Here is a 230,686-nt window from a genome sequence, read left to right as displayed (position 1 = left end):
TCTCACTAGGGAGGATATTTTCGAGTGGTTTGTCGATCTCTTTCCAACCAAAATTGTAGTGGCTGCCCACTTTGCCTTTCGCCAAATCCGTCGGGACGACTTTAATAGCAGCGACATCCAACACGCACGCTTGTTCACACTTACCGCATCCGGTACACACTTCGGAATTCACTGTAGGGATAAGTTTGGCATGATAGCCAGTTCGATCGTTGTGAACCATCTCTAACGTGATGGCTTCATCAATCAGCGGACAAACGCGATAACAAACGTCGCATCGTAACCCTTGCCAGTTAAGGCAAGTTTCATGGTCAATAAGAACCGCTGTACCCATTCGAGCATCATCAATATCGGTTAGTTTCGGATCCAACGCCCCACTCGGACAAGCGACAACACAAGGAATGTCTTCGCACATTTCGCAGGGAATATCGCGTGCAGTAAAGTAAGGTGAGCCAGTCGCGACGGGTGAAAGTAATGTCGCAAGTTTCAGGGTATCGTAAGGACATGCCTGAACACACAAGCCACATCGAATACAAGTTGATTCGAAATCGCCTTCCGGCAATGCACCAGGCGGACGAATAGGCACACCTTTGGTTTCTCGAGCTTGGCTTTGTAGCGATTGTAAGCCCAATACACACGCAGCTGCGCCAACACCAGCCGCAGTTCGAGCTGTATCACGCAAAAATCGGCGCCGACTTTGCGATATTTTAGACTGAGAGGATTTCATGCTATTCCTCAACAAAACTCCCTTATCAAGTTAAGCATAAATAGCCCTAAACGTGTCGTTTCCCTATACCTCATAGGAGGTAACTCCATCCTCTATTGATTCAAGTCAACTGACACACAGTGCCGTCGTCACAGTTTGACTAAATGCGTTTATTTACTGCGACATGAAATTCACCACTATACTCTGCAGTACGCGCTATTCTCAGTACAATAATTCAACAGCTTTGCAATCTACTCGTTCAATTCGATGACAAATCACTACTAAAAATTCAAAAAAAGACATCATAACAAGCTAATTTAAAAGGTATTTATCCATTAAACATAAAAAAACACTATCCAAATAAGAAAACTGTGGTTAGATTAAAAATTAAAACTAAAAAGCGAAGGAGAGAGGCATGGAAATTATCGTACGTCCAACGACCGTCGAAGACGCAGCGGCACTCGTAGAAATCTATTCACAACCAAAAGCACAACGTGAAACCCTGCAACTCCCAAAGCCTTCGCTCGCGATGTGGGTGGAAAGATTGTCAAACATACCTGATGGTGTTTATAGCTATATCGCTGAAATTGATGGTAAAGTCGTCGGAAATATTGGCTTTCACCACTCTCTACGTCCAAGAACGATGCACACGGCATCGTTTGGCATCGGAGTACATGATAGTTTCCATGGACTCGGTATTGGTAGCAAATTGATAGAAACAGTCACTGAACTAGCAGATAACTGGTTAAATGTGAGAAGAATTCAAATAGAGGTCAATGCCGATAACGACGCCGCCATTGGGCTTTATAAAAAGCATGGATTTCAAATTGAGGGTGAAGCGATTGACGGTTCCTTCCGTGATGGTGAATTCATCAATACCTATTACATGGCGCGCATCAGACCAGGCCAAAGATAAAACAAAGCCTCCTACTAATTGGAGGCTTTTCTTTTTAAACTTCGACTCACTTTCGTAAGTAAGCCAACGCTCTGCGAGTTAATGCTTCTGTGTAGGGATTGATCTTCCAGTGGTCGGGACTCCAACCTTTCACAAAGCGCTGAAAGTCTGCCCAAGCCACAGCAAACAAAGGACGCCATTCACGCTCGACTTCATTAGGGTCAAGATTCGGTTGATAGACCATTAGCGCGTGTTGCAACTGAGCAAAATACGTATCCAAAACCCAAACTTCCATCTCTGCACAACGTTCTGGCTTAACGGCGCTACTCATAAACAGTACCACATCTTTCATTGCACACCCACATCCAACGTATTGAAAGTCAACCGCAGCAACGCTTGATTCTTCTTCATCAAAACAGAAGTTCGCCAATTTGGCATCACCGTGTACTAGTGTTTTAAACTTAGCTTGCGAAAGCGTTTGATCAATCAATTGAGCCGCATTTTGTAGCTCAGTGTCTTGCAATGCTTCAAGCTCGTCGGGTCTGGTTGCTAAGTGCCAGTATGTTCCGGTATGCCACAACTTATCCGAACGAACATCGATGTATCGCGCATGAAAGTTCGCCAACCAAGTGAGGCAGGCTTGTAGATGCTCTAGCTGTGCATCTGTGATGACTTTTGGAAAGCCCACCTCGGCGAGATCTTCCATCACAATGAGCCATTCATTCTCCGATTGGAACGTTTTTAGACCTTGTGGTACTCGGCAGCGAGTATCCACCCCTCCGGAAAAATACTCATACCAATTCACTTCCACCTGATAAGAGTGCAACTTTCTTTGATGAGAACGGTCCGTATTCCAGCCTCTAGGATGCTCTGAAGGCTTAGGGAGTTTTACATGCTTAATGATCACCGAACGAGTAGAATAAGTAGCTCGGACTAACTCCCCATAACCTCCCCATAGCGATTGTATGACTTCTACAGAGCGGTAAATACCGAGATTGAGTTCCTGGCCAATAGTTTGGTAGCGTTGGTGGTTGTTACTCATCATGCGAGCAGATGTGACCACGTTTGGTTCTTCTCCATGTAGTGAATAACATATGGGCAAACTGGTTTGATTTGATAACCGAGTGACTCAATTTCTGGCAACACCGCTTCCATCATCACTTTTCCGTACCCCTTACCTCGCAGTGCTTCAGGAACAACCGTTGATGTAATGTGCATGACATTACCCTCAAGCTGGTAAATCACCTTGGCTTTATAGCCCTGCTCTAAATCAACCCAGAATGTACTATTCGTGGCTTCATGAGTTACTTTATGCATATCTTGCTCTCTAATTTTTGTTACAGATTGATTGAATCAAACTATATCACTGAATAAAATCGATACCATGCGAGAGTGCTGCTTCGCCTCACGCGATTACGTTCTTACATCAGGTACGACAATTATAATGAGAAATATGAGCCCAATTGCCAGAGACGGCAAGCTACCTCTGCAAAGCAAGAAGGCACCAGAACGTCAGGCAAGTACATTAAATAGCACCGATGCAATGGCAATGGTCGAACATGGCAGTGAAGTGAGCTTAAACGTCACCACCCCCGTTGGTACAAAGTTTATTACAACCAGCACATTTGTTGGCTGTCACTCAAATAATACTGCATTGATAGAGGTTCCGAACATCTCCGATGAAGACTTGAAGTTCTATTTTCAAGAAGGCTTTTGGATCAATGTAAAAGCCTACTCTCATCGAGGTGAAGGGGCCGTTATCCCATTTCGGGCCCAATTACAGCATCGACTAGGCGATCCGTACCCAATTTTGGTGCTAGACCTACCCAACACTATGCAGGTCTTTCAGCTTCGCAAAGAAGTGCGTTACGAAGTAAATTTGAGAGCGCGCGTTTGTTTAGAAGCCTATCGAACTGAATGCGAAATAAGAGATTTATCTCGTAGTGGCTGTCGTTTTGTAACATCACCAATGAGCCGGCCACTTCAGGTTGGTGACCACGTTTCATTGGATCTAACGATGCCCGGAGAGAGTCGTATGCTAGCGCCATTGCGAGGTCGTATTTGTAATTTACAAAAATCAACGCACTATGCTCGCTACGGAATGGAGTTTGATGAGGTTGGTAAAAACAACGCTAAAAACCTCCTCAGTCACCTCAAATTTGATGGTACTAAGCTCACACTAAAAAGATAGATTTGATAACCCCTATCGCTTATCAAGAAGCTTTGAAGTGCTAGAAAACAAGAAACCCCTTACTTTTCAGTAAGGGGTTTTTATTTACTAAGAATAAGGCAGTATCTTAGATAAGAGTCATGACTTAGAAGTCGTAACGTAGACCTAGCGCTAGCTCATCTTTTTCATCAGCGCCTTCGTTATCCATTAGATCGAAGTTGTATGATGCGTAGCCACGGAAGTTAGGCTTGAAGTAGTAAGTTACATCAACAGCTAGGTTTTCTACAGTATCTGCGTCTTCTAGTTCACCTTTGTTGAACGTAGAAGTGAATACAGTTTGACCCATAGTGTAAGCAGCGGCTAGTTCGTAGCCTTTGTAATCAAAAGTCTTACCTGCAACATCCATATCCGCGCCAGTGTAGTTACCAGCGAAGTAGAAGTCACCTACAGAGTATGCAGCTACCAGCATGAACTCATCGCTGTCGTTTTGATCTGCGTAACCAGCACCTAGTTCAAAACCAGTGTTAGCAAACGCGTAAACACCAGATAGAGAGAAGCCATCTTCCTCGTTGTCTGTAAAGCCTTGTGCATCTGTTGTGCGATCAGCAAAACGGTAGCTAGCGCGTACAGCTAGTTGCTCGAATTGGCCTTTGTAAGACAGCATGTTATCTGTACGGTCAGAAACAGGCAGTTTAAGTGCTGCTGTGTTACCGTGGTAAGCCATAATATCAGTAAAGTCAGTAAGAACCACTAGTGCGCCGTCGTTTTTACCGTAAGTTACTTCACCGTATTTGCCACCCAGCCCCGCATAAGCGTAACGAGTTTCAAGACTGTCTGTCTCACCAACTTTGTTACCTTTAGAATCAAATACATCATAAGTTTCAGTTACAAACTCACCTTCCCAAAAACCAACGCCGTATAGGTTTTCATTGATTTCCTGTTTGCCTAGGAAGTTAAGACGGATGCGAGTACGGTCTTCTGCCTTACCATCCATCATAGAAAGACGCGCTTCAGCGCGGCCGCCCATCTCAAGAGAAGTGCCATCTTGGTTGTATAGTTCTGAAGCGACAACTTGAGATCCTGATGCCATTAGCGCCACTGCTACAGCTAAAGTTTTTAATTTCATTTTTATTTTCCATATCATTGTTTTATATGTGTTTTCTCACCAGAAAAACAGGACTTTTCTGTACCAACGAGAAAACTGGCGGCATAGTAGCAGCTGTTATTTTTCACGCAACGTGTTGAATAAACAGCGCTTATAGAAGAAAACACCACTTAAAATGACGATATGAATACCTCTCAACCATCAAGTTATCGGTTGAGTTAAAAAAAATGTTCGCGTCAAAAAAAAATTGACGAAAAAAATGTAAAAACAATATCACAAAACGTGACATTGCCCGCAAAAAAATCTTGTTAACTAACTGTTTTAGATAGACTTATTGATAATAAATCCGATTATTACAAACAAAAAAATCCCTGAGCATTCACTCAGGGATTTAGAGATTTGATAAGTAGATGATGAATTAAAGCTTAAAGAAACTTAATTGCTCTTTCTGCTTCTCTGCAAGTAATGAAAGCTCAGTACTCGCACTTGCACTCTGGCTGATGCCCGCTACATTTTGGTTTACAAGCTCCGACATGTTAACCACGTTGCGATTGATATCTTGAGTAACTTGAGACTGCTCTTCGGCTGCGGTTGCTACTTGCGTGTTTGAATCGTTGATGTTGGCGACCGACTCGGTAATTCCAACCAACGCTTCATTCGCTTGTTGCGTCAGCTCGTTGTTGCGGCTAAGCATATCAAGGCTGACTTGCATACTGTCATTCGCCAGCCCAGACTGCGCTTGAAGCTCTTCAATGATCGTTTGGATCTCTTGTGTCGAGTCTTGAGTACGCGCTGCTAGCATGCGTACTTCATCAGCTACTACCGCAAAACCACGACCAGACTCACCAGCTCGCGCCGCTTCAATCGCAGCATTCAATGCTAGCAAGTTGGTCTGCTCAGATACGCCGCGAATCACTTCAATAACATCGTTGATCTGTACAGATTGCTCTTTTAGACGCAAAACAACTTGCGCTGCATCGTTCAATGCTTGAGACATTTGCGCACTTGCTTCCGCACTTTCTTGGAAGATAGCCAAACCTGATTGAGCAAGTCCATCAGCTTCACGCGCTGTTGCGTCAGCAGAGGTCGCGTTATCACTCACATTATTCGCAGTACTTGCAAGCTCGTTAACCGCAGATGCAACTTGCTCGATCTCCGCCAACTCTTGTTGAGCGTTCGCTTCCGCTTGCGTCATTACTGCAGCTAATTCGGTCGATGCAGATGCAACTTCCTCACTAATACGGGTTAACTGGTCCACAGTGTTGTATAACTGCTCTGCGGTTTGGTTTACATCTTTGCTCAGCTTAGAGATCTCATTGTCCCCATCGACATCTGCACGTACTGATAGATTACCCATTGCTAACTGACGCATCACTTCTTGCAGCTTTTGGATTGGTGTAACAATCATGCCAGATAGGAACCAAGCGCCTATCAATGAGAAAGCAAATACCGCTAAAACCGTCAACATAGCGTTATTTTGCACACGCTCATTTTGCTGATGGCTTCTGATAGTAGATTGTTCAGCTTGCTCGTTTACATGCTTTGATAGCGTGTTAATTTGTTGGACCATTTCTCGGCCAACATTGCGATACTCTTTGACAAATGCACGGTACTCGCTATCCGATTTCAAACCTTGATCGTATTGGTTGAAGAAAGCAACTGAGCGCTCTGAATATCGCACATAGGATTCAATTGCTTGGCGAACTTTAATGGCATCGTCACGGAATAGGTTTCGGGCTTCAATTGCGCTTAAATCGGCATCAACTTGCTTTAAGCCTTCTTTCAATTCGGTTAGAAAATTCTCACGACGAGAAGCATCGTAAATAGCGTAAACCGCGCTTATGCGCAGAGGGTAAATTTGGTCGTCAATACTCGCCAATGTGTCTTTGTGAAAAACCAAAGATTCTTGGTTGGAAGCAATAACATCTTGCTCTGCTTGAAGATTGTTTTTAGTAATCCAAAGAGCAATAAACAAAACAATCGCGGTAAATAATACCGGAACCAAAATTTGCGTTCGTACTGACAAATTTTTCAGTGATAACTGCATGACAGGGCCTCAGTTGTATGCGTGATGTCTATATCCAAACAAACTCGAGCAGTGCCTATAACAACGTTACTTTTCGGCAGTTTGAATATCTATGCTTCCTTGCGACGGGATAAATCCCAGACGAATAAACAAGTGGCGAATATTAGAGGTCGATCACACTTTTGTCTAGTACAAAAACTCTCCATTTTCAATCTGTTATTGACAATATCCCGACAGTGGCGTCGGGATATTGTCGTTATGATAAATTATGATCACTTATGATGAGATACATTCACATTTAGGACGGTTTCAGCCTATTTTCTCAACGAATTGAGCTTAGCTTGAGCAAGGCCAAAAATGGTATCGATTGGATAAGAGCCTTCATCGGTTGGCTCACCAGCAACTTTCCCCGTAAACAATTCGATAGCTTCAGTAACATGGTCAATCGCCCAAATATTAAACTCGCCTTTTTCGACTGCTTTCACGATGTCGGAACGAAGCATTAGATTGTGAACATTAGAGCGCGGAATAATGACCCCCTGCCCGTCATGACGACCTTTAATTACACACACATCATAAAAGCCTTCGATCTTTTCGTTTACGCCACCAATAGGCTGAGCTTGACCAAATTGATTCATCGACCCTGTTATCGCAATGTCTTGTCGGTTTGGTTGCTTTGAAAAAGCAGACACAACCGCACATAACTCAGCCATGCTGGCACTATCACCATCAACACCACCATAAGATTGCTCAAAGGTAATGGTGGTCGTTAATGGCACTCGTGCCGTTTTACCAAATACGGAAGATAAGTAGGCAGACAAAATCATCACGCCCTTAGAGTGAATACTGCCACCCAAATCCACGCTGCGCTCGATATCGATAACATCCCCATCACCGTAACACGTCGTCGCTGTGATGCGATTCGGTGCACCAAACATGTAGTCACTAGTGCTCAATACCGAAAGTGCGTTGACTTGGCCTACGGCTTCTCCTTCGGTGCGAATCAGCGTTGTGCCGTTAATAAAGGTTTCCATTACGTTATCGCGTAATCGGCTGACTCGCATTTCTTGGTTATTGAGCGCCTCTTCAACATGCCCAATACGAATCATGTTGGAGTTGGCTTGACGAGCTACGTAGTTCGACTCTCGAAGCAAGTTGGCGATATTAGCCGAATGTAGAGATAGCTTGGATTGGTCGCCAGACAAACGTGAGCTGTATTCGATGATTCGAGCAATGGCTTTGCGATCGCAATGCAACATATTGTTGTCATGCACCACGCTAGAGATAAAGCGCGCGTAATGCAGCTCAGACTCCGGCGTACGTTTCATTTCGTCTTCGAAATCTGCCGTCACACGGAACAACTCGCTGAACTCTGGATCGTAATGTTGGAGTAATTGGTAAGTTCGGTAATCACCAAATAAGATAATTTTGATATCAAGCGGAATCGGTTCAGGATCGAGTGATACCGCCCCCGTCAATGTGACTTCTTTTTCTAGAGACGTAAAACTCAATTGACGAGCACGCAATGCGCGCTTCAAACCATCCCAAACGTAAGGCTGTTCAAGTACTTTCTGAGCATCCATTAATAGAACGCCGCCATTCGCCTTATGCAAGCTCCCTGCGCGAATCAGCGAGAAGTCGGTAAACACCGTTCCCTTGAAAGTGGCAGTCTCAATCGACCCGAAGAGTGAATGATAGTTGGGATTTTCTTCAACAACGATAGGAAATTCGCTGCTTTTACGGCTTACCAAGACGTTCACTTTATAACGACGTGGCAATTTTTTATCCAAGGATGCCGTCGCAATTTCGCCTTGCTCGCCACTTTGGTCAAGGAAGATATCTGCGTTTTCAACAATATCTTTTTGCAGCTCAGTTAAGTAGGTTTTGATTTCGGAATATTGCGCGTAATCCACTTTGAGTTTTTTGATGAAGTGAGTAATCACATCAAGCGTCACTTCATCATTGAGCTTTTTGATTTTATCGCTGTATGTCTCTTCCCACTCCGTAAGCTCACGAACCATCGAGCGCAATCGCACTTCGAGTTCATCAATAGCATCGCTGAATTGCTCTTGTTCTTTTTTGCTTAGTACATCAAAAGACTCTTCCGTATGAAGCTCATCACCGTTCATGGCGACAAACTGATAATCCCCCTGTGTAGTCAGTGTTAGGCTGATGCCTTTTTCTTTTGCCTCTCGGCTAATACGATCCAGCTCGTTTTGTTGCTTAGCTGCCAATTGATTTTTTAATCGCTCAGCGCGGCTAAAGTACATTTCATTGTCGAATGCTAGGGGTAAAGCATTCAATAATTTGCCCATTAAAGCTTCAATATCAACACGTAGCTTATTTCCGATACCACAAGGCAGCTTTAATACCTTTGGTGTACGGGTATCCTCAAAGTTCGCAACGTAACACCAATCAAACAGGGCTGCTGCATCGTGCTGGTGACGATTCAGATAGCGCAAGATCATGGTGCGTTTACCTAGCCCATTCTGACCAATGGCGTAGATGTTATACCCTTTCTCTTTGATGGACATCGCAAACTCGACCGCTTTTTGCGCGCGCTCTTGGCCCACGATTTCATCAATTGGAGGTAACTCCTTGGTCGACTTACATGGCATATTCTCTAGATCTGCTACAGAATATAGCTGCTTAGCTTCCAATCTTAGTATTGCCATATCCACTTCCTTTTTTCTTATTTTCGTTATTTGAGTGTAGAGATTATTTGCTTAATTTTAAGTGATTTACCTTCCACCCTAGATTGATTGGACATTTTATGAACACATAAGTGATATTAACACGCACTTGCAATTGATAATCAATTTCATTTAATATCTAAACAAATCAAATGTTGTGGAGATGGATATGAATATTGAGCAATGCTGGATGCGCTACTTAAAAGCGGAGCAACTGATGGAACAAGGCCATTGGCCAGAAGCTCATCGTTTATATGACGACGTGCTCAACAATCTACCCAACCACATTCATCTAGCGCTAGAAAATGCACAAACTAAACCTTGCCAGTTTGTATGTCTCATTACGGGGCTTAGAGATGCCAGCGTGACGCAATCAGAGATTCTCAACAAACTCGGCTTACAGCATGATGCGTTCTCAATACTCAATCAAACTTACGCGCTATTTCAATTTTTGCAGCTAGAGAGCCATGAACTGATTGAGCGCGTAGGTCACCTACTTGGTCAACAGAGCGAAGACTTGTTAGCTCACATGGCGGCATTTTGCTCTGCCCAACGTAATGCTCAATGGATGATAGAACTCGAGCACGTAACGCGCGCGCATGAGCAGTTCTTACATTTGCAAGCAATGAGTTCGGCAAAATCTTCGCCTTCTCACCTGTATAATTAATCTAAAGCTCAAGCATTGAGGACAACTAGGTTTGTGCTGTCCATTACTTGAGTATCATTTGCTTTATCAACCACAAGGATCTGTGATGTCTTCTAAAACCATTCTTTCGGTGAACAACCTATCAGTCAGCTTTACGACAAACGATGGTATCGTCGATGCAGTAAAGAATGTTAGCTTCGATTTAAAAGCAGGCGAGACGCTGTCCATCGTTGGCGAATCTGGCTCTGGCAAGTCAGTATCAACCAATGCACTGATGAAACTACTGCCAGACAACGCTATTTTGCATGAAAGCTCATCCATCATGTTTGAGGGTAGCTCCATCTTGGATAAAACAGAGCGTGAAATGCAAAGTATTCGCGGTGATCGCATTGGCATGATTTTTCAAGAGCCGATGACCTCACTAAACCCGTACATGCGGGTGGGTATCCAAGTCGCTGAGGCCATCATGTGTCACCGCCCGGTCGACAAACGAACAGCAAAAGCAAAGGTGTTAGAGCTGTTTGAATTGGTTCATATGCCAAACCCAGAAAAAGCGTACAACAAGTACCCACACGAATTTTCTGGTGGTCAATTGCAACGTATCATGATTGCGATGGCACTGATTAACGAGCCCGATATTTTGATCGCCGACGAACCAACAACGGCGTTGGATGTCACGGTTCAAGCAGAAGTGTTGCACCTGATTAAAGAAATTCAGGCTCAGATGGGCATGGCAATCCTATTTATTACTCATGACTTAGGCGTCGTAAAACACTTTGCAGACCGTGTCATTGTGATGTGTAAAGGAGAAGTCGTCGAAGAAGGCGAAACACAAACACTCTTCAAGGACCCAAAGCACGAATACACACGTATGCTAATCAATTCGATTCCTAAAGGCAGTAAGGAGCCTATTAGCGAAAGTGCTACGCAGCTGTTAAAGGCTGACGATATACGAGTCAAATTCTTGGTAAAGTCGCATTTTATTGCGAGCAAGAATGAGTACTTCGAAGCGGTAAAAGGCATTTCTCTTGAGCTTAAACAAGGAGAGACCCTCGGGATCGTTGGGGAGTCCGGTTCAGGTAAGTCTACACTCGGCCGAGCTTTGATAGGTCTACTGCCCTCAACTGGCAAAATAGAATATAAAGGCCAAGATATGGCCTTGCTGACAAACAAAGAACGTTTTGAGCTGAAAAAAGACGTTCAGATGGTATTCCAAGACCCTTATGGTTCGCTTTCTCCTCGTATGACTATCGGCGAGATCATCACTGAAGGATTAACTGTCCACCAGCCAATGTTGAGTAAAAAAGACCGTATGCAGAAAGCACGCGACGTGCTTCGAGAGGTTCGCTTAGATCCCGCGTCCATCAACCGTTATCCACACGAGTTTTCGGGAGGCCAGCGTCAGCGTATTGCTATCGCGCGAGCACTGATCCTTGAACCTTCGTTTATTTTGCTTGATGAGCCAACCTCTGCATTAGACCGCTCGGTGCAACTGACAGTGATTGACCTTCTGAAAGATTTGCAGAAAAAACACAATATTGGCTACTTGTTTATTAGCCACGATCTATCAGTAGTTAAAGCACTCTCTGATCGTGTTCTAGTCATGCAAAAGGGCGAGGTCATGGAACAAGGTACGGCCGAAAAGATTTTCCAAAACCCTAAAAATGACTACACGAAAAAACTGATAGATGCCTCATTTGATCTTGAAAACAGTGAAAATCAGCACAATGCGGCTTAGGTTCATCACAGTTTCATATTCATAAACTAGGATTAAGAAAAGGTGATAAATTCATCTTGTCTTAAGAATGGCGTAGCTGCCTTTCGGTTTGGCCGCCGAGACTGGTTGGTTCAAGGGTCAGACTTAGTCAACCTGGCTCAAATACTGGCAAACAGTATGAATTGAGTTCCCCCAACCATGAAAAATGCCGCGACACTGTCGCGGCATTTTTTTATTCTCAGAAGTTTCTAACAACTAGGGCATTAAATCGACTCAATACCCATATTATGTAACGTAAATGCATACACGTCTGTGGTGAGGTCAATTTGCTTACTCAGCGGCATTCCTGCACCATGACCGGCATTAACATCAATGCGTATCAATACTGGATTAGCGCCTTGCTGTTTGTCTTGCAGCTCCGCAATAAATTTGTACGAATGTGCTGGCACAACTCGGTCGTCGTGATCAGCAGTTGTCACCAAGGTAGCAGGATATTGCACGCCTTCTTTTACATTGTGAACAGGAGAGTAACCAAGCAAGTATTGGAACATCGCTTCACTTTGCTCCGACGTGCCATAGTCATACTTCCAGCCTTCTCCAGAAGTAAACGTGTGATAACGCAGCATATCAAGCACGCCAACCGCAGGCAGCGCGACTTTGAATAGTTCAGGGCGTTGCGTCATACACGCTCCAACTAACAAACCACCATTAGAACCACCGCGAATCGCTAGGCGATCCGAGCTAGTGTAGTCGTTTTCAATCAGGTATTCCGCCGCCGCAATAAAGTCATCAAACACGTTTTGCTTTTGCTGCTGAGTGCCTGCGTTGTGCCAGGCTTTACCGTATTCACCGCCGCCTCGCATGTTGGCGACAGCATATATACCCCCCAACTCTAGCCAGTTGGCTACATTGCCAGAAAACATTGGAGTAAGGCTGATGTTAAAACCGCCGTAACCATACAACATGGTTGGTGCTCTACCATCAAGTGCAATGCCCTTCTTGTATGAGATGATCATCGGAACTTGCGTGCCGTCTTTTGAGGTGTAAAACACCTGTTTTGATTCATACTCATTACGATCGAACGGTGCCTTTGATTCCTGAAACAGTGTCGATTCACCAGATTCGACATCAAATGAGAAAATCGTCGGAGGCGTCACGTAGTTAGTGAATGTGTAATAAAGTGTGGTTTCTTCTTTTTTACCCGCCAGACCATAAGCCGTGCCTTCTCCCGGCAATTGTACATCTCGAATCCACTCACCTTGGTAGTTAAACTGCTGCACTTTAGAAAGCACATCTACCATATAAGTCGTAAACAGATAACCGCCACCTTTGCTGATTTCTAACGGCTGTTCTTGTTCAGCAATCACGTCAGCCCATTGTTCTGTCTGAGTGTTGTAGCTGACAACTTTGCCATTCGGCGCGTCTAGGTTGGTGTAAAGCAGCAAGGTTGCGTCTTGGCTATCAATTAAGTAGGTGTCTCCTTGCGTTGTCTCGCGCAGCGTCACAATTGCCTGTAACTCAGACTGTAAATCAATATAAAACAGACGATTACCCGATGTAGATTCTGCGCCAGAGATAATGAGGAAGCGATCATCTGTCGTCGTCGTACCAGACACATAACGATGAACTTGCGTATCCAACTCACCGAAAATCACTTTATCTTCAGATTGAGGTGTACCAAGTTCATGATAATAAAGCTTGTGATGCTCAGTTCGAGCAGACAACTCGCTGCCTTGCGGCTTATCGTAGCTTGAGTAATAGAAGCCTTTGCTGCCCAGCCAAGAAATCGACGTAAACTTCGCATCAACAATCTCAGGCTCTAGCTGTTCTTTGGTTTCCGTATCAATGACAAAGATCTTACGCCAATCACTGCCCCCTTCCGAGATGGAATACGCGACCAAACGGTAGTCTTTAGAGAAGCTGACTTCGCCAAGAGAGGTCGTGCCCTCTTCGGAGAAAGTATTTGGATCAAGGAAAACCTCGGCTTCTCCCTCGCCTTTACGTCGATACAATACGCTTTGGTTTTGCAAACCGTCGTTTTTGTAGAAGTAGGTGTAGTCACCACGAACAAATGGCTGGGAATATTTTTCGTAGTTTTGACTCTTCGCCACTAAGTCACGGATTTGTTGGCGGTACGGTATCTGACCAAGGAAATCGAAGGTGACCGAATTTTGACCCGAAACCCATTGAGCGGTTTCTTCACTGCGATCATCTTCTAACCAGCGATAAGGGTCGGTAATGTCGTGACCAAAATAAGTGTCCACGACAGAATCTTTACGTGTTTTTGGGTAATGCATAACGTCCGTGTTACTCCGTTGTTTTTATTAAGTTGTTTATCTTCAATCGTTTTATTGCGGTGATTACCTTAGAGCACCCTATTTTGATTTCAACGACATTGTTTTAAATCTATGAAGAACCTAGAAATAATGAGATATCGTTAAGTATCGGTCACGAATGTGCTCAATAAGCAGCTTCACTTTGTTCGGTGGTTGACGAGTAAACGGATACACCGCGTAGATACCCAACTTTTTACCTACTAATTCAGGAAAAATATCCACCAGTTGACCATTACGAATATCGTGATACACCAAACAGCGCGGGACGTAAGCAATACCATGGCCGCCCAGAGCGGCTTTACGTAATGCGGTCGCGTTATCAGTAGAAAAGCAGCCCGATACTTTGACGATGTAATTGCCATCTTCTCCTTTAAACTCCCAATCCGTTGCACCTGTGGTTTGGTAAGCGTATTGCAGACAATTGTGCGTGGTGAGATCAATCGGCTCGATCGGTTTCCCATTTTTCGCAATATAAGAAGGTGACGCGCATACCACCCATTGGGAATCGAGAATATGTCGTGCGATCAAACTAGAGTCGGCTAAGTAGCCAGTTCGAATGACTAAATCGTAACCATCAGCCACTAAATCGACAAAGCGATTATCCAATGACATGTCCACGGTCAGACCCGGATGAAGGTTACAAAATTCGGCAACAGCATCAGCAAGTATCAAATCTCCAGAGATACACGGCACGGACATTTTTATATGACCGCTCACATTCTCTCCAAAGCCTGCAACAGCATCCATAGCTTCCTGAGTGGCCTGCTTCACATTTTTAGCACTGTGGAGTAACACCTTACCTGCCTCGGTCAAGGTTAATTTGCGCGTTGTTCGATATAATAGCTGAGCCCCTATTTCTTCCTCCAACCTCGCCATTCTTTTGCTAACTACCGAATTTGTAAGGTTATTTGCCTCTGCAACCTTACTAAAGCTGCCAAGTTCGATTACTTGAGAAAATAGGATTAAGTCGTCTGCTCTCATACCATTATGTCACTTTTGGAATTAATTATTTTCATTATTTCCCTATATCAACAAAAAATAAAGGAGTAAATTCACGCCAAATTAACAAAACCATTACAACAAAAAGTCACCTCTACAGCGGATTGACACCGTTCGAGAAGTCAGCGTACGAAGGATGTACAAATGAGTGAAACCCTACTTGCCCTAGTGGCATTTTCGCCAATTGTTGTTGCCGCCATCTTATTGGTTGGTCTCAACTGGCCTGCTAAAAAAGCCATGCCTGTTGCGTTCGGTCTAACCGTCGCTATCGCACTTATGTTTTGGGATATGTCAGCCAATCGCGTACTGGCTTCCGTATTCCAAGGACTCGGCATTACTGTCTCTGTTCTATGGATCGTGTTTGGTGCCATCTTCTTGCTCAACACTTTAAAACACACTGGAGCGATCACCACAATCCGTAATGGATTTACCGATATTTCGGCTGACCGCCGTGTACAAGCCATCATCATTGCTTGGTGCTTTGGCTCGTTCATTGAAGGCGCATCTGGGTTCGGTACCCCGGCAGCAATCGCTGCACCACTGCTGGTTGCAATCGGCTTCCCTGCGCTAGCCGCTGTCCTAATGGGCATGATGATTCAGTCTACGCCTGTTTCATTCGGCGCGGTAGGCACGCCTATCATCGTAGGTGTAAACAAAGGTTTAGACACCCATAACATCAGTGAGTCGTTGGCCGCACAAGGTGCAACGTGGGAAATGTACCTGCAAGATATCACAGCGCACGTTGCTGTCATTCACGCAGTCGTAGGTACGATGATCCCGGTATTAATGGCGATGATGTTAACACGTTTCTTCGGCAAGAACAGAAGCTGGAGTGAAGGCCTGGATATTCTACCATTTGCGTTATTCGCTGGTGTCTCTTTCACCGTTCCATACGCGTTAACCGGCGTATTCTTGGGCGCAGAGTTCCCTTCACTTATCGGTGGTTTGGTTGGTCTGTCTATCGTTGTTACCGCAGCGAAAAAAGGCTTCTTAGTACCAAAGACTAAGTGGGATTTCGAAAGCGAAGACAAATGGCCTGCAGAGTGGTTAGGTTCGCTAAAAGTCGATCTAAACGACAATCCGGGCAAGCCAATGAGCATCGTAAAAGCTTGGGTTCCATATGTAATGCTGGCAGTTATTCTCGTCGCAAGCCGCGTAAGCCCAGAACTGAAAGGCTTTGTACAAAGCGTAAGTTTGTCGTTCAGCAACATTCTTGGTGAGACTGGCGTTAGCGCTGCGATTCAGCCGTTATACCTTCCTGGTGGCATTCTGGTGTTTGTCGCACTACTTGCTGCAATGTTACAAAGCGGCAGCGTAAAGCCATTGCGTGAAGCATTTGGCGAGTCAAGCAAAACACTGATTGGGGCGGGTTTTGTCTTGGTATTTACCATTCCGATGGTTCGTATCTTTATCAACTCAGGCATCAACGGTGCTGACCTAGCAAGTATGCCCGTCACAACCGCAAACTTCGCCTCTGACCTTGTTGGTTCTGCGTTCCCAGCGCTGAGTGCCACCGTTGGTGCACTGGGTGCGTTCATCGCTGGCTCAAACACGGTATCAAATATGATGTTCAGCCAGTTCCAATTCGAAGTGGCACAAACGTTGTCTATTTCGAGCGTGATTGTTGTATCACTCCAAGCCGTCGGTGCTGCCGCAGGTAACATGATTGCGATTCACAACGTTGTTGCCGCATCAGCCACGGTAGGTTTGCTTGGTCGAGAAGGCGCAACATTGCGTAAGACGATTATCCCTACGTTCTACTACATTGTAATGACAGGCATTATTGGATTGGTGCTGATTTATGGCTTCCAAATGACAGATGTCTTAATGAAGTAACGCGAAATGCAGGGTTTACAGCCCTGCCTAATTTGACACAGCTGTCTGCACTACTACCCCGACATGTTGATTTAGCTTGCTACATCAATTCCCCCGACAGCTGTGTCACCCTTTCCAGTTTGCATAACTGATTGAGTGATTTAATAAAATTTTTCAACCAATTATGTAAATGGGTTACCAACATCACCGATTCAAACGTAAGTGAACCATAGGTAACTATACTCATTTTGATGTCTTCACTGCTTTGCGATGAAGACTCAACGAAAGAGCAAATTGCTCCACAACTTTGCTTAGAATAACCGCTAGGACACCATTATGATTATCTCAGCTTCTACTGACTACCGCGCTGCCGCGAAAGCCAAGCTTCCCCCGTTTCTATTCCATTATATTGATGGCGGCTCATACGACGAACGCACGCTGAAGCGTAATACTGACGATTTAGGTGATGTCGCTCTTCGCCAACGCGTCCTACGCGATATGACAGATTTGAGCCTCGAAACCGAGATCTTCGGTGAGAAACTGGCAATGCCAATCGCGCTAGCTCCTGTTGGTCTAACTGGTATGTACGCGCGCCGAGGCGAGGTGCAAGCAGCAAAAGCAGCCGAGAAAAAAGGCATCCCATTTACTATGTCGACTGTTTCAGTTTGTCCGATTGAAGAAGTCGCACCTGCAATTGAACGTCCAATGTGGTTCCAGCTTTACGTGCTTAAAGACCGTGGCTTTATGAAAAACGTACTTGAGCGTGCAAAAGCAGCAGGCGTAACAACGCTGGTGTTTACCGTTGATATGCCAGTTCCTGGCGCACGTTACCGTGACATGCACTCAGGTATGAGTGGTCCTAACGCGGCCATGCGTCGTGTATTCCAGGCGATGCGCCACCCAAGCTGGGCGCTGGATGTGGGTCTACTTGGTAAACCGCACGACTTAGGTAACATCTCAACTTATCGTGGCGAACCAACAAAGCTAGAAGATTACATCGGCTGGTTAGGCGCAAACTTCGACCCTTCTATCTCCTGGAAAGATCTTGAGTGGATTCGTGATTTTTGGGATGGCCCAATGGTTATCAAAGGCATTCTAGATGAAGAAGACGCGAAAGATGCGGTACGTTTCGGCGCAGATGGCATTGTGGTATCTAACCATGGTGGCCGTCAGTTAGATGGCGTACTTTCAAGTGCTAAAGCACTACCAAGCATTGCGGATGCGGTAAAAGGTGATCTTAAGATCTTCGTAGACTCTGGTATTCGTACTGGTCTTGATGTCGTTCGTATGCTCGCACTTGGTGCAGACTGTACGCTTCTTGGCCGTTCATTTGTATACGCATTGGCAGCACAAGGCGGAGCAGGCGTTGAAAATCTACTGGATCTGTACGATAAAGAAATGCGTGTAGCAATGACGCTGACTGGCGCTAAGTCTATCGCGGATCTTTCACGCGATTCGCTAGTGAAAATCCCATAATCTTTGCAAGCGAGCAAAACAGAAACGAAAAAACGAGCCAACAGTGGCTCGTTTTTTATTGCTCTTCAACCCGATAATTTGACGAGCAAGCTAGCTAACTTGGTGAACGTACTCGATCACGACTTGGTTTCCGTCGATGAACACGTTACTGATATCGCCATCCACCGTCACACGATTTTGTAAATAAACGGTACCAGATGCAGATAGATCACGCTCCGTCAAAGACGGAATCACCTGACCAGGACGTACATGTAGCTGCTCGCATAGCTGTTTTACAAAACCTAGCGTCAGTGGAGAATTACCACGTAACAAGCCAGAAAACTCGTGTAGACTCAAACCAAGGCGCTTCGCCATTTCCATTTGAGTGATGTGCATTTTGGCTTTTTGTGACATCCAGATGTCGTAGAGCGCGTTTCGATCCAGCTCTGTAAATTCCATATCTGCCTCCGCTAATTCAAGAGCCAATACACTCTCACACTTACTTAAGATAAATGTTAGCGATAAGTCAGAGAAGTTATAATTGATCGTCCAAATATCAACCCTCAATCATTGGTAGCGTACCTCTGAACATGCATGAAGCGGTCGCTCAACAGAACATTGAGGTGACTCTCTTGTCATCGGAAGGAAAAGTCCATCTCGGACGGTTTAGACATAAGTAAATGATTTAAAGGAAATCACTGGGGTGAAGGAGTAATATCTGCTACCTTTCCTTCCATGGTTCACTAGAAATAAGTTACATATGCCACAGTGGTTTACCGAATTACAAAGCTACATTGAAACGTCTCATCAAAATTGGAGTGGGAGCGTCCTTTTCATTACGCTCGCTAGCTTTATAGCTTGGATAGCTTGGCGGCTGATCCGCTCTCGCCTCGCTGCGCTCGTAGAGAAAACACCCTTCCACTGGGATGACATGTTGCTTGATGCGCTAAAAGCGCCAGTCAGTACACTCATTTGGTGTTGGCCAGCAACCGTCTCTATCGGCATCATATTAGAGAGCGAGCTCAACGATAAAATAAACTGGTTAAGTACGCTGAAACTGATTTTAATCATCAGCATCTTCGTATGGACCGTTATGCGGCTCATTACCAATGTTGAAGAGCATGTTCTCGAACAAAAGAACCGAGATGAAACAACAGTACAAGCGATAGCTAAGGTCGCGCGCCTGTTCTTTATTACCGTCGGAATTCTAACCGTAATGCAGGCATTTGGTCTGTCACTATCGGGCCTACTTACCTTCGGTGGTGTTGGTGGTTTGATCGTCGGTTTAGCGGCGAAGGATTTGCTGTCTAACTTTTTTGGAGGTCTTATGATCTACTTCGATCGTCCATTTAAAGTTGGCGATTGGATCCGTTCTCCAGACCGACAAATAGAGGGGACGGTAGAACGCATTGGCTGGCGTATGACCATTATCCGAACTTTCGATAAGCGTCCACTGTATGTGCCAAACTCAGTGTTTAGCAGCATTGTCGTAGAAAACCCATCTCGCATGCTGAACCGACGCATCTACGAAAAAATTGGACTTCGTTACGACGATGCAGAAAAAATGCCGCAAATTATCACCGCGGTAAAAGAAATGCTGAAAAATCACAAAGACATTGATGCACGCCAAACACTTATCGTCAACTTCGATACATTCGGTCCATCATCGTTGCACTTCTTTATCTATACCTTTACTAAAACCGTGAATTGGGTGAGATACCATGAGGTTAAGCAGGACATACTGCTTAAGGTAATCAACATCATTAAAGAACACGATGCAGATATCGCGTTCCCTACTCAGACGCTTAAGCTTGATCCTATACAAATGGTAAAAGCGGAAGAGCAAGAAGATCACGGCTTCTAGTTCTCACCAATACCCAAATAATCAAGCCCGCTGTGTTTAAGCGGGCTTTTTATTTTTCTTCGCATGAAGTGGTTATTGTTGCGTTAACACCATACGTGCATTCAGCGGTTGGATTGGGCGATTGTTTTTCCCCATGACTTCCGAAAAAGATTTTATCTGCTCAGGAGAAATAGTTTGTGCTTCTTTCATCATCAACCAACGCACACCTTCAGAGCATGGTGGTGTCGTTAGTGAGCCGTTAAAGCGGTAGTAGTCTTTATCACTTGGGATAAGGGCATCCGCATCAAATGGAACCTTGATGGTAACATCTTGATCTTTAGTTGGAATGTTAGCTAGCATCTTAGCTAGATCTGGGTTCGCGCCACCCAGTTTAAAGAACACCGCGACAACAGCTAGATGACCTACTTTGTCGGCATGCACAAAGTGTACTTCTAGTGGGTATTCTTTACCGTCCACATGGTTTTCAGATGGCGTATGGAAGTGGAACTGTTTCAACGTAAACTCTTTACCATCAATGGTGAGTGTGTTTTTGCCTTCTAAACCAATCTGTAAAGTGTGACCGTTGTTCAGCAGTGAAATTGCCTTACCTTCGTAGTCGAAATTCAATTTTTCTAGCTTCGCTTCGGTCGCCGATTCAATGTTGATTGGGCTCTGGTTTTGACCTTTCGCGCACTCAGATGCAAACTCACCCCAATGAGCTGGCCCATGGTTTCCCTCGTAGCCCCAGCTTGCTGCATAAGCTGTTCCTGTAAATACCAGTGCCAAACCTAATGTTGTTAGTGACTTCTTCATCATTTTCCTTATTTCTGAAAGTTAAATTCCGTGAGAATAAAGCCATACTAATCTCACAAAATTAAGCAGTGACAGAGTGAAAACTATGATTACAAAAGATTTTTGGAATAGAAGCCTCTAATGATGTAATTGACATGATGCTCAAAATTGAACGTCAACGATTATTGAGTCGGTGTAAGTACCAGCAGGAGGGGTCGTTTGGCTGGTTAGTATCTGCGCGCGATAATTATAATTCTGTGGCGTGATACCATCCGGAATGGAGCCGCCAGTATCGACGTCACTGTGTTCACGACGTTCAGAACTGGTGCCTCCCCAGCGCTCCATCGTTGATGACTTATAGATTTCATACTCCAAATAGTGACCACTAAAAATCATTCGCCGCTGACCGCCGGACGCATTTAGGCCGTCATTCAAGCCAATGGAGAAGGAACTATTCTTGGTACAAGTTAACGATATAACCTGACTGACTGGCTCAAAACCGGCCACTAATGGGGACGAACCAAAATCAATATCTGGCGCCGTGATCATACAATCAGGGGTCACTTCCAACTCAACCGTAATCACGCTTTGAGCGCTGCCATTGGTGCGGCCAATGCATACCCCTAGAACCCCGATCCCCTTACAGTAATCCCAAATCCAGGATACGGTGATTTGGTCTTTATAAGTCCCAGCGGAAAGATTACTACCCACTCCCGTCCGAGCATAAAGCGGAAACTCAGCTTGAGTGCCAAACAACCCGAGTAAATCGAGTAACCCGATTTCAAAAAAATTGTAAGTTTGGCCGAATACATACTCTTGTGAAAGACCTGGATCGCCAAAAATCTGATAGCTGAGCTCCGAACTCGGATCATCCTCATTTAATAGCAAACCATTATTTATGCTGTTAAACGTTGCTGATACGTAGTCGCCACTTAACAAAGACACAAGTGTAGAAAAGTCACACGTAATCCCCGCATGAGGCTGAGCTGAGCTTTGCTGCTGAGAGCTTGAAACAGTAAACGAAGAAACATTGCCAAACAAGATTAAAGGTGTTGCCGCCGTGAGCTGACAAGCCATTGTCGAGAACGAGAAAAAGAGAAGTAGGCTAGCAAGCCAGCGGCGCAAAATCATAGTGCGCCCTCTTCTTCGGCTTTGATACAAACCTGCTCAGGCAATGTTTGTATTTTTTGACTCTCACGCTGATACAACCCCTCAATAAACACTTTACATGGCGGCTGTCCTTGAGGATAAAACTGAATGTAGCGGCCTGGGTCAACGCCTTCAAAGTAGGTAAAACCATCCCAACCAATTTGGCTTGTTAAGCCCGTTTCTGAGCGGCCATATGTACCAATCGGAAGGAACAAATGATTTTCGTCTACCACCGTCATGCTCAGTGCAATTTGTAGCTCTATTGGGAACTCTAACAGGTAGCCGTAGCCCGAATGTATCGAAGCAAACTGCTCTGTCGCAGAAAACGCAGCATTGGCTGGTAAATTAAGTGGATCGATTTCATATTTGGCGGTGTAATACGCCGTAGCCCAAGGAACAAGTAGGTAACCTTCATCGTCTGTCACTCCGACAATTTGATTCTCATATTTAACCGGAATACCTTCAAAACCACTGGTGCTCACTACCGCAAAGCTGTCATACACTTCATTCGCTGGGAATATTTCTCCATCCAACGTAGAGACTGAACCTGCCATTTCCGCAAAATAATCATAGTCGCCACTGGTGCCATTTAACCCCGCTCTGAACTGCGCCCATGACGCACGGTAGGTCAAATCGGCCTGTTTACGGTTTTCTGGGTGTTCGTTAATATCATGCGCTAAATTGACGCCCCATCCACCTCGTATTGGCGCAAGGCGGCTGTAACCCACTCGCCCTCGCACATCGCCATCGTCCTCTCTTTTCAGCGTTAGCCCCGAACTTCCCCCCAAAGAACTGAAAGGTAGAGAGAATTGCGCCAACGTAACACTCTGACCACCAATACTATGGTTGTAAGAAAGGGACATATTGATATTAAAAGGCAGAGCGTAGCTATAAGTAAGGTTTAGGGTACGTGAATCTGAGTCGGATTGTTGAATATCAAAGTACCCACCAGAAAGTGAGCCCCAATCTCCCAAACGGACTCCCATATTGATTTGTGATAGATGGCGCGACGCGAGTGAAGCGTCCTTGCCTTCATCGAGCATTTCATAATTTGGTAAATGAGATAAGGTATAAAAGTCGGCTTGTTCTACTTGAGTTCGAGCAGCGAAGCTAAACAGCCGAGACTGATAACTATAACCTAGCGCATATGAGGTAGATTGATCCTGAAAATTACTCACACGAAACGAGGCATCCACCGTACCCAAGTTGAAAGCATTGGTGACAAAGCCCAGCCCCGCAACGATCAGGTCATCTTTTGCTTCAGCTTGAGCTTCTAATGTTAACCAATCAGTCATGCCATGACGCAGAGCGGTAACCACGCCACCGTCTCCATAGTCGTTAGATGCATTACCGAAATTTTCTCTGATCGCACCAATACTCGCACTGTAAGATGTAAATCCGGTCTTGAGTAGATCGGAAGAGAGAAAAAATGGGCTGGTCATGACCGTTTGCTTACCCTGAGCATCCGTTGCAATTACCGTTGCTTCCCCAGCACCAGAGAGCATTGGAATATCGTTAATAATGAAAGGACCGGGACCAACATTCATTGAGTCAGTTTTAAAGCCATTGATAAACAAATCTAACGTAGTGGGCGCTGTGACTTCACCGTAAAATGCAGGTAACGGCGTCGTCACGACATCCGGACGCATAGAGAAATCATGCGACAACTGAATACCCGCCAGTCTTACTGGTTGGCTCCAAGATAAAGGGCGAACAATATAGTCCCCTACCTCCATACGAATTCGCTTCTCTTGATTGACGTACTCGTAACTCGTATCAAAACGAGTGTACTGGCTGCTTTGCTGGGACTGAACATCGCGATGAAAGTTAGATTTAAATATCCCGGTAGTAGAAAAAACGCCAAACTCAGAAAAGGCTCTGACTTCATGATTTATAGAAACCTCCTTTTGTCGGCTTTCGTTCTCGTACACACCAAATACGTTGTAGTTAAGCAGGCCACCACGCCCAAACTGAGCCGGGGAAAATCGCCCCATATCCTGCGCTGATAAATTCTGCATCGGTAACCAATTAGGCGGTACGTCAATTGCGAGTTGCAATGACGATTGCAAGTAACGCACGTTAACACCTGGGATAGACGTAACCTCAAGTCTCTCTTCGGTTCCAGGCAACGACTTGGCGGTAACCCCAACTGAAATGAGGTCCTCCCGGAGCAAAAAGAACTGATCGCCAACTCGCTCAACTTTCGCAACAAGCCCGGTTGCTCTTTGATTGATCACCAACTCCAGATTGAGGCTAATATTCTCAAACTTTTCTAATGAGAAATTTTCAGGACTCGGTAGCTCAGAGAAGTGGTTTGCTGAATTTGCACAAAGACCAATACTGCTCCACGTTACGCTAAGTAATACCAACCAAAAGAAAGCATTCATTGTATTAAATCTATTCATTATTGCTTCAATGGTATTTGGTAACGTTTACCTCCAATATTCGCGCTCAAACTCAAGGGTCTGACATTACTATGGGGAATAGACCAAACCTTATACTGTTCAGGAAGAATATAGCCAGCTAGTCCATCGGAAATAACGACAGGATCTTTATTTGGTAGATTCAACTGTAAATTCACTAAGCGAACATGGTGTTTTCCTGAATTTTTAATGTGAACAAAACGCTGATTATTTTTCTTAATAAACTGTGCCTGTAAATCATCCCATAATTCACTGTCACGGTTTGGTTTTTGAGTATCAGTCAGCCCTTTCCCGTAAATAAACAAAGGTATCGAGTAACGCATTCGGACTTTTACAGCGAGTTCATTTTCCGTCAATTCTGTTTGAGGGTTTTGAGTTGGCGGTAATTCATCTATGATCACTCGGTATGCATACTCCTTACCCGCAGAGGCCTCATCTTGGTTGATGATGCGGATTAACTGCTTTTCACCTGGTTCAATTTTGACAAACGGAGGGGTTGCAATTAACTGGCTTTGATTTGAATAACTATCTTCTCCTTCGTTTTGTTCCCACTTAAAAATTCTCACCTGTAAATAAGAATCAACACTGCCTTTATTTACCATCCAAAGTGATGTTGCATTACTCTCCTCTGATATTTTGGGGTAAATCGGCCAAATTAATAATGAGTTAGCATTGGCATTTGAGAAAAAAACAAAAAGGAAGGTTATTAATAATAGTTTTTTGAGTATGAATTCCATTTCACCCCTCCAAAGTTCACTTACCACTCTAATGTCAGCGTCAGCGTATCCATATAAATTCCAGCCATTTCATTCCCATTTATTGTCGCCTTTGCCCAGATAGGAAACTGAATATTATCTGGGTCTTGGTCGGTATCGACGGAATATTGCGTGTCAATATCAAGCACCTGCGTATAATTTAGATCCTGAAACAAAAAGTAATCTACCGTTGTCGCTTCTTCACTGTGCTTTAGCTTACGTACACCGTCCGATGCATTCATCCCGCCATTTACGGAAACATTCATCGTAATACCCGGAGTACAACTTAATGTGAGTGATGAACTGTAAGTGATGCTGCCTTGTACTTCCGTCGCGTAAACTGAAGAATGCTCACCAAAATCTAACGTGCCTATTTGCCCAGCTTGGGTTGCGCTTTCTTCTTGTACTGCGCCGTTAATCAAACAACCTGTATCTACGGTGGCAGACACCTGAAAAGTTTGTGTCGCATCAGCCAGCACAGTTAAAGAGCACAAACTCATCGCGACAAGTGAAAAGCCCCTAACAACCAGCGTCACGTTTTACCAGCTTAGCGTCACACTGATGGTATCGGAGTATGTGCCGGCAATGCTGCTCGTACCGTAAGCTTTCGCAAAAAGCTCAATAGTTTGCGATGTTGCACTAGTAAATTCAGACAGAGCTACCGTCCCGCCTTGTATAATTTGTGTGCTTCGGTCTGAGTCGGTAAACAACGTATAATCAATAAATTGCGCGCCATTTGACATCGCGTAGGTACCAACGGTCGCACTTGCATCATACAATCCGGTGCCCAATGTAAACGTCGGTGTCACACCGTTACTACAAAGCACTTCAATACCCGTAGCACTACCACCATTTACCACACCATCTTGTTCACTGAAGATTGCAGGCACGTCTCCAAAGGCGAGTGAGCCAAAGCCAACGCCAGAAGCTGCATCTACCGCATTGTTTCCATTAATCACACAACCTTGTACAAGGTTAATTGAAACATCAATCGTACCGCTCACTGACGCTCCACTCGCTTGCCAACTAAATGAGGTTAAGAGCAGAGGCATCATCAGATAAAATCTTTTCATATAAAGCTCCATTTTTACATTCCACTGTATATCGGTAACCTTTTTATTAGTTATAGCTCAATTATGACAAACCAAATGCATATAAAATGTAAAACAATAAAAAGAAGCAGGATAAGGATAAAGACGAACAGCAAATAAAAATATTAAACTTAAAAGTGACGATTTTTAAGCATGTAATGCTAAAAAATAACCACTAAAAACAAATGGTTATTATCTTGTTCCAAATACAGAATCGACAATGAGTTAGAAGGTAGGGTGAAGTTGAGTGGAAAAAATCTAAAAAAAGTAGCAGAACGACACGAGAAGTTTAGAAAAGATTGGCGACCATTTCTTCCCGAAACAAGAATCTTCATGAAACAAAAATGCGCCCCAAAAAGGAGCGCATTTCTTACTTGAATAAGTTATTCCCAATCAAGAATAACTTTGCCTGACATACCGCTGCGCATTACATCGAAGCCTTCTTGGAAGTCATCAATCTTGTAGTGGTGCGTGATGATTGGCGATAGATCCAGACCAGATTGGATCAGTGAAGCCATCTTGTACCAAGTTTCGAACATTTCGCGACCGTAGATACCTTTGATCACCAAGCCTTTGAAGATAACTTGGTTCCAGTCGATACCCATGTCTGACGGTGGAATACCTAGTAGTGCAATGCGACCACCGTGGTTCATTGTGGTTAGCATTGAGTTGAATGCTGCTGGGTTACCAGACATTTCTAGACCAACGTCGAAGCCTTCTGTCATGCCTAGCTCAGCCATTACGTCTTCTAGCTTCTCTTCAGCCACGTTTACTGCGCGTGTTACACCCATCTTACGAGCAAGTTCTAGACGGTATTCGTTCACGTCTGTGATCACTACGTGGCGAGCACCAACGTGTTTTGCTACTGCAGCTGCCATGATACCGATTGGGCCAGCACCTGTGATAAGCACGTCTTCGCCTACTAGGTCGAAAGAAAGTGCTGTGTGTACTGCGTTACCAAACGGGTCAAAGATAGACGCTAGATCGTCAGAGATGCCTTCAGGGATCTTGAACGCGTTGAACGCTGGGATCACTAGGTATTCAGCGAATGCACCTTCACGGTTAACGCCCACACCAATCGTGTTGCGACATAGGTGAGTACGGCCGCCACGACAGTTACGACAGTGACCACACGTGATGTGACCTTCGCCAGATACGCGGTCACCGATTTCAAAGCCACGAACTTCCTGACCAATCGCAACCACTTCACCCACGTATTCGTGACCAACAACCATAGGCACTGGAATTGTCTTTTGTGACCATTCGTCCCAGTTGTAGATGTGTACGTCTGTACCACAGATAGCGGTTTTCTTAATTTTGATCAGAATGTCGTTATGGCCAACTTCTGGTTTATCAACCTCAGTCATCCAGATGCCTTCTTCAGGCTTTAGCTTTGATAATGCTTTAATTTTCATAATGTAACCTTAATTAAAGGCCCTATTGTCTAAGGCCTAGAATCTTAAATAAGACCCATGTCCTTACCAACTTGGATGAACGCGTCGATTGCACGGTCTAGCTGCTCGCGAGAGTGCGCCGCAGACATTTGAGTACGGATACGTGCTTGACCTTTTGGTACTACAGGGAATGAGAAGCCGATTACGTAGATGCCTTTCTCCAGCGCACGCTCTGCGAATTCTGCTGCTACTTTTGCGTCACCAAGCATGATCGGAATGATTGCGTGGTCAGCACCACCCATTGTGAAACCAGCGTCTTCCATACGAGTACGGAAGTGTGCTGCGTTTTCCCATAGACGATCACGTAGGTCACCGCTCTCTTCTAGTAGATCTAGAACGCGGATAGAAGCGCTTACGATTGCTGGTGCAACAGAGTTAGAGAATAGGTATGGACGAGAACGCTGACGTAGCCAGTCAATCACTTCCGCTTTACCAGATGTGTAACCGCCTGAAGCGCCGCCCATTGCTTTGCCTAGCGTACCAGTGATGATGTCGATACGGTCAACTACGTTGTGGTGCTCGTGCGTACCTGCACCTGTTTTGCCCATGAAGCCAACAGCGTGAGAGTCATCAACCATAGTCAACGCGCCGTACTTCTCTGCTAGGTCACAGATAGCCGGAAGGTTTGCTACTACGCCGTCCATTGAGAACACACCGTCCGTTACGATAAGAATGTGGCGAGCACCTGCTTCTTTCGCAGCGATCAGTTGTTGCTCTAGCTCTTCCATGTTGTTGTTTGAGTAGCGGAAACGCATTGCTTTACATAGACGAACACCGTCGATGATTGACGCGTGGTTTAAAGCGTCAGAGATGATTGCGTCTTCTTTGCCTAGAATAGTTTCAAATAGGCCCGCGTTTGCGTCGAAACATGATGTGTAAAGAATCGTATCTTCTTTACCTAGGAACTTAGAAAGCTTCTGCTCAAGCTCTTTGTGGATGTCTTGCGTACCACAGATAAAACGTACTGAAGCCATACCAAAGCCGTGCTCGTCCATGCCTGCTTTACCCGCTTCGATAAGTGCCGGGTGGTTAGCAAGACCAAGGTAGTTGTTCGCACAGAAGTTTAGTACTTCTTCACCAGTAGAGATTTTAACAGCCGCTTGCTGTTGAGACGTAATGACACGCTCTGATTTGTAAAGGCCTTCCGCCTTTACTTCTTCGATTTGCTGCTGAATCTGTTGGTAGAATGCAGAAGACATTTGAAATTCCTTCCTAGTTATTTTGGCGAGTATTTACTCGTTTAGAATTAGGCTTAGCCTTTATGTGACGGGCGTCACGGGCTATCACTCATCAATTAATTGTAGTGTAATTCAAGGAAGGAGGAAGGATTATACCTTAAGGTGGAAAAGCATTAATGAATCCTAGGCACAAGTTCGATTAATGCTTTTCTATAAGGTTGTTATAAAAGGAATTATAGCCAGGTAGGCTTAGCCAAAAGTGTTTCAAAGTCCTTAGCAGGTAATGGTCGGCTATAGTGGAAACCTTGTCCGAACTCACAGTTTAGGTTTTTCAGGTAATCCACATGACGCTGTTCTTCGATGCCTTCTGCGACGATCTTAAGATCCAGCGCTTTCGCCATTGCTATGATTACGTTCACAAGCTCGCGGTCTGAGTCGTTCTCGAACATATTTTGCATAAAGCTACGATCAATCTTTAAGCGGTCGAACGGAAACTTCTGCAAGTAACTCAGCGCAGAATAACCAGTACCAAAATCATCAATAGTAAGTTTGGTGCCTAACGCTCGTAAGTTATTAAGCATGTCTAATAGCTCAGAATCGTGATTAAAGAGGAGACTTTCTGTCACTTCAATATCGAACTTATCTGACGGAAGACCAGACTCCTCAAGGCTGTGTTTAATAAACGTAAGTAAGCGCTCGCAGTACCTAAATTGAACACTAGAAAAGTTTACAGAAACAAACAACGGAGTCAGACTTTGCCATTGTGCCGCTTGTCGACACGCTTGTTGAATAGCAAACTCACCAATTTGATGAATTAAACCATTTTTCTCTGCAATAGAGATAAACTCTTCAGGGTTTACGAATCCGTACTTGTCATCATTCCAACGCATTAGCGCTTCTGCCCCTACGATTTTACCACTACTCAGCTCAATAATTGGCTGATAATACAGCTCTAACAACTGATTGGAGATCGCACTTCTCAGACGATTTTCCAGATCCAAATAGCGTTGCAAATCTTGGTTCATATTATGGTTATAAAAACAAAAGCCATCACGCCCATCTTGTTTCGCCCGATACATTGCCATATCTGCACATGCAAGAAGCTGCTCAGCGTTGTCTCCGTCATCCGGAAACACAGACATTCCGACGCTACTACTCAAGAAGAATTCATGGTTGTTCCAAACAAACGGATCGTTAAACGCCGAAAGTACACTTGAAGCAACTCGCTTTGCAGTATCATTATCAGGCAAATCAGGGATGACGAGTAAAAACTCATCCCCACCAATTCTCGCCAATAAGTCTGTTTTTCTCGCGACTTGATACAGTCGCTGAGCACTGAGTTTAAGGATTTCATCCCCAACAAAGTGTCCCATTGAATCGTTAATCTGCTTGAAGTGGTCTAAGTCGATGAACATCACCAAAACTTTAGACCCACTACGCGATGCCCTAATTAACTCCAAAGCCAATCGCTCGGAACCATAACTACGATTAGGCAAATTAGTTAATGTGTCATATTTAGCTTGGAAGGCGAGTTCTTTTTCAGACGCTTTTCGACGTTCAATTTCGTTCGTTAATTTTTTATTCTGTTGAGAAAGAATATCTTTACGCTTTTTTTCTTCCTCAAGCTTAATTTTCAATTCAATCCTATTATTGTTCGTGATGAATGCATAACATAAAGCAATGACGATCATAACGGCCAGAATACTCAAACCAATAATAAAGAGCCGTGATGTAAATATATCTCGTTCACTCAAAGGCTCGAACCACGCCATCAATTTAAAGTGATGTTTATCCACAGGCACTTCAAAGTAAATTTTTCCGTCTACAGCCTCAGAAACGAAATAGTTCTCATCCTTATTGTGAGAAGGTGTTTTATTTATGGTATCCCATACAACCATTTCCACGTCTTTTATTTTTAGCACCATTCGGCTATAACTATCTTCGTGTTCTTGGTTAGTAAGTTGGTCAATAACAATATTCTTATTAAGATCGGCAATTAAAAAAGCAACAGGCTTTCCGGAGAACTTAACTTGCTTAATGACTTGAATGCGAACGTCATCATTGTATCGCGTCGCACAAACCTCTTCGGGATGCCCGTGTTGAGTCATTAAGGTTTGTATGTCCATTTTGTGCTCGGCAAGGTTTTCAGATCCAGTGGTGACAATGGTGACTCCATCACTGCCTACCAGCGTGAGCTTCTTATAGATTTGGCTGCTATTAATTAGCTTACTGTCTATCTTCTCATCGAAGCGACGCTTTAAATTAATTAGACTGGCTCCTAATCCATACTCCATTGACATGCCAGAAGCTAAATTACCAAAGAATGTTTGTATTGTTTTATCTGTAGCTAGATTATCAACATCTTCACTCGCTATGGTAAATAAATTATCGAGTGTGCTTGCATAACTTTTTACTTTTAAATCTAGTTCTCTGTATTGAGATTCTTTTAACTTATTTTGACCTACGCTAGTCACAGTAATAAGCATAGCTAAGTAAATTGAAACTAATATTGCGCTTATTGTAATAAATCTTTTACTGGAAAATTTTTTAACGGCCTTATTCATCGGAGTTTCTTTTTATCTTCTATAAAGTAATCGTTATAAAAGTAGTAAATAGATGGATAGTATTTTTTTACTAGTTTTTCGTATGAACCGTCTTGTTTTATCGAGTCTAAATAACGATCAAATGCTTTGCGTAATTCAGGGGAATTTTTACGGAATGCAACAGCCATTTTTTGATTCTCAGATATAGGGCCAATGACTTTTATTTCACCCGGCCATTTTTCGAGGGCAATTAGCGTATCCGCAACATCTAATAATGTGCTTTCCGCGTCATTTTTCATTATCGCTGGAACCATCTCATTAAGGAGACGCGCCCCATCAGGTAATATAACTTTTGCACCTGTGTCATATAAGTCATAAAGGTTAGGATCCAAGCAAGAATGTTCTAAAGCTAACACTTCGCGACCATCGATCAGCTGCTTGACGTTTTTAACATCTTCATCGACCGACCCACTTGGTTTAATCGGGCTCAGACTAGAGTCGGATCTGGAAACCAACCATACACCTGAAGGAAAATAATCTTGTGAAAAATCGACAACCTCAGAACGCCAATCAAGAATAGTAACGCCATTTGCGATCAAATCGCCTTCAATTGGAACACTTTCTCCGACAACAGCCTGCTTGTTGTGATATTGCACATTTTGCCCTGTCAACTTACCAACCACGTCGCTCCACTGTGCTGGAACATACTGGTACTGAACACCTAACGACTTGGCAAAACCTTTTATTATCTCTACATCCAAGCCAGTCAAAGTTTCCACTTCACCTTGTTCAATATAGGAGACAAAGTTAGCGTACGGGACACCAATGTGACGCAGTACACCACGTTCACGGATTTGTTGTAAATCGTCTGACCAAGCGGCAGACGACGCAACAGAGGTAACCATGAGCGCCACCGTCGCTAAAGTTCTTTTGAATGTTATGACTGACATAATAATATCCTTACCTTTCACAAAGCGCCCAATAATGGGCGCTTGAGTGATAAACAACGATGTTAGAACGACGAGTAATACAAATTCGTCATCGCCACTACGAGCCCTTCCACATCTTGTTCGTCATGGAACAAATGCGTAGAGATACGCAGCGCGTAAGTATCAAAGTCATCATCCTTATGCAGCTTAAAGCTAGTCGTACGGATGATGTAACCATACTCTTCACGTAAACGATCTCGGAATTCCGTCAGTATCTCTTCATTAGTTACATCGGAGAACGGGTTAACCGTCGTTAAGCCACTGGTTAAGCCTTCCACGTTTGGTGAATACATTTTGGCTTGTGGTAAGTACTCTTGAAGCAAGGTTTTACATAAACTTCCAAGGCTTACAACTCGCTCTTCGATACGGTCTCGACCAATCTCATCCCACATTTTGCAACTATCAACTAGTGCTTGTTTCGCAGGATAGTTATCGTTACCAATGTATTGCATTTGCAGCTGTTTACCCAGGTAATCAGCATGAGAAAGTGAGGAGTTGATCAACCATAACGGGTTCTCTCGGTCGCTCCAATACTCATTCAAACGGTTACCGTTATCACGAACATACAGAATACCTGTCGCGCCCGGACCACACTGCCACTTATGACCAGATCCTGCATAGAAATCACAATCCATATCGTGGAAATCAAGGTCAAACATACCGACCGTATGAGCGCCATCAACAAGAGTAGGCACACCATACTCTTTTGCTAAAGCACAAATGGCTTTTGCTGGTAGCGCGGTTCCTGTTTTGTATGTGATATGAGAGAAAACAATTAGGCGAACGTTTTGATTCGTATCAAGCGCGTCTCGGAACGCTTGAATGTAATCTTGCTCAGAAACGTTTTCAGTACCAGTAAATACTGGTAGTTGAATTTCTACCACATCCACACCAAAACGATGTTTCGCTACGTTCATAGGTGATGTTGCAGCAATATGTTCATGGTGTGTCGTTAGAATCACATCACCTGGTTCAAAGTGTAAGCCATTAATGATCGAGCATAAGCCATCAGTAGTGTTGCGGCTGAGAATGATCTCTTCTGGGTTAGCACCAAAACCTGGTGCGACGTCTTTAACCATCTCAGAAACATACGGCCAAGAGCCAAATTTGCCTTTCATATCCCAAGGATATTTAGCCACTAGCTTGTTGTTATGCTCGTAATCTTCAAGAACATGTTTTGGCATTGAACCTGTTGTACCAATGTTCATGTAAGTGGTTCGTTTGTCCAAAACGAACTGTCTTCGCACTTTACGCCAGAAGCGCTTATCATGTTTTCTACCTAGCCCGCGGCTGCTCCAATCAATTTTCTGTTCTCGTGCTTGAGCTACGCCTGAGAAAGCGGAAGCACTCACACCAGCAACAACAGCTCCTGTTGCGCCTTTCAGAAAATTACGGCGGCTGCTATTAGTCTGAATAGATTCCTTGTCTTTCATCTTTTTCAATCCTTGTCGGAAATTAGCCATATTATTAATTTTAAGTGCGTAACTATCTGTTACTAAAACATTATTACCCATTACAATCAGAGTTTAATTTTTTCCTCTGCCATTAAGTGACTTTAGTTCCAATTTTTTATCTTATTTGATGATATAAGCAACAGTTTGACCACAAATCTATAAACAACAATGTTCACATTAATATATTCGTTAATTTGATTATTCTTTATTGCGGACAATTCCACCAAATTCTTTATAAAACAATTATGAGCTTTGTTATAAAGTCATTAAAAATTTAACTTTGCGTTAATTTAAAAATATTCAGGCTATTTTAAGATTGGCGTCTATTCTTTTTATATCTTAACGATCTCAACATGTTAAGACTAAATAAAAGAAAGCTGATTTCGGATCGAGATATCAGTTTAAGACCATAAAGTGATACACATCACTCTATGACATAAACTCACCGCTCAACAGACATAAGTAAAACAGGTTTTCACTAATATGTGCTTGAGCGTACACCCTAAAAGAAGGAGGTCCCATGTTAAAAGGATTGCTATGCATTTCAGTTGCATCCGCTCTTGTCGCCGCCCCTAACGTGCTAGCAAAAACGGTAGAAATGACTGCTCTCAACACCAATGAGAGTGCGGGTACCATTGAGATTTCACAAAGTGATTATGGCGTTGTTTTTACGCCTCAATTATCAGGTTTGTCAGCAGGTGTGCACGGTTTCCATATTCACACTAATCCATCTTGCGATAGCATAGAAAAGGATGACAAAACCGTATTAGGCGGCGCAGCAGGTGGCCATTATGATCCTAACAACACAGGGAAGCATGGCTATCCTTGGACCGATGACAATCATTTAGGCGACTTGCCTCCACTCTATGTGGACATGGACGGCAATGCCAATCAGCCCGTTGTCGCTCCTCGCCTAAAATTATCGGATTTAAAAGGTCGAGCGTTAATGATCCATGCAGGTGGTGACAATCACTCCGATCACCCAAATAAGCTAGGTGGTGGTGGCGCTCGCGTCGTATGTGGTGTTATTGAATAAACATTAACTTTATGTCTCACACTTCTCTTTAGATTGCGAGAAGTGTGAACTTCTGTTGATACTGAGAGGAGGTTGCATTGGTCTCAAGATAGCTGTGGTGAAGCATTAAGATCGATTGAACAATCTTCGTCCCGATCCCCAAAGAACCGCCCTCCGCTTCTTCCTCGATGTGATTGACGAAGGTAAAGTGGATACGTGACTTATCCTCACTCAAATGCGCTTGGCAATGCACTTCCGAGCCGATTGGGCTGTGACGCAATGCATTTTCAAGCAAGTTAAGCACCAACCGCTCTAAAAGACCTTTATCACCCACGGTTTGGATTTCGCTATCGATATCCACTTTCAACACCACTTCTTTACGAGAAAACTGGCTCTGCATCGTTTCGGCACATTCTGCCATCAACGCGCCAAGATCTACGGGGCGGTACTCGTAGTTTGGCATTGGAGCTTCTTTGCGCGCGGCGTCTAACAAAGAATGCAGTTGAGTTGAGAGCTTCTCACAATTTCGGAAAGCGACGTCGATCAAAGGATCGGATTCCGGATGTTGCAAACGCCACGTTTCCAAATAGCCCAGCACGCTCGATAACGGCGTTTTTAAATCATGACTAAGCTGCAACAAGCTTTGACGACGATGAGACGATTGATACTCCAACTGTAAAAACTGCTGCTGAATGTGCTTCGCCATCATCTGATAAGAGTGCGCAATCGGCACGAGTTCTGGCACTTGGTGAGTGAAATCAGGTTGCAGGCGGAAATCATGTTCAGCTTGCTGTTGAAGTTGTTTGGTCACACGCTCAATCGGGTTCAACAGACTACGTTTGACCAGCACATAAGCCCCAAAAGCAAAGCCTAAAATGGACACTAAGACCAGTCCTGCCAGCGCGATATAAGGAGTATCGACTTGAGCATTGGCAATGGCGTCATGTCGGGTACTGCCAATCACCACGTAGAGATAACCGACCGTAGAGCCTAATTCCTCTATCGCCGCGACAGAGAAGACTTTGTGCTCACCACGATTACGTGGGTCTTCACCCAAAATAGGAAAAGGTTGGTCATTTAAGAATTGCTTAATGGGATTGAGATCCACCTTACCCATGATCTCCGCCCCTTCTGGTGCAGCATGGGTGGTGATGTTGCCTTGGCTATCGAGAAAGTAGATTTCAAAGTCAGGACCGATCAGCATGAGCGTGTGAAAGATCGACTTGAGTGCTTTAGGGTTGTAATCCGTGCCGATCATTAGCGGATTATCGTCACGCATATGGCTAGCTAGCTCTTTATGCAGGCTTTGCTTAGTGCGTAACTCAATGGTTTCTTTTTGCCAATTGTAAGTCAGTGCAATCACCACCGCCGCGAGGCAGAACCACAAGCTAGTAAATACTACCAAGCGAGATTTGAAGCTCATCCTATCGCCTCCTTAAACAGCGGTGTTTTTGAAACACCCGTGATGATTAAAAAATGACGGTGAAAACAACTGCCGACTTACTGTCTTGGCTTGATGTTTTGACTTACTTTCTTGCATTAGTGTCTTGGCTGAAACTTATATCCAACACCCCACACGGTTTGAATGAAGTGATGATCAGAGTCAGACAACGACAGCTTGCTGCGTAAACGGTTAATGGTGCTACACACCGTATGGTGATAACCAGAATGACTGGTGTTCCAAACGTGATCGAGCAATTCATCTTTACTGTAGACTCTGCCCGGACGAGTCGCGAGAAACTGCAGCAAAGTAAACTCTGTCGCGGTAAGAGTGACGTCTTTGTCGTTTAGGGATACTTGGTGCAACTCCGGAATGATTCTCAGCGGACCAAAATCCATCGCATCATCGAGGACTTCGTTTGCTACTTTGACTTCTGCGGTTTGGCTGACTCTGCGTAGCACGTTTCGCACTCGTGCTTGGAATTCTAATACGCTAAATGGCTTGGTGATGTAGTCATCAACGCCCGCTTCTAAGCCGTCTACCTTGTCCATTTCACCGTCTCTGGCTGTCAGCATGAGCACTGGACTCCAATCTTGTTGCTGACGCAAATAATGGCAAATGTCTAGACCATCACCATCTGGTAAACCTCGGTCAAGGATCAATAAATCAAAGGGTTGTTGCTGGTATTGCGTTTTAGCATCGGCGACATTTGTGGCTCGCGATACTTGGTGTCCTTGAAACTTGAGATGCATCTGAACCAGTTCTGCCAAATCATCGTCATCTTCCACCAACAAGATGTTCGCGACTAAATTGATTGCCTGTTGTTCCATGGTCCTTTCCTTGCCTTCGAGTATCCTCACTTTGCACATGACCGGAACAAATTAGAAATTCTTTCAAAAAAGGTTCCGATGACGCCATGAGGGATAAAGCGCTCGGCTACAAGCGCTTTGGAAAGGAGACGTCATCGGAGCCTGTGTTACTCGACTCGAGTGATGGTGACTTTCGCACCTGGATTAAGGAAACGATGGTTCGCAGAAAGTGCTGAGTTTGCTAATCCGTCATCTTGGCTAACAACACCCGCATGAAAAGCAACAATGTCATTGCTGTCATTACGTGCGGCATTGAAACCCTCACCGCCACCTGCTGGGCCTGGAATGGTTGCGGCAAGTTCATCGTTCAGTTCCGTGCCAGAATCCCAAACGTTCATGCTCATTTCATAGCTTTCACCCACTGCGAGCGATTTGAGCGATAGCCCCGTTTCGCCAACAAAGGCATCATTGGTATTCACAAACATAGACGCAACAGACAAGTAACCGTAACGACTAGGGTCAACCGTGATGGTGACTTCGTCCGATGCACCCGGCAACACCAATCCATTACCCGAAATACCTTGGTAAACACTGTCATTGCTGTTCATCAACTCAATCAGCTCAGCGTTACTCCCGCCTTCGGCAAGATGCTCAAGTTCAACAGATGCGGCTTGTCCAATTTCAAACAGTTGGTAGTCACCATTGTGAGTGAGTACCGCGAGCGGAGACATAGGTTGATTCGCAGTCAAGTTCGCCACGTTGACGGTGTAGCGGTACGATTTCACTACATCGTTATCATCATCGCTTGGACAACCGGCGAGCAAGCCGACTGAAGCTGCAACTAGTAAGATTCTGTATTTCATACATCCCCCTTACTTCACAACGATTGTGATGGTTGCAACTGGGTTTAACCAACGATGGCTGCTGCTGTCTAGGTCACTGATGCCGCCGGCTGGATCGCTATCACCAAGGTTACCCGGATGCACGTGAACTTTGTCGTTAGTTACCGTTGCTTCAACGCCTGTGCCGCCAGTACCAAAGGTAATGAAAGGTGGGTTTGGCATGCTAGACGCAAGTTCATCGTTCGCTTCTGTACCGGCATCGTAACTTCTTAGCGTTGCTCGGTATGTACCCGCTTCCGTTGGAATCTTCCAACTATCCAGACCGACGAAACCATCATTGGTTGGCAACAACATCGCGCTCAGAGAAAGATAACCGTGGTCGCCACTGTCCAAGGTGAAGGTGGTTGCAACACCCGGATTCAAAATGCCACCAGCAGGATTCTCAACCACCGCACCACCAGCGTTACCAATCACACTAGCAAGACCAGAGATATCACCGCCTTCTGCCATTGCTTCTAGTTCTGGCGTTGCTGCTTGACCCGTTCTGAACATTTGAAGATCAGAACCATGTGCGGCAACAATAAGAGGCGTAAAGTAGATGCCTTTGGTTGCGTTTGTCACGGTGATTTCCAATTCCGCCGCATTCACTGATGCAGAGCCTAGTGCCATAGCGACTGAAGTCATGACGAGTCCGAGTTGGGTACGTTTTTTCATTGTGATTCCATCCTTTAATGAGGGTTGAACTACCCAAGCCCATGTGTACGGCTTTACTTCTTTGTTCGTGACTTGAGTAGGTTAAGCATTACGTTTCGAACGTTTTGCGTTCTTGCCTCTAAGAATGACGAGCAAATCTATCAGCAACTTCATCGAATTCTCATAAAATTCTCACAAGTTCTGTTCGAATTCTGTCAGCAGCACTTTTTTACTCTTAATCAGGTGTTTACACGTCGCGCTTTCCCCTCCTACAATGCGATATTCCCTGTTTAAATCACGATTCTCACCATGATTCATAACGTTCTGTCTGCCTACTATGGCGAAATCTACGGCATCGCTTTTTTCAACCACTACTTGAGCCATTACACCCAAAGTGAACAACAAACACTGTGGCAAACCTTGATTGAAGTGGAAGAGCTAACCGCAGAAAAGCTCAAACCTGTACTGCTAACAAATGGCATGGATATCGAAAGTCGACACCAAGAGATGCTGGATAAAGGCTTGGCAGATGCAACTAAGTGGATTGGTTTACCATGGCAAGAGTTGGTGGCGACTCTTCTGAAGTGGGTAGAACCTTATGAGGTCAAATATCGAGAGTGGCATGAAGAAGTGAACGCTTCACAACAGTATTCAATCGCTGAGCGAGAAGCTATCGAGTTAATTGCAGACCATGAAACGGCCATTTATCACTGTTGGCAGCAATACCATACTGGTGAATCTGGCTTGCCTGCACTCAATGCATTTTTGGCAAAATATCGTTAAAGCGAGACGGTGACACTTGAACCTCGTGAAACCGTACCAGACAATATCGTTATTCCGCTGCGCAGAACTGAACAATTATGGTTAATCCAAAACTCATTGCCCTACTTCCTGATCTTGCTTCGTTTATCTTGGTGGTAAACGAAGGCAGTTTTACCGCTGCAGCCAAACAACTCGGCGTGACGCCATCGGCTTTAAGTAAGTTGATCACACGGTTGGAACAAGCCCTCTCGGTGAAACTGTTTGAGCGCACGACTCGTAAGTTGATCATCACTCAAGCAGGACAAAAGGTTTATGACCAAAGCATTGCAATGGTGAATGCCGCGCAGCAAGCCGTTGAGCTATCTGCGGAAGATCATTCTGAGCCAACAGGCGCACTCACAGTAGCAGCCCCTGAAGCATTTCTTAATTCGGTTCTTCAACCGTTTGTGTTGCCATTCCTAGAACGTTATCCAAATATTCAGCTTAAGCTGCGTGCAGCAGATGGTGAGATTGATCTTTTCCGCCAAGGTATTGATGTCGCCTTTAAGCTCACCGACAAACCCGATGAGAATCTGGTCCTCAAAGAGATCAGCAAGACCAATCTTGTTTTGTGCGCCTCTCCAGATTACCTTACCAAACACGGTATGCCAGAGCATCCGACTGAGCTTGAGCAGCACGATTGTATTTATCTTGCGGAGAACGACAAAGACAACATCTGGTCTTTCTTTAAAGAAGAAGCTTTCCACTCGATTGCCGTGAGTGGACGTTACGCCGTTAACCATTCTCAAATGCGCTTGAATGGCGTTAAGTCAGGCTTAGGAATTGGGATCTTCCATGACTTCGTAATCAAAGACGCGTTAGAGCAAGGGGAAGTGGTGGAAGTATTGCCGGATTGGATGATCAAGAGTAACTACCACGGCGCTATCGCGATGCAGTATGCGCAAACCAAATACATGCCTGCTCGTCTGCGCGTGTTTATCGACTTCGTTAAGGAGCATTTAGTCTCCGAGGACACTAACCATGCTTGAGGATACGAGCCATGTTTGAAGAGGCTAACCATGTTTAATGCTATTCATCACGTCGCGATCATTTGCAGCGACTACCCAAGGTCAAAACGCTTTTACACTGAAGTGTTGGGGTTAAAAGTCATTGCCGAGAACTATCGTGAAGCCAGAGACTCCTACAAGCTTGACCTCGCTTTACCTGACGGCAGTCAAGTTGAACTGTTTAGCTTTCCGGGCGCACCAGAGAGACCGAGCTTTCCTGAAGCGCAAGGGCTACGGCATCTCGCTTTTTTGGTTGATGATGTTGAACAGGTGAAAGCCTACCTAGAATCAAATGACGTTGAAGTTGAGCCAATTCGTATTGATGAATTCACAGGCAAAGCCTTTACCTTCTTCCAAGACCCAGATGGCTTGCCATTGGAGATTTACCAGAAATAAAAAGAGCCAGCACGTCGCTGGCTCTTTTACCATTCCATTCTTTGTCTGTTACTAATTCAACGCTGTTTTCAGCTTCTCAACGCGGTTAAACAACAGCCAATCCAGTGCAAGAACCGTAACAATCGCGAAACCGCCCATCGGGAACGCGAGACACAATATCACTAACGTTACTAAGCCAAGCTTCCAAATACTGTCTTGCTGAAACTTAGGTGGCGCCCCTAATGCAGCACTGCGACTTGGTCTACGAATCCACCACATCACCACGCCTGTGATTGAGATTAAGATGAACGCCAAACAGAACACTACGTTGAGTACTTTGTTCAATATACTCACATCACCTTGATGCAATGACACACCTGCCGCCATGAACTTGGCAAATAGGCTGTAATCTTGCCACGTTACATCCACCAACAAGCGACCGGAATACTGGTCAAAGTGGCTGGTGCGATCTTGTCTTGGGTCAGAGATATCGCCACCCATAGAGTTAGCTGCAACGGTGTAAACGCCCGTCTCAGAGCGTGGCAAAAACAGCTTATAGCCAGTGAAGCCCATCATTTCAGCCTTGAGGATGATATCATCAATGGAGAGCGCATCATGACTGCCTGCGTATGCCATATCTTCCTTCATATTGGCATGATCATGAGCGGGCTTATCTTTCGACTCTGGCACAGCAGCAAGCTCTAAGTTCCATGGCATCTCTTCTGATGCACCATGGTTAAGATCTTTATGTGTCAGTGTGGATTCCGGTTTCTCACCCCATATGTAATAGGTTGGGAAGGTATTCCAAGCTTGTACCATTTTCGCACCCCAGATCCCTGCCCACGACAATCCTGAAATCAAAAAGAACAACAGCACAATCGACAGCACACCACCTAAATTCGCATGCAGGTCACGAATCAAAATTCGAGGGCCATTGTTAAAGCGGATTTTCAAAAAGCCGGCGCGGCTGGCGTTGTCTCTAGGTAACCAAAGGTACAAACCAGACACCAACAGCAAAATCCCCAAACTTGCGGCGATTTCAATTAAGCGGTCACCTAGGTCGCCGATGAGCAAGGTGCCGTGAATGCTGTTCATCAGTTCATAGATGCTATCACCACGATTAATGGTGCCTTGTACGTCTCCTGTGTAAGGATTTACTGCAACAATCAGAGAGCTGCCTTCTTGGTTTTGAATCGAGAATCGGTTGGCAATATCGGCCGTTTTAGCAGGTACAAATTGAGTGACATTAAAATCGGGATACGCCTGCTTTACGGTTTCTAATTGTGCAGAGACAGGAACCATTTGTTCTTGTGGTGAAACTTGTAATGTCGCTTCGTATCGAGCCAGTTCGATTTCATCATCAAACAACATCACCAACCCCGTGAGGGAAAGCATGAGCATAAATGGAATGACGAACAAACCTGCGTAAAAGTGCCATCGCCACGTCATAAAGTAGATGGATTTTGCGCGTGAGGCTTCCTTGAGTTGAGGCTTTGCCGAGTTTCTCAACATGTGTATTTTCCTTTTTTCATTGTTGAACACCCAAATTCAGTCAAACGCATCCTGCACATACACATTTGTATGCGGCGCTAATTGACTTAGATTTGGGAGTACCACTGCTCGAAGTGGCAGTGTTGCTGACTGTATACCCAAGTGACTTCAAGATGCTGGATTCAGAGCGTTGTCATTGATTCGAGTGCAAAGAAAACAACGCTGTGTAATAGACAACTCTTTCCAAGTTGTTTGAAGCAGCAATCGGAGCAATAACACGCTCCCGAAGGGCGAGTTGCCTTGGCTTGTATACTTTGTTGTCGATATCTTGATTTAGACCCACTAGACCTTTAAATCGCCGCCGCGTCTACAAACCAAGTCATTCTCGCTGAACCAAGCATCTCGAGGTTACTTGGGTATCGTGTAATTGTTTTTGTTATGAGAAAAGGGAAACTGGCGGCGCTCGAGGAACTGGTGTTTCAAATCGCACACTTAGAGCCAAATAAGCGTAGCTGTCAGAAGTCACCAAGCTCTGTCTTGAAAGTATCGGTGTCGTTGGAAGTGTATCGTGATGAAAAGTCGAGAAGTGGCTAAACGGACAAGGCTTGCCTTTGTGGCTGACCGAATTGTCGCCCTCTTCTATTTGGACCAACTCAAATCCGTTAAGCGTACATAGCGTCGCCCACACGCCCATGCTGTTACCATGAGCATTGATAACAGGCATCAGTGTCACTAGCACCCAACTGAGAGCACTAGCAAATAACATCGAGCGGTAAAAAGGAATTAATCTACGCATAACGGTGACTTAACAAATTTCACACAGCGTAACCAATTTTGAGTGATAACTCAAAAACAGGATCAATAAGTGCTTGCTACCTCACAGGTTTTCTTGAATGCATCGATTGACAGTCGCAAAAAAGCCCGCCGAAATGGCAGGCTGATAATGTGTTCATTCATTACTTAGAGATAACGCGTAATCCACTGCCACGAGCAAATGCTCCGCTCAGTAGATAATTAGCCAAACAACTTGCTCCAAATGCTTGGATTCCGCTTGTCGTGGTACTCTTCACGAAGACTATCGATTTCACGCAGTTGAGCTTTTGCTTCTTGTAGCTTGCCCGCATCAAGATCCGCTTCAATCTTATCTAGCGTTACCGTCAGCTTGTTAAAGCCTTCTAAGTAAGTATCAAACTTCTCTGGTGGGTAATTACCACGCTTAGATTGTTCAACAATCGCTTGCAAGCTATCAATCGCAGATTTCATGGTTTCGACATCAGATGCTTCTGCCGCCTGTTTGAATTCCATCTTCATCTGTTTCATGTTTTGTTTTAAATCAACCGCTTCTGCCATTGCGTATGTTGAGCCAAACGCAATCGCACACCCTAGGACTAAAGGACGTAACATTTTTCACTTCTCCATTTATAGTGCCGAATTCTGTGTCGGCTTTATTCACCCAAATAACCTACGCCATAAAAGGCGAAAAACTAGCTTAGTTGAGTATTTCCGGGTCGCAGTGTAAAGCAATCTGGCGTCGGGTGCATACCTTAAATGTAATCAAGTTTATGCGTTGAGAATGCTGTCATATTCTGCAATTGGTTTACGGCCTCTCAAAGCTAAGAAAGACAAAAACTGCTGAGCGGTGTGAGTAATCACTTTCTTGCTATCAATACCCACTTTGTCCATTAACTCTCCAACCAAATCCAGATTACCAACATCGTGACAGAAGTGCGCGTCACTGCCCGTGGTGAAGAAAACACCGAGATCTTTCCCGATTTGTGCAATCTCGTGGCAACGGTCTACGCTGCCTACTCGGCTGTTGCCTTTCAGCGTGGTGTTATTAATTTCAATCGCGACATTGTGCTCTTTCGCGCACGCTAAAACGGTCTGAAAATCAAAGTCGAAATTTGGATTACCAAGATGACCGAGCGCATCAATACGACCACTCTGAATGACATTAACAAGTGCTTCCGTGTGAGTTTGCTTGTTTGCAGGACGAAAAACGGGTTCATGAAAACTCGCGATCACCCAATCTAAGTTGCGGTCCACACTCAGTGGAATATCAATGTCGCCTTCGGTATTCATAATGTTAGATTCAACGCCACGAATAATCGCAACGCCTTCAAGAAAGCGAGGCAGAATTTTCTGGTTCGAGAAGAACCAGTAATGAGGCGCACCCGGCATTGATTCTGCGTGATCGGTCGTGCAGAACATATCCAGCCCGTTCTCTTTTGCCAACTTTGCATTTTCAATCAAGGTACTGTACGCGTGACCACTGGCGTACGTATGTGTATGGGTATCAACTTTAAATTCCATCATCCACTCTCTTAGGTGCGCTATCTTGCGTGCTATTGTATACCTTCAGGCAACGCATCGTCAGCCCAAGATAAGCAAGAACCCTAAGCTTGCTCTTCACAAATGGCTTTTATCAAGGGTAAGGCTTTTTCCCATCCGTGATTAAACATAGAAACAAAGTCGTTGTGAGTATGAATGGTAACATTGAGTAGTAAACGATTGTTGTTGGTATCGATCTGGTAGATCTCTCGCGATCCGATCCACCTAGATGCTAGGTCAGCATCGAGTTGTTGACGATTATCCGGATTAAAAATGGCAACATGATGAAATTCAAGTTTTTGAAGCGGTAGCACCGTATCTATGATCGCCCTTGTCCCGCCCATATCTGGATCAAAAAAAGTGATGCCACCTCCTTCTTCCCAAGCTCCTTCAAATTGAGACTGCGGTGAAAAGGCTTGCGCCCAACGTTTATACAACTCAACATCGGTTAGCACTTCCCACACTCGTTGCGGTGTCGCCGAAATTTCGAGGTAATAATTTAGCGTAAGCATGATTTCTCTCCTTGAACCTTTCTTGACGCTAGCCCATACTCAGGAAAAATCAAACCACACGACCAATTTATCTACCTGCCCCCTTCATTTTCCGACAGACTAAGAAGTTCTCGCTTGTAAACCGCCACTGCGATGCGCCGTAAAGCGAACCCAACATGTGTTCAGTATGATTGCGAGCACTATTAAACTCATCCCAACAATTTGACTTTGACTCATTCGGTCTTCAAAAAACAGGCTCTGCCAAACCGCAGTGAACAATAAGTTAGTAAAAATGAGTGGTGCAAGTTGAGAGCCACTGCTTGCCAGTTTATATGCTTTGGAGCGAAAAACTTGGGTGTTAATGATCATCAGAGACATCATACCGATCCACAGCATATTTGAAGAAATCTCAGGCGCCATAACACTCATATTAAGTAACACGTCGAAGTCGTTAAACAAAGTTAGCGGCAACAGAAATACGGCAGCAAAACCAAACGCCCAAAAGTTGATTTCTAGCGGCGACATATTTGTTTTACTCACTTTATATAACGTAAGCTGAGAACCAGAATTGAAGAGTCCACCAGCCAAGCCGAGCAATAAATCCGCTCGCCATGTAATCCCACTTCCACCGCCCGCCAACATAACCACACCAGTGAACGCCATTGCTAAAGCCGCCAATGTTGAAACACGAATGCGCCCCCTCATGAACAGCTTTTCGACCAAGGGAATAAATAATGGGCCAGTAGCAAACAACACAACCCCTTCAACGAGCGTTAACGTTTGTAATGACGCGATAAAGCAAAGTTGTGACAAACCGATACAAAGAGCACGCAATAAAATAGGCTTTAGCGTGCCCGCTTTAGGAAAGGTAAGGTTTTTCACACGAAGTAAGATAAGCAAGATAAGCGCAGGCACCAAAAAACGTAAGAAGCTAAATAGTGTGACGGAAAGTTCGCCTGACAACTGCTTTGCTAACAGTCCAGTAACAGATAAGCTTAACGTAGACATTAACATGAAAAGGATAGATTTATTTACAGCATTCATTCAATACTCCTTAATATATGGAGTATTTTAAAAGACATCACTTATAGTAAATAGCGACTAATATTAACCATTGATGTAAGAAAAACTTACAGTTTAACTTATCTATCACCAGCTACGGTTTTTAAATTATGCGGAAACTAGTCCCCTTAAAGTCCATCTACGCATTTGTTGCAGTAGCTGAGTCTGGCAGCATGACAGAAGCAGCACATATATTAAGTGTGAGCCACTCAGCCGTAAGTCAGGCGATTAAATCGCTGGAGAGTCAAGTCAACAAGCCTTTGTTTGATCGCATAGGCAGACAAGTTCAACTCAATGCGGACGGTAAAAAGTATTACCGAAAGGTGGCACCCGCTTTAGAGCAAATTGTCGATGCAACGGAAGCACTCATCCAAGATCAGAACTTGCAGCGTGTTACGCTCAATATGGTGAATTCATTGGCTCTTCACTGGTGGATTCCTCGAATGTCAGATTTACAAGGGTTTGCTCCTCAATTAGACGTTCGTTTATCAAACCTGTCTGGCAGATTCAATTTAGAACAAGAAGGTATCGACGCGGCCTTGGTGCATGGAAATCCCGAAGAATGGCAGGATTACTACTGCGAAAAGCTCAGTGAAGATGAACTGGTTTTGGTGTGCAGTCCTGAATTGATAGCGAAGACAAAGGACTCAAACATCACTCAACTCTTAAAGCAATATCCCATCATTGAAGTTACTAACGAGCGAAGAAAAAATGACTGGAACGTGTGGCAGGACGCGACGGGTATCCAGCGACCTAAAAATAAAAAACCAATCACTTTTAACATGTCGATACAAGCCGTCCAGGCCACAACTCGTCGTTTGGGGTTATTGGTCACTCATCGCTTGTTTGTGAAGGATGACATCAAATATGGTCAGCTAATCGAGCTGGGTGAACCCGTCATTAATCCTCATCAACAGCTTTACTTTGTATGCCCGCCACACAAGCTAAAGCTTGAATCGTTTCATCTGTTGCGATCTTGGCTACAACAATCATTCAACTATTAGAAACTTTTGTTAAGCACATTCACTGAAAAACTAGTATAAAGTTAGAAGAGCACTTTTCATCCAAGGATGGTTTATGAAGCAGTATCAAATATGGCTAAGCGCACTCTGTTTTGCAGTATCTTTGAGTACGACCGCTGAAGTAGAAAATGATAACCGCCTTTCAGAACAAGGGATCTCCACGGCAATTATTGGGGGTCAGCAGGCTACCCAAAACCAACTTCCTTTTTTTGCACGTCTTATTCTACATAAAACTGGCGCTAATCAGTTTGCCAATATTTGTGGGGGAACCATTGTAAACGACCGCTTCATTTTAACTGCGGCCCACTGCGTAGAACCAAGCGTTTTTACTGATGGCTGGACAATCAACGATCTACGAGTGCTAGTCAAAAACCCTACGATGAATGACGTGTTTGTTGAAGAATTCAAAGATGTTCGCTCTATCACGATTCATCCTGATTATGTGCCTAGCGATTTATGGATTAATGACATCGCTGTCCTTGAATTGACTAGACCTATCACCGATAACGTCCAATCCATCACTTTACCGCAAGACTTTGGAGACTACAGCAGCAAGTCAGTTTATCAGATATTCGGTTTAGGTCAGACCTCAACCAATGATGAAAGCTCCCCTAACTATTTACGCTGGGCAGAAGTAAAACCCCTTACCGACACCCAATGCGCTTCGTTGGTAACAGGGTTTAACGCTCAGGAAAGTTTATGTGCGAATGGATTTCCTGAACGAAGCTACACTGGCATCTGTCGTGGTGACTCAGGCGGTCCTCTCACCTATCAAGACAATAATGGCATGTATCAGCAAATTGGCATTGTGAGCTACGGTTCTTCAGTTTGCGAATCCGCTGCGATTCCAAGTGTGTTTACCGAGATTTTGAACTATGCAACATGGATTGAGACCCAAACCAGCTCAGGTGTAAAAACCAGTTATAACGCCCTCTTAGCAAGTTCGGAAGATTATCATAGCGAAGGGGACTCTGGCTTTGAGCCTGTCGATACCAACACATCTGGCTTTGGTAACAACGGCAGCAGTGGCGGCGGTGCTCTCGGATCAGGGTTGATCATGCTTGGAGGCTGGTTTGGTTGGCTAAGACACCGCAGAAATTATTCGCGCTCCTAGTAGCGTCAACAAGACATCATAATATCTTGCGCTTAACGCGAGAGTTAATGATGTCTTCAATCATCTTTTGCTCTTTTTTCGCTTTTTCATAGTTCTGCTTAGTACGCCAACGTTCAAGCACTTTTTCTAACCCTTGAACGCGTGCGTGCTTGTGTTCTAGCGTTTTCTGTACAGATGCACATTCCGCTTGCATAACGGCTTGCTCTTGCTCGTGGTGACGAAGCATTCTTTGTAGCATTTGGTCAACACGATTAAAGTTCATCAAAGCCGCGCTCGTCAGCGTCGGGCCGGTTCGGGTTGATTGTCCAGCGTGGCCTTTCAACGCCGACAACTGTTCCAATTGCATTGAAAGATGGGAGTGACGCTGACGCATGGCATCAAGTTGTTGACCCACACGGTCACGCTGTTTTTCTTCCATTTGCTGTAACTTGCCTACGGCTTTTAACTTGGATTTCATTTCAGCCTTGTCACTCCCATTTGATTAAGCACTTTGAAAAAGCTGCGCGAGCTCGGTCAAACTGGTTGGGTAATCTACAGACTCGTTGGCAGCTTGTTGTAGATATGCACGCAAATTTGGATACATAGCAACAGATTGATCTAACTCAGGATCTTGTCCTGGTTGATAACCCCCTAATGGCAGTAACTCTTTAACCTGAAGGTAGTTGGAGTACATTTGACGGAAGTTATTCGCAATCGTGCTGTGTGCGTCCTGCGTACAAGTATTCATACAACGGCTAATAGACGCGTTGATATCTATCGCGGGATAATGCCCTTGCTCAGCCAGTTGACGCGATAAAACGACATGCCCATCTAAGATGGCGCGCGCGGAATCCACGACAGGATCTTGTTGGTCGTCCCCTTCTGCCAATACGGTATAAATTGCCGTTAAGCTACCATGTTGATTTTCACTGTTACCCGCTCGCTCTAGGAGTTGAGGTAATACGCTGAAGACTGAGGGCGGATAACCACGAGAAGCTGGAGGCTCACCGAGCGAAAGAGCGATTTCGCGCTGTGCCATGGCGTATCGGGTTAGAGAGTCCATCAGAAGTAGAACGTCTTTGCCTTGGTCTCGGAAATACTCTGAAACGCGATGACAAAGTAGTGTCGCTCTTAACCTCATTAGCGGGGATTCATCAGCAGGAGCCGCGATAATGATCGCTTTCTTGCGCGCTTCTGGGGTTAAGTTTCTCTCGATGAACTCACGTACTTCTCTGCCTCGCTCACCAATAAGCCCGACCACAATTACATCGGCCTCCGTGTTTTTGGTGATCATCCCCATTAACACACTTTTACCGACGCCACTGCCAGCCATCAAACCAATACGTTGGCCTTTGCCTACCGTCAATAGTCCATTAATCGCTCGCACGCCTACGTTGAGTGGTGTATCAACTGGGCGTCGCTTCAGTGGGTTAATCGGTTTTGGTTCAAGTGAAACTCGATCTCCCCCCTTAAGCGGAGCCCCATCATCTAACGGCTCACCTAAACCATTCAGTACGCGTCCTAACCACTGAGAGCTTAGCTGCACGGTACTGTCACCATCAAGAGGGATGACTTTTGCACCTGCAAACAGACCGCCTAAACGGCGGATAGGCATGAGGTAAGCAATAGTGTGTTCAAAGCCCACAACTTGCGCTTCGATCATATCGCCTTCCGCGGTTTCTACGAGACAACGCTGCTCAAGCTTAAACCGACACCCTACGGCTTGTAACATTAAGCCGTTTACTTTTATCAATCGCCCTGTTACGCGAGCAACAGGGATTGAATCGAGCGAAGCCAAGGCTTCGCTCAAACGCTCACTTAATAGTTCATGGCTTAGGGTATTACTCATGCTCAGACTCTACCTGTGGAATACTGACTTCATCCAAAAGGTGTTGCTTTACATTGTCCATACAGGCTTCCAAACGAGAGTCGCAGCTCGCATCCGCTTCTGCGTCATCAGTCACTAACTGACAGCCACCAATAGGAAGCTCCGTATTAGGGACCAGTTTCCAAGATTGCGGCAAATCAGCATTGATGTGAGTAATGCGCTCTAAATCTTGCGGATTTAAATGCACAGTTACTGTTTCCGCTTTACCAGGCATGGCAGACAATGTCTCGTCCACCAAAGCTAGGATCTGCTGAGGCATTAAAGTGAGCTCAGCACGAATCACTTGCTGAGCAACCTTTTGTACCAGTTCACAAATCATATGGCGTTGTTGCTGTTCTTTTTCATCTTGCCAACGAGAAAGGGCGTGAAAAAGTTCATTGACAGGCTTCGCCGCCTCCAAAAAGCCTTGCTTTCCAGACTGCTCACCGGAAACAAAGCCTTTTTGGAAACCTTCTTTTTGACCTTCCAACAGACCTTGTTGCTTGCCCTGTTCGATACCTTGGCGTAAACCTTCCTCATGTCCTTGTTGCAAACCTTGTTGAAAACCTTCTTCAAGTTGCTGTTGGATATCTATTTGAGGTTCTTGCCAGCCTTGGTTATCTAGCCCGAATTCGTCTTCGATAGTCTTAGGTTGCGCTAAAGGCGGAAAACGGTGTAAACGATACCCGCTCGGAGGCAATCGCATAGTACTTGATTTTGTCTCTAGCATGACCTTACTCCACCGTTGGCTCTTCATAGAGAAGCAGCTGAACTTCACCAGATTCATCCAGCTCACGTACCATTTGCATGATGTCTTGACGTGCTTTTTGAACTCGACTTAACGCAACAGCGCCGCGTGCGTCCATGTCATCTTCTAGCGCTTTCACCATACGTTGCGGCATTGAACGCTTAATAGCTTGTTGTAAGGTAATATCGGAACCTTTTAGCGCAACTGCCCACAACTCTAGCGGGATTTGCTGCACCAACATGTCCATAGTTTCTTCGCGTTGTCGGCCAAGAACCATAAAGTCGAACATGTTTTCTTCGATTGCATTAACAACATCTTCATCATGCAACTTCAGCATTTCCATCAATGAACCACGGTCACCTTCAAAGCGGTTAATGATATCTGCTGCTTGCTTAACACCTGATAACGGCGTGCTTTGACTTGCGGATACTTTTTCGATGCAACGCTCAACGAGTTCATGCAAATCAACGGCAACTTGATGATCGATATCTTGCAATTGAGCAATACGGAACAATATTTCGTCATGGTAATCTTGTGGCAAGTGCTTCAATACCGCTGAAGAGCTGTCCGCTGGCAAATACGCTAGAAAAATTGCTTGCATTTGTGGGTGCTCATTCACAATGAAACGAGCGAGAGTTTCTGCTTCCACCCACTGTAAGCGCTGCATATTGTTGCGAATTTCATCGCCATATAAGGTATTTAATAACCCTTTTGCCAAATCGTTACCCAACGCTTTGCGCAATGTATTAGATAGGTATTCCTTAGAGGCTCCTCGAATACCGCTGTGCTCACGGAAATCTTCAAAGAAAGTTTGAATAACACCACGAGCAGAATCGCTCTTAATGCCATTTAACTTCGCCATTGCACGAGTCACACGCTGGGTTTCATCACGGCTAAAGTGTTGCAAAACCTTCGCTGCGGCATCCTCGCCCATGCCTAATAGCACGAGCGCGGTTTGTTCAACATAACTAAGCGTCTGCTTTGATAGAACTGTGTTCATTGATGTTTACCCATTGTTTCAGTATTTCGGCTACGCGCTCTGGCTCTTCATTAGCAATAAGCTGTAGGTGTTTCAATTGAATTTCTAATGGCGAACCTGCTGGTGGTAGCATGTCGCTGTTTACATCTAAACCTGAAGAGGCTGAGATGCCTTTTTCAGATAGGCGGCGATCAAGTACTTCTTCATGCTCGCGTTCTTCACGCGTTTGCAAGTTTTCGTAGTCAGGCTCTTCCTGAGGCTCAGCAAAATTTAGCTCAGGCACAGGTTTATCAACGCCAGTCAGGTGCATGATTAATGGACGCAGTACGAAGAAGATCATCGCCAAGCCTAACAAGCCACCAATAACGTAGCGTATTGGCTGCTGTACTGTAGGGTCTTGCCACCACGGCAGTGCAGGAGGAGCATCAATTTCGATTGGGGTGAAGTTGAAACTCATTAAACTTAAGCTGTCACCTCGTGTGGCAGAGATACCAACAGCATCCATGATCATGTTTGAGATTTGCTCTTTATCGGCTTCACTCCACGCAACACCATCTGGCGAAGCTTTGGAGTTCAACAGAACCGAGACACTAAGCTTTTCTATTTGGCCTTGTTGGTATTGAGTACGACGAACACTACTACCTACAGCATATTGACGATTCACTTCAGATCGCGCATTCGTGTTTTGGCTGTCGTTCGTTTCCACTTCACCAGATCCTGTCACTGGCGGTTGGTTACTTAGAGAACCTGGAACACCCAACGCAATTTGATCAACCGAGTTGTTATGAATGGTGTGCTCATTACGCACAACCGGCGCGTTATCCAAAATTTCTTGTGTTTCTTCAACTTGGCTAAAGTCCAGATCGGCAGCGACTTGTACGCGGAAGTTACTCGGCCCCACAATCGGCGTAAGCATGTCTGCTGCGCGTTGGATGATCTGTTTTTCAACACTCTTCTGGTATTCAAGATATTTCGCGTTTACTTTACCGGCTTCCGCAGAAGCGACATCCGCACTAAGAAGACGGCCGTACTGGTCAATGACAGAAACAAATTCTGGCTTCATTGCCGTGACACTGCCAACCACTAGGTTAATGATCGCTTCAACTTGTTCAGGCTTTAAGTCTTCACCAGGTTTGAGCTCAAGCATGACAGATGCTGATGGATTCTCACTGTTTTGGCGGACGAATAGAGTTTGACGAGGTATTGCTAAATGAACACGCGCGTTCGCTACTGAGTTCAAAGACATGATAGTACGTACTAACTCACCTTCTAAACCATGACGATAACGCGCCGTTTCCATAAATTGGCTCGTACCAAGAGAGCTATCTTCCTTGAGCGAATCCAAACCTGTCGGCAGCTTAGCTTTAACACCTTTTGATGCAAGCAACATGCGTACCTTCGCAACCTCACCTTCTGGTACAAGAACTTGTCCATTTTGCTCTTGCATGCGGTAGCTTACGCCTTCGCTTTCTAATACCGACACAATTTCGCCGATATCAAAACGCTCTTGCTGGCTATAGAGCGGACGAAAGCTCTGCGAGGAACTCCATAGTGCAACCACAATAATCGCTGCAACAATCGCAGCTAACACCGCAGATAGCACTAAGTTTCTCTGACTGCTAGACCAGATTTGCTTCAGCTTCGTTGTCACATCGTCCATGCCGTTGGCAGTAGAAAATGTCTGTGCTGTGCCGGTAGCCATAGCTGTGTTTCCGGCGACTTGGGGGGTTAGTTCTGACATGAATTACACCGGCATCTTCATAATATCTTCAAATGAGGTCACGACTTTGTTGCGCACTTGCATCAAAGCATTAAAGGACAAGCTGGCTTTTTGGCTCGCGACCATTGCACCAACTAGGTCATCACTTTTTCCTGTTTCTACGGCCGTCATTTTTTGACTAGCCACTGATTGATGTTGATTCACTGTATCCAACACATTTGTCATCGCTTGTGAGAACGATAAAGGTGCGTTTAGTGATTGTTGATCTAAAGGATTTGCACTCACGATAAACTCTGGCGGCTGCACTTGTGCCTGCATCGCCTGCATTTTTGACAACATAAGTTGCTCTGCCGAGACCGCATGAGTAGGTTGACTTGCCATCTATTTTTTCTCCTATTAGGCAGCCGAGCCTAGTGCCGACTGTAAATCAATACCATGTTCTCGCATTGCTGCGAGCTTGTAGCGTAGCGCTCGAGTAGAGACTCCAAGCGCGTTTGCGGTTTTCGTTCGGTTTCCACCAAACTGACGTAACTTTTCCAAAATAAACTGATATTCAGCTTGCTTCTTCGCTTCTACATGACCAAAACTTGAAGTTGGCTCTGCTGTAGGAACTGACGCGACAAGCTCAATAGGCAGCATCAGGTCATGGGCTGTAATGTAATCACCATGACGCATGACCAAAGCGCGTTGAATGACATTTTCCAACTCACGAATATTGCCCGGCCAGTGATACTGACTCAGCGCACTAATCGCATCTTGGGATAGGTGACAGCGGCTACTATCTTGATACTTTTCAATAAAGAATTGGCTAATCGGTAGAATGTCCTCTTTTCTTTCACGCAAAGGCGGCCAGTGCAGAGGCAGCACATCTAATCGATAATAAAGATCTTCACGGAACGTGCCTTTTTGAACTTCCTCACGTAAGTCTTTGTTGGTTGCCGCAATAACACGAATATCGAGCTGAACGGCTTTATGGCTACCAACACGTTCTACTTCACGCTCTTGAAGGACGCGTAACAATTTCGCTTGAACCGCAGGTGACATTTCACCAATCTCGTCAAGCAGAATCGTCCCGCCATTTGCTTCTTCAAACTTACCGCTTTGAGAATTTGTCGCTCCGGTGAACGCGCCTTTTACATGACCGAATAGCACAGCCTCTAACATTGACTCTGGAATGGCGGCACAGTTAACCGCCACAAATGGACCATTGATACGCGGAGAGTGCTCATGCACATATCGCGCCAGCACTTCTTTACCCGTTCCCGATTCACCTGTAATAAGCACACTCGCGTTAGTACATGCTGCACGATGCGCCAATTGTAGAACTTGTTTGCTTCTCCAAGACTCTGCAACAATGTTGGCCATTGGCTTACCTAACGCTTCAACACGTTTAAGCAGATTAACCAACTGATTAGATTCAAATGGGCGTAATAGATAATCAGTAGCGCCCGCTTTCATCGTCTCAGCAGCCAAGATGCCTTGTTCTTGGTCGACAATCGCAATAACAACACCCGAATTTCGCTGCTTTTGGTGACACGCGACAAACTCACGAACACACATATCCGGCAGCGTAGAGCTCACTAAAGTGATTTCTGCTCGCTCTTCAAGCAAAGCGCCTCGACCAGTACGAGTGTGTTTCGCGGTGTAACCTGCATTTTGCAACACATCCAATACTGGTTGAGCAAGAGCTTCATTTGGCTCAACCAACAAAATTTTCGTTTTCGTCATCATTGAACCTTAACTTTCGTTTGTTGATTTTGTGATTGTAGATCTGGGTGGTGTTTCGTAGCCGTATACTCGTTGTCCCTCACTAAACGCAGGGTGACACGTCGGTTTTTTGCTTGGCCATTAACCGAGTTATTGCTGGCAATTGGGTAACGTGAACCATGAGCTCGTGTTTCGATCATCGACTCGTCGACCCCAAGCTCAATCAAAGCATTGGTGACTTGCTCTGCTCGAGTACGTGACACAGAAAGGTTCGTTAAACTTGAACCAACGTTATCGGTGTGACCGTCGATGAGGATTTTGGTCACTCGATCATCCACAGATACATAGCTATACAGCGCTTCTAGTGTTGCTTTCTGTCCACGACTTAACGTCTTCTGACCAAACTCAAATGAGAGCGCCATATCCCTTGCCTCTGAAAAAGACAATTTAGGCAATCGCGCGCGACACGCATTAAATGATTTCAATGCGTTTTGAATTTGAAGAGTAGGAATCACAATCTCTGAAACAGAGGAAGCATTACTTCCTTTAAGTGACAGCGTCACCCAACTACCCGAAGCAATTGAATCCATGAATTCTTCAGCGCCTTTATTAAAGATGAAACGCTGAGACGGCTTAGTAAATTCAAGGGAACCAAATTCTTTTCTATAAAGCTCATCACCCCAAGGAGCATTTTGAGTTGTTAAAGCAATCGTTTTCCATTTATTGTTTTCATATTCCATATCGGAAATAAAATAGAATTTATTATTAGGTTCCGCTAGGAAATAAAACTTCCCATAGTCTTTATTTGATTGCAACAAGTTGCATTTGAATTTATTTCCCTCATATGTCCATTTAGAGAGGTCCATAGGGATTGTTAAGACTTCTTCTGAATATGACACTTTTGAAAAAATAAAACTGATAACAATAATTGTGTTACAAATTATCAAACGGACATGATTCATGTATATCTTACATTCCCATGACTTAAACCGTTTAATTAAATATGCCACCAAGCCGAGAGAACTGGCATAGCTAATCATTTTAATTACCTATTCTGAATATTAAAATTGGTTACAAAACGCTCAAGAGAGCACGCTTAGCCTCCAACGGAAGCTTTAAGCATAAAAAACAGTATTTTATAATTTATTTATTTGAAATTGTTGTTACGCCATAAAGGCAATTTAAAAAATCTATAACAACTAAAACGCTCAACATTGTTATTTTATTTATTAAGCGATTTATAAAGAAAACTAACTCTTTTTAAATTTCATTAAAAGATTATGACTATATGAACAAAGCAACATGTGAACTAAAGTCACAATCTTAGAGTTTGGAGCTAAAAGATCATTAAAATTTCTGTGTAGACTACACGCCATTAAGTTAAAACACTTTCGATTGTTAACGCACGGTAAAATATAAATGGAAAATAGAGTTAGCGAGCCTATTTCTGATAGTCAACTACTTGATGTAGAATTATTAGGCAAACCTATTCATATCATTCGTGAGAAGCTCGATAATTTAATTTCAGAATCTTGCTCAAACCTTACGACTGAATTACAAAATTGGCTCAGCACAGGAAAAGTGGAAGCTAGCTTAACCTCAGTAGACTTGCACCGCTTTACATCGGTTGAGATGGACAAAGAGCAAACGTCGACCTATCAACATCAGGAAGGCGGCATGGTATTCATCCATGGTAACCCTCACACGCTAATAAAGTTGGCTGATAGATTTTATGGTGCAAGTGCAGAGCGTTCAGCCGCTACTCTGACGGCCAGTGACTTACGTTTACAAGAGCGCATCAGTCGAATCATCATCGGTTGGCTTGCTCCTGGTGAAATGTGGGACACGGGTGAGTATGAGACCCCTAGAGGAATTGGCATTAACGTTCAATTAAACATTGCGTTTGACGATCATCAAGGCTCAATTCATCTCAAGCTAGATGGTCATCTTATTCAAACGCTGATCGAGCAGCTTGAACTGCAACCTGATACCGATTTGTTTCAACCTTTCTGTCGTTCTTTAGAGACGACCCCCGTTCGACTGAACGTTGTTCTAAGTAAAAAGAAGATGCCTTTAAGTGATGTGGTTGGCTTACAACCCAACGATATTTTACCTATTGAGCTTCTTAACACGGTTCCAGTAAGCATTGGCAACCAATCTCTATTTACAGGTCGTATTGCCGAGCAAGACGGCCAACTTGTTTTGATCTTTAACCCTGATAAGGAACCGCAGCGATGAGCGAAGCGCTAGAAACTAATGCATTCGACGCAGAAGAACTGAACTTTGATGATTTTCAATTAGAAGACTTTGAAGCCGAAGATACGCTCCAACAAGAACCAGCCACTGCGGAACGTGACCTTAGCTTTTTCAAAAGCATTCCTGTCACAGTCACGCTGGAAGTTGCGAGTAAGGAGATCCCACTTGGGGACTTAATGAAAGCGGGTGAAGGCACGGTTATCGAGTTGGAAAAGCTCAATGGCGAGCCTTTAGACGTGAAAGTAAACGGTTCTCTTATGGGCCACGCTGAAGTTGTCGTTGTCAATGATAAGTATGGACTTCGTCTGATCGATGTACATGACTCTGCATTGAGTGGCGTTGGTCAATAATCTTAGGTAGGCATCACAATGAAAAATCTGAGCGCTTGGCACCGTTGGTTACCTCTTTTGGTATTGGTGTCACTTTTGTTTGCTTTCCCAACAATGGCGGCTGACAACGGCTTAACTATCTTGTCCGTTTCTGATGGCGACACACAACAAGAATACAGCGTTAAACTGCAAATTCTGTTGTTGATGACGGCGCTCAGTTTTCTTCCAGCATTTATTTTGATGGCGACGAGCTTTACTCGAATTGTCGTTGTCCTTGCGATTTTGCGCCAAGCTCTTGGTCTTCAACAAAGCCCACCTAACAGAGTGTTGGTCGGGATCGCTCTCGCATTGACGTTACTGATTATGCGCCCTGTCTGGAGCGATATTTATGAAAATGCGTTTCAGCCATACGACAACGGCGAAATCACGCTAATACAGGCTTTTTCTGTTGCAGAGAAACCAGTGAGAGAGTTCATGTTGGCACAGACGCACCAAAGCTCTCTTGAACAAATGTTACGTATTGCCAATGAGCCTCTCGACCAAAACGTTGAGGATATTTCATTTGCCGTTGTCTTGCCTGCATTTGTCATTAGTGAACTGAAAACCGCCTTCCAAATTGGTTTTATGCTTTTCATCCCGTTTTTGGTCATCGACTTGGTTGTCGCCAGTGTCCTGATGGCAATGGGTATGATGATGCTATCACCTTTGATTGTCTCACTTCCCTTTAAGTTGGTGGTATTTGTACTCGTGGATGGTTGGGCAATGACAGTTGGCACCTTATCTGCCAGCTTCGGTTAACTAGGAGCAGTTATGACCCCAGAACTAACCGTAACGTTATTTTCCGATGCAGTATGGCTGATCATTTTGATGGTTGCCGTATTGGTTGTTCCAGGCTTAATTGTCGGTTTGTGTATCGCCGTATTTCAGGCTGCCACACAAATCAACGAGCAAACACTCAGCTTTTTGCCACGTTTGCTCGTTACCTTATTAATGGTGATTTTTGCAGGTCACTGGATGCTACGTAAGATCATGGAACTGTTTGATTTCTTGTTCCACAACATACCAGGGATGATTGGCTAATGGCCATCACATTTGCAGAGCTCTCGGCGATACTCGGTCAACTCTGGTGGCCGTTTTTTCGTGTGGGAGCCGTATTTATTTCAATGCCTTTCTTTGGTGATGCGATTATTCCTGTTTGGGTTCGTACTTTACTGGCCCTCTCGATCGTTGTCATTACTGGACCGTTAATGCCACCCATGCCACAAGTCGAGTTATTCTCTATGACTTCCCTGTTCCTTGCTTTTGAGCAAGCTATTTGGGGAGTAATGTTTGGGTTAATTTTGCACATGCTCTTTAACGTTTTCACCATGCTTGGCCAGGTGATTTCTCTGCAAATGGGCTTAGGTATGGCGATGATGAATGATCCTATTAACGGGCTTTCTGTCGCCATTTTGGGACGCATATTTCTGATTTTCTCAACCTTGTTGTTCCTCGCGCTAGAAGGACACTTACTCGTCATAGATATCGTGATTCAAAGCTTTGTTGTTTGGCCAGTCGGATCTGGTATCACATCGCTTTCTCTGCAAGGTGTTGTCAACATTTTCGGTTGGATGTTTGCCTCTTCACTCGCTTTGGCTTTGCCCGCTATTGTTTCCATGCTTCTAGCCAACATCAGTTTTGGTGTAATGAACCGAGCCGCACCATCACTTAATGTCTATGCGTTAGGTTTTCCTATGACGATGCTGCTGGGTCTATTCAGCGTATTAATCTCAGTTTCTGGTGTTCCTGGTCGCTACACGGCGCTCGTTCACGACACCATTAGACACTTGAGTAACTTTATGTTGGGGGGAGCATGAGCGATCAATCTTCTCAAGACAAAACTGAAAAAGCCTCACCGCAGAAGGTAAAGAAAGCCCGCCAGGAAGGACAAATTCCTCGCGCGAAAGAGTTTACTACTGCGGTGATATTTCTAGCGGTGGCGCTCTACTTTTACTCTCAGCTTAATAGTATTTGGGAAAGCATGTCGGGTATCTTTCGCTACAACATGATGCTGACGCGAGCCGACCTAGAAAATCCTAAACAACTTGTCGAGCAATTGGGACAAAGTTTAGCGGTCATCATAGACATGCTATTACCATTGTTTACCGTCATTATTATCGTGACCTGTGGTAGTAGCCTTGTGCTAGGCGGCTGGATGTTCCGTCCCGCGAACGTAATGCCAAAGCTCAGCAAAATTAATCCTTTGAGCGGGATAAAGCGCATTTTTTCGACCCGCTCAGTGGTTGAGCTCTTAAAGTCGACGTTCAAAGTAGCGGTCATCTTCGGCATCTTATATGGCTACTTAGACAACCACTTACAGCCATTACTTGGCATGCAAAATCTCCCGCTCAGCCAAGGTTTTTCTCTAGTAATGTCAATTCTGTTTGAAGGCTTACTCTTAATGGGCTTTGCATTGTTGTTATTTGGGGTTATCGACATTCCTTATCAGCGTTGGGAACACCTAAAAGAACTCCGCATGACGAAACAAGAATTGAAAGAGGAATTTAAAAATAATGAAGGTCGTCCGGAAGTAAAGCAACGTATTCGTCAAATACAGCAACAGTTTGCGCGCCGTAAGATCGATAAAATGGTGCCGACGGCTGACGTGATCATCACAAACCCAACGCACTACGCAGTCGCACTGAAATACGAGCCTTCGCTTTCTGACGCGCCCTTTGTCGTCGCAAAAGGCGTAGACGAAACTGCTATGCACATTCAACGGATCGCCCGAGAAAACAAAGTGGAAATCATTAACTCCCCGCCACTTACCCGTTCGATTTATCACACGACGGCGATTGAACAAGCAATCCCAAGCCAACTGTACATCGCAGTGGCACATATTCTTACTTACGTTTTGCAATTGAAAGCCTTTCGTAAAGGTGAGGGAAAAGAGCCAATTCCTTTACCTCATTTTTCGATTCCAAAACATTTGCAGCACTGATTAACCCGCGTTTATCCAAGGACACGAAAGTATGCTTAACCGGTTAAAACAACTTCAAACATCAACCAAAGGCTACGTTGGCATTCCAATCGTCTTGCTAATGATATTAGCAATGGTGATTCTTCCTTTGCCTCCTCTGCTACTGGATGCGCTGTTTACCTTTAATATCGTCTTAGCAATCCTAGTATTGCTGGTCAGCACAACCGCAAAGCGACCATTAGATTTCTCTGTTTTTCCAACTATTTTGCTGGTCGCAACATTATTACGTCTCACATTGAACGTGGCTTCTACGCGAATTGTACTCCTAGAAGGACATAATGGTGGTGACGCAGCGGGTAAGGTCATTCAAGCATTCGGTGAAGTCGTCATTGGCGGTAACTACGTCGTTGGTATGGTGGTTTTCGTCATCTTGATGATCATCAACTTCGTCGTAATCACCAAAGGTGGTGAACGTATTTCTGAGGTTTCAGCCCGCTTTACGTTGGATGCTTTACCAGGCAAACAAATGGCAATTGATGCCGACTTAAACGCTGGCCTTATCGATCAGGAAACGGCTCGCTTACGCCGTAAAGAAGTCGCCAACGAAGCCGATTTTCATGGTTCGATGGATGGTGCATCAAAGTTTGTGCGTGGCGATGCCATCGCAGGTTTGTTGATTCTGTTTATCAATATCATTGGTGGTATCAGTATTGGTGTCTTCGAGCATGGACTCGCTGCGTCTGACGCCTTTAAAACTTATGCCCTACTCACAATCGGTGATGGTCTAGTTGCTCAAATTCCTTCACTACTATTGGCAACGGCTGCCGCGATTATCGTTACGCGAATTAATGATAGCGATAATGGCATGTCGGAAACCATGCAAAAGCAATTACTGGCAACTCCTGCAACGCTATTTACTGTCGCAGGTATTATGGCGGTAATCGGTATGGTACCGGGTATGCCACACCTAGCCTTTTTTGCGTTTGCTGGCGCATTAGCGTTCGCAGGGTGGCGTCAAACCAAGAAGCCAGTGCAAGACTCCCAGATCGAAGAGGTCGAAGCACTTTCACAAGCAATGCAAGACGATGATACACCGCTGACATGGGATGATATTCCTCACGTCCAAACATTATCACTTGCGCTTGGTTACCGACTCGTCCATCTAGTCAACAAAGAACAAGGGGCACCCTTATCACAACGAATTCGCGGTGTGCGTCGAAACCTTTCTGAACAAGTTGGCTTTTTATTACCTGAAGTTCGTATTCGTGACAACCTGAGCCTTAAGCCAAACCAATACACAATTTCTCTAAATGGCGAAGTCATTGAGCAAGGCTTTATTGAACCAGAGCGTTTAATGGCGATAGCGGTTGGCGAAACTTACGGTGAGGTAGATGGCATTTTGGGTAGCGATCCTGCTTATCAGTTGCCAGCTGTGTGGATTGAGCATCAAGATAAAGCAAAAGCACTTAATATGGGTTACCAAGTTGTCGATGATGGCACTGTTATTGCCACTCATATTAGTAAAATCATGAAGACAAACCTTGCAGAATTGTTTACGCACGACGATGTGGAAGCAATAACCCAGCGTTTGACACAACAAGCCCCGAAACTAGCAGAAGCATTAGCAGCAGCACTTAATCCAGCGCAGCAGCTGAAAGTATATCGTCAGCTTTTATTAGACCAAGTGCCACTAAAAGATATTCGCACGATTGCCAACACAATGTTGGAATCCGCGGAAAATACAAAGGACCCGATCCTACTTGCATCTGATGTGCGCTGTGCACTAAAGCGTACGCTTGTTAACTTAATTGCAGGACAAAAGAACGAGTTAAATGTCTACGCACTGTCTGATGAGCTAGAACAAATGCTACTAACTTCACTGCAACAAGCACAATCTTCTGGTACGGTAACACTAGATAGCTTCCCAATTGAGCCAAACATTCTTGGTCAGTTCCAACAAAACTTGCCATTGATCAGACAACAGCTTAAGCAACAGGGGCTACCTCCGATCCTTCTCGTTATGCCACAGCTGCGCCCTCTTCTAGCGCGTTACGCTCGTACATTTACACAAGGGCTGGCAGTATTGTCTTACAACGAAATCCCAGAAAACAAACAAATCAATGTGGTAGGAAACCTTGGTTAATCTTATTTCAACACATGCGATGTACGAACATTTGGTTGGTCTCGCAGTACAACATATCGTCACGGATGACGATCAATTAGTCTTTGATGCTTTAAAACACAATGATGTCCAACACGCATGCCAAGCAATTAGGGAAGCTCAATCAGGAGAAGTAGAATTCCAACACCTGACGTTGAGATTTGGTATGCGTGGAGAACAAAGTGTCTATCAATTCAAACTCTCTGAACAAATGCAGTACTGCCTGGATTTGTTCAGTCTTTACCTTGCACTAAGACAAACACAATTTCAGTTAGAAGCCTTTCATCACGACTTGATTAGTAATGTTGTCGTGCCGATTCGCGTGGATGCATTACTTTGGGAGCCTGGGGTTTATTTTCTCGAACAGACGATTCAATTCCACTCTTCTGCTTTTCAACATGTGATTCCTTCTCTTCAAGCTGATGAAACGTTATGTGATAGTGATAAAGTCGCCACACTCACCAAAAAGTTAAAAGAGAATGCATATTCACTTTGGTTTGAAGTCGCGACATCGCAAGTGAACTTCGAGCGCGTCGCAGACTTTAGTCCCGATATGATCAAATTGTCAGTCACACTAGAGGATAAAGAAGAAAGACACGCTTTCCTACCTATTGCTAAGTTCTTAAGAAAGCATAAATATACTTGGGTTGCCGGACGTGTAGCGAGTCAAACGGAACTTAACCGCTATCGTTTATTGGGTGCCAGTTATTATTTTGGTTATTTCAGCGATATCCCAACCTCTCTCTCCTTTCAGTCTTTTGATGAGGAATAGTTGAAACTCAACCATTTATATTTAAAACAGCACGATTTATTCGTGCTGTTTTTTTATTTATAACGGATAACCACAAGATCATTGGGCAATAGTTTCTTTAACTTAACTAAAAAATTTAGGCTTATATGATGATTTTCCCGGTTTTCATGGAATACAAATCACTAAAAATCATCAATTTTTATCTTTTTTAGAAATTTTTTAATTTTCAAATTAATCATTAAAGCCGACCGACCGCCTCTAGTTAGTGACAAGGGAATATCCCGAGGCCTGAAAGATATAGTGACTAACTAAGGAGACTAAGATGGCTTTATCAATGCACACTAACTACGCTTCGCTTGTAACTCAAAACACAATGAACACAACAAGCGGACTTCTAAACACAGCAATGGAACGTCTAAGCACAGGCTACCGTGTGAACTCAGCTGCTGATGACGCTGCTGGTCTTCAAATTGCTAACCGTCTAGAAGCGCAAACACGCGGCATGTCAGTAGCAATGCGTAACGCACAAGACGGCATCTCTATGATGCAAACTGCTGAAGGTGCGATGGATGAAATGACAAACATCGTTTACCGTATGAACGACCTTGCTACACAATCGTTGAACGGTTCAAACAGTGCAACAGACCGTGCGTCTCTTAACAAAGAGTTCACACAGCTTACTGCAGAACTAAACAACATCGTAGACAACACTAAGTTCGGTGGTCAAAACCTTCTTAAAGGCGGCGGCTTCGGTGCAGGTGACGTAACATTCCAAATCGGTGCATCTTCTGCTGAAACATTGACTGTAAGCGCAAGCGCAGGTATCGGTGAAATCACTACTATTCTTGCTGATGCAGCAATTACAGATGGTATCGATGACGCGACTAAAGCAAAAGCAGCACTAGACAAAATCAGCGGCGCTGACGGTCTAGTAGAAAAAATTGGTAGCTCTCGTGCAGACTTCGGTGCGAACATCAACCGTCTTGAGCACACTATGGCTAACCTTGGTAACATGGTAGAAAACGTTACAGCATCTAAAGGTCGTATCATGGATACAGACTTTGCAGTAGAGTCTTCAAACATGACTAAGAACCAAATGTTGATGCAAGCAGGTACAACTGTTCTGTCTCAAACTAACCAGCTTCCAAGCATGGCAATGTCACTACTACGCTAATTACTTAGTTAATAGTGCGCTTAATTTAAATCGTCTTAATTATAAAGCCTTCCTATGGAAGGCTTTATTTTTATCTACGAATATAAATAGAGCTCGTATTATCTTTGTGAGATTCAGGCACTCTGAATCCGAATTTCAACATAATATTAAATAAAACCTTATTAAACAGTTCTAATTCTATCGTCTCTAATTTGCTTCCTATTTTACTATCTCTAAGTTCAGGAAAATTGAACTTAGCTTCCTTTAAGATACTAGCTATCTCATCAGAATTGATGCTCTGTTTACTTAATAGTTTTTTGTTAATGAACTCTTCATATGCACGAGCACATTTCATCAATCGCAACGCAAATTCATTCATAACTGACATTCTTTGAAACGTAAAAAATTTAATTTTTAGTGAGAACACTTGCACTTCGCACTATCAAAAATAATATCAGAACGCAATTAATGCACTCTGTAAGAATTATCTGAATCAAGCTGAAGTAAAGGCTGAATATAACGTCCAATTAAAACATCTCTCCTAATTAGAACCGTCAATACAATTAAATATTTTCTTTGTTTAGGTCGCCTTTTCTTATAAGGAAATTACTTTTTCCATGGAGGAAGGCGGAACAAACAAGGTGGAAACACCACTTCCTCCCAAGAAAACAAAATAGCTTTAAACCTTTGTTTTAATTGAATTTAATATACGGCACGTATCTTGCCACTGATAATTAAACTAAGGCGTAGCATTCAAAGTATTCAAGCCAATAAGAGATGAGAGGAGCACACCTCATGAGTTCTTTAGACCCAGTAAAAATGGCAACCCAATTCGCACAATTGGACACAAACCCATTCAAAAACCGTTACCAAGCGCAAGCTAATGTGTACCAGTCACAACTGTCAGCTTTTAATAAAGTTGAAAGCGCACTACGTGATTTTCGTACTGCAATGAAAGAGATGAATAACAGTACAAACAGCATCATCAAAAACAGTGCGACACTCTCTCAAGAAGGTAACTTTACTGCAAACGCGGATGCTAAAGCGCTAACGGGTAACTATCAGATTTTTGTAGAAAAAGTGGCAACGGCGCATCAAGTATCTACAGGTATGCCTGCAGACCTTGAGGCAACGACAGAAGTACCAACAACTGGATCTTTAGAATTCACCATCAACGGTGAAACAATGACTCTAGACTTGTCCTCCGTTGATGTTAATGGTGACGGCACTGCAACGATCAGCGATTTAGCCAGTGCGATTAACAATCACACGGATAACCCTGGCGTTAACGCCACTCTAGTTCGCTCGAATGGTCAAACACACTTTATGCTATCGAGCACTGAGACTGGTGTCGAAAATAAGATCAACGTATCTGCATCGGGTACTGGCCAAGCGTGGTTTGAAGACGCCTTCACCAACCTCAAGCAAATCAACGCTCCGCAAGATGCGGTTATGTGGCTAGGTGCAAAAGACTCAGGCCTGAAACTAACCAACGCAAGTAATACTTTTGAAGGTGTCATCGACGGTGTTGACATTACCGTATCTAAACCGCAAGCCGCGGGAGATTCGCCAATCGGTTTAAAAATTGGAGCTGATAGCGAAGGCACTAAAGAACAACTAGATAAGTTTGTGGAAACCTACAATGCCCTTGTTTCGACTATCGATCAGTACACCCAAATTGGCGGTGAAGATCAGAAACGCGGCGTGCTCGCTAGCGACTCGACATTGCGTTCTATTGAGAGTCAGTTAACGGGGTTAATCCGAGGTGAACACAATGGTATGCGCCTAAGCGAAATCGGCGTGAGCCTAGACCGCAACGGTAAAATGAAAGTTGATCAAGAAAAGTTCAAAGAAGCTCAACAAACAAACAGCGCAGGCTTAGAGGCGTTGTTTAATGGGGATGACGCTTTGCTAGATTCTCTTGACGCGATGGTAGAGCCTTTCTTGAAGTTCTCATCAGGTACCTTCAGCACGCGTAAAGACGCAATACAGTCAAGCTTAGACCGAATCAAAGATAAACAAACCAATTTAGAGCGTAAGTACGAAATGTCGTACAACCGCTATCTCAAACAATTCACTCAAATGAATTCAATTATGACCCAAATGAACCAAACCATGTCCATGTTTAATGCTCAAAAATAAGACATTTGGTTCCAAATTTAGGAGAAATATTCATGCTTATGGATTCTGGTTACGATTCGTACCAACAAGTCGATCTCGACGCTCAAGCGGCAGCAGCAAATCCACACCAATTGGTCATCATGTTAATCGATGGCCTACTCGATGAAGTTGAACGTATTCGCGGCCACCTAGCCGCAAATCGTTTGGCCGAGAAAGGGAATGGAATCAACAAATGCATGAACATCTTGATTGGACTAACAAGTGCTTTAGATGATGAAAACGGCGGTGAAATTGCGGAAAACCTACGCCAGCTGTATGACTTCTGCCAAGTCGAACTTTATTACGCTAGCGTGCAAAACGATGCAAATCGCTTGGTTAACGTTGAGCGTGTAATGGGTAACATTCGTGAAGGTTGGATGAATTTTGGACAACAAGCATAAAGTATCGCCAGAGCGATTCCGTCATTTATCTCAGCTCATCCAGTTCGCCGCAAAAACGGCCGATTGGCATGCGCTCAAGCGGTACGACTTGCAGTTGCGAGAGCTTTTGATCAGTCACAAGCCTTTTTTGAAAGATCCTAAGCTTGCACCTGAAATCCAGCGAGCGAAAACAGTGCACGCTAATGCCTTCGCAGTATTAGAGAAGTCGACCAACGAGTTGAAAAAAGAGATGAACATGGTCAATGACCATCAAGAACGCGCTATGGCCTATCAATTAGCAATGACCATGGAGCTAACTCAATGATCATACCTTCTTCAACTCAGCACTCGGGTAATTCGCCAGCTAACAATGAGGGTCACATCAAGCAAGCGAACTCGGTACACGGCTTTTCTCATGGTTTTAAATCAGTGAACAAGCAGAATGGTGAGCAAGACTTTAACTCTGCGTCAGCGGTACCGAGTTTTCACCTTACGGCCTCTACTTTGAACAGCGCAAACAAAGTACAAAGTCATGGTTTTGATACTGATGACCGCTCAGCTTCAGATCCGGATGCCAACTTGACCAGTACACCAGGGTTAACAGAATCGACTGATCTTGCAGCGCAAGCTCAAGCTTTAACCCAGGGTATGATTACCATGGCAGAGAAGCAGGCTGAGAAACTAGGAAAAGCGTCATCTTTAATGGCTGCGAGCGAAGTTAAGTCTGTTACTCAAGATTCGTCTAACGCCATGTTAAACACATCATCAAAACAAGATGTGAAGCAAAGTCTGCCGACTTCATCGAGTTCGCGTTTGCCTATCTCCGGTGCTGAGTTTCAAACTCTTTTGAATCAACCTGTTCAAGGGCAACCAACCGCCTCTCTACTTCAAGCACAAGCTCCTACAACACAACCTGCACATTCACCGGTTGCGACGAGTCATGTTCAAGCTCAAGGCTCTGAGTGGGCAGCGGTGCGTGTTGATACCACTGCCGGAAAGTGGGGGGAGCAAATGATGCAAGTTTTACATGATCGCGTGACGCTCCAAGCTCAACAAAATGTACAAGAAGCAAAAATCCGCCTAGACCCACCAGACTTAGGGAAATTGGATTTACTTGTACGTGTTGAAGGTGACCGATTGAGTGTCCACATCAACGCCAATGCCGCAGCAACACGAGAAGCTTTAATGCAAGTTTCGGAACGATTGCGTACTGAGTTACAAGAGCAAAACTTCGTTCATGTCGATGTCAATGTTGGCTCTGATCAAAACCAAGGTCGAAATGACCCACACGCAAACGAAGAAGACACCAATATTTTCGCCGCACGAGAATCTGGTGCATTCCAAACCACGACAACAACTAACTATTCAGAACACTGGCTAAGCACTCAAGCTTAGTGAATCTTCGAGGAAAAAGGTTATGACCAAACAACAAATGATCGCCCTGTTTATCGCCATGATCATCACCAGTGCCCTCGTTTCGGCCGTCACAATTATGGGCGGAATCTGGTACTTAAACAAACACGCTCAAGAGTCACCTGACTCTGGTTCACTGATCGAAGACTCTCCACTGTCTTTTTTGGTCACAGAACAACCGACAAGTAAAGGTCCTAGCTTCCATCCTTTGGACAAAGTCGTTTTGACCGTTAAAGGCAAGAAACAGACTCACTTTGTGATGCTAGAACTGGCAATTGAGACACGCCGCCCAGAGCGTATCAAAGAGATCGATGAATACATGCCTATGGTACAAAACTCTCTATTAAAACTGTTTAGCGACAAAACGTTTGATCAGTTACAGCAAGCGGGTGCCATCGATATTCTGCAAGACGAAGTGAAGCAAACGCTTCTACTCGCTTTTGCTAAAACAGACATCGTCCGAGAAATCGACGATGTTTTGTTGACTAAATATGTTGTGCAATAACGGAGCACAACCATGTTAGACATGAATGTACAAGACACTTACACCACAGAAGAGGAAGTGACAACACCGTCACGACCAATTGATGAAAACGCATTGCTACAACGTCATCAGGTCATGGTAAAACGCGTAGTTAACCAGCTGCGCGTTCATGCCACTTCTCACTGTAGTATTGAAGATATGCAGCAGATAGGCCTTATCGCTCTAGTCGAGGCTGGACGCCGATATGGCGATGTTGACGATCCTCACTTTCCTGCTTTCGCCGTTTGTCGAGTTCGGGGAGCTATTTTAGACGAATTACGCCGACTAGATTGGCGTTCACGTAAGACTCGTCAACAAGCCCACGAGCTCAACGACGTGACTCGAGATCTCACTCGAACGTTAGGTCGAATGCCAACGGATGCCGAAATCATCCAGGCTTTAGGGACGGATGAGCAAGATTATTACAACCGCCAAAATGCCGCTCTCGCAGGCGAGATGCAAAGCCTTGACCAACTGATGGAGAGCAGCGGTGATAGCTACATTGGCGGGCAATACGATGGCATGGAACATGAACATATTCGTCGTAGTTTAGACAGTGCTTTGGGTAAGTTACCTAAGCGCGATCAACTGCTCCTGACTCTGTTCTATCAACATGAACTCAACTTACACGAAATAGCTCTGGTATTGGATCTGACACCACCTCGTATATGTCAGCTTCACAAACAAGCGCTGAAACAACTCAACCAATTAATGTCCTCTTAGGAGTCACAAGATGCAAAAGTTTTTTGGAGTGCTCACTATCCTGGTGTGCGTCTTCGGTGGATATATGTGGGCCGGTGGTAGCTTAGGTGCTATCTGGCAGCCAGCCGAATTCCTTATCATTATTGGCGCCGCTGCTGGTTCTCTGATCATCGGTAATCCGCCTCATGTACTGAAAGAAATGCGTCGCCAAGTGCCAGCGACCATTAAAGGTCCAACAGAAGAGCATGAGTACTACATGGAATTAATGGCACTACTCAACAACTTGCTAGAGACAGCGAGAAACCGCGGATACAAGTTTCTGGATTCTCATATTGAGGCTCCGGAGCAAAGCTCTATGTTCCTCGCTTACCCGACGATCGCAGAAGATCATCGCCTAATTTCTTTCATTACTGACAATTTACGTTTAATGGCAATGGGACAGATGTCGCCTCATGAATTAGAGGGACTGCTAGAGCAAGAAATCGAAGCAATACAGAACGAAATGCTTTTACCTTCACGCTCACTACAGCGTACAGCAGAAGCACTACCTGGCTTCGGTATTCTTGCAGCAGTTGGTGGCATCATTATCACCATGCAAGCTATTGATGGCTCAATCGCTATGATTGGTTATCACGTTGCGGCAGCTCTCGTTGGTACATTCATTGGTATTTTCGGTTGTTACTGTGGCTTAGATCCACTAAGTAACGCCATGGCTCAGCGAGTAAAACGTAATATGACTGCTTTTGAGTGCGTTCGTGCAACCTTGGTTGCCTACGTAGCGAAAAAGCCGACATTGCTCGCCATTGACGCTGGTCGTAAACATATTCAGCTAGACATCAAACCAACATTCAACCAAATGGAGAAGTGGTTAGCTGAACAGGAGGGATAATGCAAAAACAAGAGCATGTAGTGTTCAAACGTGCCAAAGTATACAGCCATGATGAGTCGTCTCATGGCGGCGCGTGGAAAGTCGCGTTTGCTGACTTCATGATCGCCCTAATGGCGCTGTTTCTTGTACTTTGGGTTATGCAGGTGGTAGACAAAGAAGAGCGTAAAGCGATTGTTGCCCACTTGCATAGTTCAAGCGTATTCGACAAGAGTTACGGCAACCCATTTGATACGTCACAAAGTATTTCTCCTATCGACTTGGCACAGGACTCTTCTGTGCCAAGTAAACACAACTCCAACCATGTAGTAAGCTCTTACTTTAAAGGTGATGGGGATGGACCAGAAATTGATTCTTTGATTCCTGGTAACTTCGATACTCAAGAGCAACTTGCCGCACTAGCGAAAGTAATTGAGCAAATGACTGCCCAAATTAATGCGCAGGGAAATGTAAACGTCACGGTGACACCACAAGGTTTGCGTATCGTCCTTCAAGATGATTACAAACAGCATATGTTCAGCCGTGGTGGTGCAGAACTTACTCCTTTTTTTGAAGATTTACTGCTCGCACTAGCACCTGTATTTCATCGTGTTAACAACCCTCTGATCATCAGCGGACACACAGATGCAATTCCATTTAAAAAGCGTTTTGGTCGTCAATCTAACTGGGCGTTATCAGCCTCTCGAGCAGACGTAGCAAGAAATACGTTAGTTGAAGGCGGTATGCCGGACGATAGAGTAATGCAGGTAACGGGTATGTCAGATAGAGCGCTGCTTAATCCTGATGAGCCAGATTCTAGCGAAAACCGTCGTATTGAGCTGTTTGTTTTAACGACTCCTGCCGCTAAAGTGCTTGAGACCCTTTTTGGCAACCACCAAGAAAGTGAACTGCAAAAAGCGAAAGATAAGGCTGAATTTAACCAACCAGTCATTCGTCAAGAAGTCATCAATTACTCCGGCGATACCGCCACCAGCGAAGTAAAAATTCAAGAATTATAACCTTAAAAGGTCACCACTCTGATGGTGACCTCTCTAACCAAAGCCTCTGTTACTGTGACTTTTTAGTTGAGTTCTATATGCACATAACATCATCCGAAAAAAGAAAAAGCGACTTACTGAAGAAAGCCTTTTTATGGCTCATTGTCTTCGATTACCTTTTATTGGCGTTTTTCTTAACTCAGCTATCAAGTATGACACTAAACAGCGGAACCATGATCAGCTTGTTACTTGTTGTTTATAACGTCTTACTTGTTTCGCTATGCTTTCAACGAACCAACAAGCAGGACTCTTACATTATCTACCCTGTTTTGTCCGCAACGTTATTAGCATTTGTCTGCTTTCTTTACTTCTTTTTTTTAATTTAGCTCCCCGACTCGACCATTGATTTTATTTTTACTGCTTTTTCGAAGTGGTCGAGCTGATGAGTCTGAATCCACCACGTAGCCGCTTCCATCAACAGCTCTGGGTCGTCATTTTTATTAGCGAAAAACGCATAAAATGAGAGACCAACCAATTCACCTTTACTCGCGATCTTTTTGTCACAGACCTCTATAATTTTGTCTCTCAGCGAAGCTCTCATTTCTAATCCCTTAACCTAGTACATACTCACTAACCATACGGTTGAAAGAAATCAAATCAAACGAGCCTTTAATTTCAAAACGCACTCTTCCCACCTCACTCATGAAGAACTCGATTTCACAATCCAAATCAAAAGTACCAGAGGTCTCGATAGAAAATGCATTGATCTTACTGTAAGGCAAAGAAGTGTAATCCACTTTTGAGCCGGTAATCCCTTGCACATTTGCCGCTATCACTCGCTTGTTCGTAAACACCACTTGGTCACGAACTGTTTTAAAAGCAGCGAAAATAGTCTCACCATCAATCAAGAACTTAAGGAAGTCTTCTCTGGCATTAGAAACGTCAATGGGCTTAAGCTTAAATACAGAGGAATTGTCGAAATCAATCATAATTAGTCCTTTGAGTGGGCGTTAGAACGAATTATCAACGTATCAGATAGCACCACTTTTGCCTACTCGCAACGCACGTTTCTACTTGATTCGCCCAACAACGAAACATCCTTCACTTCCACCCCTGCATCCATTGCTCAGAGTCTTTTAGGTCTTGCCAGTTCATCTCTCGGTCGCGTTTACTCATGACTGCCTCGATGACACATCTCACAACGTTACCATCTTCATCTAGTTCCATTTCCGTCACGACAAAATGCTTCTCTTTGTTTTTAGGTGAAATTGCCGTCCATTTACTGTGCAATAGTTTCTTAGGGTGGATTCTGTTCATCGCATTGTACCAATTTAACTACCATGTTGATGTATACGACTGAATACCAAGAGAGAATCAGATTTTGTTTTTGCAAACCGACAAAAGATAAAACCGCAAAAGAGATCACTCCCTTTCGCGGCTCTAACTACAATCCGACTAGGTCTTCTGACCATTCAGTCGAGGGTTTAGGTACTGATTTTGTAGCAACTGTAACCCTTTACCGACCAGAACAATCACTACCGCGCCAATCAGGACAGGCGTGAAGAGAAAACTCCATCCCTGCCCAGACGCCATGATCAAAATTGGATTTGCACCCGCAGGTGGATGAGTGGTCTTCGTAATCAGCATCGCAGAAACACCTAGCCCCGTCGCAATCGCGAGCGTGACCGGCGTGACGTCAACATACTGGCTAAACGCAATACCGATAGATGCCGTAATGAAGTGACCAATGATAACGTTTTTTGGTTGAGCGAGAGGGCTGCTAGGCACCCCAAACACCAACACCGCCGTAGCACCAAATGGCGCCATGAGAAGTACTACCTCAGTAAGAGATACCTCGGCGTAGGACAATACGCCAATAGCCAACGTAGCGCCAAGCCCGGCAACCAACGATAAAATTAAATTATTCATAAACACCTCAAAAGTAGACCGAATTGTCTACAAAATAAAATAGACAAATCTGTCTACCTTTGTCAATATGTATTTATGGAACTTTTTGAGGACGTAGTTATGAACAAAAAGAAACAGTTATTGATCGACACAGCTTTGTCACTGTTTTATAAACAAGGCATCAACTCTATTGGCATCAATGAAGTCCTCAATGTTTCCGGCGTGGCTAAACGCACGCTATATAACCATTTTGAGAGCAAAGAAGCGCTTATCATCGCCGCATTAGAACAACGCCACCAAGTATTTATGGAATGGTTGGAGGAAAAGCTTTCTTCAGCACAAACGTGCGCGGAGGTGATCGATCAGTTATTTACAGCACTCAACGGCTGGTTTCATGGTTCTGAAGAAAAGTTGGGCGAGTTTCGCGGTTGCTTTTTCATCAATACGTCCGCGGAATTCAGTGACGACAGTGGCGAGATCGCAACGTATTGCCGCTACCATAAACAGCAAGTCAGAGAGCTAATTCAACGCTATCTCAAATCAGAAAACGCTTCATTACTCGATGCCATTTGCATCATGAAAGAGGGCGCGATCACTACCGCTTACATGACGAAAGAGTACGACAACGTCACGAAGAAATGCGTGACCATTTTGCACAAGCTTTAATGCGTTCAGGTATAGTCATTTGCGGATTAAGTATTCAAACCAAAGGCACCAATCGGTGCCTTTTGTTTTAGTTAGTCAGTGTACTTACAGCTCGTGCTCGGTACGAGCAATGATATCGTCTTGAGCATCTGGTGATAACGCGGTGAAGAAAGCTGAGTAGCCTGCAACTCGCACAACGAGATCACGATATTGCTCTGGGTTCTTCTTCGCGGCTAACAAGGTCTCGCGAGAGACGATGTTGTACTGCACGTGCCAACCTTTGTGGTGGTTGAAGAAGGTACGAATCAACATAGAAAGCTTGAGTTTATCCCCTTCAGACTCAACCGCTGCCGGGCTTAACTTCTGATTAAGCAGCACGCCACCAAGGATCTTATTTGCTTGGATCTTACCGACCGAATTGTACACAGCCGTTGGACCTAAACGGTCTGAGCCAGATGACGGGCTTGCACCTTCTGCCAATGGCGTTTTCGCTTTACGACCATCTGGCGTTGCCATGGTTGAAGCACCGAATGGGACGTTTGCCGAGATACTTGATGTACCTGCGTAGTAACCGCCGCCAATTGGACCACGCCCATGACGCGTATTAACGAACTGTTCTAGCTCATCAATGTACACTTGGTAAGCGTCTGCCAGTAGTTGATCTACTGCGTCATCATCGTTACCGTATTTTGGTGCAAAGTTGATAAGACGTTGGCGAAGCTGTTCGTTCTCCATGCCGTCGAAATCTTCTGCCAATGCTTTTGCTAGCTGTTGTTGTGAGATAAGGGGCTGAGTAATCTGCGCGTCATCGAAAACAAGGTGCTTGATGGCAGCTAGGCTATTACCCAAGTTCGCGATACCGACTTGCAAACCAGATACCCAATCGTATTTCGCGCCACCTTCTTTCACGGTTTTACCGCGAGCCAAACAGTCATCCACCAGCGTTGAACAGAAAATGTCTTGAGCTTGCTGTTCAAGTACGCTGTCGACTACAGTATCAATCTCAATCGATTTACGGGTGTAGTAGCGGATTTGCTCTGCCCAAGAAGCGGTCACTTGCTCAAAGTTCTCAAAGTTGCCTTTTGCTAATGACTTATCGTGTGGCAAGAAAGCTTTACCCGTTGTTGCATCCACACCTTCGTTCAATGAAGCTAGCAAGATACGGGCGAAGTTAATGAAGCTCATGCCCGTACAACGGTAACCCCATTTGCCCGGAACTGCGGTCTCGATACAACCGATAGATGCGTAGTTGTAAGCGTCTTCTTTCTCTACACCGAGCTTGATGAATTCAGGAATAACAATCTCATCGTTGTTGAAAGCAGGCATGCCGAAACCGCATTTAATCACTTCGATACAACCCATTAAGAATTCTTGGTTCAAACCTTCATGGTAACGCACACTCAAGTTAGGTTGCGTCGAACGTAACTGACCACAAGATTCCAGAATCGCCCAAGAAAGAGGATTCACCGCGTCTTCAGGCTCACCCTTTTCATTCAAATTCTGACCGCCGATACACACGTTTTGATACAACGGAGAACCTGCGGAGGCTTTTGAGTGCGCGCCAGAGCGAATCTTGTTTACTTCAAGCAGCTTCAACCAGCAGCTTTGTAATAGCTCTAGTGCAAAGTCTTTTTCAATCGCGCCGTTTTCGATATCGCGAACATAAAATTCGTTGAGGAACTGGTCCATACGACCGAAAGAAACCGAGTGACCGTTCGATTCGATTTGTAGCATCAACTGAACGAAATAGCTCAACTGCAGTGCTTGCCAGAAGTTTTCTGGTGCGTGGCTCGCGACATGACGACAGTTTGCCGCAATGCTTTCTAACTCAGCTTTGCGCAGCGGGCGCGTCTCTTCTAACGCCATTTTTGCCGCCAATTCAGCGTAGCTCACCATGTGGTCTTGAATGGCAAGCAACACGATTTCGACCGATTTGTAGAACTGCTCTTTCTTCAAGCCTTCAAAGGTCGAAACATCATTGTTAGCACGATGCTGACGAACATCCTCTAACAAACCGTTCATGCCTAGCTTCAAGATTTTCTCGTTATCCACCGCAAGGTGCGCATCACCCGAAGTCATGTTGCCTTCGGCTTTAATGATGGTGCTGGCTAAGATCTCTTGCTGCTCATCAGTAAACAAACCATAACAACGGTCTTGAACGGTTTTACCGCGCCAGTACGGTGTGATGCTGTGGATGCTTTGCTTATCTTCTTCAGTGACCGCAAAGCCTGCACCAGGACGGTCCGCTAGCTCATCAATTTCCGCTTCAATCCAACGTACAGTGTATTCTGGGAAAATAGGCGCAGCGCGCACTTTGCTCGCTTGGTTACCCACGATCAACTCATCATGTTTAATCCAAATCGTGCGAGTGCGTAAATGCTCTTGCAGTGCTATCGCACGTTGGACAATTACAGGTTTGTCTTCGTTCGCTTGATAAGCACGAGTGTATGCCTCTGCACGCTCGGTACAGACAGGTGGCGTTACGATATTTACCAGTGCCGATTTGTGCGCTTTGATACGCTCAGGAAGGTAATTCAGGTCCATAGTTAACCTCTTACAATCACGTTAAGTTGGGTGTTTTCGCTTGCGTATTGCATGGCGCTTTCTAGCAGTTCTGGTTTGTTTAATGGCTTGTCAGAACACTCGTAAGGCATATCGAGCAAACGGTATTTATTGATGCCGAGTGTGTGGTACGGCAGCAAGTGAAGTTCTTGGCAGCTTTCTAGTGAAGCCGCAAAATCGATGATGTCTTTCAATTCTTCGATGGTGTCATTGAACCCCGGCACCACGGGAACGCGAATCACAATGCGTTTCGCGATTGGTTCCAGTTTTCGGAAATTGTCTTTGATGCGTTTTAGTGAACCTTTCGCCCAGCTAAGAAACTTTTCTTCATCAGTGTGTTTTAAATCCGCCAACCAGCAATCAATATGCGGCGCGGCTTTTTCAACGTTCTTCCACGGCACATGCATGCACGATTCAATAGCGGTAGAGACTTGGTTGTCATGCAGACGCTGTGCGAGTTCTGCCACCAAATCCGCTTGCATTAGTGGCTCACCACCGGAGAAGGTCACGCCACCTTGGCTTTGGTCATAGAAAGGTTTGTCTTTCATTAAGGTGTCGAACAGCATGTCTGATTTTGCCTCTTCACCGCAGACAGTCAGTGCTTGCGTAGGACAGACGTTTCGAAGCGCGATCAGTTGGTCTTCTTTGATGGCTTTGCGATTGATGATGATCTGGTTGTCGATGCGTTGAATACCATCGCTCACCGTTTCACTACCCGCAGTAGATTGAGTTGTAGCTTGATAAGCAGAAACGCACAGCTTGCAATCTTCCATGCAACTTCGCTGATCAAATAAGAGTGAATGCTTTTCGCTGCGGCTTTCTGGGTTTTGACACCAAGGGCAAGACAAGCTGCATCCTTTAAGAAAAAGAATGGAACGAATGCCATCGCCATCATGGGTAGAGAATCGTTGGATATTGAAATACATCTCTGCTTGCCTCTTGGTCTGTGCTACCGCTGTGTACTTAATCCGTTTCTTGCTGGTTAAGTCTTATGAGCGGCTTTTCTTTGTTCGAACTGAAAGCTTCATTTGAGCGTTTACAAGTTTCACTAAACTTTCATTTAATGAAATTATTATAGTTTCAAATGAAATTTCAATTGATCAAAATCAAGATCTCGTTCGATTGTCAGATCTATAGTGATCCCATCATCAAAACGAAGATTTTGTTTAAGGTAGAAACCATGATCGAACTTTATTTAGATACTGCTGATGTGGCAGAAGTAAAACGCTTTAACCAATGCCTACCGCTAAAAGGCGTGACGACAAACCCAAGCATTTTGGCGAAGTCAAAACAGGGACTGAATGAAACCCTAGCAGGCATGCAAGAAGCACTTGGTGGGACACCTCGCTTTCACGCTCAAGTAGTGAGTTCAACCGTCGAAGGCATGGTGGCAGAAGCACGCCAATTGAATGAATTGCCTTACGACATGGTGGTAAAAGTGCCAGCAACAGAAACAGGCTTAGCTGCAATTAAGCTAATGAAAAAAGAGGGAATTCAGGTTCTTGCTACCGCTATCTATTCAGCTCAACAAGGTTTCCTTGCAGCACTGTGCGGTGCAGACTACCTAGCACCTTACGTAAACCGCATTGATACGATGAACGGCAACGGTGTTGAAGTGGTCGCGGATCTTCAATTGTTGCTCGATCAAAACCAACTACCAGCGAAGATTTTGGCAGCCAGTTTCAAGAATACTCAACAAGCGATGGAGGTGATGAAACTGGGCATCGAAGCCATTACATTGCCAACTGATGTGGCGGCACAAATGTTCGCACATCCAGCAGTAAAACCGGCGGTTGAACAGTTCGATAAAGACTGGAAAGAGACGTTCGGCGAGAAGCTTTCATTTGAAAGCTAATTAAAAATAGCAGCTAGATGTCTTAGTTAGGGTCTATTGAACTTTCATGGTTAAATTTTGTTCGAGATAAAAGCGTTTTAATCGCGGCGAGAGGTTTGCCGCCTAGTCATTCTAAGCAATTACCTCTCAACAAAGAGTAAAACGCTTTTAGCCGAACCCTTCGGGCAGCGTTTGTGGTTCATTTCTACTTCATTACCGGCTTATCAGTTACACCAACTACATTTCAAATGTCTCTGCCTTATATAAATTACCCACAAACAGCTGCAAAAATCAGCTTGAAAGCTCAATAGACCCTATTAATAAAGGGAATCTTAACTCACCCTGTGCGCCGGTGAGTTAAGATTCCCTTTTGTATTTCAGATAGAGAAGTAGCGCTACAGTAGTTCTCTATTGGTCAGTGACCAAAGGTACACGCGCTTTAGTAAACTGATTTTGATCCTTTTACGAATACCTCGTTTGGAATGGCGGAGTCGGTTTGGTAGCGCAATGGCTTTCATCTCGGTTTTCATTTCTTTTCCATCCACCAACACAGTAGACCCCCGATGCAGTATGCCAGCAGATCTTTCCAATCAAATGTGGCGCCCAAAATCACAGCCAGAGGCGATGAAGATTCGATACCAAGCCAAACCGCGACCTGTAACAATTGCCCTAACTCAACAGCAAACGCAATCAACACCACCAGTGAAACCAGCCAGTTAACGGGCATGGAGAACAAGCTTGCAAGAAAGTAGTAGAGCCAAACCACAACGAGAACATCACCAACTGTCGGACGAATAAAGCTGTCTCGAACATAGAGCGCGATAACGACCAATGCGATAAAACACACCAAGCTTTTGAGTCCATTTTTTGCAGAAAATTGCAGGCGGATAGCAGACGTTTCTTCCACCATATTGCTTGGCTGCCCAGTGAGAATTGCTCGTTTAAACATCTTCATGATTCGCCTTTGCGCTTTCTTCCGCTTTCTTATTTCGTGCGTACCAGTCGATGTTGCGTGTAATAACCATAGTGAAGCTCAAAATCGCGAAACACAGCAATGTCCCCATAACCAATGCGTAGCTTTCTGCTTGTAGCAAGCCAAACAGTAATCCGTAGAGAGTGAGCAAACACGCTCCGAATACCGCGCCGTGCTTGGTGTTGCTCAACATACCGCTCACGTACACACTTAAAAGTCCCGTCGAGGCGATTGCCGACACCACATACGCCCAGTTAAAGCCGAGGTGTTCACTCATCGAAATCAACAACAGATAGAAAAGCGCTAAAGCCAGACCAATAAAGCCGTATTGCACTGGGTGAACCGGACGCGCTTGGAACAACTCCAGTAAGAAGAAACTCGCAAATACTAATGTGATAACCAACAGTGAATAGTTCACAGCTCGGTGAGACTTCAAATAGTGATCAACGGGGTCAATTAAATCTACGCCCATTTGTCGCTGTTCAAGCTCGTGACAAGCGTGTTTCGATGACAAACAGCTTTGGAACAGCTGCGCGATATTGGTAGAGAAATTATTGCTCGCCCACTGTGCATTAAATCCATCTTCGGATACCTCTGACGACACTGGTAAGTAATCACCGATAAAGCTTGGATGAGCCCATGTTGAAGAGAGCTCAACCGTTGTTTGACTGCCGATTGGTGTGACTTGAAGCTGCCCCATCCCTTGCAGCAAGAAGTTAAGATCGAAAGCCAAAGGTTGTGCTGGGTTTAGGTCTGCAAGTGTCAGATCACTGTGGAAGCCTTGTGGTAACTGATTTAACCCCGTTCCCGGTGCGACTTCGATGTTAGCACTCTCCATGGTCATGTCATCCAAACGAATTAATCCGCGGCTATCTTCAATGCCAACCACTAGGCTCATGTTGTCAATATCAAGCCCCTGCAACGCCGCGAGATCGTCTGCATCGAAAGTGCCTTTCAGTGCCACTTGTGCTTTGTATAAACGCGCACGGTATATGCCTCGGTACTTTTCAAAACTGTCCAGATTCGCGCTCATATCAAAAGTGCTGGGTAGAAGGAATTTACGGCGCTCTTTAATCTGTACTTTGTCATCTCGGTAACTGGTTTCGGTGTAGTTAACCATGATGAATGGACCAATGATGCGCTGCTCGCCGCTGCTGCTGCGTGCGATGTCGTTTCTGACTTCATCTTGGCGATATGAGCGCTCTGAGATCAGCCCTGTGACCATTGAAAGCGGGATTTGCAATAAGACAAACAAAAACAGCACGAAGGCGAACTTCGTGCCGAGTTGGTTATTGAGGATCTTTTTCATGTTTCATTCTCCATTTGCTGATGGGAGTAATCTAAATCAGCAATTTGGAGAACGAATGGAGCTAATGTGGAGTTTCTATGGAGTTGGTAAAATCAGGGTCACTTTCACGCCAGAATCGACGTTTTCGACTTGCAACTGACCTTTGTGCAGCTTGATCACTTGCTCAACAAAATTAAGCCCGAGCCCAGTGCTCTTAACGCCATTTTCCCGAGCGAGGGAATAAAAGCGCTCGGTCAAACGAGGCATCGCATAGTCAGGAATGTGAGGACCTGAATTGAAAATCGACAAGCATACCTTCTCTTTCGTGACCTCAGCTTTCCATTCAATGCATCCCTCTGAATCAACAAAATCCAGCGCATTGTCCATCAGGTTAAAAACGGCTTGTTTCAGTAAGAAGGCATCACCAAGCACGGCTTGGTGGTCATCAATTTGGATGTTGGCAATCACCGACTTAGCACTCAAACGCGCATCCGCCGATTCAACCACTTCATTGACCATTTGTTTTAGCGAGATAGCTTCGACTTGTTCTAGTTCAGGGCGCTTTTCAAGACGAGCCAGTTCGAGCAACTTATCAATCAATGACTGCATGCGATCGCTTTCTCGCTCAATGTTGCTAGCAAAGCGCGTGACCTTTTCTTCAGGCAACGGCATTTGCAATATTTCACTCGCGCCTTTAATCGATGATAACGGACTTTTCAGCTCATGAGTCAGCGTCTGTACGTACTCTTCCACATACTGTTTGCCATCGAGCTGGTTGCGCATTTTCTCTAATGCGTCGCTTAGCGTGCCGTACTCATAAAAGATACGAAATGTCGGCTTAGAAACCTTTTCGCCTTCACCCATTTTGGTTGCGTAATCTTCTAGCTTGTTCAGTGCCGAGTGAATTCGCCAAGCAAACAATGCCCCTGCCAAAAGCACTAAACCACTCATCCACACCATCCAAAACAACACATTGCGTTTAGACAGATCGATGAAGGGTTGTACTGAGCGATTGGATTTTGCCACCGTCACGCTGCCAATGATTTCGCCTTTGTGGTAAATGGGCGCAGCAACGTGCATAACGGTTGAGAGCGGATCTTTCGGGTCTTCGATGGTACTGCGTGCGCCGTATTGACCGCGCAACGTGAGATAAACATCGTTCCATTGCGAGTAGTCTTTGCCTACGTCTTGCTGCCAAGAATCCGCAATCACAATCCCTTGTTTATCGGTGATGTAAATTCGATGGTTAATCGCTTTTTTGCCAATTTCCCAAATGCGCGCTTGAGGTTCTCGCTGCCCATAAGCCGCTAATAGTTTGGAGAAGCGACTCTCAGACAACTTGTCATTCGCGACGTCTTCTTCCGCCAATACCGCGAGTAAGTTCGCCATATCCACTAGCGTCTCTTCAGTGGTTTGGCGCACGGTTGGCTTAAGTTCTTGGACAACCGTTTTGCTCACCATGTAAGCCGTCATCCCGACTAAGATGAAGTAGAGAAAAAACAGTCTGAGTCCAAGCGGGATCTTCGGCCAGCGATTCATCATTCACCTTTAATGCAGTAAAAGTAACCAAAGCCACGTTTGGTACAGATGCGTTCAGACATCTCAAACGGCTTCAACTTATTGCGAATGGCTTTGATATGGGTATCGATATTACGCTCATATGCAGCCTCTGGCGCCATGTCTGCCGCGATCATAAGTTGCTCTCGACTCAATACATTGGAAGAGACAGAAATCAGTTTATCGAGGATCTTGAACTCCACCGCGGTCAGCCCAAGCATTTGCCCGCCAACACCGTAGTCGAAGTTCTGCGCAACTAAATCATGGTTCAAATGAGGTTGTTCTGGAACAGCTACAGGCTCTGGTTTGTCCTCCATCATTGGCGCTTTAGCTTTGATTCTAAGTTTAATGCGAGCCAACATTTCGCGCGGGCTAAATGGCTTAGTCACGTAATCATCCGCGCCAATTTCCAAACCGACTACGCGGTCAATTTCATCGCTTCTTGCGGTGAGAAAGATTATGGGAATATCAGAAAACTCACGGATGGTTTTGCATAATTCAAAGCCATTGCCATCCGGTAAGCCTACGTCTAAGACAAGTAACGCTGCGGAGTTGTGCTGCAAAAAAGCTAAGCCCTCTCCTGCTGTTGCAAACCACTCTGCGTGGTAGCCATCCATCTCTAATACATGAATCAGGTTCTCTGCGATAGCAGATTCATCCTCGATAATAAGGACGGTGGGTTGTTCGCTCAATGTCTTAGCCTCATTGACGGTGTTTATCTTTATGTTGGTATTATCACTTAATTTGGGGCCAAGGCTAGTGGATTGATGCAGCAAAGGCGCAGTTCGTGGATAATACTAATCAAACACACATCTATTCAGCATAATAAATTTATCACTTAGATTAATGAGTCACCACAATTGTGAATACAATGATTTCAACCATTGATATGAACAGTGTTCATTTTAAACTCAAGTTATCAATTCGATTTTATTTAAAGGACAGTCACTGATGAAAAGAGCGCTAATCCCCCTGGCTTTACTGACTTTGCTCTCAGGTTGCGCCAGCATGTCTCCGGATGAGTGCAAAACGGCAAACTGGTACAACGTAGGTTATCAAGATGGCCGAGATGGCAACGATCCAAACATTATCAATAGCTATACCGAAGACTGTGGTGAAGCGGGTGTGACACCCGACCGAGCGAAATGGAAAGAAGGCTTTGATAAAGGCACTATCCAATATTGCTCACCAGACAATGGGTACACTGTCGGTATCGAAGGCAAAGAATATTACGGTGTATGCAGCAGCAAAGAGTTTATTGAGAACTACCAGTTAGGTCATCAAGAATATCAACGCCAGCAACGCATCCAACAAATCGATACTGAAATCTCGGTCATCGATAATCAGCTTGATGGCAATCCAGACAAAGACAATGCCAAGAGACTGAAAGAGAAGAGAAAGCGATTGGCTGACGAGCGTTCAAGCCTCTTGTCGCCAACCATCAACTTGAATCTGAATTTCTAAATCGATTGGATTTAGCTTCTAAAAATTCATGGCCCTAGCTCAGTTCTAGGGTCATGAATTGACTGTTCGGATCGAGTTCGTAATCCCCGAACGGCTCGCAGTACACAAAGCCATGCTTTTCATACAACAGGCGCGCTGGTTTAAAAAACTCCATCGAGCCCGTTTCTAAACTCAAGCGCTGCAAACCTTTTTGCTTCGCTTGCTCAATCACATGAATCAATAATTGAGATGCCACACCTTGGTTTCTTGCCGTAGGCGTGGTGCGCATGGATTTCAGCTCCGCGTGTTGGTCATCCAACTCTTTAATCGCCGCACACCCAAGCAGTTGCTCACCTTTCCATCCGGTCCAAAATGTCACTTCTGGCGCTTTGAGCTTATCTAAATCTAACGCATGCACGCTTTCTGGTGGTGACGTGGCGTACATGTCCTGTAAATGTCCTTCCAACATCGCTATCACTTGCGGCCGTTCTAAATTGTCGATTTCAATCCTCATCTTTCCATCCTTGGTTTTTCCTAGCTAAAGCGGCTGTCTCATAATGTGCTGCGGTCCAACTGGGCCGCCGTGGTAAAGCTCATTGGTATCTTCAAACCCTGATTTTAAATAGCACTGATAAGCGGGTATGTTGCGGCAATTCACGGTGAGATAAAGCGCATCAAACTCGGGATAATGGCGTTTGGCGAAATCGGCAAACTGTTGAATGGCTCGCTTGGCGATGCCTTTGCCTTGATGACGGTGATCCACCAGCAAAGCACGCACGCCTAAACTGTTTTTCGGGCAAAAATCGTATTTCTCGCTGTAAGCTGCATCAAATAGAAAAAAGCCAACCACGTCATCGTCCGCCAGAATCAGGTGCGGAAGCTCTGTGGGTTCAAGACGTGTAAGCATTTCACCCACATCCGCGACCGTAAACTGCGATTGCTCTTCTAGCACGCTAAGTTCGCAAGTTTGTTCATGTCGCTCAGGCGAATACTTTTCAATGGTAATCATAATCTTCCTTGTTGTTTTTATGCTCAATTCATACAGGGTATGTCGTAAATAGAAATACCTGGTGTCGTATTTCCCACTCGCAGGCAAACGTTTAGCACTCTATTATCCTCCCCATTCGATAGAGAGGTTTCCATGTCCCGTTTTTTACTTTGCAGTTTTGCACTCGTCTTACTCTACCCTACTGCCATTGATTTGTATCTTGTTGGTTTGCCTCAAATTGCGTCAGATCTCAACGCCAGTGAATCTCAGTTGCATATTGCGTTTTCGATCTATTTAGCTGGCATGGCTACCACGATGTTGTTTGCAGGTAAGATCGCCGACTCTGTTGGCCGTAAACCCGTAGCGATGGTAGGTGCAGCCATTTTTATTGCAGCATCATTGCTTGGCGGAATGGCAGAACAATCCAATACGTTTTTAATCGCACGTTTTGCCCAAGGTATTGGGGCAGGCTCTTGCTATGTGGTTGCTTTTGCTATTTTGCGCGACACATTGGATGACAAACGCCGCGCTAAGGTGCTGTCGATGCTTAACGGCATTACCTGCATCATTCCTGTCATCGCCCCCGTTGTCGGCCATCTCATTATGCTCAAATTCCCTTGGCCAAGCCTATTCACCACAATGGCAGGCATGGGTGTGGTGGTTTGTTTGCTTTCGACCTTGGTGCTAAAAGAATCAAAGCCTAGTGCATTGCCACAACAAAGCACCACTTCAGCTTCTACCCAAGAAACGTTCGCGGAGCGCTTTTTCATCAGCCGACTCATCATTACGGCCATCGGCGTGACCACCATTCTTACCTACGTGAATGTCTCTCCAATGCTGGTGATGGGCGAACTTGGTTTTGATCGTGGCGGCTATTCTTCTGTCATGGCAGGCACTGCGCTCGTAAGTATGATCACTTCTTTCTCTGCGCCATTGGCTTTGTCCTACTTTAAGCAACGCACTCTGATGCTGACTTCGCAAACCTTGCTTGTCAGTGCGGCGATGGTGATTGGTTTTGCTCATCTAAACCAATGGGGAATCCCATTTTACTTATTCGGATTTGGGCTGATTTGCGCTGGCTTCTCGATTGGCTTTGGCGTGGCCATGAGTCAAGCGCTCAGCCCATTCTCTCAACAAGCTGGCGTGGCAAGCTCGTTACTGGGCATTGCTCAAGTTTGTAGTTCCGCGTTCTATATTTGGTTTATGGGTTTCATCGGCGTTACTGCACTGAATATGTTGGTGTTTATCTTAGTGCTAGGTAGCGTAATCAGCCTTGCTCTAATACTATTGATTCCAAAGCCTGTTCACGATACCCATTATGAAGAAATCCCTAGCGCGACTTGATTTAAACTTACTGTTCACTCTGCAATTATTGTTGCAAGAGCAAAGCGTCTCGAAAGCCTCGAAAAAGCTGAACGTTACGCCCTCTACCGTAAGTAAGTCGCTCAACAAACTTCGTCATTGGTTCGATGATCCTTTGTTTGTCAAAACACCTAAAGGTCTTGCACCAACGCCTTTGGCGCAAAGCATGGAGCAAGATCTTGCAGAATGGCTGCAAATTGGCAGCCAAATTGCAGAAAAACGCAGCGATATTACGCCTAAAGGAGTGCGTTTTGATATCACGATTGAGTCGCCATTAGTGCTCACAGTGCTGGACAGACTCATCGTCGCTATCCACCAGCGATACCCTGAAGCGAAAGTAAAAACCAGTAACTGGGATTACGATTCACTCGACGCTATCATTCGAGGCGAGGCGGATATCGGTTTTACCGGCCGAGAAAGTCACCCGAGATCGAAAGAGTCGTTGGATCTTCTGCCGTATTTCTTGGATTTTGAGACTCTATTTTATGACCTGCCGATGGTGTATTTACATAAAGATCATCCGGCATTACAGCAAGAGTGGAATCTCGAGACCTTTCTGAGCTACCAACACATCAATATTGTTTGGGAAAAAAGTGAAACTTGGGCGTTGGATGAAGTATTAACGGAACTAGGGCTACAGCGCTCTATCGGGCTGACGATGTCCAACTTTGAGCAATCCCTTTTTATGGCAGCGCAGCCGACGCATGACATGATCACCACCGCGCCGCACTATTGCAGAAGTTACATAGAAAAGCTGCATCTCGATTTGGTGTGCTTGCCAATTCCGTTAGACCAAGCTCAACAAGACAAGTTACTGATTCCATTTACCATGATTTGGCATAAACGCAATGCGTACAATCCCAAATTGCTATGGTTAAAAAACACCATTAAGTCATTGTACAAACAACCTTCCCAACCACAGTAAGACTCTGGCTAAGGTCAGGTTTTCTCTGGTTATTTTTAATGACTTTCTTGCTCTGATAGCTATAACTAATCACTTTATCAACTAATAAAAATGTTCTTTTGGATCTACACTAGCTGTTCATTTACACGCTAAGGATCAAGGATGTCGACCTTTTTACTCACTGCCATTGCAATGCTGGCGTTCGCTGCCAATTCATTATTGTGCCGACTTGCCTTGGCAGAAGGGTTAATTGATGCAGGAAGCTTCACGCTCGTTCGATTGATATCTGGCGCGATTACCTTAATCGCAATGCTTGTCGTGAGAGGTCAGTGGAAAACCGATCGGCCAACTTCTCGCTTTCGCTTTTTTGCTGGCGTGGCGTTATTTGGTTACGCTGCCCTTTTCTCTTTCGCGTACTTACAACTGGCGACAGGAACTGGTGCTTTGCTTTTGTTTGGTGCCGTGCAACTTACATTACTGGCGATCTATTGGTTGCAAGGTGAGCGCTTTCAGTTTCTCGAAATCATCGGTATCGGCCTTTCAATTGTTGGATTTGTTTGGTTGATGTTGCCATCTGCCACTCGCCCCGATATTAGCTCTGCACTTCTCATGTTGATTTCTGGCGTTTGTTGGGCTGCGTTTACTGCGCTCGGTAAACAAGCGCCTTCTCCAAGTAGTGGGATCACGTGGGGATTCATCGCTGCATCAATAATTGGCGTGCTCCTTTCGCCATTAATCTTGTCCTCAATCCACCTTTCTTTGAGCGGAGTGTTGCTCGCTATCGCATCTGGTGCCATTGCATCTGGCCTTGGGTATACACTTTGGTATCAAGTCATGCGTAAGCTCTCTTTACTTCAAGCCGCCGTCAGCCAACTTTCCGTGCCAGCCATTGCTTTGCTACTCGGCAGCATCGTACTCCACGAGCCTCTTTCACTGCACACTCTTTTAACCAGCGGCATCATTCTTGGTGGGATCGCTTCGGTTTTTTTATCTCGATCCAAAAAAACAAACGAACAATCAGCAAGCCGATAAAAAGTAATAACTTTCCCTCTCAAATACCCATTCATCATCTATGCTTTTTAAAGCAGTAAAGCTCATTGCAGATGGTATAAGTGGTCTGCTTTGGTACCAGGCGAAGAATATAAGGTGAGCATTGGCTCACACAATGCAACGATTTTGTTTCAAAAGTGAGAATCATCACAGATCGCGAATTTGCTCGTTTTAGGCGTTTCACCAATAACGCCAAGGGCTAGCACGAGATCAAGCCAAATACGCACTTTTTGTTTTGACAAAGGGTTTACAAAGCACACTTTTTCACCCGCTATATTCCGCCCCCCGAATTTATTCAGAACAAGATTCTGATTATTCATATAAGAAATTCATCAACTTATAACGATAAGCCTGAGCAAACTTTGACACTATGAACGACAAAATAAAATTCGCTATTAAAGTATCGCTTAGCCTGACTCTGGCTTATCTGATCCCGTTTGCCATGGGTTGGCCGCAAGCATCGACGGCCGCAACCACAGTGATGCTGATTGCATCCACAGGCAGTCGTCGTGAATCCCTCGCCAAAGGTACCTTACGCGTGTTCGGTACGTTGGTTGGCGCCGTCGTTGGCTTGTTACTGGTGGGATTGTTTGCTCAAGACCGCTTGCTGTACATGTTGAGCGTGTCGGTTGTGGTCTCATTCATTTTTTACTTCCGTAATGCCTATCAAAAAGATCCTACGCTACTCATGCTGACCGGCGTGATGACGTTGATGATGTCCAATGGCGGTGACGCAGAAGGTGCGTTTCTTTATGGCGTTGACCGCGCCTATATGACGGTGTTTGGGGTGGTGGTTTACACACTCGTGGGGACTTTCTTATTCCCGACCAAAACAGAACAAAACCTAAGACAGCTCATCGAACAACTCAACCAAGCACAACGCGCGTTGTTCACCGCTATCTTGCAAAATTTCGAGCAAAAATCGGCAGGGCAAATCTCTCCTCAAGAAGGCGGAGAAGAAAATCCAGAAGCTGAAGAGCCACAACCTAGCGTGGACACTCTCATCGAACAGATGTTTGCCGCCCAAAATGCGCTCGAACAGCGTTTTGCCACAGTCAGTGTGGAATGCAGCGACGTGTCGGCCTACATGAAAGAGTGGCGCTTGGCGGTTCATTTGAACAAGCAAGTAACGCAACAATTGACCATTGCGGCGCACAGCCACTTTAGCCACCAGCAAGACCGTGAAAGCATCAGCAACTTTGATCAAGCCGTGGCGGAAATTGACGCGCTATTTGATACCTGCCAACAAGTCTGGGAAAAAAAAGAACCCGCTTATCGTGCTCAGGAATTCAAAGTCAAATACAACCAAGCGTTGCTAGAAGACGCAGCTCACCTAGAGAAAGGCTCTGCGCTTACGCTTGGTCACCTGTTGGAACTGATGCATCAAAACTTGTCGCGTTTAGCGGAGAGCATTAGCTGTATTGACTCTGTGACGAACAATGTCTCCTTTGACGTGCCACTGCCGAAACCGAAAGGCAAGTTTCTATGGTGGGACGCAGAAAACTTTAAAACTGCGGTCAAAACCTTTGTTACCTATTGGGTTGCAGGACTGATTTGGATTTATTTCAATCCACCAGGCGGCTACTCGTTCGTGGTCTTCTCGACCATGTTTATGTCTTTGCTGTCGTTCGTGCCTGTGCACCCAATTTTGTTGCTTGTGCTGTTCACTTTCGGCTTCTTGTTCGCGGTACCTTCTTACGTCTTCATTCTTCCGCAATTGGATCTCGGGTTAGAACTTGGCCTGTTCATCTTTATCTACACCTTTATCGGCTTTTATCTGTTTAACGGGCCAATGACGATTTTCTATATGATTGGCTTGTTTGTTCTTGGTTTAGACAACAACATGTTTTATCACTTCGGGATCCTCATGACGATCATGCTGTTGTTCTACATGGTGGTGTTCATGATTATTTTCGCGCACTACTTCCCGTTTAGCTCACGACCAGAACACCTCTTTTTGACCATAAAAGAACGCTACTTCCGACATACCCGAGAGCTGTTCACTACCTATCAACAGCAGTCTAGCTCGGTTATTACGCCGCTCAAACGGGCCTTACACTTGGTGACGCTCAATGTCTCATCGAAAAAGCTCAAAGTCTGGGGTTCGAAAATCAACCACAAACACTTTGATAAAACCACGCCAGAAGCGATTGGCGCGTTTAGCAAAGCGTGTGATGTACTCAGTAATCACATCAACATCTTAATGGCCGCCGAGAAAAAGTTGATGACCAATCCACTAATTACTCAGCTTCGCCAACAGCACCGCGATTCCATCATTCCTTTGATGGCGGGCGCTTTAGCCAGCCATCAAGCAACACAAGAACTCGACTCCGTATTCGACCAATACAGTCAAGATTACCAAACATTCGAAGATAAACTGGAAGATTTTTTTAGTGAGCTGGATTTATCTGACTACGCTTATTCAGAGATAGCCGGTTTTTATATCTTGCTGAATTTAAAACGGAACGTGTTCGAAGCAATCAAGCATTGCAAGCAAACCTACGAGGATATCGATTGGGTGAACTTACAACAGAAGCGTTTTTAAAGGTGGGGATATGATGCTTCCAAAACTAACCAAACCAAGCCTCGCCATACTTTCTTTGCTCGGACTCAGTGCGTGTACCACGGTAGGACCAGATTATGTTCATCCAAAGCAGGCGCCACTGCCAAGTGACTGGTCGGTGCAAAAAGCAGCCAAAGATACGCAGCAATCAGAGCAACAGCTACAACAATGGTGGCAGCAATTTAATGACTCGACTCTTAATCAGCTGGTTGAGTTGGCGAGCAAACAAAACCTCGATTTAGAAGCCGCAGGGCTACGAATTGTCCAAGCACGTTCATTGCTTGGTATTTCGACTGGCTTGCAATACCCACAAGTTCAAACCGTGTCAGGAAACCTAGCGCGTGCCTACGTAAATGATCAGGGCGTGAATAACGCCACTTTGTCGTTTGATGCTGCTTGGGAAATGGATGTTTGGGGCAAGTATGCTCGCGGTATTGAGTCGGCAGAAGCGGGTTACTACGCATCCATCGCATCGTATCACGACATCATGGTCACCATAACCGCCGAAGTGGCGCGCAATTACATCAACTATCGCACATTCCAAGAACGTATTTTGCTGTCTCGCCGCAACATAGAGATTCAAGAGCGTGTCGTACGTATTACTCAGGTGCAGTTCGACTCTGGCAACGTTACAGAATTGGACGTTCAACAAGCTAAAAACCAACTCTACACCACCAAAGCAGCGTTACCGAGCCTCGAAGTGGCAATGAAGCAATCACGTACTGTGTTGGCTTTGCTACTGGGTCTGTTACCAGAAGAAGTAGATCGACTGCTACAGTCGGATGGGATGCACAAGCAAATCGCTGAGTACGAAGCCCAGTTCAAATCGACGGGCAGAAAATCGGCGCTATCGGGTACCGACGAGCGTTCCATTGTGCCACGTCCACCGCTTTTGGATACGCAAGTGAATGCTAACTTAGTGATGCGACGTCCGGATTTGCAAGTCTCTGAGATGCAAGCTCGCGCGCAAAGTGCGCAGATTGGCGTGGCAGAAACCGCTCTGTACCCAAGCTTTTCGTTGTTCGGTTCCATCGGTATCGACAGTACGGTTCCCGATGGTAGCAGTTTCAGTTTTAGCGATTCGCTCACCATGGTGGTTGGCCCAACGTTCAGTTGGAATATTTTTCAATACGGACGCGTGAAAAATAATATTCGTTTCGAAGATGCTCGCTTCCAAGAAACGCTGACGAACTACAACAAAAAGGTACTGCAAGCCGTTAATGAAGTCACCAATGCAATCGAAGCGTATGACCTGTATTTGCAGCAAAAAGATTTACGCTTGCAATCGGTCAACTCTTCCATTCGTGCGTTCAACATATCCATGACACAGTACGAAAACGGACAAATTTCATTCGAACGTCTGCTTAACTCGGTAGAAAAAATGACCCGCGCAGAAGACAGCTACGCAACGATCAAAGGTAATGTTGCGAACCAAGTTGTCGCACTCTATAAAGCCCTCGGTGGAGGCTGGCAAACCCAAACAGGCAAACCCTTCCTCAGTGAATCTATTGCCAAGCAAATGACAGAACGAACTGACTGGGATGGTTATTTAAATGAAGAAAACCGCGTATTGCCGCCTTTGCGCCTCGAAACTCCGGCTGAGACCAGTGATGAAAACAAAACGGAGGATCTCTAATGCCTCATGAACTTTCTTGGGGAGACGTTTACTTTTCTCCCACGTTACTGGTGCTCTTTCTCGCCGTCACGGCCACGTGGATAACAGTGATGATATTGAACAAGACACGTTTGTCTCGCTTCATCGCTTTTCCGTCTCTGACGTTTATTGCCATCATGGTCGGTTATGTGGTGGCCATCGACAGCTTTTATATTCAATTTTAGGTGCCAAACAAGATGAAAAAACTATTCGTAATCGCACTCAATCTTGTCATTCTTGGTGGCGCAGCTTGGCTCGGCTATCAAAAGTTTGAGGAATACTTTAATAACCCATGGACACGAGATGGACAAGTGCGTGCTAACGTCATCAAAGTGGCTCCTCGCGTATCAGGCCCAATTGTAAATGTCGCGGTGCAAGACAACCAAGAAGTAAAAATGGGGGATTTACTGTTTGAAATCGACCCTGCGACTTACCAGGTTGCGTTATCTCAAGCCGAAGTAGCACTGGAGCGCTCCATTGTTAGCTCTCGCGGTAAAAAAATCGAATATGACCGCTTAAAAGACATTCGTGCCAAAGACCGTGGCGCAGTTTCTCATAAGGATCTGATTCGTCGTGAAATCGCTTACGAAGAATCGCTACTGCAAATCAAATCTGCAGAAGAGCAACTAAAATCAGCACGCCTTAACCTCAGCTTTACCAAAGTTTACGCGACCGTCGATGGTTTTGTATCTAACCTCGATATTAGAAACGGTACGCAAGCGGTCGCAAACCAACCACTGCTCGCACTGATCGACAAAAACAGCTTTTGGGTATTTGGTTTCTTCCGTGAAAACCAACTTGCGCAAATCGAACCTGGCAGCCAAGCGCGTGTCACTTTGATGTCACACCCAGACACGCCAATTGACGCGACGGTTGACTCGATTGGTTGGGGGATTGCGCCCAAAGACGGCACGGTCGGCTACAACCTTCTTCCAAACGTAAACCCTGTTTTTCAGTGGATTCGCCTAGCACAACGTATTCCGGTGCGAATCTCCCTACAAGAACTTCCTGAAGATGTTGATCTTCGATTCGGGCTTTCTGCGTCCATCATGGTGATGAAAGAGTCATCCGCAGAAAGTGAACAATAACTAAGTGAGAAGAGCCATGGTCATTGGTAAAAACCTCAAAAATATTAATGAAGAAAACAACTTCTTCTATCTAACCTTAGCACTAGTGATTTTGTTGCTAGGGAGTGCGATGGCACAAGTCGTAGGTGAAGGGACGATTGAACACATACTTCAGGCTTTCACGGTTCTGACGTTTATCGTCTGTTTTGCGAGCCTTCGCTTTGACAAAACCTGGTCTCGTTTCCTCTATAGCCTGTTTGGTGTTTGGGTTCTTGTGATTGTGATCAAGACCGTTTTCGACATCAGAGAGATGAATGTGGTGATGCTTGCCCTCACCTTTGCGTTCTTTTTCGGCACTTTTAAATCCATCGCAAGACAGATTCTTTTCACCGGCCATGTCAACAGCAACAAAGTCATTGGCTCGGTCGCGCTTTTCTTGCTGCTTGGTCTGATGTGGGCGATTGCCTACCTCATTCTGCTTGAGTTTTCGCCTGAAGCCTTTACCGGTATGGAAGCGATTTCTTGGGGGCAGAACTTCTCCAATGCAGCGTATTTCAGTTTCGTTACCTTAACCACGCTCGGTTATGGCGACATTAGTCCTCTAACACCACTGGCTCAAGTCGTGGTGTATTTAGAGGCCATCACAGGTGTTTTTTATATGGCGATTGTTGTTTCAAGTCTCGTCAGTTCTAACATTGATCATCAGGTAAACAAAAATGGATAAACAATCGGTAAAAATCGACAGTAAGCTTTTCATCAGTAATATGGTGGAATCGGCAATACGCATTGGCTTGATCTTTGTCTTGCTGATGTTTACGTACGACATCATCAAACCCTTCATCCTTCCGGTTATTTGGGGCGCTATTATAGCCGTCGCTTTAATGCCGCTTACCCAAAAATTGCAGCGTGTATATGGTGGTCGTAGAGGCTTGGCAGCCACAACCATTGCTTTACTTGGTATTGCCCTCCTTGTCACGCCACTTGTTATGGTATCAGGCTCCATTGTGGATGGTGCAACGCACGCGCTTGAAGTACTACAAAATGGACAAGTGAAAATACCAGGGCCAAAAGCTTCCGTAGCGGATTGGCCTATCGTGGGTGATAAGCTCTACGAAGTGTGGACCCTATTCGCTACTAATCTTGAGCAAGCGATTCAAACCTTTATGCCACAAATAAAGGCAGGACTCACATCTTTACTGGGTACACTGGGGGGCGTATTGGGAAGTTTACTGCTTTCAATCTTGTCACTTGCGATTGCAGCAGGTTTCATGACGTACTCTGAATCTGCGGCATCAGGCTTAAGAACCATCGCGATTCGAACCGCAGGTGAAAACGCAAAAAGCTGGACCACGCTTATCGCAGCGACAATTAAAAGCGTACTGCTTGGCGTAGTCGGTGTAGCGGCGATTCAAGCACTGTTGATCGGTGCTGGTTTCTTCGTATTTGGCGTTCCGGCAGCAGGTTTACTCACACTGCTTCTAATGATCTTATGTATCGCTCAGCTCCCGGCGTTGCTCGCTGTGCTACCTGTGATTGGCTTCATGTACATGACCCAAGACACCTCAACAGCAACCATGTTTACTGTTTGGGTCGTAGTTGCGGCTCTTTCTGAAAACCTGTTCAAACCAATGTTGATGGGACGTGGCGTCGACGTGCCAATGCCTGTGATTCTGCTCGGTGCCATCGGTGGTATGCTTTTCTACGGCATCGTTGGTCTGTTCTTAGGTGCCGTTATCCTAGCAATTTGGTATGAGTTATTTGTTTGGTGGTTGAGCATTGAGAAAGCACAACAGCAAGAAGAAATGGCAGAACAACAAGACGCTTCTGATGACCAATCAGAACCTGGACATGGTGCAGGCATATAATAAATCAATAAGTTAGAAAGAAATTTAATCTATAACTTATAATATCAAACCGCTGAATTTCAGCGGTTTGATTCTATTTGGATCACAGTTTCGTCGTAATAAATGCGATAAAAATGACGTTCTTGTTAAATTTTCATACTTATTACACTTGGGAGTTGCAATCGGGCAATGAACGATGCACTCTCGATGACCACTAATTTGCTTAGGATAAAAACAATGAAATTGATCAAGCCTTTAACTTGTGCGCTTGCTCTCGCAATGAGTGGCATGGCATTCGCAGATGTAACCGTGAGTGTTCCTGACAACGTTTCAGTATTAGCGGCTAACGGTGAAAAAGCAGATCTTTCGGGTGGTTTTTTCGCCTCTGAAAGAACACTGACGTTACCTGATGGCCTTAACCAAGTCGTATTTCGTTTCGCCCCTTACTTCAACCAAGGTAATGACCGTTTAAGTGTTGAAAGCGATGTTATCGTTACACGATTTGACGCGACCAATGCCGAACTCACTCTACAAATGCCAGAATACCGCAACCTACGTGATGCGGAAGAGAAGATCAAAGACTTAGATTGGAAACTGGTTGATGATTCTGGCAACGCAATCGCGGTTGACCAGGACAAGTTGCTCAAACCGGGTATGCAAATCGGTCGTGATTACGTACGTGAAATCGAAGATTATAACCAAGCTGGCGGTGCAGCAGCCGTGGCTTTTGCTGGCGCAGCAACCATGCAGCCAGTCACGCTTCCTGCAAAGGTTCCTGCGGATATGAAGCAAGTGAGAGCAACTGCGGTTAAAGCGGATTCGACAGCTGAAGAGATGCTGCACTTCTGGTACCAAAAAGCAGACGCAGAAACCAAAGCTCGCTTTAAGAAATATGTTAATCAACAGTAAATCTGGTTAACTTTATCGATATTATAAAAGCCACTTCACGTGGCTTTTTTGATCAAAAATTAGGAAGCTTGGACAACTTTAGTATTGGCGATCAAGTCATGCAACAATCGTCGCTCCGGATGAAAGAACAACAATGCCAAATTTACCAACGGGATCCCCGGAATGAGCATCTCCAGCAAGTAGCTAATAACAAGCCTTAACCCTGCTGTAACTTTCGTTGCCTTACTATCATTTTTCATTACAACTTTAATACCAATCATGCGCATACCAATGGTTTGCCCATGACTCAATGCATTCCAGTTGATCATTAAAACCGTTGGTAAAGAAAGCAAGTAAAACGCCTGAGTTTCACGAACAAGCGTGAGGTTATCTGCTAAAGAGAGCTGAAAGTCGTTAAGAAAAGAGTTAATACTCAATGCGATGATTAACACGACCACCATCGCAAAGAGCAGGTCGATAAAACCAGCAATGATTCTCTGTTGCTTGCTCGCGATAAAAGCATACATGGACTTCAGTCACCTCAATGTAATTGGTTAAGCGAGAATGACTGAGTGTACAGACGCGCAATGGTGAGCGCAGTTTAGGTATTGCCAACATAATATTCAACTAAGAACATACTAAATCGCGATCGTATCTCAAAAGTAATCATTACATCTTGAGCATAACCGTATCAATTTAACAAAACGCTACCAGTAACGTTCGTAAATGATATTTCCCCCAGTTTGATGGCGATACTTTTCCAAGCCTAGCTCTTGTAAAACGGGCACGGTATCTTTGATCATTTGTGGATTCCCACACATCATGACAAAGCTACGCTGAGCTGAGAATGGCGCATCAGCGGCGTTGGACAGTAAACCCGATTCGATGAGTTCAGGAATTCGGCCTTGTAATTTACCGTCAACCACTTCCCTGCTGACTATCGGTATATACTTTAATCGGCCTTCATATCGTTGCTGAAGCTGTTCAATAAGGTATTTATAAACCAGATCTTTTTCGAAACGAACGGCATGAACCAGCACAATGCGCTCATTGTGAGGCGGTAGGTTTATATCATCCAGCAGCGACAAAAACGGTCCAATCCCCGTACCTGTAGATAGCAGCCACAGGTCATGAGCCTGTTTAGGAATAGAGTCATGGATTAAATCGCCATGTGCGGTGGCACCGACATAAATGCTATCACCAGATTTAAGCTTTTGGAGCCGTGGAGAAAGTTGTCCTTGAGGGTCGGCTACTATTAGAAATTCCAACCAATCGAATTGCTCGCTTGGCGCATTAACCACAGAGTAAGCACGGCTGATCGGCTTACCTTCATCATCAAGCAAAGCAAGCTTGGTGAATTGGCCAGCTTTAAATGAAAGAGGCGCGCCAGATATTCTCAAACTGAACAGCTCACCTGTCCAATCAATGCGTTTCTCAACTCTTGCGAGGTTGAAACCTTTGAGTTCAATCATGAGACACCTCCTATCTGGTTACTCTTAGTTAAACTTACGCCTTCAACTCGATTATGTAAAGTTTCTAGTTTACATAATCAAACCACTATTTCATTTCACATTTTAAAAACAATTTTATTACATATTAAATGATTACATCTAGAATAAATGCTCAAAGTGATAAGTCGCGTCGCAATTTGTGGCAAAGCAGATGAAAAAGGAGCAATAGAAATGGACACACTGTTAAAGGACTTTCCCGTTATCACAGAGATAAAAGTCGCATGGGGTGAAATGGATGCTCTGCAACACGTTAATAACGTGGTCTATTTTCGCTATTTCGAGACCGCACGTTTAGATTACTTCAACAAAATTAACCTGCTGGTCGACCTGCAGACCTCGCAAATTGGGCCAGTACTGAGCGAGACTCAATGCCGCTACAAATTGCCTGTTACTTACCCAGACACGCTATTAGTCGGTTCTCGCGTAATCGACATGCAAGAAGATCGCATCACAATGGAGTACCAAGTGCTGAGTAAGAAGTGGGGGAAAATTGCGACCATCGCGACCGCCACTGGTGTGATGTTTGATTTTAAGAACAACGTTAAAGCTGCGATTCCAGATCACGTTCGCCAGTCGATTTTAGACTTGGAAGGAACCGTGGGTAGTACGCATCATTTGGAGTAGCAAGAAACGAGAGATTAAAGGCGAGGTTCCCGACAGCGCTCCTTCATCGCTATCGGGAATGATGCTGAGGTACCATTCCAACTTACGCAATAAGAAAACTAGAGTCATTCTAATGAGCCTAAGTGAATCATTCGAAACCTCGCTAAACGTAACAGCAGCGCGACTCTTCCAGCCTACGCGATAAGAAAGCTACGTCATTCTAGCGAGCCATAGCGAGACTAAGAATCTACTTACCGCTTGCTGCAGACCATAAAGCCATGAATAAACTCAATACAATCTGAGAGTAGATTCTGAATCACGCTCGTTCCTCGCTGTTCAGAATAACAGTTCGAGTTTGGCTCTGAGTTCTACAAAGCCATCTAAAAAAGCGATTCCAGACAAGCCTAAGTGACCATCCGGAATCTCGCTTGAGACGCATCAGCAGCGCGACTCTGCCAGCCTACGCGATAAGAAAAGCTACGTCATTCTAGCGAGCCATAGCGAGACTAAGAATCTACTTACCGCTTGCTGCAAACCATAAAGCCATGAATAAACTCAATACAATCTGAGAGTAGATTCTGAATCACGCTCGTTCCTCGCGGTTCAGAATGACGATTCGAGTTTGGCTCTGACCTCTACAAAACCATCTAAAAAAGCGATTCCAGATAAACCTATGTGACCATCCGGAATCTCGCTTTAGACGCATCAGCAGAGCGACTCTTTCAGCCTACGCGATAAGAAAAGCTGCGTCATTCTAGCGAGCCAAAGTGAGACTAAGAATCTACTTGCCGCTTGCTACAGACCATAGAGCCATGAATAAACTCAATACAATCTGAGGGTAAATTCTGAATCACGCTCGTTCCTCTCGGTTCAGAATAACAGTTCGAGTTTGACTATGACCTCTACAAAACCATCTAAAAAAGCGATTCCAGATAAGCCTAAGTGACCATCCGGAAAATCACTTTGGACGTATCAGTGGAGCGACTCTTCCAACCTACGCGATAAGAAAAGCTGCGTCATTCTAGCGAGCCATAGCGAGACTAAGAATCTACTTACCGCTTCTGCAGGCCATAGAGCTATGAATAAACTCAATACAATCTGAGGGTAGATTCTGAATCACGCTTTAAACATAACAGCAGAGCGACTCTTCTAGCCTACGCGATAAGAAAAGTGGCGTCATTCTAGCGAGCCAAAGCGAGACTAAGAATCTACTTACCGCTTGCTACAGACCATAGAGCCATGAATAAACTCAATACAATCTGAGGGTAAATTCTGAATCACGCTCGTTCCTCTCGGTTCAGAATAACAGTTCGAGTTTGACTATGACCTCTACAAAACCATCTAAAAAAGCGATTCCAGATAAGCCTAAGTGACCATCCGGAAAATCACTTTGGACGTATCAGTGGAGCGACTCTTCCAACCTACGCGATAAGAAAAGCTGCGTCATTCTAGCGAGCCAAAGCGAGACTAAGAATCTACTTACCGCTGCTGCAGACCATAGAGCGGTTAGCAGAACGTCTCGATGTACAGCGCTTCCACCTTATCTCTGGCCCATTGCGTTTTACGCAGGAACTTCAGCGACGATTTGATTGAAGGATCTTTCTTGAAACAGTTCACACGAACGCGCTCATACATGCCATTCCAACCAAAGTGTTCAACTAGTCGGGTGACGATTTTCTCTAAACTCAACCCGTGAAGTGGGTTATTCGGCTGCTGTTGACTCATGCTATTGATCCGGTAAAGTGAAGTTGCGCGCTAATCTAACTCAAACTCGCCGTGCAACCTAATGTTTTAACCTTGAATTGGCCTACGACTCTCCCCTATAGTAGCCCAAACTTCTTAAAAGCCCTTTTCACAATGAAAGCCCTCAACGACCTCAATATTTTTGTCGAAACCGCGCGCCAAGGCAGCTTTTCAAAAGCCGCTAACAGCATGGACATGACACCTGCCGCCATTAGCGCATCGATTAAGCGTCTTGAAGGGCAAATCGGTTTCCCGTTGTTTGTGCGTTCCACCCGAAGCCTGCGTTTAACCTCAGAGGGCGAACTGTTTTTAGACAAAACCACGCAAGCGTTGGCAACATTGCAAGAGGGGTTGGATCAGATCTCAAGCGCGCGTGGCGAGTTATCTGGTCAGCTGCACATTACTGCACCCTCCGATTTTGGTCGCAATATGTTGCTCGATTGGGTGGATGAGTTCATCGATCTCTACCCAAATGTTTCCATTAAACTAGAGCTGTCCGATAGCTTGACGGATATGTATACCAAGCCTGTCGATATTGCGATTCGCTACGGCGAACCGGCCGACTCCAATCTGGTCGTATTGGCATTGTGTGGGTCAAACGAACGGATATTATGTGCATCGCCAGAGTACGTAGCTACACATCCAGAACTCACCTCTCCTGCCGATTTAACGCAACACAATTGCTTGTGCTACATGGTCGCGGATTCGGTCTACAACAAATGGACGCTCACGCGTGGCAGCGAGAAAGAACAAATCGTGGTCAGCGGTAACTTGTTGAGCAACGATAGTGACTTGCCACACCGGTTAGCGATCAAAGGCAAAGGCATTGCGAATAAATCATTGATGGACATTAGCCGAGACTTAATCGAGGGAAGATTGGTGCGAGTGTTACCAGAGTGGGATTGCGGCCCAGTGCCGCTCTACATGGTATGTGCCGATCGTCGATTATTGACGCCAACGATTCGGACTTTCCGCGACTTTATCCAACAAAAATGCTGCCAGCAACGCGCCAACGTGCTGGCAACCTTCTGTCATTAGGCGATAAATCGAAGAGGACGAATCTGGGTATATTCAACCCAATCATTCTCTTCCAATGTTTCAAGAAACGTCGCCATATGCGGGCTTTGCAAATGCTTATCCAAGGCCTCTTGCGATGCCCAGATTTCTTGGAACATAAATAGGCCATCAACTTTTTCGTCGAGATACAACTCGTATTGGCAACAGCCTTCTTCTTTACGAGTTGGCTCTAGTAAACCAGCAAGCAAATTCACCACCTGATCCTTACTATCTGGATAGGCTTTCACTTCTGCGACTAAGTGGATCATCGTTTTATCACTCTTTTGCGATTTATATATTGATTACGGGGTTCTACGTCACCTGTAAGTAAGCTCGAATTAGATCTCGGTGAATACGGTTTCTGCGTCCCAGCGAGACTTTGGCGTTTTCGCGTTGAAGTCATCTTCCGCGTGGTAGCCAAGCGGCACGATCACAACACTGGTATAACCTTTTTCACGCAAGCCAAATTCTTCATCCAGCACTTTTGGATCAAACCCTTCAATTGGTACTGCATCGATTTCTAACGTCGAAGCACCCAACAGCAACGTACCCACGTTGAGGTAAACTTGTTTCTCCATCCAATGGTTTGCATCTTTCAAATCAAAACGGTGCATGTTCACAAAGTAGCTACGACCACCGCGCACAGCCGCTTTCGCTTCTTCAGTTGGGAATCGACCATCTTTTTCTTCTTGCACCATTAGCGCTTCAATGTAGTCGTTATCAATGCCTGTTTTTGCACAAAACACCAATACGTGAGAAGCGTTGAGAATCTTCGCCGCGTTAAACGCGTAATTCTCTTGCGCCGCTTTAGCGATGCGCTGCTTGCCTTCTTCTGTGCTTGCCAGAATGAAATGCCAAGGCTGGGAGTTCACACTCGATGGACTAAAACGAATCAGCTCTTTAACTGCGTCGATTTTTTCTTGAGGTAGCTTGCGCGTTGGGTCAAACACTTTCGTTGAGTAACGAGATTTTGCAGCTTGTACGATATCCATGAGGTTCTCCAATTAATGAATTTAAGCTGTGTAACAGCATAACCTCATGAGATAAAGGGAAAAACCGATTTCGATTAAAAACATTTTCAAAATAAATTTGAAAATAAAACGATAAGAAAGGCTTTGAGCGTTCTCACTGAACTTCTTCATCTTTTCAGCAATAATGCATGTTTGCTCGCAACCAAACTCAACTCATGCTGCCTCAAGATAACGTTATTACATCCTTTCTGTGCAAAAAGCTCGGTCACAATCATCTGAGAATTGCCGGCGAATATTGGCACATTGAGAAGTTGGTTGCCTTGCAATGCATGATGTTGAAAGAAGCGCCTAACCTCCAAGAAGGGCTGCTTTGGTGGAGTAAAAGTGTTTCATTATTCGACCGCCGTTTGTACGTCACATTGCAACATGGTGATGCCCAAATCCATCTGCAAGTCGAATGTAGAACGGGCGGTATGCCAAATTGGGCGGAGTCGGTGTTTGGCTTGCTCAAAATGCAGTTGGAAATGCTTGAGTTAAGCGAATCAATACAGGTACAAGTTCGCGCCAACAATCCACTCACGGCCGATATTTTTCTAAAGGAAACGCGAGATTCTAAAACGAGTTCAAACGTGTTTGAACTGGTGAAACATGTTTATTTGCTACTTTCTCACCAGCCAATTGAACAACCCGAATTGCTGAGTGTTTTGAACGCCTTGTTCATCAAAAACAGTAATTACGCGCTCAAGTTAGAGCAAGCGGCAAGGCAACTGGGCGTCTCCAAACGCACCTTGCAACGTCGACTGCAAGAGAAGCAAATGAGCTACTCTCAATGCGTTGATTTCGCTAAAAGAAAGCAAGCACTCACTTTGCTTGCCGACACCCAACTCACAACGCAGCAAATCGCCTATCAACTTGGTTATGAAGAACCTTCGAACTTTCACCGCACTTTTCGTCGTTGGTATCCGTTTTCACCCATGCAATATCGCCAACAATGTTTGGATAACCGAACTCAACTAAATCAACAACCGATCCGCTTGTACTACGCCAAAGCGAATACTTTAGCCGATCACGACATTGACCAACCCGTCGGTAGAATCTGGATGGAAGTAGACAATATTGCGTTTGAAAAAGTGGTCTCAGTTGAGTGTCGAGACCGTGATGGTGCATGGCGGCGCTATCCCGCCTTCTTCGAGCGCTTTTTAAGTCATGGCATCGAACTCTGGGCAACGACCGAACTTCCGGTAGCGCACCCCCTTACCTTTCGCCTTTGTTATGAAGTCGATGGGGAACGTTACATTGAGAATAACCACCAGCGTGATTACGTGGTTTCTAAGGGGCTTTTAATTGGCGCAACGGAATACATTGTCCCGACTCGGCAGCTTATTAATATTGGGGCGCAATACACGTTCTTTGTCGAACTGGCATGCCGACTTGAAAACGTTGCGAGGATTGACTGTTACGTCGATGATGCCCCTACACCTCACGCAATGCGCTTAACCAAACACTCGCTACATTATGCTTGTTGGGTGCTGCAATTATCGCTCACTCAAACTGCAAAGCAGTGCCGTTTCCGCCTTTATGATGAATCCGACAACGAGCTCGCGAAAGACCATTACCCGATTCAATACCCAATTATGCAACCACTCAGTTAAATATGTAGCACAGTTCAAATTCAGCACTTCGTGACATCATTTCACGTCTTTTTTGGCGTGAAATGACACTCTCAATTTCAAACCTTTGATTTATCGTTTCCGCATTGCTGCACAACGGAGACAAAAACCGTGTTTGAAACCTTACCTAACCTTATGAATAAAATAAAAATACTCCCTATAGCGATCGCCCTAGCTCTTTCTGGCTGTGGTAGCGATGAAACTACGCCAACCGATACAGGAAGCCACGTGGCATCTCCTGATTGGCAAGACCAGATCATTTACTTCTTGATGATCGACCGTTTTAACGACGGCGACAACACGCTTAACGATCAAGGTCAGAATGAATACGATCCTACCTCAGACAAGAAATTCAGTGGTGGAGACCTGGTTGGTGTCAGTGACAAACTGGGCTACATCGAAGACCTAGGCGCTACCTCTATCTGGATTACACCGCCAGTGGCAAACCAATGGTGGGATGCCGAGCAAAACTACGGCGGCTACCACGGCTACTGGGCGCGTGATTTCCAAAAAGTGGATGAGCACTTTGGTGACATGGAAAGCTACCAAGCGTTAGCGCGAGAAGTGCACGCTCGTAATATGTTCTTGATTCAAGACATCGTGACCAACCACGTAGGTAACTTCTTCACTTACGATGACCCATACTATTACGACCCTAGCCTACCTTGCCAAGGTTTCCGTTTGATTGAAAATACGCTGCCAGCAGGGCAAGAACTGCCTTATCCGCTCAACATGAATGAGTGTAAAGAAGACGGTACTGGCATTTACCACTGGACGCCAAGCATCACCGACCACAACGATCCCGTCCAAGAAAAAACCTGGCAACTGTCGGATCTGGATGATCTAAATACGTCCGATCCTGAAGTACGCGCTTATTTAAAAGAGAGCTACCGAAAATGGATCCGCGAAGTGGGCGTTGACGGTTTCCGTATCGATACCGTGAAGTTTGTTGAGCACGATTTCTGGAACGACTTCCTGCACGCCGACGATGGTGTGATGACTCAAGCGGTTGATACTGGTCGCGATAACTTCCTCACCTTTGGTGAAGTCTTCGAAACATCTACGCCTTACAACACAGAAGGCGAAGAGAAGATGCTGACTTACATCGGCGAAAGCGGCTCGCCGGAGCAGTTAACCTCGGTGTTGAACTTCCCATTGCAAGCAACCATGACTCGCGTGTTTGCAGCAGGACAACCGACCGATTACCTACGCTTCCGTCTTGAAAAAATGATGGCGATGTTCCCGAATCCATACATCATGCCGAACTTCATTGATAACCACGATATGCCACGTTTTCTATCACAAGGCAGTGTCAATGATATGAAGCAAGCGCTGATCACAATGATGGCTGTGCCGGGTATCCCTGTGATTTACCAAGGGACAGAACAGGCGATGTCAGCGGCGCGCGATGCGATGTTCGCCGGAGGGTACCGTGAAGATGGCAACTACGTAGACTCGTTCGACCAAAACAGTGAGATGTACTTGTTTATTCAAGAACTTGCCAAGCTACGCACTGAAAACAAAGTCATGACACGTGGTGAAATAAAAGTGATTGGCAGCGATAAAGCGGGCGCGGGCGTGTTCGCCTTTACTCGAACGTTGGATAACGACGAAGTCTTGGTTGTGATGAATACATCCAACTCGCCGATGTTGATGAACCAACTCGATGTAGAACAAGTTGGTGGCACCGTCTTCAAACAACAAATCATGTCGAATTGGGCGGACGCTCCAGAGCAGTTAATCGCCGATGAAAACGGTCACGTAACCCTTGAGTTGCCAGCCAAGTCAGCAGTGATTTACTCAAAAACAAGCAGCAATCAATCTGTAGATACCCCAGACCTCAACATCCAACTGGCACAGGATTGGGAAGGACAAACCATCACTGATGATATCGTGATTGCTGGTACTGCTAAAGCAAACGAGAAATTGAACCTTGTCGTAGACGGTAACCTAGAAACAGCACAGGCCATTACCGTGGGCGCTGACGGTCAGTTCAGCGTGACTTTATCTACCCGTCACTTTGCGATTGGCGAACAGCAACACCGCTTCGCGATTTACTCCACGGAGAAGAAAGCAGGCATTGAAGATGTGAACTTTGTGTCGGACTTAAGCTGGTCGAACACGCCAGACGACACGATTGATGACGCAGGTGATGCGCAAGATGGCATGGGCGGTCCTAACGGTAACTACTCGCTACCAACGGATCCAACGTTCGACAAAGACAATAGCCAACTCGCAATCAACAAAGCCGAGGTATTTACCGTCGGCAGTAACGTGCGCTTGACCTTCACCATGGACAAGATCACCGACACTTGGTTGCCACCAAACGGCTTCGACCACGTGGGTTTCACCATCTTTATTGATTTACCGGAAGAAGCCGCAACCAACCTGACGGAACTGCCTAAGATCAACGCTTCTATGCCAAGCGGAACCTGGAGTCGCAATGCGGTTGTTTTTGGCTGGCAAAGCTCGATTTACAACACCAAAGGAGCAAATGCGACGACATGGGGAGAAGCCGTAACGCCAGCACCAACAGTGACAGTAGACAAAGCCAACAACACCATTTCAATGGACTTTGCTAGCGATGCACTAGGCCGCCCAGATTCGCTCGATGGTATCCGCTTCTATGTCACGACTTGGGACTTAGACGGCCTTTCGGCAACTTACCGTCCGCTAGAACAAGACAAAGGCCCTTGGAACTTCTCCGGTGGCGCATCGGATGAAAGTAAGATTTGGGACGATTTACCAATCATCACCTTGTCGGAATAAACCGTTAAATAAAACACCGCCCAGCGTTTAGCTGGGCGGCCATCAACAAAAAATGCAGAAAGACACTTCTGCTCGTTTTTATTCTAGTTAAAGAACGATTTCACCCACAGCACCAGACTGTCCCAAAGCTGAGCGAACCACGAGCCCTCTTCTACCGCTTGGCTGCTGACCAAGGGATAACTCGCCACGGTACTGTCATCGCTTTTCCAAACGACCTTACCAATCTCATCTCCTTGCGCGATCGGCGCAATCAACGGTTCATTTAACACCACACTCTTATCAAGCCCAGCCGTCATTGAACGAGGCAGAGTGAGATAGGCATCTTTAGCAAAGATCGCCTCAATTTGATTAGCATTTCCCTTCCAAACGCGAACTTTAGACTCAACTTCCCCCTGTTTAGCAACTTGCTTGGTGTCATAAAAGCGAAAACCATAGCTGAGTAGATTCTTCGATTGGCTGATCCTAGCCTGTTTACTTGGCGTACCCATCACCACCGAGATAAGGCGCATTCTTCCTTCTTTGGCCGAGCTCACCAAGCTGTATCCGGCATTGCTGGTGTAGCCGGTTTTGCCCCCGTCGACATCAATGGAATTGTCCCATAACAACTTATTGCGGTTGTACTGCGTAATGTCGTTCCACTTGAAGACTTTCTCGCTGTATAGCGCATACACATCAGGAACATCGCTGATGATCGACTGCATGAGTTTTGCCATATCGGTTGGTGAGGTTTGGATGCCATCACTATCAAGACCATGGGAGTTCACAAAATAGGTGTCTTGCAGTCCTAATTTCTCCGCCCAACCATTCATCAAGGCGACAAAGCCGCGTTCACTGCCTGCAACGTGCTCAGCCAGTGCAACGCACGCGTCATTTCCTGATTGGATGATCACGCCGCGCATTAAGTTCGCAACACTAATTTCATCTTTCGGTTTGATGAACATTTTAGAAGAACCGGGAAACTTGGCCGACCACGCGTTTTCGCTCACGGTGACAACATCATCCCATTTCAAACGCCCCGCTTTGATTTCTTGTCCAACTACATAAGCGGTCATCAACTTGGTTAAACTCGCCGGAGCAAGGCCTGCTCGCCCGTTATGCTCGGCAATAATGGCACCGGATTGAAAGTCCATTAATACGTAGCCTTTTGCCTGTAACTGAGGTGGGTTGGGCGTAACAACGGCAAAAGTAGGTACGCTTATTAAACAAGTCACAATTGTCCATCGAGCCAGTGACACTTTCATCCGACTTCCTCCATGCTCTTACTTTGTCGCAACTCTATTGAGCATAGCTCACTCAACCAGTTGCACCAGTCGCTAATCGTTTCATTTTCTTGAACTTACATTGATTTGATCAAGGTATAGAACTGAAGAGGCAATTGGGAAATAGCATTGGTTCTTCATGCCATTCGCAGTAAAGTAGCGCTACCCCTCAATAAGGAAATAAAGATAACAATGAACGCTCAATCATTTATCGACGCAGGATTGCATTACACTCCCCACAGTTTTACCGTTCCTCTGGATTACCAAGACGCGAGCAAAGACACCATTGAAGTCTTCGCCCGTGCGGTTTGCCTAGTTGGCGATGAAGAATCGACCAAACCTTGGTTGGTTTACTTTCAGGGCGGACCTGGCTTTCCCTCTCCGCGTCAAAACGGCAATAACGGCTGGGTAAAACGCGCCCTGCAAGAGTACCGAGTTTTGCTTCTCGACCAGCGCGGTACGGGCAACAGCAGCGTAATTAATCACCAGACGCTTGCTCACCTCACGCCAGCGCAACAAGCAGACTACTTGAGCCACTTCCGAGCGGATAACATCGTGCGCGACGCGGAATACATTCGTGAGCAATTTGGCGTCGAAAAATGGGCGATCTTAGGTCAAAGCTTTGGTGGTTTTTGCTCCCTCACCTATTTGTCTTTGTTCCCAGACAGCTTGCTACAAAGCTACATCACAGGTGGCGTGCCATCAGTCTCGCGTCATACCGACGATGTGTATGAAGCCACTTTCAAACGCACCATGGAGAAAAACCAAGCGTTCTTCCAACAATTTCCCAATGCACAGCAACTTTGCCAAAACATTGCGAATCACTTGCTAGAAAATGAAGAGTACCTACCAAATGGTCAACGCTTCACAGTGGAGCAATTTCAACAAATCGGCATCAACTTTGGTGTGAGTGATACTTTCTTACCAACTTACTATTGGCTAGAAAGCGCGTTGATTGAAGTGAACGGCAAACCACAACTTCGTTATGAGTTCTTAAACGATATGTTGGCGCAGCAAAACTTCCAAACCAACCCGATCTACGCCATTTTGCATGAATCGATTTACTGCCAAAGCTTCGCGTCGAATTGGAGTGCGCACCGCGTTCGCCAAACCCGATCAGAGTTTAATTATGAATCTGGCAAGCCATTTTACTTTACGGGGGAAATGGTCTTCCCATGGATGTTCGACCAATACGTTAACCTCAAACCACTAAAAGACGCCGCAGAAATATTGGCAGCGAAAAAAGATTGGACTGCGCTGTACGATCAAACACAACTGGCTCAGAACAAAGTGCCTGTCAGTTGCGCCGTTTACGCCGATGATATGTTTGTTGAAATGGATATCAGCCGAGAGACGCTCGCGTTAATACCAAACTCAAAAGCGTGGATCACCAATGAGTACGAGCACAACGGCTTACGTGCCGACGGTGAACGTATTCTCGACAGGCTCATCGCCATGGGCAAACAGACCGCAGCTACGTTGAAATAAGCACGGCAGACGTTAGAAAAACGCCTTTTCAGTATGTGGTGAAAAGGCGTTTTATAGCGGTTTATGAACAATGGCGATCAGTCATTCACTCTTTGTCCCTAAACCTTTATCCCTCACCACCTCATGTATAAAACTGCGACATGTCCTTTCCTTGTCAATGACTCCGGTGATTATTTGGTGCTTCTTGCGCCTAACTTTTTTGAAGGGCCTAAAACAGAATAACAGCATAAATTTAAGCCAAAAGTATCGGCTCCAACCTACCTAACTCACTATAATTAATGCTTATAATTTGAACACATATCGGCTTCACCTGCGGACATGCTCCCCCTATCAAAGACCGCCAGGCCCCGCCTACTCATAATATCCGTATAATTTGTCCGTATTTCCGACTAGTTTAGTCAGGTATACTTCGTGCCGCTAAAATTTTAAGGTCGTTGACCACCTGTATTTTTAAAGGAAACCTCATGAGTCAGTATGTAGTTTGTGCGCTGTACAAGTTTGTTGAGCTGAATAACTATCGAGAGCTACGCGAGCCATTACTTGCGTTGATGGAAAAACACCATATTCGCGGAACATTACTACTGGCAAGTGAAGGTATCAACGGTACTGTTGCATCTGATCGTGCAGGTATTGATACGCTACTGGAGTGGCTAAACAACGAACCTCGTTTGACTGGCACCGTATACAAAGAGTCGTATTCTGAGACCCAGCCATTCAATCGCACCAAAGTGAAATTGAAAAAAGAGATCGTAACATTAGGTGTTGAAGGTATAGACCCTCGCCACGTAGTGGGTACTTACGTGAAACCTCAAGAGTGGAACGATCTTATTGCTGATCCTGAAGTGTTTGTTGTCGATACACGTAATGATTACGAAATCGAGATCGGGACATTCAAAGGCGCTGTAAACCCAAATACTGAAACCTTTCGTGAATTCCCAGACTATGTAAAAGAAAACATGGACCCGGCAAAACACAAGAAAGTTGCGATGTTCTGTACCGGTGGTATCCGCTGCGAAAAATCAACGGCTTACATGAAAGAACAGGGCTTTGATGAGGTCTACCACCTAGAAGGCGGCATTCTTAAATATCTTGAAGAAGTTCCTCAAGAAGAGAGCATGTGGGAAGGCGATTGTTACGTATTTGACGGTCGTGTTGCCGTGAACCACCAGCTAGAAAAAGCAGATTACGATTTATGTAACGCTTGTCGTCTACCGATCACTGAAGAAGACAAACAGTCAGAATTGTTCGAGCAAGGCGTGAGCTGTCCAAAATGTCACGGCACACACTCAGAAGAACAAATTGCTCGATTCCGCGAGCGTGAAAAACAAATTGTTCTTGCAGAGCAGCGAGGCGAGCAGCATGTTGGTGGTGAAAGTGCCAAGCAAAGAGAAGCTCGACGTGCCGCTAAGTACGCGCAAAAAGAAGCGCAGCGTAAACAAGACTAAGCCCAACTCTCCTTATATTTAGCGAGCTGCCGTAAGGTGGCTCGCTTTTACTACGCACCAATACTCTTTCAATACAATTTTGTATCCCTCACCAATACCTCTAGTTGATTGTCTCTTTTGCCTTCGGGTAGCCCCACCATTTCATCATAAGCACTTTGATGCACTAGAACCTGCTTATTTGCTTTGATATTCCTGCACTTCTTTTGCATCTCGATCAGGGAATGAGCCCTCAAAAAGATACCGTTGTCATCAGTGATAAATTGCGCTTCTCCATCAATCACGACAGATGCCTGGTACAATGCGAGATCAAGCGAATGAATGACCAATTTGTCTACATAGAAGTATTTTTGTAACTTACTCAATGGTATTGCCATGTGTCACCTCCCTGAAAGTTACCTCTACGTTTTGTAGAATAAAACCGATCATTGGATGAGATTTCTTCGGTTTACTTGCGTACAACATCGGAAACAAAGAGGATTCCGATGCAAACAATCAATGTCGTGTGGTTAAAGCGAGATTTAAGGCTGACTGACCATCAACCACTAACTCAAGCATTATCAACAAAGCACCCAACTGTGCTTTTGTATATTGTTGAACCATTGCTATTGAACAACCCACACTATTCTGAGCGCCACTGGCGATTTGTTTGGCAATCACTGCAAGACATGGATGAAACGCTCAAAGCGTATGGGCATCGAATCACGGTGCTGTTTGACGATGCCTTAGCATGTTTCCAATCAATTCAAGCGCAATATCAAATCAACGCTGTTTTTTCTCACCAAGAAATAGGACTCAACTGCACCTTTGAACGAGACCGACAAGTTGCCGCTTGGCTGTATGAGCAGAACATCGACTGGTTTGAATTCGAACACGGTGCTGTAATCAGAGGTGCAATAAACCGGCAAGGTTGGGACAAACATTGGGACTCTGTCATGAGAGCCTCAATAAGCCCTATTGAGCTCCAAACCGACTTATTGCATTCATTGGATGCAGAAGCTCTCGGCTGTTCGTTTTCGCCACCATCATCCTGGCTATCAAAATGCAAAGGAATGCAAACGGGAGGAAGCCGGCTCGCTTGGAAAACACTAGAGGACTTTTTCCATCGTCGAGGTCGTGATTACTATCGAAGCATTTCTAGTCCCACAGCCTCACGCACAGCCTGTACTCGACTTTCTCCATATCTCGCTTGGGGTAACATATCCTTGCGTGAAGTTTATCAATACCTTTTGAAACACTGGCAAGTCGCTGGGTTTCGTCGCAGCTTAATTGCATTGTCTTCACGGCTTCATTGGCACTGTCACTTCATCCAAAAATTCGAATCGGAATACGACATGGAGTTTTACTGCGTTAATCGGGCTTACGAACCATTGATTAAACAAAGTAGTACTTTCGATGAAGAAAAGTTAGCAGCATGGAAATCCGGGCATACTGGCGTACCTTTGATTGATGCCTGCATGCGCTGTTTGCACCACACTGGTTACATTAACTTTCGCATGCGTGCCATGCTGGTTAGCTTTCTTACTCACCACATGAACATGAATTGGCGAGTAGGTGTAACGCATTTAGCGCAACTGTTTCTCGACTTTGAGCCCGGAATTCATTACCCACAATTCCAAATGCAAGCAGGAGTAACCGGGACTAACACAATCCGTATTTATAATCCGATCAAGCAAGCCCAAGAACATGATCCTGACGGCACGTTCATCTACAAGTGGGTACCTGAATTGCAAATGGTTCCTCCCCCTCTTTTATTCGAGCCTTGGACAATGACCCAGATGGAAGCTGTCATGTATCAGTTGCAGCCAGATAGCCGTTACCTTGCACCTATTATCACACCAGACAACGCAGCTAAGGCAGCAAGAGAGCGCTTATGGACGTGGCGGAAACGAGCCGATGTGAAACAAGAAGGCAGACGAATTCTTGCGCGACATGTTAGACCCTCAAAAGAAAGTAGGACGCGATGATCATCTCTCAATCACAATGCGTACAAATGCAAACACACTCCAGGGAACCCGTTGTACCCTCAACTAGTAAGGAACACATTATGTTCAAACGTATCTTAGTTATCGCGGCGACACTGATGGCGACGTTATCTTTTATGTTGCCCGTCAAGGCTCATGAGCATGGCATGATGAAAGCCGATATTGTCGACGTTGCCGCTGAAAATGGCTCTTTCAATACGCTTGTTGCTGCGGTGAAAGCAGCGGGCCTGGTTGACACTCTCAAAGGGGAAGGCCCATTTACTGTTTTTGCACCAACGGATGACGCTTTTGCAAAACTGCCAGACGGCACAGTCGACATGCTCTTAATGCCGGAAAACAAAGACAAGTTAGTATCTGTTTTGACTTATCACGTCGTCCCAGGGAAAGTGATGGCTGCCGATGTTGTTAAGCTAGACAAAGCGACTACGGTTCAGGGGCAAGATGTGATGATTAAAACCATGGGCGATAAAGTCATGGTTAACGATGCAAATGTCATTGCAACCGATGTGAAAGCTAAAAACGGTGTCATTCACGTGATTGATACTGTCATCATGCCGAAATAACACCATTCAGAGGGCGGTACAATCCGCCCTTTAGACAGAACTTCTTCCACCCTTAGCACGATTCCTCTCCACTTATCCCCACCCCCACTCATTCACCATGACTATAAAAAGGATAAAAACAAAATTAAAATCAATACCTTGCAATACGACACTGCACAATATTGACGAGGTTAAGATATCGTTATCTTTCAATTTGAGAACAGGATTCCATGTCAGTGACGTTTACTTTTCCACATGTAAATTCTTAAGCTAAATTTTGGCTGCTCAATCACATTTCGGCAAACCATTCGAAAGGGTGGGACGCAAAGCTTCCGGTCTGTCAGCATTTAAAAATCTAAAAGAATGCTCATGATAGCGGGGTTACCATGACGCAGTGTTACAGAAGTCCAATTTCTGTAGCGTTGCTTTATGCTCAGCATGCGCCGGGGTGTGACACTAGTTTGTCAGCCATAACAGAGGACATGTGATGAAATCATTTCCAACCAAATCCGTACTCGCGTTAGCACTTGCAAGCATTAGCTCAGGTGCTGCGGCTCACGGTTATGTATCAGAAACCAATGGTGGTGTCGCTGCAAGTCGCTCGGCACTATGTAAGTATCCAACGCCAGATACTAACGAAAAAAATAATAACTGCGGTGCGATTCAATATGAACCGCAAAGCGTTGAAGGCCCTGATGGCTTTCCCGAAACAGGGCCTCGCGATGGTAAAATAGCGAGTGCCGAAACCGCTTTAGCAGCTGCCCTTGATGAGCAAACTGCCGACCGTTGGGTAAAACGTCCTATTCAAGCAGGCACACAAACTTTTGAATGGACATTTACCGCTAACCACGTGACGCGCGACTGGAAATATTACATCACCAAGCCTGATTGGAACCCAAACGCTTCACTATCACGAGACTCTTTTGATCTAACTCCTTTCTGTGTCGTCGACGGCAATATGGTTCAACCCCCGAAACAGGTAAGCCATCAATGTAATGTGCCTACTCGCGAGGGATACCATGTCATCCTGGCAGTATGGGATGTTGGCGACACTGCAGCCTCATTTTATAACGTGATCGATGTGAAATTTGATGGTGACAGTCCCGTTATTCCAGATTGGAAGCAAGGCGGTCAAATTATTCCTACAATGGATTTAAATATTGGGGATTCGGTTTATACGCGCGTATTTGATCAAGCAGGTGAAAACATAGCGTATAGAACTGAACTAGAAATTACCGATGCAGCAATGGGCCAAGCGAAAAACTGGTCTTACGCACTCGCGACTAAGCTAAACCAAGAACAAGCAAAACTGCAAGCTGGGCAGTATGCAGAGGATAAATTCACTCCTGTTTATGGTACTAATCCGGTGTATCTGCAAGCAAATAGCAGCCTTGAGCGAGTAGAGATCGGTTATAACATTGAAACTCCTGTTCCAGAATACTCACTCACAGTAGATGGCTTAGCAGACGAATATATCATTGAGTCAACACCGACAACGTTGGATCTGACACTAACTGCTGAAGGCGATTTAAATGCAGAACTCACCGTTTACAACCACCATCGCGAACCACTTGCAAGTTGGGCAAACGAAATGAAAGACGGCTCGGTAGAGGCGATATCGCTCGCTTTAAGTAAATCGGAGCCGGGTCACCATATGCTCGTAACACGTATTAAGGATAAAGATGGCAACTTGGTGGATCAGCAAACACTCGACTTTCACTTAAAAGAAGAGTCAGTTACTCCACCACCATCTGGTGAGTACGATTTTGTCTTCCCTGAAGGACTATCTAGCTACACGGCGGGCACAAAAGTGCTTGCCAGCGACGGGGGCATTTATCAATGTAAACCTTTCCCATACTCTGGTTACTGTATGCAGTGGAAAGAAAGCGCAAACCATTACGAGCCTGGAATAGGTTCACACTGGGAGATGGCTTGGGATAAAGTCAACTAAATCACCCTTTGAACGTTACGTAAAAAGAGCCTCACGATGAGGCTCTTTTACAATCAAACGCAAAAATGACAGCTTTCTCGGTCTAAACCATGAACACCAGATAAACTAGTGAGATGCGCTCGCCCCTCAATCAGCCCCATTTCATACCCTTCTAGTAAAACGGATTGTCGCATTGATAAGCGCTGAACATGAAAATTATCTGGTGGGGCAATCACCCTAACATGTGTTCCTGGTGGAGGGTTACGAATAAACTCTAATGATTGATTATAGTTATCTGCACGTCTTAACATCGCATCCGCCATTTTGGGGTGCTCCGCAAAAAGTTTCTTCATCAGCCATGTGGTCTTAACTGGCTTTTTGGCATAATTCAGTGGGTGAGAGAGTACTACGGTTATGTCGCGAGCCCCTCGACGATAAGCCTCACGCACTGGGATAGAATCAGCGACCCCACCATCGGTATAACAACCGCCAGAAAAACAAGGGGTATGCTTGTAGGCAATCGGTAATGCTGTTGTCGCTTCAATCGCATGGTGAAAATTATCACGTGTCACGCGGTAATAATCTGCCTGCCCTGTATCTACATTTGTTGTCGCTGCGAGAAAAGGAACGCCATTAAACAGTTTATTTTCATCGACGGGATACAAGCGATTAGATTCTTCAAACAGCCACTTCACATCGATGAGGTCCCCACCTTTAACGAAGCGAGTCGGGTCAAAAAAGCGTTTGCTTGTGGCCAGCTTAGTAATGACGTTAATACTGCGATGCGGGTAGTCGGTCAAATACCCAATCAAATTTGATGCACCAGCAGATACACCGATTGCAAAATCAAACGGTTTATAACTCTGCTCTAAAAACGCATCTAACACTCCGCTTGCGAAGACGCCTCGCATCGCGCCACCTTCTACTACAATTGCTTTTGTTGCCATATTTCCCCCATTCTCCTTGCCAAAAGAGTAATGAAATTCGTGCAATCACAACAATTGAATATTCTTATTATTGAAATAGGTGAAGTCTATTTATTTCTCTCTTAGAAAATGAAAACTAAAGTTCAAAAAATCCGTACCCGTTAGAAATGTAATTGCGGGTTGAACCAAGGTGGCAATGCCTAAGAGAAATCTAGGAGAAAACCGTTTTATAGGCTTCGCCCGCGCCATCAATGAACATTTGAGTACCAATAACCGCTAGAATTAAGCCCATCATTTTCGTCACAACATTTAGAGCACTTGGCCCAACCGCTTTGACCAATTTGTCTCCAAATAAAAACAGTACATAGGTGATCACACACAGGACAGCGAAAGAAACGATAGTAATAATGGTTTGATCGAAACCACCCGCTGTCGCAAAGTTCATCGCGGTAGCAATCGTTCCAGGCCCAGCTAATATTGGCATCGCCAGTGGAGACACTGCAATACTCAATGCCGCCCGTTGCTGAGCTGGTGAATACGCCTTCTCTTTGGTTTTCTGATGCGTCGAATCACCTTGAAGCATGTTAAAACCTATCAAAAACACCAAAATGCCGCCTGTTATTCGCAATGCATAAAGCGTGATACCAAACAAATCAAAAATTAACTTACCGGCAATAGAAAATATCGCGATGATAATAAATGCAATAAAAACCGAGCGGAGCGCAATAGAACGGATGGTTTCTTTATCTTCATCAGCAGTTAAACTCAAAAAGATGGGAATATTGGCGATAGGGTTCATGATGGCAAAGAAGCCCATAAACACCGTAACTGTATGAACAATGAGTTCTTTCATATTTTCCACTGCATTTAAATTATTGATTCTAAAAACAGTATATACGCTCTCAAACAGAACGAGTGGTGTATTCTCGATTCGTCTTCACACTTATGCGCCAAGCATTGTTTTTCTTTTGAGATAGTTTACCGACTCATCAAATGTCGCTAAGGTGAGTCTTCAGCCTTTACACGTAACAGGGGATGTTAAGTCACCATGAACAGCACGATTCAAACAATTCTCAATCACCGCTCAATTCGAAAATTCACCTCACAACCGATTGAGAGCGAACAATTAGATGCCATTCTTCAAGCCGGCCTTGCGGCGTCCTCATCAAGCATGTTGCAAGTCGTTTCAATTATCCGCGTGACCGACAAAGAAAAACGTACGCTATTAGCTCAATATGCCGGAAATCAAGGGTACGTTGAAAGCGCGGCTGAGTTTTTGGTGTTTTGTATTGATTACCAGCGCCACGCCAGTATCAACCCAGATGTTCAAGCTGATTTTACCGAGTTAACGCTAATAGGCGCTGTAGACTCGGGCATCATGGCACAAAATTGCTTGCTTGCGGCGGAGTCGATGGGACTAGGAGGTGTGTATATTGGTGGTTTACGAAACAATGCCCAAAAAGTAGACGAATTATTAGGTTTACCTAAAAATACCGCCATTTTATTTGGTATGTGTCTTGGTCATCCAGATCAAGCCCCTGAAGTAAAACCTCGCCTACCTAAGCATGTCGTGGTGCATGAAAATCAGTATCAAGACCTAAGCTTGGATGATATTCAGACGTATGACCAAACTATGCAAAACTACTATGCAAACCGTTCGAGCAATCAAAAACAGAGTACTTGGTCACAAGAAGTCACCAGTAAACTGGCTGGCGAATCACGTCCGCACATCCTGCCTTACTTAAACAGAAAAGGGCTCACTAAAAGGTGATGACTACAGTACGATAGGATCAAAAAAGGCCTCTGAAGAGGCCTTTAGAATTTATCAGCAAAAACTTGCTTAGTTACCGCCTGAACCGCCTGATGGTGGAGCAACCGGATCAACTGGCTTACCAGGCTTCGCATCTGGAACTGGTGGAACGGTAGGTTTGATTTGGTCTACAGGCTTACCTGCAGCAATGTCTTTTTCAACCTGCTCAACAACGTTCTTCGTATCTTCTTCAGAGATTTCTACGTAAATCACTTCTTCAGAATCCGCGCCTGCTTTAGGGTAATGCGGGTATTTCGCAATCACTTCTTCTGCCATTGATTTTGCAGCTACAGCCACGGCTTCAGGTGCAGCTGTTGGGTTCGCTTTAATGATATCAGACACGATATTTGCCGTAGCAACTAGCTTCGTAGCAAGTTCACTATTGCCGCCTTCACTTTGAAGGTTAGCAACTACAGACTCTGTATCACGAAGGATTTCGTCAACTGTTTTACCACTTGCATTGATATCGATACCTAAATTGGCAAATACTTTTTCAGCAGTATCTGATGAGTATACCTCTCCGTCATCTAGAGAGTTAGCTACCAACGTTGTAAATGGAGAACCTGTAACTAAAGAGTCAGCTTGGGCAAGACCTTTAGGAATCTTGTAATCAGACGTAATAGGTTTTCCGTTAGATGCATCTACACTCTTATCAGTATGCTTCAATGTGAAAGTACATTCACCTGGTGCACTCACTACGTCGATATGGCTAATGCGAGCTTTACCAACCATGCCTTCATAGTTTGTTGTTAGCTCATCAGCCTGACCTTTTAAGTCTCCACCACAGTCATAAGATACTTCCATGCCGATAACAGCTGGGTCATAAGCCTGTACTGAGTATGTTTTTACCTCAGGATCGCTGTCACTACCACAACCTGCTAGTAGAACAGCAGCCACACTTGCCGTTAAAAGTTTGATTTTCAAAATTAGCTCCAATATTTGTTGTTATATCCGACCGCAACACGAAGCATAACGGCAGTTGCATATAGTGTAAATAGGATGCATACAACTTTGGCATGAGTTTTTTCACATTACTGCCTGTTTGCTTGTGCAAAATCATGCATTCATCTCAATAACGCTAAATAGACACAATTTTGTCATGTATTCGTCAGTATTTTTTCGAGTAACTTGTTGCCTTTATTGCAACCAGATGGATAATAGTTGACTATTTTTTGTGGGTCGGATTTTCACACCTTCATTAATAAAACTAAGAGCTCTAAGTCGCTAGCAGCCATTTGGAGTGTTTATTACACAAATAATTCTGAATGGACTCGCTTTCTAAAGGCTTAAAACTGCAGTAAATCGTCAATATTGATGAAACTCAGTTCAATTAGAATGAATCAATTTCAGTCGGCAAACTTTCTTTCGGTAGTTATAAACCAATGAACACATTTAATAAATTTTTGGGGATATCAGTACTTCCAATCCTTCTTACAGGGTGTACTTTGCCTGGTAGCCACCTTTCGGTCAGTGACAAAACAGTCATGAGCACTGAATCGAGTGATATAGAGTCTCAGGTTACCGTTTATCCCTTAACTTTGGAGCGCGTAACGTCTTTAAATTCAGTGGACCCTTTTTCAAAACCAAACCCAGAGTTAGATATTGAAATCGCAAAATATGAATACGAAGTAGGACCTGGCGATATCCTAAATATCACTATTTGGGATCACCCAGAGCTAACGATCCCAGCGGGCTCATACCGAAGCTCAGCCGAAGCGGGTAACTGGGTGCATTCGGATGGCACGATCTTCTACCCTTACATAGGTGTCGTACATGTTGAAGGCAAAAACGTACGTCAGATTCGTGCAGACATTGCAAGCCGCCTTGCAAAATACATTGAGAGCCCACAGGTCGATGTAAGCGTTGCGGCATTTCGCTCTAAAAAGACTTATGTAACTGGCGAAGTTAACAAGCCAGGACAACAACCAATTACAAACATCCCCCTTACACTTCTAGATGCTGTGAATAGAGCTGGCGGACTGGCTGCCGAGGCTGATTGGCGTAATGCGACACTGACACGCAATGGCGTTGTTGAAAACGTCTCTTTGTATGCTCTGATGCAACAAGGCGATTTAACTCAAAACCGCCTTCTAAAGCCTGGTGATATTGTTCATATTCCTCGAAACGATGCGCAAAAAGTATTTGTTATGGGCGAGGTTAACGATCCGAAATTACTCAAAATTGATCGTAGCGGCATGAGCCTTACTGAGGCTCTTAGCAGCGTTGGTGGTATCAGTGAAATCTCCGCAGATGCTACCGGTGTGTTTGTCATCAGACGTTCAAAAGAAGAAGCTAAAATGGCGGACATTTATCAGCTAGATGTTTCTGACGCTTCTGCTTTGGTGATTGGTACTGAGTTTGATCTCAACCCTTACGACATAGTCTATGTGACGGCTGCACCTGTTAGTCGTTGGAATCGTGTGATTGCTCAGCTCGTTCCAACCATTTCCGGCTTTAATGAACTAACTGAAGGTGTACTACGAGTACGCACTTGGCCGTAAAACAACGTGCCGCAAGAAAATTATCTCTTGCGGCACGTAATCGATAGCTACTCAGCTCAATTGCGCAATATAAAGAAGCCAGCAATTCAGTTGAGATCATAAGCATACAACTTAAAGTAGGGTAAGCATTTGTTTTCTAATATTCTTGTCGTCTGTGTCGGTAATATTTGCCGCTCTCCAACAGGAGAGCGGCTTTTGCAGTCTTTACTACCAAACAAACATGTCGCATCAGCAGGAATCGCAGTAGATAAGAGCCATCTAACGGGAAAAGCTGCTGACGAGATGGCAACCACTATCGCGAACGAACATGGCGTAAGCTTAGATGGACACGAAGCACGACAATTAACACCTGAGCTTTGCGCTCAATACGATCTGATATTGGTTATGGAAAAAGGTCATTTAGAAGCCTTAACCAAAATCGCTCCTGAGGCACGAGGTAAAACGATGCTGTTTGGACAGTGGATAAATGAAAAAAGCATCCCTGATCCATACAGACAAAGTAGAGAAGCTTTCGAACATGCATATACGCTTATAGAAAAAGCAGCAAAAGCGTGGTCTCAAAAACTATAAGCCGCAAGGCTAAATAAACGCCAATGGCAAGGTATTTAAGAAGTTAAAGTAATGACAACACAAACTATTAAGCAATCACGTCAAGCCGACGATGAGATCGATTTGGGAAAGTTATTTGGGATCATTCTCGATGCCAAATGGCTCATTCTATGTACCGTAGTCCTATTTTCAATTATAGGCGTCGGCGTTGCCATTCTATCAACACCTATCTATAAAGCTGACGCTCTTATCCAAATCGAAAGTAAGAGTTCAGGTGGTATTTCAGCGATGGTTGGTGATATGGGAGAGCTGTTTTCAGCAGAATCATCAGCGACAACAGAAATAGAGATCATCAAATCTCGTATGATCTTGGGCGGTACTGTTGATAAGTTCAACTTAACGACTGTCGTTTCTCCAAACTACATGCCAATTATTGGTAAAGGCCTAGCTCGACTACAAGGTGAGCAAATCAGTCTGAGCGTTTCACGATTTAATGCTCCTTCTTACGCAGTTGGCGTTCCTTTAACTCTTGAAGTTATTGATTCTGAAAAACAGACGTTCAGGCTCTTAGAAGATGACAATAACGTCATTCTAGAAGGTAAAGTTGGTGAACTGCTTGAGAAGAATGGATACCAGTTTTTGGCGACTGAACTTGTGGCTCAAACTGGTGACTCATTCACGGTCAGCAAAATCAGTAAATTAGATGCAATTAATAAACTTCAAGAAAACTTATCGATTAGCGAACGTGGTAAGCAAACCGGGATTATATCTTTAAGCTTCTCTGGTGAAGACCGCGCTAAGATTCAAGATATCTTGAACGACATTAGCCAAAACTACTTCTTACAAAACGTTCAAAGAAATTCTGCAGAGGCAGAGCAAAGCCTCGAGTTCTTGAAAGGTCACCTCCCAGACATCAAAACAAAACTGACCGCTTCTGAAGACGTTTTAAATCGGTTCCGTCAAGAAAATGAATCTATCGATTTAGGCCTTGAAGCTCAGTCAACGCTGAAAGTAATGGTTGAGTTAGAAGCACAGCTAAATGAGCTTACATTCAAAGAAAGTGAGATCAGCCAACGCTTCACACAGGATCACCCAGCTTATAAGTCGCTACTTGATAAACGTGAAACACTACTAAAAGAGAAAGAACGTCTTAATAAACAAGTTCAAAAGTTACCGAAAACACAGCGTGAAGTTCTACGTATGACACGCGATGTAGAAGTAAACCAACAAATCTACATCCAACTATTGAACAAGGTTCAAGAGCTCAACATTATTAAAGCCGGAACAGTTGGCAACGTTCGAATCTTAGATAACGCTCAATCTTTCTCTAAGCCAATCAAGCCGAAAAAAGCGCTTATCGTTGTGCTAGCAACACTGCTTGGCGGTATGGCAGGCGTGGCTTTCGTATTAATTCGTGCAGCATTCCACCGTGGTGTAGAAACACCAGATCAAATTGAACAGATTGGCATGCCAGTTTACGCAAGCGTTCCAAAATCTATTCAACAACTGGAATTTGCAAACAAGCTTAAGCGCAACAAAGGCAGCAACAATGAGCTAGTCCTTCTAGCGGAAGCTAACCCAGCCGATCTTTCCATTGAGGCTCTACGTAGTCTTCGCACTAGCTTGCACTTTGCAATGATGGAAGCGAAGAATAACGTTCTTATGATTTCAGGTCCTGCACCATCTATCGGCAAAACATTTGTATCGACCAACTTTGCGGCCGTCGCTGCGAAAACCGGTCAGAAAGTGCTGCTTATTGATGCGGATATGCGTAAAGGTTATTTGCAGCAATGCTTCGGTCTACGCTGGGACAACGGTCTTTCTGATTACTTGAGCGGTAAGACATCCCTTAGCAACATCATTAAATCTACATCCATTGATAATTTAGATGTTGTGACTCGCGGCCAAGTACCACCAAATCCGTCAGAACTTCTTATGCACCCTCGCTTCAAGAGCTTTGTTGACGAGATGTCTGCACAATACGATCTAGTCATCATCGATACGCCGCCTGTACTCGCAGTTACCGACCCAAGCATTGTTGGCGCGCTTGCAGGAACAACTCTGATGGTCGCTCGTTTTGATCAAACGACTTTGAAGGAGATTGAAGTCGCGCAAGGTCGCTTCGAGCAATCAGGCGTTGAAGTTAAAGGTGTGATTCTCAATGCAGTTGAGAAAAAAGCATCTAACTCATACGGCTATGGATACGGCTACTATAACTACGCGTACAAAAGCGAATCATAACTTGAATTTAGATCGCTAATTAAACCAAATATGACAAAGCCCTGCTAGAAACAGCAGGGCTTTTTCTATTGCACTCTTAGTTGCTTGTACGTAATCAAACTAAGCAAGACAAAGAATATTGGGTCACTCCAACCAAAACCGACAAATACTCCGATAATGCCGGCATAGGTAGTAATCACTGCCCCTAAGCCATTAGTAATCAATAATGCTTTAAACAGCTGTTTCGCAGTATGCCCTGATTCCACATTACGTAACATCAAACTCACCGCTGCGATTCCACCTAAAAAGATCGAAGTATGCTGCGATAAAAACAGCGCGTACTGGTCGTTAATTTGTACTCCATACATCGGCCACATTATGGTTGGTACAAAAAACAACGCAAAAGCGAATACCGTATATACGACACCATGAACGGTTAGAAAAGTGCGGTTGGTCATCATCTCCTTATCCTCTAATAGGCCCTTGATTGAGCGTCGTTAACGGCACATTGATATCGAAAATTTGACCTCGTACTTCGACTACGCCCATTTTTCGTAAGCGTGCGGCATGCATTTCGAGATAAGCTTGCGCCGTGGCTTCATCTTCAAAAAGATAGATACCACCACCGAGTTTGTCTTTTTCGCTTTCCGTCCAGATTTTCCAAATCATGCCCGGCTCTTGGTTAATCGACTTAGCTAAGTCGACCAGAGCATTCGACATCTCGTCACCAAACGGACCATGAAATTCAAAATCAACTTGCAATAATTTCGCCATCTTGAGTCTCCTCTTCTTATTGACTCGTTTTCGATGACAAGATTATTACCTTTATAAAACTGACAGAAAAGTTCATAATTTCGCCATTAACTGTCTAAAGAATTGACTCATGAGACTAAAAACGACCTTAGAACAATGGCAAACGCTACAAGCGATTAATCAAGAAGGCAGCATTCAATCCGCAGCTTTACTGCTCAACAAGAGCCATACTACATTGATCTACTCGGTGAGGAAGTTAGAAGACCAACTTGGTATTCAACTTATCGAAGTACGAGGGCGCAAAGCGGGTTTGACAGAGCACGGCAAAACCATACTGCGTCGTGCACAATCCATGCTTGAACAAGCGCGGGAACTAGAAGTCATCAGCGAGCAGTTAAAAAGTGGGGTGGAATCTCAAATCACGGTCGCAGTAGATCATCTTTGTGACCCTTGTTGGCTTTATGCACCACTCAGTCAATTTTTGGAGGACAACAACACGACCTCCGTTCAAGTGGTTGAAACGTCACTGAGCAAAACAACCGAAATGGTCGTAAATGAGCTCGCTGACATCGCAATCATCAACTTACCGATAACCAACTACCCTGCCGAAGCATTTGGCGTAACAACCATGCTGCCTGTAATCGCAGCACACCATCCACTCGCTAAAAAGCCGCATGTTTCCATCGACGATTTTGCAACCACCAGCCAAATTGTCATCCGTGACTTAGGTGATTCAGACAAAACGAAAAGAGATGTGGGTTGGTTACGCGCACGTCAGCGTATTACCGTCGATAACTTCGACCACGCTTTTCACGCCGTAGAGCAAGGCGCTGGATTTTGTCGGCTACCAGCGCACTTAGTCGCAGCCCGCAAGAGCGATAAAATTAAAGTATTGGAGATCGAACACTCCCATCAATATCAAGTTGCGCTGCACCTCACTTTACCCAAAGGAGCCAAAAGTGGTCCTGCGACTCAAGCGCTTTATCGTACTTTACTCAAAAGTGTAGAAACTCGAGTCTAGCAACAGTGGTATTGAGTTGAATCGCTAGTGTTATCGCCTATTGATTCTCCCTAAATATAGAGAAACGGCCATTTTGTGACGCTACACTCTCACAAAAGGTTGCACGAAGGATAGCGACCACCTACTATCACTCTGCTCATGCCTAAAGCACCCAACACTCGCGGAAAGAACTCGGTTCACGGCAATATCCTCACCTGCTTGGTTTAGCAGGCACAATCTGTTTTTACCTTCTTTTTAGCTTCTATTTAGGCGAGTGTGGAAGAAATAAGAAAGGTGAAATATGAACTCTACAAATAGCTTCTCGATCAATATCAATCAGCAAAAATCCATTGCTAAAAAAAGGCTCAAAGCTATCCGCCTATACGATAACGCTACGTTGGAGTTAGTTAAGCGATTTCACTCCAAGCCAGAATCTTTGGCTCCCGATACAATTCAATTGGCTGACGTTCAATATGCACTCGCAAGAGAACTTGGCTTATCCAGTTGGAGTAAACTAAAAGCTCATGTCGAAGAGCTAGAAGCGCACAAACTAGCCATCAAACAACAAAAACCGCCCCTAGATGCGAAAGTAAAAACGCTACACGTTCGTTGCGGTCACGATATACAACAACAGCTTAAAACCAGTGGATTTGAAGGGACATTTTTAGCCCTGATCGATCCGCTTTGTATTGGCCCCATACCAGCAACACCGCAGAACTTCCTTGCCATTCGTGCCCAATATGTCGTAGAGACTCTGCTGCCCGTGATGAAGCGTGAAGACTCGGTTCAAGATATAGTCACATTGGAACAATCAAACCTCGATCTGTTGCAAAGTGATGTATTTGAACGAATCGTCTTTTGGGTCGAACATGACAGCTATGATCAATTGATGCTAATTCGTGCTCTAACACAGTTAGAGAATGTAGAGAATAAAGTGATAGAGATCATTGAGTTGAACCAGTTCCCGGGCACTGAACGATTCATCGGCTTTGGGCAGTTGCCTGAAGAAGCTATTCGTTCTTGTTGGCGATACCGTAAACCTGTGACAGCAAAATTATTCAGTCAGGCTAAACGGTGTTGGCACGCTATTACATCACCGACACCTATTTCCATAGTTAATTTGATTCAGCAGCATAACCTGGATTGCTTGCCCAATATACTCGACGTGCTTAAACGCCATTTGCAAGAGTTACCTAATTCACAAACTGGATTGAGCTTGACACAACACCTCGCACTAAAGGTCTTGAGCTCGCAAAATCGTTCAATTCCCATCAAAGATTGGTTTGAGCAATATCAACAACTAGAACCTCTTCCTTATCTAGGAGACGTGATGTTTTACGCGTTACTCCTCCCTCTAGCACAGTGTCAAATACCTTTGATCACGATTGAGTCACGTGAAAGGCACTGGTGGGAACAAAGCGTCCGTATCACTGAGGCTGGCAAGCAGTGTTTGGAAGGCCTAATACGAGCGAAACAATGCTATTGGGTTGGAGGGATTAAAAATACCAGTCAAAGTTATTGGAGCTGGGATCACCTCCAACTAACTACACTTGCCAACCATCATTGAGTTGACAAATATGAAAGCATAAAGGGTTCGTTGGCTCTGATGAACACTCAATACTAAATTATCCCTAAAGAAGCGACCGCTAGCCTGAATATAACTTAAATAGTTATGCAGAAATGCATCCACTCCAAGAGAGTATGCACTCTATCTCTTATTAAAATTTATTGTAAATCCTCTTTGTTATCGGTTGTATATTCGATAAAAGTGTTAAAATACAAACTTTTCATCCGGCCAATTCGTTAATATTTGGTTAAAATCCCATTTTTATTAGTGATAAAGTTCACATCTATTAACCATTTAGAGGATTATTCTTTCGTATTTTCTCACTCCGCTGCTAATCTGCTCGCCGCTTTGAAGTGAACTCAAGGTGCATAACTATAAGGAGTGTTCTCATGAATACCAAGAAACCGATGTCGCTCACCAGCCGCGTAATTTTGGGTATGGTAGCGGGTATCTTGACAGGATTTGCAATTCGCACACTTTTTGCCGACAACGGATTTGTCGACGCATACATTGTTAATGGATTATTCGAAGTTGGTGGACAGATCTTCGTTGCCAGCTTAAAAATGCTTGTTGTACCGCTAGTATTTGTTTCGTTAGTTTGTGGTACTAGCTCTCTCAAAGACCTCTCTACACTGGGTCGCATGGGCGGTAAAACCCTCGCTTTCTACGTTACGACAACGGCTATCGCGATTACGCTTGCTCTAACTATGGGTACTCTATTCCAGCCAGGGGCAGGGGCAGATCTAACGGCAGCAAGTTCATTCAAATCAGCCGAAGCGCCATCTTTAGGTCAGGTGATCATCGATATGTTCCCGACCAACCCAATCAGCGCAATGGCAGAAGGTAAAACTCTGCAAGTTATCGTGTTCGCCGTGCTATTCGGTATCGCGATCAGTGCAGCGGGTAAACCAGGCGAACGCATCGCAGCATTCTTCTCTGATCTGAATGAAGTGATCATGAAACTGGTCGCGATTTTGATGAACTTGGCGCCTTATGGGGTGTTCTTCTTAATGGCGAAGCTATTTACTGGTCTTGGTCTGGGCGCGATCGTCAATCTGGCAGAGTACTTCTTAGTACTGGCTGGTACGCTTGTCCTGCACGGCCTAGTCACTTACAGCTTAATGTTAAAAGGTTTCACTGGTCTAAATCCAATTACGTTCCTGCGTAAGATGGAAGACGCGATCATGTTTGCTTTCTCGACCGCATCATCAAACGCGACGATTCCAGTGACAATGGAAACAGCAAAGCACCGCATGGGTGTTGAGAACCGTGTATCATCGTTCACAGTACCACTTGGTGCAACCGTGAACATGGACGGTACGGCGATCATGCAGGGCGTAGCAACTGCGTTTATTGCTCAAGCTTTCAATATTGATTTAACTATGGGCGATTACCTAATGGTTATCATGACGGCAACTCTGGCGTCTATCGGTACCGCAGGTGTTCCTGGTGTGGGTCTTGTCATGCTTGCTATGGTATTGAACCAAGTTGGTCTGCCGCTTGAAGGTATCGCGCTCATCATGGGTGTTGACCGTCTTCTTGATATGATTCGTACCGCGGTAAATATCACTGGTGACAGTGCTGTAACCGTCATCGTTGCAAAATCAGAGGGTGCATTGGATGAAGCTCGCTTCAACGACCCAATGGCAGGCGTAGCCGAAGAAGAAGTGCATCTTAAACGCGCTGACGCCTAAATCGTTCTACGATTACCATTCTGAAATTATATAGTCCTGTCTAAAAGAAAGCCCCGATGGAAACATCGGGGCTTTTGTTTTCTCCGCGTCTAGAAATACTCTTTCTAATCCGCCATCGAATTCAGTTTTTCTCTGGCTTGTGCTTCGTGTTCTTTAGTGATGGCATTACCGACTGAGTTCGCGGCTAAGGTAAGTGCCGCCATATCATCGGTAAAACCGACGCCAGCTAGTACGTCTGGCACCATATCTGTTGGTAGGACAAAGTATGCCAGCGCGCCACCTAAAATCGCCTTATGGCGAACGGCGGTGTTGGAATCTGTCATCGCGAGCCATGATTTTATGCCCATTACAGCAATTTCTTCACCCGCTTTCTTAACCGACCCTTTCATTTTTCGCCAGAAGGTTTTCTCATCTGGCGCTTGCATCGTTTGATCTTTGGCGTCTTTCGGCGCCGATTTTACAGACATTGTTGTGGTCATCGTTGCCTCCGAAATTTATGACTATGTCCAACATATTAATTAATCGAACCTGAACGCAAGATTAATAACAAGAAATGATAGTAAAGTGAAACACAGATAGAAAAATCCCCAAACTGAAGTCTGGGGATTATTGCATTGGAAAAAAATCTTGGAAACCAAAAGGTTGAAGCCAAAAGCTTTGGGAACCAAGCTTTAAAAGCAGAATGCCCTATTGAGCAATCTTCTCCAATACACGCATCAGCATTTTGATACGTGGTTCGATAGACTCAAGCAACAAGTACTCTTGATCGCTGTGGAAGCCCGCACCGATAGGTCCTAGACCATCCAAAGTTGGAACGCCTAGAATCGCCGTGTTGTTTGCATCAGAGCCGCCACCCACTTCTTTCCAGTTGATGTCGATAGCCAGTTCACTTGCGGCTTCTTCAACTAATGCCATCAGGCTTTCCGTTTGCGCACTTGGCACCATAGAAGGTTTGTAAGCTTCACGAACCAACTCGATACTCACACCATCAACGAATGGTGTTTCCAGCATGCCGTTTAGCTTGCTGTCGACATCATCGTATTCTTCGTTGCTCCAGAAACGCACATCCACGATCGCTTCAGCATGTTCCGGAACTATGTTCGCACCGTTACCGCCAGAAACAATACCGACGTTCAACGTGGTACCAGAGTCAAAGTTGGTCATTGCATTGACAGCCAGAATCCAATTTGCCATCTCAGTGATTGCGCTGCGACCGTTTTCTGGCTCGTTACCTGCGTGAGCAGCAACGCCATTAAAGGTCATTTTGTAGCGAGCCATGCCTTTACGCGCTTTCACTAAACCACCGTCTGCACGTGCTGCTTCTGCAACCAGTACATTCTTTGCGTTTTTCGCTACTGATTGAATCCAATCCACAGAGTCCAGAGAACCCGTTTCTTCATCTGGGTTCATGCAGATAGCGATAGACAGCTTATCCAACACCGCTTGGTCTAGATTGCGCATCGCGTATACGATGTTCAGCAAGCCAGATTTCATGTCCGAGACGCCCGGACCGTAAGCTTTCTCTGCATCTTGAGACATTGGACGAAGCTCAGCAGTACCCACAGGGAACACGGTATCCATATGACCAATCAGCATCACATCGATTTGCTCAGCTTCCGGCTTATTTCGAACTTCGAGACCGATGCCCGCTCTGCCACAGTCGATGCGTTTTACGCTCCAATCTGACATCGCTTGGTACTTCTCTTCAAATTGAGAAGCGATAAACTCGATACCATCAGTCGTGTAAGTGCCACAATCCACATTAATTAGCGGACGTAGCTCTTCTAGATATTCATTTAGAGAGAATTGCATGACTCACTCCTAGACAAACAGATTCATCACCAGCATTGCGCCAAACGCGTTCAATACTGAGATTGCAATCATAACTGGGATGTAACGACCTTCAGTACCAATTGGGCCCATGATACGACCCATGTACTGAACTTGAGAGCCCATTAGGTAGATAGCAGGCGCAAGAATCGCAATGTGCGTGCCGTTAAGGATACCTTGGTCAAACAGCGTGATAACCACACCCACTGCGCCGCCCATCGACATCCAAGCACCGATCAATACCGCTGCAGCTTCACCCGGAAGACCAAACACCGCCATGATTGGAGAAAACACCGTGCCCATCAGATCCAACGCGCCAGTGATTTGCAGCGCTTTGATGATAACGAACGCCATCAATACGTTAGGAACCGTAGAGGTAGTCGCAATTACCCAGCCTTTCTTAGCACCTTCGACGAAGATATCCGTCACCATTGGTTTTTTCGCTTTAACGTCACCCATTATGCCGTCTCCTCTTTTAGGTTCTCTGATTTGTTTTGGTCTTGCTTGTCTTCTTTACCTTCCGTCATGTTTAGGTAGATACGGAACAGGTTCGCGCCGATGATCTTAAATGCGAACATCACCACAACCGCTAAACCAATAGAAGACGTTACCGCTAGAGAGCCGTCAGCCATTGTCAGCGTGAACAGCACAGCACCTGATGAGAAGAAGTTCACGATGGTTGCACCCGCAGTGAACTGGAACATGGTAAATACGTCCGTTTCACGCTTAGTTAGGTGACCTTCATCTTTTAGCTGACGCGTCATTGCCGCACCAGCATCGGTACTTTGTAGAGAAGCAATCAGAGCCAGACCAGAGTTACCAGGGATACCCATTAGAGGACGTAGAAGAGGAGTAAGAAGCTTACGAGCGGCTTCAAGTGCACCGTAGTGCTCAAGTACGTTGATCATACCTAAGGCGAACATAACAGTTGGAATCAAAGTAAGTGCGAAAATGAAACCGTCGCGAGCACCGCTACCACCAGTACCGCGAAGCGACGTTGTTGCAACTTGCACACCGTCAGCCGTTTCGGTGACACCATACGCCACCTTGCCGAAAGAGCCATTGAGCGTTGTAAAATCGAATACACCGTACCATTCGCTAGATTGCATCAGGCCAGAAAAGAACACAACCGCAAACGCCAGAGCAACGTAGCACCCCAGTGTAACTTTACGCTCAGTTTGAACAGGAATTTTCATAACATTACCTACACATGTGGAACTTAACACATATGTTCACCTGAATAATGTGCTAGAGAGATGATCAAAATCAATCCGCCTGCCGAACATTATCGCGACTCAGTTATGAAGTTTTGTTTTATGATTCCAATCACAATTGAAAGATAATAAAAATTTGTGCCAACAATTAGGTATTTTAATCTATATCGATAGCTCACGACTTCTTCATCAACTCAACAAATGATTCTGACGAATATTGCTTTCTACAACATTCATGACGTACTTCATACTTTGGCATTGAGGCAATATCGATTAACTCGAAAGTAACATTCAGCCACGAAATTTAGGTTAGGATGGCCCGGTCATATGTAAACGGCATAAACCAGAATTAACAGGACTATACGACCCATTGTTACGCTCACAATATAAAATAGCCAAATGGACACTCGCCCTCGTGCTTTGGGTGGTGATGATATGCTTAAGCCAAAATTCTGGTTTCTCGAAAAGCTGCCCGAAGGCTCACCAAATACAGAGTCAGCAAGATGAGAGTGTGAATTTATCACCATCTTGCGACCTTTCAGAAAAGCTGGTTCAAGCGTACCAACATCAGTTTGATCATATTCTTATTCCATTTTTTCTGTTTGCTTTGATTGTGGCGCTGCCGATGACAACCACAGCAATTCGTTATCTGGAATACACAGAACCGATACCGGAAAAGTATCGGGTTCACCTAAAACTTTGCGTGTTTAGAGAATAAAGCCAGCAAGGCGAGAGACCTTTCTGCCTGACTTTTGTACATATTTTATTCACTTCACATAACAAACAACGAAATTTAAAAGTTTTAGGAAATATTATGACATTCACTCGTACACTTTTGGCGTTAACGATGGCTATCGTATCTGCCGTATCTTTCGCATCAGAAAAGACCTCAGAACAAAAGCTAGAGGAAGTTAATCAGATACTAAAAGATAACCCTCAAATTCTTGATTCATTGCACCAAAACCTTCAAGAGTACATTGCGTATCAACAGTCATTTGGCGACACCTTGAAGGAGGTTCGTCAATATCTAAGTGATGGCAAACATTCCTCTTTTGGTGCTGAAAACCCTGAGTTAACCATTATTAACGTAACAGACTACAGCTGCCCTTTTTGTAAACGTTTAGAAGGAGAGCTGGTCAAAGTTGGTAAGGAATATCCGCAGGTAAAAGTGCTTAACCTCAATGTCTCTTTTAAAGAACAATACGAGAAAAACGGCTACAACTCGGCAAGTTACGCATTAAATGTTTGGCAAAACCAGCGAGATAAGTACGAACAAGTGCATGAGTTATTGGTGAAAAAACCGGGCGCACATGACGCACGTTCCTTAAATCAAATCGCGAAAAAAACGGGGACAGAAGCGCAGCTTGTCGACGACAAAGAGACCAAGGCGTTGCTTGATAAAAACTATCAGTATTTCACGCAACTTGGTTTACGCGGCACGCCTGCGTTGATCATTAATGATCAAGTCATTCCTGGCTATGTGCCGTTTGACGAGCTAGAAAAAGTCATCGACCAAGAACTGGCGAACTAAAACAACAAAGCCCTTCCCTGATAACTCAAGGAAGGGCTTTTTATTTATCGACATAAAGAGCGTTTAGTTACTTATCACGTCCCACAAACGCCACAACGACTTTGTCATTGCCAAGCGAGCGAGAGAACACGTACGTGCCTTCTTGTTCAATTACTTGATGCTGACCCGCACCAATCGCTGGGTGCGCTTTACGGAACTGACCAAGAGTTTGCCAGTGTTTGAGCAGCGCTTGCTTCTCATCAGATAGCTTCCATACCATGTCAGAACGAGTGCCTTGGTGGAAATCGTCCGCGTAAGGACCAATGTTACGACCAACTTCATCACCATAATAAACCTGAACAGCACCAGGACTCAGAAGCAGTGCATTCGCGGCGTTACGCTGCATACCGTAATCTTTGAAGCGAGAGAAGAACAGCTCGGTATCGTGAGAAGACATGTAGCTCACAGGGTTAAAGTCTTTCTCATTGGCGATAGTGTCCGCATAGCTTTGGTAAGTGTCTGCCATTTGGCTGAAACACGCCGCGCCTTTGTCTAACTTCTTCTGCATGTCGAAGTTAATCAACGCATCAAAGCCATCGTCAAAGTAAGGACTGCGATATGCGGTATGTCCCCATACTTCACCCATCATCCAGAATGGCTGACCTGACTTACCATTATCTTTGCGCCACTGCTCAAGACTGCTTGAAGCCTCTTCTTTCAAGCGTTTCCACACATCGCCTTCAACGTGCTTCACCGTATCGACACGGTAACCATCAATGCCAAAGCGTTTCACCCAATCAGTTTGCCACTCAATTAGGTAGTCCGAGACGGTGTAATTGTCGCGCGCCTCTACGCGAGTACCAGGGTTATCCAATAGCCACTGCGCTGGCTTCACAGCTTTGTCTGATTCGGTGATAAAGTCAGGTAACCCCGCCAATGACATAGTGATATCACTGCTGCCCGGAGCTGGGTATCCCGGTAGACCTGTTCTTACCCAGTCACCGCCCCACCATTTCGACCAGTTTGGACTCTGGTAATCAATATTCTGGTGATAGCTATGCCAATTTTCACCCGCTTTTGGTTGCCAGTCACCCCACTTATTCGGTAAATCAGCGTTTGGTTTTAACACCTCAATACCGTCAAATTGCAAATCGGCTAGCGTTGAGTAACCGGTGTGGTTGATTACTGCGTCCATCAAGACTTTAAGGCCACGTTTGTGTGCCTCTTCCACCAGCTTTTTCAGATCATCTTCGTTACCGAAGTTCTCATCAATCTTGGTGAAATCACGCGTCCAGTAACCGTGGTAAGCGTAGAATGGGAATGAGCCGCTATCACCGCCGCCAACAAAACCATGCACTTGCTCAACGATTGGCGACAACCAAATCGCATCTGTACCTAGGCTCTTTATGTAATCTAGCTTTTCGATCACACCTTTTAGGTCACCACCGTGAAAGGTACCAATCTCTTCTTTACCGTCTTTCTTGCGACCATAGCTGTTGTCATTGCTCGTATCAGCATTATTGAAACGGTCGACCATCACGAAGTAAATGTTGGCATTGCGGTAATCAAACGGCACTGCTTCTTTGGTTTTCTTCACTGGCTCTAGTAGCACCAAACCGCCTGAATCTTTGCTTGGTGTCAGCGATACTTGCTGATCTTTTACTTCGACCATCTGACCAGAATAGGCATCACGCAACTTGGTGCCATCGGGGAAACTGTCACCCAGCGCGATGGTGACTTCGCCGCCTTGGTAAACCTCACATTGCACTTGTGGGATTGGGCGTTTAAATTCTGTCTTGGCAGCTTTCTTAGGCTCTCGCTTGAAGCGTAGAGTTTTGGCTTCCGCATCAAAAGCAAAAGAGTAATCGCCAGTAAAACGGATTTTTAAAGGCAGTTCTGTTGGCTTTCCACAGTTCAGCGCGATAGGTTTGTTGAATTTGACCTTCTGACCATCAGGCGCGACACAGTCGCCTTCAATACCCGTGATTTTGAGCGTGTATCCGTCTTTGGTTAAGGGCACAACCAAAGGCTGCTCTGCACTTAACGGAAAGTCACGGCTGTTGGTCGTGGTAGCAATGGTGATGTTTGGCTCGGCGATGGCACTTGCCGATGCAAGCAATAAGGTAGTCGTAATCAGATTCAGTTTCATCGTTCAGTCCATTGGTTGCGCATAGGCGCAGTATTCGTGTTGTAGTTTTACTCACACTAATAGTAAATGGATGAAAAACTGAGCACATCATTCTGAAAAGCTACGCCCTAAAGCTTGTGACGCTTCACATTTTGCTTTTATGGGGGCGTAGTTCTACTTATGAGCAGGGTAAAAAGGAGTTTAAAGCTGAACGCTACCAAGGTTACGCATTTGTCTCATCGCCCAATTGACGCGGCTGATGGTGTAAGAAGTCTGAGGGTAAACTTTGATGCGATACGGATTTGGCAGCACCACCGCAAGCCTTGCTGCTTGGCGTGTTGAAAGTTGTTTAGCAGGAATACCAAAGTAGTTTTGCGCAGCGGCTTCCGCGCCATAAATACCTGGACCAAACTCCACCACATTCAAATACACTTCAAGAATGCGTTTTTTACTCCACATTGCTTCCATCAGCAGAGCAAAATAAAGCTCATACGCTTTGCGCACATAAGAGTGTGAAGGAAACAGAAACACGTTCTTTGCAGTTTGCTGAGTAATCGTGCTCGCACCGCGAGAGGGACCGTTCTCGCCAGACTCTGAGATCACTTTAAACAAGGAATCAAAATCCACTCCGTAATGGGTCGGGAACTTTTGATCTTCTGTCGCAATCACGGCCAGTTGAATGTGTTTAGAAATATCACTCAAAGGCACCCATTCATTTTGACTCTCTTCAGGAAATCCTTCAGGAGGAGAAATTATGCGGCTGATCTTCCATCCCCAAATTGGTGGATCGATGTATTTCACTATGCCAACGAGCATCACTGGTAAAAGCAAAAGCACCAATAAGATATTGAACAGAAGGGATTTAATCTTTCTCAAAGTCCGACCTAGCCTGATTTCATAAAACAATATGATGCAAGTATAGAGTATGCAGTCTGTTTATCGTTAGTGAAAACTTGGTTAAAAAAAGCCCGATTTACAATGTAAAACGGGCTTAGAATTTGATTAGACTAAATTATTTGTGCAGCTTGTAGAACACGGTTGAAAGTGGAGGCAAACGAAGCTCAAGTGATTGAGGCAGTGATTCACTTTCGACTTGTTCCGTTTTCACACTGGTCAGCACTTTAAAATCGCTTCCGCCGTATTTGCTGTCGTCCGTGTTCAGCAGCAGTTCGTATTGACCTGCATTTGGAACACCTAAACGGAAACGCTCGTGTGGTACGGGCGTAAAGTTGGTGATGATGAGAATACGCTCACCCTCTTTACTGATACGCTCGTGCGCTAGGATGCTTGCATCTGCCTCGTCTTGTAGACGCCACTCAAAACCAGCAGGAACACAATCTTGATCGTGCATCGCCGCTTCATTTCGGTACAAGTGGTTCAAATCGCGCATCAGCTTTTGAACGCCTTGATGACGTTCGTATTCCAGCAAGAACCATTGCAACTGATCATCGTGGTTCCACTCCGCCGTTTGGCCGATTTCCGCGCCCATGAAGTTCAGCTTTTTGCCCGGTTGACCATACATATAACCGTAGTATGCACGTAGGTTTGCGGTTTGCTGCCATTCATCGCCCGGCATCTTGTTATGGATAGAGCCTTTTCCGTACACCACCTCGTCGTGAGAGAGAGACAAGACGTAGTTTTCGCTGTGCGCATAAACCAGCGGGAAGGTGATGGTATTGTGGTGGTATTTGCGGTGAACAGGATCTTCTTTGATGTATGAAAGACTGTCGTGCATCCACCCCATATTCCACTTGAAGCCAAAGCCTAAACCACCCATAAAGGTTGGCGCAGACACACCCGGAAACGCCGTTGACTCTTCCGCAATCGTCATCGCATTCGGGAAGTGCTTGTACACTTCTTCGTTCATCCATTTTAAGGTTGCGATTGCGTCGTAGTTTTCGTTGCCACCATCAACGTTCGGGACCCACTGATCGTGGCTACGTGAATAATCGAGATAGAGCATCGACGCGACGGCGTCCACGCGAATACCATCAATATGGAATTGTTCAAACCAGTACAGCGCATTCGACACAAGGAAGCGACGCACATGTTCACGGCCTAAATCGTAAATGTAGGAGTTCCAGTCTTGGTGCCAACCGCGACGCGGATCTGGATCATGGAACAGAGGCGTACCATCAAAGTTCGCTAAACCATGATCATCCGATGGGAAGTGCGCCGGTACCCAATCCAGCACAACACCGATATCTGCTTGGTGACACGCATCCACGAAGAATTTGAAATCATCAGGGGAGCCAAAGCGGCTAGTTGGTGCAAACAAGCCAACGGGTTGATAGCCCCATGAACCATAGAATGGATGCTCAGACACAGGCATCAGCTCAACGTGGGTGTAGCCCATATCCACAAGGTATGGCACCAACTGCTCTGCGAGTTCTCGGTAGTTGAGGAAATCACCTTTCTCGTCGCGCTTCCATGATCCAGCATGTAGCTCGTAAAACGATAACGCTTCATCACGCTTTTGCGTCACTGCACGGTTTTGCCATTTCGCATCTTGCCATTGGTAACGCTTGTGATCGTAAGTAATGGACGCGAACGATGGGTATTGCTCAGAGTAGAAGCCCCAAGGGTCTTGTTTATGAGGAAGCCCTTCCCCATTTGGCCCTTTTAGCTCAAATTTGTACTGAACGCCTTCTTCTAAGCCAGGAATAAATAGGCCCCAGATACCGTAGTCTAGGCGTTGCATTGGATGACGACGGCCATCCCATTGGTTGAAGCAACCCACAAGGCTAACAGCAGATGCATGTGGTGCATAAACAAGGAAACGCACACCAGAGATGTTTTCACCGCCACGTTCTAGCGTGACAAAGTGTGCGCCCATGTAGTGATACATGTCTTTTGGCGTATGCAGATGCTCGTACTCTTGGTAGATATTGTGGTACTGGTACGGGTCATCAATAATTTGTTCAACACCATTCCAATCGACCGCTAAACGGTAGTGGGTCAGGTGTAAATCGCGTTGCTCTTTTAAGATGAAACCGCTGTCGCCATCACGCTCAAGCGCCACGCGAGGTTCACCATTAACAAGCAGTTCAACCTTGTTTGCGCCCGGCATCCAAACTCTCAGCGAAGCTTCGTCGTCAATGAATGGACCCAGCGCCGCAAATGGATCTGAGTAAGCCGCCTCAGCAAGCAGTTCGTATGCGCGTTCGTGTTGTTTCTTTATTTTCTTGGTTTTGGTGGTTTTCAAATCTTTCTCCCTAGAGCCAACATCCTTTTCAAGACCAGAGATCTGAATCAAACATCGGTTTCTCCACAGCCAACGTTGTGAACTCACAAAAAGACTCCGCTTCTCACGTTCGTTGCGTAAACGGCGTCAAAATACAAAAATGCCCGCTATTGTCGCGGGCATAATAACGGTACTTCATCCTAACGGATTGTGTTTTAGGAATGAGTGACCTAGACGGAACTTTCGTACCTCTGAGCTAACAAAATTGGTAATCAGCTCGTCCATCTACGCCACTCTAGGCATCTTACTTACTCGCCTGTGCACGAACTTCAGTAAGTCGTTTAGAAATACGATTCACATCTTCACGGCTGAAGATTTCATCTAGGTTCATCGACAATTTACGACGCCAGTTTGGATACTCATCCACCGTACCAGGAATATTGACCGGTTGATCCATTTCTAGCCAGTCTTCAAGCTGAACACTAAGCAGTGCAGAGTCACCCGCGGCTACGTGCAGTTGCAGCGCTTCGCTTAGGTATGAATCCATTGGCACATACTGAGCATCATGACCAATGCCTTCTGGCAAATAGCCATGCCAGCGAACGCTGTCTAGAATGCCTTGTTTGCACTTCAAGCGATCAGCGAATAGGCCTTCCAATTGCTGTTCATCAGGGTACAGACCAATCTCACGCCCCATCTTCAAGTCATCACAGTGCCAGAAACCGCGTAGTGTTGGCATATCGTGCGTACACAGCGCAGCCATAGATTGCTCAGCGTAGTGCTTCGGAGAAATAAAGCCACCGTCGTCTTTTGATGTTTCGAAGAAGAAGACTTTGTACGAATGCACACCCGCATCACGAAGGATATCAACGATTTCATCAGGTACAGTACCCAAGTCTTCACCGATTACAGAACACTGATGACGGTGAGATTCCAACGCTAGGATTGCTAGCATGTCTTCCACTGGGTAGTACAGGTATGCGCCTTCTGTCGCTTTCTCGCCTTTTGGAATCCACCAAAGGCGAAGCAGGCCAAGTACGTGGTCGATACGCAATGCACCACAATGCTTCATGTTAGCACGTAGCAATTTGATGTAAGCGTCGTAGCCAGTCGCTTCTAGAACCTGAGGGTTAAGCGGAGGCAGACCCCAGTTTTGGCCTAGTGGACCAAGTACATCTGGTGGCGCACCGATACTTGCATCCAATACTAGCGCGCCTTCATCAGCCCATGTTTCGCTACCTGAATCTGCAACACCAACCGCAAGGTCGCGGTACAAACCCACAGCCATGCCTTTTTCTTCGGCTAGCGCTTGCGCTTCTTTGATTTGATCGTCTGCGATCCATTGCAGGTACATGTACAAGTGAACACGATCTTGGTTATCCTTGATGTACTTCTGAGTACCAGCTGCGTCGAATGTGCGGTATTTCTCAGGGAATACTGGCCAGCCCCACATGTTTGCATCTTCTGCATGTAAATCAGCATGAAGTGCATCGAATGCAGCTTGGTGTAGCAAGCTGTCGCCGCCTTTTTCAACAAAGTCCAAGAAGGCACGAGCGCGATCAGTGTTCTTGTCTAAATGGCGAGCTTTAAACTCACTGAATAGCAGCGGAAGAACGCTCATTTTTAGTTGCGAAACTTCGGTGTAATTCACCCAATGAGAGTCTCGCGCTTTTTGTAGACGTTGTTGGAACTCTGCGCTACCAACACGCTGTTGTGCTTCTGCACTTAGCGCGAATTCAGGTACAGAGCTTACGTCGATGTACATGATGTTCAACCAACGACGAGAAGACGGGCTGTATGGGCTTGCCCCTTCTGGATTCGCAGGGAACAGCGAGTGAATAGGGTTCAAGCCAATGAAGTCACCGCCACGAGAGGCAATATCACTCACCAGTTGTTTTAGGTCACCAAAATCACCGATGCCCCAGTTATGCTGAGTACGCAGTGTGTAAAGCTGGATACTAGGACCCCATAGCTTTTTGTGTTGGTTTAGCTCGTCTTGTTTGAAACACGCTTTCGGCGTAATGATCAATGACATCTCGTAAGGTGTTTTACGACGCTTACGACTGATGATCAGTTTGTGATAACCCCAAGCCAAGTTCTTTGGCAATGCAAACACTAGAGGGCCACCCTCAGCACGCTCATCACGAACAATTTGGGACTGAAGATAGCCTTCAAGTACCTCTCCTTGTTCTGTTTCTAAACGCCAGCTGAATTCACTCTCACGAGCACTCGTACCTAGGTTTAGTTCCACTTCGACTGGTTCGCCGTCGCGTAAAACAAGAACAGGGGCTAGTACGTCTTTTTTATGTTTCTTTTCAGCAGAAGCCAGTAGTTTTTCATCACTGCTAGTATCGTAGCCAAGCGAAGCGAGCAAGCGGCGTAGCGTCTCCTCAGACACTTTAGCCTCATCTCCCCAAGCACTGACATAGCTATCAGCCAATCTCGCCATTTCCGCGACTTTCTTTAATGCTGTTTGTTCTTTCATCGCTTTCTCCGAAGGTAATACCAACACCTTCCATGTAGGGTTTTATTGTTATCAATAACTTCTTTTGGAAAATGACCAAAGGTAGCGCTTGGCTACCTTGGTCTTAACTAGGTTCTATTAGCGTTTCACCGCTTCAAGTTTCCAGATATTGTTCACGTAGTCGCGGATTGAGCGGTCTGACGTGAACTTGCCAACAAGGGCGGTATTAAGAATGGCCTTCTTCGCCCAGCCAGCTTGATCTTTATATTGTTCGCTCATGTCTTCGTGCGCTTTCACGTAAGATGCAAAGTCCGCAAGACATAAGTACGGGTCACCGCCGTCTAGTAGGCTGTCATACGTTGCACGCAGTAAGCCTGGTTGACCTGGTGTGAACTCTTCACCCAATAGCAAGTCCATTGACGCTTTGAGTAAGTGATCCGCATTGTAGTAATCAAATGGGTTGTAACCTTGAGCTTTCAGCGCTTTCACACCTTCAACATCTAGACCGAAGATATAGATGTTCTCATCGCCTACTTCCTCACGAATCTCAACGTTTGCACCATCCATTGTACCGATAGTTAGCGCACCGTTTAGCGCCATCTTCATGTTACCTGTACCTGATGCTTCTTTACCCGCTAGCGAGATTTGTTGAGAAACGTCAGCCGCAGGGATAATGATTTCAGCCATGCTCACGCGGTAGTCAGGGATGAATACCACTTTCAGCTTGTTACCGATGCGAGGATCGTTGTTCACCTTGTCTGCAATCTTGTTGATTGCGAAGATGATTTCTTTCGCTAGGTGGTAACCCGGTGCTGCTTTTGCTGCGAAGAACACAACGCGTGGCGTACACTCAAAACCTGGTTCATGAAGAATACGGTGGTACAGAGACAGTACGTGTAGCAAGTCTAGATGCTGACGTTTGTACTCGTGTAGACGCTTGATTTGAACATCGAAGATTGCATTAGTATCGAGCTCGATACCCATGTTCTCTTTCACCCAAGTTGCTAGGCGTTCTTTGTTCTCTTTCTTCACTGCCATGAATTCTTTTTGGAATGTCGCGTCAGTGGCGTACTTCGCAATACCTTCAAGTTGCTCTAGTTTCGCTGGCCATTCTGGGCCGACTTTCTCAGTGATAAGCTGAGACAGACCTGGGTTACAGAACTTCAACCAGCGACGTGGCGTAATACCGTTCGTTACGTTGTGTAGACGTGTCGGGTACATTTCGTGGAACTCTGGGAATAGGTCTTTCTTAACCAATTCAGAATGAAGTGCTGCTACACCGTTTACTGCGTAAGAGCCGATTACACATAGGTTTGCCATGCGAACCATGCGGTGGAAACCTTCTTCGATGATAGAAAGCTTCTGTTGCTTCGCGACATCACCCGGCCACATTGCACGTACGTCTTGTAGGAAGCGGTGGTTGATCTCGTAAATGATCTCCATATGACGTGGTAGCAGGTGCTGGATTAGCGACTCTGGCCATGTCTCTAGTGCTTCTGGAAGTAGCGTGTGGTTGGTGTACGCAAATGTCTTAGAGCTGATTTCCCAAGCCGCTTCCCAAGCTAAACCTTTTTCATCCATCAGGATGCGCATTAGTTCAGGAATCGCAATCGTTGGGTGCGTATCGTTAAGCTGGATAGTCTCTTGCTTAGGTAGATCCGCTAGCGAGTAGCCCGCAGCTTCGTGGCGACGTAGGATGTCACGTACAGACGCTGCTGAGTGGAAGTACTGCTGCATTAGACGCAGTGTTTTACCTTTCTCGTGGTTGTCGTTCGGGTAAAGCACTTTAGTGATGTTACCTGCGTCGATCAGTGCGTGCTGAGCTTCGAAGTAATCACCATTGTTAAAGCTTGCTAGTGAGAATGGTGCAATCGCCTGACATTCCCAAAGACGTAGCGGGTAAACCGTGTCTGATTCGTAACCCACAATTGGAAGATCCCAAGGCATTGCTCTTACTGTCATGCCTGGTACCCATTTGCGAACCTCTTTACCGTTCTCGTTAATCACTTCAACGTGACCGTAGAAACCGATCTCTTGCGCAAGTTCTGGACGCGCAATTTCCCAAGGGTAACCTTCTACACCGCGCCATGCGTCAGGTGCTTCTTGCTGGCGACCATCTTTGAATGACTGTTTAAATAGACCGTATTCGTAATGTAAACCATAGCCGACAGTTGGGAATTCTTGTGCCGCACATGAATCCATGAAACACGCAGCCAGACGACCAAGGCCACCGTTACCCAATGATGGGTCGCGCTCTTCTTCTAGCAGATCAGTTAGGTTGTAACCTAGTTCAGCCATTGCTTCTGTTACTTGTTCGTACAGACCCATGCTGATTAGGTTGTTACCAGTCAAACGACCGATAAGGAATTCTAGCGAAAGGTAGTTAACGCTTTTGGCACTTTTAATGCGTGGATCTTCTTCTGTCGCAAGCAAATCTAGAGTAGTAAATTCAGCCAGAGCATGCCCCATTGCTAGGTACCATGCGCGGCTGTCTGCGTTTTCAATCGTATGAGCGTAAGTTACAGATAGGTGTTTCTTTACGCTTTCTTGGAACGACTTCTTGTCAAATTGTTTTTGTTGAGTAGGTTTCATTACGAAATTCTCACGTCTTTTGGTAATTCATCTGCCATACATCGTGCATTTACCTCTGTGAATAAACATCCTCCTAATTCTCATCCTTTGAAGGAGGAGGGCTGAGGGCGTAGAGGGGGTACCATTGCTAGGTTAGTGATCCAAATCTCAACAAAGTGAACTTTGCACCAGTTCTTAGTGATTTTGATCACAATGGAATGTGAGAAAGGTTAAAACCCGTTCATGACGCTTTTTATAGTCCACTCATCTGATGATGTGAAAATTGTAATATCGGTCACATTAACTCGGTCAGCGTAGAAGAACTTTTCGTAATCTATGTGCAACGCGATCTTAACGCTAACGAAACAAACGATATTTAAGTGACGACAATCACAAATAAAGGGCGTAGTTGATGGTAAATCCATCAACCCTTGAGAATTAGGAAGTGGATCAAAGTAACGAACATTTCTGATGTCGTAACATCCCACTCAGCTCACAGGATTGTACGCTTTTTATACAAACTAGAATTAGGCGATGTGAGTTATTTCTAGTTTTCGCTAGCTTTTATATCTAAGTGACCGTATGGAATGGTTTTTCAGACGGACGCAAGCCCCAACAGTAGCGACATTATCCGGCATTCAAACAGTGTTTTTGATGCTGATGACATCATTCAGTAAGACGGCTTTCAAGGGGGCTTTACTAGAATGATCACGTTGCTGTCATTTGGGTATACATAAATAAGGACATAACTACTAATGTGGATTCCATCTAAGCTTACTCGACCAGGACGCCTGCACAATGCCATCGTGCGCCCACGAGTGTTGGACTTACTACAGCAAGCGCCTTACTACAAATTGGTTTTATTCCGCTCCCCAGCAGGTTACGGAAAAACAACAATGGCAGCGCAGTGGCTATCCGATAAGCCAAACGTCGGTTGGTACAGCATTGATGACAGCGATAACGACGGCTTTCGCTTTGTAAACTATCTGCTTCAAGCATTAAACAAAGCCACCAACTTCAGTTGCGCTAACGCACAAAAACTGGCGGAAAAACGTCAGATCTCGTCTTTACGCTCCCTATTTAGCGAAGTATTCGCTGAAATGGCTGACTTTCATCAAGAGTGCTACGTGGTACTTGATGACTACCATTTAATCACGAATGATGAAATCCATGAATCCATGCGTTTCTTCTTAAAGCACATGCCAGACAACCTCACCGTTGTGGTAACCAGTCGTGCAGCGCCGCCTCTGGGCACTGCAAACTTACGTGTTCGTGATTTAATGATCGAAATCGGCAACGAGATGTTGGCGTTCGATACCGAAGAAACGACTCGCTTCTTTAATCAGCGTATTGCCGATGGCATCGACGAAGACATGGCAAACAGCCTCAGAGCCTATGTTGAAGGTTGGCCATCGGCGATGCAGTTGATCGCATTACAAGCCCAACATCAAAACCGCACATTGGCACAAACTGTAGAGTCGGTATCGCAGTTCAATCACGCGCACTTGTGGGATTACTTGGTCGAAGAAGTGTTTGACTTACTCGATCACGAAACTCGTCACTTTTTAATGCAAGTATCCGTGCTTGACCACTTCAATGATGAGCTAGTGTTTGCCCTTACCCAACGCGAAGATGCACTGGGAATGATTGAATCGCTTAACCGTTACGGCTTATTCATTTATCCGCTCGAAGGGGAACAGAACTGGTTCCGGTTCCATAACTTATTTGGCGAGTTTTTGTCTCATGAGCGCCAAGCTCGTATTCCTCAGCAAGAAAAAGATCTCCACCGCAATGCTGCTATCGCTTGGTTACAACAAAAAGCACCACACCAAGCGATTCATCATGCACAAAAATCGAATGATAAGGACTTAGTGGTAGAGATCCTAAACGAATTCGGCTGGAAGATGTTTAACCAAGGCGAACTCAGCACACTGGAAAGCTCAATTAACAAGTTGGACGATGATCTGTTGTTCAGCCACCCAAAACTTACGATGCTCCGAGCATGGTTGGCTCAAAGTCAGCATCGTTATAACCAAGTGGGCCACCTGCTTGAAGAAGCGGAAGAGGAACACAAAAAGCGTAACATTGCGTTAGATATTCATTATCAAGGTCAAGCAAACGCGTTGCTTGCTCAAGTGGCTATCAACAGTAACCAACCAGAAAAAGCTCTCGAATTAGCGGAGCTAGCGCTTAGCCAACTTGATAACACTATTTACCGTAGCCGAATTGTGGCGACTTCGGTTGTTGGTGAAGTTAACCACGTGCTAGGTAAACTAGACCGTGCTTTGCCGATGATGCAACAAACTGAAAAGCTAGCTCGTCAGTATCAAGTATATCACCAAGCGTTATGGGCAATATTGCAGCAAAGCGAGATTTTAATTGCACAAGGTTACGTGCAAGCTGCCTTTGAACTACAAGATTCCGCATTTCGTCTGATTGAAGATCAGCAGCTTCAGCATGTTCCTCTTCATGAATTTTTGCTGCGTATTCGCGCGCAAGTACTTTGGTGCTGGAACCGACTTGATGAAGCGGAAGAATGCGCGTACAAAGGTCTGCAAATTCTCGAAAACCATTCACCAAGCAAGCACTTACATAGCTATTCGATGTTGGCGCGTATTGCGATTGGACGCGGTGAATTAGACAAAGCCGGTAAATTCATTGAGCACATCCAACACTTGATGAAACAGTCGACTTACCACGTAGATTGGACTGCAAACGCTTCACTATCGTTGATTCTATTTTGGCAAGCGCGCGGGAATACCGATGCAATGCAAGAATGGCTCAACACTGCGGTTCGTCCTGAATCGGCATGCAACCACTTTTCTCAATTGCAATGGCGTAACATTGCCCGCGCCCACATTAACTTAGGCCAATATACCGACGCTCGTGCTGCGTTAGATTTCCTCCAAGGTGAAGCTCGTCGCACTAACCTAATCACAGATACTAATCGCAACTTAGTGGTTGAAGCGGTCCTTTCTGCTCGCCAAAAAGATGAGGAGCAAGCCAAGGCTCTGTTAAAAGAAGCATTAGTAATGACGAACCAAACTGGCATGGTCGGAAACTTCCTGATTGATGGTGCAACCATTGGCGGTCTGCTGGAGAAGTTGAGCCTCCGCCATGAACTGGGCGATCTTGAGCGTCACCGTGCTCAACAGTTAATGAAGGACATTTCATCGAATCAACGTAGCCGGTCAATTCACTTTGATGAAGACTTTATTGAAAAGTTGGTGAATCACCCTAATGTGCCAGAGCTAGTACGTACCAGCCCATTAACACAACGCGAATGGCAGGTTCTGGGACTGATTTATTCAGGCTTTAGTAACGAGCAAATCGCACAAGAGCTGGATGTGGCAGGTACGACAATTAAAACCCACATTCGCAACCTGTACCAAAAGCTTAATATTGCTAATCGTAAAGAAGCCATTGTGACAGCTGAAAATTTGCTACAGTTAATGGGATACTGAACTGCTAGATAAACGGGTTAAAACGTAAAGTAAAACACAAGGGTTGACGTAACACGTCAGCCCTTTTTTATGACTGACAGAAAGAGAAGTGCAATTTGCAAAGCACGTAAGTAACGTTGTTCATATAAAAAAATAGCCAACCGCAATAATCGCGATTGGCTTATATTTAGTGTGAACAAATTGTATTCACTAACAACGTCAGTTGGCTAGGTGACCCTCGGCTTAAGAAGGGTCGAGCAGTATTATGCATTAATCATGCCAAAATGCAAAGACTTATTTTTGGGCACAAGATCTCATATAAGCTGGATTTATTCACGCGCAAATTATCAAAATGCAATTTGATAATGCAAATTGCAATTGCATAATGCAACCAAGATTGATAATTGATAGTAGAGTTAATCATCTCAAAAATGTAAACCAAGCATTAAAAGCTCGTTACGGCGGCATTGTCTCTTGGCGGGTAATAAAGATAGGCAATAGATTGGATATAAAACCAAGTAGTTACAGCACTATTTCATACTTTTTTCATCGCAATGTTTGTATACTCTCTGCCATCGAAACGACTTAGCATTAGAGCAATGAACTACTTAATTACTTTCTTCAAGGGAATCGCCATGGGTGCAGCAGATGTTGTACCTGGTGTATCTGGCGGCACCATCGCGTTTATCACTGGTATTTACGATACGCTGCTTGAAAGCATTCGACGCATTAACCCCTCACTTTTCTCTATCTGGCGAAAAGAAGGGGTTAAAGCCGCGTTTAATCACATCAACGGATTCTTCCTTATCGCTCTGTTTGCCGGCATTTTCACCAGTATTGCAACGCTAGCAAAGTTGATTACTTGGCTTCTTGACACACACCCGATCCCACTTTGGTCATTTTTCTTTGGTCTGATTTTGGTCTCTGTGTATCACATTATTCGTCAGGTTGAGCAACGCGATCTTGTCCGCTTTGTCATTCTGCTCGTTGGTGTCGGGTTTGCTTATAGTATTACTGTGCTCAAACCTTTACACATGGAACCAACGGCCATTAACACCTTATTCGCTGGAGCTATCGCGATTTGTGCGATGATCTTGCCGGGTATCTCTGGCAGTTTTATTTTGCTGCTGATTGGCATGTATGCTCCTGTATTAGCCGCAGTGAAAGGTTTTCAAGTCGATACATTAGCGCTATTTTTGTCTGGCTGCGTGATCGGTTTACTGTCCTTCTCTCACTTATTGTCGTGGTTACTACGCAAGTTCCGTGATTTCACCCTGATGTTTTTGACTGGATTAATGATTGGTACGTTGCCAAAGATTTGGCCATGGAAAGAAACCATCACTTGGCGCACCAATTCGAAGGGCGAGCAAGTGCCATTGCTACAGCACAACCTATCACCATTTGAATTTGAACACGTGACATCACAACCTTCTCAGTTAGTACTTGCTGTCGTAATGATGCTTGCAGCCATTGCTCTAGTTTTGGGTCTAGAGAAATTCGCAGATTCAGATAAATAACTTTGGTATCAAACACATACTGAACCAAATAAAAACGGAGCCAATTGGCTCCGTTTTTATCTATTGGCTAAGGGCAAAACATCTCAATTGAAAACTCTGCTGTATTTGATGCAATAAAGTCCGTCGCGTTACTAAGAAGCTGGTCACCGAGGTATAACGCACAATTTACCGAGGTCACGAGTTGGCGAGCGGCGCATCTGTGCTACGATGCTCGTAATGTTAAGTGATAAATGCTGAACCTTAATGAAACTGTTACAAATCGCCGCTGTTTCAGCCGCATTAGTTGCGGGATTTTATGCCCCGACTCTAATAAAAAGCTTTTCTTCTTCCACTCAAAGCAAGTCAATAGATGAATACTGCTTTCTCTCTACAACCTCTTGCGTCCAAGAAAATGTTACGATGACGCTAAACTCAGAAACTGCTCAACCCTTGGTTCCTACCACTCTAAATGTTGAGTGGCATACAAGCGATGCTAAGCAACTCATCCTAAGTCTTTCAGGAAGAGAAATGGAGATGGGTGAGCCTAAGTTTTTGCTGAAGCAAATCGCTCCTGGCCAATATCAAGGTGACATCATTCTCCCGGTTTGCACGGAGGATGCAATGACTTGGGTTGGTGAACTCAGTGATGGAGAGAATACCGTTTACCCTGCTATAAAAATGCAAAGATAAGGAATCGTTATGAGCCGCAATTGGTCCCTATTTCTCGTAGCTGCTTTCGCACTCGGATTTGGCGTAAAGAGCTATTTAGATAATCAGAAAACGAAGCCAGAGCAAGTGGACAGTTCCACCTCTCAACAAACGGTATTGTTTGGGGAAAATAACCAAGCCGTCAATATCTTCGATGTGAATGACCCTCGCATCCGAGTCGTCTATTTTGGCTTTACTCGCTGCCCAGACGTTTGCCCAACTTCTCTTGCAATGCTGGCAGGAGCACTGAATCAAATTGACGACGCGCAAAAAGCACAACTACGCCCGATGTTCATTTCTTTAGACCCAGAGCGTGATGAGGCCGATGCATCAGCAAAATATGCCCATTACTTCCATCCAATGATTGAAGGCCTATCGGCACCACTTGATGTAACGACACCTTTGGCACACAACTATGGTGTCATTTTCCGCAAGACAGAATTGGAAGGCTCGGAACTAAAGTACACGCTGGATCATAGCTCTTACTTTTACTTCTTGAAGCCGGATGGCACGTTAATCACTAAAGTACCGCATACGCTCTCGCCGGCACCGATTGTTGAAGCCATTTCAAAACTAACGACCGAAGGCTCTTCAAATGACGGTTAAGTCAGTGCTGAAGCAATTTTTCAATTTCCTAACTCATACCAACCCCAATGTCGAACAAGACGTCGATACGATCATTGACGCCATTGGGGGCATAGAGAACCTGCTAGAAACTGGTGCATGTGCGACTCGGCTGCGTCTTACCCTCAGAGCGACGTCCGTCATCGATAAGAACGCACTCAAAAATCATGGCGCGCATGGCGTCGTGATATTGGATGATCGTCATGTCCAAATCATATACGGCTTAAAAGCCAACACGTATTCGCAGATTATGGAAGAGCGCATCACAAAACAAAGTTAATTTTTTTGCAGTATAGCTACCCTCTTTAAAAAAGGGCGGCTATACTCTTTTGGCTTAATTAACTCACTTATTTATTAACCAACGAAGAGGACACAAGATGATTGTATTGAATAACACTAACTGGGCATCGCAAGGGTAACCCTAACAGCACCAACTCTGTGGCATAGCCACAACTCCCCTTCTCTGCCCGGTCTTCACCGGGGTCAACTCTATCCGAATTAGACCCTAATGCGATTTGTATTAAGGCGCTTTGTTGCGTCTGGGATAATTCAATAATGAATCAAACACATACTTTTTGTGACACATTAGTTTCAACTTCAAACCCTCTAAAACAATTGGGTTGGAAACCATTTTTTCAACAACAACTGACATTAGACGATTACGACAACACTATCTTTGCTCGTGTAATTGCGCATCACCGAAGTGGTTATTTATTGGCAACAGAAACTGGGCAAGTTCATCTTAATGCCCACCATTCTTTACCCAATATGGCCGTCGGAGACTGGGTAATTTTAAATGAAGATCAGCAATTTGTTCGCTTACTGGATCGCTTGAGCCTCTTTAGCCGCAAAGCCGCTGGCAGCAAAGTGGCAGAGCAACTCATCGCAGCCAATGTGGATACAGTGTTTATCGTCTGTTCCCTTAACGACGACTTCAATTTAAGTCGTATTGAACGTTATCTTGCCTTGGCTCATGAAGCCGAAGTCGAACCCGTCATCGTGCTTTCCAAAGCCGATTTGTGTGACAATACTGATGAACTAAAAAGCCAAGTACAGAAGCTCGATCCTCTATTAGCTATAGAGACAGTCAACGGCTTAGAAATAGAGAGTGCTTCTAAACTCATGACCTGGTGCAAAGAAGGACAAACCCTCGCTTTTATCGGTTCTTCAGGCGTTGGCAAATCAACTCTTGTTAATGCATTACTCGGGCAACAAGAACAGGTAACTGGGCATATTCGTGAAGACGATAGTAAAGGGCGACATACAACTACATCGCGCTCTATCCATCTATTACCTGATGGCGGCATCTTGATTGATACTCCGGGAATGCGCGAGCTTCAACTAGCAGATTGTGAATCGGGGGTCAGTGAGGCATTTTCTGACATTGAGGCGCTCGCTCAGCGTTGTCGCTTTGGCAATTGTAAGCACCAAACTGAGCCAGGCTGCGCAGTTCAAACTGCGATTGCAAATGGCAAACTGGAGGTTCGTCGTTTCAATAACTATCAAAAACTATTGCGAGAACAAGCCTTTAACGGCGCGACTTTGGCAGAGCAACGAGCTCAAACTCGACAGTTCGGGAAACTCACTCGAAATGCCATGAGTGATAAGCGCAGGCGCCAACAAAGTTATTAATTTGTTGCGTTTGAGTTGTCAATAAAATCAAAGGAGACGAAAGTCTCCTTTTTAACAACTTTATTAAAAACCATTACTCATAACTAATGATAATTTTCAACATAAAAATCTTATTTAAATAACATTGAGCAAACATTTAATCCAAAAACAAACTAAAACTAGACACAAAATATTACCAAGCTAAGATATGTGATATTCAGCAAGAAAATGGCTGAATTTATAAAAACAGGATAATTGATAATCATGTGTCTTAGTGACCAGAAGCAATGCTCACCCCTTGCAATACAAGGGCATTATCGCCGTGTAATGATGGACTATTGCCCTGCCACTCTGGCATAAAATTGCAGGAATGATGTATGCAACACAACAGCCTCGTTGCCCGATATGCTCGTGGTAACCTCGTCGTCCAGATCCTTGTCGGTATCGTCTTTGGTATTTTGCTCGCGACAATTTCTCCAAGCCATGCCGAAAGCGCGGGATTAATTGGTAGCCTTTTTGTCGGTGCGCTTAAAGCGATCGCGCCAATTCTTGTGTTTATTTTGGTTGCCGCTTCAATTGCAAACCAAAAGAAAAACCAACACACTTACATGCGCCCAATCGTTGTACTGTACCTGATGGGTACATTCTTCGCGGCGCTATCAGCAGTGGTTCTAAGCTTCCTTTTCCCGACCAATTTAACGCTTGTCACCGGCGCTGAAGGTGCAACGCCTCCTCAAGGTATTGCTGAAATTCTACGCACATTGTTGTTTAAACTGGTCGACAACCCAGTAAATGCACTAGTAGAAGCAAACTACATCGGCATTCTTGCTTGGGGTGTGGGTCTGGGTCTTGCACTACACCACGCATCGGCAACAACGAAGGCCGTATTTGAAGATCTAAGCCACAGCGTGTCTCACATTGTGCGCTTTATCATTCGTCTTGCACCATTTGGTATCTTTGGCTTGGTTGCTTCAACGTTTGCGACAACGGGCTTTAGCGCACTAGCAAGCTACGCACACCTTCTGGCGGTTCTTCTTGGCGCAATGATGATCATCGCACTCGTTGTAAACCCAGCGATCGTGTTCGTTAAAACCAAACAAAACCCTTACCCACTTGTATTCCGTTGTCTACGTGAAAGTGGTGTAACTGCGTTCTTCACTCGTTCAAGTGCGGCGAATATTCCAGTAAACATGGCACTATGTGAGAAGCTAAAACTGGACGAGGATACATACTCAGTATCTATCCCTCTAGGTGCGACCATCAACATGGCTGGTGCTGCAATCACTATCACAACACTAACGCTTGCAGCTGTGCACACTATGGGTATCGAAGTTGATCTACTGACTGCGCTACTTCTAAGTATTGTAGCTGCGGTTTCTGCATGCGGCGCATCAGGTGTTGCAGGTGGCTCTCTACTACTTATCCCACTTGCGTGTGGCCTGTTTGGTATCTCAAACGACGTAGCAATGCAGGTTGTAGCGGTTGGCTTCATTATCGGTGTGATTCAAGACTCTGCAGAAACTGCGCTAAACAGCTCAACAGACGTTGTCTTTACGGCAGCAGTTTGTAAATCAGAGCAGCAAAAAGCTCAGTAAGACTGACAGAACAAAGAGAAAGGGGAGCCGATGATGGCTCCCCTTTTTTGTTTAATTGCGCTCAATTACGCGGTGACCAAAGCCACCTCTTCAATTGAGAAATGCTTACTTGGCTCAACAAACTCTTGCTGCGCCGCGATAGTTTGCAGCTCCCATTCGCCTGCATGGTACGTTGCACTTAACACCCCGTAGCATGCGTCATGGCAATGTTGGAAAGCTTGCTTGGGAGACCAGCCTTTTAAGAGTCCCGCGGTAAAGATAGCTGAAATAAGATCGCCCACGCCAACAGGTTGTTTAGCAAACTCAAATTGAGGACGCTTCGCAAGGTAAATACCTTCTTGCGTAGCCAATAGCATGTTAAAGCTGCCATTTTCTAGGCAGTAAAGGTGCTTAACTAGCACCACTTTTGGACCTTTCTCTAGCGCACGTTGGCATGCGGTGATCGCATCGTCTAGTGAGTGGATTTCCATCTCAGCAAATTGACTTAGCTCGAATTGGTTCGGAACGATCACGTCCGCCATTGGCATCAAACGCGTTAGAAGATTTTCAGCAATGCCCGGAGCCACAATGCAGCCTTTGTCTGGCGCGCCCATCACAGGGTCGCAAACATAAAGTGCGTTCGGGTTCACTTGCTTCACTTTCGTCACGGTATCTTCAACAGCAAGGCACTGCTCTGCGCTACCTTGGTAGCCCGTCAATACCGCTTGGCACTTTTCCAGCGCGCCGATGTTACCAAGTCCACGAACTAACTCGCTGATGTCTTCAGCCGCAAACGCTCGCCCAGTCCAGCCTTCTTGATACTGCGTGTGGTTAGAAAATTGAACGGTATGAATCGGCCATACTTCGAAACCCATGCGTTGCATTGGGAAAACGGCACTGCTGTTACCAGCATGACCAAAAGAAACATGAGATTGTATAGAGAGGATACCTTGCATAGTACCTTACCTCTTATTGTAGTTATCGATAGTTCAAAGACAGCGGCAAGCGCCAGTTTTGCGAAACCAGTAGTGTATCCGACAAACCAAGATTCTCTAACTCAATTCTCCTCAATATCTTCAGAGTAAGTTGGAACGTTGGTTTTCAACACCATCTTCTTAATTTCCATTTTGTCTTTATTCAGTGCGATTTCTAGGGTATCTCCTTCCCTTATCCCGAGCTGAGCCAGGATTACGCTTGGAATGACTACGGCGGTGTCGTCACCGATTTTAACAGGTTGACTTATCATCTTTCGTCCTCCAAATGTCGAAAATGAGTTTTCACGTCATTGGATGTCTAGCCTCAAATACGTTGAGCTGACTTGGATTTGGCGTAACATTTTAAAGACAAAAGAAAAGCCTCAATCTTGAGGCTTCTGGATAAGATAGGTTATGGTTGAAGGAAGTTTTGAGTGAAATCGAGCGCCTCTTTAGAAAGTTTTTTTTCGTTGGGCGATGTGCTTGCCTGACCTTCTGCTGTTACCGTTGTCATGTTAGGCTGAAAATCTAGTGTTGATGCCTCCTCCCAAGCCTCGGAGGCTTCTTTACTCTCGTCATTCAACACCGCATTGAGCTCCTCTTCCGCAGGAAAATACGCTTCGCGTTTGTACACTTTGTTAAGGGCTCGAATAATAGAGTGCTTTCTCACCATTCCTGAGGCCAGCTTTCTTTGCAACGGCTTCGCTATGGACTGCAATCCAACGACAACATCAACACCAATATTGGTTGCCACTTCATCACGCAACGTACGTGCAGGTTGGTAGCCCATATTGGCAGCAAGAAACAGCCAAACGTAAGCAATTGCATTACCCGTTTTACCTTTATCCTTCCACGCTTCGCCAGCATGATACATCGCTTTAGCACTGCCACCTTCCGCGGCCCGTTCCAGCCAGTAGCAACCTTTAACCATGCTTTTTTCTGTACCAATGCCATTTAGGTAACATAAGCCGACTTGGATCTTGCCTTCTGCACTGTCTTTTTCCGCCGCTTTCATAAACCAGTAAAGCGCATCTGCACTGCGTCCTGCACTATTGTCTGGTGAAAGCTGCCATTCCCCCATATAAATCATGGCATCAATGCAGCCTTCTTCGGCGGCAGTTTCAACCAGCTGGTTACCTTTTGGGATATTTTTTTCAGTTCCTCGACCAAAGACCAAGGCCTTGCCCGTCGAAAATTTCGCTTCGGTATCCCCTTCCATTCCCGCAATTGCGGTACGCCAGAAGTTTGCCTGCTCTTTTAAAATCACATCTTCGCGCATGCGTTCACTTAAGCGAACAATGCCGTACATCCCCGTCACATTGTCCAATTTAGCGGCTTTATCATACCAATACAGCGCTTGACGAATGTTGTCCTTTTCGGCTTCTTTCGCTAGAAATAAAATGGTGGGGATATGCCCGGTTTCTGCTTTGAACTCTCGCTCTTTACGCTCTTGCTCTCGCGCTTTATGCATCGCCTTTCGATAAGCGGCTTCGCGAGCTTTCCTCTCTGCCTCGAGTCTCTGTTTCCGCATCGACAACGAGATCATCCACACAAATATCAGGACGAGTGAAAGGCCAGTTGCCGCAATGGCAATGCCCATACTACTCATAAATAGCCTCTTTTGGTTTCAGGGCCCAATTCAACTCCCTTTCAGGGAAATCTTATGATTACGCGCCGACATAACGCCGACTACCTTCATTATATAACGACCACTTAGCGAAAATCTGAAGCTTGCGAAGACTTAATGGCGGTATTTTATTCAACATCACTGCAACTTATTTTTAAAAGAAAAATATAGCCCTCATTTTTATAGAACTTAATCACGGTTTTGGGGCTGAGACATTCTCATCCCCTATCATCCCCCCTTACTCATCCCATAAAAATTTACATTTTAATGATGTGCAGAATCTCTCACTATGCGCCTATTTTATTATTTAATTTGTGAACAAAATCGACTGTGACAGAAAATTTGCACCTGTAAAAAACTTAACAGCCTGCTCTCACATTTTGCTGATGATTCAGTGTATTAGCATCTAGTTGAACATTTCCTTTTTTGGCATCTGCCTTTCTAGCGTGTGCAAAACCTTCTTGATGATTGAGTCAGCGAAGGCAGCGCGCAGCTCAATATCAATTCAATAACAATGGATTTGTAAACGTGGACAATAAGACATTTAAATTATCAACAATTGCCAAAACCGTACTGCCTTTGATTTCCGTCGCGGTAATCAGCGGTTGTGGTAGTGATAGCACGAACGAAGATACGACGAACCCTAGCTCAGGCTTGTACCCTGCGGGAGAGAACGAAGTCGTCATTTATTACAAACGTGATGTAGCATCAGCTTCAACAGCAAGCGACTACGAAGGTTGGGGCTTGCACCTATGGAACGGTGAGGGCTGTACCAGCACAGATTTAGACGCAATGGGCATTCCGGGAACAGGAACGGATTGGTCTGCGCCACACCCATTCGATGGCATCAACGACACCTACGGTGCTTACTACGTACTGAAAATAAACCCTGACGCCTCTGACCCACACGAATGCATGAACTTCATTCTGCACAAAGGTGATGAGAAAGCGTTCGGCAGCGCAAACTCAAAAGTAGAGTTGACGAAAATCGGCGAATCGAAAGGTTTGTTTGGCTTCCACGGCAGCAGTGAACTTTACTACGAGCCAATAGAAGAGCGCCCTGTTGATATTGATGGTCAAAAAGCCCATTGGTTAGACGCCAACACCATTGCATGGGAAGCGGCGACCAGTGCGGATTCCATGAAGCTGTTCTACAGCCTTAGCAATGACATCAAAATGGATGAAGATAAGCAAATCTCTGGCGGTACAGCAGTTGAGCTGACAAAAGCTGGTGAGTTGTCTGATGGTCTGAAATCACGCTTCCGTCACCTTGCTAGCCTTCAAGCTGCGGGTATCGATGTCGATGACGCGACCTTACGTACGATCCTGAAGTCACAAATCGTTATGGTGGCTTACAACGCAAATGGTGACGTCATTTCTGCAACTGAAGTGCAAAAGCCGGGCGTTTTGGATGCGGTGTTTGCCGATTCCAAGACAGGTAACGCGATTGGTCAAGAACTCGGTGCGATTGTGGAAGGCGGTGCCGCAACCTTCAAACTATGGGCGCCAACTGCTCAAGATGTTGATCTGATAATCTACGATGAAAACTTAGCAGAAGAAGCGACCGTTGCCATGACGGAAGACCCAGCAACAGGTATCTGGGTTTCTGAGGCACAAAGCAACGTTGTCAACAAATACTATCGCTACCAAGTTAAGGTATACCACCCAACAACTGGTGTCGTTGAAACGCGTTTAGTAACAGACCCATATTCAATGAGCTTGTCTAAGAACTCACGATACTCGCAAGTGGTTGATTTAGATGATCCAAGCTTAATGCCTCAAGATTGGAAAAACTACGCACGCCCAACGGTTAAAAAAGACGAAGACCACGTCCTTTACGAGTCACACATTCGTGATTTCAGCTTTAACGACAGCAAAGGCACACCAAGTCTTGATGGCAAATATCTGGCGCTTACAGAACCTGAGCGTGAGTCTGTATCTCACTTACAAGCCCTGAAAGATGCTGGCCTAACAACGCTACATATCCTGCCTGCGTTTGATATTGCAACCGTGGATGAAGACGCTGACCAGCGAGTCGATATCACCGACACCGTGGGTAAACTTTGTGGCATCAAGCCAGAAGCCTCCATTTGTGAGACCGAAGATGACGGCAAAGTGATTGAAGAGGTATTAAATAGCTACGACCCAACAACGGGCAAAGCACAAGCGTTGATGAACGATCTTCGCATGCTAGACAGCTTCAACTGGGGTTACGACCCTTACCACTACACCGTGCCAGAAGGCAGTTATGCGACCGATCCTAACGGGTCTAAGCGTATTCTTGAGTTCCGCGAAATGGTTCAAGCGACGCATAAAATGGATCTGAAACTGGTCATGGACGTCGTGTACAACCACACAAATGCATCTGGTGTGAACGAAAAATCAGTACTGGATAAGATTGTCCCTGGGTACTACCACCGCCTAAACGTCAACACTGGCGGAGTCGAAAACTCAACCTGTTGTGATAACACCGCAACCGAGAACTTGATGATGGGCAAACTAATGGTTGACTCATTGATGGTATGGGCGGATGACTATAAAGTCGATGGTTTCCGTTTTGACCTTATGGGCCACCAGCCGAAAGATGTGATGGTTTACGCACTTGAAAAAGTCCGTGAAATTGACCCGAATACCTTGTTCTACGGCGAAGGTTGGGACTTCGGTGAAGTCGCGCAAAACGCTCGCTTCGATCAGGCGACACAAGTCAACATGGCAGGGACAGAAATCGGTACTTTCTCTGATCGTCTGCGTGACGCAGTTCGTGGCGGAAGCCCGTTTGATGGCGGTTTAGATTCTGAAGGTAAGCACCCACTTCGCTTTAACCAAGGCTTTGGTAACGCCGCTTACCCTAACGAAGAAACCAAAACTGACGCAGAGTCGGTGAATGGTCGTTTACACAACCAAGATCTGGTTCGTCTAGGTATGGCTGGTAACTTGGCTGACTACATCCTTCTTGATTACAAAGGCGAAACCAAGCTGGGTAAGAACGTTGATTACAATGGTGCGCCTGCAGGCTACACAAAAGTGCCATCAGAGAACATCTCTTACGTGTCTAAGCACGACAACCAAACATTGTGGGATAACAACGCCTACAAGATTGCGACAGGTACTTCATCTGCCGAGCGTGCACGTATGCAGTCTGTGTCCCTATCAACGGTGATGCTTGGTCAAGGCATTCCATTCATCCACATGGGTTCTGAGCTATTGCGCTCTAAATCCATGCAGCGCGACTCGTACGATTCTGGTGACTGGTTCAACCGTGTATTCTTCGACGGAAGCGACAATAACTGGAACGTTGGTCTACCACGTGAAGACAAAGACGGTGCAAACTGGGAGTTGATCAAAACCATCGTTGGTGACAGTACGGCGAAACCAGACTCAACCGACATCGAGCTGACTAAGCAACAATTCCTAGAGCTACTAAAAATCCGTAGCACAAGCGAACTGTTCCGCCTAGATACCGCGCAAGAAGTGATGAACCGTGTTGACTTCCGCAACGTAGGGAAAGACCAAGTGGAAGGCTTGATTGTGATGTCTATCGACGATGGTACATCAGCAGGTGCCGATTTAGATTCGAACTACGATGCTGTCGTGGCCTTTGTGAACTCAACATCAACTGAGAAATCTTTCAAAGTTGCTGGCGCAACTGGTTTCGAGTTACATGAAGTTCAACAAAACTCTGCGGATGACATCGTGAAAGGTGCAAGCTTCACCAATGAAACGTTCACAGTACCAGCACTGACAACAGCGGTATTCGTGCAGCCACAAAACGGCGCGCAAGGTGCTGGCCTACCAGTAAACACGGATAACAAAGACGTATCGAGTATTCCTCCTTACGGCGAAACCGTTGTTTACGTGAAAGGCACGATGAACGAGTGGTCTGATAGCAGTGATTGGGCGATGACCTTTATTGGCAACGGTATGTACTCTGTAACTGGCGTTCTTGAAGCTGGTGAACACGAGTTCAAATTCGCGGACTCTGGTTGGGCAAATCCAAACATCGGTTGTGATATTGCGAATATAGCTTCTGGTTCACTAGACTTAGGTTCAGAAGGTAACTGTAAGCTGTCTGTTGCTGAAACAGGTAAGTACAACTTCACTCTGAACGCGCTGCATGTTCAAGATGAAAGCGTAGAAAAACCGGTCGTGTCAGTGACCAAGTCAGCAGATGCACCAACATTCGGTGAAACAGCACTTTACTTACGTGGCACTATCACTACATGGGATGCTCCAGCGCAAGACTCAACTGCGAAGTTCAGCTATGTAGCAAATGACGTTTACTCGCTAGACATTGACCTAGCGGCGGGCAACTACGAGATGAAAGTTGCTAGCGCAGACTGGGCAGCAGACACCAACTTCGGTGGCGAAGGCAATGTTGAGCTTGGTAAAGGGCTAACGATGGAAGCCGGTGGTGGTAGCGCAAACCTAAAAATTGCGATTGCAGAAGCAGGAAACTACAACTTCCACTTCAATGCAGCTGACAAGTCAGCGCCAATCGTGACGGTAACGAAAAACTAGTTTCATTTAAAAACATCCATAATGAAAAAGGGGAAGCATCACGCTTCCCCTTTGTTTTATTGGCGTCACTAAATGGCGGATACCAAAATCAAGAAGGTGTTAGTTTCCCCAAATCTGTTCAACAAACTCAGGGTGATCAATGAATGGGTTGCGGTTGCCTTGAAAATCAAACACTTGTTGATTCCGATTTCGTTCTTTTTCACTAACAGGATCATTTTTGTGCCAACGCTTAAGCATGTTTAACACCCAAGGTTCAAAAACCGTCGAACTTGAACCATCAAGGACAGCATCCGCATTGCTTGAATTACCTTCCCAATTACCTACAATATTTTCATAACGGGTCGCCATGTAGAAATAAGCACGGGCGAAGTCGCCCTTAAACTCATCAATCGGCTCAAACACCGTACCGGAGTAGCCCAGACTAGTGCTTGCTTGGCCAAGTTTAGAGCCATTACTAGACACGTAGGTCGCGGTGCCCACTTCACCAAATGGCCAATTACTGCGCTTCGCGTTTACATAACCATCGGTTGCAAACAAGTGATGACCGTCTGAGTTCATCGGCTCAACCTTACCGCCAAACCAGCTTTTCGGAAAAGAGTGCTCACGGTTGTAGCAATCCCCTTCCGTTTTGTATTGGCCACATTGTTCTGTGACTTTGGTAAAGCTTACTGTATCGCTACCAGATGGCTTTTCAGAATACATATCGAGAATAGAGCCATCATTTTCGTAATAACGATCAATATCGGCATCTTTTACCAAGGTCCAGACCGCAGAATAGCCTCGGCTGGAGTGATTATTGATAATGTTAAACAACGCTGTTTTTAGAGCGTAGCCCGTCTTACCAGATGCCGCTTGATAGTAACCATCAACCACTGGTGGGGTCGTCGTTGTGTCACCTAAGTTAAAATCGGTGGTTTCACTTTTCGAGAATTCAGCGCCAGAAGCAAGAGTCTTATCTCCCTCAGTCAGCGTGTACGACCCCGCGCCACTGCCACAACAAATGCCGTCACCATACTCGTCTTGAATCGTGAATTGGTAGTTACCGTCAGCTAAGCACATGCTCTTTTCAATGGTGGTTGCTGACTCATATCCCTGACCAGAAAACAGTACTTCGGCTTGGTTGTTTTTTAACGTCCAGCTGGTTTCTGAACCATAATTATCTGTTGTGAGAGTCAAGACCACTTGGTGATCACTACAACTTTCTACAGGAGGTTGTGTACTCGTCTCAGTCGGTTGAAAATTATCGACGTAGACAACTTCTGAGCCATCAAAACTGGCTTCATCGTAAAAACGCAAACCGACGTTGATGGTCTTGTTCGAGCTCGCTGTGTAATTGTGCGCGAGCTCTTGCCACTGGTTTATCTGTTGTGGGTTCGAGTAATTGTGATAACCATCAACCACCAGACGTGCTTTTACATTTCCTTCGGTATGATAAACCGAGACAGAAAACGGATAGGTTTTCCCTTGCTCCACATTAATGGTTTGCAAAAAGTCGGTGTTGCTTTGGGTACCTGTATTCACGACGACCTGGGCAGCCAGACCACCCGATTTGATTTGCTCGCTGCTTGGCGACACTGTAATGCCAGCGTCAATCTCTGACCACTGCGTAGGTACATTGCCATTCCACTGTTCAAAGTCACCGTTGATAATTTGGCTATATGCAAACGGCGAGCTAACAGCAGCAAGGAGACAGAGGGAGTTCGTTATGGATTTCATTATACTTTTCCAGTAGTTATATAAATCCCAAACACGATAAACATATTAGTGGGGCATAAGTAATCCTTCAGTCACATTTTTACGTTGCACAAGTGTTAATTTACTTTTTAATGTGCAGCTTATCTCACAAATATCCATCTGCTGAAAACAAACGCCAATACAAAAAGCGAAGCAACTTGTTGGCTACATCGTCGCAAAACCATTAAGGGAAAAGTAAAACAGACAGAAAAAAGCCAAGTGTGCGCCTATGGGGGTCAGCAACAACACTTGGCTTGTTTATAAGAAAGCTTGTGGTCAGCTCAACTGGTGAGCATCAATTCTGAATAATTCCTTAAGGTTTTACCGCAAAGAATCGTCCTTGTAGTGGCGACATCAGAATCTGATATTGACCATTACTCGGAGTAATTTTTTCATTCGTGAGCAAATCCACCAACTCACCAGTACCAACACTCTCCTGAGTAAGAGTGACGCTTCTAGCGCTCTCTAAGGTATTTAGCGCAAACAAGACTTTGTCCGAACCAGATTGTTTCAAATCCACATAACTGCCGTTACTCGCAACTAAATTCGTGCGTGACCCCTGATAAAGTGCAGGATGCGCATCGCGCATTGTCATCAGCGATGTCACATAAGATTTGAGATCGGCTTGGTTTGCATCAAGCGTCGCCGTCACGCCTTCAATTTTCGCACTGCTGCGCGCAACGTGATCATCGCACAAACCTTGAATGGCGCAGGTGCTGTTGTCTTCTTTTGCGGCAAAACCATCCACTTGATCCCCGATTTCATCACCGTAGTACAACGTGATTGGCCCGGTGTACGCCGCTTGGAAAGCAAATGCAGCTTTATGGCGTAACCAATATTCTACATCATTCACATCCGCTAAATTTCCGCGCTGTAACAAGTCACCAAAGCGCACTAAATCATGGTTGCCGATCATCAAATTCGGCTGCGCATGTGTTGGATATTGGTTGTGTGTGCTGTAGCCGTTGTCTAACCAATCCGCACCGCGACCACCCACGCCACTCTCATTCACGGCCAAAGTTTCAACGATGCTATATCGCATAGGAAAATCAAATGCAGAGCACAATGCTGGATCGCTGTTCGATCCATACGCCTCATTCGCGATTTCAGACTCCCCTTTCCAAATCTCTGCCACCATGTAACCCAACGGATTCACTTGTTCGCCTTTGCTATTGGTGTACGTCACACTTTGTGAGGCTTCATCGACGGCTTTACGAAGTTGTGTCCAAGCGTCTGTCGGAACTTGATAGGCTTGATCTAAACGCCAGCCGTCAATCTTCAGTTCTTTGATCCAATACGTTGCCACTTCTTTGTAGAAATCGAGACTGGCTGGGTAATCAACGGGGTTGCTCGATCCCGATGGCAACAAACCGGAGGGAGATGGTTTGATCAAACCATTCTTATGGTGGCCAAATACGCCATCAAAAAACACGTACAAACCGCGTTTGTGTGCTTCATCGACCAAGGTTCTCGCCGTTTCTAAATCACCAAAACGTGGATCAATGGTGAAGTAATCCGTAGCAAAGTAGCCCGTGGCATCCAGACGATCGGCCCAGTGTTCTTGGCCCGCTATCGCTTCCGATTCAAAAACTGGCGTCAACCAAATCGCGTTCATCCCTAAATCTTGGATGTAATCGAGTGAATCAATCACTCCTTGCAAATCGCCGTTATGATGGCTGGTGCCATAACCTGTACCGTGACCAATGCTCGCATCACCATCTACAAAACTCTCTACCATGATTTGATAAGTACGAAGTTGGTTACTTTGCGCCATGACATTGGCTTGGCAAGCATAACTGGTATCCGGTAGCGGAGTGCTACTATTAGTGTCGCCACCACCAGAAGAATTACACGCAGATAAAGCACCAATCACACTTAACGCAAGCAACGATCGAGACAGGCGATGGTTACGTAGGATATTACGCATTTTATTCTCCCTAACTTACTCAAATAAACTACGGAAATTTGAGTAATAAAATTAACCCCGACATGTGTTTCATGCAGGGGTTAATAAATAAAAATAGATTTTAAATAATTGAATGGAATATTATTGGCACTTATTTACCATGACATGAACAGGTTTGCCTTTTCCTTCAAACTGAAGACTCCATACATATTTACCATCTTCTTTAATATCAACCGAAGTATCCGTACCGTAACCACCAAATGTTAATGGTGTTAATTCACCAACGTTCATTCGATTACCTTTTGCGGTAAATTGTGGGAACCATAATTCGGTCGCATACTGCATTTTGTAGGAGCCTACTTTTTCTTGAACCACGGCTTGGTAGAAATTATTCCCTTTGTAGGTGTATTGACGCTGAGGCACGTGTTTCCAATCGGAATCCGCAAAAGTACCCACCACAAATAGTGGTTTAGAAATAGGTCCTTTCGCCGTGCTGTCTGGGTTGTCACACGCTTTCATGAAAGCAACCACTTCGTCTTGAGACATATTAACAACTGGCTCTGTGGCCGCTTCAGGTTCTGCCGTCGATTGACAACCTACTAAGGCAACAAGTAGGGCAGCAGCAAGAGAGGTCTTCATCATGTTCATTTCACGTAATTCCTTTTTATTATATCCAAAGCAAAATAAACTCAACGGTTAAAAGAAATATTAATCGTTATTAAAATGGAAATATCAAACGCCAAATAAATATCGTCAGATTGCGAATTTAAATCACTTCGAGAAGTTTGTTTATTTCCTAAGTACAAAAAATAAGTTAGGAACTGCCATTAATTATTGATCCAACCTATATAAAAAACAAAGTAATAAAAATAATTATGTGAATAAGGTAACTCTATGTAGGGGTATTTTTATTGGTTTATTTTCTATGAAAAAGGTCAGCATTTCGCTGACCTTTTTTATCTGATTATTTTCTATTTACGGCTTTCACAAACACTTGTTGTGCACCTTCGATACCCAGCTCTTTTGCTTCATCAAGCAAAGTGAGCGCTTTCGGAATATCATTCGCTGCGACTGCTGCTTCAATTGAGCTGTAGTAGTAGCTAGTAAGGTCCGTACCTTGGGGAATGTTGTCGTTTTTCGCAACAATCTTAGTATTCACAATATCATTCGCGGATACCGAAAAGCGGAACTGACCGAGTGGGCTATGTTTCGCTAGAGGGTCTGCAATATCTGGCGGCTGAGTGTGGCGCGCCATGGCGAAGGCTTTTGCAGGGTGTAAAACTTGTGTACTTCCTTTTAGATCGGCGGAAGTCGTGTAAACCAACACATGCAGATCGTTACCTGTCATGTCTGGAATCACATTGAGATCAAGTACAAATTTATCGTTGTCCAACAGTTTTGCTGGTTCGTACTTAAACTTTGAAAAATCTGCTTGGTAAATGGTTTCTCCTGCCGAGTTCATCACTGCGACATTAGGAGCATAAAATTGAAGTTCTTTACTTACGAATGTCTCTAATTTGATATCGAGACTGCCACGGTTACCTGGAAGAGCAAACGCTGCAATAGCGCCAGCACTGTTACCATCCAACAACATTTGGCTTTTATCAGTCAAAGCGAATTCAGTAACCACAGGCACGTTAAGCGGTACCCATTGAATATCACGCGATTGCGTGATCACTTGTTGCTGACCTTTTGGACTCATCTCTACTTGTTCTACAGACGCACAACCAGTAGCCAACATGCCCAGCAGTACGGGAGCAAGCCATTTTTTCATTACTGTCTACCTCGACTCTTTATTGTTTTTTAAATAAATACAGCCAGATAAGTTCTGGCTGTATCATTCTAGGACAATTTAGGACTTAGTGGTTAGATGATTACCACCAAGCTTCAGCTTGTACACCGAACTGGAACGTATCGTCTGAACGACCGTTGTCAAATGTGTTTGAGTTGTCTTCTTTGTCAGCCGTTAGGTAAGAAGCGTAAACACGGATTTCAGGACGAGCCCAGAAGCTAGAGCCAGCAGACCATGCTTGAGCAACAGTTAGCTTACCGTATTTGTTTTCTTCGCCGTCGTTATCGTCGATAGCGTAACCAGCTTCGAAGATAGTTTTGTGGTTGTCATCCCATTTGTACATTGGACGAACAACAACAGACATTGTTTCCCACTTGTCTTGGCCAGCCCACATGTCTTCACCAACACCGTACACTAACTGGTGACCCATTTCCCAGCTGTCGCCCATGCCGATTACACCCCAGTTGATTAGGCGGTAACCAGATGCACCGTTGTCAGCTTCTGCGCCGTACCAGCTACCGTCGCCGTAGAATGCCATTGTTTTAGAGTAACCTTCAGTACCGTACTGAAGCACTGTTTTGTTGAAACCAGCGTCTAGACCTTGAGTCAATTCTGCTGTGAACATTACGCCGTTTTTCGCATCTTTAGTGCCGTTTGGCGCAGCGTCAGTTTCGTTAAGAATTGCGTAGTTCAAGCCCATTTCTAGAGAGCCGTTGTCCCATAGAGGAAGACCTGCGTAACGTACGTCTAGAGTGTTTACGTTTGTTGCGCCACCATCGTTGCCTGGGTCTGCGATATCGCCGCGGTCGTTACGAACCCAAGCGAAAGAAACTTTACCAGGACCAGCTTCGATACCTTCAACACCAGCGCCCGCGCCAGAGATGTTCCAGTAGTAGAAGTCAGAGATATGAATGTCGTGACGTTGGTAGTAGCGTTTACCTGCCCAAAGCGTTGCTTCAGGAGCAAAGTTTAGTAGGCCTTTAGCTTGAACGTTGAACTGACGTAGTGCGAATTGTGCATCGTCTACACATTTCACTTCGCCGTTATCCAAACCACAGTTAGCAGAAGTGCTTTCCCAGTCGTTTGAACCGTTAGAAGTCATTGCAACCATAGAGTCTACGTAGAACGTTTTGCCGTTGTTGTTGTAAACTTCTTTACCTAGTTGAATCTCGCCGTAGATATCGCTTTCATTACCTAGACGACCGATCTTGTTCTTTTCGAATGTTAATTGTTGACCACCGTCAGCGTTCACGCCAACGCCAGCACGCATGTAACCGTGGAAATCCACTGCGAATGCAGAACCAGCAGCTAAAGTTGCAGCTACAGCAGCAGCAATTGCACTTACTTTTTTCATTCTTAACTCCATTAAGGGTATTTATAATTCTGTCTTCCCTGCTCACTCTTTTAGGTGAATATAGGCAGTAAAAACACACCTAAAGAAAGAGAGGTAAGATGGGAACGAATCCCCGTTTGTTTCAACAGTTGTGAGATTACCCGAGGCGTACAAGGATGACTTCCTCCGCCCTAAACTAATTTAAGGGGGATGAGAAGGGAGTAGAAAATTTACCGAATGGTGTTTTTTCGAGTCAGATCACCAATCTAGGGAGGAATTAGTAAGTTTGTTCGGTTTTGAGCCGCTACAAAGTGATAGCCATTTCATATTTTTGACTCTAAGCCGTCACATAAAGTAATTAAATTACACGAATATTTTTATATTTAGGGTGGTTGACCTTAGTAAGACAAAGTTTTTAACTTATAGTTTCCTAAAGGTAGCAATAAATATTAAATAAAGTATCTCCGATGACACGACTTCTCTCTCGCCCCTACCCCCTGGGCGCAACATTGAATAAAGAAGGCTGTAACTTCTCTATTCATGCTCCGGGCGTAAAAGACATTCAACTGGCATTGTTTGCAGACGATGGCAGCTACGAGCTTCGCGGTTTACCGAATGAATACGCTGGCATACGTCATACTTTTATTCCAGATATTAAGCCGGGGCAAAAATACGGTTATCTTGTCTCCCACAAGGACGAGCCACTGTTAATTTCTGATCCGTACGCAAAATCAATAGATAAAGCCCTCCACTATCATCCTCCCTACTCTCCAGCCAAAAGTTTCGATATGCCGAAGTGCGTCGTTATCGAAGATGATTTTGACTGGCAAAACACGGATCACCCGCGTATACCCAGAGAAGAGATGGTGTTGTTTGAGACGCACGTCAAAGGGATTACCCAACGCCACCCAGAGGTTGAGGACAAGCTGAGGGGGCGCTATTTAGGTCTTGCATCACCTGAAATGCTGGCCTTTTACAAACAGCAAAACATCAACACGCTGCAATTGCTACCTGTCGCAGCATGCATGCATGAGCCTCATCTACTAGAGATGGAAAAGGTCAATTATTGGGGATACAACCCTTATCTATTTATGGTGCCCGATCCGCGCTACGCAGAACAAGACGCCGTTACGGAATTAAAAACAACAATTCGCGAATTGCATAAAAACGGTATCGAAGTGATTCTCGACGTGGTTTACAACCACACTGCTGAAGGTGGTGAAGGGCCTACAATTTTCAACCTGAAGGCCCTCGATTCCTGTTTTTACATCAAACATGGCAACCACTTCGCCAATTACACTGGCTGCGGAAATACAGTGGATCTCACCTACCAACCAGCCTTAAACCTTGTGATGGATACATTGCGCTACTGGGTTAGCGAATTTAAAGTCGATGGCTTCCGTTTTGACTTGGCTGCAACGTTAGGTCGACAGGGCGATGATTACAACCCAGAAGCAGCTTTCTTTAAAGCCGTTGCGCAAGACCCAATTTTGCGTGAAACCAAATTGATTGCCGAACCTTGGGATATTGGTCCAAATGGCTACCAAGTGGGTAACTTTCCATTTGGTTGGAACGAATGTAATGACAAACTGCGTGATATTTCCCGCAGTTTTTGGCGCGGTGATCAAGGCTATTTAAAAGAGTTTGCCACTCGATTAATGGGCTCTCGTGACATTTACAGTGCAGCGAACTGGCCATACAAACTCACCGTAAATTACATCACGTATCACGATGGCTTCACACTGCAAGATTTAGTGTCTTACAAGCACAAACATAACGAAGCCAATGGCGAAGAAAATCGCGACGGTCACGGTGACAATCGTTCAGAAAACTACGGTGTTGAAGGCGAGACCGAAAATCTGATGATCATCGCCACGCGTGAGAAGCAAAAACGCAACCTTATTGCTAGCTTGCTGTTTGCCTTCGGTATCCCACACATTCTCACTGCTGATGTTCTGTCTCACACCCAAGGCGGTAACAATAATGCCTATTGCCAAGATAACGAAACCAGTTGGCTGAACTGGGAAGAGACAGAACGTAAGCAACATTTCAAAGCATGGATGTCACAAATGGTCGCCAACCGAAATCAATACATGGTGCCATTTATCCGAGCTTTCAGTGGCGAGAATCGCAATAACAACCGTATTTTCTGGCGCCGTACAGACGGTCGCTTAATGGAGCACGATGATTGGAACCGTTTAAGCTCTGTCGCACTTCACCTTGGTATCGGTAAAGAAGGACAAGAGCTGGTCTACCTCATCAACCAAACTAACGCCACAGCGCGCTTTAAGCTCCCCAATGAGCGAAAGCAAGAATGGGTGACGATCTGTGATACAAACGTACGTAACCTCAACCCAGGACATGCTGAAGGCGAAGTCTTGCTGTCACCCACCTCGATGGTGATTTTGCACTATCAACCAAACCAAAGAACACCAAAAGGTGAGCAAACGCGTAGCTAAGTTATAAACGCTCCAAAAAAGGAAAGCCGATGCATCTCAGTGCTTCGGCTTTTTTGTTGGTTAGATTTGCCTAACTCATTATTCGCAAGGCGGCGCTAGGTGGATCAAAGCCAATCCACCCAGTGACGTCTCGCGGTATTTCTTGTTCATGTCTTTGCCCGTTTGATACATGGTTTCAATCACCTTATCCAACGAGATCAAACATTTACTGTTACGCTTTAATGCCATACGAGAAGCATTGATCGCTTTCATTGCGCCCATTGCATTACGCTCAATACACGGAACTTGCACTAAGCCCCCAATTGGGTCACAAGTCATGCCTAGTGAGTGCTCCATGGCAATCTCGGCCGCAATACAAATTTGCTCATTGCTACCACCACGCAGCGCCGTCAAGCCAGCTGCCGCCATGGAAGAAGACACGCCAACTTCGCCCTGACAACCCACTTCGGCACCCGAGATAGACGCATTGGTTTTGTACAAAATGCCAATCGCACCGGATACAGCAAGGAAGTCTTTAAGCTGTTTAGTATCGAGCTCTTTGATGAAGCGATGGTAGTACATCAATACCGCTGGAATCACACCCGCCGCACCATTAGTTGGCGACGTTACGACTTGTCCACCAGCCGCGTTTTCTTCACTCACAGCAAAAGCAAACAGGTTAATCCAATCCATGATTTCCATCGGATCGTTTTCGATTGCTGCATTTGCTTCAAGCTTCTTCAGCAAGTTAGGCGCACGGCGGGTCACGTTCAAGCCGCCATCCAAGATACCTTCTGTCTCGAAACCGCGCTCCATGCAACGCGTCATCACACGCCAGATCTGTTCTGCACGTTGATTGATGGCTTCCATATCCTGAAACGCTTGTTCGTTTTTCAGAATCATGCCGCCAAGGCTCATGCCATTCTTCTCTGCCTGTGCCAACATTTCGTCTGCACTGGAGAATGGGAACTCAACTTCTACGGGAGCAGTCGCACTGCCATTTTGCAGTTCATCCGCCGTTGCGATGAAACCACCACCGATAGAGTAGTAAGTTTCAAACCCAACCTGATTGCCGTGCGCATCGAGCGCAGTAATCGTCATGCCATTCTCATGCAGAGGAAGGTTCTCTTCATGGAACAACATGTCCGTTTTGTAGTTGAATTCGATTTCATGACGGCCATCGACAGACATCATGCCCTCTTCAATCGCCTTGCGCATCGCTTTGTTCGCAGAAGCAATTTTGATGGTATCTGGTTTGTTACCCAACAGACCCAAAATCGTTGCACGGTCAGTATGGTGACCAATCCCCGTTAACGAGAGTGAGCCGTATAAATCGACTTGAATACGAACCACTTTTGCCAAGTTCGATTCAATCAAACGAGTGAAGTGGTAACCCGCGATCATTGGACCATTGGTGTGAGAGCTAGAAGGGCCCACACCAATCTTGTAAATATCAAAGATGGACAGCATAAACTTACCTATTACGACAATGCAGCATAAAGCCAATCAGGGAGAACCATACAAGCAGCGATGGTCGCCACAGCGAACACCAACAGCCCGTAATGGCTTGCGGTTGGCTTTGCAAAAAGATGTTTTTGATTATTGATAAAGGTTTGTTGCTCGGCAGTCACAGCGCCCCAACGACGGCTTACTAACACACCAAACAAAAGGAAGACGAACGTACCAATTGGCGCGAACCACGGCCAAGCCACGTCGAGATACATCGCAGTAAACACCGCAATCACACTCATGATACTGCCAACGATCACGCCTTTCTCATTGGCTTTTGCCCAGAATAAGCCAAGCACGAATGAACCCAAACGGATACCAACAAAGATGGAAGTCAAGCTAGCGATGGTTTTGAGTACCGATTCATTCGATACCGCCAGTAGAGCTGGCACTACCACCATAGCCGCTGCAAGCAAACTCATCTTTCTTGCGACTTTTTCGTAGTGCTCATCATCGGCACTCTTGCGAACGAAACGCTTGTAGATATCAAACGTCGCGACGGTCGCCATCGAGTTGTAGGTCGAGTCCAGCGTCGACATTGCGGCCGCCGCCAATGCGGAAATGATCAAACCAACGACGATTGGGTTAGTGTGGTTGAAGACGAAATCCAAAATCACTTCGTTGCTGTTTTCAAACGATTGATCTTGATAGAAAACACTCAAAAGAACACCGAGTACCGCGAAGAATAAGTACACAAAAAATGCACCGTAACCACACAACAGCATCGACTTCTGCGCCGTCTTTTCACATCTCGTCGCTAACGTGCGTTGGATGATCAATTGGTTGGTGCCGTACACACTCAAATGCAAAAAGCTCACGGCAACCACGCCAGCCCAGAGTGTGGTATCTACGCCCAAATCAAAATCTAAGTTGATGATATTCAGGTGATCACGAGAAAGGTAATCTGCCGCATTAATCTCTGTCATTAGAATGGCAAAGATAGCGATGCTGCCCGCAACCAATACTGCAGATTGCAACATATCGGTCCAGATAACCGTGGAAATTCCGCCCGCATAAGTATAGCAAGCGGTGAAAATACTAATGTAGATAATGGCTTCAGAAATACTGATAGGCAGAACTTGCACTAAGATCAGCGCCACGGCATACAAAATCACACCCGCAGAGATACATTGAACCACAATGAACACAATCGAGTTGATGGTTCTTGCATACACCCCAAAGCGGTGCTCAAGGTATTCATAAATCGAAGTCAAGCCCAGCTTATAGAAGACAGGCACAAAGAAAATGACGGTGAAAAAGATAACGATGGGATAGTTAAGGTGAATACTCATCGCTTCCATGCCAGAGCTATAAACCCAACCAGGCATCCCTACAAACGTCATCGCACTAATGTAAGTCGCAAGTATCGAAACACCCGCCGTAAACCAGCCAAATTGCTTTCCACCCGTAGAAAAGTCGCCACCATTGCTGTAGCGCTTATTCACTAAATAGCTGATTAATATGGTGATTAACACGTATAACGCAATCACCACAAAACTTGAGTACGTAACCATTTCAGGGTTTCCATAATTCTGGGTGCTAATTATTTGTGCTTGGATATTACTTTAAAAAAGCATATCTAAACGATAATCCCGCCATAACTGTGACTATAATCACCAATATAGACGGTTATATATTCAAAAATGCCAAAAAGACCGATTTAATGAGACTCCCATCACTAAAAATCACCGATTGGGTACGCATTCATTTTAAAATTGATATTGATCACGGATCTAATGACCTTAAAAAAACTATGATTCACCACGACACGAAATCGAAGATGATCCCAATAAGATCGTGTTCTTTAAGTTTGAATAGCAACAAATCCTAAGTGAAATAGAGGTTTATCGGTCATGAATGCCAAAAGACACATGAGCGAAGTTCCTATGATTCAAAGGGTAGCTGCCTATCTAGCGATACTGGTTGGTTACTTTTTCTATTGTTATAACTTTGTAATTATTGACTACGTACGCCCATACATCGTTGAAGCGTATGATGGTATTAGCCTGTCAGACACTGCCCAGTTCTATACATGGCAGTCGGTTGGTGCACTTATCGGTGCATTGAGCTGTGCTTGGTTCGCAACAAAATTTGGTAAGAAATCCACTCTTATTACCATCACAGCCCTAAACGGTGGCGCAACGATCATCAATATGATGTTCACCGACTACACAACATGGGCAGCAATGCGTTTCATCATTGGTTTGTCACTGGGTGGTTACTTCACCGTGGCAGTAAGCCTAATGATCGGCCTATTTACGCCAACGGTACGTGGTAAGTTGACGGCATTCGCGTCTTCTATGTTCTCTGTAGCACTGATGGTAATGGGTGCGTATGCAGCATTTATTGCAAGCATTGATGCACCATGGGAAAGCCTAATGCTTGTTGGTGGTATCCCACCATTGGCAGCCGCTGTTGTCATGATCTTTGTACTACCTAGCGACAGCAAAGTGATCGCTTACGGTGAAGAAGAGCAAGCAAAAGCAGAAGAATCAGATGCACCAGCGAAAAAAGGCTCTTGGGGCGAAATGCTAAGCAAGCCTTACCGTAAGATCACTCTAACGTGTCTATTACTGGCTGGCCTTAATTTCTACGGTTTCCAATTCTTTGGTGGCTTCGTAACCACTTACCTACGTGATGTACGTATGTTCGACGGTGCAACCATCGGTCTCATCTTCTCTATCTCAGCATTTGGTTCACTGTTTGGTGCGTGGTTCTGGGGTTGGGTAGCTGACAAATTCGGTCGTAAGGTGAACGCATTTGGCTTCATCCTAGCGGGCATCATGGTTTCAATCTTCTTTGTTGCACCTGGCGACATGGTGATTGGCGGCCTAAACATGCTGGCTCTACTTGGTCTGATTTACAACTTCGGTCTGTCTTCTTCAGCGGTATGGGGTGGTTACTTCTCAGAACTGTTCCCAGCACACCTACGTAGCTACGGCGCGGCGCTATTCCACGGCGGTCGTATCCTCGGTATGTGGGCACCAATGGTACTTATCTTCATCCAAGAACGTACCGACCTACAAACCGCAATGTGGGGTTCACCAATCGTATGGATCCTTGCTGGTCTTCTATGGCTATCACTGCCAGAGACACTAAAAGGCGGCGTGTTCGATAAGAGCAAAAAAGCCGAAGCAGCAAAAGCGTAACTGAATTTCAAAAACTCCGGCTGGCTCCCCGGCCGGATGAAAAAACTTAATTTCGAGTCCTGTTCCCAAAGCCGACTCGACAGCAAATAAGAGAGTTTATTATGTCTAAATATCAAGAAGCGAAACGCGTTGTACGTGAATACTTCAGCGCAATGGAAAACGCAACTCACGAGAACGTGGCAGAAGTACTAAAAGCACACACTTCAGAAGATTACCTATGGCGTGGTGTTTACCCATTCCGTGAGCAACAAGGCGCTCAAGCAGCGGCTGACGTTTTCTGGGCTCCTTTGATGAAATCAATGACTCGCATGCAGCGTCGTCAAGACATCTTCATCGGTGGTGAGAACGAAGTAACATCAGGTGAAATCTGGGTAATGAGCATGGGTCACTTCATGGGTCTATTCGACGCTGAATACCTAGGCATGCGCCCAACTGGCAAAATCATGAACATCCGTTACGCAGAATTTAACTGTGTTGAAAACGGCAAGATCACTAAGACTGGCCTATTCCTAGACCTTCTAGGTGCAATGGACCAAGCGGGTTGTTACCCACTGCCACCATCAACAGGTAAGCACTTCGTATACCCTGGTCCTCGTAACCACGATGGTCTACTGTTCGAAGACGCAGCACCAGAAGAAGGCGTAGCAACACTAGCACTAGTGAACAAGATGGTTGATGACCTATCTGCACTAAACGACAGCGGCGCTATGGGTTGCCCACCAGAAGTTCTTGAGAAGAGCTGGTCTAAAGACATGATCTGGTACGGTCCATGTGGTATCGGTGCGTCTTATACAATCCCTCGTTACCAACAGCAGCACCAATTGCCGTTCCGTAACAACCTAAAAGACAAGAAGTTTAACGGCCACGTATGTCGTTTCGCAGAAGGTAACTTCTCTTGTTTCTTCGGCTGGCCAAACCTATCTAACACGCCTATCGGTGGTTTCCTAGGTATGACAGGTGGTGAAGTACGTGCAGACATGCAAGTGGTTGACGTTTACTACCGTGACGGCGACAAGCTATCTGAGAACTGGGTACTGATCGACCTTCCTTACTGGCTAAAACAGCAAGGTCTAGACGTGTTCGAGCGTACTCAACAGATCCTAAACCCTTCTCTATAAGAAGTCCTAGGGGCGGATTGTCAACCCGCCTTTATGTTGCCTGAATCCCCTCTCGGTTCAGGCGACATGCTCCCAACTCGTGCCTCAAGGATGGGGCACAACCTCAAGATAGAACCCTTATTCAAAACGGGCATGAACGCACGGTGGCTTTCTGCGCCCTGAATAATGAGATTGATGATGAAAAAGTCGACCCTTTCTGCAGTGATTTTAGCAGCGCTTACTTCTAGCTCAGCCTTTGCTGCACACACTTTTGTTAATGACGCTGGCGACAGCCTAACCATCGATGGCCGTTTCGATCTTCGCTACCAAGACCGTGGCGGTGATGACAACGGCGAATGGAACAGCGGCAGCTCACGTTTCGGTTTGAAAGGCCAAATGGGTCTGGATAACGGCTGGACTGGTTTCGGTCACGCGGAATGGGGCTACAACTCTGGCGCGAACGGCGACAACATTTACGACCGCTTGCTATACGCAGGTGTTGATCACGAAAAATACGGCAAGATTGCTGCGGGTACTAAACAGTGGTCTACCTTCTACGACGTAGCATGGTACACCGATTTAGGTCGTGTATTCGGTACTCGTGGCTCAGGTGTTTACAACCTAGCTGACTGGGGTATCGCATCCGGTGCTGGTCGTGCGGAAAACTCAATTACGTACCGTAATTCAATTAATGAAAAAGTGAGCTACGGCTTTACTTACCAGACCACGCGTGAAGGTGTTGCTCTAGCAAGCAATGCGACAGCCTCACTGAAAAACGGCATGGGTGCTTCGATCACTTACAAACCCGTTGATGGCGTAACACTGGGTGCGGCTTACCATCAAAATGAAGTTGCGGATCTAGACGCAAGCGTGGTTGGCGTAGAAAACGGCGACAACATGCGCATCATGCTATTGGGCGCAAACTACAGCAACGGTGGCTTCTACGCAGGTGCGACTTTCCACGTTGGCGAAAACTGGGAAGCAGTGAGCCAAGGCGGTACGGACGTAATGTTCGATACCCTAGGTGGCGAAATCTACACTTACTACCACTTCGACAACGGCCTGCGCCCAACGTTGAACTACAACTACATGGAAGATCGTGGTGACGAGACGCAAGGTTACGAGCGTAACTTGCTGATTCCTGGTCTTGAATACCACTTCCAGAAGAACAAATTCCTAGTTTGGACTGAATACCAGTTCGACCTAGGTAAAGATCAGTACGATGGCAGCAAATTCGAAAACCGTGATGATCAATTCGCGGCAGGTATTCGCTACTACTTCTGATAATACTCATCGCTCACCACCTATACCCAAGTAACCTCAAGGTGGTGAGTGATGAAGTTCTTATCAACACAAAGCAAAGTTATCTTGAAGCCAAGTAGTCATCACTTCACTAATAATTAAAGGCTGCTCAAGCGTAGATAGATGCCCACACTCAGGGATAACATGAAGCGTGACGTTTGGGATGCATCGCTCCATGAGCAGATGATTGTCTAGCGGACAAAGCTTATCTTCTTTACCTGTTATCACCAACGTAGGAACTTGAATGTCCGCCAATAAAGGTCGAGCATCCGGGCGAGTTGCTAACGCTTTAGCATGTGCTTCAAATGCCTCCAAACCTACATTGACCGCCATGCCTTCTATACGCTCAGTTAACGCTTTGTCTTGCAAACGGCTTGGATGAATCAGCACAGGCATCAGAGTGTCAGGCGTAATGCGTTCAAACTCACCACTTAGCGCACGGCTAACCAGTGCATCACGCTTTTGTGTCACCTCTGGCTTTTCATCTGCTGCATTGGTATCCATGAGGATCAAGCCTTTGACTCTGTTTGGCGCTTGACGGTACACCTCAAAGGCAAGAATCCCACCCATTGATAAGCCACCCAAGACAAACTCCTGCGGTGCGTCTTGCAACACTTTCTGCGCCAGCTGTTCCATTGACGGCAATGAGGCCAGCGTCGGGCATGAAGGCTCAACCCAACTTGGCAACGCTCGGTTGACTTCCTCAAACAATGTGCCATCACAAAGTAGTCCGGGTAGCCAAACTAACGAGGTGGGTTGTGTCATTTTATTCTCCTGCCAGCGGCTTTGGTTGATCAGACCCAAGAATGCAATACGTCAAACTATTACCACGCAAGTTCGTCAGTGAATAAGACGCACCTTCTGGAACATTCAGCACATCACCGCGTGTTAAAACAACATTAGCTTGTTCGCCTTGATGCGTGAGGACCACCTCTGTATCGCCATCAAAGTTGATAAGTACTTGTTTTTCTTCTCGGCAGTGTTGAGGAATCGAGCCACCTTCAGAAAGCTCATAAGCCATGATGCTCACTTCATCTTCACTCTTTACTTGGAAGTCATAACTCGCCAAAGGGTGACCCGTTAAGGCGTATTGTTTCACGTTGCTTCCGCTGAAATCGCCTTTGATTTCACGATAATCTTTTTGCAGAGCGACAAATGGCATCATCTCTTCTGCGGTGTAGGTATCGAAGGTCGCGAGCTCTTCTTCGGTAAGCAGCGGCATCAATTCTGATTCTTGTGGCACCGGGTCGCCATTAATGGTGTCCACGAGTGTGCCATCGGCTTTGAGGTATAAACCATAACCTTGACTGTCTTTAATAACGTTTGGATGCCAAATAACGCCGCCACCTGAATCGTCGCCGCCAAGTACCGAGAACATAAAGCCGTAATCGCGGCCAACCACTTCAAATCCACGGAAGAGATTGGTTGGAATCGAGATGACGTCACCGTGAGACAACACCGCCTCATGCTCTCCATCGTTCCCCCAATAAAAACGGAACTGACCTTTGAACACCAAGAAAAGCTCAGCGGTGCGATGAGAATGTAACGAATTTTTGATGCCCGGCGGTTGGCCTGCAGCACCAATATTAAAGCCCGCCGTATCGCGAATATGAACATGCTGACGACTGCTCTCTGCCACCCCTGCACCGATAATACAAAAGTTATCTTTGAGATCACTGCCTGGCGTGCGCGCATCAATAAACGCACTCGTACCCGGAATCAGTTCCATGTAGCGGACCAGGTTATTATTCATTTTAGATTGTAGAGTCATTGTAAATCCTTGTTGTCCTTGTTTGGACCTAGCCTTTGAATTGTTAGTTACAAGCCTAAAGTTAGTTACAGACCGAAAGTGTGTTACAGACCTAAAGGTCGCCCACCATCAACCGCGATGGTATTGCCTGTCGAGAAGGTCAAAACTTCTGCTGCGGCGTACACGGCTTGAGCGACTTCTTCGTCATTGGCTAAACGCTTAAGCGGTGTGGATTGTTCTTGTTGATTACGCCATGCGTCATCCAAGCCTTTGACAAACTCAGTGTCGACAAGCCCTGGAGCAACAGCCAGAACTCGAACCTCGGGAGACAGAGCGCGAGCTAAAGAACGGGTCATGTTCTCCGCGGCAGATTTACTTGCACAGTAAGCAATGTTGCTCCCCATCGCAGTCTGTGCCGCGATAGAAGTAATGTTAACCACACAACCATTGGCTTGCTTAAGCCAAGGCTCAAACGCTCGAACCATGGCAAAAGGCGCACGGACGTTCACTTGGAAAATTTGGTCAAACAGCTGGTCATCTAAGCTTTGCAAATCAGAGTGCGCGACGAATTTCGTCATCCCCGCACAGTTGACCAACAGATCCAGCTTGTCGCTTATTTCACTGACTTGATGTTTAAGCTGTTCAATCGCACTAGAATCTGCCACGTTCAATTTGAATGCTAGATGCTCGTTACGTGGCAGCGAGGAAAGCACATCCTCGGCCGCTTTCTGATTACTGTTGTAAGTTAGAATTACGCGATATCCCGATTCAGCTAGCTTGCGACAAATGGCGGCACCCAGTCCGCCACTGCCGCCTGTGACTAAGGCAAGTTTCGACATATTACGCCTCTTCCACTTTGCCTTTGTAACGGCGTACACGAATATCAGCTTGCTCTTTGTGACCAGCAAAACCTTCGAGTGCACACAAGCGAGAGCAATACTCACCGACTTTGAGGGACGCCGCTTCCGTTACACGCTGGTAAGTACAGGTCTTGATAAATTTACCTACCCAAAGGCCACCAGTGTATCGCGCCGCTTTCTTCGTTGGCAGTGTATGGTTAGTACCAATACATTTGTCGCCGTAAGAAACGTTGGTTTCACGACCTAGGAACAAGGCACCGTAGTTGGTCATGTTATCTAGGAAGTATTTAGGATCTTCCGTCATCACTTGAACGTGTTCAGAAGCGATATCGTCTGCCACTTCCACCATTTCTTCGTAGCTATCACACACAATCACTTGTCCGTAATCTGCCCACGCTTTACCCGCGACTTCAGCCGTTGGAAGAATGGTTAACTGACGTTCGATCTCTTTAATGGTTTCTTGCGCAAATGTTTCGCTATTGGTCAACAATACAGCAGGAGAGTTGTAACCATGCTCAGCCTGACCAAGCAAGTCTGCCGCTGCCAATTCCGGGTCACAGCCTTTCTCATCAGCAATGACCAAGGTTTCCGTTGGCCCTGCAAACAAATCGATACCAACGCGACCAAACAACTGACGTTTTGCCTCTGCCACAAATGCGTTACCCGGCCCTACAATCATATCGACTGGCGCAATAGTCTCTGTACCAAGAGCCATTGCACCTACCGCCTGAACACCACCGAAGCAGTAGATTTCATCCGCACCCGCCATTGCCATCGCAGCGACAATCGCGACATTCGGCTGGCCGTTAAACGGAGGCGCACAAGCAATAACACGTTTTACGCCCGCGACTTTCGCCGTCAGTACACTCATGTGAGCGGATGCAACCAATGGGTATTTTCCACCAGGGATGTAACAACCCACGCTGTTTACTGGAATATTTTTATGCCCCAGTACCACACCAGGCATGGTTTCTACTTCGACGTCTTTCATTGAGTCACGTTGAATTTGAGCAAAGTTTCGAACTTGTTGCTGAGCGAACTCGATATCATGACGAGTCGATTCATCAAGCGCATCCACACAGGCTTTGATTTGCTCTTCTGACAGGCGGAATTGCTCCGGCGACCAGTTATCAAACTTTTCAGACAACTCACGTACAGCGCTATCACCTTTCGATTCAATATCAGCAAGAATGTTTTCAACAATCTGACGCACTTTTGCGTCGTTTGATGCTGATACTTCTTCAGTGATTCCGTTTTTTAAAATGCGTGCCATTGGGTTTCTCCTTGAACATTGAGGCTGACGAACGGTTATTTTTATGCTTTTGGATACGAATGCAAAATCAGATTAAACACTTAATTAACATTTGACAAGTTAAGTCAACAAACCACAAAAACAATCCTTAAGCCTTTGCATTTATTAGTTTAAACAAATAAAAGCAAGTAATAAGGACCTTAATTGAGTTTAATTTTTAATCAAAAATGAGTTTTAGATCACATCATTTTTACTCATCATTTACATTTCTACATGTTAGTTTTTGCATACCTTTGCAAAGGAGAGAATCATGAGCAATTTTAAACAACGTCTGAATCAAGAAACGATATTAGGTACATTTGTTAAAACCCCTCACCCTCACATTATCGAAGTATTGGCACTGGCAGAGTTGCCTTTTGTGGTACTGGATGCAGAGCACGCACCTTTCGATCGCTCCTCGCTTGATCTGTGCATCATGGCGGCCAGAGCGAATGACCTCGCGTGCGTGGTACGAGTACAAGACAGCGCCCCTTCAACCATTTTGAACGCGCTTGACTGTGGCGCGGCGGGTGTACAAATTCCCCATGTTTGTACTGCTGAGCAAGCGACGCAACTGGCGAAAATCTGCCATTACGGAGAAGGTGGCCGAGGGTATGCTGGTTCCAGTCGAGCAGCGCAATACGCCACTAAGCCCATGGTTGAACACTTAAAAGACAGCCGTGCGAATACGATTGTCATTGCACAAATTGAAGACCCTCAAGGGGTTGAAAATGTTGAAGCGATTGCCAATGTTGAAGGAATTGATGCGCTCTTCATTGGCCAAGTTGATCTCACTGTCGCTTATGGTGCTGATAGCGTTCATGATGAGAAAGTCGCACAAGCAAGTATGCGAGTAATCGAAGCGGCCAGAGCCGCCAATAAACCTGTTGGCATGTTTGTCGCGACGGCTCAACAAGCTCGGGAATGGCGTGAACTCGGCGTTAGCTTCTTTTGTGTTGGCTCTGAACACAAAATGATCATTGATGGCTTCAAACAAGAGAGAAATGTGATGAATTCTTGAGTTTTCTCTGATATTTACGCCTTATCAATGTAATGCTCTAGACACAGAAATCCCCTAGCCCATACACTCAGCACGTATGAGCAGGTTCAATGGCCTTAAATAAGGAGTATCACCATTAAAGCGAAAGTAACTTCGATCGACGTCGCGAAGATGCTCGGCGTCTCTCAATCGACGGTATCTAGAGCATTCAGCCCGACTGCGAGTATTAGCGAGAAGAAACGCAAAATGGTGATGGATGCCGCAGCTAAGCTCGGATACACACCGAATGCCATCGCCCGAGGTCTGATTTCGAATCGTTCAGGCTTAGTGGCGATTGCGTTAGATAGCGAATCAAACCCAATGTACGACATGCAATCTCGTGCTTTGGCTGTCGAAATTCAAAAGCGTGGCGGACAAGTTGTGCTTTGCCCTATCGACAAGGACGACCTCGATCTCGCCATTTCACGCGCCATTGAATACCAAGTGGACGGACTCGTTATCGCCACCAGCCGTTTAACTTCACGCGCGTTTGCCCAATGCGAAAAGTTTGGCGTTCATTTAAGCTTGATCAACCGCTACGCCGAGGGTATTAATGCCAACAGCTCTGGTATTGATAACCGCTTGGCGGGCCAACAAGCAGCCGAGTATTTAACGCAGAAAGGCGCAAAACAGTGTGCTTATATCAGTGGCGATGCTGGCTCCATGACCAGTGAAGAGCGTTGGCTGGGTTTCTCTTCAAAATTGCAAGAACTCGGCTCCCCGTCACCAACCTTTATCCAAGCCAAGTACAGCTTTGAAGCAGGCTTAGAAGCGGCGAAAGCGATCTTGTCGCACACTAGCAAACCCGATGCAATTTTTTGTGCAAACGACATCCTCGCCATGGGTGTGATGGATGGCTTGCGACAAGCCGGAGCAAAGATCCCCCAAGACTTCTCTGTGATGGGTGTAGATAACATTCCGATGTCTGCATGGCCGAGCTATGATTTGACCACCATTGCTCAACCAGTCGACAAAATTGTTAAACGAGCGGTTGAAGACTTGATGAATCGAATCAACGGCAACCTGGATGCAACTGGCGAATACCTTTTCGAGCAAGGCACCTTGATCGAACGTAGTAGCACCATTTAATAAATCCATTTTTATTCATTCTTCATAAAACAAAATGCCTTGCTTTCGAGTAAGGCATTTTCTGTGATCACGATTAAATTTTCACCAATCGTTATTTAATACCTCATCAATTCATCAATCTTGTTATTGACTTGTTACTTTAATGTTTTATTTTGGATTCGTATGCAAAATGGATATGAATTGCTCAACTAATTTATAAAAACATAAAAAGTTGTGTGACTTGCCGACGAATGCCCATGGCAGGTCATACCAGAAACAAGGAAGAACGATGAAGAAAGCAATCCTTACTTCACTTACCGCACTGGGGCTTGCATTTAGCAGTATGAATACGTTTGCAACCAGTGTTATTCGTCTTGCTCATGACAGTCAAGAAACCTCTCCCGTACACAAAGCAATGCTCTATTTCGAACAAGAAGTGGAAGCTCGCTCAAACGGTGAGATAGAAGTTGAAATCTATCCGGCAAGACAACTAGGCGATGTGCGTGAGACGACTGAACTCGTGCAGCAAGGCAACTTACAAATGACGTTTGGTGCGTCAGTTTTACTCTCTCCCTACGTCCCAGAGTTTAACGTGCTCGACGTGTTCTACCTTTTTGATAGCGAAGAGCAAGCACACAAAGCGCTCGACAGTGAGAAGATCGGACAACCATTGTTGAATGCTATGGAATCAAAAGGCTTTCATGGACTTGGCTTTATGGAGGTCGGCTTTCGTAGCGTGACCAACAACAAACAGCCAATTGATAGTATTGAGGACCTGAAAGGGCTAAAGATTCGCTCGGCATCTAACCCCACTCAAATAAGCGCGTGGAAATCTATTGGTACTGCGCCAACACCTCTGTCTTGGGGAGAAATTTTCACCTCGTTACAACAAGGCCTGATTAACGCTCAAGAAAGTGCTATCTACTCTATTTATGCCGAACGTTTTTACGAGGCACAAAAGTACCTCTCTTTAACTAACCATATATACACCAACTACGTGTTGTTCATGAACAAATCGTTTTGGGATTCACTGCCTGCAGAGCAACAGGCGCTGATCAGTGAAGTAAGCAAAGAAACCATCGCTAAGCAGCGCGAGCTCGCCGCTAAGCAAAATCAAGAAGTGATCAAAGATCTCGAAGCGAAAGGCATGACGGTTAACATCGTCCCAGACGAGGTACGCAGCATCATGAAAGAGAAAATGAATGCGGCCGTGTACCAGGACTTGCGCAGTAAAACGGGTAAAGACTTGTTTGACAACGTGATGGCCGAGATAGAACGCCTATAACTCCCACTCTTTTGCACGATCTGGCAACAGGTCGTGCTTTCTCGTTTTGGAGGTGAACATGAAGTGGTTTCGCTTACTAGACAAATACCTAGAACCAACCCTTATCGTTATCGCGATCTCAACGATGACAACTTTACTGTGCTTGCAAATCGCCCTACGCCTGTTCGATGCAACGATCGCGTGGGCTGAAGAGCTGGCTCGTTATTTATTCGTATGGGCGATGTACCTGAGCATCAGCTACTGTATCCGAGATGATCGACACATCCGCATTCGTGTGTTCATCGATAAACTTCCGGGCAATTGGACGCAATTCAGTTTGATTGTCTCTGATCTTATCTACCTTGCCTTTAGTGCAACTGTCGCCTGGTTTGGATTTAAGGTTATAAACCGCAGCCTGCAACTCGGTCAGATTGCACCCGCAATGGAAATTCCTATTGCGTGTTTGTATGCCTCTGTTTTAGTTTGCGCACTATTAAGCTGCGCGCGCCTAGTGACAAGCATTTATCAACGTGTGAACGCGTGCTCCACCAGCAATGAACGAGTTCGCTTTTCTCGCCAACGCTATCGCCATATCAAAGCAAAGTATCGTACTTCTAACCGACTATTGGAGTTTAACGCATGACGTCTGCACTTTTGTTTGGCAGCTTTGGTCTGCTTCTGCTCATTGGCGTTCCGGTCGGTATTGCTCTGGCGGCAGCCAGTATGGTCGCGATACTCAGTCTGCCGTTTCTTAACATCGAGTTTTTAGTCCAAGGAATGGTAACAGGGCTCGACTCTTTCCCTCTCCTCGCCGTCGTTCTATTTACCTTGGCAGGTAACCTTATGAGCCAAGGAGGGATCTCAAAACGATTATTACACGTGGCGGAGGTCTTCTTTGGCCACTTTACTGGTGGGCTTGGCATCGTCGCCATTGTGGCGTGCATGTTCTTCGCTTCCATCTCTGGTACGGGGTCTGCCACTGTTGCCGCTATCGGCCTGACGATGATTCCCTCTATGGTGAAGAAAGGCTACGACCGCAGCTTTGCCGGTGCCTTGATCGCCTCTTCCGGCGGGATTGGCGTCATTATTCCACCCTCTGTGGTGATGATCGTCTACGCGATCACAGCTGAAGTCTCGGTCACCAAGATGTTCATGGCGGGCATCATTCCTGGCTTGGTCGTCGGTATGGTATTGATCGGCTACTGTCTAATTGTCTCAAAAATGCGGGGCTACACAGGTAACGAGCGCAAAGCGACCTGGGCAGAGCGTCTTGATGCGCTAAAAGAAGCCAGTTGGGCAATGCTACTACCCGTGATCATTCTCGGCGGTATCTATTCCGGTATCTTCACACCTACCGAATCCGCAGCGATTGGCGTGCTCTATGGCTTATTCTTTGGCATGTTTGTTTATAAAGAACTCAAACCAGCGCAAGTGGTGAAAATCATTCTAGAGTCGTCACTGTTAGTTGGCGCTGTGCTCGTCATTGTGGGTGCGTCCGTGACGTTTGGCCGCATATTGACCCTAGAACGTCTACCGACCGAGATTGCTCAGTTCATTCTATCGATTACTGAAAACAAACTTCTGATACTGCTTTGCATCAATGTCCTGTTGTTGCTTGTCGGTACCTTTATGGAAACGCTGGCAGCCATTGTTATTCTCACGCCAATTCTGTTACCCATTACGTCAGCACTCGGCATGGATCCCGTTCATTTTGGGATCGTGATGATCGTGAACTTGGCCATTGGCTTTGTTACGCCTCCTCTGGGTGCCAACCTGTTTATGGCAAGTCAGGTAGGCAAAGTACCGATAGAGTCGCTCTCTAAAGCCATCATGGGTTGGATTGGTGCAATGATAGTGGCCTTGATGTTGATTACCTTCATCCCTGCCATCTCGCTATCATTACCTGCGCTTTTATCCTGATCGTTGCACTCATAGAGCGCTTATGACTGTTATAGCCACTAGATAAACACCTTTCTAGTGGCTTATTCGTTATCTACTTCCGATTTAATAAAAAAGCCTTTAAGCATTCGTATGCAAAAGGAAAATTTGAAAGATATAAGGATAATTGACACCAAAATAGCTGAATATTAGCGATAAAGTCTATTTGGGTGCCTTGATCTGCATGATTATCAGTTTTGGCTTAATCATTTGTTTCCATTCAAACAGATCAAAATAAATTAAGCGATTAAAAAACAATAAGATATTAGGAAATTCATACAAAAAACTTTGACCTCCTTTCTTATTAACACGTCTCGATAAGAGATAGCTTCCATCTCGCCTGTACTTTTTTAGTTTGTTTTCTGCTCAATTGTTAAAAATCTGATCATCAGCACGCTATTTAAACAATCGAAAAACAATCCGTTGACAAAATGGCAACATGATATATTTTGAATACGTAATCAAAACATAATTATTCAATTACGGAGGTGATTTATGGCCATGGTTGGCTTCGATGAAAAGTGGCGTGACTTTCCCGACTACATTCTTGGTATCACAAAAGAGATTTGGGAAGACCGAGGTTTAAACACCTTAGAACACTACTACTCTCCCGACATTGTTGTGCGTACTCCACTCTCTATCGTTCAAGGAAACGAAGGGGTGATCAGTGCAACAATGGCGACACTGGCCGAGTTTCCCGATCGCACGCTATATGGCGAAGACGTCATTTGGTCAGGCACCCCGGAACAAGGCATGCTTTCTTCTCATCGAATCATCTCTACTGCAACACACAGTGGCAACGGCTTCTACGGGCAAGCCTCAAACCGCAAACTTCGTTTCCGTATTATCGCAGATTGCCACGCTATCAATAACCAAATCAATGACGAATGGTTGGTTCGCGATCAAGCCGATATCGCGAAACAACTGGGTATGACGTCAGAAGAGTTTGCACGCCAACAAATCGAATTTGAAGGTGGCGTGGAATCAAGCCCATTTCCGTTCACACCTGAAGTCGACATTCCTGGACCTTATTTGGGCGTAGGCAACGACAACGAATATGGTCAGCGATACGAAGCAATTCTCAGAAGCCTTATGAATGCCGAGTTCTCAATAGTACCGAAAGAGTACGACCGCGCTTGCATCGGCGAATACACTGGCGGTCAAACTGCCCTATCACACTCGGAAGTCGATCATTTTTGGATGGCACTTCGTGCGTCTTTCCCAAATGCTCAATTTACCGTTCACCATCGTATTGGCCGAGATGACGACATGATGTCACCACGCGCGGCAATTCGATGGTCTTTGCACGGTAAGCATGAGGGATATGGGATGTTTGGTAAGCCTTCAGGAAAAGAGGTTTACATCATGGGGATCAGCCACGCTGAGTTTGGCCCTTGGGGTCTTCGTCGCGAATTCACTTTGTTTGACGAGACCGCAATCTGGAAGCAAATCCTGCTTCAGCAAGGCTAACGGCTGACTAAACACTATTTATTAAAATCACAGACAGTAAGGAAGCAACATGTCACTCAACATCATCGAACAGTTCTACCAGAACTACTTCAAAGCCGCAGACATCGAGCAAAAACAGGCCGCTCTGCAAACTTTGAACCCTGACGTAAAATGGTGCGTGGCGCACCCTGTGAACGATCTTAATGGCCCAGATGCAACCCACGAATCTTTCCTCTCACCACTTGTTAATGCTTTGCCTGACGCCGAGCGCCGACCAATAATTGTTATGCACGGCGAATACGAAGGCCGCACTTGGTACAACTCTACCGGCTACTTTATCGGTACATTTGAACAACCACTGTTTGGCATCCCAGCAACAGGGAAAACACTCTACTTGCGTTACACCGAAATGGTGTGTGTGGAGAACGACCAAATCACCGAATCTTACATGATCCCAGACTTCATCGACGCGATGAATCAAGCAGGCTGCAACCCTCTTCGTAAAAGCTTAGGTCACGATGGCTTGGTTCCTTCTCCTGCAACTTCTAACGGTATTCAACAATCTGTTGTGTCTTTGGAAGAAAGTGAAAAGAGCGCCCAGCTGGTTGAAGATATGCTGTCTTGCTTGGGTCGTTTTGATGGCAAAGATCTTTTCTCGATGGATTTAGAAAACTACTGGCACAATGACTTCATGTGGTACGGCCCTGCTGGTATTGGTACTACGCGCGGTATCAAAGGTTTCCGTAACCACCATCAAGCGCCATTTGTGTTTGCGTTCCCAGATCGAAGTGTCGATATTGAGGTCAATTTTTTGGCCAAAAATGACTACGTATCCACAGGTGGTTGGCCACATATGCATGGTACTCACACTGGTCACAGTGGCTGGCTCGGTCTTGCCCCAACCGGAAAACACATCGAACTTCGCGTTATGGACATTTGGCGACGCGAAGGCGATTTACTGAAGGAAAACTGGGTGGCGATCGACATCGTTCATATCCTGCTGCAACTTGGCTATGACGTGTTTGCACAAATGAAAGAACAGTTAGAAGGACCTAATTATGCATGAGTTTGGCGCACTTAACTGGAGCATCCTTGGTGGATACATAGCCCTAACGCTAGTATTGGGTGCGGTGATTGGTAAGCGAGTAACTTCAGCTAGCCAATTCGCTTTGGGTGATAAGAGCATCCCTTGGTGGGCGATCGGTATTTCTGTCGTTTGTACTTACGTGAGTGCCATGTCTTTCCTTGGTGGGCCAGCTTGGTCTTACAAAGAAGGCCTGTCGGTTATCGCGATTCACCTCAATTATCCGCTGGTGATCTTCTTCATCGTGGCTGTGTTTATGCCGTTTTTCTACAACAACGGTTTAACCTCCATCTACGAGTATCAAGAACGACGCTTCGGTAAGGCTTCACGACTGACTTTGTCGTTTATCTTCCTTATCAAACAAGCATTGAGCTCGGCAGCCGTACTCTACGCGACAGCAATGATTTTAGAGTTCATTACTGGTATCGACGTGATGTACTGCATCATGATCGTCACTGCAATTGCCCTTATCTACACCGTAATGGGCGGTATCGCGGCTGTCATTTGGACCGATGTGATTCAAGCAGTAATCTTATTTATTGGCGCATTCATCATCATTGAAGCCGTTTGGAATGGCATGCCTGCTCCAATGACGGAGGTCATGGCAGAACTCAAAGCGAAAGGAATGACCGATGCCCTACAGACAAGTTTTAACCTAAGCCAAGTAACGACGGTATGGGCTGGCGTTATCGCAATGACGATGTTCCACACCACCGTGTATGGCGGTAACCAGATGATGGTACAACGTTGTATGGCCGCTAAAAGCATGGGCGATGCGAAAAAGGCAATGTTGATGATGGGCTACGTGGCCTTCTTTATTTACTTTGTCTTTATCTTGCTTGGCGTACTGTTCAACGCTTATTACGACGGTAAAGAGTTTGAAAACGGCAACACCATCATTCTTCATTATGCGAGTGAATATGGAATGCCAGGCTTGATGGGCATCATTGCCGCTGCGATTCTGGCGGCAAGTATGTCGAGTCTCGATTCCGCCTTTAACTCAATGGCGACCGTTTCTGTGGCTGACTTTTACAAACGCTTCTACAAGCAAAACGAGTCGGAAGAGCACTACTTAAAGGTATCGCGTTTCTTCACGGTGGCGTGGGCGATTTTGGTCATCATTCCAGCGATCATGTTTGCCACCAGCACAGGCTCGGTACTGGAAGTGCTGAGTAAGGCAGGCTCTTACTTTGTCGGTGCGAGCTTCTGTATGTTCGTCCTTGGTTTCTACTCAAAACACATTACGGAAAAAGGCTTGTTAATTGGCGTTGCTGCTAGCTTCTTGGTGATTTGGTATGTAGCCGTTGCGACCGATATTGCGTGGCCTTGGTATTGCGTGATTGGCGTGATTGTGAATGCCGTTGTCGCTTACATTGCTAGCCTTCTCCTGACGGGTAAACAAGATGAAATGCATCTTTACACAGTGAAAGGCCAGCAAGCGGAATATGCGCGTCTAAATAAACCAATCAAGGAAGATGGTTGGTATGTCGTTCCCGGCAAAATCGATGCTCCATGTTATGGCTTACTAGTGATGTTTGTATTCTCTCTCGTGATGCTTTGGGGGATCAACGCGTTTACCGACAACGCTCCTATGCTGATTAACTTTATGCGTGGCTGCTCTATTCTTGTCGCTACCGCTTGCATCGGATACATGGGGTATTCACTCCTCTCCCCAAAACGTAAAGTTGCAGTCAAACAAGCAAATTAATGTTCTTTACGTAGATACTGTACGTCCAACAAACGGACAGTATCTACGCTCTAGATCTAGTGCTAGCTCAAAGCAAACCAAATGGGTTAACCCACATTTTGCTTTTTAACACTCCAAAGCCATTATTCTACTTAGGATACCCTGTCAGAACATTTATGAATACGTACCTATTTATGCTAGTCTTATGACCTCAATTACTGGCAACTAAGTTTTATTCATGAAATCAATTAAACACGTAGTCACATCAAAAGATGTGGCAAAGATGGCAGGCGTCTCTCAATCTACTGTATCGCGCGTGTTTGTTCCGGGTAGCTCAGTATCCGAAAAGACCAAGCAAAAAGTCTTTGAAGCGGCTAAAGCCCTTAACTACCGCCCTAACGCCTTTGCACGTAGCCTGACCACAAACGAATCGAAATTGATAGGTTTGGTGTTTCCTGATGCGGATTACCCTATCCATATGAAAACACTGCAATTAATTTCCAGTGAGTTACAGAAAAAAGGTTATTCTGCCGTATTGATTCCATGGCAAGTGGATGAAGAAGAGGGTCACTCAATCCCAAATATCTTCCAGTATCGCGTCGATGGTGTCATTGCCGCTTCCGCAACCTTCAATAAGTCCCTTTATGAAGAATGTGAAGAGTTTAATATCCCAATTGTTCAATACGCACGAGTTGTTGAAGGTACTAGGAGTAGCTACGTTATCAGTGACAACTACGAAGCAGGCCAACAAGCCGCGCAACTTCTGCATAAAAGTGGCGTGAAGAACGCGGTTTATTTGACGGGAGAAGTGCCAACCTTTACGAATGACGAACGCCAAAGCGGCTTCTGCTCTGAATTTGAAGACCTAACCGGCAAGACGCCACGCATCATTGAAGCCAGTTATGACTACGCGAGCTCACTTGATAAAGTCCGTGCCATACTGGCAGACAAAAATCGGCCTGAAGCGGTGTTCTGTGCAACCGATAACCTTGCGATGGCGGTCATGGATATCGCTCGTATAGAATGCGGGTTGAGCATTCCTCAGGACTTACAAGTCATTGGCTTTGATAATATTCCTCAGACAGAATGGTTAAGCTATCAATTAACCACATTCCGCCAGGATTTCCGTCGCCTCGCTCGCGAATGCGTGAAGATCATTGTTGATCAAATTAATACGAAAAACGGAAGCCTAGTAAAAATGATGGTGCCAGTGAAGTTAATCGAGCGACAGACAACAAAAGCTTAAATAGCTATAGCCAGCCATTCGGTTGGCTTTTTTATGTGCCTCTGACTCCCAAACGGCTCATTTAGTGTTGTCAGTATTAATGAACCCATGTATATTTGTGAGCCATTACACTATATGAACCAAACAAAAAAGGCTCATAATCCTTATGACCACGTATCTTTACACTCGTTATTCGCCAAAAAATCGAGCTTACCAAGAGCACCTTAATACTCTAAAAGCTTTTGCACCCGAAGCTCAGCATTTTGAGGATAAGGTTCGTGGTTGCATGCCTCCAACCGAGAGAGAGGCATTCTTACGACTGCTCGATTCCGTCAGAGCTGGGGATACGATTGTGCTCTGGTGGCTGACCGCATTTGGTCGCGACTTTAGTCAAGCATTGAACACGATAAAAATGCTACTCGATAAAGGGGTAACATTGAAAACCGTATGTGAATCACTAACTTTTGAGCCAGGTTCTGTTCAAACTCAAACACTACTCACAGTGTTATCTGGATATGGGAAAGTGCAGACTGAACATCGCCTGTTTGCCGCAGAGCAAGGGCGACAGGCCATTAAAGAGCAGCCAGAATTATGGAAACAGAAGTTTCGCGGCCGCCCCGCAAACAAAACCAAACACCAACAGATCGCAACGTTACTGCTAGAAGGCTACACATTGCAAAACGTAGCAGAGCAATGCGAAGTCAGTCTATCGACTGTGAAGCGGGTCAAAGCAAAGCTAAATGAAGTGGATGACGAAGGCGGCTTAAGATCACGACGCCAAAAAGGTTGTTTGAATGGAGACCAGTCATGAGTCGCCCAATCAACTTTCATACTATACTACTCGCCTGTCTTATTATTAGCGTTGGCCAGTTGAGCATGGGGCTAGTCATGCCCTCTTTGCCATGGATAGCAAAAGACTTTTCCATCTCCCTCGACCAAGCTCAACTACTTGTGAGTATTTATTTGCTCGGCTTTGGCCCCTCTCAATTTATCTACGGGCCAGTGTCAGATGCTTTAGGACGAAAAAGAGTATTACTTACCGGTTTACTCATCGCGATGTCTGGTCTGCTGATGATTATTTTCTTCAGTGACACATTTACAGGGATGGTGATGGGGCGCTTTTTACAAGGGTTAGGTACAGGATGCTGCGCGGTACTCGCGAGGGCGTCGACTCGAGATAGATTTAGCGGGGATGAACTCCCAGTGGCAATGTCTTACATCGCCATGGCGGCTTCAATCACGCCACTTATTGCACCTGTGATTGGCGGCTTTATCAACTTCCACTTCGGTTGGAGTATGGTGTTTATTTCTCTGTTGGGCTATGTCTCGCTGGCCTGGGTAATCATCGCCTTTAAGTTCACAGAAACCATCGCAAAACGTTCTGTCATTCCGTCACCCCGAAAAATGTTACTCCAATACAAGAGCTTACTTACGTCTCGTTACTTTATGAGTTTCGCCAGTATCAGTTGGTTAAACTTCAGCTTAATGATTACGACAGTCTCTGTGATGCCATTTATCATGCAAGATCAAATTGGCATGACCTCCGCTCAATACGCGATGTGGGCGCTCATTCCCGCTTTGGGTATGTTATGTGGTACCACGATTTGTAACCGAGTAAGGCCAATTATTGGCAATAAAAAAATGCTGCTTTGCACCCCATTTCTTCACCTTACTGCCGCAATATGGCTATTTTTCTGTCCCGTTGAGCCTCTATTTCTGATGCTAGGACAGCTATTAATGATCTTGGGTAATGGTATTGCCCTACCTTGTGCACAAGCGATGGTAATGCAACCTTATAAAAAGCAAGCAGGTGCCGCAGCGGCAATGTCTGGTGGTGGACAAATGGTCGTCTCCTCATTGGTCAGCTTAACTCTGGTGCAGCTTGGATTGAGTCAAGCATGGCATCTAGCGATCGTTATCGTAATATTTGCATCGCTTACCTTCACCAACATTCAACGTGGCTTCAGTGCAGAGCAACCTTCAGAACGATAACAAAAAACATACTATTGTCCTTATAGTTACGACAAATCGTATAAACTTAAATTTAGGAAAAGTTGGCGGATACTAACATGATGTTGCATTTAAGAATGGGCGCCTTAACACTCGCCACATTGATATCCGCTGGCACTGATGCGAGCGCCAACGAGAACTGGCAGTTCGAGAGTGACAAGAATGGAATCACAATTTACTCCCGAGAACATAGTGACGGTTTAGTTGAGATCCGTGCCCGGATGTTCACACCCACCAGCTATGGTGCATTTTTAACGCTACTGGAAGACAGTGACAATATCCCGAACTGGATTGACAATGCCAGTCATAGCCGGGTTTTAAATCAGATATCGGCCACCGAGAACATCGTTTACACCCAGTTTAAAGCACCATGGCCTGCCAAAAATCGGGATATGGTCACCTACTCAAAGTACTGGGTCGATGAGCTGGGATTCACGATAGAAATCAAAAGCGCACCTGACTCATATCTTGCTGAACAAAATGGTTATGTTCGAATTCGCTCGGTTGATGCGACTTGGGAGTTACAAAAACTCACAAACGATACAACACTCGTGGAATACAAGGCGTTTGCTGAACCCGGAGGTCTATTGCCAAACTGGCTGATCAACAAACTCTCAAAAGAAAGTGCATGGGCGACATTTAGTAATTTAAGAAAAGAGTTACCTGAATATCAGCAATACTCTCATCCTCAAATAGATGAGTAAGCGTCGCTCTTCCCACTCGCTTTTTAATACGGTACATAATAACAAAAGGCGGCATATGCCGCCTTTTTCTACTCAATGTGTTACTGTTGTGCAACCGTTACAGGTTTAGTTGCACCACGGTAATCAAACTCAAAACCAATACCTTGGTCTGTCACGTCCATCGTCATACCACCAACAAGCTCGCCTTGTAAGCTTTTGACAACATCATCCGGAACCGGCTCCCCAGTGATTGACGACGCACTCTCTAGCACTTCCAAAATACGCTCTGAATCAAAATCAAAGCTGAACAAGCCATTTGGAGAAAGTGATTGCGCCATCACTTCTTTGCTTGCTTCCGCAGCACTATCACCACTGTAAAGGGTGAAATGGTTTTCGTTTAGACGAGCAAACACGTCCACCTTCATGCCAGTATGCATCTCTAATAGCTCACTGACATTAACAGGTTGGTTATCCGGTTGAATTTGCAATTGAGCAAGTTCAGGAACGAACATTTGCGCAGTTTGAATAAGCATCATTGGATCATTGGCAGAAAGAGACAACATACCATCTAGCTGGCTAAATACTTCACCATGCTGAGCATTAGTATCTACTTTGATATCAAACATTTGCAGGCTTAACCCTTTAAGGCCGTTAACCATGCCTGACCCCATGCTTACAGCGGCTGCTGGATTCTGGCCGCCCATCTCTTGCTGCATTTGTGTCAATAAAGAGCATTGGTATTGAGGCTGAGTCAAGTCAGCCCAGATCTGACCAATCGATGGCGCTAGCGTATTGATGTCTAAACCAAGCGCCATACTAAAGAAACTCTTATCACTTTTAGACTCTGCCAATACACCACGAATCGACTTGAGCGCATCTAGAATCACTTTATTGTTGGACTCAACAACAAAAGAACCTTTAATGAACGCCTGATCGCCTTTCATCTTGTATTCTGCAAACGCGACGGACTGAGGCCAGTTTTCTGCAACTTGAGTAAGCTCAGTATGGCAGGCTGGTGAACGCATTTCCTCAATAGTTGGTTCAGGATCTATTGCATCCAACGTGCTGATTTGACGAGCAAACATATTGCCATCTTTCGTCGTCAAACCTTTAATCACTTCGCGATGATCAAAGTAACCAAAAGAGTTGTTGTTTTCACCGTATTTGGCTTGCAACGCCTCAAGACGTCCACTCTCAGCAATATTTTGACTTGGTGCTTCAAGCCCTAATGCCATTTTAATCGGGTTTTGAACGCCCAGTTGCGGAACATCAACCGTTAACGTAAGCACGTTATCAACCACGGCTACAACCAAGCCAATACCGTCCTGCGGGTCAATTGAATCAGTCATCTCGTAACGACGATACTCGACTTCACCAAGCTTAACCAACTCATGCTTAGCGCCGCTCATCTGCTCTTCATGATCCAGTGTTTTCCATAACGCGGCAGGGTCTTCAATATCCACTTTGTACACCGGTACCATACCAATTGTGTACAACACAGGATTAATGTTTTCCCCGGTGCCCAAATAAGCTTTTAATGTTTCTGGCGACGCAGCACTCTCTAGGTATCCATCGAATAAATTAACTGCAAACTGCTGTTGTGGAGACAGTGGTTCATCGGCAAAAAGTTCTGCAATCGAGCCTTGGTTCGCCGTACCGAATGCGTTCATGTATTTATAATGGTTAAAAGGTTCAGTCTGATACGTCACCATAAGTGAATCTGCAGGAACTTGCGTTAACAGTGAGCCTGCATCACTCGCGGTAGTATTGTTTTGGTACAGGTAGCCAGCGCCCCCTGCTGCTGCGACCACTGCTGTAGCCAATAGTAGTTTTTTCACGACCAACTCCGTTGTCATAGTTATGTGTTCCTAAACGAAATGTAACGCTTAGGTTTAAAGCCAATGAATAGTGCTTTATATCAACCGCTATCATAAACAAGTTATCGATGTAATGAATGTCGGTTTGATAAATTATCCAACATTTATAAGGCAAACCGTGAAGTAAGTTGAATTGCGTGCGGATGCTATTGGCAATATTCACAATCCAATTTCTCGGATAACCGCCTTAAAAATCATAATATTCAGTTAAATGAAGCGATTTGGAGTAATTACGACCAAAATCAGCAGAATATTAAATCTTTATTGAGTCTTTTATCTAATATCTGAAAACGCCTCACGACCTGACACTTCTTTCCAATTTGCCTCTGGCAGTCCCTACTCGTTTTCCTTACATTCCTACTAACTCAGTGACGAGACGTATACCAAATACGAGCAATAGAAGACGATGAAAGACCAGTTGACGATCTCTATATCAACTATCAATGGCTCAAGACATTGGTACTTCAGTAAAAGGATGCAACGCAACATAAAAACGTTTTTCGTTTTTTTTGTTGTTGCTCTGGCCGCGACCGTAATCTTAATTCATCACTTGTACACTCGCGTTGATAATGCAGCGTTAAAACAAGCTGAATTGACAGAGCATTCACGCACCATGGGTGAAGAGCTCAGCACACTGAAAACACTTAAATCAGAGCTAGAAAATGACCTTTCAGAACGGGAAGAACGGGTACAACTTGTTTCGGAACGTTTGGGTGAATTAGAGAAAGTGCTTGGGGTTGGAGAACATACCTCGACAAATAACTTGGATGCTAGGCTCGATGCAGCGGCGATAACCTCAAACGTTCGCATGGTGTTATTAAACCAAATACCAAGTGGCTCTCCAGTCGGCAACGTACGGCTATCTTCCGGATTCGGTAAGCGTATCCATCCGGTGACAAAAGTTGCCAAAATGCATCGTGGGCTCGATTTTGCCGTAAATATCGGTACCAAAATTTATGCCCCTGCCGATGGGGTAGTGGAAGTTACCCGCCGCAGTAATAAAGGCTCTGGTAACTTCCTCAGGCTACAACATTCTTTCGGTTTTTCGAGTTCTTATTCGCACTTGAAAGCGTTCAAAGTAAAAAGTGGTCAGTTCGTCAAAAAAGGGCAGCTGATTGCAATTTCCGGCAACAGTGGGCTCTCTTCTGGCCCTCACCTGCATTACGAGGTGCGATTTGTTGGGCGAGCACTGAATCCGAAACCATTTGTCGATTGGAGCCTTAATGATTTCGAAGACATTTTTACTAAGGAGCGAAGAATACGATGGGAATCTTTAATCAAAACAGTGGAACAACGAGTAGCTCAGCAGCTTCAACTCTCATCGCCAAAGGCTGTTCTCTTAGCGGAGAACTCAAAGTAGAAAACGATGTCCAGATTGATGGCATCGTCGATGGTCAAATTAACGTGGAAGGCACTCTCGTTGTCGCAGAAAGCGGGCGAGTAAACGGTGAAATCTACGCTAAACAGCTGATCATTAACGGCATGATGGACGGAAACTGTCACGCAGAACACATTCAAGTGCTTGCCAAGGGACGCGTAAGCGGTAGGATCTGGAGCAATAACCTCAGCATTGAACCTGGTGGCAAATTCTTTGGTGAAGCAGCCGAATTACCTGAAAAGGAAGTGGTAACGTTAAAGGGTAAGGCTCAAGACAGTGCGAACACAAAAGAAAACAACACCAACAATGAAAAGCGACTTGCGCGTAAATCAGCATAAAACGCTCTGATTAAAGTGCTTAAAAAAGACGGCTTTCACGCCGTCTTTTTTATTACTATTGCCACGATTTTCGTCAGAAACTACGTGATTATTCGGCCGGATTTAAAACCATCACCGAGCGTTTTGCTTGTGGACCAAAAGCTGATTTTGCATGCGCTTTCACTTCATCTAACGTCACACTCTTAGCCACTTTCTCAACGTCAAGCAACACATCGACGCCGTAATCATGCACCAAATAACGAGTATATGCCCATGATCTCTGTGCTGGGTTGTCATCCAATCCTTGCATCGCGACTGCCAGTTGTTTCGCGGCCGTATCCACTTCTTTTTGGGTAATATTTGACGCTAAACCATCAAACACTTTGCCCAGTTTACTCTCTAAAAGTGCCACGTCTTCGGGCTCAACTTGAGACTCCAAGAGCCAATCAGAGATGGGTTCGCGATCTTGTGTCATGGTGTAAATGCTCGGGCTGTAATCAAGGCTAGACTCTTCTCGCACAATATCCAAAACACGTGCATTACTAATACGTTGCAAAATATCTTCGATAACCGTGTCTCTTGCCGTACGTTGGTAATCGCTCGTATTAGTCAAACGCATTACATACAACGATGAAGGTTCATGCCCATCCGCAACCACAGTTCGCTCCGGCACTTCCGGGTTAAACGCAACGTGATAATCAATCGAACGACTCGGTTTCATTTCGATAGAGGCCACATACTTACGCAAAAGTGGTGTAATTTCTTCCGGCTCTACGTTTGCAACAATAACCATCTTAAAACCATCATTGGTTTTGAAAAGTTGCTCATGCACCGCTAGTACCTGCTCGGAAGTCACTTGTTCAACATCATCACTGGACACTATACGATGACGACTCCCCGGCAAATAAGAATTGCCGTTTGCTTTTTGAATCAGTTTTCCCATCGGTGATTCAAAAAAAGCGCCGCTCTGCTGTTTAAACTCTTGCTTCGCTGCTGCCATCTGGCGCTCGTCGACTTTAATCTCCGTCGCTAGGTTGTATAGTCCATTCAAAGCATCAGTTAGGTGCGTATTTGGCGCCGTAATTTGAGCTCCGTGACTGGTCGCATCAAGCATCGCGCCAAGCGCAATGTTGTTTTTGCGTAAGTAGCTATCTAGCTCTGAACCAGAAAATGCCCCTAACCCACTGCGTATTGCCGTTGTTGCTGCGATTTCATAAGCGGCATACAACGTCGGATCAACAGCGGCTTTACCACCTTGGCTCGCATAGTAAATATACGCTCGACCACCCGCTTTAGTATCTTTTTGGAACCACACTTCGATACCGTTTGATAACGTATAGACTTGAAAACCACCCGCTTCCTGACGCATGCTCGTGATGCTGCCTTCCTGGGTAGGCTTTAAGAATCCATCCACTTTGTCATACATCTCTAGCGGTTTTTCGCCAGTTTGAAGATAGGCACTGTTTAGAGCGGCAAATACACCGTTGAACTGCTCTGACGTTTCGCTTTTCCCCAAACCAATAAAAAAGCTTGGCTGCTGAGATAATAAAGCCGTCAATTGTGTGTTAATGCTCTCTAAATTCTCGTTGTTGATGAATTCTGCCAAACTCTGGGCGTAATTCTCTTTTGATTGGCTGACACTGTCTTGTCCAATTTGAAAAACACGTGCTTCTGCGTAACTGTTTGGCTTGCGCTGACTCCAATCTGAATCAATATTTGCAAGTTCACCTTGCCAATTTGACATAACGCTATCTAACTCGGATTGAGTCGCACCATGATCTCTTAACGACGCCAAGGTACGAATGAAAGTCTGGTGCATTTGTTCGCGGCGATCTGGTGCAAACGAAATACCTGCCGACATCATACGCTGATAGTTAGAGTAATAGGGCTCTGCATAAGCGTATTGAAAAGGTTCAGCGGCATCACTGAGTACACGGATCAAACGCTGTTGAATGAGTTGTGTTGCGACTTCATCGCGCCACACTTCATGTTGTTGCTCAATCGTCGCGCTGCCACTTAGACCACGCTCAATCACTAAATGAAGACTTGGTGATTCCATCGTGTTACTTGGCAAGATTCTGTTTTCGTTGTTCACTCGAATATCACGGCGCTTCTCTATTACCGTATCCGAGGTACTTTCCCAGTTCGAGAACTTGCTTTTGATAATCTTGGACAGTGAATCTACGTCGATATTACCAGTCACAATCAACTCGGCATTTTGTGGCTGGTACCATTTGTCGTAAAACGCCTTTAACTTACTTGAGGAAGCATTTTGAATCGCTTCGCGAGTACCAATTGGGTCATGCTCACCATACATAGTGCCTTCAATCGAGGCTTGGTAAGCATGCATAGAAAAGGACTTATCATCCGGATTGGCACGTCGCCATTCCCCGAGAATCACCCCTTTTTCTTTCTCTACTTGCTCAGGAGCAAACTCAAGTCCGTTACCGATATCTCTCATCCACTTCAGGGCATCTTCTAGCTTCGTATTATTCGCAAGGTCAAGTTGGTAAGACGTTTGCTGATAACTGGTAAAAGCGTTGATATCAGCGCCAAAGCTACCACCAGATTGCTCAAAAAGTTTGACAACGTCGTTACCGGTAAAATGCTCACTACCATTAAACGCCATATGCTCAACAAAGTGAGCGTAACCCTTTTGAGAAGATGTTTCTTGGAATGAGCCGATATTCATCACCAAACGGACCGAGACTTCTTGGTCTTCTGTTGGATAGAGATGGTATTTCATACCGTTCGATAACTGGTCCACGTGCCAGTTGGCGTCAGGTTGAATCGGCGTCGACTGTTGTATCAGAGCACACCCTGACACTAATAACGCGGGGACTAACAATATACTGCGCATAACGATTGCCCATAACAATGATTAAGCTAATCAATATATATCCGGTGCTATAACCTTCACATTTTTAATGGATTATCAGACACGCAAATGTGATAAAGATCACCATTTATTGAAATCAATTCTCATTTACAAAAATCGACAAATCCTTACTTTACAAATACATAAATAATATCGTTCCAAATCCTTTTGCTTATTTGGTGTAAAACTCAAATTCGCGACATGGAGTCAGCATTTATTTTGAGCAATAAAATATAATTATTGAACAGATTCGAATCTGACTTTCTGCTGCATATTCAACAGCGCAGAGAGCACTGATGAGAATAAAAACACAACAACTATTATTCAAAGATCTATTATTCGCTTTATGTTCAAAAATCTATCATTAAAAAACAAACTGGCAATCTCTGCCAGTGCCGCCATCATTCTAGGGGGAGTGCTGGTAGAGGGGCTGTCTTTTCGAGATTCATTAAATAGGCTCGATGTCGAAGTCGCACAGCGACTAGAAAGCACTAGCGCATCTTACAATCAATACGTAAAGGACTGGCTACTCTCTAAAGAGCGCGCACTAACTTCACTCTCTTCTGATTCAGAGAAACGTTCTCTGGTTACGCATTTGAAACAAGTCCGAGACTCTGGCGCGTTCGATAACGTTTTCCTCGCTTACCCGGACGGGTCACAAGACAACGCTAATGGGGTGGTTTTGCCACCAGGTAATAACGATCCTCGTAAGTGGGGCTGGTACACCAATGCAATCGCCAACCCATCGAAAGTCTTTATGGATAACCCGACCGTCGCAGCTGCCACGGGGGCTAACGTCGTGTCGCTCGGTAAAGCCCTGCAATTGCATGGTCAAACCGTCGTTCTGGGTGCTGACGTAGAGATCGGTGATATCCTGAACAGTCTCAACCAAGTGATCCTACCGGGTGAAGGTTATATGTTTATTGCCAATGAACAGGGCAATATTTTCACTCATAACAACGGTAAACTGCTGAATCAACCGGTTAGCAAGCTGGGCCTCAACAACAACGACATTACGTCTGCCGCACGTTCAGGTACAGAGCGTCGCGTCTCTATTAACGGCACCGAATATGTGATTTACGCGCGCCACATAGAGGGTACCAAACTCACAACGGTCACAGTGTTAGATCAAAACTCGTTGGTTGCCCCACTTTACGATGCAGTTTGGGATCAAATCATCGCAACCACTATCGTCGTCGTTATCTGTGTGGCTTTGTTTAACCTGCTATGTAACATCTTGTTCCGTTCGCTCTACAATGTTTCGAATGCGCTTGCGCAAATCGCCAACGGTAGCGGCGATCTGACTCAACGCATCAAAGTAGAAAACCGTGACGAAGTTGGTGAGCTGGCTGAAAACTTCAACCAGTTCGTTGAAAGTTTGCAGCAACTTATTGGTCACATTCGTCACCAAGCGGAAGAACTGAGCCAACAATCGGAGCTGAGCACGAATCGCGCGAATCAATCGGTTTCTGATCTGAACCATCAGCAACAAGAAATCACTATGGTGGCGACCGCTGTGACCGAAATGGCATCGGCAACGCAAGAGATTGCAGCACATGCAGAGCAGACGGCTAAAGCCGCTCAAGACTCTTCAGCGAGCACACAAAATGGTCATGAATTGGTGATCAACTCCAAGTCGTCCATCAACAATTTGTCTTCTGAAGTCAACCAAGCGAGTGTTGTCATCGGCGAGCTCAACCAGCACGCGCAAGACATCTCAACCGTACTATCAACGATTCGAGACATCGCAGAACAAACCAACTTACTGGCTCTGAATGCGGCGATTGAAGCGGCGCGTGCAGGTGAACAAGGTCGCGGTTTTGCCGTTGTTGCAGACGAGGTTCGCGTACTATCACAACGCACACACACCTCAACCGAAGAGATTCGCTCGACGATCGAGACTTTGCAGCAAACCACACAACGCGCTGTGACCATCATGGATACAAGCTCTCAACTTGCCCAAGGTTCGGTGGAAGATGCCGATCGCGCAGCACTGGCTCTGGATGAAATCAACGCGGCCGTTGCGTTGATCAGCGATATGGCAACGCAAATTGCAACCGCAGCCGAAGAGCAAACGCACGTAACCAATGAAATCACGCAAAACGTCACGTCAATTAAAGATGTGACCGATCACTTGGTGGTTGGTGCCGAAGAATCGATGAATCAATCTGCTGAGCTGAAATCACAAGCCGAGGATCTCAACTCGAAAGTAGCGACGTTTAAACTGGCTTAAACGCCACGTTAGGAACGCACTTAAAAACAACAAACCCCGCTAGCAAATGTATAACTAGCGGGGTTTATTTTTATGGCTCGACGCTTTTATTGCAGATAGCTTTCGAAAGACGTAAGACCTACACCGCCACACACATCGGCGTGCCTGAGATTGGGTCGTTAAATACTCTCGCTTGTAAATCAAACACCGATGCCAACATACCTTCTGTCAGTACCTCTTGCGGTGTTCCCTGCGTGACTAACTGACCTTTTTCCAACACCACCAAATGATCGCAATAACGGCACGCTTGGTTTAGATCGTGCAGTACTACCACCACAGTTTTGCCTTTGTCGTTCATCTGCCTCATGAGTTTCATCAGCTCAACTTGGTGAGAAAGATCCAAGTAAGTGGTTGGCTCATCAAGCATCACTACGTCGGTATCTTGCGCCATTACCATCGCAATCCACGCTCTTTGCCTTTGACCGCCAGACAGCGATTCAACTGGCTTGTCAGCAAACTCGATCACGCCAGTATCTTGCATTGCTTGCTCGACTAAGGTCTTGTCTTGTTGACTTAACCGGCCCCAATGAGAGAGATAAGGCGAGCGGCCATATTCGACCAGTTTTCTGACGGTAATACCTTCAGGACTGACAAGAATCTGCGGCAGCAAAGACAACGAACGCGCCAAGCGTTTATCACCGTAGCTGCTTAGTGGTTTGTCGTCATACAACACTTGGCCAGAAGCGGGTTTATTGATGCGTACCAAGGTTTTTAATAGTGTCGATTTACCGCAACCATTTGGACCAACTAGTGCGGTAATTTTACCTTGAGGAATCGACAAAGAGAGATCTGGAATGATGGTCTGTTTGCCGTACGCGACGGATAAGTTCTGCGTTCGTAACATGCTTACCAACCTCTATAACGATACAAAAGAAAAATGAAATATGGTGCGCCAATAACAGATGTCAGCACTCCCGCTGGTAGCTCAATTGGTGGCTGTAAGCCTCTCGCTAAACCATCGGCGCAAATCACCAACAAAGCGCCAAGGGTTGCAGCGGCTGGAATCAACAACTTGTGGTTGTGGCCAAACAGCAAACGCGCAAGATGCGGCGCAAGCAGGCCAACAAAGCTGATCGTGCCTGCCACAGACACGCTGATGCTCGCCAATAGCACGGCAGCAATCAACGCAAGAATTTGGATCTGTCTTGGTTTCGTGCCAAGTGTAGTAGCGCTTTCTTCTCCCAGTCCCATCACATCTAGCCGCCAAGCCAGCCAAAACGCCAATGGTAGTAGCAGCAATAAAGCACTCCAAATAAACGGCACTTGTTGCCAGTTTCGTCCCCACAAACTGCCGGTTAGCCAGACCATCGCTGTGTTGATTTCAATAGGGTGCACAATCAGAAGAAAGTCGATACCGCTGGCTAAAAATGCGCTGACAGCAACACCAATCAGCGCCAAGCGCGCAGGTGTTGGTTTCGACCAGTAAGCCAGCACAGCAATAAAGCCAGCAGCAAGCAAGCCTCCCGCCATGGCGACCATCGGCAACATTGCCACTGGCGCATTCGGATACAGCACCAACCAAGCGGTAGCCGCCAGTCCTGCTCCGGCGCTTATCCCCATTAAATCTGGTGAGGCAAGTGGATTACGGATGACGCCTTGCACTAAAACGCCTGACAGCCCCAACCCAGCGCCCACGCCAATGGCGAGCAACATTCTCGGTAATCGATATTGGTGAATCACAAAGTCCGAGTCAGAGAAAGAAAACAGTAATGCAAAAACCTGTTGAACCGACATGTTCGCCGCGCCAACAAACAGCGTGAGAGAAGACGCAATCAGCAACAATCCAACTAATGCAAACAGTTTGGTTTGATTCATCATGATGATTTCCTCATTGCAATCGCGATAAAGCAAGGTGTGCCCAACAGCGCGGTAATCACACCCACTGGCGTTTCAGCCGGAAAGGCAATCGATCGTGATAAAGCATCTGACCACGTCACCAATGCCGCGCCACACAAAGCGGAAACCGGAATGAGAATGTGATAGTTGTGACCAACAATCGGGCGAACCAAGTGCGGCACTAACAACCCGACAAAGCCAATTGGCCCAGCAATCGCCACGCTAGTACCCGCCAACAGCACAACCGCTAAACCACTGATTAATCGCGTAAGACGAATGTTACCACCCAACCCGACAGCAACTTCGTCCCCCAACGCGAGTAAATTTAAGTTTCGCGCTAAGCCCATGGCGAGCACCAAACCTAAAGTCGCAAAAGGCCACAGTTGCTGCCACTGCTCAGAATCTACCGCAGAGAGTGAACCCGTTAACCAATGCAACACGCTGTAAGCCATGTCATCCGCCAAAATTACCGACGCACGAGTTAACCCTATCAGCAGTGCACTGATGGCAATGCCCGCTAGCACTAAACGCAATGGGTGAGAACGCGCGGAGAAAAAACCGCCCAACAACATGACCGCACCACCACTTAGTAGCGCGCCGAGTACTGCGTTGATGATTGGGTTCAATTGACTAAAGAATGGTACGCCGATGGACGCTAAGGCCATAAAACAAGCCGCACCAGCATTAATGCCGAGAATGGATGGCGACGCCAAAGGGTTACGAGTTAATCCTTGCATCAGCACTCCGGATACCGCAAGCGAAGCGCCAATTAATAACCCAGCATAGGCACGAGGCGCACGCAGCGTCGCGAGGATTTGATGCAGCATATTGCCCTCATCAAACGCAAACCAATAGCTTGTCAGATCATTAACGCTCAAAGAAAAGTTGGACCAGCCAATCATTGAGACTGCATAGCCTGAGAGCGTACACAACGCCATAGCACAGACAAACAAGCTCGCTTTCCAATGCGATTTGCTAACCGAAGACGCGCTTTCCGAGCTTATCGCCGCACTCATGAGCGCTCCAATAACGCTTCAAGATTGCGGGCAATTTCTTCCGCAGCCAACATGCCGCGATTTAACGACCACAGCTCAGGAGAGACCTCAACAAGTTGCTGTTTTTTCGCAGCGGTTAGCAGCTTAAATAATGGGTTTTTGCGCCACTCATCCACAATATTTGGTTGAGAGTAAAGTCCAACTAACAACCAATCAGGGTTGGTTTTTAGTAAAAGTTCGAAACTGGTTGGGATATACGCTTTTTGCTCAGATGGAGCCAGCGGGCTTTGGATGCCCAGCGTACTCAAAACGCCCCCAGCGTAAGAAACCGGGCTATGCAGCCACATCCCTTTGTCAGAAACCACACCAAACTGAATGGTTTCTTGTGTCGCAAAATGCTGTTTGAACTCCGCCATTGTCTGTTTGTGCTGCTCAATGCGTTGTGTCATTTTCGCTTGTTTGCCAATTGCCACGCCGATTTTCTGTGCAGATTCGAGGTTTTCTTGATATGTCTCACCACGACTTTTTAATAGCAAAGTTGGCGCAATTCGCTGCAAATCTTGATAAATAGCGCGATGACGTTCGGCATCGGCAATGATCATATCAGGCTTGAGCACCGCAATAGCCTCTAAACTCGGTTGTGAACGCATGCCGACCGATCGCCAAGGACCAACCTTGGCACGAACAGCAGGAATGACTCGTGTGGCATCGTTGTCATCGGCGACGCCTACAGGTGAGACATCGACTGCCGCTAATGCATCGACAAACGAAAATTCTAAAACCACAATACGTTGAGGTATCGCTTCTAGCTCAAAAGTGCCTTGCTCATCTTGCACGCTGCGCGCCTGAGAAAATGCGCTAAATGACATCAAAGCTGAGCTCAACAGCATCAGCAAAACGGTTGAAAAGTGTTTGATCGTAAATTGTTTTTTATTTTTCATCTTGCTTTTTTCCAGTGCTAAGAGTTTTCCATTACCTAAGATCGGCAAAGTCGCCAAGGTAAATTGGCGACTTTTCTTTTCAAACTCGGTGAACGAAACGCTTAAAACTGATAGTTCAGATCCAGTGTGTAAGAGCGTCCCGGAGCTGGGTACCGACCAACTGGGCTTGTATCAATCCCGCGGAAGTAATACTCCTCGTCAAACAAGTTGTTCACCGCAACATTCATGCGTAACTTGCCTTTGTCGTCTTTGTATAAATCCGTCCCCAAATTGAAATTCCACACCATGTAAGATGGTACTTTACCCGTTGCGCCTGTTGCATCTTCGGCACTGGTGTTGGCGTTATCGGTATACGAGTCACTGAAGTAGAAGCCCGATAGCGTGGTGTCCATGCCGTAAAATGCGTAGGTTGCATCCCAACCAAGCTGATGCTTAGAGGTGTAAGGCAGTTGATTACCTTTATTCGCGCCTTCTTCTTCAAGCGTAGCGTCTAGATAGTTGTAGCTTGCGCCTAAACTCAGTGCAGGTAGTGCTTCAGGCACGTAACGAGCAGAAAGCTCTATGCCTTGGTGAAGTGTTTTTCCGATGTTATCGAAGGTCTGCGTTGAGCTTTGCCATTGCAATTGATCCTCAAAGTCGATGCGATAAAGTGCAGCGTTAAAGCTGGTCGCATCTTGGGTGTAACGCGCGCCGACTTCGTAGTTCCAAGCCAGTTCGCTACCTTCTTCACCCAAACCTCGGATGTAGGCAATTTGTGGCGCACGAAGTGATTTTTGTGCGTTCGCATACGTCACCCACTGGTCAGTTAAGTTGTATGCCACCGTCAAACCTGGCAACCATTCCGTCACGGTGTTGTCTGCCGTTTGTTTTTTACCACGATCGGTAAACGTCATTCGAACCGACTCAACACGCAACCCAGGCGTTACCTTCAATGTATCATTGAACAAACCAATTTCGTTGCTAACGTATCCAGCAAACGCGTCCGTATCTAGATGCCAATCACGCGGAACGCTGGTTGCACCACCGGCGATTGGAGTCTGAGTGAGTTTGTAGTCAATGTCTTCATTAACATAACGGGTACCCACGATCCAGTTTTGAGTAACGGATTTACCTTCGCCAAAGTACATCGCCATTTTTGGCTCTATACCATACACGGTAAATTCACGTGGAGAGGTACGAACGTCCGTCGCTGGCAGAGCCGGATCCGCCCAATGGCCACCCGCGCTGTTAAAGCCCCACTTGAAAAGACGCTCTGACTTATGGCCAAACGTTAGCACTTCTAGCTCGGCACTGTCGGCAAATGGCAAATCGTGGATGTACTTAACACTCCAGCGTGTCGACTTACCTTCATAATTATCGTAAGGACGTTTCGATTGGTGACGATCTTGTTCGTAGTCTTGTGGCGAAAGTGCGCCCGGCATTTGCGTTTCAGCATCGTAACGTTGCAGGAATGCTTGAATCTCTTGAGTGTCACTCAATAGCCACTGTGCTTTAGCTTGAAAGTTCTTCACGTCCGTATCGGAATGTTCACGGAAGCTCTCACCTTTTAGGAAGTTACCTTCCAACTGTAGTGCAAATGTGTCGCTTAACCAGCCGCCCGTGCGCAGGTAAAAATCATTCAGCGGCGCATCACCGCCATCAAACACGGTAAGGCGGTTACTGATTTCAGTTTGCCACGTGTGTGGAATCGGTTTGGTCACTAAGTTGATCACACCACCGACGTTGTTTGGGCCGTACTGTACTGCGGCACCACCGCGTACAATGTCAATACGATCAAGCATCGACAGTGTTGCTGGGAAGATAGACTGACCAGTGTGACCATATGGCGCAAGTGTTAGCGGTACACCATCCATCAAGAACTGAGCATGACCACTACGGCTTGCTTTCAAGCCACGTACGGAAATGTTAGGCAATACGCCCGTTCCGCTTTCATCCTGAACTTTAATACCCGGCACGCGCTGTAGCGCGTTATCAATCGAGCCTGCGGCGGTTTTCTCGATTTGATCGCGGGTAATGACGGTACGAGCACCTGGGTACTCTTTGACGTCTTCAATTTCAGAGTTACCAATCACACTACCAGTGACAACGACAGTTTCCATCGCGGTAGTTTGTTCTTTTTTAGCAGGAGCGGCAACCGCGCTCATGGATGTGGCTGAAGCGATTGCAATCGCAAGCACACTGTAAGTGGTAGACAAACCAGCACGTACACGCACTTTACCATCCAAATTCTGGTAAGACATTAAGATCTCCTTTGCGAGAAATTGAGCCTCGGGCAGAATACATCCCGTAGGCTCTCGGGGCTAAACATCCTCAATATGAGGCAAAAATCGGCTAACAGGCGCTAACTACGCACAAAAAGCCTAGAACTGATATCCGTAGCTGAGCATGAACTCGGCTGGTGCGCCGTAGCCAATCTGGTTTAAGCCAGACGTGCCGTTTGTTGCGCCAAGAATGTATTTCTCATCCAAAATGTTGTAAGCGTTCGCTTGGATTTTGTGACGACCAGTGGTGTACGCCGCCATCAAATCCACCGTTGTGTAATCGCCAAGTGCGACGGCTTCGTCGTTACCTGCGTAACGGTCGCCCACGTACTTCACACCACCGCCTAAACGCCAGTTGTCATCCAATTGGTAAGTGCTCCAAAGAGAGAACAAGTGGTCTGATACATCGTTAGGCTTTTTGCCTGTGGCTTTGTCTTCCGCATCTAAGTAGCTGTAACCAACAGAGATGTCCCACTGTTTGGTGATTTGGCCGCGAGCCTCTAATTCAATGCCTTGGTGACGCACTTCAATTTTATCGATCACATCGCCGTCCAAGTTAGTTTGTGGTTGCTCTTGATCAATCTGGAACAGTGCCGCATTCAACATTAATGCGTTATCCAAAAGGTACGCTTTCGCACCCACCTCTTTTAAGTCGGTGTGGAAGAATTCCGCCAATTTTGGATTGATGTAGATACCAGCGTACGGTAACTGCCAAGAGCGCGCTAAACTGGCGTATACGGATGTGTCGGAATTGATGCGGTATACCAAACCAGCACGGTAGCTGACTTTGTCATCATCCAATTTTTCCTTATCTGAGCCCGCTTTTTGTTGTTCTAGCTCCATCGAGTCGTAACGCACGTTACCGATCAAAGAAAGGTCACCCCACGTATAGACGTCTTGCACATACAAACCTGTCGTGGTGGTGGTATTGTCACGAAATGGCTTAAAGCCCGGATCAGGCGTTGGACCAACGACTGGGTCGTAGATGTTTTGCGGAGGAAGCGTTTTGTCACTTGCCAACGTTAGGTCGATATCGATCTGGTTGAAATCTGCACCCACCATCAATTGATTGTCCCTGGTTTCCCAAACCAACTCAGATTGTAAAGTGGTCGTAGTACGTGGATCGTAACCAAAGTTGTTGACGGTTTGAGACACTTCATTACCCGTCACTTTGCCCTGACGCGTGCCTTTTTGCTCAAGTTCGATATGGTTGAATGCCGCTCGGTTGTTCCATACCCATTGATCATTCAGACGCCATTCGTAATCCACCGCAATACGGAGACTGTCTGACTCCTGATAGTCGTTTGTGCCGCCAAAGTAAGTGCTTACTGGCAAATCAACTGGCTTGCCATTTTTTGATGGCACACCACGATACGGCACTAGTTCTTGATGGGCGTATTCCACGTCAATATCAATGGTGTGACCTTCCGCTGGTAACACACGAATGGTCGGTGCAATGAAGAAATCGTTTGAATCAACATGATCAACGTACGAGTCGGCTTGACGGTATTCCAAGTTAATACGCCCGTTGACCTTATCTGTAAACGCCATTGAGCTGTCGACCTGACCAACATACTGGTTGTTGCTGCCAACACTACCGTTTACGTGAGTAAAATTCTCACCGTTAGCGCGTTTCGTCACCAAGTTGATGATGCCTCCAGCCGAACCGCGGCCATACAAAGCACCCGCAGGGCCTTTCACAATTTCAACGCGTTCAACGTTCGCTAAGCTGCGGTAAGACTGCAACGTACCGTCATCTCGCAAGCCATCACGGTACATATCGTTGAGTGAATCAAAACCACGGATCATGAACTGGTCGCGGCTGCCTTCGCCCAAGGTGTTATTGACCCCGGCTACCCCATCTAGCGCATCCACTAAACGCACCGCGCCTCGGTCTTGCATTTCTGTTTTCGTTACTACGGATACCGCTTGTGGCACATCAAGCCATTCCACATCGGTTTTGGTGCCTGATTGAGGCATGTGTTCAGCATAACCTTCGTACTGATGACCGAAGACTTGAATCGTTTCAGTTGCTGATGGGGTTGAGTTCGTCTCTTCTGAAGCCACTGCGCTTGGTGCTACTAGTGAAGAACCAATCGCGACCGCCAAGGGGGTCAGGGTCAATAATTTATTCATTCCATAATTCCGTTTAGTTGTTATAAAGCCAACGGATGGAAATAAGAACAAATATTATTTCTATTTGCAATATTAATTTTATGCTCTATATTTATTTACCCTAAAAACACAACTAACAACAAAAAAAAACAAATATCATAACAATAAATACTAAAACTTCTGCCCTCCGTCTCGCGAGAGGCACATTGGAAGACGACCGTGAGCGACTTTATCAACGTTAGAAGAAAATGTTAGAAAATTAGGAAAGCTCATGAAATCTACGATGATTATCGTAAGTCATGTCGTTAACGATGCAGTCACTCACGGCTTCGTGCCTGCAGCTAAAGCGATGGACCTTCACGTCGTTCTTATCACAGACCATAAGCTCAGCCATTTAGAGTTGGCGAGTCGTGATAGTCACTTTAATCCGGATACCATTCTAGAATGTGATGTCTTCAACCCATTAGCACTCATCGAAACCATCACGGAGCATGAACTAAAGCCAGACGCTGTTTTCAGCAATAGTGATCACTTACAAACTTCCACCGCCATCTGCGCGCAATTTTTTGGTCTACCAGCCAAAGATTGGTCTGTCACGTTAAAGGCCAAAAACAAACACTTAACTCGACAAGTGTTAAATGAAAAATCCTTACCCAACACACAAAGCTGTTTGCTGCATCGCCATTCGAATGTGGCATTAGGCATGGCCTTCCCTGTCGTAGCAAAACCCAAAGAAGGCGTGGCAAGTATAGATGTACAGCGCTGTGACTCCCAAAGCGAGCTCGATGCATACTGCGATACGTTTTGGCAAAAGCACCCAAACGCCACCATTCTGGTGGAGCAGTTTCTTCAAGGACCGTTGGTTACGCTCGAAACTTTAGGAGATGGTAACCAACTTATCGCCGTGGGCGGTTTTGATGTGTCGCTCTCTGAGCCGCCTTACTTCATCGAAACCGCCGCAGACTGGAACGGACCAAACGGCATTGCTCACCGAGAAGCTTGCTTGGCTCAACTGAAAGCGTTCGGCGTTGGTTTTGGAGTTTGCCACAGCGAATTTATCATTACGGAAAATGGCCCGGTTCTGGTGGAAATTAACTACCGCAGTATTGGAGATGGCCGCGAATTCTTGCTCAACAATCTCGCTGACTTCGGCTGGTTTAGCACGATTTTGGGTCTGCATCTGGGTCGAAGATTGGACGGCGATTACCAAATTCATGGGTCAGCGCACGTGCACTACGTAGTTGCGGGACACAGTGGTGTGATTGACGGAGGTTCGACGTCGTTCATCCAACACGATGACGATATCATCACCCAGCAACAGGTACTAAAAACCGCTGGAGAACACTTCCAACAGAGTTATTCCAATAAGGATTATCTCGCCCGAATTTCGATTGTCTCACCATCAGGGCGAAACCTCGACCAAGCGCTGCAGAACGCGCTTAGCAATTTCGATCTCGCTCCGACTCGTGAGGTGGCAGCATGAATGACAACGCTTTGTATCTAACGCAACGATTGATCGACACTTGCTTGCGCGAAGACATGTTTGGCATTTTGTCGAAGGCCAAGTTCAGTAGAGACACGCCAAAAGGGGTAATTGTTCCTCAAGACGAGCAAGTCTGGCTGATATTTGCCAACTCTGATTTCACGTTGTATTTACCTGTTGCGCCAACGTATTACATGCAGCACTGGCGCTACGGTCACGCCAATGACGAAACACCACCAGGTTGGTGGGTGGAGAAAAATGGCCAAGTCGAGCATCAACAGCATTACAAAGAGTGGATTGCGCTACTAACGACACTGGCGCACGAGAGCTCTCACGAGTTGCTGGCGGGATACCTTCAAGAACTGGAATGTGCAGAGAAACACAAAGCGCTGTGTGACCAAGCGTTTCATCATCACGCAGACCACATTTCTCAACCAATATCCGAGCTTGGTTCTTGGCATCAAAAACTGCTGCTAGCCGACCAGATCGCTTCTTACCTTGACCACCCGTACTATCCAACTGCGCGGGCGAAGTTTGGTCTGAGCGATGAAGACCTTGCTAAGTACGCGCCCGAGTTCGCACAAAGCTTTGCTCTGCATTGGATTGCGATTGAAAAATCACTGGTGACATTAACCAGCGAACAACCTGATTGCTGGCCAACAATAGAGCAAGTGGGGCTTCCTGCTGACTTTGCACTGAGCCACGTACTGTTCCCTGCGCATCCGCTCACCCTTCGCTCTTTAGAAGCCTTACCCGAAGGCATGATAGAAGCGCCGTTTACGTACCTAGACGTGACGCCAACACTTTCCGTTCGTACTGTGGTAGTCAACGACGCGCCGCACATTCACATCAAAGTTCCGCTGATCATGCGATCGCTAGGCACGAAAAACATTCGCTTAATCAAGCCTTCAACACTGTATGACGGCCACTGGTTTGAACGTCTACTCAGCCACCTTGAACAAACGGACGCCGACTTAAACACTCGCTTGTTCCATTGCAACGAAAAACACGGTGGACACGTCGGTGAGTATAAAACCTTCGCGTACATCGTACGTGAGTACCCACTTACCCATTGCGAAGACAAAGCGTTAGTTCCGGTTGCCGCACTGGCAAGCCCAATGCCTGACGGTCGCTTGTTTTTAGAACATTTGGCGGAGCAGTACTATCAACAAGATACGCTGGCGTGGTTCAAAGATTACGTCGACCTATTATGCCAAGTACACCTCACCTTGTGGCTTCGTTATGGCATCGCATTGGAGTCCAACCAGCAAAACGCCATCGTTGCATTTGATCAACAGGGCAAAATGACGCTCGCCATGAAAGACAACGACGCAGCGCGAATTTGGCCAGAGCGCTTCCACTTTGCAACAGAGCATGCAGCCCAAAAACAGGGCGCAGGAACAATTCCAGTGGATTGTGATGAACTGCTCGACCAACGCATCAAAGTCGACAATGAATTGGCGCTCGGTCAGATGTTTACCACCATCACATTACAACTGGATATTGCAGCGATTGTAGAAGCCATGGCAGCGAAGGGCATTGCCTCTTCAGCATCGCTTTACGCCATCGTGGCCAAAAGCATTGCTGAGCAACTCAACCGATTAGAAGGCGAAGGGTTAGAGACAAAACTGGCACGCGAGTTACTGCAAGAAGCACCTGATTTGTACGCCAAGTACTTGTTGAGCTCTGGCAGTTTGCTCTCGAAAGAAGCCTCCGGCGCGAGCGACATCAATAAGTTCTATGGTTTGTCGGCTCCGAACTTCTTGCTGCTTTCTAGCGAAGAAGCGCAACGCGCCTACTTAGAAGCCCTCAAAAAAAGCGTACGTTAAACGATTATGACCAAACTCATCTACAGTGTGTTGTTGTGCCACTTTATCGCTGCGTTTGCCGCGTTAGGTATGCCGCTATTTCTACCCGTCGTGTTGCCAACGTTAGGCGCAAGCATTGATGCGGACTGGGCAGGGGTATTGTTTATCCTACCTACGTTTTGTACTGCGTTGGCGGCGCGATTTTGGGGCAACTTTGCCGATCGCTATGGTCGCCGCCGCTCACTCTTGCGTGCGCAACTTGGCCTTGCAGCAGGGTTTGCGCTGTGCGGCTTGGCAGACAACCTCGCCATGTTTGTGTTTGGTCTTATTGTTCAAGGAACCTTTGGCGGCACAATGGCCGCCTCGAACAGCTACTTATCTAGTCAAATTAAAGAAGCCAAAACACTCGGCAAGTCACTCAATAAAACCCAACTATCTGCTCGCTTGGCGCTGATCGTTGCGCCCATTGGGCTCGGCTGGAGCTTGTCAGAGACCAACCCGCTCAACGCGTACCTTTGGTTATGCGTTTTGCCTTTAATTGCGATGGGCATCACGCTAACACTGCCAGTGGATAAACCCGCCGACCAAAACCTCGAAAAGCCAAACTCAGAATCTCAGCAAGAACAACCTGTTGCACAGAAAAACGCAATGCATGCCATTCGCTGGATCTTCTTTGCTCAGTTCGGATTTGCGTTTTCTATGGTGGTGACCTTTCCTTATTTCTCGCCGTTTGTGCAGCAATATGGCATCACTCACCACGCATGGATCGGTTTTTTGTACGCACTGCCGCATGGCGTCTATCTGTTGCTGGCAGGCAAAATCCACGTGTTGTCAGATGGGCTGAATCGCCATCAACCGCTGCGCACGTTGTGGCTCGGGTTTGCATTGCTTGCCGTGAGCTCTGCCTTGCATTTGATTGCGTCCGAAATCGCACTCATTGCTGCGAGAATTATCTTCGGCATCGCGATGGTGTGTTGCTATCACGGATTGCATCAGCATCTTGCGAGCAATCTGGATCGCAAACTCAGTGGCAAAGTATTTTCTCGCTTTGATGCCATGTCCAAATGGGGTGGCGTGGCGGCGGGATTTTGCGCTTCTTTCATTTCTAGCTTGGGGCTACTTGAGGTTCCTTTCCTACTTTCTGCGATAGTCAGCGTAATCACCTTGATCGCGCTGGTTCTCCACTCAAAATTTGGAAATAAACATGTTACAAACTCAATCCTCTCAGACTAGCGAGTTGCGCGCGCATGATGTGCAGCTCAATCGTGAGAAAGCCCAACTCAACACGATAATGGGTGTTCTTAATTGTTACTTACGTGAATTTGCACTGCCGAATCAACAAGTGGAATGGCACTACCAATCGACATCGCTACCCCAAACGTTAAAACGCAACTATTCCGCCAAGCAGCGGGTAGCCGTTCATCTTTCTCAACAAAATGGCGTGCTGGTTTTGCCGATTCACTACGCGAGCAAACTGGGCAAAATCAAATTGGCAGAACTGCCGTGGGCGAAAATGCCGGGATCTGGTTGGGCGAAATTGGATGCCACGCAAACTCTTACGCTTTTGCTTAACTATCTCAAGCAGGTGTTGGCGATCCCGTTCAACCATGAGCTGATCGAACAACTGGAAAATAGCGTGCTGGTTACCGAGCAGTTTCTCAACGTCGCGTCCAAATCGCATCACAACGAATTTATCGCTTCGGAACAATCACTGATTTGGGGGCATACTTTCCATCCGACCCCGAAAAGCCGTTCGGGCGTCACCATGGATGATCTCTTGGCGTTTTCTCCAGAAGTCGGCGCGCAAGTCCCGCTGTACTGGTTTGAAGTGGATACGTCCTTACTTGATGTGCTGAGTTCCGACGGAGACGCTAACCCTGCTCAGCGCATGCTACAACAGCTCACGCCACAACACACCACCAGCAATGGGAAGACCCTCTACCCTTGCCATCCTTGGGAAAGCTACACCATTTTGAGCAACCCAAGCGTGAAGCGTGCCATTGAACAAGGCAAGATCACGCCACTGGGTTTAGGTGGTGAAAAGATGCAGCCGACCTCTTCAGTTCGTACCCTCTACCACCCAGATATGGATTGGTTTGCGAAATTCTCCATCAACGTACGATTAACCAATTGCGTGCGAAAAAACGCGTGGTACGAACTCGACAGCGCCGTGCAGCTCACGTCGATTCTCAAACCAATTCGAGAAAACGAACAGCTGCACAACCCCGTATTTAAAGTGATGACAGAGCCTTACGCCACCACATTGAATCTAGAAAGTGTCGCTGAGCGTAATTGGGATGACAACACCAAAGCGCGCGAATCGTTTGGGATTTTGTATCGCGAAAATTTCTCGCTGAGCGAAGTCGATATCTTAAAACCAACCCTCGCTGGCGCTCTGTTTGCTTACAACAAAAACGGCAACAGTTGCATTGCTCAACGCCTTAAAAACAAAGCGCGTACTACGCAAAATCGCTATTCCGACATCGCGACACTGTGGTTTGAGCGCTATTTGCATTGCCTAATTCCGGGCGTGTTTAATTACTACTTCAAACACGGGGTGGCGTTTGAGCCGCATTTGCAAAACACCTTGATTGGCTTTGAGCAAGAGATGCCGTGTTGTGTTTGGATTCGTGATTTGGAAGGCACTAAATTACTGCCAGAGTTCTGGCCAGCAGAAACATTAACTGATTTGTCTGAACGCGCGCGACAATCGGTTTACTACAGTCGCGAACAAGGCTGGAATCGCATCGGATACTGCACCTTTATCAACAACATCAGCGAAGCGATTTTCTTCATCTCAGAAGGTGATGAGCCACTAGAGCAAACGCTGTGGAATGCGGTGCAAAGTGCCATTGTGCGTTGGCAATCAGTGAATGGAAAACAGCCGGAACTAGAAGCGTTGCTGAATGGCGGTCACTTCCCAAGCAAAAATAATTTCACCACGCGTTTGATGCAAAAAGCCGATAAGGAGTCGGGCTATACCCAAGTCGCCGCGCCTTGGCAACAACACGAAAAAGGAGCGCAACATGTCTAATTCACTCTCCCTACCCACACGCGTTAGCCAGCAAGTTCACACGCTCGCACAGCAGCAAACTCAACCCTTGTGCGCGTACTTATATGACCTAAGCACCTTAGAAGAACACATCAAAAAACTGCGTCACGTTTTGCCGAAAAATGTCGAGCTCTTTTACGCAGCCAAAGCCAATCCATCGGGCCCGATTCTCAACACGCTCGCGCCGTATGTCGATGGTTTTGAAGCGGCGTCTGGCGGGGAGTTGGCGCACCTCCACCAGCAGCAACTCGATAAGCCATTGATCTTCGGCGGCCCGGGGAAAATGCCAAGTGAATTGCAACAAGCGATTGAGCTTGATGTTGATGCAATTCATGTCGAAAGCCTCACCGAGCTAAAGCGCATTGGAGCACTAACCGAGCGCCTCAACCGCCCTACTTCGATCTTTTTGCGTATGAACATTGATATTGGCGATATCACGCTCAGTAAGTTGGCGATGGGTGGCAAGCCGACTCCTTTTGGTTTGGACGAGTCCGAACTGAGTAATGCTTTAATGTTGCTGCGCGATTTCCCGCAAGTGTCACTGAAAGGTTTCCATTTTCACTTGATGTCGCATCAGCTTGATGTTGAACGTCACTTAGCGTTAATGCAGCGCTATTTCCAAGTCGTGAAAACGTGGCAACAAGAGTTTGAACTCGGTGAGCTGATGATCAACTTGGGCGGCGGCATGGGCATCAACTACCAAAACCCTGAGCAACACTTTCCGTGGATGGAGTTTTGCGACAAGTTGGAATTCCTCATCGCCAAAGAGCAAGTGCAAGACTGGACACTGCGTTTTGAATGCGGACGTTTCATCACAGCGGCATGCGGTTACTACGTAATGGAAGTGCTGGATATTAAGCAAAATCTTGGCGAAAACTTTGTCATCGCGCGCGGAGGAACTCACCACTTCCGCACACCAGCAGCGCAGAGCCATGATCATCCATTCGTCATCCTGAAAAGCGAGCAACACCATGAGATTTCTCATCCAATTCAGCATGCACAAGCGACCTTTGCCGGCCAGCTTTGTACGCCCAAAGATGTGCTGGCACGTAATCAACACGTCGCCCACGTCGATATTGGTGATTATGTTGTGTTTACCTTAGCGGGCGCCTATGCGTGGAACATCTCTCATCAAAACTTCTTGATGCATGAACCGCCGATCTTCCACTATTTCTAAACGGCATACTTAGCTTTACTCAAGCCCCAATCATTGGGGCTTTTTTATTCCACTCGGCACAAATTCATTGCCATTAACCGCTTTGCGAAATAGCAATAATGCGTTTTATCAGCTCGTCGGGTTCCATCTTGGGATTGCGGTAAAAACGGAAGATTTCCGAGTTTATCGCTTGCTGAGCAACCGGATTGACCGCCATCGAATCAATCATACTCGGCACAGCGAGGTTGTGTTTAACGCCGTAGTGAAAGTCTTGATATGACTGGACCTGACACGGATTAAAATCGCTGATGTCGATATCGGTGCGTACCGGAATCGAGCCTTTTACCTCATTGAACTTGGCTTGAAACTCGACGTCTGCCAGCGCGCTTGCGGTTTGCAGAGCCGCCTCGGCAGAAAACGACTTGCTCGACATAAACACCAAGCTGTCCATGTTGTAGAGGAATACACCATCGCTGTCAGGCGTTGGGTAACAGCCGACCTCTTGCGGAACCGAGACTTGATTGGCGAGCAGCTCACCTAAAATCCAATCTCCACCGATTTGAAACAGCGCTTGACCGTCGGCTAGCGCTTGGGTCGCCGTATCCCACTTACTGTCGGGTAATTGGTTGTCGATCAACAAACTCAGGCGGCGAAATTGCGTCAACGCTTGGCGCAGGGTATCACTGTCGATGCTGTCTCGCTCAAGTTTAACCATTGCATTGGTGTAGAACTCAACGCCGCCAGTGGAGATCACTAAGTTCTCGAAAAGTTGGGCGACTTGCCACGGCTGCTCACCGACTGCGATCGGCACGATGCCATTTTGCTTAGCGAGCTCCATGGCGGTGAACATCTCTTGCCAGTTTTCCGGCGCGGACAGATTCAGTTGTTTAAGCAGCTTGTGGTTGACCCACAACCAGTTCAAACGGTGCAGCGTAAGCGGCAGGGCGATATAGCCGTTTTGTGTTTTGTTGATTTCGATAGACAGCGGGTAAAGCACCTCGTCCCAGCGTTGCTCATAGGCAACCGCGTTAACGTTGTGCAAAATACCGATGGCATCCCACGCCTTAATACTTGGCCCTTCGATTTGCGCGAAGCTCGGTGGATTGCCCGCCAGCGCGCGAGCTTGCAGTACCGTCATCGCGCTGTCGCCACCACCGCCTAACACCGGGCTTTGCAGCAGCTCTATATCGTGCCGTTTTAGCTGAGCTTTGAGTGTTTGCAGCGCTTGCTGTTCGCCGTCAGAAGTCCACCAATGTAAAAACTCTACCCCTTGTGGCGACTCAGCGTGAGCGACGCAAGGGGCAAGCAACAGTGGGAACAAGAATGCCAGTTTGTTCATAGTCAGTCTCTCGGGAAAGTCAGTGTGGCGCAGAGGCCGCCAAACTGAGAATGGCTCAGCAACAAGTTGCCGCCATGAGCCTTTGCAATGCTCTGTGAAATGGTTAACCCCAGCCCACTGCCTTCTTTATCGTTGCTAGCGCGGAAGTATGGCTGGCAGAGCTTTTCAAGTAATAAATCGTCAACACCGTCACCGTGATCTTCAATTTTAATCTGGATCGACTCTGGGCTTTCACTCAGCGTAATGTCCGCTTGATGGCCGTATTTGAGCGCGTTATCGACCAGATTCTGAATGCAGCGCTTAATCGCTAACGGTTTACCAGCAAAGTGGGTGCGGATTTCACCGTGGATGCGAATTGTGTCCGGCGCATCGGCGATATTGGAGGAAATGTGCTGAATCAGTTGGGTGAAATTGATCGGCTCGATTTCCTCGTGGATATCGGTCTCTTTAATGCATTGCAATGCGCCTTTGACCATCAAATCTAGGTCGTTAGTCAGGCGGATAAAGCGTTCTCGGTCGGCGTCGTCATCTAGCATTTCCGCCCGCAGTTTTAGGCAGGCTATCGGCGTTTTCAGATCGTGGGAGATGGCGCTGAACAGCATCTCGCGGTCTTTAATGTGGCTGTCGATGCGTCGATTCATCTTGTTAAACGCACGTACCGCCGCTTTTAGTTCGTTACTGCCGCGCTCAGAGACTTCGGGCACGTCTAGTCGGCTCGACATCAGGGTTGCGGCTTTTGCCAGCTCTCGAATGGGTTGAATTTCTTTGCGAACGATAAACCAGGTACACAGCAACAGCATTAGCGCGGACACCAATAGCGTCAGCCATTGGCGCAGCTCAAAATAGTTAGTCTCTAGGTTGATGTAAGGCGCAGGCAGGACCGCCGCGAGATAAAACCATTCGTTCTGCGCGACTTCGACCTGCATCACCAGAATCGGTGGATTGAGGTCACCAAACGAAAGCGAATAATGCGCCCACAATAGCGGCAGTTCATCGATAGGTAGCTCGTTGTTGAATACTTTGAGTTTGTCGCGCTGGGTGAACTCCACCTCGATATTAGGAATGCCGCTCAGCTCGCTTTCTAATACTTCACGAACTTGGTTGATGACCAACGTTTTGCGCTCGCTCTCTGGCAGCGGGTCGACGTCAATCTGGTGATTGTTGAGTGAGACGAAAAAGCGCGTACCACCCATGTTGCGTAGTTGATTGAGCACCAAGTGGCGATATTCCGAAGGGAGGGTTTGAAAGAAGGCGATGGTAGAAGAAGCACTCAGTGCTAAGCTTTTAACTGTGGTGGTCAGGCCTTCTTTATCGCGTTCGCTGGCGTGTTGATACCAGATAATCCCGGATAATACTTGCGCTAGAATGATCACCAGCAACAAGAACACACTGGTGCGAACAACCAGTGACCCCGTCCAGCGTTTAATTCTCATAGTGCACGTCCGTGGTCAGCATGTAGCCTTTATTACGCACCGTTAAGATCAGAGAGCGGTCTTTATCTTCAAGGTGATGACGCAAGCGGCTGATCTGCACGTCAATGCCGCGTTCAAACGGGTCGGCATCGCGTCCCCAGATCTCGCGCGCAATATCATCGCGCGACAATATTGATTGCGCGTGGTTGACGAACAAACCGAGCAGCGACAAATCCGCGCCACTCAGTTGCTTGACCTCGCGGCTAGCAACGTGGGTCAGTTGCCGGGTTACGGTATCTAATAACCAATCGTCAAAACGCACTTTACGCGTCAGTTTGCTATTGGCGGTCGATTGGCTGCGTCTCAGAATCGTTTTGATGCGCGCGAGCAGTTCTCGAGGACTGAATGACTTGGTGATGTAGTCATCAGCGCCCATTTCTAGCCCTGCGACTCGGTCGGCTTCTTCGGTGACGGCGGTCAGCATGATGATCGGAACATCGGAGTTTTTGCGCAGTTTCTGACACAGGGTAAAGCCGTCTTCACCGGGCATCATAATATCGAGGATGATTAAATCAGGATGGTGATCGTTAAGCAGTTGCCACATCACGTCGCCATTTTCTGCGCAAAGCACCTCAAATCCAGCTCGACCAAGGTAATCCGACAACGCTTCGCGAAGGTCGAGGTTGTCATCGACGACCAGTATCTGCTTGTTTTCCATCCTACTTTCCCTGTGTCCGTCCCTGTGCCTGCCCCTGAGTTTGGCGCTGGTCAATATGATGCATTCTTAAACGCCCATGCACAATCGAGCCGATTACAATTTTCACTTCTCGGTGTAAGAGATTTGTAAGCGGCCACTTACAAACTGATTGCCTTTTGTAACCTTAGGCGCCGCCTTGCTCGCTATGATCATCCTGACCTTACGTGAAACAGCATGACCTGAAGGAATCAGGTCCTACAACACTGACATTCGTCAGGAGGAAACCATGTTTGCAAGTATATTTGGACAACTACAAAAAATAGGGCGGTCGTTGATGCTGCCTGTGGCGGTGTTACCGGTGGCTGGCTTGATGCTGGGTATTGGTAACGCGGGGTTTGCGTTTATTCCAGACGCGGTCAACAAAGTGATGCTCGCCGCCGGTGAGGGCGTGTTCGGCAACATGCAGTTGATGTTTGCGGTCGGTGTAGCGCTCGGGTTATCAAAAGGCAATGACGGTGCCGCTGCGCTCGCAGGCTTAGTTGGCCTAATTATTATGAACGCATCGCTCGGTATCGTGACTGGCCTACGCGGCCTAGAAACTGACGCCACCATCATGGGCGTTGAGACGCTGCAAACTGGGGTGTTTGGCGGCATCTTTATTGGTGCGGTCGCGGCAATCATGTACAACCGCTTCTACAACATCAAACTGCCAGAGTACTTGGGCTTTTTCGCGGGTAAGCGATTTGTGCCCATTGTCACCGGTTTATCGGCGATCGTCGTTGGTGCGATTCTCGCGTTTGCATGGCCACCTGTCGGACAACTTCTTGATGCATTCTCTCATTGGGCAGCGTACCAAAACCCTGTACTCGCGTGGGCGGTTTACGGCGCGGGCGAACGTTCTTTACTCCCGGTTGGTTTGCACCACATCTGGAATGCGCCGTTCTTCTTTGAAGTCGGCAGCTATGTAGACCCAGAAACCGGCAAAGAGTTTACCGGTGAGCTCACTCGCTTCTTCGCGGGCGATAAAACCGCAGGTTATCTGTCTGGTGGCTTTATGTACTCCATGTGGGCGCTACCAGCAGCGGCATTGGCGATTTACCACTGCGCGTCTCCTGAGCGTAAGAAAATCGTCGGCGGTTTGATGATGTCTGCGGCGTTGACCTCTTGGTTAACTGGTATCACAGAGCCAATCGAATTTACCTTCCTATTCGTCGCGCCAGTGCTGTACGTGATCCATATTTTCCTAACTGGTATTGCGTTTGCGATCACCGCATTTTTGGAAATCAAACACAGTACTGACTTTGCGCACGGCGCGATCCAGTTCTTCCTTTACTACCCAATGTCGAGCAACGCGTGGATGTTCATCATCATCGGTCCAATCTGGGCGACGCTCTACTACGGCTTGTTCCGCTTCCTAATTGTGAAGTTGGATCTGAAAACGCCGGGTCGTGAAACCGACATTGCAGAAGTGAAGATTACCGGAGAGCCTGATGAAATTGCGGTGGATGTAGTAGCTGCATTGGGCGGCAAAGCCAATATTAAGTCAGTCGATGCGTGTATCACTCGTCTGCGTGTCTCGGTGAAAGACATCGCTAACGTTGATGTTGCTAAGCTAAAAGCACTTGGCGCGCGAGATGTGTTAGTGATTGGCGACAGTTTACAAGCGATTTTCGGCACGCAGTCTGACTCAATTAAGTCAAAAGTGCACAGCGTACTCGCCACCTCCTGATCTTACCTCCCCCAATCTAGGTAAGATTTGCCAACCTCCTTGTGAGGTTGGCTTTTTCGTTTTCGGAGTAAAAAAAGCGAAGCCAATAACCAGCCCTACTTCGCCGCCGCGTTGGTTAAATTGCCCAGCACGCCGCTGATTTTGTTCAATGCCTCGTCACAGCCTTCAATATGATGGCGCTGCTTTAAATAAATAGGATCGTTATAAGCTAACCACGTTTTGCCTTCATCATCTTCATACACCAACACTTTTTGGGGTAAATCGAGCGCCACTTCCTGCGCACAGATCATCAGTGGCGTGCCTACTTTAGGGTTTCCAAACACGATAACTTCGGTTGGTCGCAACGTCATATCGACTTTCGTGGCATTCTCTTGATGGTTAATGCGCGCAAAGACGTTCAACCCTTTTTCTTGCGCGATAGCGACAAATTTATCCGCCGTATTTTTTGCTGAATGCGTGCTCGCAACGGTTACCACACCCTCCCCAGCCAATGCACTCAATGACGTCAACGCCACGACCAACCCAATGATTACTTTTTTCATTTGTCGTCCCTTCCTCTCTCTGAGTCGAAAACTAGATATAGAAAAACCAAGTGTAGGAAAACTATAGAAGTCAAATTCCGCTATCGCGAATTGCACTCTACCCACTCAAGAGTCGACCGTGTAACACGGATTAATTGATTCAGATTAATAAAGCGTTAACTAGCTGAGCATCAAAAGCGTGAAATACGTAACATTTGCAGCCTATTTTAGTAAGAAAGAGAAAAGTAGTGACACGCGATCAATTTGAGTTATTAGCACCCGGTGGTGATTTAGATTCCATCAAAGCCGCCATTGCCGCTGGCGCCGATGCAATTTACTGTGGGCTCGACCGCTTCAATGCTCGTAACCGAGCGACCAACCTCACTTTAGATAACTTAAATGGCGTGTTAACGTTGGCCCATCAGCACAGCTGTAAGATTTTCCTAACGTTGAATGTGCTGATTTTAGAAAGTGAAATTCCAGCGATTGTTCGCTTGCTCAGCCAACTGAACACCACCAAAATCGATGGCGTGATCGTACAAGATCTCGGTCTGGCCTACATTCTCAAACATCACTTTCCCGATTTGGATGTGCACGCTTCAACGCAACTGAACACGCATAACGAAGGCCAAATCCTCTTTCTCAACCAGCTCACCGCAAGCCGAGTAAACTTATCTCGCGAACTTAACATCAGTGAGATAAAACATCTGGCGCAATTTGGTCGCGAGCACAACGTAATGATGGAAGTGTTTGTCCACGGCTCATACTGCATCGGATTCTCCGGAATTTGCTACATCAGTTCCGCTCGCAATGGCGCATCAGGTAACCGTGGACGCTGTAGCCAACCTTGTCGCGAACAGTACGAAACGACCAAAACAGGCAACAACTACCCACTCAATATGAAAGACAACTCCGCCTTTGGGGACTTGGAAGCGCTTGCTGATGCGGGTGTGTATTCGTTGAAAGTGGAAGGCCGCATTAAGAAATCCCACTACGTGTACACCGTGGTCGATAACTGGCGTAAACAGATTGATCGCTTGTGCGAGGGTTTGGAACTCTCTGAAGACACCACAGAGTTATACACAGTGTTCAACCGTGATTTCTCCAACGCATTTTTGCAAGGTGATTTCGGCAAGGCGATGTACATCGACAACCCGCGCGACCATGCTGTAAAGCATTTTTCGAAGGTTTACCAATGCCAGTCTGCTGATGATGTACAAGCGGTGAAAAAGAAACTCTACGATGACAAAACCGCGATCATTGAGAAAGTGGCAGAGCAAACTAAGTCGTTCGATGTCACTTCAACACAAGTATCCGGCAGCAGCTTGAAAGGGTCGATTGATGTGCCAACTCTGCCAACGTTACCTCAACCAGAACCTCGCCAAGGTGCGCCAAAATTATCGGTTCTGATCTCGTCAGCACAAGAAGCCATGCTGTGCGAATACCACGACGTTGATGTTTACTATCAATTGCCAATGGGATTGTCTGGTGAACTGAGCGCGATGATTGAATTGTTCCAAGCCAACCCAATGCTCAAACCTTGGTTCCCAGCCATTTTGATTGGCGAAGACTACCACGCCGCGCGCGTATTTTTGGAAACCATCCAACCTGAGTTGTTGATCACCAACAACTCAGGTGTCGGCATGATCGCAAAAGAGCTCGGCTTAGGCTGGGTGGCAGGCCCACAACTGAACACGGTGAACTCATACGCGTTTAAATGCCTTCAAGACGAGTTCGCGGCAAGTGGCGCGTTTGTTTCTAACGAGCTGAATATGAAGCAGGTGCGTCACATAAAGCGTCCGAAAAACATGCGCAGCTTCTACAGCATTTATCACCCGAACACTCTACTCACGAGCCGCCAATGTTTGTTTCAACAAACCGAAGGATGCCGTAAGGTGAAGGTCAACAAAAGTTGTTTGAAACGCTGTGATAAACGCACGTCTATCATCAACTTAAAAGACAATCCTTACTTGGTGCAAAAACAAAAAGGCAGCCACAATTCAATCTACAGCGAGCACAACATCTTAAACCTGCAAGTGCTGCACGATCTGCCGCAATTGTTTACCGATGTGTTGATCGATCTGTGTGATATCCAGACCGAAACAAAAGTCTCAGCAAGCAAACCTGAGTTGATTGACGCGTTCTTAGCTCTACTTGAAGATCACAGTGAACAAGCCGTCCAAACGCTGAATGCCATGATTCAACCAACAGCCAACGCGCAGTATTTAAAGGGGTTATAGGCGGTACTTGAAAGTTAAACAACGCATCCACTCTCAACATATCTTGAACACATACAGTGCACTGACTACAATAGCGCACTTTTTACGGAATTTAGGTCACACAAAATGACAGACACAGCTAAACCAGCTCTACCAGATCGCCTAGCGGGTAACCCACGTAGCCCATTCTTCATCAAAGAATGCTTCGAGCACCAAATCGGTATTCGTATCAACGGCCAAGAGCGCACAGACGTAGAAGAATACTGCGTGAGCGAAGGTTGGGTGAAAATTGCTTCTCCTAAAGCAAAAGACCGTTTCGGTAACCCAATGCTAATCAAACTTAAAGGCGAAGTTGAAGCGTACTACGTGTAAGCTGACCACGCTGAATATCTTTGAAAGCTCGAGTTTGACTCGGGCTTTTTTAATGCCTGTCATATCCCTTCCTCATTTAATCTCTTCCCTCTTATTTTCAGTACAAAGTAGGGTCTGTTTATCTTTCGAGATTAAGTTTTGTTCGAGATAAAATCGTTTTAGGCGAGGCAAGGAGTGTGTAGCCTAGCATTCTAAGTAAATACTCCTTAACAAAGCATAGAACGATTTTAGCCGAACCCTTTGGGCAGCGTTTGTTGGTCATTTCTCCTGCGTTATCAGCTTTTTCATGTAGGCTAACTACACATCAAAGCTTCTGCCTTGCACAAACACCCAACAATTCGCTGCAAAAATCAGCTCGAAAGGTCAACAGACCCTAAACTCGATGTAAATCGCTGTTTTTATCTGATTGTTGTCTAAAGTTTCTAGAGACATAACTGCAATAGTGATTGCCAAAAGAAACGACACCTTTTGAATACAGGGAGAGGAAATGGAAAGCCCACTTGTCACACTCAAACACGCCAGCAAAAGCTTTGTTGATGGCAAAGAGACACATCGCGTGTTGGAAGGCGTCGACTTCACGTTGAACACAGGAGCGAGTGTTGCGCTGACGGGCGCAAGTGGCAGCGGCAAAAGTACTTTGCTCAATGTCATCGCTGGCTTTGAGCCGCTTTCCGATGGTGAGTTGTGGTTAGATGGCGATAACACGGCGGCTTGGAAAGACCCACAATGGAGCCGATTTCGACACCAAAAACTCGGTGTTATCTTCCAGCAATTCAATCTATTAACGCCGCTCAACGTGCAGCAAAACATCGCCTTCCCTCTGCATTTGAATCAAAAGAAATGGAACGACTGGTGCGATTATTTGGTCGAGACTCTAGGCATCAGCCAACTTCTCGACAGACATGTTTCTGCCCTTTCCGGCGGTCAACAGCAACGAGTCGCTATCGCACGTGCATTGGCACACAAACCTAAGCTTCTACTCGCCGATGAACCCACAGGTAACCTTGACCAAAAAGCAGGGTTAGAAGTGATGAAACTGCTCAGTGAAATCACCACCCAAGGCAATACCGCCGTGCTCTTGGTGACCCACAGCCATGAATGCGCTGAATTTATGAAAGCACGGCTGCGATTGGATAACAGTCAGCTACAGAACAGCCATCAAGTAAACAAACATGAGCTTCACCATGAAGCAAACTAAGCCATCAAACACCAGATTCACTCATACTCGACTCGCCCTGAATCTGTTTGCAGCGCACTATCGGCAGGCGCCACTGCAAGCCGCCGCGATTCTGATCGGTATCGTGTTGGCTGTGACCTTATTCGTTGCGGTGCAAGCCATCAACCTCAATGCCAAACGAAGTTATGCGGAATCTACCGAGCAGCTTAGCGCACAAGCTCAGAACTTAATTATTCCACCAGCAGGGCAAAACTATCTGCCCGAGTCTCTTTATTTCACCCTTAGACAAAACGGGCTCAGTGCAGCACTACCTGTAATCGAAGGGCGAGTGAGAGACGAACAAGGGCGTCGCTGGTCAGTGCAAGGTAGTGAGTTGATTGCCGCAATTTCCTCACGTTCGCGCTATTCGTCAGAAAACCAACAAAACGTGTCTTTGTTCGACAGTGCTTTACCTTTACCTGAGCTTTTGGCCGGTAAGCCGATCGTGATGATGAGCCAATCTCAACATCAAAACTTAGGGGAAGTAGAAACCCTAACTCTGGATGACATTCCAACCCAAGTGGTGGTGCTACCAGACGAATGGCAGTTAGGTAGCCGAATGTTGATGGACATTGGCTTTGCCCAGCAACTGCTCAATAAACAAGGGCAGCTCAGTTACATTGCAGTTTTCCATTCGGGTGATAAAGGGGATAAAGACACGCAGGCAAATTGGCAGAAGCTGATTAGCGATCAAGGGCAATGGATTTCCAATAACCAAAGTACAGACCTTGGTTCGCTGACCGACAGCTTTCACCTCAACCTCACCGCAATGAGCTTACTTGCCTTTTTAGTCGGGCTGTTCATTGCCTACAACGGCGTAAAATACAGCTTGCTGAAACGCAATCGGCTGTTAGTGCAGATTCAACAGGCGGGCGTTGCGCCGAGCATTGTGTTCTCTGCGCTGTTAGTTGAACTCACGATTCTGGTTACCATCGGTGCTTCCCTCGGTTTTGTGTTGGGCATACAGCTCAGCCATTGGCTGCACCCGACCGTAGCACTGACTTTAGAACAACTTTACGGCGCAACACTGCTGCCCGGCACTTGGCAGTGGCAATGGTGGGCGCAAGCATTGCTGCTCACGTTAGCCGCCACCCTATTGGCATGTTGGCAGCACTTTAAACAGCGAGTGCGCCAACCGCTTTCCTCTCATGGCGGATTTTATCAAGCACCTGAAGCCTCTAACGAAAACCAATTGTTTTTGATAGGTGCTGCGTTAACGATTCTTGCGCTTGCGGGTTTATGGCTGAGTGAGCACCACCGATTTACCATGGCGTGGCTCGGCGTGCTTGTGGTGTCGATTCCTTTGTATCTACCCAAAACAATCAGCGTATTAGCCAATTGGTGTGAAAAACGCACCAGTTCCGGTTTGATGCAGTATCTGTTTGCTGAGCTGCGCGAGCTGATTTCTCCGCTTTCTCTCGCCATGATGGCACTGCTACTCGCCGTTACTGCCAATATGGGGATGAACACCTTAGTGGGCAGCTTTGAATCCACCCTTAAACAGTGGTTAGAACAAAGGCTGCACGCCGATATTTACGTCAGCCCTGCGCAAGGAGAAATCGCTGATGTAGAGCGCGCATTAGGGCAGTTCGATAAGGTTGAGACCGTCTACAAGCAATACTACGTCGACGATAACCTGCAAGGCTTACCGATTTTGCTTGGCACCAAAGACAAAGACACCTTAGAACAAACCATGGTATTCAAATCGCACTTGGAAAACTTCTGGTCACGCTTTTATCAAGGTAAGTTAGTCGCGATCAGTGAACCTACTGCGGTCAAACTGGGTTTATCACTGGGTAGCGAGCTCACGCTTGATGCCGTTCCAAATAAGAACCTGCTTGTGGGTGCGATATTCCATGATTACGGCTCACCCAATGGTGAAGTGTTATTGGCTCCCAAATTATGGCAAGAGAGCGGCTTTACCGACCTGCCAACAAGCCTCGGCATTAAAGTCTCAGGTGACCCACAAATCGTATACGAGCAACTGCGCGAGCAATTGAATCTGCACCCAAGTCAGCTCTACGATCAGGCGCAAATCAAATCCATCGCGTTGGATATTTTCTCGCAGACCTTCGCCATTACGCGCGCACTCAACGGCGTAACTTTGATGGTCGCGGTAATTGGTCTGTTCAGTGCTTGTTTTATGTTGCTCGACGCGCGCAAAGCCGCCATTGCAAGGCTGTATGCACTTGGCGTTAGTCGTCGTAAATTAATGACCATGGTGGTCGGACAGATCGTCGCTTTGGTCAGTTTTACTCTGGTTATCGCCCTGCCCCTCGGAGCCATGGTGGGTTACGTGCTGACAGACATCGTCACCTTACGCGCTTTTGGTTGGAGCTTAAATTATCTGTGGAATTGGAGTGACGCCCTCAGCATTGCGGCGATCACCATCTTAGTGGCAGTGATCGCAACCTTGATTCCGCTGTGGCGATTGGTCAGTAAGCCTGTCGTATCCAGTTTGCAAAGCGAGGTGTTGTGATGGTTCGATTGGCAAGCAAACTTACTCTACTCATAAGCAGCTTATTCCTGTTCGGTTGTGAAGATCCCCAACAACAAAATATGGGCACGTTGCTGGGCAGTGGATATACGCAAAGCGAGAGCAACCTATTCACCCCCGTAGAAAAAGGGAATGAACTCACCTTCCCGGCAGACCATCAAGCGCACCCGAATTTTCGTCATGAATGGTGGTACTTAACCGCTAACTTAATTGATGAAGATGGCAACCCACTTGGCGTCCAGTGGACACAATTTCGCTTTGCTGCTGCGCCGCCAACTGGCGAAGATGACGTGAAGAAAACCGAGTGGCAAACGCAACAAATCTACATGGCGCACAG

General features: G+C 45.7%; 198 protein-coding genes and 1 riboswitch (2 of these 199 cut by a window edge). Of the genes, 100 read left to right on the top strand and 98 right to left on the bottom strand.

Features of this window, described 5'->3' with window-relative positions; translation table 11 throughout:
- On the bottom strand, positions 1–724 hold the 5' portion of the coding sequence (gene napG, locus R7P69_RS01810; protein WP_149191635.1) for a ferredoxin-type protein NapG. Its footprint begins 47 nt before the window's first position; 724 of the gene's 771 nt are visible here — the first part of the coding sequence; its start codon is at positions 722–724; its stop codon lies beyond the left edge, outside the window.
- A 394-nt stretch (positions 725–1,118) separates the two neighbouring features.
- Between napG and R7P69_RS01805 the strand changes: the two genes are divergently transcribed.
- The gene (locus R7P69_RS01805; protein ID WP_104980143.1) at positions 1,119–1,619 is read left to right on the top strand and encodes a GNAT family N-acetyltransferase; all 501 of its coding nucleotides are present in this window, start codon (positions 1,119–1,121) and stop codon (positions 1,617–1,619) included.
- Positions 1,620–1,665: 46 nt separating this feature from the next.
- On the opposite strand, the gene R7P69_RS01800 is transcribed toward R7P69_RS01805, so the two are convergent.
- Entirely contained in the window at positions 1,666–2,643 is a 978-nt protein-coding gene (locus tag R7P69_RS01800) for a phosphotransferase (RefSeq protein ID WP_104980145.1), read from the bottom strand.
- Complete coding sequence (locus R7P69_RS01795) at positions 2,640–2,915, bottom strand: GNAT family N-acetyltransferase (protein ID WP_104980147.1); 276 nt, start codon at positions 2,913–2,915, stop codon at positions 2,640–2,642. Before R7P69_RS01795 ends, R7P69_RS01800 begins: the two co-directional genes overlap by 4 nt.
- A gap of 127 nt (positions 2,916–3,042) precedes the next feature.
- Between R7P69_RS01795 and R7P69_RS01790 the strand changes: the two genes are divergently transcribed.
- The gene (locus R7P69_RS01790; protein WP_042521645.1) at positions 3,043–3,789 is read left to right on the top strand and encodes a flagellar brake protein; all 747 of its coding nucleotides are present in this window, start codon (positions 3,043–3,045) and stop codon (positions 3,787–3,789) included.
- Positions 3,790–3,913: 124 nt separating this feature from the next.
- Here R7P69_RS01790 and R7P69_RS01785 read toward each other — a convergent pair whose 3' ends face one another.
- The 3 genes from R7P69_RS01785 to R7P69_RS01775 all read right to left on the bottom strand — a co-directional run bounded on the left by R7P69_RS01785 (position 3,914) and on the right by R7P69_RS01775 (position 9,574).
- Positions 3,914–4,894, bottom strand: coding sequence for a porin (locus tag R7P69_RS01785; protein ID WP_042521647.1), 981 nt, complete (start codon positions 4,892–4,894; stop codon positions 3,914–3,916).
- 397 nt (positions 4,895–5,291) lie between these two features.
- Entirely contained in the window at positions 5,292–6,920 is a 1,629-nt protein-coding gene (locus tag R7P69_RS01780; RefSeq protein WP_017635484.1) for a methyl-accepting chemotaxis protein, read from the bottom strand.
- A gap of 293 nt (positions 6,921–7,213) precedes the next feature.
- Positions 7,214–9,574, bottom strand: a complete 2,361-nt coding sequence (locus R7P69_RS01775) for a Lon protease family protein (RefSeq protein ID WP_005375118.1) — start codon at positions 9,572–9,574, stop codon at positions 7,214–7,216.
- A 187-nt stretch (positions 9,575–9,761) separates the two neighbouring features.
- Here R7P69_RS01775 and R7P69_RS01770 point away from each other — a divergent pair, with 187 nt between their 5' ends.
- Entirely contained in the window at positions 9,762–10,259 is a 498-nt protein-coding gene (locus tag R7P69_RS01770; RefSeq protein WP_005375116.1) for a hypothetical protein, read from the top strand.
- Positions 10,260–10,344: 85 nt separating this feature from the next.
- Positions 10,345–11,976, top strand: a complete 1,632-nt coding sequence (locus R7P69_RS01765; protein ID WP_238952487.1) for an ABC transporter ATP-binding protein — start codon at positions 10,345–10,347, stop codon at positions 11,974–11,976.
- Between the two features lie 242 nt (positions 11,977–12,218).
- On the opposite strand, the gene R7P69_RS01760 is transcribed toward R7P69_RS01765, so the two are convergent.
- Positions 12,219–14,252, bottom strand: coding sequence for a prolyl oligopeptidase family serine peptidase (locus tag R7P69_RS01760; protein ID WP_104980148.1), 2,034 nt, complete (start codon positions 14,250–14,252; stop codon positions 12,219–12,221).
- A 120-nt stretch (positions 14,253–14,372) separates the two neighbouring features.
- Complete coding sequence (locus tag R7P69_RS01755; RefSeq protein ID WP_005375112.1) at positions 14,373–15,272, bottom strand: LysR family transcriptional regulator; 900 nt, start codon at positions 15,270–15,272, stop codon at positions 14,373–14,375.
- Between the two features lie 162 nt (positions 15,273–15,434).
- Between R7P69_RS01755 and R7P69_RS01750 the strand changes: the two genes are divergently transcribed.
- Together R7P69_RS01750 and lldD are read left to right on the top strand one after the other, a co-directional pair.
- On the top strand, positions 15,435–17,126 hold the full coding sequence (locus R7P69_RS01750) for an L-lactate permease (protein ID WP_005375111.1): 1,692 nt from the start codon (positions 15,435–15,437) through the stop codon (positions 17,124–17,126).
- Positions 17,127–17,441: 315 nt separating this feature from the next.
- Positions 17,442–18,581, top strand: a complete 1,140-nt coding sequence (gene lldD / locus R7P69_RS01745; protein WP_005383962.1) for an FMN-dependent L-lactate dehydrogenase LldD — start codon at positions 17,442–17,444, stop codon at positions 18,579–18,581.
- 90 nt (positions 18,582–18,671) lie between these two features.
- Here lldD and R7P69_RS01740 read toward each other — a convergent pair whose 3' ends face one another.
- Positions 18,672–19,019 carry a helix-turn-helix domain-containing protein gene (locus tag R7P69_RS01740; protein ID WP_005375109.1) on the bottom strand — a complete coding sequence of 116 codons (348 nt, stop codon included), beginning with the start codon at positions 19,017–19,019 and terminating at the stop codon, positions 18,672–18,674.
- Between the two features lie 301 nt (positions 19,020–19,320).
- On the opposite strand from R7P69_RS01740, the gene R7P69_RS01735 reads away from it, so the two are divergent.
- Positions 19,321–20,424, top strand: coding sequence for a mechanosensitive ion channel family protein (locus tag R7P69_RS01735; protein WP_005375107.1), 1,104 nt, complete (start codon positions 19,321–19,323; stop codon positions 20,422–20,424).
- Positions 20,425–20,496: 72 nt separating this feature from the next.
- Here the strand turns inward: R7P69_RS01735 and R7P69_RS01730 are convergent, their stop codons facing one another.
- The 11 genes from R7P69_RS01730 to R7P69_RS01680 form a co-directional block, all read right to left on the bottom strand.
- Positions 20,497–21,216: a carbonic anhydrase gene (locus R7P69_RS01730; RefSeq protein ID WP_238952795.1), complete on the bottom strand. Its 720-nt coding sequence runs from the start codon at positions 21,214–21,216 to the stop codon at positions 20,497–20,499.
- A 141-nt stretch (positions 21,217–21,357) separates the two neighbouring features.
- Entirely contained in the window at positions 21,358–22,326 is a 969-nt protein-coding gene (locus R7P69_RS01725; protein WP_170889973.1) for a spore coat U domain-containing protein, read from the bottom strand.
- Positions 22,323–24,749, bottom strand: a complete 2,427-nt coding sequence (locus R7P69_RS01720) for a fimbria/pilus outer membrane usher protein (RefSeq protein WP_373921163.1) — start codon at positions 24,747–24,749, stop codon at positions 22,323–22,325. Before R7P69_RS01720 ends, R7P69_RS01725 begins: the two co-directional genes overlap by 4 nt.
- Positions 24,749–25,504: a molecular chaperone gene (locus R7P69_RS01715; RefSeq protein ID WP_238952486.1), complete on the bottom strand. Its 756-nt coding sequence runs from the start codon at positions 25,502–25,504 to the stop codon at positions 24,749–24,751. The genes R7P69_RS01720 and R7P69_RS01715 overlap by 1 nt, the downstream gene beginning before the upstream one ends.
- A 20-nt stretch (positions 25,505–25,524) precedes the next feature.
- Entirely contained in the window at positions 25,525–26,022 is a 498-nt protein-coding gene (locus R7P69_RS01710) for a spore coat U domain-containing protein (protein ID WP_017820521.1), read from the bottom strand.
- A gap of 39 nt (positions 26,023–26,061) precedes the next feature.
- A complete protein-coding gene (locus R7P69_RS01705) occupies positions 26,062–26,607 on the bottom strand; it encodes a spore coat U domain-containing protein (protein ID WP_005375099.1) in 546 nt (181 codons plus the stop codon).
- 389 nt (positions 26,608–26,996) lie between these two features.
- Positions 26,997–28,028, bottom strand: a complete 1,032-nt coding sequence (tdh, locus tag R7P69_RS01700; RefSeq protein WP_005383983.1) for an L-threonine 3-dehydrogenase — start codon at positions 28,026–28,028, stop codon at positions 26,997–26,999.
- A gap of 44 nt (positions 28,029–28,072) precedes the next feature.
- On the bottom strand, positions 28,073–29,266 hold the full coding sequence (locus R7P69_RS01695) for a glycine C-acetyltransferase (protein WP_005375095.1): 1,194 nt from the start codon (positions 29,264–29,266) through the stop codon (positions 28,073–28,075).
- 212 nt (positions 29,267–29,478) lie between these two features.
- On the bottom strand, positions 29,479–31,809 hold the full coding sequence (locus R7P69_RS01690; RefSeq protein ID WP_085569381.1) for a putative bifunctional diguanylate cyclase/phosphodiesterase: 2,331 nt from the start codon (positions 31,807–31,809) through the stop codon (positions 29,479–29,481).
- The gene (locus R7P69_RS01685; protein WP_017820522.1) at positions 31,806–32,738 is read right to left on the bottom strand and encodes a transporter substrate-binding domain-containing protein; all 933 of its coding nucleotides are present in this window, start codon (positions 32,736–32,738) and stop codon (positions 31,806–31,808) included. Before R7P69_RS01685 ends, R7P69_RS01690 begins: the two co-directional genes overlap by 4 nt.
- Before the next feature lie 62 nt (positions 32,739–32,800).
- A complete protein-coding gene (locus R7P69_RS01680; RefSeq protein WP_047102367.1) occupies positions 32,801–34,210 on the bottom strand; it encodes an aminotransferase class V-fold PLP-dependent enzyme in 1,410 nt (469 codons plus the stop codon).
- Positions 34,211–34,751: 541 nt separating this feature from the next.
- Between R7P69_RS01680 and R7P69_RS01675 the strand changes: the two genes are divergently transcribed.
- Positions 34,752–35,267, top strand: coding sequence for a superoxide dismutase family protein (locus R7P69_RS01675; RefSeq protein ID WP_047102368.1), 516 nt, complete (start codon positions 34,752–34,754; stop codon positions 35,265–35,267).
- A gap of 28 nt (positions 35,268–35,295) precedes the next feature.
- Here the strand turns inward: R7P69_RS01675 and R7P69_RS01670 are convergent, their stop codons facing one another.
- The 4 genes from R7P69_RS01670 to R7P69_RS01655 form a co-directional block, all read right to left on the bottom strand.
- Positions 35,296–36,669, bottom strand: a complete 1,374-nt coding sequence (locus tag R7P69_RS01670) for a sensor histidine kinase (RefSeq protein ID WP_238952473.1) — start codon at positions 36,667–36,669, stop codon at positions 35,296–35,298.
- A gap of 116 nt (positions 36,670–36,785) precedes the next feature.
- Positions 36,786–37,517 carry a response regulator transcription factor gene (locus tag R7P69_RS01665; protein WP_017635499.1) on the bottom strand — a complete coding sequence of 244 codons (732 nt, stop codon included), beginning with the start codon at positions 37,515–37,517 and terminating at the stop codon, positions 36,786–36,788.
- 146 nt (positions 37,518–37,663) lie between these two features.
- Positions 37,664–38,359 carry a spondin domain-containing protein gene (locus tag R7P69_RS01660; RefSeq protein ID WP_238952472.1) on the bottom strand — a complete coding sequence of 232 codons (696 nt, stop codon included), beginning with the start codon at positions 38,357–38,359 and terminating at the stop codon, positions 37,664–37,666.
- A 9-nt stretch (positions 38,360–38,368) separates the two neighbouring features.
- A complete protein-coding gene (locus tag R7P69_RS01655) occupies positions 38,369–39,052 on the bottom strand; it encodes a spondin domain-containing protein (RefSeq protein ID WP_033906705.1) in 684 nt (227 codons plus the stop codon).
- Between the two features lie 288 nt (positions 39,053–39,340).
- On the opposite strand from R7P69_RS01655, the gene R7P69_RS01650 reads away from it, so the two are divergent.
- The 3 genes from R7P69_RS01650 (at position 39,341) to R7P69_RS01640 (ending at position 41,235) form a co-directional block, all read left to right on the top strand.
- The gene (locus tag R7P69_RS01650; protein ID WP_033906704.1) at positions 39,341–39,814 is read left to right on the top strand and encodes a hypothetical protein; all 474 of its coding nucleotides are present in this window, start codon (positions 39,341–39,343) and stop codon (positions 39,812–39,814) included.
- A 77-nt stretch (positions 39,815–39,891) separates the two neighbouring features.
- Positions 39,892–40,821: a LysR family transcriptional regulator gene (locus R7P69_RS01645; protein WP_017635503.1), complete on the top strand. Its 930-nt coding sequence runs from the start codon at positions 39,892–39,894 to the stop codon at positions 40,819–40,821.
- Between the two features lie 30 nt (positions 40,822–40,851).
- Positions 40,852–41,235, top strand: coding sequence for a VOC family protein (locus R7P69_RS01640; RefSeq protein WP_009704980.1), 384 nt, complete (start codon positions 40,852–40,854; stop codon positions 41,233–41,235).
- Between the two features lie 51 nt (positions 41,236–41,286).
- On the opposite strand, the gene R7P69_RS01635 is transcribed toward R7P69_RS01640, so the two are convergent.
- The 6 genes from R7P69_RS01635 to R7P69_RS01610 all read right to left on the bottom strand — a co-directional run bounded on the left by R7P69_RS01635 (position 41,287) and on the right by R7P69_RS01610 (position 46,571).
- Complete coding sequence (locus R7P69_RS01635) at positions 41,287–42,726, bottom strand: PepSY-associated TM helix domain-containing protein (protein WP_238952465.1); 1,440 nt, start codon at positions 42,724–42,726, stop codon at positions 41,287–41,289.
- A gap of 415 nt (positions 42,727–43,141) precedes the next feature.
- Positions 43,142–43,501 (bottom strand): hypothetical protein, encoded by a 360-nt coding sequence (locus R7P69_RS01630; RefSeq protein ID WP_080276971.1) that lies wholly within the window; start codon positions 43,499–43,501, stop codon positions 43,142–43,144.
- Between the two features lie 218 nt (positions 43,502–43,719).
- Complete coding sequence (locus tag R7P69_RS01625) at positions 43,720–44,109, bottom strand: cytochrome b562 (RefSeq protein ID WP_021035869.1); 390 nt, start codon at positions 44,107–44,109, stop codon at positions 43,720–43,722.
- Between the two features lie 156 nt (positions 44,110–44,265).
- Positions 44,266–45,018, bottom strand: coding sequence for a phosphatase (locus tag R7P69_RS01620; protein ID WP_005375066.1), 753 nt, complete (start codon positions 45,016–45,018; stop codon positions 44,266–44,268).
- Positions 45,019–45,101: 83 nt separating this feature from the next.
- Positions 45,102–45,548, bottom strand: a complete 447-nt coding sequence (locus R7P69_RS01615; protein ID WP_238952460.1) for an SRPBCC family protein — start codon at positions 45,546–45,548, stop codon at positions 45,102–45,104.
- A gap of 99 nt (positions 45,549–45,647) precedes the next feature.
- Positions 45,648–46,571: a DMT family transporter gene (locus tag R7P69_RS01610; protein ID WP_213885227.1), complete on the bottom strand. Its 924-nt coding sequence runs from the start codon at positions 46,569–46,571 to the stop codon at positions 45,648–45,650.
- Positions 46,572–46,699: 128 nt separating this feature from the next.
- Between R7P69_RS01610 and R7P69_RS01605 the strand changes: the two genes are divergently transcribed.
- Complete coding sequence (locus R7P69_RS01605) at positions 46,700–47,593, top strand: LysR substrate-binding domain-containing protein (protein ID WP_158173234.1); 894 nt, start codon at positions 46,700–46,702, stop codon at positions 47,591–47,593.
- 73 nt (positions 47,594–47,666) lie between these two features.
- The gene (locus R7P69_RS01600) at positions 47,667–48,725 is read left to right on the top strand and encodes a S1 family peptidase (RefSeq protein ID WP_206958283.1); all 1,059 of its coding nucleotides are present in this window, start codon (positions 47,667–47,669) and stop codon (positions 48,723–48,725) included.
- 16 nt (positions 48,726–48,741) lie between these two features.
- Here the strand turns inward: R7P69_RS01600 and fliJ are convergent, their stop codons facing one another.
- Genes fliJ through R7P69_RS01560 form a run of 8 tightly spaced genes read right to left on the bottom strand, consistent with a single transcriptional unit; the run spans position 48,742 to position 56,765 of the window.
- Positions 48,742–49,182, bottom strand: coding sequence for a flagellar export protein FliJ (gene fliJ / locus R7P69_RS01595; RefSeq protein WP_005384016.1), 441 nt, complete (start codon positions 49,180–49,182; stop codon positions 48,742–48,744).
- A 24-nt stretch (positions 49,183–49,206) separates the two neighbouring features.
- Entirely contained in the window at positions 49,207–50,553 is a 1,347-nt protein-coding gene (gene fliI / locus R7P69_RS01590) for a flagellar protein export ATPase FliI (RefSeq protein ID WP_005375057.1), read from the bottom strand.
- Complete coding sequence (gene fliH / locus R7P69_RS01585) at positions 50,546–51,301, bottom strand: flagellar assembly protein FliH (RefSeq protein WP_005375050.1); 756 nt, start codon at positions 51,299–51,301, stop codon at positions 50,546–50,548. Before fliH ends, fliI begins: the two co-directional genes overlap by 8 nt.
- Positions 51,302–51,305: 4 nt before the next feature.
- On the bottom strand, positions 51,306–52,319 hold the full coding sequence (locus R7P69_RS01580; RefSeq protein ID WP_005375048.1) for a flagellar motor switch protein FliG: 1,014 nt from the start codon (positions 52,317–52,319) through the stop codon (positions 51,306–51,308).
- Entirely contained in the window at positions 52,288–54,039 is a 1,752-nt protein-coding gene (gene fliF / locus R7P69_RS01575; protein WP_005384024.1) for a flagellar basal-body MS-ring/collar protein FliF, read from the bottom strand. Before fliF ends, R7P69_RS01580 begins: the two co-directional genes overlap by 32 nt.
- Positions 54,040–54,042: 3 nt before the next feature.
- Positions 54,043–54,399 carry a flagellar hook-basal body complex protein FliE gene (fliE, locus tag R7P69_RS01570; protein ID WP_005375045.1) on the bottom strand — a complete coding sequence of 119 codons (357 nt, stop codon included), beginning with the start codon at positions 54,397–54,399 and terminating at the stop codon, positions 54,043–54,045.
- 15 nt (positions 54,400–54,414) lie between these two features.
- Positions 54,415–55,746, bottom strand: a complete 1,332-nt coding sequence (locus R7P69_RS01565) for a sigma-54 interaction domain-containing protein (RefSeq protein ID WP_031778880.1) — start codon at positions 55,744–55,746, stop codon at positions 54,415–54,417.
- Positions 55,746–56,765: an OmpA family protein gene (locus tag R7P69_RS01560; protein ID WP_238952459.1), complete on the bottom strand. Its 1,020-nt coding sequence runs from the start codon at positions 56,763–56,765 to the stop codon at positions 55,746–55,748. Before R7P69_RS01560 ends, R7P69_RS01565 begins: the two co-directional genes overlap by 1 nt.
- A gap of 379 nt (positions 56,766–57,144) precedes the next feature.
- Between R7P69_RS01560 and R7P69_RS01555 the strand changes: the two genes are divergently transcribed.
- The 9 genes from R7P69_RS01555 to lafA all read left to right on the top strand — a co-directional run bounded on the left by R7P69_RS01555 (position 57,145) and on the right by lafA (position 65,355).
- Positions 57,145–57,963 (top strand): FliM/FliN family flagellar motor switch protein, encoded by an 819-nt coding sequence (locus R7P69_RS01555; RefSeq protein WP_005375039.1) that lies wholly within the window; start codon positions 57,145–57,147, stop codon positions 57,961–57,963.
- Positions 57,960–58,331 carry a flagellar motor switch protein FliN gene (gene fliN / locus R7P69_RS01550; protein ID WP_005375038.1) on the top strand — a complete coding sequence of 124 codons (372 nt, stop codon included), beginning with the start codon at positions 57,960–57,962 and terminating at the stop codon, positions 58,329–58,331. The genes R7P69_RS01555 and fliN overlap by 4 nt, the downstream gene beginning before the upstream one ends.
- An 18-nt stretch (positions 58,332–58,349) precedes the next feature.
- On the top strand, positions 58,350–59,108 hold the full coding sequence (gene fliP, locus R7P69_RS01545) for a flagellar type III secretion system pore protein FliP (protein ID WP_005375037.1): 759 nt from the start codon (positions 58,350–58,352) through the stop codon (positions 59,106–59,108).
- A gap of 12 nt (positions 59,109–59,120) precedes the next feature.
- Positions 59,121–59,390, top strand: a complete 270-nt coding sequence (fliQ, locus tag R7P69_RS01540) for a flagellar biosynthesis protein FliQ (RefSeq protein ID WP_005375036.1) — start codon at positions 59,121–59,123, stop codon at positions 59,388–59,390.
- On the top strand, positions 59,390–60,166 hold the full coding sequence (fliR, locus tag R7P69_RS01535) for a flagellar biosynthetic protein FliR (RefSeq protein ID WP_005375027.1): 777 nt from the start codon (positions 59,390–59,392) through the stop codon (positions 60,164–60,166). The genes fliQ and fliR overlap by 1 nt, the downstream gene beginning before the upstream one ends.
- On the top strand, positions 60,163–61,290 hold the full coding sequence (gene flhB / locus R7P69_RS01530; RefSeq protein WP_005375025.1) for a flagellar biosynthesis protein FlhB: 1,128 nt from the start codon (positions 60,163–60,165) through the stop codon (positions 61,288–61,290). The genes fliR and flhB overlap by 4 nt, the downstream gene beginning before the upstream one ends.
- Before the next feature lie 31 nt (positions 61,291–61,321).
- Positions 61,322–63,412, top strand: a complete 2,091-nt coding sequence (flhA, locus tag R7P69_RS01525; protein WP_005375024.1) for a flagellar biosynthesis protein FlhA — start codon at positions 61,322–61,324, stop codon at positions 63,410–63,412.
- 19 nt (positions 63,413–63,431) lie between these two features.
- Complete coding sequence (locus R7P69_RS01520) at positions 63,432–64,202, top strand: EAL domain-containing protein (RefSeq protein WP_017633491.1); 771 nt, start codon at positions 63,432–63,434, stop codon at positions 64,200–64,202.
- Positions 64,203–64,503: 301 nt separating this feature from the next.
- Positions 64,504–65,355 (top strand): lateral flagellin LafA, encoded by an 852-nt coding sequence (gene lafA / locus R7P69_RS01515; protein WP_005375019.1) that lies wholly within the window; start codon positions 64,504–64,506, stop codon positions 65,353–65,355.
- A gap of 70 nt (positions 65,356–65,425) precedes the next feature.
- On the opposite strand, the gene R7P69_RS01510 is transcribed toward lafA, so the two are convergent.
- The gene (locus R7P69_RS01510) at positions 65,426–65,713 is read right to left on the bottom strand and encodes a hypothetical protein (protein WP_005375016.1); all 288 of its coding nucleotides are present in this window, start codon (positions 65,711–65,713) and stop codon (positions 65,426–65,428) included.
- A gap of 416 nt (positions 65,714–66,129) precedes the next feature.
- On the opposite strand from R7P69_RS01510, the gene fliD reads away from it, so the two are divergent.
- From fliD to R7P69_RS01465, 9 genes are all read left to right on the top strand, one after another.
- Positions 66,130–67,476 (top strand): flagellar filament capping protein FliD, encoded by a 1,347-nt coding sequence (gene fliD / locus R7P69_RS01505; RefSeq protein ID WP_005375015.1) that lies wholly within the window; start codon positions 66,130–66,132, stop codon positions 67,474–67,476.
- A gap of 32 nt (positions 67,477–67,508) precedes the next feature.
- Positions 67,509–67,895 carry a flagellar export chaperone FliS gene (gene fliS / locus R7P69_RS01500; RefSeq protein WP_005375014.1) on the top strand — a complete coding sequence of 129 codons (387 nt, stop codon included), beginning with the start codon at positions 67,509–67,511 and terminating at the stop codon, positions 67,893–67,895.
- Complete coding sequence (locus tag R7P69_RS01495; protein WP_005375013.1) at positions 67,879–68,199, top strand: hypothetical protein; 321 nt, start codon at positions 67,879–67,881, stop codon at positions 68,197–68,199. Before fliS ends, R7P69_RS01495 begins: the two co-directional genes overlap by 17 nt.
- Complete coding sequence (locus tag R7P69_RS01490) at positions 68,196–69,269, top strand: flagellar hook-length control protein FliK (protein ID WP_238952457.1); 1,074 nt, start codon at positions 68,196–68,198, stop codon at positions 69,267–69,269. The genes R7P69_RS01495 and R7P69_RS01490 overlap by 4 nt, the downstream gene beginning before the upstream one ends.
- A gap of 22 nt (positions 69,270–69,291) precedes the next feature.
- Positions 69,292–69,792 carry a flagellar basal body-associated protein FliL gene (fliL, locus tag R7P69_RS01485; RefSeq protein WP_005375011.1) on the top strand — a complete coding sequence of 167 codons (501 nt, stop codon included), beginning with the start codon at positions 69,292–69,294 and terminating at the stop codon, positions 69,790–69,792.
- A gap of 12 nt (positions 69,793–69,804) precedes the next feature.
- Positions 69,805–70,533: a FliA/WhiG family RNA polymerase sigma factor gene (locus R7P69_RS01480; RefSeq protein ID WP_238952451.1), complete on the top strand. Its 729-nt coding sequence runs from the start codon at positions 69,805–69,807 to the stop codon at positions 70,531–70,533.
- Between the two features lie 10 nt (positions 70,534–70,543).
- Positions 70,544–71,401 carry a flagellar motor stator protein MotA gene (gene motA / locus R7P69_RS01475; RefSeq protein WP_005375006.1) on the top strand — a complete coding sequence of 286 codons (858 nt, stop codon included), beginning with the start codon at positions 70,544–70,546 and terminating at the stop codon, positions 71,399–71,401.
- Positions 71,401–72,396: a flagellar motor protein MotB gene (locus R7P69_RS01470; RefSeq protein WP_005375003.1), complete on the top strand. Its 996-nt coding sequence runs from the start codon at positions 71,401–71,403 to the stop codon at positions 72,394–72,396. Before motA ends, R7P69_RS01470 begins: the two co-directional genes overlap by 1 nt.
- A 77-nt stretch (positions 72,397–72,473) precedes the next feature.
- Positions 72,474–72,761, top strand: coding sequence for a hypothetical protein (locus tag R7P69_RS01465; RefSeq protein WP_005375002.1), 288 nt, complete (start codon positions 72,474–72,476; stop codon positions 72,759–72,761).
- Here the strand turns inward: R7P69_RS01465 and R7P69_RS01460 are convergent.
- The 4 genes from R7P69_RS01460 to R7P69_RS01445 all read right to left on the bottom strand — a co-directional run bounded on the left by R7P69_RS01460 (position 72,758) and on the right by R7P69_RS01445 (position 74,304).
- The gene (locus tag R7P69_RS01460) at positions 72,758–72,976 is read right to left on the bottom strand and encodes a DUF6500 family protein (protein WP_017634431.1); all 219 of its coding nucleotides are present in this window, start codon (positions 72,974–72,976) and stop codon (positions 72,758–72,760) included. The genes R7P69_RS01465 and R7P69_RS01460 overlap by 4 nt on opposite strands.
- Before the next feature lie 10 nt (positions 72,977–72,986).
- Positions 72,987–73,364, bottom strand: coding sequence for a PH domain-containing protein (locus R7P69_RS01455; protein WP_005386881.1), 378 nt, complete (start codon positions 73,362–73,364; stop codon positions 72,987–72,989).
- Positions 73,365–73,476: 112 nt separating this feature from the next.
- Positions 73,477–73,692 (bottom strand): TIGR02450 family Trp-rich protein, encoded by a 216-nt coding sequence (locus tag R7P69_RS01450; protein ID WP_005374999.1) that lies wholly within the window; start codon positions 73,690–73,692, stop codon positions 73,477–73,479.
- Between the two features lie 138 nt (positions 73,693–73,830).
- A complete protein-coding gene (locus R7P69_RS01445; RefSeq protein ID WP_064354938.1) occupies positions 73,831–74,304 on the bottom strand; it encodes an HPP family protein in 474 nt (157 codons plus the stop codon).
- Between the two features lie 99 nt (positions 74,305–74,403).
- Here R7P69_RS01445 and R7P69_RS01440 point away from each other — a divergent pair, with 99 nt between their 5' ends.
- Positions 74,404–74,949, top strand: a complete 546-nt coding sequence (locus R7P69_RS01440; protein ID WP_042521682.1) for a TetR/AcrR family transcriptional regulator — start codon at positions 74,404–74,406, stop codon at positions 74,947–74,949.
- Between the two features lie 84 nt (positions 74,950–75,033).
- Here the strand turns inward: R7P69_RS01440 and R7P69_RS01435 are convergent, their stop codons facing one another.
- Both R7P69_RS01435 and R7P69_RS01430 read right to left on the bottom strand, forming a co-directional pair.
- Entirely contained in the window at positions 75,034–77,472 is a 2,439-nt protein-coding gene (locus tag R7P69_RS01435; protein WP_238952450.1) for a formate C-acetyltransferase/glycerol dehydratase family glycyl radical enzyme, read from the bottom strand.
- A 2-nt stretch (positions 77,473–77,474) separates the two neighbouring features.
- Positions 77,475–78,416, bottom strand: coding sequence for a glycyl-radical enzyme activating protein (locus R7P69_RS01430; RefSeq protein ID WP_238952448.1), 942 nt, complete (start codon positions 78,414–78,416; stop codon positions 77,475–77,477).
- 254 nt (positions 78,417–78,670) lie between these two features.
- Between R7P69_RS01430 and R7P69_RS01425 the strand changes: the two genes are divergently transcribed.
- Positions 78,671–79,345, top strand: a complete 675-nt coding sequence (locus R7P69_RS01425) for a fructose-6-phosphate aldolase (RefSeq protein WP_053304029.1) — start codon at positions 78,671–78,673, stop codon at positions 79,343–79,345.
- 505 nt (positions 79,346–79,850) lie between these two features.
- On the opposite strand, the gene R7P69_RS01420 is transcribed toward R7P69_RS01425, so the two are convergent.
- The 4 genes from R7P69_RS01420 to R7P69_RS01405 all read right to left on the bottom strand — a co-directional run bounded on the left by R7P69_RS01420 (position 79,851) and on the right by R7P69_RS01405 (position 83,834).
- Positions 79,851–80,279 carry a DUF2809 domain-containing protein gene (locus R7P69_RS01420; protein ID WP_053303880.1) on the bottom strand — a complete coding sequence of 143 codons (429 nt, stop codon included), beginning with the start codon at positions 80,277–80,279 and terminating at the stop codon, positions 79,851–79,853.
- The gene (creD, locus tag R7P69_RS01415) at positions 80,266–81,606 is read right to left on the bottom strand and encodes a cell envelope integrity protein CreD (protein WP_238952447.1); all 1,341 of its coding nucleotides are present in this window, start codon (positions 81,604–81,606) and stop codon (positions 80,266–80,268) included. The genes R7P69_RS01420 and creD overlap by 14 nt, the downstream gene beginning before the upstream one ends.
- Positions 81,607–81,681: 75 nt before the next feature.
- Positions 81,682–83,124, bottom strand: coding sequence for a two-component system sensor histidine kinase CreC (gene creC, locus R7P69_RS01410; protein WP_238952793.1), 1,443 nt, complete (start codon positions 83,122–83,124; stop codon positions 81,682–81,684).
- Positions 83,124–83,834 (bottom strand): response regulator, encoded by a 711-nt coding sequence (locus R7P69_RS01405; protein WP_182016018.1) that lies wholly within the window; start codon positions 83,832–83,834, stop codon positions 83,124–83,126. Before R7P69_RS01405 ends, creC begins: the two co-directional genes overlap by 1 nt.
- A gap of 259 nt (positions 83,835–84,093) precedes the next feature.
- Between R7P69_RS01405 and R7P69_RS01400 the strand changes: the two genes are divergently transcribed.
- Complete coding sequence (locus R7P69_RS01400) at positions 84,094–84,606, top strand: DUF2799 domain-containing protein (protein WP_005374970.1); 513 nt, start codon at positions 84,094–84,096, stop codon at positions 84,604–84,606.
- A 34-nt stretch (positions 84,607–84,640) separates the two neighbouring features.
- Here the strand turns inward: R7P69_RS01400 and R7P69_RS01395 are convergent, their stop codons facing one another.
- On the bottom strand, positions 84,641–85,099 hold the full coding sequence (locus tag R7P69_RS01395; RefSeq protein WP_033906688.1) for a GNAT family N-acetyltransferase: 459 nt from the start codon (positions 85,097–85,099) through the stop codon (positions 84,641–84,643).
- A 24-nt stretch (positions 85,100–85,123) separates the two neighbouring features.
- Positions 85,124–85,594, bottom strand: coding sequence for a GNAT family N-acetyltransferase (locus tag R7P69_RS01390; protein ID WP_054865785.1), 471 nt, complete (start codon positions 85,592–85,594; stop codon positions 85,124–85,126).
- A gap of 132 nt (positions 85,595–85,726) precedes the next feature.
- Between R7P69_RS01390 and R7P69_RS01385 the strand changes: the two genes are divergently transcribed.
- The 10 genes from R7P69_RS01385 to R7P69_RS01340 all read left to right on the top strand — a co-directional run bounded on the left by R7P69_RS01385 (position 85,727) and on the right by R7P69_RS01340 (position 96,926).
- Entirely contained in the window at positions 85,727–86,917 is a 1,191-nt protein-coding gene (locus R7P69_RS01385; RefSeq protein WP_238952445.1) for an MFS transporter, read from the top strand.
- Positions 86,892–87,860 carry an HTH-type transcriptional regulator YidZ gene (gene yidZ, locus R7P69_RS01380; RefSeq protein ID WP_238952444.1) on the top strand — a complete coding sequence of 323 codons (969 nt, stop codon included), beginning with the start codon at positions 86,892–86,894 and terminating at the stop codon, positions 87,858–87,860. The genes R7P69_RS01385 and yidZ overlap by 26 nt, the downstream gene beginning before the upstream one ends.
- Before the next feature lie 141 nt (positions 87,861–88,001).
- On the top strand, positions 88,002–88,871 hold the full coding sequence (locus tag R7P69_RS01375) for a DMT family transporter (protein WP_238952443.1): 870 nt from the start codon (positions 88,002–88,004) through the stop codon (positions 88,869–88,871).
- A 388-nt stretch (positions 88,872–89,259) separates the two neighbouring features.
- Positions 89,260–91,434, top strand: a complete 2,175-nt coding sequence (locus tag R7P69_RS01370) for an FUSC family protein (protein ID WP_318121233.1) — start codon at positions 89,260–89,262, stop codon at positions 91,432–91,434.
- A gap of 10 nt (positions 91,435–91,444) precedes the next feature.
- Entirely contained in the window at positions 91,445–93,088 is a 1,644-nt protein-coding gene (locus tag R7P69_RS01365; RefSeq protein ID WP_170893950.1) for a TolC family protein, read from the top strand.
- Entirely contained in the window at positions 93,088–93,291 is a 204-nt protein-coding gene (locus tag R7P69_RS01360; protein WP_005374946.1) for a DUF1656 domain-containing protein, read from the top strand. Before R7P69_RS01365 ends, R7P69_RS01360 begins: the two co-directional genes overlap by 1 nt.
- A gap of 12 nt (positions 93,292–93,303) precedes the next feature.
- A complete protein-coding gene (locus R7P69_RS01355) occupies positions 93,304–94,194 on the top strand; it encodes an HlyD family secretion protein (RefSeq protein WP_053350008.1) in 891 nt (296 codons plus the stop codon).
- Between the two features lie 16 nt (positions 94,195–94,210).
- A complete protein-coding gene (locus tag R7P69_RS01350; protein ID WP_017634413.1) occupies positions 94,211–94,897 on the top strand; it encodes a potassium channel family protein in 687 nt (228 codons plus the stop codon).
- The gene (locus R7P69_RS01345) at positions 94,890–96,038 is read left to right on the top strand and encodes an AI-2E family transporter (RefSeq protein ID WP_017634412.1); all 1,149 of its coding nucleotides are present in this window, start codon (positions 94,890–94,892) and stop codon (positions 96,036–96,038) included. Before R7P69_RS01350 ends, R7P69_RS01345 begins: the two co-directional genes overlap by 8 nt.
- Positions 96,039–96,254: 216 nt before the next feature.
- The gene (locus tag R7P69_RS01340) at positions 96,255–96,926 is read left to right on the top strand and encodes a DUF2057 domain-containing protein (RefSeq protein WP_017634411.1); all 672 of its coding nucleotides are present in this window, start codon (positions 96,255–96,257) and stop codon (positions 96,924–96,926) included.
- Between the two features lie 59 nt (positions 96,927–96,985).
- Here R7P69_RS01340 and R7P69_RS01335 read toward each other — a convergent pair whose 3' ends face one another.
- Together R7P69_RS01335 and R7P69_RS01330 are read right to left on the bottom strand one after the other, a co-directional pair.
- Positions 96,986–97,432 (bottom strand): RDD family protein, encoded by a 447-nt coding sequence (locus tag R7P69_RS01335; protein WP_005374936.1) that lies wholly within the window; start codon positions 97,430–97,432, stop codon positions 96,986–96,988.
- 180 nt (positions 97,433–97,612) lie between these two features.
- A complete protein-coding gene (locus tag R7P69_RS01330) occupies positions 97,613–98,377 on the bottom strand; it encodes a ferredoxin--NADP reductase (RefSeq protein WP_005374935.1) in 765 nt (254 codons plus the stop codon).
- 210 nt (positions 98,378–98,587) lie between these two features.
- On the opposite strand from R7P69_RS01330, the gene R7P69_RS01325 reads away from it, so the two are divergent.
- Complete coding sequence (locus R7P69_RS01325) at positions 98,588–99,040, top strand: acyl-CoA thioesterase (protein WP_005374933.1); 453 nt, start codon at positions 98,588–98,590, stop codon at positions 99,038–99,040.
- Positions 99,041–100,525: 1,485 nt separating this feature from the next.
- Here the strand turns inward: R7P69_RS01325 and R7P69_RS01320 are convergent.
- A complete protein-coding gene (locus R7P69_RS01320) occupies positions 100,526–100,744 on the bottom strand; it encodes a VF530 family DNA-binding protein (RefSeq protein ID WP_005374929.1) in 219 nt (72 codons plus the stop codon).
- Positions 100,745–100,876: 132 nt separating this feature from the next.
- Between R7P69_RS01320 and R7P69_RS01315 the strand changes: the two genes are divergently transcribed.
- On the top strand, positions 100,877–101,800 hold the full coding sequence (locus tag R7P69_RS01315; protein ID WP_025768616.1) for a LysR family transcriptional regulator: 924 nt from the start codon (positions 100,877–100,879) through the stop codon (positions 101,798–101,800).
- Here R7P69_RS01315 and R7P69_RS01310 read toward each other — a convergent pair.
- Both R7P69_RS01310 and R7P69_RS01305 read right to left on the bottom strand, forming a co-directional pair.
- Positions 101,797–102,087, bottom strand: coding sequence for a putative quinol monooxygenase (locus R7P69_RS01310; RefSeq protein ID WP_005374925.1), 291 nt, complete (start codon positions 102,085–102,087; stop codon positions 101,797–101,799). The genes R7P69_RS01315 and R7P69_RS01310 overlap by 4 nt on opposite strands.
- A 69-nt stretch (positions 102,088–102,156) precedes the next feature.
- On the bottom strand, positions 102,157–102,810 hold the full coding sequence (locus R7P69_RS01305; protein WP_005374924.1) for an oxygen-insensitive NAD(P)H-dependent nitroreductase NfsB: 654 nt from the start codon (positions 102,808–102,810) through the stop codon (positions 102,157–102,159).
- Positions 102,811–102,977: 167 nt separating this feature from the next.
- On the opposite strand from R7P69_RS01305, the gene R7P69_RS01300 reads away from it, so the two are divergent.
- Together R7P69_RS01300 and R7P69_RS01295 are read left to right on the top strand one after the other, a co-directional pair.
- Complete coding sequence (locus R7P69_RS01300; RefSeq protein ID WP_238952439.1) at positions 102,978–104,441, top strand: helix-turn-helix transcriptional regulator; 1,464 nt, start codon at positions 102,978–102,980, stop codon at positions 104,439–104,441.
- Positions 104,442–104,570: 129 nt separating this feature from the next.
- Positions 104,571–107,228, top strand: coding sequence for an alpha-amylase family glycosyl hydrolase (locus tag R7P69_RS01295; protein WP_318121231.1), 2,658 nt, complete (start codon positions 104,571–104,573; stop codon positions 107,226–107,228).
- A gap of 83 nt (positions 107,229–107,311) precedes the next feature.
- Here R7P69_RS01295 and R7P69_RS01290 read toward each other — a convergent pair whose 3' ends face one another.
- Positions 107,312–108,469, bottom strand: a complete 1,158-nt coding sequence (locus tag R7P69_RS01290; RefSeq protein WP_238952436.1) for a D-alanyl-D-alanine carboxypeptidase family protein — start codon at positions 108,467–108,469, stop codon at positions 107,312–107,314.
- A 210-nt stretch (positions 108,470–108,679) separates the two neighbouring features.
- Here R7P69_RS01290 and R7P69_RS01285 point away from each other — a divergent pair, with 210 nt between their 5' ends.
- On the top strand, positions 108,680–109,975 hold the full coding sequence (locus R7P69_RS01285; RefSeq protein WP_238952430.1) for an alpha/beta fold hydrolase: 1,296 nt from the start codon (positions 108,680–108,682) through the stop codon (positions 109,973–109,975).
- Between the two features lie 464 nt (positions 109,976–110,439).
- A complete protein-coding gene (locus R7P69_RS01280; RefSeq protein WP_054574886.1) occupies positions 110,440–111,420 on the top strand; it encodes a rhodanese-related sulfurtransferase in 981 nt (326 codons plus the stop codon).
- A gap of 68 nt (positions 111,421–111,488) precedes the next feature.
- Here the strand turns inward: R7P69_RS01280 and R7P69_RS01275 are convergent, their stop codons facing one another.
- On the bottom strand, positions 111,489–111,794 hold the full coding sequence (locus R7P69_RS01275; RefSeq protein WP_005374898.1) for a DUF6482 family protein: 306 nt from the start codon (positions 111,792–111,794) through the stop codon (positions 111,489–111,491).
- A gap of 108 nt (positions 111,795–111,902) precedes the next feature.
- Here R7P69_RS01275 and R7P69_RS01270 point away from each other — a divergent pair, with 108 nt between their 5' ends.
- The 3 genes from R7P69_RS01270 (at position 111,903) to gbpA (ending at position 115,895) form a co-directional block, all read left to right on the top strand.
- Positions 111,903–113,384: a cryptochrome/deoxyribodipyrimidine photo-lyase family protein gene (locus tag R7P69_RS01270; protein WP_017820144.1), complete on the top strand. Its 1,482-nt coding sequence runs from the start codon at positions 111,903–111,905 to the stop codon at positions 113,382–113,384.
- A gap of 80 nt (positions 113,385–113,464) precedes the next feature.
- Positions 113,465–113,965, top strand: coding sequence for a fasciclin domain-containing protein (locus R7P69_RS01265; RefSeq protein WP_005384595.1), 501 nt, complete (start codon positions 113,465–113,467; stop codon positions 113,963–113,965).
- Positions 113,966–114,232: 267 nt separating this feature from the next.
- A riboswitch (cyclic di-GMP riboswitch) is annotated at positions 114,233–114,333 on the top strand.
- A gap of 98 nt (positions 114,334–114,431) precedes the next feature.
- Entirely contained in the window at positions 114,432–115,895 is a 1,464-nt protein-coding gene (gbpA, locus tag R7P69_RS01260; RefSeq protein WP_054574884.1) for an N-acetylglucosamine-binding protein GbpA, read from the top strand.
- A 53-nt stretch (positions 115,896–115,948) separates the two neighbouring features.
- On the opposite strand, the gene R7P69_RS01255 is transcribed toward gbpA, so the two are convergent.
- Together R7P69_RS01255 and R7P69_RS01250 are read right to left on the bottom strand one after the other, a co-directional pair.
- Complete coding sequence (locus R7P69_RS01255; protein ID WP_005374891.1) at positions 115,949–116,821, bottom strand: patatin family protein; 873 nt, start codon at positions 116,819–116,821, stop codon at positions 115,949–115,951.
- A 190-nt stretch (positions 116,822–117,011) separates the two neighbouring features.
- A complete protein-coding gene (locus R7P69_RS01250; protein ID WP_005374889.1) occupies positions 117,012–117,653 on the bottom strand; it encodes a MarC family protein in 642 nt (213 codons plus the stop codon).
- A gap of 195 nt (positions 117,654–117,848) precedes the next feature.
- On the opposite strand from R7P69_RS01250, the gene nfsA reads away from it, so the two are divergent.
- Entirely contained in the window at positions 117,849–118,571 is a 723-nt protein-coding gene (nfsA, locus tag R7P69_RS01245) for an oxygen-insensitive NADPH nitroreductase (protein WP_170893944.1), read from the top strand.
- Between the two features lie 69 nt (positions 118,572–118,640).
- Here nfsA and R7P69_RS01240 read toward each other — a convergent pair whose 3' ends face one another.
- Positions 118,641–119,534 carry a hypothetical protein gene (locus tag R7P69_RS01240; RefSeq protein WP_047102404.1) on the bottom strand — a complete coding sequence of 298 codons (894 nt, stop codon included), beginning with the start codon at positions 119,532–119,534 and terminating at the stop codon, positions 118,641–118,643.
- Between the two features lie 458 nt (positions 119,535–119,992).
- On the opposite strand from R7P69_RS01240, the gene R7P69_RS01235 reads away from it, so the two are divergent.
- From R7P69_RS01235 to R7P69_RS01225, 3 genes are all read left to right on the top strand, one after another.
- Positions 119,993–121,111, top strand: coding sequence for a polysaccharide export protein (locus R7P69_RS01235; protein ID WP_017820139.1), 1,119 nt, complete (start codon positions 119,993–119,995; stop codon positions 121,109–121,111).
- 129 nt (positions 121,112–121,240) lie between these two features.
- Positions 121,241–121,681, top strand: a complete 441-nt coding sequence (locus tag R7P69_RS01230; protein WP_025768627.1) for a phosphotyrosine protein phosphatase — start codon at positions 121,241–121,243, stop codon at positions 121,679–121,681.
- Positions 121,682–121,732: 51 nt separating this feature from the next.
- Positions 121,733–123,901, top strand: a complete 2,169-nt coding sequence (locus R7P69_RS01225) for a polysaccharide biosynthesis tyrosine autokinase (RefSeq protein ID WP_005374875.1) — start codon at positions 121,733–121,735, stop codon at positions 123,899–123,901.
- A gap of 65 nt (positions 123,902–123,966) precedes the next feature.
- On the opposite strand, the gene R7P69_RS01220 is transcribed toward R7P69_RS01225, so the two are convergent.
- Positions 123,967–124,338, bottom strand: coding sequence for a hypothetical protein (locus tag R7P69_RS01220; RefSeq protein ID WP_017634450.1), 372 nt, complete (start codon positions 124,336–124,338; stop codon positions 123,967–123,969).
- Between the two features lie 7 nt (positions 124,339–124,345).
- Complete coding sequence (locus tag R7P69_RS01215; RefSeq protein ID WP_005374871.1) at positions 124,346–124,654, bottom strand: monooxygenase; 309 nt, start codon at positions 124,652–124,654, stop codon at positions 124,346–124,348.
- Positions 124,655–124,763: 109 nt separating this feature from the next.
- Here R7P69_RS01215 and R7P69_RS01210 point away from each other — a divergent pair, with 109 nt between their 5' ends.
- The 3 genes from R7P69_RS01210 to R7P69_RS01200 all read left to right on the top strand — a co-directional run bounded on the left by R7P69_RS01210 (position 124,764) and on the right by R7P69_RS01200 (position 128,894).
- A complete protein-coding gene (locus R7P69_RS01210) occupies positions 124,764–125,654 on the top strand; it encodes a LysR family transcriptional regulator (RefSeq protein WP_213891067.1) in 891 nt (296 codons plus the stop codon).
- Positions 125,655–125,934: 280 nt separating this feature from the next.
- Positions 125,935–127,200 (top strand): DUF1835 domain-containing protein, encoded by a 1,266-nt coding sequence (locus R7P69_RS01205; RefSeq protein WP_213891065.1) that lies wholly within the window; start codon positions 125,935–125,937, stop codon positions 127,198–127,200.
- Positions 127,201–127,589: 389 nt separating this feature from the next.
- On the top strand, positions 127,590–128,894 hold the full coding sequence (locus tag R7P69_RS01200; RefSeq protein ID WP_017820133.1) for a dicarboxylate/amino acid:cation symporter: 1,305 nt from the start codon (positions 127,590–127,592) through the stop codon (positions 128,892–128,894).
- 104 nt (positions 128,895–128,998) lie between these two features.
- Here the strand turns inward: R7P69_RS01200 and R7P69_RS01195 are convergent, their stop codons facing one another.
- The 4 genes from R7P69_RS01195 to R7P69_RS01180 all read right to left on the bottom strand — a co-directional run bounded on the left by R7P69_RS01195 (position 128,999) and on the right by R7P69_RS01180 (position 131,920).
- Positions 128,999–129,373 carry a YkvA family protein gene (locus tag R7P69_RS01195; RefSeq protein ID WP_005458336.1) on the bottom strand — a complete coding sequence of 125 codons (375 nt, stop codon included), beginning with the start codon at positions 129,371–129,373 and terminating at the stop codon, positions 128,999–129,001.
- A 208-nt stretch (positions 129,374–129,581) separates the two neighbouring features.
- Entirely contained in the window at positions 129,582–130,706 is a 1,125-nt protein-coding gene (locus tag R7P69_RS01190; RefSeq protein ID WP_238952429.1) for a M20 family metallopeptidase, read from the bottom strand.
- A gap of 9 nt (positions 130,707–130,715) precedes the next feature.
- A complete protein-coding gene (locus tag R7P69_RS01185) occupies positions 130,716–131,183 on the bottom strand; it encodes a YjiG family protein (RefSeq protein ID WP_005374849.1) in 468 nt (155 codons plus the stop codon).
- Positions 131,183–131,920 (bottom strand): nucleoside recognition domain-containing protein, encoded by a 738-nt coding sequence (locus R7P69_RS01180; protein WP_005374846.1) that lies wholly within the window; start codon positions 131,918–131,920, stop codon positions 131,183–131,185. The genes R7P69_RS01185 and R7P69_RS01180 overlap by 1 nt, the downstream gene beginning before the upstream one ends.
- A 448-nt stretch (positions 131,921–132,368) precedes the next feature.
- On the opposite strand from R7P69_RS01180, the gene R7P69_RS01175 reads away from it, so the two are divergent.
- On the top strand, positions 132,369–132,656 hold the full coding sequence (locus R7P69_RS01175; protein WP_049872671.1) for a hypothetical protein: 288 nt from the start codon (positions 132,369–132,371) through the stop codon (positions 132,654–132,656).
- A gap of 96 nt (positions 132,657–132,752) precedes the next feature.
- Positions 132,753–133,469 (top strand): DsbA family protein, encoded by a 717-nt coding sequence (locus R7P69_RS01170; protein ID WP_238952428.1) that lies wholly within the window; start codon positions 132,753–132,755, stop codon positions 133,467–133,469.
- Between the two features lie 67 nt (positions 133,470–133,536).
- Here R7P69_RS01170 and R7P69_RS01165 read toward each other — a convergent pair whose 3' ends face one another.
- The 5 genes from R7P69_RS01165 to R7P69_RS01145 form a co-directional block, all read right to left on the bottom strand.
- A complete protein-coding gene (locus R7P69_RS01165; RefSeq protein ID WP_238952423.1) occupies positions 133,537–135,597 on the bottom strand; it encodes an alpha-amylase in 2,061 nt (686 codons plus the stop codon).
- A 180-nt stretch (positions 135,598–135,777) separates the two neighbouring features.
- On the bottom strand, positions 135,778–136,452 hold the full coding sequence (gene mtgA, locus R7P69_RS01160) for a monofunctional biosynthetic peptidoglycan transglycosylase (RefSeq protein WP_053303908.1): 675 nt from the start codon (positions 136,450–136,452) through the stop codon (positions 135,778–135,780).
- Between the two features lie 136 nt (positions 136,453–136,588).
- Entirely contained in the window at positions 136,589–138,832 is a 2,244-nt protein-coding gene (glgB, locus tag R7P69_RS01155; RefSeq protein WP_318121386.1) for a 1,4-alpha-glucan branching protein GlgB, read from the bottom strand.
- A gap of 232 nt (positions 138,833–139,064) precedes the next feature.
- Positions 139,065–141,245, bottom strand: coding sequence for a 4-alpha-glucanotransferase (gene malQ / locus R7P69_RS01150; protein ID WP_064376879.1), 2,181 nt, complete (start codon positions 141,243–141,245; stop codon positions 139,065–139,067).
- Positions 141,246–141,362: 117 nt separating this feature from the next.
- Positions 141,363–143,816, bottom strand: a complete 2,454-nt coding sequence (locus tag R7P69_RS01145) for a glycogen/starch/alpha-glucan phosphorylase (RefSeq protein WP_104980201.1) — start codon at positions 143,814–143,816, stop codon at positions 141,363–141,365.
- Between the two features lie 734 nt (positions 143,817–144,550).
- On the opposite strand from R7P69_RS01145, the gene malT reads away from it, so the two are divergent.
- From malT to sstT, 7 genes are all read left to right on the top strand, one after another.
- On the top strand, positions 144,551–147,259 hold the full coding sequence (malT, locus tag R7P69_RS01140) for an HTH-type transcriptional regulator MalT (RefSeq protein ID WP_213891059.1): 2,709 nt from the start codon (positions 144,551–144,553) through the stop codon (positions 147,257–147,259).
- A gap of 578 nt (positions 147,260–147,837) precedes the next feature.
- Entirely contained in the window at positions 147,838–148,755 is a 918-nt protein-coding gene (locus R7P69_RS01135) for a DUF368 domain-containing protein (RefSeq protein WP_031778872.1), read from the top strand.
- A gap of 243 nt (positions 148,756–148,998) precedes the next feature.
- The gene (locus tag R7P69_RS01130) at positions 148,999–149,424 is read left to right on the top strand and encodes a hypothetical protein (RefSeq protein ID WP_025768641.1); all 426 of its coding nucleotides are present in this window, start codon (positions 148,999–149,001) and stop codon (positions 149,422–149,424) included.
- A 9-nt stretch (positions 149,425–149,433) separates the two neighbouring features.
- Positions 149,434–150,048, top strand: a complete 615-nt coding sequence (locus R7P69_RS01125; RefSeq protein WP_042522188.1) for an SCO family protein — start codon at positions 149,434–149,436, stop codon at positions 150,046–150,048.
- Positions 150,038–150,346, top strand: coding sequence for a PTS transporter subunit EIIB (locus R7P69_RS01120; protein ID WP_005384641.1), 309 nt, complete (start codon positions 150,038–150,040; stop codon positions 150,344–150,346). Before R7P69_RS01125 ends, R7P69_RS01120 begins: the two co-directional genes overlap by 11 nt.
- 275 nt (positions 150,347–150,621) lie before the next feature.
- Positions 150,622–151,698, top strand: coding sequence for a ribosome small subunit-dependent GTPase A (rsgA, locus tag R7P69_RS01115; protein WP_238952416.1), 1,077 nt, complete (start codon positions 150,622–150,624; stop codon positions 151,696–151,698).
- Positions 151,699–152,054: 356 nt separating this feature from the next.
- Positions 152,055–153,272: a serine/threonine transporter SstT gene (sstT, locus tag R7P69_RS01110; RefSeq protein WP_005374821.1), complete on the top strand. Its 1,218-nt coding sequence runs from the start codon at positions 152,055–152,057 to the stop codon at positions 153,270–153,272.
- A gap of 65 nt (positions 153,273–153,337) precedes the next feature.
- Here sstT and pdxY read toward each other — a convergent pair whose 3' ends face one another.
- The 3 genes from pdxY to R7P69_RS01095 form a co-directional block, all read right to left on the bottom strand.
- Positions 153,338–154,207, bottom strand: a complete 870-nt coding sequence (gene pdxY, locus R7P69_RS01105; RefSeq protein ID WP_213916985.1) for a pyridoxal kinase PdxY — start codon at positions 154,205–154,207, stop codon at positions 153,338–153,340.
- Between the two features lie 101 nt (positions 154,208–154,308).
- Positions 154,309–154,497 (bottom strand): AbrB/MazE/SpoVT family DNA-binding domain-containing protein, encoded by a 189-nt coding sequence (locus tag R7P69_RS01100; protein WP_031780908.1) that lies wholly within the window; start codon positions 154,495–154,497, stop codon positions 154,309–154,311.
- A gap of 140 nt (positions 154,498–154,637) precedes the next feature.
- Positions 154,638–155,834, bottom strand: a complete 1,197-nt coding sequence (locus tag R7P69_RS01095; protein ID WP_238952414.1) for a tetratricopeptide repeat protein — start codon at positions 155,832–155,834, stop codon at positions 154,638–154,640.
- 546 nt (positions 155,835–156,380) lie between these two features.
- Between R7P69_RS01095 and pulA the strand changes: the two genes are divergently transcribed.
- Complete coding sequence (gene pulA, locus R7P69_RS01090) at positions 156,381–160,370, top strand: pullulanase-type alpha-1,6-glucosidase (protein ID WP_238952412.1); 3,990 nt, start codon at positions 156,381–156,383, stop codon at positions 160,368–160,370.
- Positions 160,371–160,469: 99 nt separating this feature from the next.
- Here pulA and R7P69_RS01085 read toward each other — a convergent pair whose 3' ends face one another.
- The 5 genes from R7P69_RS01085 to R7P69_RS01065 all read right to left on the bottom strand — a co-directional run bounded on the left by R7P69_RS01085 (position 160,470) and on the right by R7P69_RS01065 (position 167,156).
- Complete coding sequence (locus R7P69_RS01085; protein ID WP_238952411.1) at positions 160,470–162,086, bottom strand: endonuclease; 1,617 nt, start codon at positions 162,084–162,086, stop codon at positions 160,470–160,472.
- A gap of 331 nt (positions 162,087–162,417) precedes the next feature.
- The gene (locus tag R7P69_RS01080) at positions 162,418–164,031 is read right to left on the bottom strand and encodes an alpha-amylase family glycosyl hydrolase (RefSeq protein WP_017634472.1); all 1,614 of its coding nucleotides are present in this window, start codon (positions 164,029–164,031) and stop codon (positions 162,418–162,420) included.
- A gap of 120 nt (positions 164,032–164,151) precedes the next feature.
- Complete coding sequence (locus R7P69_RS01075) at positions 164,152–164,658, bottom strand: hypothetical protein (RefSeq protein WP_017634473.1); 507 nt, start codon at positions 164,656–164,658, stop codon at positions 164,152–164,154.
- A gap of 316 nt (positions 164,659–164,974) precedes the next feature.
- A complete protein-coding gene (locus tag R7P69_RS01070) occupies positions 164,975–165,784 on the bottom strand; it encodes a MalM family protein (protein ID WP_064354976.1) in 810 nt (269 codons plus the stop codon).
- Between the two features lie 100 nt (positions 165,785–165,884).
- Complete coding sequence (locus R7P69_RS01065; RefSeq protein ID WP_005374784.1) at positions 165,885–167,156, bottom strand: maltoporin; 1,272 nt, start codon at positions 167,154–167,156, stop codon at positions 165,885–165,887.
- 446 nt (positions 167,157–167,602) lie between these two features.
- On the opposite strand from R7P69_RS01065, the gene glgX reads away from it, so the two are divergent.
- Positions 167,603–169,594: a glycogen debranching protein GlgX gene (gene glgX / locus R7P69_RS01060; protein WP_238952409.1), complete on the top strand. Its 1,992-nt coding sequence runs from the start codon at positions 167,603–167,605 to the stop codon at positions 169,592–169,594.
- A 78-nt stretch (positions 169,595–169,672) separates the two neighbouring features.
- Here glgX and R7P69_RS01055 read toward each other — a convergent pair whose 3' ends face one another.
- Together R7P69_RS01055 and R7P69_RS01050 are read right to left on the bottom strand one after the other, a co-directional pair.
- Entirely contained in the window at positions 169,673–171,043 is a 1,371-nt protein-coding gene (locus R7P69_RS01055) for an L-serine ammonia-lyase (protein ID WP_005383410.1), read from the bottom strand.
- A gap of 11 nt (positions 171,044–171,054) precedes the next feature.
- Complete coding sequence (locus R7P69_RS01050; protein ID WP_213965780.1) at positions 171,055–172,596, bottom strand: sodium:solute symporter; 1,542 nt, start codon at positions 172,594–172,596, stop codon at positions 171,055–171,057.
- Between the two features lie 339 nt (positions 172,597–172,935).
- Between R7P69_RS01050 and R7P69_RS01045 the strand changes: the two genes are divergently transcribed.
- The 3 genes from R7P69_RS01045 to R7P69_RS01035 all read left to right on the top strand — a co-directional run bounded on the left by R7P69_RS01045 (position 172,936) and on the right by R7P69_RS01035 (position 176,612).
- Positions 172,936–174,231 carry an MFS transporter gene (locus R7P69_RS01045; RefSeq protein ID WP_005374774.1) on the top strand — a complete coding sequence of 432 codons (1,296 nt, stop codon included), beginning with the start codon at positions 172,936–172,938 and terminating at the stop codon, positions 174,229–174,231.
- Between the two features lie 101 nt (positions 174,232–174,332).
- A complete protein-coding gene (locus tag R7P69_RS01040; RefSeq protein ID WP_005374772.1) occupies positions 174,333–175,349 on the top strand; it encodes a nuclear transport factor 2 family protein in 1,017 nt (338 codons plus the stop codon).
- A 177-nt stretch (positions 175,350–175,526) separates the two neighbouring features.
- The gene (locus R7P69_RS01035) at positions 175,527–176,612 is read left to right on the top strand and encodes a porin (RefSeq protein ID WP_213965802.1); all 1,086 of its coding nucleotides are present in this window, start codon (positions 175,527–175,529) and stop codon (positions 176,610–176,612) included.
- 63 nt (positions 176,613–176,675) lie between these two features.
- Here the strand turns inward: R7P69_RS01035 and R7P69_RS01030 are convergent, their stop codons facing one another.
- The 4 genes from R7P69_RS01030 to hisD all read right to left on the bottom strand — a co-directional run bounded on the left by R7P69_RS01030 (position 176,676) and on the right by hisD (position 180,513).
- The gene (locus R7P69_RS01030) at positions 176,676–177,395 is read right to left on the bottom strand and encodes an alpha/beta fold hydrolase (RefSeq protein ID WP_053307976.1); all 720 of its coding nucleotides are present in this window, start codon (positions 177,393–177,395) and stop codon (positions 176,676–176,678) included.
- Between the two features lies 1 nt (position 177,396).
- Complete coding sequence (locus tag R7P69_RS01025; protein ID WP_017634482.1) at positions 177,397–178,401, bottom strand: cupin; 1,005 nt, start codon at positions 178,399–178,401, stop codon at positions 177,397–177,399.
- Between the two features lie 83 nt (positions 178,402–178,484).
- Positions 178,485–179,219 (bottom strand): SDR family NAD(P)-dependent oxidoreductase, encoded by a 735-nt coding sequence (locus R7P69_RS01020; protein WP_047102420.1) that lies wholly within the window; start codon positions 179,217–179,219, stop codon positions 178,485–178,487.
- A gap of 1 nt (position 179,220) precedes the next feature.
- Positions 179,221–180,513 carry a histidinol dehydrogenase gene (gene hisD, locus R7P69_RS01015; protein WP_238952402.1) on the bottom strand — a complete coding sequence of 431 codons (1,293 nt, stop codon included), beginning with the start codon at positions 180,511–180,513 and terminating at the stop codon, positions 179,221–179,223.
- Between the two features lie 289 nt (positions 180,514–180,802).
- On the opposite strand from hisD, the gene R7P69_RS01010 reads away from it, so the two are divergent.
- From R7P69_RS01010 to R7P69_RS00955, 12 genes are all read left to right on the top strand, one after another.
- A complete protein-coding gene (locus tag R7P69_RS01010) occupies positions 180,803–181,552 on the top strand; it encodes an HpcH/HpaI aldolase family protein (protein ID WP_053307977.1) in 750 nt (249 codons plus the stop codon).
- Positions 181,553–181,702: 150 nt separating this feature from the next.
- The gene (locus R7P69_RS01005) at positions 181,703–182,659 is read left to right on the top strand and encodes a LacI family DNA-binding transcriptional regulator (RefSeq protein ID WP_025768661.1); all 957 of its coding nucleotides are present in this window, start codon (positions 181,703–181,705) and stop codon (positions 182,657–182,659) included.
- Between the two features lie 268 nt (positions 182,660–182,927).
- Entirely contained in the window at positions 182,928–183,923 is a 996-nt protein-coding gene (locus R7P69_RS01000) for a TRAP transporter substrate-binding protein (protein WP_053307978.1), read from the top strand.
- A 58-nt stretch (positions 183,924–183,981) separates the two neighbouring features.
- Positions 183,982–184,545: a TRAP transporter small permease gene (locus R7P69_RS00995; protein ID WP_025768663.1), complete on the top strand. Its 564-nt coding sequence runs from the start codon at positions 183,982–183,984 to the stop codon at positions 184,543–184,545.
- On the top strand, positions 184,542–185,822 hold the full coding sequence (locus R7P69_RS00990; protein WP_005383432.1) for a TRAP transporter large permease: 1,281 nt from the start codon (positions 184,542–184,544) through the stop codon (positions 185,820–185,822). Before R7P69_RS00995 ends, R7P69_RS00990 begins: the two co-directional genes overlap by 4 nt.
- Before the next feature lie 513 nt (positions 185,823–186,335).
- A complete protein-coding gene (locus R7P69_RS00985) occupies positions 186,336–187,310 on the top strand; it encodes an ester cyclase (RefSeq protein WP_017820104.1) in 975 nt (324 codons plus the stop codon).
- 49 nt (positions 187,311–187,359) lie between these two features.
- Entirely contained in the window at positions 187,360–188,355 is a 996-nt protein-coding gene (locus R7P69_RS00980; RefSeq protein ID WP_017634491.1) for an ester cyclase, read from the top strand.
- Complete coding sequence (locus R7P69_RS00975; RefSeq protein WP_151515258.1) at positions 188,348–190,081, top strand: sodium:solute symporter family transporter; 1,734 nt, start codon at positions 188,348–188,350, stop codon at positions 190,079–190,081. The genes R7P69_RS00980 and R7P69_RS00975 overlap by 8 nt, the downstream gene beginning before the upstream one ends.
- Positions 190,082–190,298: 217 nt before the next feature.
- Entirely contained in the window at positions 190,299–191,306 is a 1,008-nt protein-coding gene (locus R7P69_RS00970) for a LacI family DNA-binding transcriptional regulator (RefSeq protein ID WP_005374731.1), read from the top strand.
- Between the two features lie 145 nt (positions 191,307–191,451).
- Positions 191,452–192,096 (top strand): recombinase family protein, encoded by a 645-nt coding sequence (locus R7P69_RS00965; RefSeq protein ID WP_005374729.1) that lies wholly within the window; start codon positions 191,452–191,454, stop codon positions 192,094–192,096.
- The gene (locus tag R7P69_RS00960; protein ID WP_005374727.1) at positions 192,093–193,277 is read left to right on the top strand and encodes a multidrug effflux MFS transporter; all 1,185 of its coding nucleotides are present in this window, start codon (positions 192,093–192,095) and stop codon (positions 193,275–193,277) included. The genes R7P69_RS00965 and R7P69_RS00960 overlap by 4 nt, the downstream gene beginning before the upstream one ends.
- A 77-nt stretch (positions 193,278–193,354) precedes the next feature.
- On the top strand, positions 193,355–193,999 hold the full coding sequence (locus R7P69_RS00955) for an START domain-containing protein (protein WP_005374725.1): 645 nt from the start codon (positions 193,355–193,357) through the stop codon (positions 193,997–193,999).
- Positions 194,000–194,079: 80 nt separating this feature from the next.
- Here the strand turns inward: R7P69_RS00955 and R7P69_RS00950 are convergent, their stop codons facing one another.
- A complete protein-coding gene (locus R7P69_RS00950; protein WP_005374723.1) occupies positions 194,080–195,834 on the bottom strand; it encodes a hypothetical protein in 1,755 nt (584 codons plus the stop codon).
- 427 nt (positions 195,835–196,261) lie between these two features.
- Between R7P69_RS00950 and R7P69_RS00945 the strand changes: the two genes are divergently transcribed.
- Positions 196,262–197,215 carry a M23 family metallopeptidase gene (locus R7P69_RS00945; RefSeq protein WP_005374721.1) on the top strand — a complete coding sequence of 318 codons (954 nt, stop codon included), beginning with the start codon at positions 196,262–196,264 and terminating at the stop codon, positions 197,213–197,215.
- Positions 197,119–197,571 carry a bactofilin family protein gene (locus R7P69_RS00940; protein ID WP_080659230.1) on the top strand — a complete coding sequence of 151 codons (453 nt, stop codon included), beginning with the start codon at positions 197,119–197,121 and terminating at the stop codon, positions 197,569–197,571. Before R7P69_RS00945 ends, R7P69_RS00940 begins: the two co-directional genes overlap by 97 nt.
- 88 nt (positions 197,572–197,659) lie before the next feature.
- Here the strand turns inward: R7P69_RS00940 and R7P69_RS00935 are convergent, their stop codons facing one another.
- On the bottom strand, positions 197,660–200,410 hold the full coding sequence (locus tag R7P69_RS00935) for a M16 family metallopeptidase (RefSeq protein WP_258618762.1): 2,751 nt from the start codon (positions 200,408–200,410) through the stop codon (positions 197,660–197,662).
- A gap of 364 nt (positions 200,411–200,774) precedes the next feature.
- On the opposite strand from R7P69_RS00935, the gene R7P69_RS00930 reads away from it, so the two are divergent.
- On the top strand, positions 200,775–202,661 hold the full coding sequence (locus R7P69_RS00930; RefSeq protein WP_238952398.1) for a methyl-accepting chemotaxis protein: 1,887 nt from the start codon (positions 200,775–200,777) through the stop codon (positions 202,659–202,661).
- Between the two features lie 118 nt (positions 202,662–202,779).
- Here R7P69_RS00930 and fecE read toward each other — a convergent pair whose 3' ends face one another.
- The 6 genes from fecE to R7P69_RS00900 form a co-directional block, all read right to left on the bottom strand.
- Positions 202,780–203,544, bottom strand: a complete 765-nt coding sequence (gene fecE, locus R7P69_RS00925) for a Fe(3+) dicitrate ABC transporter ATP-binding protein FecE (RefSeq protein ID WP_054575393.1) — start codon at positions 203,542–203,544, stop codon at positions 202,780–202,782.
- A gap of 2 nt (positions 203,545–203,546) precedes the next feature.
- Positions 203,547–204,518 carry a FecCD family ABC transporter permease gene (locus R7P69_RS00920; protein ID WP_193447541.1) on the bottom strand — a complete coding sequence of 324 codons (972 nt, stop codon included), beginning with the start codon at positions 204,516–204,518 and terminating at the stop codon, positions 203,547–203,549.
- Positions 204,515–205,474, bottom strand: coding sequence for a FecCD family ABC transporter permease (locus tag R7P69_RS00915; protein ID WP_373921169.1), 960 nt, complete (start codon positions 205,472–205,474; stop codon positions 204,515–204,517). Before R7P69_RS00915 ends, R7P69_RS00920 begins: the two co-directional genes overlap by 4 nt.
- 74 nt (positions 205,475–205,548) lie before the next feature.
- Positions 205,549–206,472, bottom strand: a complete 924-nt coding sequence (locus R7P69_RS00910) for a Fe(3+) dicitrate ABC transporter substrate-binding protein FecB (RefSeq protein WP_238952396.1) — start codon at positions 206,470–206,472, stop codon at positions 205,549–205,551.
- Positions 206,473–206,573: 101 nt separating this feature from the next.
- Positions 206,574–208,712 (bottom strand): TonB-dependent siderophore vibrioferrin receptor PvuA, encoded by a 2,139-nt coding sequence (pvuA, locus tag R7P69_RS00905; protein ID WP_238952392.1) that lies wholly within the window; start codon positions 208,710–208,712, stop codon positions 206,574–206,576.
- A 120-nt stretch (positions 208,713–208,832) separates the two neighbouring features.
- Positions 208,833–210,869 carry a TonB-dependent receptor gene (locus tag R7P69_RS00900; protein WP_238952391.1) on the bottom strand — a complete coding sequence of 679 codons (2,037 nt, stop codon included), beginning with the start codon at positions 210,867–210,869 and terminating at the stop codon, positions 208,833–208,835.
- Positions 210,870–211,119: 250 nt separating this feature from the next.
- Between R7P69_RS00900 and R7P69_RS00895 the strand changes: the two genes are divergently transcribed.
- The 5 genes from R7P69_RS00895 to R7P69_RS00875 are packed head-to-tail and all read left to right on the top strand — an operon-like array spanning position 211,120 to position 218,368.
- Complete coding sequence (locus R7P69_RS00895; RefSeq protein WP_238952390.1) at positions 211,120–212,331, top strand: acetyl-CoA carboxylase biotin carboxylase subunit family protein; 1,212 nt, start codon at positions 211,120–211,122, stop codon at positions 212,329–212,331.
- The gene (locus R7P69_RS00890; protein ID WP_238952389.1) at positions 212,328–214,160 is read left to right on the top strand and encodes an IucA/IucC family protein; all 1,833 of its coding nucleotides are present in this window, start codon (positions 212,328–212,330) and stop codon (positions 214,158–214,160) included. The genes R7P69_RS00895 and R7P69_RS00890 overlap by 4 nt, the downstream gene beginning before the upstream one ends.
- Positions 214,161–214,166: 6 nt before the next feature.
- The gene (locus tag R7P69_RS00885; protein WP_193263022.1) at positions 214,167–215,372 is read left to right on the top strand and encodes an MFS transporter; all 1,206 of its coding nucleotides are present in this window, start codon (positions 214,167–214,169) and stop codon (positions 215,370–215,372) included.
- Positions 215,344–217,173 carry an IucA/IucC family protein gene (locus R7P69_RS00880; RefSeq protein ID WP_238952388.1) on the top strand — a complete coding sequence of 610 codons (1,830 nt, stop codon included), beginning with the start codon at positions 215,344–215,346 and terminating at the stop codon, positions 217,171–217,173. The genes R7P69_RS00885 and R7P69_RS00880 overlap by 29 nt, the downstream gene beginning before the upstream one ends.
- Positions 217,166–218,368, top strand: a complete 1,203-nt coding sequence (locus R7P69_RS00875; RefSeq protein ID WP_238952387.1) for a type III PLP-dependent enzyme — start codon at positions 217,166–217,168, stop codon at positions 218,366–218,368. The genes R7P69_RS00880 and R7P69_RS00875 overlap by 8 nt, the downstream gene beginning before the upstream one ends.
- Before the next feature lie 73 nt (positions 218,369–218,441).
- Here the strand turns inward: R7P69_RS00875 and R7P69_RS00870 are convergent, their stop codons facing one another.
- Genes R7P69_RS00870 through R7P69_RS00860 form a run of 3 tightly spaced genes read right to left on the bottom strand, consistent with a single transcriptional unit; the run spans position 218,442 to position 221,816 of the window.
- The gene (locus R7P69_RS00870; RefSeq protein ID WP_238952386.1) at positions 218,442–219,686 is read right to left on the bottom strand and encodes an ABC transporter substrate-binding protein; all 1,245 of its coding nucleotides are present in this window, start codon (positions 219,684–219,686) and stop codon (positions 218,442–218,444) included.
- A 2-nt stretch (positions 219,687–219,688) separates the two neighbouring features.
- The gene (locus R7P69_RS00865) at positions 219,689–221,119 is read right to left on the bottom strand and encodes an ATP-binding protein (RefSeq protein WP_238952385.1); all 1,431 of its coding nucleotides are present in this window, start codon (positions 221,117–221,119) and stop codon (positions 219,689–219,691) included.
- Positions 221,109–221,816, bottom strand: coding sequence for a response regulator (locus tag R7P69_RS00860; RefSeq protein ID WP_031820810.1), 708 nt, complete (start codon positions 221,814–221,816; stop codon positions 221,109–221,111). The genes R7P69_RS00865 and R7P69_RS00860 overlap by 11 nt, the downstream gene beginning before the upstream one ends.
- Before the next feature lie 265 nt (positions 221,817–222,081).
- On the opposite strand from R7P69_RS00860, the gene ptsG reads away from it, so the two are divergent.
- Entirely contained in the window at positions 222,082–223,524 is a 1,443-nt protein-coding gene (gene ptsG, locus R7P69_RS00855; protein WP_081886422.1) for a glucose-specific PTS transporter subunit IIBC, read from the top strand.
- 95 nt (positions 223,525–223,619) lie between these two features.
- Here the strand turns inward: ptsG and R7P69_RS00850 are convergent, their stop codons facing one another.
- Positions 223,620–224,066, bottom strand: coding sequence for a DUF302 domain-containing protein (locus R7P69_RS00850; RefSeq protein WP_033906624.1), 447 nt, complete (start codon positions 224,064–224,066; stop codon positions 223,620–223,622).
- 227 nt (positions 224,067–224,293) lie between these two features.
- On the opposite strand from R7P69_RS00850, the gene R7P69_RS00845 reads away from it, so the two are divergent.
- From R7P69_RS00845 to R7P69_RS00825, 5 genes are all read left to right on the top strand, one after another.
- Positions 224,294–226,285, top strand: a complete 1,992-nt coding sequence (locus R7P69_RS00845) for a U32 family peptidase (protein ID WP_064369561.1) — start codon at positions 224,294–224,296, stop codon at positions 226,283–226,285.
- Between the two features lie 105 nt (positions 226,286–226,390).
- Positions 226,391–226,636 (top strand): DUF3297 family protein, encoded by a 246-nt coding sequence (locus R7P69_RS00840; RefSeq protein WP_025768686.1) that lies wholly within the window; start codon positions 226,391–226,393, stop codon positions 226,634–226,636.
- 487 nt (positions 226,637–227,123) lie between these two features.
- Positions 227,124–227,834: an ABC transporter ATP-binding protein gene (locus R7P69_RS00835; protein WP_054576548.1), complete on the top strand. Its 711-nt coding sequence runs from the start codon at positions 227,124–227,126 to the stop codon at positions 227,832–227,834.
- On the top strand, positions 227,821–230,331 hold the full coding sequence (locus R7P69_RS00830; protein WP_238952384.1) for an ABC transporter permease: 2,511 nt from the start codon (positions 227,821–227,823) through the stop codon (positions 230,329–230,331). Before R7P69_RS00835 ends, R7P69_RS00830 begins: the two co-directional genes overlap by 14 nt.
- On the top strand, positions 230,331–230,686 hold the start of the coding sequence (locus tag R7P69_RS00825; RefSeq protein ID WP_170889923.1) for a lipocalin-like domain-containing protein. Its footprint extends 754 nt past the window's final position; only the first 356 of its 1,110 coding nucleotides appear in the window; the start codon lies at positions 230,331–230,333; the stop codon falls past the right edge of the window. Before R7P69_RS00830 ends, R7P69_RS00825 begins: the two co-directional genes overlap by 1 nt.

It is taken from the genome of Vibrio sp. 661, assembly GCF_033339315.1.
Taxonomy (GTDB): domain Bacteria; phylum Pseudomonadota; class Gammaproteobacteria; order Enterobacterales; family Vibrionaceae; genus Vibrio; species Vibrio alginolyticus.
The sequence above is the reverse complement of the archived record's forward strand: the minus strand, read 5'-3'. Positions and strand labels throughout refer to the sequence as shown.

Excerpts from the sequence above, each read along its gene's own strand:
- R7P69_RS01185 (WP_005374849.1), bottom strand. The coding sequence starts at position 131,183 with ATGGGTGACGTTAAAGCGAAAAAACCAATGGTGACGGATATCTTCGTC.
- tdh (WP_005383983.1), bottom strand. The coding sequence starts at position 28,028 with ATGAAAATTAAAGCATTATCAAAGCTAAAGCCTGAAGAAGGCATCTGG.
- R7P69_RS00875 (WP_238952387.1), top strand. The coding sequence starts at position 217,166 with ATGTCTAATTCACTCTCCCTACCCACACGCGTTAGCCAGCAAGTTCAC.
- R7P69_RS01200 (WP_017820133.1), top strand. The coding sequence starts at position 127,590 with ATGAATACCAAGAAACCGATGTCGCTCACCAGCCGCGTAATTTTGGGT.
- R7P69_RS01455 (WP_005386881.1), bottom strand. The coding sequence starts at position 73,364 with ATGATTGATTTCGACAATTCCTCTGTATTTAAGCTTAAGCCCATTGAC.
- R7P69_RS00835 (WP_054576548.1), top strand. The coding sequence starts at position 227,124 with ATGGAAAGCCCACTTGTCACACTCAAACACGCCAGCAAAAGCTTTGTT.
- R7P69_RS01315 (WP_025768616.1), top strand. The coding sequence starts at position 100,877 with ATGAAAGCCCTCAACGACCTCAATATTTTTGTCGAAACCGCGCGCCAA.
- R7P69_RS01035 (WP_213965802.1), top strand. The coding sequence starts at position 175,527 with ATGAAAAAGTCGACCCTTTCTGCAGTGATTTTAGCAGCGCTTACTTCT.
- R7P69_RS01385 (WP_238952445.1), top strand. The coding sequence starts at position 85,727 with ATGTCCCGTTTTTTACTTTGCAGTTTTGCACTCGTCTTACTCTACCCT.
- fliQ (WP_005375036.1), top strand. The coding sequence starts at position 59,121 with ATGACCCCAGAACTAACCGTAACGTTATTTTCCGATGCAGTATGGCTG.
- R7P69_RS01290 (WP_238952436.1), bottom strand. The coding sequence starts at position 108,469 with ATGAAAGTGTCACTGGCTCGATGGACAATTGTGACTTGTTTAATAAGC.
- R7P69_RS01630 (WP_080276971.1), bottom strand. The coding sequence starts at position 43,501 with ATGCGTAGATTAATTCCTTTTTACCGCTCGATGTTATTTGCTAGTGCT.
- R7P69_RS01425 (WP_053304029.1), top strand. The coding sequence starts at position 78,671 with ATGATCGAACTTTATTTAGATACTGCTGATGTGGCAGAAGTAAAACGC.
- R7P69_RS01300 (WP_238952439.1), top strand. The coding sequence starts at position 102,978 with ATGTTTGCTCGCAACCAAACTCAACTCATGCTGCCTCAAGATAACGTT.
- R7P69_RS01675 (WP_047102368.1), top strand. The coding sequence starts at position 34,752 with ATGTTAAAAGGATTGCTATGCATTTCAGTTGCATCCGCTCTTGTCGCC.
- R7P69_RS01755 (WP_005375112.1), bottom strand. The coding sequence starts at position 15,272 with ATGAGAGCAGACGACTTAATCCTATTTTCTCAAGTAATCGAACTTGGC.
- R7P69_RS01650 (WP_033906704.1), top strand. The coding sequence starts at position 39,341 with ATGATTCATAACGTTCTGTCTGCCTACTATGGCGAAATCTACGGCATC.
- fliP (WP_005375037.1), top strand. The coding sequence starts at position 58,350 with ATGAAAAATCTGAGCGCTTGGCACCGTTGGTTACCTCTTTTGGTATTG.
- R7P69_RS00995 (WP_025768663.1), top strand. The coding sequence starts at position 183,982 with ATGAAGTGGTTTCGCTTACTAGACAAATACCTAGAACCAACCCTTATC.
- R7P69_RS01190 (WP_238952429.1), bottom strand. The coding sequence starts at position 130,706 with ATGCAATTCTCTCTAAATGAATATCTAGAAGAGCTACGTCCGCTAATT.
- lafA (WP_005375019.1), top strand. The coding sequence starts at position 64,504 with ATGGCTTTATCAATGCACACTAACTACGCTTCGCTTGTAACTCAAAAC.
- R7P69_RS01765 (WP_238952487.1), top strand. The coding sequence starts at position 10,345 with ATGTCTTCTAAAACCATTCTTTCGGTGAACAACCTATCAGTCAGCTTT.
- motA (WP_005375006.1), top strand. The coding sequence starts at position 70,544 with ATGCAAAAGTTTTTTGGAGTGCTCACTATCCTGGTGTGCGTCTTCGGT.
- R7P69_RS01470 (WP_005375003.1), top strand. The coding sequence starts at position 71,401 with ATGCAAAAACAAGAGCATGTAGTGTTCAAACGTGCCAAAGTATACAGC.
- fliR (WP_005375027.1), top strand. The coding sequence starts at position 59,390 with ATGGCCATCACATTTGCAGAGCTCTCGGCGATACTCGGTCAACTCTGG.
- R7P69_RS01750 (WP_005375111.1), top strand. The coding sequence starts at position 15,435 with ATGAGTGAAACCCTACTTGCCCTAGTGGCATTTTCGCCAATTGTTGTT.
- fecE (WP_054575393.1), bottom strand. The coding sequence starts at position 203,544 with ATGTTACGAACGCAGAACTTATCCGTCGCGTACGGCAAACAGACCATC.
- R7P69_RS01255 (WP_005374891.1), bottom strand. The coding sequence starts at position 116,821 with ATGGCAACAAAAGCAATTGTAGTAGAAGGTGGCGCGATGCGAGGCGTC.
- R7P69_RS01195 (WP_005458336.1), bottom strand. The coding sequence starts at position 129,373 with ATGACCACAACAATGTCTGTAAAATCGGCGCCGAAAGACGCCAAAGAT.
- R7P69_RS00950 (WP_005374723.1), bottom strand. The coding sequence starts at position 195,834 with ATGACAACGGAGTTGGTCGTGAAAAAACTACTATTGGCTACAGCAGTG.
- R7P69_RS01100 (WP_031780908.1), bottom strand. The coding sequence starts at position 154,497 with ATGATAAGTCAACCTGTTAAAATCGGTGACGACACCGCCGTAGTCATT.
- R7P69_RS01375 (WP_238952443.1), top strand. The coding sequence starts at position 88,002 with ATGTCGACCTTTTTACTCACTGCCATTGCAATGCTGGCGTTCGCTGCC.
- R7P69_RS01690 (WP_085569381.1), bottom strand. The coding sequence starts at position 31,809 with ATGAATAAGGCCGTTAAAAAATTTTCCAGTAAAAGATTTATTACAATA.
- R7P69_RS01635 (WP_238952465.1), bottom strand. The coding sequence starts at position 42,726 with ATGTTGAGAAACTCGGCAAAGCCTCAACTCAAGGAAGCCTCACGCGCA.
- R7P69_RS01025 (WP_017634482.1), bottom strand. The coding sequence starts at position 178,401 with ATGACTCTACAATCTAAAATGAATAATAACCTGGTCCGCTACATGGAA.
- R7P69_RS01660 (WP_238952472.1), bottom strand. The coding sequence starts at position 38,359 with ATGAAATACAGAATCTTACTAGTTGCAGCTTCAGTCGGCTTGCTCGCC.
- R7P69_RS01350 (WP_017634413.1), top strand. The coding sequence starts at position 94,211 with ATGGTCATTGGTAAAAACCTCAAAAATATTAATGAAGAAAACAACTTC.
- R7P69_RS01335 (WP_005374936.1), bottom strand. The coding sequence starts at position 97,432 with ATGTATGCTTTTATCGCGAGCAAGCAACAGAGAATCATTGCTGGTTTT.
- R7P69_RS01330 (WP_005374935.1), bottom strand. The coding sequence starts at position 98,377 with ATGATTGAACTCAAAGGTTTCAACCTCGCAAGAGTTGAGAAACGCATT.
- R7P69_RS01805 (WP_104980143.1), top strand. The coding sequence starts at position 1,119 with ATGGAAATTATCGTACGTCCAACGACCGTCGAAGACGCAGCGGCACTC.
- sstT (WP_005374821.1), top strand. The coding sequence starts at position 152,055 with ATGCAACACAACAGCCTCGTTGCCCGATATGCTCGTGGTAACCTCGTC.
- R7P69_RS01440 (WP_042521682.1), top strand. The coding sequence starts at position 74,404 with ATGAACAAAAAGAAACAGTTATTGATCGACACAGCTTTGTCACTGTTT.
- R7P69_RS01125 (WP_042522188.1), top strand. The coding sequence starts at position 149,434 with ATGAGCCGCAATTGGTCCCTATTTCTCGTAGCTGCTTTCGCACTCGGA.
- glgX (WP_238952409.1), top strand. The coding sequence starts at position 167,603 with ATGACACGACTTCTCTCTCGCCCCTACCCCCTGGGCGCAACATTGAAT.
- R7P69_RS01070 (WP_064354976.1), bottom strand. The coding sequence starts at position 165,784 with ATGAAAAAATGGCTTGCTCCCGTACTGCTGGGCATGTTGGCTACTGGT.
- R7P69_RS01665 (WP_017635499.1), bottom strand. The coding sequence starts at position 37,517 with ATGGAACAACAGGCAATCAATTTAGTCGCGAACATCTTGTTGGTGGAA.
- R7P69_RS01010 (WP_053307977.1), top strand. The coding sequence starts at position 180,803 with ATGAGCAATTTTAAACAACGTCTGAATCAAGAAACGATATTAGGTACA.
- R7P69_RS01695 (WP_005375095.1), bottom strand. The coding sequence starts at position 29,266 with ATGTCTTCTGCATTCTACCAACAGATTCAGCAGCAAATCGAAGAAGTA.
- R7P69_RS01225 (WP_005374875.1), top strand. The coding sequence starts at position 121,733 with ATGACAACACAAACTATTAAGCAATCACGTCAAGCCGACGATGAGATC.
- pdxY (WP_213916985.1), bottom strand. The coding sequence starts at position 154,207 with ATGCAAGGTATCCTCTCTATACAATCTCATGTTTCTTTTGGTCATGCT.
- ptsG (WP_081886422.1), top strand. The coding sequence starts at position 222,082 with ATGTTTGCAAGTATATTTGGACAACTACAAAAAATAGGGCGGTCGTTG.
- R7P69_RS00990 (WP_005383432.1), top strand. The coding sequence starts at position 184,542 with ATGACGTCTGCACTTTTGTTTGGCAGCTTTGGTCTGCTTCTGCTCATT.
- R7P69_RS01135 (WP_031778872.1), top strand. The coding sequence starts at position 147,838 with ATGAACTACTTAATTACTTTCTTCAAGGGAATCGCCATGGGTGCAGCA.
- R7P69_RS01735 (WP_005375107.1), top strand. The coding sequence starts at position 19,321 with ATGCCACAGTGGTTTACCGAATTACAAAGCTACATTGAAACGTCTCAT.
- hisD (WP_238952402.1), bottom strand. The coding sequence starts at position 180,513 with ATGGCACGCATTTTAAAAAACGGAATCACTGAAGAAGTATCAGCATCA.
- creD (WP_238952447.1), bottom strand. The coding sequence starts at position 81,606 with ATGAAAAAGATCCTCAATAACCAACTCGGCACGAAGTTCGCCTTCGTG.
- R7P69_RS01620 (WP_005375066.1), bottom strand. The coding sequence starts at position 45,018 with ATGGAATTTAAAGTTGATACCCATACACATACGTACGCCAGTGGTCAC.
- R7P69_RS01360 (WP_005374946.1), top strand. The coding sequence starts at position 93,088 with ATGCCTCATGAACTTTCTTGGGGAGACGTTTACTTTTCTCCCACGTTA.
- R7P69_RS01120 (WP_005384641.1), top strand. The coding sequence starts at position 150,038 with ATGACGGTTAAGTCAGTGCTGAAGCAATTTTTCAATTTCCTAACTCAT.
- R7P69_RS00960 (WP_005374727.1), top strand. The coding sequence starts at position 192,093 with ATGAGTCGCCCAATCAACTTTCATACTATACTACTCGCCTGTCTTATT.
- R7P69_RS01775 (WP_005375118.1), bottom strand. The coding sequence starts at position 9,574 with ATGGCAATACTAAGATTGGAAGCTAAGCAGCTATATTCTGTAGCAGAT.
- fliF (WP_005384024.1), bottom strand. The coding sequence starts at position 54,039 with ATGTCAGAACTAACCCCCCAAGTCGCCGGAAACACAGCTATGGCTACC.
- R7P69_RS01075 (WP_017634473.1), bottom strand. The coding sequence starts at position 164,658 with ATGAACATGATGAAGACCTCTCTTGCTGCTGCCCTACTTGTTGCCTTA.
- R7P69_RS01780 (WP_017635484.1), bottom strand. The coding sequence starts at position 6,920 with ATGCAGTTATCACTGAAAAATTTGTCAGTACGAACGCAAATTTTGGTT.
- R7P69_RS01370 (WP_318121233.1), top strand. The coding sequence starts at position 89,260 with ATGAACGACAAAATAAAATTCGCTATTAAAGTATCGCTTAGCCTGACT.
- R7P69_RS01020 (WP_047102420.1), bottom strand. The coding sequence starts at position 179,219 with ATGTCGAAACTTGCCTTAGTCACAGGCGGCAGTGGCGGACTGGGTGCC.
- R7P69_RS01340 (WP_017634411.1), top strand. The coding sequence starts at position 96,255 with ATGAAATTGATCAAGCCTTTAACTTGTGCGCTTGCTCTCGCAATGAGT.
- R7P69_RS01045 (WP_005374774.1), top strand. The coding sequence starts at position 172,936 with ATGAATGCCAAAAGACACATGAGCGAAGTTCCTATGATTCAAAGGGTA.
- R7P69_RS01205 (WP_213891065.1), top strand. The coding sequence starts at position 125,935 with ATGAACTCTACAAATAGCTTCTCGATCAATATCAATCAGCAAAAATCC.
- R7P69_RS00940 (WP_080659230.1), top strand. The coding sequence starts at position 197,119 with ATGGGAATCTTTAATCAAAACAGTGGAACAACGAGTAGCTCAGCAGCT.
- R7P69_RS00895 (WP_238952390.1), top strand. The coding sequence starts at position 211,120 with ATGAAATCTACGATGATTATCGTAAGTCATGTCGTTAACGATGCAGTC.
- R7P69_RS01030 (WP_053307976.1), bottom strand. The coding sequence starts at position 177,395 with ATGACACAACCCACCTCGTTAGTTTGGCTACCCGGACTACTTTGTGAT.
- R7P69_RS01085 (WP_238952411.1), bottom strand. The coding sequence starts at position 162,086 with ATGAAATCCATAACGAACTCCCTCTGTCTCCTTGCTGCTGTTAGCTCG.
- R7P69_RS01625 (WP_021035869.1), bottom strand. The coding sequence starts at position 44,109 with ATGTTACGTCCTTTAGTCCTAGGGTGTGCGATTGCGTTTGGCTCAACA.
- fliI (WP_005375057.1), bottom strand. The coding sequence starts at position 50,553 with ATGAGTAATACCCTAAGCCATGAACTATTAAGTGAGCGTTTGAGCGAA.
- R7P69_RS01445 (WP_064354938.1), bottom strand. The coding sequence starts at position 74,304 with ATGAATAATTTAATTTTATCGTTGGTTGCCGGGCTTGGCGCTACGTTG.
- R7P69_RS01345 (WP_017634412.1), top strand. The coding sequence starts at position 94,890 with ATGGATAAACAATCGGTAAAAATCGACAGTAAGCTTTTCATCAGTAAT.
- malT (WP_213891059.1), top strand. The coding sequence starts at position 144,551 with ATGTGGATTCCATCTAAGCTTACTCGACCAGGACGCCTGCACAATGCC.
- R7P69_RS01040 (WP_005374772.1), top strand. The coding sequence starts at position 174,333 with ATGTCTAAATATCAAGAAGCGAAACGCGTTGTACGTGAATACTTCAGC.
- R7P69_RS00890 (WP_238952389.1), top strand. The coding sequence starts at position 212,328 with ATGAATGACAACGCTTTGTATCTAACGCAACGATTGATCGACACTTGC.
- R7P69_RS00910 (WP_238952396.1), bottom strand. The coding sequence starts at position 206,472 with ATGAAAAATAAAAAACAATTTACGATCAAACACTTTTCAACCGTTTTG.
- R7P69_RS00935 (WP_258618762.1), bottom strand. The coding sequence starts at position 200,410 with ATGCGCAGTATATTGTTAGTCCCCGCGTTATTAGTGTCAGGGTGTGCT.
- creC (WP_238952793.1), bottom strand. The coding sequence starts at position 83,124 with ATGAATCGCTGGCCGAAGATCCCGCTTGGACTCAGACTGTTTTTTCTC.
- nfsA (WP_170893944.1), top strand. The coding sequence starts at position 117,849 with ATGAACAGCACGATTCAAACAATTCTCAATCACCGCTCAATTCGAAAA.
- R7P69_RS01685 (WP_017820522.1), bottom strand. The coding sequence starts at position 32,738 with ATGTCAGTCATAACATTCAAAAGAACTTTAGCGACGGTGGCGCTCATG.
- R7P69_RS00915 (WP_373921169.1), bottom strand. The coding sequence starts at position 205,474 with ATGGCGTTGTGTACGCTCTCAGGCTATGCAGTCTCAATGATTGGCTGG.
- fliE (WP_005375045.1), bottom strand. The coding sequence starts at position 54,399 with ATGGCAAGTCAACCTACTCATGCGGTCTCGGCAGAGCAACTTATGTTG.
- R7P69_RS01055 (WP_005383410.1), bottom strand. The coding sequence starts at position 171,043 with ATGCTGTCCATCTTTGATATTTACAAGATTGGTGTGGGCCCTTCTAGC.
- R7P69_RS01795 (WP_104980147.1), bottom strand. The coding sequence starts at position 2,915 with ATGCATAAAGTAACTCATGAAGCCACGAATAGTACATTCTGGGTTGAT.
- R7P69_RS00930 (WP_238952398.1), top strand. The coding sequence starts at position 200,775 with ATGTTCAAAAATCTATCATTAAAAAACAAACTGGCAATCTCTGCCAGT.
- R7P69_RS01305 (WP_005374924.1), bottom strand. The coding sequence starts at position 102,810 with ATGGATATCGTACAAGCTGCAAAATCTCGTTACTCAACGAAAGTGTTT.
- R7P69_RS01430 (WP_238952448.1), bottom strand. The coding sequence starts at position 78,416 with ATGTATTTCAATATCCAACGATTCTCTACCCATGATGGCGATGGCATT.
- R7P69_RS01310 (WP_005374925.1), bottom strand. The coding sequence starts at position 102,087 with ATGATCCACTTAGTCGCAGAAGTGAAAGCCTATCCAGATAGTAAGGAT.
- R7P69_RS00965 (WP_005374729.1), top strand. The coding sequence starts at position 191,452 with ATGACCACGTATCTTTACACTCGTTATTCGCCAAAAAATCGAGCTTAC.
- pvuA (WP_238952392.1), bottom strand. The coding sequence starts at position 208,712 with ATGTCTTACCAGAATTTGGATGGTAAAGTGCGTGTACGTGCTGGTTTG.
- R7P69_RS01180 (WP_005374846.1), bottom strand. The coding sequence starts at position 131,920 with ATGAAAATTCCTGTTCAAACTGAGCGTAAAGTTACACTGGGGTGCTAC.
- R7P69_RS01600 (WP_206958283.1), top strand. The coding sequence starts at position 47,667 with ATGAAGCAGTATCAAATATGGCTAAGCGCACTCTGTTTTGCAGTATCT.
- R7P69_RS01250 (WP_005374889.1), bottom strand. The coding sequence starts at position 117,653 with ATGAAAGAACTCATTGTTCATACAGTTACGGTGTTTATGGGCTTCTTT.
- fliJ (WP_005384016.1), bottom strand. The coding sequence starts at position 49,182 with ATGAAATCCAAGTTAAAAGCCGTAGGCAAGTTACAGCAAATGGAAGAA.
- fliL (WP_005375011.1), top strand. The coding sequence starts at position 69,292 with ATGACCAAACAACAAATGATCGCCCTGTTTATCGCCATGATCATCACC.
- R7P69_RS01420 (WP_053303880.1), bottom strand. The coding sequence starts at position 80,279 with ATGAAGATGTTTAAACGAGCAATTCTCACTGGGCAGCCAAGCAATATG.
- R7P69_RS01655 (WP_033906705.1), bottom strand. The coding sequence starts at position 39,052 with ATGAAAAAACGTACCCAACTCGGACTCGTCATGACTTCAGTCGCTATG.
- R7P69_RS01000 (WP_053307978.1), top strand. The coding sequence starts at position 182,928 with ATGAAGAAAGCAATCCTTACTTCACTTACCGCACTGGGGCTTGCATTT.
- R7P69_RS01285 (WP_238952430.1), top strand. The coding sequence starts at position 108,680 with ATGAACGCTCAATCATTTATCGACGCAGGATTGCATTACACTCCCCAC.
- R7P69_RS01725 (WP_170889973.1), bottom strand. The coding sequence starts at position 22,326 with ATGATTTTGCGCCGCTGGCTTGCTAGCCTACTTCTCTTTTTCTCGTTC.
- R7P69_RS01270 (WP_017820144.1), top strand. The coding sequence starts at position 111,903 with ATGCAAACAATCAATGTCGTGTGGTTAAAGCGAGATTTAAGGCTGACT.
- R7P69_RS00900 (WP_238952391.1), bottom strand. The coding sequence starts at position 210,869 with ATGAATAAATTATTGACCCTGACCCCCTTGGCGGTCGCGATTGGTTCT.
- R7P69_RS01760 (WP_104980148.1), bottom strand. The coding sequence starts at position 14,252 with ATGCATTACCCAAAAACACGTAAAGATTCTGTCGTGGACACTTATTTT.
- R7P69_RS01460 (WP_017634431.1), bottom strand. The coding sequence starts at position 72,976 with ATGAGAGCTTCGCTGAGAGACAAAATTATAGAGGTCTGTGACAAAAAG.
- R7P69_RS01480 (WP_238952451.1), top strand. The coding sequence starts at position 69,805 with ATGTTAGACATGAATGTACAAGACACTTACACCACAGAAGAGGAAGTG.
- R7P69_RS01220 (WP_017634450.1), bottom strand. The coding sequence starts at position 124,338 with ATGACCAACCGCACTTTTCTAACCGTTCATGGTGTCGTATATACGGTA.
- fliD (WP_005375015.1), top strand. The coding sequence starts at position 66,130 with ATGAGTTCTTTAGACCCAGTAAAAATGGCAACCCAATTCGCACAATTG.
- R7P69_RS01175 (WP_049872671.1), top strand. The coding sequence starts at position 132,369 with ATGATATGCTTAAGCCAAAATTCTGGTTTCTCGAAAAGCTGCCCGAAG.
- R7P69_RS01435 (WP_238952450.1), bottom strand. The coding sequence starts at position 77,472 with ATGGACCTGAATTACCTTCCTGAGCGTATCAAAGCGCACAAATCGGCA.
- R7P69_RS01705 (WP_005375099.1), bottom strand. The coding sequence starts at position 26,607 with ATGGAGCTTTATATGAAAAGATTTTATCTGATGATGCCTCTGCTCTTA.
- rsgA (WP_238952416.1), top strand. The coding sequence starts at position 150,622 with ATGAATCAAACACATACTTTTTGTGACACATTAGTTTCAACTTCAAAC.
- R7P69_RS01580 (WP_005375048.1), bottom strand. The coding sequence starts at position 52,319 with ATGAACACAGTTCTATCAAAGCAGACGCTTAGTTATGTTGAACAAACC.
- R7P69_RS01395 (WP_033906688.1), bottom strand. The coding sequence starts at position 85,099 with ATGAGGATTGAAATCGACAATTTAGAACGGCCGCAAGTGATAGCGATG.
- yidZ (WP_238952444.1), top strand. The coding sequence starts at position 86,892 with ATGAAGAAATCCCTAGCGCGACTTGATTTAAACTTACTGTTCACTCTG.
- R7P69_RS01275 (WP_005374898.1), bottom strand. The coding sequence starts at position 111,794 with ATGGCAATACCATTGAGTAAGTTACAAAAATACTTCTATGTAGACAAA.
- R7P69_RS01720 (WP_373921163.1), bottom strand. The coding sequence starts at position 24,749 with ATGAATAGATTTAATACAATGAATGCTTTCTTTTGGTTGGTATTACTT.
- R7P69_RS01170 (WP_238952428.1), top strand. The coding sequence starts at position 132,753 with ATGACATTCACTCGTACACTTTTGGCGTTAACGATGGCTATCGTATCT.
- R7P69_RS01095 (WP_238952414.1), bottom strand. The coding sequence starts at position 155,834 with ATGAGTAGTATGGGCATTGCCATTGCGGCAACTGGCCTTTCACTCGTC.
- R7P69_RS01670 (WP_238952473.1), bottom strand. The coding sequence starts at position 36,669 with ATGAGCTTCAAATCTCGCTTGGTAGTATTTACTAGCTTGTGGTTCTGC.
- R7P69_RS00970 (WP_005374731.1), top strand. The coding sequence starts at position 190,299 with ATGAAATCAATTAAACACGTAGTCACATCAAAAGATGTGGCAAAGATG.
- R7P69_RS01145 (WP_104980201.1), bottom strand. The coding sequence starts at position 143,816 with ATGAAACCTACTCAACAAAAACAATTTGACAAGAAGTCGTTCCAAGAA.
- R7P69_RS01235 (WP_017820139.1), top strand. The coding sequence starts at position 119,993 with ATGAACACATTTAATAAATTTTTGGGGATATCAGTACTTCCAATCCTT.
- R7P69_RS00870 (WP_238952386.1), bottom strand. The coding sequence starts at position 219,686 with ATGAACAAACTGGCATTCTTGTTCCCACTGTTGCTTGCCCCTTGCGTC.
- R7P69_RS01520 (WP_017633491.1), top strand. The coding sequence starts at position 63,432 with ATGTACGAACATTTGGTTGGTCTCGCAGTACAACATATCGTCACGGAT.
- R7P69_RS01390 (WP_054865785.1), bottom strand. The coding sequence starts at position 85,594 with ATGATTACCATTGAAAAGTATTCGCCTGAGCGACATGAACAAACTTGC.
- R7P69_RS01605 (WP_158173234.1), top strand. The coding sequence starts at position 46,700 with ATGCGGAAACTAGTCCCCTTAAAGTCCATCTACGCATTTGTTGCAGTA.
- malQ (WP_064376879.1), bottom strand. The coding sequence starts at position 141,245 with ATGAAAGAACAAACAGCATTAAAGAAAGTCGCGGAAATGGCGAGATTG.
- R7P69_RS01555 (WP_005375039.1), top strand. The coding sequence starts at position 57,145 with ATGGAAAATAGAGTTAGCGAGCCTATTTCTGATAGTCAACTACTTGAT.
- R7P69_RS00840 (WP_025768686.1), top strand. The coding sequence starts at position 226,391 with ATGACAGACACAGCTAAACCAGCTCTACCAGATCGCCTAGCGGGTAAC.
- R7P69_RS00830 (WP_238952384.1), top strand. The coding sequence starts at position 227,821 with ATGAAGCAAACTAAGCCATCAAACACCAGATTCACTCATACTCGACTC.
- R7P69_RS01710 (WP_017820521.1), bottom strand. The coding sequence starts at position 26,022 with ATGAGTTTGTGCTCTTTAACTGTGCTGGCTGATGCGACACAAACTTTT.
- R7P69_RS01680 (WP_047102367.1), bottom strand. The coding sequence starts at position 34,210 with ATGAAAGACAAGGAATCTATTCAGACTAATAGCAGCCGCCGTAATTTT.
- R7P69_RS01130 (WP_025768641.1), top strand. The coding sequence starts at position 148,999 with ATGAAACTGTTACAAATCGCCGCTGTTTCAGCCGCATTAGTTGCGGGA.
- R7P69_RS01365 (WP_170893950.1), top strand. The coding sequence starts at position 91,445 with ATGATGCTTCCAAAACTAACCAAACCAAGCCTCGCCATACTTTCTTTG.
- R7P69_RS01320 (WP_005374929.1), bottom strand. The coding sequence starts at position 100,744 with ATGAGTCAACAGCAGCCGAATAACCCACTTCACGGGTTGAGTTTAGAG.
- R7P69_RS01770 (WP_005375116.1), top strand. The coding sequence starts at position 9,762 with ATGAATATTGAGCAATGCTGGATGCGCTACTTAAAAGCGGAGCAACTG.
- R7P69_RS01800 (WP_104980145.1), bottom strand. The coding sequence starts at position 2,643 with ATGATGAGTAACAACCACCAACGCTACCAAACTATTGGCCAGGAACTC.
- R7P69_RS01790 (WP_042521645.1), top strand. The coding sequence starts at position 3,043 with ATGAGAAATATGAGCCCAATTGCCAGAGACGGCAAGCTACCTCTGCAA.
- R7P69_RS01265 (WP_005384595.1), top strand. The coding sequence starts at position 113,465 with ATGTTCAAACGTATCTTAGTTATCGCGGCGACACTGATGGCGACGTTA.
- R7P69_RS01165 (WP_238952423.1), bottom strand. The coding sequence starts at position 135,597 with ATGAAACTGAATCTGATTACGACTACCTTATTGCTTGCATCGGCAAGT.
- R7P69_RS01355 (WP_053350008.1), top strand. The coding sequence starts at position 93,304 with ATGAAAAAACTATTCGTAATCGCACTCAATCTTGTCATTCTTGGTGGC.
- R7P69_RS00955 (WP_005374725.1), top strand. The coding sequence starts at position 193,355 with ATGATGTTGCATTTAAGAATGGGCGCCTTAACACTCGCCACATTGATA.
- R7P69_RS00850 (WP_033906624.1), bottom strand. The coding sequence starts at position 224,066 with ATGAAAAAAGTAATCATTGGGTTGGTCGTGGCGTTGACGTCATTGAGT.
- R7P69_RS01080 (WP_017634472.1), bottom strand. The coding sequence starts at position 164,031 with ATGCGTAATATCCTACGTAACCATCGCCTGTCTCGATCGTTGCTTGCG.
- R7P69_RS01325 (WP_005374933.1), top strand. The coding sequence starts at position 98,588 with ATGGACACACTGTTAAAGGACTTTCCCGTTATCACAGAGATAAAAGTC.
- R7P69_RS01615 (WP_238952460.1), bottom strand. The coding sequence starts at position 45,548 with ATGCTTACGCTAAATTATTACCTCGAAATTTCGGCGACACCGCAACGA.
- R7P69_RS01465 (WP_005375002.1), top strand. The coding sequence starts at position 72,474 with ATGCACATAACATCATCCGAAAAAAGAAAAAGCGACTTACTGAAGAAA.
- R7P69_RS01065 (WP_005374784.1), bottom strand. The coding sequence starts at position 167,156 with ATGAAAAAAGTAAGTGCAATTGCTGCTGCTGTAGCTGCAACTTTAGCT.
- R7P69_RS00860 (WP_031820810.1), bottom strand. The coding sequence starts at position 221,816 with ATGGAAAACAAGCAGATACTGGTCGTCGATGACAACCTCGACCTTCGC.
- lldD (WP_005383962.1), top strand. The coding sequence starts at position 17,442 with ATGATTATCTCAGCTTCTACTGACTACCGCGCTGCCGCGAAAGCCAAG.
- R7P69_RS01280 (WP_054574886.1), top strand. The coding sequence starts at position 110,440 with ATGAGTCAGTATGTAGTTTGTGCGCTGTACAAGTTTGTTGAGCTGAAT.
- R7P69_RS00885 (WP_193263022.1), top strand. The coding sequence starts at position 214,167 with ATGACCAAACTCATCTACAGTGTGTTGTTGTGCCACTTTATCGCTGCG.
- fliH (WP_005375050.1), bottom strand. The coding sequence starts at position 51,301 with ATGCTAGAGACAAAATCAAGTACTATGCGATTGCCTCCGAGCGGGTAT.
- fliS (WP_005375014.1), top strand. The coding sequence starts at position 67,509 with ATGCTTATGGATTCTGGTTACGATTCGTACCAACAAGTCGATCTCGAC.
- R7P69_RS01715 (WP_238952486.1), bottom strand. The coding sequence starts at position 25,504 with ATGGAATTCATACTCAAAAAACTATTATTAATAACCTTCCTTTTTGTT.
- fliN (WP_005375038.1), top strand. The coding sequence starts at position 57,960 with ATGAGCGAAGCGCTAGAAACTAATGCATTCGACGCAGAAGAACTGAAC.
- R7P69_RS00880 (WP_238952388.1), top strand. The coding sequence starts at position 215,344 with ATGTTACAAACTCAATCCTCTCAGACTAGCGAGTTGCGCGCGCATGAT.
- R7P69_RS01400 (WP_005374970.1), top strand. The coding sequence starts at position 84,094 with ATGAAAAGAGCGCTAATCCCCCTGGCTTTACTGACTTTGCTCTCAGGT.
- R7P69_RS01785 (WP_042521647.1), bottom strand. The coding sequence starts at position 4,894 with ATGAAATTAAAAACTTTAGCTGTAGCAGTGGCGCTAATGGCATCAGGA.
- gbpA (WP_054574884.1), top strand. The coding sequence starts at position 114,432 with ATGAAATCATTTCCAACCAAATCCGTACTCGCGTTAGCACTTGCAAGC.
- R7P69_RS01450 (WP_005374999.1), bottom strand. The coding sequence starts at position 73,692 with ATGAACAGAATCCACCCTAAGAAACTATTGCACAGTAAATGGACGGCA.
- R7P69_RS01645 (WP_017635503.1), top strand. The coding sequence starts at position 39,892 with ATGGTTAATCCAAAACTCATTGCCCTACTTCCTGATCTTGCTTCGTTT.
- R7P69_RS01510 (WP_005375016.1), bottom strand. The coding sequence starts at position 65,713 with ATGAATGAATTTGCGTTGCGATTGATGAAATGTGCTCGTGCATATGAA.
- R7P69_RS00985 (WP_017820104.1), top strand. The coding sequence starts at position 186,336 with ATGGCCATGGTTGGCTTCGATGAAAAGTGGCGTGACTTTCCCGACTAC.
- R7P69_RS01215 (WP_005374871.1), bottom strand. The coding sequence starts at position 124,654 with ATGGCGAAATTATTGCAAGTTGATTTTGAATTTCATGGTCCGTTTGGT.
- flhB (WP_005375025.1), top strand. The coding sequence starts at position 60,163 with ATGAGCGATCAATCTTCTCAAGACAAAACTGAAAAAGCCTCACCGCAG.
- R7P69_RS00945 (WP_005374721.1), top strand. The coding sequence starts at position 196,262 with ATGAAAGACCAGTTGACGATCTCTATATCAACTATCAATGGCTCAAGA.
- R7P69_RS01610 (WP_213885227.1), bottom strand. The coding sequence starts at position 46,571 with ATGAATGCTGTAAATAAATCTATCCTTTTCATGTTAATGTCTACGTTA.
- R7P69_RS01050 (WP_213965780.1), bottom strand. The coding sequence starts at position 172,596 with ATGGTTACGTACTCAAGTTTTGTGGTGATTGCGTTATACGTGTTAATC.
- R7P69_RS01490 (WP_238952457.1), top strand. The coding sequence starts at position 68,196 with ATGATCATACCTTCTTCAACTCAGCACTCGGGTAATTCGCCAGCTAAC.
- R7P69_RS00920 (WP_193447541.1), bottom strand. The coding sequence starts at position 204,518 with ATGATGAATCAAACCAAACTGTTTGCATTAGTTGGATTGTTGCTGATT.
- R7P69_RS01210 (WP_213891067.1), top strand. The coding sequence starts at position 124,764 with ATGAGACTAAAAACGACCTTAGAACAATGGCAAACGCTACAAGCGATT.
- R7P69_RS01005 (WP_025768661.1), top strand. The coding sequence starts at position 181,703 with ATGCTCGGCGTCTCTCAATCGACGGTATCTAGAGCATTCAGCCCGACT.
- flhA (WP_005375024.1), top strand. The coding sequence starts at position 61,322 with ATGCTTAACCGGTTAAAACAACTTCAAACATCAACCAAAGGCTACGTT.
- R7P69_RS01640 (WP_009704980.1), top strand. The coding sequence starts at position 40,852 with ATGTTTAATGCTATTCATCACGTCGCGATCATTTGCAGCGACTACCCA.
- R7P69_RS01560 (WP_238952459.1), bottom strand. The coding sequence starts at position 56,765 with ATGATTAGCTATGCCAGTTCTCTCGGCTTGGTGGCATATTTAATTAAA.
- R7P69_RS00865 (WP_238952385.1), bottom strand. The coding sequence starts at position 221,119 with ATGAGAATTAAACGCTGGACGGGGTCACTGGTTGTTCGCACCAGTGTG.
- R7P69_RS01730 (WP_238952795.1), bottom strand. The coding sequence starts at position 21,216 with ATGAAGAAGTCACTAACAACATTAGGTTTGGCACTGGTATTTACAGGA.
- R7P69_RS00980 (WP_017634491.1), top strand. The coding sequence starts at position 187,360 with ATGTCACTCAACATCATCGAACAGTTCTACCAGAACTACTTCAAAGCC.
- R7P69_RS00975 (WP_151515258.1), top strand. The coding sequence starts at position 188,348 with ATGCATGAGTTTGGCGCACTTAACTGGAGCATCCTTGGTGGATACATA.
- R7P69_RS01565 (WP_031778880.1), bottom strand. The coding sequence starts at position 55,746 with ATGACGAAAACGAAAATTTTGTTGGTTGAGCCAAATGAAGCTCTTGCT.
- R7P69_RS01740 (WP_005375109.1), bottom strand. The coding sequence starts at position 19,019 with ATGGAATTTACAGAGCTGGATCGAAACGCGCTCTACGACATCTGGATG.